Genomic DNA, 230,686 nt, shown 5'->3' with positions numbered 1-230,686 from the left:
GGGCAACTCAGGTGGCCCGCTGGTATCGTCGGCCGGCGAGGTGATCGGCGTCAACACCGCCACGATCCGTGGTGCCCAGGGCATCGCCTTCGCCGTCGCCTCGAATACGGCCAATTTCGTCATTGCGGAAATCATCCGCTTCGGGCGCGTACGCCGCGCCTTTATCGGCGTATCGGCCGACACGGTCGCCCTGCCGCGCCGCACGGCGCTGGCCGCGCAGGTTACCAGCCGCACGGCAGTGCGCTTGCGCTCGGTCGAAACAGGCGGACCGGCCGCGAAAGCCGGGCTGAAGGAAGGCGACATTATCGTCGCCATCGACGGTCACGCCGTTGGCGGCGTAGACGATCTGGTACGCACGCTGGACGCCGAAAAGATCGGCAAGGAAACGACGTTTGCCGTGGTCGGCCGCACCGGAGTTGTCCAGGTGGTTGTCACGCCGGCGGCGCGCTCCTGACACGAAGGCCCGTGGCCTCGCTACGCTTCGGTCGGTCTGTCACCCGGTTCCTCTAGAAGATCCGGTGCCGCTGCGGAAGCGATTTCAGACCGCTCACGATAGAGTGTGGCGCGAGCGAGCAGCATCAGCGTTACCGGAGTGGTGATGCTCACAAATACGCCGATCAGCAGTTCCGGAAAGACAAGACGCGAACCGAGGACAGAGAAGAGTAGCGAGGACGCCAGCACGATAGCGCCGGTGCCCCAGCTCGTGCCCAGCGTAGGCGCATGCACCCTCTCGAAAAAGGTGCGGAAGCGCAGCGTGCCAATCGCGCCGATCAAGGTCAGGCTGGCGCCCACCAGAACCAGGAACGCCGTCAGCAGCGCGGCCCAGGCGGGAAGTGCCTCGGCATGGGTCATTCGATCACCTCGCCGCGCATGAGGAATTTTGCGAAGGCGACCGTCGAGATGAAGCCGAGAAGGCTGATAACCAGCGCCGCCTCGAAATAGAGCGAGCTGCCCGTTCGAATGCCAAAGGTCAGCACCAGGAGCATCGCATTGACATAAAGCGCATCGAGGCAAAGCACGCGATCCTGCGCGCGCGGCCCGCGGATGAGCCGGTATGTGTTGCATGCCATGGCAACCACCAGCATGAGCTGCGCGATGGTCACGGACCAGACCAGGATGGTCGCACTCATTCGAAAATCTCCCGCAGCGTCGCCTCGTAACGGTTCTTGATCAGGTCGATCCACTCCTGCCGCTCGACCAGGTCGAGAACATGGATGAGCAACTCGCCGGTGGCCGAGTCATATTCGACCCAGGCAGTGCCGGGCGTGCTTGTGACGATACAGGCAAGGACTGCCAGTCCAGTCTGATCGCGCAGCTCGAGCGGGATCGACACGAACCCCGGGCTGCGCGCACGCCGCCTCAGGATGACCGAGGCCACGGCGAAGTTGGACTTCGCGATGTCGATCAGGACGATACCGCAAAGCCACGGAATGAGCTGCCAGCGCCGCAGCCTCGGCTTTGAAGGCTCAAGTGCGGTCATGGCGCGCGATGCACCGGCAGCCACGACAGCTCCCAGGAGCAAGTGCCCGAGCGAGAATGAATTCAATAGCATCCACACGACGGTCAGCGCGGCGGTGAGAACCGGATATGGCAGGATATGTCTCATTGCGCCTGCCCTGCCTCGTTGGCGGCTTCAGGCAGAACACTGCCGACATAGAGGCGCTGGTGGTGCAGGGCATCCGCCACCGCATCGGTGTAGCGCATCACGTTGCCGGCCTGGGCGGTCATGGCAACGCAAATGCCGATCAGCAGAATGACCGGCGCGATCTCCACCACCAGCACCCGGGGTACGATGACCTCCAGTGGCGCCCAGAATGTACGTATGCCGGTTCGCATCATGGCAAGCAGCACGGCAAGTCCCGACAGGATCAACAACGCCGTCAATGTCCAGCCCATACCGCCCGGGCCCGTTGTCTGCGCCCCAAGGCCTGCCGGGTTGAAAATGGCATTGATCAACGCGAACTTGCCGATAAAGCCCGACAGCGGCGGTAGCCCGGAGAGAAGCAGGGCCAGAAGCCCGAAGCAGATGCCGAGAATGGCGAGCGCGCCCGGCATGACCACGCCGACCTCTTCCTGCTCGTCTTCTTCCGGCTCGACATCGTCGCCATAGGCCTCCATCGTGACGGTCAGCAGGTTGGCGGCGGGCTCCTGCGCGCGCTCGACCAGCTCGACCATCAGGAAAAGCGCGCTTACCGCAAGCGTCGAGGTCAGAAGATAAAACAGCGCCCCCGACACGGCCGCCTTGTCGCCGAGACCAACCGCGGCCAACAGCGTGCCCGAGGAGACCAGCAGGCTATAGCCGGCAAGCCGGCCAAGCGACTGTGAAGCGAGCACGCCGAAAGCACCGAACGCGATGGTGGCCATGCCGCCGATCAGCAGCACCTCGCCGCCAAAGCCCATGAGCGCACCGGCCTCTGCCCCGAACAGCAATAAACTGAGCCGCAGCAAGACATAGAACCCGACCTTGCTGAGGATGGCGAAGAGCGCGGAGGCGGGAGCGGAAGCCGCCATGTAGGTGGTGGGCAGCCAAAAGCACAGCGGCCACATGCCGGCCTTTATGAGAAAGGCGACACCCAGGATGGCCGAACCTGCGGCAAGCAGGCCCTGGTTTTCCGGCGCAACCTCGGGAATACGCTGAGCCAGATCGGCCATGTTCAGCGTGCCGGTCACGCCGTAGATCAGGCTGACGCCGATCAGGAACAGCAGCGACGCCGCAAGATTGATCGCGATGTAGTGCAGGCCCGCGCGCACCCGAAAAGTACCCGAACCATACAACATCAACCCGTAAGACGCCGCCAGCAGAACCTCGAAGAAAACGAATAGGTTGAACAGGTCCCCGGTCAGGAACGCGCCGTTCACACCCATCAGCAGGAACTGAAACAACGTGTGGAAATGCGGGGCCGCCTTGTGCCAGCGCGCAAGCGAAAACAGCAGCGATGCCACGGCGAGCACCGACGTCAAAGTCACCATCAGGGCCGAAAGCCGATCAAGCACCAGCACGATGCCGAAAGGCGGCGCCCAGTCGCCCAGGCGGTAGACATGGACAACCGGCGCCCCGGCAACATCGACCAGGCGCAAGAGCCAGATCGACAGCACCAACAGCAATGCAGTGGCTGCAATGTTGATGCCGGCCTTCAGGCTGTGCCGACGCTCGTCGAACAACAGCAGGGTGGCCCCCGCCGCCATTGGCAGCAGGATGGGCAGGACGGGAAGATGCGCGGCGAAATCCATCAATGTGGCTCCCGCCCATCGACATGGTCGCTGCCGGTCAATCCGCGCGATGCCAGCAGCACGACAAGGAAAAGTGCCGTGGTGGCAAAACCGATGACGATTGCGGTCAGCACAAGCGCCTGCGGAAGCGGATCCGCATAGTCTGCCGGGTTGATGGCGCCGGCACCGTCGAGTACGGCGGCTGCGCCGCTGTGGAGCCTGCCCATGCTGAAGATGAACAGGTTGACCGCATAGGACAGCAGCGACAGGCCAATGATCACCTGATAGGTGCGCGGCCGCAGCAGCAGCCAGACGCCGGAGCCCGTCAGCACGCCAATGGCAATTGCAAGTGTCAGCTCCATCACGACTGCTCCTCTATCCGGGACGCGCGCAGCCTGCGGACCGATTGGTGGGCCAGGGCGATCAACATGAGTACGGTCGCGCCGACGACGAGCGACAGGACACCGAGGTCGAAGAGCGAAGCGGTAGCGAGTGGCACCTTGCCGATAAGAGGCACATCCACATATTGCGCGTATGACGTCAGGAACGGCTTGCCGAAGAACCAGGCTCCCGCACCGGTCAGAAGTGCCGTCAGCAGGCCGCCGCCTATCCAGGTCACCGGCAGGATGCGCAACCTGTCTTCGACCCAGATCGTTCCGGCCGCCATGTATTGCAGAATGAACCCGGCGGCCATCGCCACGCCGGCCGCAAAGCCGCCGCCCGGCGCGTCATGGCCGCGCAGGAACAGGTAGGCCGAGAACACGATGACGACAGGGAACATCCACTTCATGATGACCGAAGGCACCAGAAGATAGTCGACCGCAGTTGCGCCCGGCTGGCGATCGGGGTGCGCCTCGTCATAGGCGCGCTGGATTCGCTGCTGCTCGGGCCGCTCGACGGTGTCCGGCGCCGGCCTGAACCGGCGCAGCAAGGCAAAAACCGTAAGTGCCACAATGCCGAGCACCGTAATCTCGCCCAGCGTATCGAAGCCTCGAAAATCGACGAGGATGACGTTGACGACATTGCGCCCGCCGCCGCCGCTGTAGGCATTTTCGAGGAAAAAGTCGGAAATGGTCTGCGGCAGGGGTCTTGTCATGACCGCATAGGCGACGATCGTCATTCCCAGACCCGCACCAACGGCCATCACAAGATCGCGCAGGCGCCGCAGCCTTGCCATGGGGCCGGTGGCCTCGCTCAGTCCCTGGAACCTCTTCGGCAGCCAGCGCAGACCCAACAATATGAGAACGGAGGTAACGATCTCGACGACAAGCTGGGTGACAGCGAGGTCCGGCGCCGACATCCAGACAAAGGTCATGCAGGTGACGAGCCCGGTGCCTCCGAGCAGGGCCAGCGCGGCCAGGCGGTGGAATTTGGCCTGGTAGGCCGCCGCGACGGCGCAGACCACGCCCACCGCCCACATGCCGGTAAAGGCCCAGTCCATGCCCTTGAGGCTGATCGGCGCCAGATCGACCACGCCGCCGAAGAGCGACAGGAATGCCGCGGCGAAAGCGCTGAAGACGACAAGGCGCAGCTGCGGCTGCAAGCGGCGAGTGCCCAGATTGGTCTCGACGAAGCGTGCCCAGCGCCACGAAACCGTGACCATCACCTGCTCGAAAATGCGTTGCGCCTGGATGCCGCTGAGCAGGAAAGGCCCGTCCGAGCGTTCCAGATAATTGCCGATCAAAATGTAGAGCAACGCTCCCGCAACCAGCGCGACCAGGCTCATGATCAGGGGCGTGTTGAAGCCATGCCAGACGGCAAGGCTGTATTCGGGCGTAGCCGATCCCAGCACCGAGGTGACCGCGATGTGCAAATAGGGTCCGATCGTCAGCCCCGGTGCGATGCCGACCACCAGGCAGGCGATCACCAACAAGGTCACGGGCAGGCGCATGAAGAAAGGCGGCTCATGAGGCGCGCGCGGAAAACTCTCCGGGGGTGCGCCGAGGAAGATGGAGTGAATGAGCCGGATCGAATAGGTCACCGCCAGCGCACTGGCGAGCACGGCGGCGTAGGGTGCAATCGTGTCCAGCCAGGAATCGGCATGCGTTTCGACCGCCTCGGCGAAAAACATCTCCTTGGACAGGAAACCGTTGAGCAGGGGAACGCCGGCCATGGCCGCACTCGCCACCATCGCAAGCGTGCCGGTAATCGGCATGAAGCGGAACAGCCCGCTCAGTTTCCTGAGGTCGCGCGTGCCGGTCTCGTGATCAATGATGCCGGCAGCCATGAACAGCGACGCCTTGAAAGTCGCATGGTTCATGATGTGGAAGATGGCGGCAACCAGGCCGAGAGGGCTGCCGAGGCTCAGCAGCAGCGTGATCAGGCCCAGATGGCTGATCGTCGAGTAGGCAAGCAGTCCCTTGAGGTCCTGCTGGAACATGGCGAGATATGCGCCGACGACGAGCGAGGCCATGCCCGCCAGCCCGACGATGGTGAACCATTCAGGTGTGCCGGACAGGACTGGCCACAGGCGCGCCAAGAGGAAAACGCCGGCCTTCACCATCGTCGCCGAATGAAGATATGCCGACACCGGCGTCGGCGCGGCCATGGCATTGGGAAGCCAGAAATGGAACGGGAACTGGGCACTCTTGGTGAACGCCCCGAGCAGCACGAGCAACAGCGCCGGCAGATAGAGAGCATGGCCACGGATCAGGTCGCCGGAAGCCAGCACGCGGTCGAGGTCGTAGCTTCCGACGATGTGCCCGATCACCACGACGCCGCCCAGCAGACCAAGGCCTCCGATCGCCGTGACGGTCAGCGACATGCGCGCACCATCGCGCGCGGACTGATTGTGGTGCCAATAGCCGATAAGCAGGAAAGATGTGACGCTGGTGAGTTCCCAGAAGATTACCAGCAGGATTAGGTTGCCGGAGATGACGACGCCGAGCATCGCCCCCATGAAAGCCTGGAAGAAGGCGAAGAAGCGCGGTACCGGATCTTCGGCTGACATGTAATACCGGGCGTAAAGGACAACCAGCACGCCGATGCCGCTGACCAGGAGCGCAAACAGCCAGGCAAAGCCGTCGAGCCTGAGTGAGACGGAAAGGCCAAGGCTGGGCACCCATTCGAAGACCGAGCGCACCACTTCATTGTCGCGGACGGGAACATAGAGGAGCCAAACCGTCACATGGCAGGCCAACGCCACGGCGCCGGCAATGATGCCAGCGAGATTTCGCGCCTTCGAGGCCAGCATGATGGTTATCAAGCTTCCCGCGAAAGGCAAAAGAACAAGCAGCGTCAGCAAGGCGGTATCGATGTCGATTTTCCTGAGTGCCAGAGGGGAGATTCTAGGCGGTGTCTAAACCTATCTTCACCTTTCCTGACAATGAGTAAAGCAGCCGCCGCCATAGCCTCGACATCGCCTGGGCGTCATGAGCCACACAGGCGCGCAAGGCGACGCAGCCCTGAAAGCGTCGTTGCCGGCATTATCGCCATGGCGTGAGAACGGCGAGCCTGATGCGGCGACCATCGAAGGTCCGCCTCAGGCGAACAATTCCGCGTGATCGAGTTTCATAGCACGACTCTTTGGCGACGTGTGGGGCTGGGCAAAGTTACTGAGCGGAGCCAATCATTGGACGGCGGACGCGCAGCCTGCATCGCCGTGCTGGAGCTAGCCGCGATTGCCCTTGGGCCTTGGCATATTTCCGTGTTCAGACGGGCTAAACCGCCACCATATGACCGCCGGAGACTTCTCGGAAATGGCGCGCGGGAACCTGATAGTCGGGCGCGCGGATCGGGCTTTTCAGCTCTTCGGCCGCCGTCATGCGCTTTTCGTTGCGACGGTCGGGGTCTGGAACCGGCACCGCCGCCAAGAGGCGTCTGGTGTAGTCGTGCTGCGGATTGCCGAAAACGGCGGCACGCGGGCCTATCTCGACGATTTCGCCCAAATACATCACTGCGACGCGATGACTGACGCGCTCGACAACGGCCATGTCGTGGGAGATGAACAGGAAAGCGAGGTTGAGGCTCTGCTGCAGGTCGAGCATCAGGTTGATGACTTGCGCCTTGACCGAGACATCGAGCGCAGAGACGCTTTCGTCGGCGACAATGACTTTCGGCTCCAGCGCAAGCGCGCGCGCGATGCAGACGCGCTGCCGCTGCCCGCCCGAGAATTCATGTGGGTAGCGGCTCGCCATGTCGGGCGACAGGCCGACCTTGGTGAGCAGATCGGCAACAAGCTCACGCCCTTGTTTTGCCGTGCCTATCCTGTGCTCGAGATAGGGCTCGGCAATCGCCTGTCCGACCGTCATGCGCGGGTTGAGCGAGGCGAACGGATCCTGGAAGATCATCTGCACGGATTTGCGCATCTGCCGCATCTGGTGCCTGTCCATTGCAAGGATGTCCCTGCCGTCGATCGCAACCGCGTGGGCTCGATCAGGCGCATGATGGCACGACCGGTGGTCGACTTGCCGCAGCCGGATTCACCAACCAGCGACAGCGTTTCGCCGGCAAACAGATTGAAGGACACGTTCTCCACCGCATGGACACGCCCGCCGATCCGGCCGAACAGGCCGGTGGGAATGTCGAAGCGTTTGACCAGGTTCTTCACCTGCAGGACCGGCTTGCCGCGATCGACGGTGTCGGGCGTTTCCTGGGGCAGGGTGAACTCGCCCGTCGAGGTATTGACGACAGGAAAGCGCAACGGACGGTCGCGTCGTTCCATCGACCCGAGCACCGGCACGGCTGACAGAAGCGCGCGGGTATAGGGATGCTCGCCGCGATGGAAGATGTCGGCTGTGGCACCCGTCTCCACTTGATCGCCGCGGAACATGACGACAGTACGGTCTGCCACCTCCGCGACCACGCCCATGTCGTGCGTGATGAACAGCACCGACGTACCCTGCTCTTCCTGCAACAGTTTGATCAGGTCGAGGATCTGTCCCTGGATGGTGACGTCGAGCGCCGTCGTCGGCTCGTCGGCGATGAGCAGCTTCGGACGCGAGGCCAGCGCCATGGCAATCATGACGCGCTGGCGCATGCCGCCCGAGAACCGGTGCGGATATTCGTCGAAGCGCGAGGCGGCGGAGGGAATGCGGACCTTTTCCAGAAGTCGGATGGTCTCCGCCCGGGCGTCGGCAAAAGATATGGCGTTGTGGCACAGAAGCGCTTCGGAGATCTGGTCGCCGATGGTGAAGAGCGGATTGAGGCTCGTCATCGGTTCCTGGAAGATCATCGCGACGTCGTTGCCGCGCACCTGTCGCATCTTGTCTTCGGGAAGATCGGTCAGGTTGCGTCCGTTGAGAATGATCCTGCCTTCGATGCGGCTGGTGTCGGGCGGCAACAGGCGCATGATCGACAAAGAGGTCACGCTCTTGCCGGACCCGGATTCACCGACAATGGCGACCGTTTCGCCCGGCGCGACGTCGAAGGAAATGTCGCGCACCACATTGCGCCATTTGCCGTCGACCAGAAACGAAGTCGTGAGATTCTGAACCGACAGCACCGGGTTGACGGTCTGGTCGAGCCTGGATGTCGCAACGCTCATGATCTCTCCTCCCTGAATTGGTCGACAAGTCGCCCGGTCAGTCCGGCCAGCGCAGCAGGCCGTCGAAGCGATGGCGGCTACGGTTCTCGAAAGGCGTGGCGATGATCTCGTTGGAAGCGCGCGCCCTGTCGAGCTCCTCGGCCAATCGCCTGGCCACAATCGTCTCCTGGCCGGGATGCAGGTTGCAGGGGTCGAGATAGAAGTAGTGATGCTCGACCTCATGGTCGCGCACGATGATCGGCTGGTCGCCCGCGGCCAGCACCGCTGCCAGATCCCAGGCAGTGATATGCGCCTCCTGTGCGCTGATGTTGACGCGCAGCCGGTCGAGCGGGTTCTTCGTCGGGTCGGGCTCGATCACGGCGTGGACGCCGGGACGGCCGTCGAGCGTTTCCTTCCAAAGCATGAGATAGCCCGTCTCGCGTTCGCGAATACCTGCATGGTCGCGCTTCTCCCAGGCTTCCAGCGCGGCCATGACGCCATAGACGCTTTCCTTGCCGACCTTCATGCCGCGGCCGATGCCGAGGTTCTGCAGGAAGGCGTGGCGGACAAGGTCCTTGCAGCCGGCGACGATGCCGGAGGTCGGCCCGCCCAAGAACTTGTGGCCTGAATAGAGAGCCATGTCGGCCCCCTGCGCCAGGAAGATGCGCAGATCATATTCGGACGCCGCGTCGACGATGACTGGCACGCCTCTGGCATGGGCGATCTCGACGAACTCGATCAGGTTGAGCAGGCCGTAGTCGACCACATGGTGCGACACGACATAGACTGCAGCAGCCGTCTTGTCGGTGATGGCGTTCTCCATGTGGAAGCGATGGGTAGATGTCGCCTGCCCGATGATGACAGGCTTGGCGCCCGCCAAGCGGATGGCCTGGTCGACCGGCGCGCCATAGCTGATGATGTGTCCCATCTGGACAATCACTTCATTCCTGGCAGGCGTCACGTCCGGCAACCGCTCGATCGCCAGCAAATTGTCGCCAGTCATGGCGCCGGCAACGGCCAGCGAGATGCCGGCCGAGCACGACGCCGTCACATAGCCCGCCTCTGCGCCGGTCAGGCGGGCAATCACAGCGCTTGCCTTGCGCTGGAGATCGTTGATTTCGACAAACTGCGGCAGGATCTCGCCCATCGCGGCGATGGCTTCCGGCACGACAATCGAGGCACCGAGACTCGTCATCGTCCCCGACACATTGATCACAGGTCGCAGGCCGAGCTTGCAGCGGATGTCTTCTGTCATTTTCCCCTCCCGTGCACTGGCAAGCGTCGGCTTTCGGGTCGACAAGCTATGCCATAATAATGTAATATGCTGTTCTGGTTAGCAGGAGCACGCCCTTGGACGCGATATCTCGACCCGCCGATGCCGAGACCGCTGGAAACGGTGGCAAGCGCTCCCGGGTATCGGGCATCGATCGCGCCCTGCAGGTGATCGACTATCTCTACGAGACCGGCGAGCCAGCTGGCGGCTATGCCATCGCCAAGGCGATCAAGGCGCCGCTCTCGACCGTCTACGTCATCATCGACGACCTCGTCGAAAAGAACATGCTGGCGCGAAGCCCCGACGGGACCATCTGGCTTGGCGCGCGGCTCTACCACTATGGCCTCGCCTATGCGCGCTCGCTCGACTTCATGGGTGTTGCCAACCGCGAAATGCACGATCTGTGCCGCGACGTCGGCGAAACAGTCCAGTTGTGCGGCCGCGAGGGCGACCACATGCTGGTGCTCGCCATGGCGGACGGCCCGAGCCCCTTCCAGGTCGCCTCGCGCGTCGGTACGCGCGTGCCGCTGAACTGGACCGCGTCCGGCAGGCTGCTCGTCGGGCACCTGCCAGAGGCCGAGCGCATCGAACTTTTCAGGCGCTGCGCCCGCATGTCGCCGACCGGGCGTGCCGAGGTGGACGCCACCGCCCTGTCGGCCGCCGCGGGAAAGGCCTTCCAGCAGCGGCTTTCGATGCAGATTGCCGAGTCCGATTATGCAGTGGCCTGCATTGCCTCGCCGGTCTGCGACCGCGATGGCAAATGTGTCGCCACGATCTCCATTGTCTTGCCGGAGCAGAAGGTCCTCTCCGACGAGAGCCATTACACCGACCGCGTGCGCGCCTCCGCCGAGCGGATCGAAACCACGATGGGTTGGCGCGACCGCTAGCGTCATCGCTCAGTTCCTGAGTGCCACGATAGCTTCGATCTCCACCGTGATGTTGCCGGGCAGAGACCCGAAGCCGACGGCCGAGCGCGCGTGGTGGCCGGCCTCGCCAAAGACCTCGATGAAGAGATCGGAGCATCCATTGATGACCTGAGGGTGGTCTTCGAAGTCAGGGGCGGCATTGACCATCCCGAGCAGCTTGACGACCCGCTTGACCCTGGAGAGATCTCCGAGCGCCTCCTGCATGACCGCCAGCAGGTTGATCCCTACAAGGCGGGCATGCTGGTAGGCTTGGCTTACACTGACGGCGTCGCCGACCTTGCCGGTCCACAACGTGCCATCCACCTCACGCGGCCCCTGCCCCGAGAGATAGAGCATGTCACCCTCGCGCACATGGGTGACGAAGTTGGCGACCGGCGGCGGCGCCGGTGGAAGCTGAACACCCAGCATGATCAGGCGGTCGGCGGGGCTTGAAGTTGCGGAAGCAGCGATGTCTTGGGAGGCGGTCAATTCAGGTCCAGTCTCTGGGGTCATGTTTCAGCGCCACGAAAGGCCATGGCTGTGGCGCACGAGCTTGCGGGCGCGGGGCACGTATCGGCTGGCCGTGACGGCCTCCGATCCGATGATTGCGTAGCGAGGCTCGAACAGGCGCTTGAGCCGGGAGATATCGCCGTTCGAGTCGGTGACCTCGAGGTCGCCGTCAACGAGATCGAAGATGGTGAAATCGGCACGCGCGCCGACAGTGATCGACTTCGGCATGTCCAGCTTGATCGCCGATGCCGGCGCATGGGTGACGGCTTCCACAACCCTGTCGAACGGCATGCCGACCGACAGCAGCTTGGACATCGTCGTCGCGAGATCCCAGACCGGGAAATTCATCGAATGGCCGTGCAGGTCGGTCGAGATCGAGAACGGCATCAATCCACGCTGGATCGCAGCCTCGGCAACCTTGAAGGAAAACGACGCGCCGCCATGGCCGATGTCGAGCCGCACGCCTTCGGAAGCACAGCGCTCGGCAAGCGTGAACAGGTCCTCGTCTTCCATGATGCTAGAGCCGGCCTTGCCGTTGAAGCAATGGGTGACGATGTCGCCGGGCCCGAGGATCTCCAGCACCTCGTCATACAGGGCCGGCGGTTCGCCGACATGGACCATCATCGGCACCTTCAGGATCTTGGCGATCTTCTTGCCGAGCTTGACCGGGGTCACGCCCCACGACCCCGTGATGACATGGCTGGCCCGCACCTTGATGCCGACGATGTGCTCGCTGTTGTCGGCATAACACTGCAGGATGCGATCAAGGTCGATGTCCTTGATGTCGCGCAGTTCCGGGACGCGATTGCAGGCGACAAGGCCGATGGACCCCAGATTCAGGAACGCCTTGATGCGTTCGCGCGCGGGCTCGATGATGTATTCGCGAAAGCCGTGAAAGTTGGACTCGCCGGCGGAGCCCGCATCGACAAGCGTGGTGACGCCGCGCTCGGCCCCACATTCGGAGGGCCGGATCGAGATGTCGGTACCGCCGTACCAGACGTGGACATGCAGATCGACCCAGCCCGGCGATAACCAGGCGCCCTTGGCATCGATGCGTTCCGCACCCTCAGTTGCCTGAAGCGACGGTCCGACGGCAGTGATCACGCCATCCGCGCCAACCAGGATGTCGGTCGTCTGAGCACCGCTGTCGCCAAGGGCGACGGGCCGCACATTGGAAATGAAAAGGGGCCTGCCCGTTTCGATCTTTGGCATCTTACATGTCCTTTCGCAGTCTCGGGTCGAGCATGTCCCTCAGGCCGTCGCCAACCAGTTGCAGCGACAGGACCGAGAGAATGATCGCGAAGCCGGGAAAGTAGGTCATCCAATCGGCCTGCCCGATATATTGGCGCCCGGCGGCAATCATGGTCCCCCAGGTCGGAATCTCAGGGCTGACGCCCAGCCCCAAAAACGACAGGCCGGCCTCGGCCAGCATGGCGCTGGCAAAGAGGAATGTGCCCTGCACCAGGATCGGCGAGACCAGGTTGCGCAGCACATGGCGCGTCATGATGTGGAAGGTCGAGATGCCCATCGACTTCGCCGCCTCGACATAAGGCAGTTCGCGGATGACCAGCGTCGAGGCCCTTACGATACGCGCCAGTCGCGGCGCATAAACGATCGACAACGCCACGATCACCGTGACCAGCGACGGGCCGAGAGCCGCAACCAGTGCGATGGCGAGCAAGATGTCGGGGAATGCCATCATCGCATCGATGAGCCGTGCGATCGGCGTGTCCAGCGAGCGGAAGAACCCGGCCAGCAGGCCGAGCGTCACTCCGATCAGCGCCGACAGCGTGACCACGGCAGCGCCGACCAACAACGACAGGCGACCCGCATAGATGGTACGCGAGAAGATATCGCGGCCGAATTCATCGGTGCCGAACCAGAACAGCTCGCTCGGCGGCTTCAGGCGATTGACGATAGAAAGCTTGGACGGTGAGTAAGGCGCGATCCACGGCGCAAGCAGGGCGAGCAGGACAAACACCGCCAGCACGATGACGCCGAAGGCAACGGTCTTGCGCCTCAACAGTCGCCGCAGGAACAGGAATCGCGGCTCGGGCGCCGGCAAGGATGCTGAATTGACGAGATCGGTCATCAGTAGCGCACCCTTGGATCGACCAGCAGATAGAGCATGTCGATGGCGAAGTTGATGAGGACATAGAGGCCGGCGATGACCAGCAGCGCGCCCTGGATGACAGGGTAGTCGCGCCTCAGCACCGCCGAGACCACCAGGTTGCCGACGCCGGGCAGGCCGAAGACCGTTTCGGTGACGACCGCGCCCGAGATCAGCACGGCGGCCGTCAGGCCGATCACCGTCAGGATCGGGATCAGCGCGTTCTTGAGCGCGTGCTTCAGCACCACCCGCCGCTCGACCACGCCCTTGGCGCGCGCGGTACGAATGTAGTCGTCACCGAGGACATCCAGCATCGAAGCGCGGGTGAAGCGCAGGATCAGCGCCGACGACACCAGACCGAGTGCGGCGGCCGGCAAGGTGAGATGGTACATCCTGTCGAGGAACGCCGCATCCGGCCCGCCATAACCTGACACGGGGAACCACTGCTGCCGTACCGCGAATACCTGCATCAGGATCAGCCCCAGCCAGAAGCTCGGGATGCTGGCGGCCAGCATGGCAAGCAGCGTCGATGCCTGGTCGATGAACGACCCGCGCCGATAGGCAGCATAGATGCCGACGGGCAGGGCGATAACGCAGGCGACGAACAGCGAAAAGACGGTGAGGAAGAAGGTCGGCTCCGCCCTTTCCATCAAGGCTGCCGAAACCGGCATGTTGAGGAAGATCGAGTGACCGAGATCGCCCTTCAGCAATTGGCCGATATAGAGAAAATACTGGACGAAAATCGACTTATCGAGGCCGAGGCGCGTTCTGAGGTCCGCTATGTCCTCAGGCGTGGCATCGGGCCCCAGCATGACGGCGGCGGGGTCGCCTGGCGTGACGCGCACGATCACGAAAACGACGGTCACGACGATGAACATCACGACAATCATTCCGGCGATGCGCTGAAGGATATAGCGTATCATGGCGGTTCCCGTATCCACGCGTCAGGCGCGGCGATGAGCGGACGCCAGCCTGACCGGCGCCCGCAATGCTCAGCGTCTTACTTCTTGATCGAAGCATTCCAGAAGTAAGGCCACGGAGCGGGATCCACGCCTTCGAGCTTGTTGGAGATCGAGCCGACGGCGTTGAAGTTGCCGATCTTGATGAAGGGGACGTCGCCGTAGATGACCTTCTGCACGTCAGCCCAAAGCGCCACGCGCTTGGCGGGGTCGACCTCGGCCGTGAAAGAATCGACCGCAGCCTTGCGCTCCGGTGTGTCCCACCAACCCGGCGCGGTGGTCGACAGCGAACCGATCAGCGCCGGTTCCGGCAGAAACGGGCTGTGGGTGATGTAGATGTCCCACAGGCCCTTCTCGGCGCGGCGCTGGGTCAGCGTCGCCCAGTCCACCACCTGCAGGTCGACATTGAAGCCGGCCAGCTTGAGATACTCGGCGGCGACCTGCGCCATCTTGTAGTGGAACTCGTACTGGCGGCTGGTCAGGATGCGAACCGGCTCACCCTTATAGCCCGCAGCCGCTGCTGCAGCCTTGGCGCCTTCCGGATTGGCGACATTGTAATTGCCCTCGACGCCGGCGTCGGTGCTCCAGGCGAAGGTCGACGGATAAATGTTGCCCTCGAGCGCATAGAAGTCGGTGCTGCCGAAGGCAGCCGCCAACATGTCTTCCATGCTGAGCGCCTGGCGGATCGCCTTGCGCACCTCGACATTCTTCGCCGAGCCTTCGGCAGTGTTGAACACGAACACCGGATAACCGAACGGCCTGAGCAGCAACGGCTGCGTCGCGGATGCGCCCTTCAGCTTGTCGAATGATTCCACCGGCAAGGCGTCGACATAGTCGTACTGACCCGAAACGGCGGACTCGACGCGGGTGTTGGCGTCCGGCACCGGAACGAAGCGGATTTCGTCGAGATAGGCATGGCGCGCGCCGCCATAACCGTCACTGGCCTCCGAACGCGCCTTGTAGCCATCGTAGCGCACGAGCTGGATATACTGGTCGGCCTTGCGCTCCTTCAGCATGTAAGGACCGGTGCCGACGAACTCGGCCATCGTGTCGGCCTGCTTCTCGGACGGGATGACGATGGCCGCCGAGTTGTTGAAGGCGAGCAGCGAGGCCAGAGGCGCATAGGGCTGCTTGAGCGCGATGGTCACGGTCGACGGATCGGTGGCCGTGATCGAGGCAATGAAATTGCCGGCCTGCTTGCCGCGCGAGGCGAGCTTGACCCAGCGGTTCAGTGAGGCAACGACGTCGGCCGAATCCATGTCGGTGCCGTCATGGAACTTGATGCCCTGGCGCAGCTTGATGGTCATGGTCTTGCCGTCGGCGGCGACCTCCGGCAGCGCCTCGGCCAGAAGCGGCGTCACGGTCCACTTCTTGTCGAAAGTATAAAGCGTCTCGAACATGTGCTGCGTGACGATGCCAACCAGGTCGGCAGTCGACGTCATCGGGTCAAGGGTCGGCGGCTCACCGATGGTGGCGACGTTGATCACGCCACCCTTTTCCTGAGCCATCAGATAGCCCGGCGAGGCCAGCAAAAGCGTGGCAGCCAAGGATGCAAGTTTCAGCTTCATCGAACGTCCTCCCTACGTATTCCATATTAATGGAACTTAAGCTGTTATTAGAGAGTACATGAGCGATGCGGGCTGTCAATGGGCGCAACGAAAAACGCGGGCAGTTGACCTTTCTGGCCAAGTATGTCCGAAGCTTCCCTCAGTTCTTACCGTAAGATTTATTTCATTGTTCAGAAGCACTGCCAGCGCAACGCCAGTCCAACAATTGGCATTGGAGCCTGCAAATTTGGCAAGACATTCAGAACTCACAGACCAACTTCAGATTGTCTCCGGAGATAAGCAGAACACCAGCGCAGATCATCGCCAGGCTCGCCAGCGTCAGGATGGGACAAGCCGCGCTTGATGCGCTAGCGTAACCATCTGCTTGTGGCGGCAGGGCTACGGAAGCGATAGCTGCTCAGTCGGCCGGTGGCCCTTGCTTCAGCAGATCATGGACTATGGAGGCTATTCGAGGGCAGCGTCGTAGCCCCCAGCGCCTTTAAGAATCGATACTTCACAGGCATGACACAGGCGATCCAAGGCGAGATCGTTGGCTTCCATTGCAGTTCCAAAGAGCGCCCGGAACACTTACCGCTGGTGCGCCAAGAGTTTCTGCAAAAATTCAGGCAGACAGAGTGAAACCATGCGTGCGGTTTAGCACATTCTGTCGCACTTAACCGCACGCTATGTCGGCCGGCTATAATGACTGATAATCTTGCATTATCGTTCATAAAGTGATCTGCTGCCGAAATGGCCTCTAATGTCGAGCAGAATTGTCGGATGAGCAGAATTGATGAGACTCAAGGGCCTGGGCGGGACTCTCGCGCATGATTATGAGATTCCCCGAGCATGATTATGAGACTGGGTGAATCGGAATTGTGAGACTGGCCGCCTCTTTCCGGCAAAAGGGTCGCGATGCGCGTCATTCTGAGCGTCGCGAAGCCGCCTGAACCGTCCGTAGATACGCCGGCGCAACTTCAGCGGCCACGCCCGCAATGTTTCGCGCAACCGTTCCTCGCCTTCCGGGTCGCTCGCCAGCAACACCGCTGCCGCGTAACCAGCCGGATCGGCGGACAGTCGCCCCAAGCCGACGGCAAGCGCATAGTTCTGCAGGAGAGAGCCGTGCGCCAGCGCGAACAGGCCACGCGGAACCGGCTTGGCCAGGATGGGTGCAACGCGATCATACTCCGGCACGATGACCAGAAGCGCCTGGCGCGCGATCGGACGCGTCAGAAACGCGTGATTGGCCCGACGTGCCTCCAGCGAAAGAACGGGCTGTTCATCGAGCGACGGCGGCGAAGGTTTGCGATGCCGCGTCGTCAGGAAATCCAGCAGCGCCTCGATTGACGGGGCTCCCTCATCCCTCCCCCGTGTCCAGTCCGCCATCCGCAGCGCACTGGCGCGCGCGTAGCGGTCGAGAGCCATCAATTGCGGTTTTGACATCAGGGTCTGCAGACTTCCGCCTCCCTTGAAGCGAAACCGCATTTGATGCTCGCCGCACCACAAATTCCAGGGGAGCGCGGCCGTCTTTCGGTTAACGCCCGCACGACAGTGCGGGCAGACATAGCGATTGCTGGTCGCGATCATCAGCCGTGCATGCGGTCCGATCCCGGCAAAGGTCAGTGCCCGCAAGGCATCCAGACTGATGCCGGTGCGGCGGGCCAGCAAAGCCCCCTCCCCTGCCCCAAGCCGCCATTCCAGCTCGCCGATCCTGCGGCCGCTCAAGCCGCAGTGCTCCAAAAACGCGTCGATCGGCATGGCGTAGAGACGCGCCAGCCGATGCATCCACGAGGACAACCGTTCGTCCTTTTCCGGCCTCGGCACGACCGGCAACCGCGTCAATGTCGGCGCGGTGATCACACCGGTTCTCCCAGCAGTGCAAGAATGTTGCGCTTGTCGGCGACATCATGGGCGACGATCCGCTCTTCGCCGCTTTCGATCGCGGCAGCGGCGAGCATGCCCATCAGCGAGAAGATCCCGGCGGTGATGCCGCCGGTCGTCTCGACCAAGCGCTTCAGCATCGGCTCAGAAATCTCGCTCGGCCGGCGCAGCGGCAAGGTACGCTGCAGGCTGCCGATCAGGCCGCCAAAATCCGCGTCGTTCTGCCAGGGCGGCAGCGCGAAGGCTTCGAAACGGCGCACCAGCTGATCGTCGGTGCGCAGCGCGTTGCGCGCCTGCTGGGTGCCGACGCAGACGAGCGAAATCCTGAGCTCGTTGCCGAGAAAGCGCAGCATGTTCAAAAACCGCGTCTGCTCGCGCACCGAGCCGGCCTGCAGGCTGTGCACCTCGTCGATGACCAGCAGCCCGGGGCGGATTTCTGAAAGCAGGCGCAAGGTCAGGTTTTCCAGGACTGACAGCGTTGCGCGCGGCGGTTCGGGCGCGCCGATCGCCGCCAGCAACCGCTTGTAGAACCGCGCCTCGTCGGGCCCCGACACCATCTGCACGACGATCACCGGCATGTGCATGCATCCGGTCACCGCGTCGAAACTGGAGGGATGATCTCGCGAGAACTTTTCCACGATCATGGTCTTGCCCATGCCGCTGGCGCCGACAATGAGCAGATTAGGCATGCGGGCGCGCTGCGGGAAGACGATCAGCTCCTCGAGTTTTTGCAGCGCCTGTTCGGCGCGCGGATAGTTGATCCAGCGGTCGGCGCGGATCCTGCGGATGCGTTCCTCTGCGCTGAGCGCGGCGACCTGTCGGCTGGCGGGAAACAGATGCTCGAAATCCTCAGTCATCCCATTCCTCCACCGCGAAATAGGGTAGCTGCAGGGGTCTGTCGTCGCCGATCGGGGCGATCTCCGGCGTGATGTCGATCATCGTCGCGGTAAGGTGCTCGCGCCGTGCAAGATCCCTTCGCATCGCCTTGGTCGTGCGCGTCGCTTCGTCGACCAGAGCGCGCTGGGCGAGGATCGTAGAAAAAATGAGATCCTCGTCGAGGGCCTTGCGCCCTTCTGCCCGCAACGCACGACGCGCCGCCTGGTGCTCCCACAAGGCGATCGCCGGACGGGTGCGGTCGGCTGGCCGCACATCCAGATACGCCTCCCCTGTCGCCACGAACACGCAAGACAGGTCGCGTGGATCATATTTGATGGGCAATCGCCGCGGATTTGGGCCCATTAGCCAGCGCAACTCATCCGACCAGTAGCGGATATGGAACAGATGCAGCCCGTCGCGCTGCAGCGTGCGCTCCTCGAACGGCAGGAAATCGATCAGGAATTGCCGTGGATCGGACGGCATCCGCACCGTGTCCTCGACGATCCGGGTTCGCCAGGCCGTTGCCGGCGGCAGATCGAGGGTCTTGTGGATGCGTGCATGGTAGGACCCAACGATTTCCAGCGCGAGGTAGGTTTCAAGTTCGCGCAGCGTCATCACCGCCTCGGCTTCCGGGTTGAGATCGCCGCGTTCGCGAATGTTGGAGAAATGCGAGCCGGGAATGAGATGCACCGCCCCCATCATCGTGCCGATCAACCGTTCGATATGGCCGCCGAAGCGCGGCGTGCCGGGTGGGCGGTAGGTTAGGTCGATGCGGTGCTCGGCGCAGGCGCGCTCGAAGGCCCGCGCATGGAATTCGGCGCCGTTGTCGACATGAATGGTCCTGGGAATGCCATGCGCGGCCCAGTCGGCCGCGATGCCGCGCGAAGCCAGCCAGCCAGTCTTGTCCATCACCGTATGGGTCAGGCACAGCGCCACGACCGTGAGAGACGGCGCTTCCAGCGACAGATAGTACCCCATGACCATCCGAGTGTTGACGTCGATGGCCAGCGTCAGCGTCGGCCTGCCGATCGGCAACCGCGTCACCGGATCGACCACGGTGACGTCGACCTTGGTGTGGTCGATCTGCACGATGTGGAGCGGTGCTGTGGCCTCCAGTCCGCCCGGCGTCGCCAGGAAAACCGGCTCGGATCTTTTGGCACCTTCGCGGCGACGCAGGAGGTCAGCCTGATCATGCATGGCAAGCCAGCGCCCGAGCCGGCGAATGGAGGGCGGTTGCAATCCCGCCATTCGGCAATCCGCCGCCACCTCGCGCTGAAAGCGCGTCCGTGTGGGCTTTCGCCGAGTGGCATAGAGTTTCTGGAAATGCTTTTCGACAATGGCGAGCACTGTCGGCTCCAGCGGCTGCATGCCCGCATCCGGGCCGCGTCGACGCGGCAACAGCGCGCTTGTGCGGTCATCCTTGCGGAACTGCTTCAGCCAGCGAAACAGCGTTGCCCGGCTGATCCCGAGCGCAGCCATCGCATCGCCGACATCCACGTCGCCTGGTCGCGACGGCATTTTCGACAGGATCTCCGCCCGCCGCCGGGCTTCGGCCCATCTCTCGGGATCGGCGTCGTCATGATCCACGGGGCAACCTCGCGTCTGGCCGAAGCTGGTCTGACAAACGCCGACTCACCTTCGAGGTCAGTCTCAATAACCCCGAATCGATTGCAGAATTACGTCATCGACAAGGCAGCTCCGCCGAAGGCTCATGACCCGGAAGCTATCCAGCGCCTATTGCAGGATCTGCAACCCGTGCTTCCGGACAATGGCCAGCAGCTTCAGGGCCATGCCGCTCGGCCGCTTGGCGCCGGTTTCCCACTTCTGCACCGTCGATTCCGACGTGTTCAAATAGCGCGCGAACACCGGCTGGCTTACGTGGTGGCTCTCGCGCAGCGTCTTGATCTCATCGGGTTCGAGGTTCGGCGTCGTCAGACAGCTTTCGTCAAAACTGCGCATCGTCGCCTTGTCGATCGTTCCGACTTTGTACATTGCGTTGGCCGAGCTATGGATAGCCTCGAAGGCATCGCTCTTGAACCTCGGTTTAGTTGCCATAATGACCTCCAATTCTACGACGTTTACATGCCCGGTGTCGGGATCCGTGGACAGCTTCGCCGGTTGGCTGCAATCTGGTCTCACAAATTCCGACTCAGTTTTATCGCCAGTCTCAATAACCCCGATTCAGTCTCACAATGGCGTCACGGACAAACCATTGACAACAAACAATCCGGAGTCTCATGAAACCCGGCAATCCGACAACCGTATTGAGCAGCACTCCGCTCGACGAGAGAGCATGTCTGGAAACGCCATTTTGGTCGACAAGCACGATTCCGACGGCACTCCTGACGAAGATTTGCCCGATATCATCGACGTCGTGATGGCGATGGGGCAGCACATGGAAGCTGTGGCGGAGCCAGAAGCCGTGCATGGCGTGGCTCCCTCCCCTGCTCTGCCGCTCGTCGGGCCTGCTTCGTCCGGCCGGCTTCCGGCTCAGCTCGATGCGCTCGCCGAGCGCGCCCGCGCCTATGTCGAGGCGGCGAGTTCGCAAAACACCCGCCGCGCCTATGCCGCCGACTGGAAGCATTTTGGCAACTGGCTCGACCGCCAGGGTTTTACCCCGCTGCCGCCTGATCCCGAATTGGTGGGGCTCTACATCACAGCCTGTGCATCAGGTTCAGCCAGTGCCAGAAGCACCGCCGCAGAGGCCACGGGCCACAAGGATGCCGTCTCGACCATCGAACGCCGCCTGTCATCGCTTACTTGGAACTATGCCCAACGCGGCCTTGCGCTCGACAGGAAGCATCGCGCCATCGCCACCGTCATGACCGGCATCCGCAACGCCCATGCCCAGCCGCCCCGGCAGAAGGAAGCGATCCTGCCCGAGGACCTGATCGCCATGCTGGAAACGCTGGATCGAGCCAGCCTGCGCGGCCTGCGCGATCGCGCTATGCTGCTGGTCGGCTTCGCAGGTGCCCTGCGCCGCTCCGAGATCGTCGGCCTCGATTGCGGCCGCGATCAGACAGAGGACGGCCGCGGCTGGATAGAATTCTTTCCCAACAAGGGCTTGCTGGTGACCTTGAGAGGCAAGACCGGCTGGCGAGAGGTCGAGATCGGCCGCGGTTCGTCCGACGCCACCTGCCCTGTCATTGCGCTGGGCACGTGGTTGGAGTTCGCCCGCATCGCCCATGGTCCGCTGTTCCGCCGTGTGACGGGACAGGGCAAGAAGGTCGGCCCCGACAGGCTCAACGACCAGGAGGTCGCCCGTCTGGTCAAGCGCGCGGCCCTTGCCGCCGGCGTGCGCGGCGACCTCACGGAGGTCGAACGCGGCAAGCTGTTTGCCGGCCATTCGCTGCGGGCTGGCCTCGCCTCGTCGGCCGAGATTGAAGAGCGTTACGTACAGAAACAGCTCGGCCACGCCAGCGCCGAAATGACCCGCAAATACCAGCGCCGCCGCGACCGTTTCCGTGTCAACCTGACCAAGGCAAGCGGGCTCTAGAGCAATTCCAGCGCAAGAGCGAAGCGGTTTTCCGGCGAGAATTGCACCGAGACTGCAAGATCGGGCCGTTTCCGCTGTTCGAAGAGAACGCTTTGGAACAATAAAATGCGGGGGCTCTGCCTGGGGGGCCACCAAAGCTGGTGCATGCAGAACCCTGGCTTCCTCCCCTGCCCTGACCGCCCGGTAGCGTTCTGCGCATGCAACACCAGCAAAGCCTGCCGGTCGGTCTTACTGCAACTGAGTTTTTCCTTGCAAATACGGAATCGGACTCCATAAATGCAAGGATGATTACGCGCAGAATTACCCCTGAAGTCCTCGAATTGCTCGACAGCTCGCCTGCCGTGGCCTTGCTGGGCCCGCGCCAAGTCGGCAAGACCACGCTTGCGCTGGAGATCGCCGAGACACGGCCCTCGATCTACCTTGATCTCGAATCCGATGCCGATCGCACCAAATTGACCGAGCCCGAGCTCTACCTTGCCGGCCATGAAGACAAGCTCGTCATCCTCGACGAAGTCCACCGCCTTCCCGGCCTGTTCCAGAACCTGCGCGGGCTGATCGACCGTGGCCGGCGCAGCGGATTGCGCACGGGGCGCTTTCTTTTGCTCGGCTCGGCCTCCATCGACCTGATGAAGCAATCGAGCGAAACGCTTGCCGGGCGCATCGCCTATCTAGAGATGCACCCGCTCGACGGCCTCGAAGTTCCGCCCCAGGATATCTCGACGCTCTGGGTTCGCGGCGGCTTTCCCGAGAGCTTTCTCGCCGCCAACGATCGCGCCAGCCTGCGTTGGCGACAGGATTTCATCCGCTCCTACCTTGAGCGCGACATCCCGATGCTCGGCCCGCGTATTCCGGCCGAAACCCTGCGCCGCTTCTGGACCATGCTCGCCCACCACCAGTCCGGCCTGCTCAATGCAGCCGAATTCGCCCGCGCGCTCGGCATCGACGGCAAGACGGTCGCGTCCTATCTCGACCTCCTCGTCGACCTGCTGCTTGTCCGCCGCCTCGAGCCCTGGCACGCCAATGTTTCCAAGCGCCTGGTCAAGTCGCCCAAGGTCTATGTGCGCGACAGCGGCCTCACCCATTCGCTTCTCGGGCTCGGAACGCAAGAACAGCTCCTCGGCCATCCCGTCGCCGGCGGCAGCTGGGAAGGCTTTGTCATCGAAACCCTGTCGGCCGCCGCCCCTTCAGGCACGCAGATGAACTTCTATCGGACCTCGGCCGGGGCCGAAATCGACGTCCTGCTTACCCTGCCGGGCGCCGCCGTCTGGGCCATCGAGATCAAGCGCAGCCTGTCGCCCAAAGTCGAGAAAGGTTTTCACATGGCGAGCGAAGACATCAAGCCCGACCGCCGCATCCTCATCTACCCGGGCACGGAAACATTTCCTTTGCCCCACGATGTAGAGGCCATGCCGCTGACGGCGGCTGCGGCGGAGCTGTCAAAGCTCCACTGACACTCACCCCGCCTTGGCCTGGACCCCTCCCCTGCCCCGCAGCAGGGCCATCAGCACCGGGCCGATCGAGAATTCGCCCGATCGTGCCTTGGCGGTCAGGCTGCGCAGATAGCCGCCGGGGCTGGAAATCGCCTCGCCCTTCTGCAGCATCGCTGCCACCATGATCGCGGCATCCACCGCCCCCATTGCCTCGCAGGCCTGATCCCATGCATCCGGACTGACGCCAAGGGCGCCGCGCACCAGATTTGCCGTTTCCACCAGCTCGCCCCAGCCGGAAATTCCGTTTCGGGCATAATCCGCAATATCGGGGCAGGCACGCAGCACCATGCCAAGCGGATATCCCGTTGGCGGCTGGTTCTTCATCTCCAGTTTTGGCTCGGCGGTCGTCCCGTGGCCTTTGTCGAGGCCGGGTTCAATATCAAGGTGTTGTGGATTTGAATTCTGTATGTGGCGCTCAGAATGAGACTCATTGGCGCTTATTTCTTCAGTTTTAACGTGGCTTTCCAATGCCTTGCGCACCTCCTGGGCCAAAACCGCAAGCTCCGCAGCAATAGGCTCCAGCTCCAGGCGGCTCGCCGTACGCGGGATGGCACCCACGATCTGCCGGAATTCAATGTGCAGGCGCTGCCAGTCGGCCGCAATGCCCTCCTCGAGGCCAAAGGCGATCATCTTGCCGATGTCCCGGCGCAGAATGGTGATGCGCTCCCTGACCAGCAGAAGCGCCCGCCGCTCGGCACGCACGGTCTCCGCCAGGCGTTCGAATTCCGCGGCGCGCGCCAGAAGCGGCGTCATGTCGAAGCCGAAGGCCTGCTCGATCTCGCCGTCAACGCCTTTGCGGGCGTAACGCTTGCCATTGGGGCTGTCGCGGCGAACCACAAGGCCGCAATCGACCAGCACGGCCAGATGCCGCCTGAGCGTCGCCGGCGCCATGCCATGGGCCCGCAAGGCAAGCTGTGCGTTGGATGGAAACACCACCAGCCCCTCCCCTTCCACGAGATCCGTGTCGGGGTGAAAGCTCAGCAGCGCGTTCAAGACGGCCAGGGCGCGATCGCTGGCGCCCAGCATGGCCTTGGCTTCGCAAACGGCCCTGAAGACCTGCCACTTGTTGGCACTGGCCCCAGCCGCGCAGCTTTCTGCGGCCCTTTGCCCTGCCATCATGGCACGCGTCAACGACCGCCGCCCAAAGGGCGTCGTCGAGATGTGCTCGATCATTTCCTCGTTTACCTCAATCGGAGGCAAGCCAAAGACCTTCCGGAACGTGTCCAGCGGTTGACAAGTCGGCCCGGAAATGATTCTCTCACAATCGCTACATTGATGAGGGCTTCCGGAATGGCGACGTTTCGGGGGCCTTTTTCTTGCCGGTTATCCTTCTTTTCCCAATCCCTTACGCATCTAACTCTTACTCAGCACGCTCCACATCGGCCGGGGCGATGACCGTGATCATGCGCCCGATTCGGCCAGGTGTGGACAAAACTAACGTTCGCCGGCCACGTTGCCGCTGACCCCGCTGAACCTTTCCAACAGCTTGGGCAGCTCCTCGTCCAGAAAATCGTCGAACCCGTCGCCATATTTATCCACGAAATCGACCCGCGCCTTGCCTTTGGACATGGTCAGCTGGGCCACCGCCCTGCCCTTCCCGTCACGGATTTCGCGGGCTGAACTGCCAACCGCCATTCCTTTGCGCTGAAGGCGCATGAACAGCATGTTGAAACGCTCGTCACTCGAAGCGGCGCGGAAGCGCTCGCTGGCCACTTCGTCGTTGGATTTGACCAAAGCGGCCTCGCCTTTGAGCAGATCGGCCAGCGCCATCCACCGCGGGCGACCGATCTTGGGCGCAGCGCCGATGGCGCGGACGATGTATTCGGGAACGGCCTCAACCACCTGCAGGAAGCGCGTCATCTCGGCCTTGTGCAGTGACAGCGCGTCCTGGACGACACCACGCTCGAAGCCGCGTGCAATCAGCTCATGGGCAAACAGCGCCCGCTCGATGAAGGAAAGGTCACGGCGCTCGCTGTTTTCCTTGCCCTGGGCAAGCACCAGCTCGATGTCGGAGAGCTGCCTGACGATCGCCAGAACGGGCACGCCAAGCCGCCCTGCGGCGCGCACGCGGCGATGGCCATAGGCCGTCTGGTAGCGCCCCTGCTTGTCGGGATGCGGCCGGAGCAGCACCGGAACCTGCTGCCCCGATTGCTGGATGCTCGCCACCAGCGCCTCGAACTCCTCGTCTTTGCCGCCATGATCGAGGCGGTCGGTGACGAAGGAGGTGTCGATCAGCGCGGCGTCGATCTTCGAGACCCGCTCGGCGCCATCGAGGCTTTCCTTGAGTCTGCGCGCCTCCTCGATCTCCTTGGACAGCCCACCGAGCGACAGGCCCATGGCCTTGACCGCCCCGGACGCGCTACGCGGACGCGCTGCCTCCGGCTCGGCCGACTTCGTTTCCGGGGCGCGATCAAGCGGCTCCGCCGGAGCTGCAGGCGGGTCGCCGGCGCCGAACAGAGCCCTGAGCTGGTCCTTGCGGTTCAATGCCATGCCCGCCTCCTCACGCCGCCCTGTTCCAGGCCTTGAGAACAAGGCCTTCGACCTCGCCGTTGACAGCTGTCAACGACTCCATGGCGCGGTCGTAGGTGGCGCGGCTGAAGCTCTCGCGCGCCACCTCGTAGAGCGTCTGCTTGGTGAGACCGGCATCCGAGAACGCCGTCGACTTGACCAGCGGCGCCGTCAGCACGCGGTCGCCGAACAGCGAGCGCAGGAAACCGACGATCTGCGTCTGAGGCCCATCATTGGGCTCGTAGCGGGTGATCAGATAACGCATGAAGTCGAAGTTCAGCTCGCCGCCGGCCTCGCGCACGACCGACAAAAGGTCGGCGGTCATGAACAGGAACTGGCTCATCGATGCCACGTCGAGCATCTGCGGGTGGATGGTCACCAGCACGGAAGTTGCCGCACACAGCGCCGACAGGGTCAGGAAGCCGAGCTGCGGCGGGCAGTCCATGACCACCACGTCGTAGTCGTCGGCCACCGTCTGCAGTGCGGCCTGCACCCGGGCGAAGAACATAGGCTTGCCGTCGCCGGCCTGGCGTGCCGCCAGCATCTGCGGCGTCGTGTGCTCGAACTCCTGCAGCTCGAGATTGCCCGGGATCAGGTCGAGCCCGTCGAAATAGGTGCGACGGATAATGTCGGCCAACGGCCGGCGCTCGTCGTCATAACGGATCGCGCCATAAAGCGTGTCGTTGCCGTTGAGGTCGAGCTCCGGCTGGTAGCCGAACAGCGCCGACATCGACGCCTGTGGATCGAGATCGATGGCGAGCACGCGGTAGCCGGCCAGCGCCAGATGCTGGGCGAGGTGCGTGCTGGTCGTGGTCTTGCCCGAACCGCCCTTGAAGTTGGTGACGGCGATCACCTGCAGATGCTCGCCGCGGCCTTCGTCGCGGCGCGGCAGGTAATGGCGGCCCTTGGAGGGGTTCTGCTCGGCGAGATGCCGGCGCAAGGCATTGATATCATCGAGTGCATAAAAGCGGCGGCCTCCGGCCCCCGTCTCAGGCTGCGGTCCCTCGCCCGCGATCGAGAGCTGGCGCAGATAGCCGTCGGAAACGCCAATCAGTCGGGCAGCCTCGCCGCTCGAAAATTTGCGCAGAGCCTTCTTGGAACTCGGCGAAAACAGCCGGTCGCGCATTGCCTGCAACTGCGCCGACAACATCTCTGCGTCCCGCGCAATAGCCCGGTCGGTCGCCACGACCTCCGGTTCCTCACCGGCATGGATCGCCTGTGTCTGAACTGCCCCTAGCAAGTCTCTAGTCCCCTTTCGGCCCGTGCGGCATTCGTCTGGCGACGCACCGCTTAAGCCTTGCTCCTGTTTATGCGCCGATTCGCCGCGGAATCCGAATCCGGGTTACGCCTTCGCCAATTTCTACGTGTCAGGCCGTGGATAACGGAGGGATTTCGTGGTTACGCCGTACGCATCGAATTACGATGATTTACCGTAACAAGGGTGCTGGAGAGCCCGAGTCGAGTCAACTTGTTTATAGTTAACACGAATTAACCATTTGGACGGCACCGAAACAAAGCTTGCCGGACATGGCTCGTTGCATTGCCGAACAGATCGGCGCGACGCGTTGACAGCTGTCAACCGACATCCCGATAACCGCGCCGCAGCTTGGCAACAGATAGCCTTCGCAGCGCCTGTCCCGCCAAGGAGGCATCGGCGAACAGGTCAAGCCGCCGACGACCAAGGGTGCCAATGCGGCCCCACTCGCGAACCAGCGCCGCGTCGCCGAACAAAGACGGCTCCACCGATAGGCGGTAGAACCGCGCCATGTTGCGGCTGGCGTCGATGCGTTCGAGGTGCAGCGTGGTCGAGGACGGTTCCATACACAGGAGAATCGCCCGCAGCGACACCACCGTCCAATGAGACTTATGAATCGATGGAACGCCATCGATTCATCGCCGCGATCCGTAACCGCTGATCAGTCGAAGATGCGGCCGCGATTGAGGATGCCGTTTGGATCGAGCGCGTGTTTCAACCGTCGCATCGCCGACAGTTCGTCCGGGCTGCGCGTCAGATGCAGCCAAGGCTTCTTGTCGAGACCGATGCCGTGCTCGGCCGAGATCGATCCGCCAACGGCCGCCACGCAGCCGAAGACCGCGTCCGTCACCACGTCATAGGCATCGGTCTTGACCGTGTAGTGCAGGTTGCCATCGCCGAGGTGGCCGAAGATGTAGCTCCTCGCCTCGGGATCGGCCTTGGCCTGGGCCGCCAGTGCCGCCTCGACGAATGCCGACATCTTCGGCAGCGGCACGCTGACGTCGAGACTGAGCATCGCCTCGATGCCGAACAGAAAGGTGTTGCAATCCTCGCGCAGCGACCACAACGCGTCGAACTCGCGTTCCGACTGCGACAGAATCACATCCTCGACCATCCCGTCTTCAAGTGCCTGCGACAGAGCTTCCGTGAACGCTTCCTCGTCGAGGCCTGGCATCATGCCCTGGATATCGGTCAGCACATAGACGGGCGAAGTCAGCGCCAGAGGCGCCTGCAGGCCGAGATGAGAAACCATCTCCTCCATCAGCGGATTGAGGATGACCTCGAAGCCGGACAGCAGGTTTCCCAGCCGCCCGCGCAGCATCGCAAGCAAAGCGAGCGCAGCGTCCAGCGAGGGCAGGGCACAGAAGGCGGCGGCCTGGGTGACCGGCTTCGGATGCAACCTCAGGCAGGCGCGGGTCACCACGCCAAGCGTGCCTTCGCTGGCGATCAAGAGCTGGCTCAGGTCGTAGCCTGAATTGTCCTTGGCCAGGCCCTTCAGCGACGACAGCACCGTGCCGTCGGCAAGCACCGCCTCCAGTCCCAGCACCTGGGCGCGGGAGCTGCCGTAACGCAGGACCCGGATGCCGCCGGCATTGGTGGCGATGTTGCCGCCGATGGTCGCCGTGCCGCGCGCACCGATATCGACACCGAACATGAGGCCGGCCGCATCGGCACGCTCCTGCACCAGTTGCAGCGGCACGCCTGCCTGTGCGACGATGGAGGCGGAGACGGTGTCGACCTCGCTGAGCTCGGTCAGGCGCTCAAGCGACATCACCGCCTCGCCCGCGAGCACGCGTGCGCCGCCCGACAGGCCGGTGCGACCACCCTGGACGACCAGCGGCAGGCCGGCGGCATTGCAAGCGGAGAGCATGGCGGACATATCCAACGTCGTGCGCGGCCGGAACACAAGTTCCGGACTTGCCCCCGGCTTGCCCGCGAGATCCTCGCGATAGCGGGCATCGATGTCGTTGCCGGTGAGGATTGCGGTCCGGTCAATCCTGGATGCGAGTGCCGCGAGAACCAGATCTTTTGGGGTGGCCATGAATTTTCGAACGGCGCCGCCGCCCCTCCTGCTTTGTCAGTCGACTCTAGTAGGGTTGCGGTAGCACACCAAGCCATGTTGTCCTCGGCCTGACGGCGCCACCCGCGACCGCCTGCAGACAAACGGAGCCTTGCCATGACCGCCAGCTTCACCGCATTGATGATCGAGGATGTCGAGGGCAAGCCACGGGCAGGTTTCCGCGAGATCGCCATGTCCGACCTGCCCGACAACGACGTACTGGTCGAAATCAGCTATTCCAGCCTGAACTACAAGGACGGCCTTGCCATCTCAGGCAAGGGCCGCATCGCCCGCCGCCTGCCGATGGTCGCGGGCATCGACATCGCCGGCACGGTGGTCGAGTCGCGCTCGCCGAACTGGAAGCCGGGCGACAAGATCGTCGCCAATGGCTGGGGCATGTCCGAAACCGAATGGGGCGCCTATTCGCGCTTCCAGCGCCTCAAGCCCGAATGGCTACTGCCTCTGCCCGATGGCTTCACCATGGAACAGGCGATGGCGATCGGCACCGCCGGCTATACGGCGGCTCTCTGTGTCGACGCCCTGGAGGATTGGGGCGCGATCGAAAAGGGCAGGGGCGAGGTGCTGGTGACGGGTGCAGCCGGCGGCGTCGGCTCGACGGCGGTCAGCCTGCTCGCCGCGAAAGGCTACCTCGTCACCGCCTCGACCGGCCGGGTCGAGACCCACGACTATCTTCGCTCACTCGGCGCGACCTCCTTCCTCGATCGTGCTGAACTCGCAGCCGAGGTCCGCCCGCTTCAGAAGGAGCGTTGGAGCGGTGCGGTGGATTCGGTCGGCTCGACGACGCTCGCCAACGTGCTGGCGCAGACCGTCTATGGCGGCGCAGTCGCCGCCTGCGGCCTCGCCGGCGGCGCCGACCTGCCCGGAACCGTGATGCCGCATATCCTGCGCAGCGTGACGCTGATCGGCGTCGATTCCGTCTATGCGCCGATGCCGAAGCGCAGGCGGGCGTGGCAGACACTCGCCGACCACCTGGACAAGACCAGGCTCGCCGCGATGACCGAAGTCCACAAGATGGGTGAGTTGCCCGAACTCGCCAACAGGATCCTCGCCGGCCAGATCCGCGGTCGCGTCGTCATCGAGATCGCCTGACGGGGAGGGGCCTCACGCCCCGCTTGATGGAGCGGCCATATCTGTCATGCTGGCGGCAGGACAGGCTGGGGTGGAGTCGACATTGGCTGAGGCGAAGGAACTGGGGGACCGCTTGCCATCGGAGGCCCCGATGCAGCCGGATTGGACGCGCGAGAAAAAGTCCTTCTGGCAATGGGACCCGTCCCGTTCGCTTCTGGCCAGCATCCGCGCCTACCAGCACGCCAGATCATCCGGCGGCTTGCTGGCCGGGCTGGTGCGGCGACTGGCGGTGCTGCGACACCACTTCTGGTCTATAGTCACGGGTGCCGAGATCCCGTTGAACACGCAGCTGGGCGGCGGGCTTCTCATGCCCCATCCCAACGGCATCGTCATTCATCCCGAGGTCCGAATCGGCGTAAACTGCATGATCTTCCAGCAGGTGACGCTCGGCATACGAGACAATCCTGATGTGCCGTGGGTCGGCGACCATGTCGACATAGGCGCCGGCGCCAAGATTCTGGGCGGCGTCAGGATCGGCGACCACGCGCGCATCGGCGCCAACTCCGTCGTGCTTCACGATGTCGCCGCTTCCACAACTGTGGTGGGTGCACCGGCAAGGCCTGTCGGCCAAGGCCGATAACGACACGACAAGCGCCGCGCATACTGCGTGAACCACCTGGTCGTAACAGAATAAGCGGGCCGGCCAGCGGGCAAATCTTGGAGCGTCGGACGAACGCTCCAACCTGCGCGCTTTCCGAAATGGCATCGGATTTCGCGGCGAAACGTCAGCCGTCTGACCTCTGTGTTTCACAAAACCGTTGCAACGCCTCGTTGGCGACGCACCCCGCGTCGATGCCCGGAGCCGAGTGTTCCCGATCTTGACGTCCGAATGTGTATACAGTAATGGATTTACATAAGAACAGACTTCGACGTTCGTCTGCGTCGCTCCGGTATGCCGGGCAGCGACAACAGCCTCAGGAGATCGGCATGGCCCTTCCAGCAGTATCGCTCGACGACAAGTATCTGCTGGAAGACGGGCGCATCTTCGTCACCGGCACCCAGGCGCTGGTGCGCCTGCCGATGGTGCAGCGCTGGCGTGATCGCGCCACCGGCCTCGATACGGCCGGCTTCGTCACCGGCTATCGCGGCTCGCCGCTCGGCGGCATCGACCAGGCATTCGGGCAGGCGCGCAAATTCGCGGCGTCCGCCGACATTCGCTTCCAGACCGGGCTCAATGAAGATATTGCCGCAACGGCGGTGCTCGGTACCCAACAGATCAACCTGCTCGAAAAGGCCAACAAGCAGGGCGTCTTTTCCATGTGGTACGGCAAGGGGCCGGGTGTCGACCGCTCGGGCGATGCCTTCCGGCATGGCAATCTCGCCGGCTCGGCCCCGCATGGTGGCGTGCTGTTGCTTGCCGGCGACGACCACACCTGCAAATCTTCGACCACCTCGCACCAGAGCGAATATGCGCTGATGGACGCGATGATCCCGGTGCTCAATCCTGCCGGCGTGCAGGAGATCCTCGACTATGGCCTCTATGGCTGGGCGCTGTCGCGCTATTCAGGCTGCTGGACGGCGCTCAAGCTGATCGCCGAGACGGTCGACTCGTCCGCCTCGATCGTTGTTGCCAGCGAGCGCCTCGCCTTCACCATACCTGGCGATTTCGACATGCCCGCTGACGGGCTCTCCATTCGCTGGCCCGACAGCCCGCAGGAGCAGGAGCGACGGCTGCACAATTTCAAGCTGCCGGCCGCACTGGCCTTTGCCAGGAGCAACCGGCTCGACCGTGTCGCAATCGGCGGCCCGCGCCGCCGGCTCGGCATCGTCACGACCGGCAAGTCCTATCTCGACGTGCGCCAGGCGCTCGACGAACTCGGCATCTCCGAAAAACGCGCCATCGAGCTCGGCCTGTCGGTCTACAAGGTCGGCATGGTCTGGCCGCTCGAGCCAGAAGGCATTGCAGCCTTTGCGGCAGGGCTGGAGGAGCTTCTGATCGTCGAGGAAAAGCGGCCGCTGCTCGAGGGCCAGGTCAAGGACATCCTCTACAACATGCCGGCCGACCGGCGGCCACGCATCTTTGGCAAGCGCGACGGCGAGAACCGTATCGTTTTGCCGGCTCATGACGATCTCACCGCCATCCAGATCGCCCGCGCCATTGCCGCTCGCATCCTGCCCTGGCTCGAAGATCGCGACCTGGTCGAGCGCATCGGCCGGCTGGCCGATGTCGACGGCGCCAAGCTTGCCAGCCTCGCGCCTGTGCAGCGCACACCCTATTTCTGCTCGGGCTGCCCACACAACACTTCTACGCGCGTGCCCGACGGCAGCCGGGCGCTTGCCGGCATCGGCTGCCACTGGATGTCGCAGGCGATGGAGCGTAACACCGCGACCTACACGCATATGGGAGGGGAGGGGGCCAACTGGATCGGCCAGGCACCTTACGTGCCGACCCGCCATGTCTTCCAGAACCTCGGCGACGGCACCTATTTCCACTCCGGCCTGCTCGCCATCCGTGCAGCGGTCGCAGCCAGGGTCAACATCACCTATAAAATCCTGTTTAACGACGCGACGGCGATGACCGGCGGCCAGCGCCATGACGGCACCCTCAACCCGCAGCGCATCACCCACCAGCTTCGCTCCGAGGGCGTCGAGCGCATTGCCGTCGTCTCCGACGACATCGAGAAGTACCAGGGGCAGGAGCCGTTCGCGGCCAATGTCTCGATCCACCACCGCGACGAACTCGATGCCGTGCAGCGCGAATTGCGCGAGGTCGAGGGCGTGTCGGGCATCGTCTACGACCAGACTTGCGCTGCCGAAAAGCGCCGACGCCGCAAGCGCGACCCCAAGCCGCGTGTCGAGCGCCGCGTCATCATCAACGAACTGGTTTGCGAAGGCTGCGGCGATTGCTCAAAGAAATCGAACTGCCTGTCGGTCACGCCTGTCGACACCGAGTTCGGGCGCAGGCGTCGCATCGACCAATCCTCCTGCAACGAGGATTTTTCCTGCGTGAAGGGTTTTTGTCCTTCCTTCGTCACCGTCGAGGGCGTGAGGCCGCGCAAGCCGAGAAATGTCGATCCGAAGACGGTCGCGGCTAGGCCGATCGCTGAACCCGCGCCCTTCGTCCTTGAAGGCCCGTGGAACATGCTGGTCACCGGCGTCGGCGGCACCGGCGTCATCACCATCGGCGCGATCCTCGCCATGGCCGCCCATCTCGAGGGCAAGGGCTGCTCGACGCTCGACATGGCCGGCATGGCGCAGAAGGGCGGACCGGTGACGACGCACCTGCGCTTTGCGCCGACGCCCGACGACTTGCACGCGGTGCGCATCTCGTCGCGGTCGGCCGACGTCGTGCTCGGCTGCGACCTCGTCGTCGCCGCCGGCAAGGAAGCGCTCGGTGCCATTGCCAATGGAAAGACGCGTGTGCTGCTCAATTCAGAGGAGACGATCACCGGCGCCTTCATCCGCGACCCCAATTTCCGCGTCCAGGGCCTGGGGCTCGCGGGAGTGGTCAAGGAGGTCGCCGGCGCGGACCAGGTCGAGACCGTCGCCGCCACCCAGATCGCGACGCAGCTTCTAGGCGATTCCATCGGCACCAATCTGTTCATGGTCGGATACGCCTGGCAGCGCGGGTTGATCCCGCTGGCGTCGACAAGCATCGACAAGGCGCTCGAGCTCAACGGTGCTGCTGTCGAGATGAACCGCACCGCGTTCCGCCTCGGCCGGCTCGCCGCAGCCGACCGACAGGCCGTCGACGCCCTGCTGCCCAGGGCCCAGGCCAACTCGCCGCTCGGCCACCGTGTCGCCTCGCAATCACTCGACGAGACGGTGGCGCGGCGCATCAACTTCCTCACCGCCTACCAGAACCGCCGCTATGCCCAGGCCTATCTGGATTTCGTCGACCGGGCGCGGGCTCGCGAAAAGGCGGTGATGGGCGCAGAGGGCAAACTGTCCGAGGCCGTCGCCCGTCATCTGTTCAAGTTGATGGCCTACAAGGACGAGTATGAGGTGGCGCGGCTCTATTCCGACGGGACCTTCCGCAAGCAACTCACCGAAACCTTCGACGGTGAGGGCAAGATGACCTTCCACCTGTCGCCGCCGCTGCTGGCCAGGAAAGACCCCAACACCGGCGAACCCGCCAAGATGACGTTCGGGCCCTGGATGATGAATGCCTTCGGCGTGCTGGCGAAATTCAAGCGGCTGCGCGGAACTGCCCTCGATCCGTTCGGCTACAGCGCCGAGCGTCGTACCGAGCGTGCCCTGGTCGGCGAATACCGCAGCCTTGTCGAGGCAGCGCTTGCGAGCCTGACACCGGCGAGCCACGCGACGGCTCTCGCCATCGCCGAGGTGCCGGAGGAGATCCGCGGCTACGGTCCCGTCAAGGAGCGCAGCATCGAAAAAGCACGGGCCAGATGGGTTCAACTGACCCAGATTGCGTCACAACAATCCCTGCCGATCGCCGCCGAGTAGGTGACGGGAGCGGTGAGGGGAGGGCGGCCGGCAGCTTCCTCCCCGCAAAACGTGTGGCAGGCAGAGCCTCGTGCATCTCTGCGCCCGGCGTTAGCAGGGGCGATCTGGCCCAATACCTCCACCCGGACAACAAGCACACAGTGCTGTCTTGGCGCACCGAAAAAGGCGCACCCAGGCAGACGCTGACCTGCTCCTACTTCCAGCACCGACACCATAGAATTTCAAGGAATCCGCCGGCCGCCTTCACAAAACTCACAAGTGCATCATTATGTGTATTCACTTATGAAAAGTTCTGTGTCTACATATCGTCGATAAGAGGGGACCGGGCGCCACGTAGCGGCCCGGCCGACAACGAAACAATGGAGATGAAAATGCACAAAGCCCTATTGGCTGCCGCCTGTCTTGCCCTGACCAGCATGCCCGCATTGGCCCAGGAAGTGGTGCTCGGCGCTGTCCTGCCGCTGTCGGGCGCCAGCGCCACGCTCGGCGACGACCAGCGCCGCGGCATCGAACTGGCGGTCGACCAGATCAATGAAAAGGGCGGCGTGCTCGGCGGCCAGAAGCTGCGCGTCATCGTCGAGGATTCAGGCGGCCGCGCACCATCCGCGCTCGACGCCGCCAAGAAGCTGGTGACCGTCGACAAGGTGCCGGTGGTGATCGGTGAATACTCCTCGGGCATCACCATTCCGGTCGGCCAGTACCTGGTGCAGGAAGGCCGCGTGCATCTCAACATCGGCTCCTCCAGCGGCAAGATCCGTGCGCTGGGCGACGGCTCGTTCTCGCTCATCGGCCTCGACAACGTTTCCTCGGGCTTCGCCGCCCAGGACGTGGTCGACAACAAGTGGAAGAAGGCGGCGGTGATCGTGCCGAACAACGCCTATGGCCAGGGCGTGGCCGAACAGTTCCAGAAGGCCTTTGCAGCGCTTGGCGGCGAGGTCGTCTCCACCGTCATGTACACCGAGGGCCAGACCACCTACCGCCGCGAGCTGCAGCAGATGGAGCGCGGCGCACCCGACGTCTATGTCTACTCGGCCTATGGCAAGGAAGCCGCGACCATCAATCGCGAGTCCTTCGAGCTCGGCCTCAATGCGACGCCGTGGTACGCCATCTACCTGTCGATGTGCACCACGGATGCCGATCCCAAGTTCGTGCAGGGACAATACGGTCTCGACCTCAACTACATCGGCCCTGATGGCGCTGCCTATGAGGCCGCCTACAAGACCAAGTACAGCGAGCCCTTCAAGACCAGCTTCAACGGCTATGGCTACGATGCCGTGATGATGGCCGCCGCTGCCATCGACAAGGCCGGCTCGGCCGACCCCAAGGCGATCACCGCGGCCCTGAAGGAAATCGGCAACGGCTACAAGGGCGCTACCGGCGACATCACCTTCGACGCCGACCGCCAGCGTTCCAACCAACCCTATCTCAAGCTGAAGATCGAGGACGGCGTCCAGCAGCGCTGACGCTCTGTCTCTAGGGCAGGCCGGCACCTACAGCGCCGCGGTCCTCAAGGACGCGCAAGGGACGCTGTATCGCTTGGAAAAAGTGCATGATCTTTCCGAAAATCGGTTCCGATTTTCGGGTTCATGCACAGGCGCCGGGCCTGCCCTTTTGCAGCCGCCACCCGCGGCTGCACCGACTTACCCTTACGAGAAAAGAGCATGGTCCAGTTTGTCGTCGACGTCCTGATCCGCGCGGTCGACCTGGCGCTGATCGCCATCGGGTTGAGCAGCGTCTATTCGCTGATCCGCTTTCCCAATGTAGCACTTGTGCAATATGCGACGACCGGCGCGCTTCTGGCGTTCGGCCTGCAGATGGCCGGGCTGCCTCTCGTGGTCGCTGCCATCACTGCCTGTGCACTTGTCGGCATCATCGCAGTCGTTCTCAACGTCGTCGTTTTCGAGCGCCTGCTGACCGCCGGCTCGGCCATTGCCATGATCGGCTCGCTGGCGCTCAGCATGGTTTTTTCCGCCGTCTTCCTGGTCACCGCCGGACCACGCCCGCAGCGCTTCGAACTGGAGATCAATCCACCGTTGCGTTTCCTCGGCGCCCGGCTGACCGAGCATCAGCTGATCTCGGTCGGCATCAGCGCGCTTGCCATCGGCGCCTTCGCGCTCATCCTCTTCCGCACAGATCTCGGCCGCTGCATGCGCGCCACCGCCACCAATTCGGTGCTGGCCAGCGCCACCGGCATCGACACCCGCAAGGTCACCAACACCGTCGTCTTCCTGTCCGGCGTCATGGCCGCGCTGGGCGGCATCGGCCTCTCGGTGAAGGGTGAGATGAGTGCCCAGCTCGGCCTCGACATGCTCTTGCCCGTCTTCGCCGCAGCCATCCTCGGCGGGCTCGGCAATGCGCTGGGGGCAGCTGTCGGCGCTGTCGTCATCGCCTCGGCCGAGACGCTTGTGACCAACGTCAATTTCGGACCGCTGTTCGGCCAATCCATGCTTTTCATCCCTGCAGCCTATGCAACGGCCGCATCCTTCCTGCTGCTCGTCGTCGTGCTTCTGGTCAAGCCCTACGGCCTGTTCGTCTCGGAGGTGAAGCGTGTTTGAGTTCCTCATCCATGTCGCGATCATGGCCTGCCTCTACGGGCTGCTCGCACTCAGCCTCAATCTGCAGGTCGGCTTCGGCGGGCTGGTCAATTTCGGCCAGGTGATCCTGTTTGGTTGCGGCACCTATGGCGCCTCCATCGCCTTCTCCAACCAGCTCGGCCCGGTCGCCGGCATCGCGCTCGGCGTGATCTTCGCGCTTGTCGTCGCCGTTGCCTTCGCCAGGCTCGGCCGCAACCTCGGCGCCGACTATTGGGGCATCGCCACGCTGGCGGTCGCCGAGGTGCTGCGCATCCTCGCCAACAACGAGGCGTGGCTGACCGGCGGCGCACAGGGCGTCGGCGGCATCCCGTTGATCTTCGGCGACATGCCGCGTCCGCTGGGTCCGCTGATGACGCTCGGCCTGTGCATCGTCCTGCTTTTTGTCGCCTGGTGGCTGTGCAATCGGCTAACCACCAGCCGCTACGGGCTGGCGCTCAAGCTGATGCGCGAGGAGCCGCAGCTTGCCGCCTCGCTCGGCTACGACCTCTCCGCCCTCAAGACCCAGACGCTGATGGTCGCGGCCGTCATGGCCGCGGCCTCCGGCTTCGTCTTCGCCCACTACATCACCTTCGTCGGGCCTGACCAGCTGGTCAGCTCCGAGACATTCCTGATCTGGGCGATGGTCATCATTGGCGGCTCGGGCAACCATTTCGGCGCCATCGTCGGCGCCATCCTGATGCAGTTCCTGTTTGCCTTCGTGCCCTTCGTGAAGGACGCGCTCGGCCTGCCCTCCGAATATGTCGCCGCCATGCGCCTGACGCTGGTCGGCGGCGGCCTGCTCACCTTCCTGATGTGGCGCACCCAGGGGCTCATTCCCGAACGAGTGGGGGAGAAGCGCAATGGCTGAAACCGTGCTCAGGGCCGAGCGTATCGCCAAGGCGTTCGGCGCCCACCATGTGCTGTCGGATGTGCGCTTCCAGATCGGCTCCGACGAGATCGTCGGCCTGCTCGGGCCGAACGGCTCCGGCAAGTCGACCCTGCTCAACATCGTCTCGGGCTTCTCCCGGCCGAATGCCGGCGAGATCGTGTTCCTCGGCAAGAGCATCGGCGGCCAGCCTTCGCACAAGATCGCCCGCCAGGGCCTGGTGCGCACCTTCCAGCTGCCGTCGATGCCGCATCGCATGACGGTGCGCGAAGTGCTGCGTGCCGGCTCGCGTGACGGGGCAGGCCTGCTCGACGCATTCATCGGACGCGGCAGCGACGATGCCGAAGCCGACGAGCTGATCGAGCAGTTCGCCCTGAAGGCCGTCGCCCATCAGCCGGCGAGTTCGCTGTCGGGCGGGCAAAAGAAGCTGCTCTCCATCGCCATTGCCCTACGCACCCGGCCGAGGCTCTTGTGCCTCGACGAGCCGACGGCCGGCGTGCACCCGCAGCTGCGCGGCCGCATGGTCGAGCTGCTCAAGGCCTTCAACAGGCGCGGCGTCGCCATGCTGGTGGTCGAACACGACATGCATTTCATCCGCGAACTGTGCGACCGTTGCATCGTGCTCGATCGCGGCGCAATCATCGCCGACTGCGCCCCGCGCGAGCTCACCGAAAACGAGCGTGTCGTCGAAGCCTATCTCGGAAAGTCGGTCGCAAGGCAGAAGGTGTCGGCATGATCCGCGTCAACAATGTGCGCGCCGGCTATGGCGATGGTCCTGACATCCTGCAGGGCATCGACCTGACCGCGTCGGGCGGCGAGATCGTCACCATTCTCGGCCCCAATGGTTGCGGCAAGTCCACGCTGCTCAAATGCATCGCCGGCTTCGTCCGCCCGCGCGGCGGCGGCATCGAGATGGAGGGCCGCGATGTCAGCGCGGTGCCCGTCCATGACAAGGTGCGCCACCATCGCATGGGGTTCGTGCCGCAGACCGACAATGTGTTCTCGACACTGACGGTGGCCGACAACATCATGCTCGGCGCCCGCCATATGGCGGCAGCGGAGCGCGCTGCGCGCTATGCCGAACTGATGTCGCAATACCCCTCGCTCGCCTCCAAGCAGGAGCGCAAGGCCTCGGCGCTTTCGGGCGGCGAGCGCCAGATCCTGTCGCTGGCGCGCGCCCTGATCTCCAATCCGCGCGTGCTGTTGCTCGACGAGCCATCGGCCGGCCTATCGCCGCTGATGATGCATGAGGTGTTCGCGGCCATCGCCGAGATTCGCGACCGCACCGGCATGTGCATCGTCATGGTCGAACAGAACGCCTTCGAGGCGCTCGGTGTCGCCAACCGCGCCTACGTGCTTTCCCTCGGCAAGGTGGCGATCGAGGGCAAGGCGGCGGATCTGCTGGCCGACCCGGCCATGCGCCATCTCTATCTTGGTGGCGAGCCTCCGGCCGCCGAGGGCCAGCCGCGGCTCGCCGCCGTCAGCTGACGCGTCAAGCCAGACAACAAGAACGAAGAGCACATCATGACCATCGCACCCCAGCCGACCGGCCAGGCCGGCCTTGTTTCGAACACCGAAAACATCGCCTTCGAGACCGACAACGGTATCGGCGAAGTGGCCAATCTCGGCCTGCTTGTGCTGCGCACCGACCAGACCATCGAGGACGAGTTCCGCTTCGCGCTGCCGGACGGGGTGGCGCTCTACGAGGCGCGGCTGCATTCGCCGGTCGAAATCACGCCCGACAATCTGCGCAAGATGGAAGCCGACATTCCCGGCACCGTCGGCCTGTTGCCGGACGTGCGTTTCGACGTCATCGGCTTCGGCTGCACCTCGGGCGCGCTGGTGATCGGCGAGAGCCAGGTGGCCAAGCGGGTCCGCGAAGTCATGCCCGGCGTCAAGGTTACCGACCCGGTGACAGCGGCGCTCGCTGCTTTCAAGGCGATGGGTGCCAAAAAGATCGCGCTGCTCACTCCCTACATTGCCACGATCAACCATTCGCTGCGCGAGGCCTTCATGGCGCGCGGCCTGGAGATTCCGGTCATGGGGTCGTTCAACGAGCCCGACGACAACCTCGTGGCGCGCATCACCACCGATGCAATCGAAAAGGCGATCCTCAGCATCGGAGCTTCCGACGATTGCGAAGCAGTGTTTGTGTCCTGCACCAGCCTGCGTGTTGCCCGCATCGCCGAAAGCGTCGAGAAGAAGCTCGGCAAGCCTGTGACATCAAGCAACCACGCCATGGCCTGGCACATGCTGCGGCTGGGCGGCTACGACAAGCCGATCGAAGGTCTCGGCAAGCTCTACCGCACCGCCCTGTAGAAGGGCAGGGGCCTTCATCCTCGCAACAGCGTTCTTCGAAATGCAGATGGCCCGGGCGCTGACCCGGGCCATCTGCATTTCGACGTGCTTCATATGTGCGCAGGCTCACTGTCCGCACACGTACATTTGTCATTCCTGAATGTGAATTGTATCGGAATTCACAGCCTGGATTTGGACATTCGTATTGACAGAAATACATATGTTCAATACCACTCGATCACTGAAAGCAGCAGCTTGCCGTGTTCGGGAGGACCACCAGATGACGATCAACGTAGCGCCTGTGGGCTTGGCGCGAGACCTCGTGGAGCGGCAGAAGTCGGGCAAGCCGATCCGCATCGGCCTGATCGGTTCGGGCGAGATGGGCACCGACATCGTGGCGCGGGTGGCGCATATGCCGGGTATCGAGGTCGGCGCGATCTCAGAGCTCAATTTGCCCAACGCGCATCGCGCCGTCGACATCGCCTACCAGGAAAAGGGCCATGCCCGCGAAGTCGCCTCCGGCTCGGCGATGAGCGAGGCGATCGAGGCGGGCAAGGTTGCGGTGACCAACGATGCCGACCTGATCCTCAACAGCGGCCTGATCGACGTCGTCATCGATGCGACCGGCGTGCCCGCCGTCGGTGCCGAGATCGGCCTGCGCGCCATGGAGCATGGCAAGCATCTTGTCATGATGAATGTCGAGGCCGATGTCACCATCGGCGCCTATCTCAAGTCGGAGGCCAACCGTCTCGGCGTCACCTATTCGCTGGGCGCCGGCGACGAGCCGTCGTCCTGCATGGAGCTGATCGAGTTCGTTTCGGCGATGGGCCACACCATCGTTGCCGCCGGCAAGGGCAAGAACAACCCGCTCAACATCGATGCCGTGCCGCACGACTATGCCGAGGAAGCCAGGCGCCGCAACATGAACGTGCGTATGCTGGTCGAGTTCGTCGACGGCTCCAAGACCATGGTCGAGATGGCGGCGATCGCCAATGCCACCGGCCTCGTTCCCGACAAGGCCGGCATGCACGGTCCGGCGGCGACGCTGCCCGAACTCAACAAGGTGCTGATCCCCGAAAAGGACGGCGGTGTTTTGTCCAAGGTCGGCGTCGTCGACTATTCGATCGGCAAGGGTGTGGCTCCAGGCGTCTTCGTCATCGCCGACATGTCGCATCCGCGCATTCGCGAGCGCATGGAAGACCTGAAGATGGGTCATGGCCCGTATTTCACCTTCCACCGGCCTTACCATTTGACCTCGCTCGAGGTGCCGCTGACCTGCGCCCGCGTGGTGCTCTATGGCAAGGCCGACATGGTGCCGCTGGCAAAGCCGGTGGCCGATGTCTGCGCGGTGGCCAAGAAGGACCTCGCACCCGGCGATGCGCTCGACGCCATCGGCGAATACACCTATCGCGCCTGGATCATGACCGCTGGCGAGGCACGCGCCGCAAAAGCCATCCCCTGCGGCCTGCTGCAGGGCGGCACGGTCACCGCCCCGATCAGGAAGGGTGAGCTGATCACCACGGCCAATGCCGCGGTTGCGCCAAACTCGAAGATCGCCGAGCTCAGGGCACGGCAGGACAAACTGGTCTATGGAGCGGAGGCGTAATCGTGGCCCAGGCTAAGACCAAGGACCTGCCGGCAGGCGCGAACCTGCCCTTCATCTACCGCGAATACAGTGCCGAGCGCCTGAAGCAGGCACTGCACAAGATGTACCTTATCCGCCAGTTCGAAGAGGGCGCGGAAGAGTCCTACATGCGCGGCCTGATCCACGGCACCATGCACCTGTCCATCGGCCAGGAGGCGAGCGCCATGGGCATCTGCATGCCGCTCACCAATGACGACCAGATCACCTCGACCCATCGCGGCCACGGCCACTGCATCGCCAAGGGTGCGGAAGTGTCGAAGATGTTCGCCGAGTTCTTCGGCAAGACCACGGGTTATTGCCGCGGCCGCGGCGGTTCGATGCACATTGCCGACGTCTCCACCGGTAATCTCGGCGCCAACGGCATCGTCGGCGGCGGCATTCCGATCGCCGTGGGTGCGGCACTGACCGCCAAGCGCCTGAAATCCGACCGCGTCGTCATCTCCTTCTTCGGCGACGGCGCCAACAATGAGGGCGCCTTCCACGAGGCGCTCAACATGGCCTCGCTGTGGAAGCTGCCGGTCATCTTCGTCTGCGAGAACAACGGTTACGGCATGTCGACCTCGATGGCCCGCTCGACGGCGGTGCCCAATGTCGCCGACCGAGCCGCCGCCTATTCGATGCCGGGTGTGATCGTCGACGGCAACGTTCTGTCCGAAGTCGCCGAGGCCAGCCACGAGGCTGTACGCCGCGCCCGGGCAGGGGAGGGGCCGACGCTGATCGAGTCCAAGACCTATCGCTACCGCGGCCACTCCAAGAGCGATCGCAACCGCTACCGGACCAAGGAAGAGATCGAGGACTGGATGACCAACCGCGATCCGATCGTCCGCTACGAGAATGAACTGATGGAATTCGGCATCATCGACCAGGCCGGCATCGAGGCGATCCGCGAGGCGGTGGCCAAGGAGATTGCCGACGGCATCGAGTTCGCCAAGGCGAGCCCGTCGCCCGAGATCCGCAATCTCGAACGCTACGTCTACACGGAGACTGTGTGATGGATCAGGCTGTGCGCGAGCTGAGCTATGCCCAGGCGATCCAGGAAGCCATGGCGATTGCGCTCGAGACCGACGAGCGTGTCTTCCTCATGGGCGAGGACATCGGCGTCTATGGCGGCGCCTTCCAGGTGACCGGCGACCTGGTCGAGCGTTTCGGCGCCGACCGCGTCATCGACACGCCGATCTCGGAACTTGGTGGCGCCGGCGTTGCCGTGGGTGCGGCGGTGACCGGACTGCGTCCAATCTTCGAATTCCAGTTCTCCGACTTCGCCACGCTCGCCATGGAGCAGATCGTCAACCAGGCCGCCAAGATGCGCTACATGCTCGGCGGCGCGGTGTCGGTGCCCGTGGTGATGCGCTTTCCGGCGGGTTCCGGCACGGGTGCCGCTGCCCAGCACAGCCAGAGCCTCGAAGCTTGGCTCGGGCATGTGCCGGGCCTGAAAGTCATCCAGCCGGCGACGCCGCACGACGCCAAGGGCATGCTGCTCGCCGCCGTCGCCGATCCCGACCCGGTGATGATCTTCGAGCACAAGCTGCTCTACAAGACCAAAGGCCCGGTGCCCGAGGGCTATTACACCGTGCCGATCGGCAAAGCCGATATCCGTCGTGAGGGGCGCGACCTGACCATCGTCGCCACCTCCATCATGGTGCACAAGGCGCTCGAAGCGGCAAAGACGCTCGAGGCCGAGGGCATCGACGTCGAGGTCGTCGACCTGCGCACCGTCCGGCCGATGGACAAGGACACCGTCATTGCGAGCGTCAAGAAGACGTCGCGCCTGCTCTGCGTCTATGAAGGCGTGAAGACCCTCGGCGTCGGCGCCGAGGTCAGCGCCATGATCGCCGAGAGCGAGGCCTTCGATTTCCTCGACGCGCCGATCGTGCGCCTCGGCGGCGCCGAGACGCCGATCCCTTACAATCCGGAACTGGAAAAGGCGACCGTGCCGCAGGTGCCCGACATCCTCGCCGCCGCGCGTAGCCTCGCCACTGGGAGCCGTTAGGCCATGCCGGTCGAAGTAATCCTGCCCAAGGTCGACATGGACATGGCGACAGGGCGCATCTCGCGCTGGTATGTCGACGAAGGCGCTGCAGTCAAGAAAGGCGACCTGCTGTTCGAGATCGAGACCGACAAGGCGGCGATGGAAATCGACGCCCCCGCCTCGGGTACCATCCGCGACATAACAGGCAAGGAAGGCATCGACATCCCAGTCGGCGAAGCCGTCGCCTGGATCTATGCCGAAGGCGAAGCTGCCAAGCCGGCTCAGGACACGGCTCTCGAGGGTAAGCTGGCACCGGAAGTCACTACTATTGCGCCCGCTCCGGTTGCTGCTGTCCCGGTTGCGCCCTCAGAGCCCGCGCCAGTGACAGCCACCGCAGCGCTGAACGGTACGCGCGCCACGCCGCTTGCTCGCCGCCTCGCGGCGGAGGCTGGACTTGCACTCGACGCCATCGCAGGGTCCGGCCCCAGGGGCCGCGTCATGCGCAAGGATGTGGAAAGTGCCATGGCGACGCCAAGGCTGGAGGCGAAAGCCCCGGCGCAGCCCGACCCAATCGTTTCAAGGCCGGCGGCATCCTCCCAGCCGCTGTCGGCGCCACGGCGGCCCGCCAGCGCGGCCCCGCTGAACTTTGCCTGGCTGCGACAAGGCGAAGGGCGTCCGATCGTCCTGCTCCACGGCTTCGGCGCAGACCTCAACAGCTGGCGGCCGATGCTGGCCGCAGGTCCTGTCGACGCGCCGCTGCTGGCAATCGACCTGCCCGGACATGGCGGCTCGCCGCGCCTCACGCCGTCGGATCTCGACGCCATTGCATCGGATGTCGAGGCGACACTGGCAGCGCTCGATGTCGGCCCGCTGCTGCTGGTCGGCCACTCCTTCGGAGGTGCTGTGGCCGCAACCGTTGCGGAACGCGGCCATGCCGATGTGCGTGCCTTGGCACTCATCGCACCGGCTGGCCTCGGCCCCGAGATCAACGGCGCCTTCCTGCAGGGTTTCGTACGCGCCAAGAGTGAAGCGAGCTTGATGCCCTGGCTTCGTCAGCTGGTGGCCGACGAGCAGGTGTTGTCCAAGCCGTTCGTCAACGCCACACTGGCGCAGGCGGCAGACAGGGAACTGCGCGCAACGCAGGCCGAGATATCGGACCGCTTCTTCGCCGACGGCACCCAGACCTTCGACATCAGGGCCGTGCTGGCAGCCTTGCGCATTCCGGTGCGTGTCATCGTCGGCGCAAACGACAGGATCATCCCGGCGAGCCAGTCGCAGGGACTTCCCGGCGAAATTGCGCTGCATGTCTTTGCCGCCACCGGCCACATGCCGCAGGTCGAGCGTCGGGAGCAGGTGCTGAAGATCTTGCTGGAAATGGTGCGGGCGTAGGGCTCACCTCTCAATTGCCCCCTCACCCTTACCCTCTCCCCGTCCCTTTGCGGGAGAGGGTGCCGGCAGGCAGATGAGGGGTGGCGCAACCGCTACCCGATTACCCTCAAGCCAATCTGCCTCAGATAAACCCACGCTTCCGAAGCTCTGCCGCGACCTCGTCCCAGCTGCCGCACACCACCGCAGCACCAGCCGCCAAAAGCTCAGGGCCGTGGCCGTCATGGGTATGGCCGCCGCCGATGTAGCCAATCGCCGTCATGCCGGCCGCGACCGCGCCCTGCACGCCATAGCGGGAATCCTCGATGACTACGGAACGCTCAGGTGCAAAGCCCATCTTTTCGGCTGCGTAGAGAAAAATGTCGGGCGCGGGCTTGCCGTTCTTGACCATCGACGAACTGAAGATCGCCGCGCCGAAATAGTGCGCCAGGCCTGTCACCTCGAGGCTGTGGTTGATGCGCTCGACCGACGACGATGAAGCGACGCAGCGGGCGGCCTCGAGCTTGGACAAGAAGGCGGCAATGTCGAGCGTCGAGGCCAGCTGTTCGGTAAACAGCGCCTTGGTCTCGCCCCAGATGTCGCCGTTGGCGTGTTCGGGCAAAAGCTGGCCGGTGAGTTGGTGGATCTTGGCGATGATGTCGGCCTGCTTCATGCCGACGCAATGCGAGATCACTTCGGCCTCGATCGTGAGACCGTTCCTGGCATAGGCACGCACATAGGCAAGAGCCGCCAGCGGCTCGCTGTCGACCAACACGCCGTCGCAATCGAAAATCACCAGCTTATCGTTGGGCAAGTCGGTCTCCGGAAAATATCTGGCGCAGCGCCGTCGTTGGTCGAAATGCGGCTTGCCGCGGCCGGGCCGCAGCGCGGTCGCGATGGTTGAAGGTCTAGTCCTGGCCGATCGCGACGCGTTGCGGCGTGGCTTGGAGCGCGCGCTGCATGGCGCTGCGCTCTTCCGGCAGATCGGGTGCGAGCCAGTTGGGTTCGGCGCCGAGGAAACGGTCGAGATAGGCCACCGCATAGCTCGGCATCTCGGTCGTGTTCTCCTTGTAGGACCACCAGGTTCTGAGGTCGTCGGCGCAGGCATCGAGGGCAGGGGTGGCGCCGAACTCCTGCTCGAACACGGCCGCGATCGCACAGACGCAGTAGTTTGTGTAGACAAAGCCCTCGGGCCAGAAGCGCACGATCTCGGGCGCGTCTTCGGTGCCTGCGACCACCGGCATGCCGGCCGCGCTGACCGGCGCCTGGCGGATCAGTTCCTTCAGCGCCAGGCCCGCGGCGAAGACGATGAAGTCGGCGCGGTCGAGCCTGGCGTAGGATTTCTGGGCATTCACGATCTCGACCCAATCGAGAAAGATGCGCGTCAGCTTCTTCTCGTCTATGTCGAAATGGATGCCGTAGCGGGCGGTGACGGCGCGGGCACTGTTGCGGAAGGTGGCGCGGAACCAGCGCAGCTGCCTCAGCCTGTGTCCGAGGTCGGGCACAAGTGCCAGCTCGTTCTTGAAGAGAAGGTCCATGGTCGCAACGCTCCTGCCGGCTCCGGACGATACCACCGGCGGGCAAAATGCCAAATGCCGCTGTGGATGGAGGCACCGTATCGGCTCGCCTCAAGTTATACATATTGACATTCGTAAAGACAAATGTTCTTTGATCCATATGTGAGCGACCGGATATCCGGCCGCTCTTGGAGGACTTCGGGAGGAAGGGCCTAATGGCAATCTGGCAATGGGGATTGCTGCTGCTGGGCGTTGTCTGGGCGCTGCAATCGCTCGGCGTCTGGCTGCAGATGCGGCACTATTCCGACGTCTTCAAAGGCATCACCGCGAAGTACCAGGACGGCTATGTCGGCGCCGGCAATTGCCGCGGCCGCCTGGGCAAGGGCACGATCGCGCTCGTGGTGGTGACACCCGACCTGACGGTCCAGCGGCTCTTGACCATGACCGGGCGTTCGGTCTTCGCCAAGTTCCATCGTCATGAAAACCTTGAGGGGATGACCCTCGATCAGCTCCGGTCCAATCCCGCTGTTCTGGGAGAGGGGGAAACCGGTGTGGCGGAAGCCGTGAAGAAGGCGGTCGAGCAGATCGACCGTGCACGGCTCGAGCCGAAAGGGCCCGGCCTGGCCGGACTCAAGCCTGCAAGCCAGTAGGGACGCTGCCTGCGGGGCAATCTCGTTGGGGTGAGGAATCTAAGGAGGAGAAATGTCAGTCCTATCTATGTTGGCTCAGCATGCCGACATGGCCGTCCAGAACCTGCATGTGGCGGGTTCCATGGCCACGGATGCTGCAATTCACGGTAAGCTGGCCGTCAAGGGCGCGACCCACGACATGGTCGTGCTCGCACAGGCAAGCAGCGACATCACCGTTGAGCAGTTCAAGGAAAAGCTCAACACCGTCGCCAAGGAGGAGCAGCTGGGCTGGCTCACCAGCATCGGCAAATACTTCATCGGCATCTTCCAGAAGGGCGGCGAGGTTTTCGCCGGCTTCGTCACCGGCATCATCCCGACGCTCGTCGTGCTGATGACCGCCTTCTACGCGCTGACCGAGCTGGTCGGCGAGGAGAGGGTGCACGGCATCGCCCGAGGTGCTGGCCGTATTGCGCTGACCCGCTACACGGTTTTGCCGCTGATCTCGGTGTTCTTCCTGACCAACCCGATGGCCTACACCTTCGGCTCGTTCCTGGAAGAAAAGCACAAGCCCGCCTTCTACGACGCGGCCGTGTCCTACGTGCATCCGCCGCTCGGCCTGTTCCCGCACATCAACCCGGGCGAATACTTCGTCTGGGGCGGCATTCTCGTCGCTCTGCTCGAGCTCGAGAAGAAGGGCGTTGTTCCCGGCGGCTACCACATCCAGGTCGCCATCTGGTACGCCATCGTCGGCCTCGTCGTCATCCTGCTCAAGGGCATGCTGACCGAGCGCATCACCGCCATCATGGCACGCCGTCAGGGCGTCGAGCTGTAAGGGCGGGGAGGAGCACATGGCCAAGTCTTACAAGGCAGTCAAAATCTCCCGCGGCAAGAGCGGCTGGGGCGGTCCCCTGGTCGTCCAGCCGACGGATCAGCGCAACAAGATCGTCTCCGTCACCGGCGGCGGCATCCACCCGGTCGCAGCCCGCATCGCCGAGATGACCGGCGCGGAAGCCGTAGACGGCTTCAAGTCGCCGCCGGTCGAAGGCGAGATGGCGGTCGTCGTCGTCGATTGCGGTGGCACTGCGCGCTGCGGGGTCTATCCGCGCAAGCGCATTCCCACCGTCAACCTAACCCCGGTAGGGCAGGCGGGTCCGCTCGCCCAGTTCATCACCGAGGACATCTATGTGTCGGGCGTCAAGGAAAGCGACATCACCATGGCTGACGGCTCGGAAGCAGTGACATCGGCAGGCTCGGCCTCCAACGCCAACAACGCATCGTTCGCGACGGCGGCAAAGGCAGCTCCCGTGCCGACCAATGACGGCGGGTTCATCAACTTCGTCGCCAGCATCGGCCGTGTCATGGGTCGCGTCGTCGGCATCTTCTTCAATGCCGGCCGCCGCACCATCGACCAGGTCGTCCGCAACGTGCTGCCGTTCATGGCGTTCGTGACGATGCTGATCGGCCTGATCCTCTACACCGGCATCGGCGACGTGCTTGCCCAGCCGATGGGGCCATTGGCAAACAACATCGTCGGCCTGCTGATCATTTCCGCCATCTGCGGCCTGCCGTTCCTGTCGCCCATCCTGGGACCGGGCGCGGTCATCGCCCAGGTCATCGGCGTGGCGATCATCGGACCGCAGATCGCCAACGGCACGATTTCGCCGGCAATGGCTCTGCCGGCTCTGTTTGCCTACAACACCCAGGTGGGTTGCGACTTCGTGCCCGTCGGCCTGGCGCTCGGTGAGGCCAAGCCCAAGACCATCGAGATCGGCGTTCCCGCCGTTCTGATCAGCCGCCAGATCATGGGCCCGGTTTCGGTGCTCATCGCCTGGGTGGTCAGCCTGATCGTCTTCTAAGACATTGCCCGGCGGCACCTGTGCCGCCGGGCGCCTCACCGTCCGGCCAAGCCGGCGAAACGAATACCGCCCGGACAGCATTTCGGCCCGGGCCCAGAAAAAAGGCTTCGATCATGTCGGTTCATCTCAAGACGCACATCACGGCAATCGGACCGGAGGTGGCAGAGCTGGCCGAAGGCGGCGTGCTGATCCTGTTCGCCGACGGCGCCCCGCCGGAACTGGCGGAGGTATCGGTGCTGCACAAGACCGAGGTCGGCCCCAGCGACGCGGCGCCAACAGTCGGCGAAACCATCGCCATCGGCGAGTTGCAAGGCACCATCACCGCCATGGGCGACAGCGCCTGGAACAAGGTGCGCGAGATCGGCCACGTGGTCATCAATTTCAACGGCGCCAACGCTGCCGAACGGCCGGGCGAAATCTGCGCCTCCGTTATCGAAGGCGAGGTCCTCGTCGCCGCGCTGAAAACCGGCGCCGCCATCACAATCGGCCGCTGATCGCCGCGCCCGACGCGGCTATAGTGAACACGAACAAGAGACCGGACATGGAACGCTCGACGATCGTCAGAGTGCATGAAGGGCTGCACGCCCGCCCCGCCACCCGTTTCGTCAAGCTCGCCAAGAGCTTCGAAAGCGAGGTCGAGATCGTCAAGGACGGCAAGTCGGCCAGCGCCAAGAGTGCGGTCAAGCTGATGCTGCTCGCCGTCAAGGAAAACGACGAGGTGACGATCCGCACCAGGGGCGCCGACGAGATCGAGGCCGTGGAAGCGCTGATCGGCTATCTCGAAAACCCGCTTGCCGGTCTTGCCGAAGAACAGGCCCCGGCCGAGCCTGATGCCGCGGCCGCCGTGGGCGTGACGCTCAAGATCGAGCCGGCCAAGCCGGCGGCTGTAGAGGAAGAGATTTCGGGCGCGCTGAAGGGTGTAGCTGCCAGCGAAGGTTATGCTGTCGGCGCCGCTTTCGCCCACTTCCCGCCCGAGATCAAGCCAGAGCGCCGCAAGCTTTCGGTCGGCGAGATGGAAGCAGAACTCGTCCGCTTCACCGACGCGGTCGAGGTCGTTCAGGCGCGCATGAACGCTTCCCTCGCCTCCGATGCTCTTTCGGCCAACGACCGCGGCATCATCGCCGCCCTGCGTGACATCGCCGCCGACGACGAGTTGCGCGACGAGGTGGTCACAGCCATCAACACCGGCAGCGATGCGGTGACAGCAGTTATCGGCGCCGCCACTCGGATCGCTGCCCAGTTCGGCCAGGTCAACGACTCCTATCTGAACGCCCGCGCCGATGACGTGCAGTCGGTGGGCCGCCAGATCTGCCTGGCGCTGCTCGGCCAGGCAGATGCCAGCCTCGACGACATCCCCGAGGGCGCCATCCTGATCGCCGAGGACATCGGCGCCTGGGACCTGGCGCGCGCGCCGCTCAAGCGCATCGGCGGCATCGTCTGCGGCCATGGCGGCGCTACCTCCCACATCGCCATCATCGCCCGCGCCCATGGCATCCCAGCCGTGCTCGGCATGGGCCCGCAGGTCCACGAACTCGGCAAGGCGCGCGAGATCGCACTCGACGGCCACCGTGGTCATGTCGTCGCCAACCCCGAGGGCTCTGTTCTCACCGGCTTCCGCGCCCGCATCGATGAAGCCGCCCGTGAGCGCGAGGCGCTGAAGGCGTTTCGCGACACCACCCCGCGCCGCGCCGACGGGACGGTCATCGAAGTGGCCGCCAATATCGGCTCGCTCGAAGAGATCGACGCAGCCCGCGAGGCCGGCGCGATGGGTGTCGGCCTGTTCCGCACCGAACTATTGTTCATGCGGCACATGCACCTGCCGTCGGAAGACATGCAGGCCGAGACCTATGCAGCACTGGCCAAGGCGTTTGCACCCCATCCCGTCATCGTGCGCACGCTCGACATCGGCGGCGACAAGCCGATCTCGGGAATCGAATTTCCCGACGAGGAGAACCCGTTCCTCGGCTGGCGCGGCATCCGCATGTGTCTCGACCGGCCAGACATCTTCAAGCCGCAGCTCAGGGCTCTCCTGCGCGCTGCCGTCCATGGCAATGTCAAGGTGATGTTGCCGATGGTCGCCGACGTCGGCGAAGTGCGCGCCGCCCGCGCGCTGATCGAAACCTGCAAGGCCGAACTGGCCGCCGAGAAGGTCGCCTTCGGCGAGTTCCAGCTCGGCGTGATGATCGAGACGCCCGCGGCGGTGCTGATCGCGCCAGCGCTCGCGAAGGAAGTCGCCTTCTTCTCCATCGGCACCAACGACCTCACCCAGTACATCATGGCTGCCGACCGGCTGAACCCGACTGTCGCCAAGCTCAATGACGTCACCAATGTCGCTGTCATGTCGGCGATCGAGATGACGGCACGGGCAGGAGTGGCGGCTGGCATCATGGTCGGCATGTGCGGCGAGGCAGCCGGGCGGCCGGATCTCATCCCCGAATTCCTGCGCATGGGCCTGACCGAGCTGTCGATGAGCCCGGCCTCGATCCATCGGGCGAAGAAGAGGATCGCCGAGCTGGGGGCATAAGCCGTTTCTCTGGGCTGATCTATCCTGCGGAATAGGCAGCGCCCTATGGCAAATGCGCCAGCAGCACCCGGAAGATGTCGGTGAGGTCGGAAACCGGATCGTCGCCATCGAGCGCACGCACGATGCGGTCGCGACGAGCCTCGACCACCAGACCGGCGGCCTCCAGCAGATCGGCGTCGCTCAATCCCGAGGGCGACAGCGTTGCGATACCGGCCGCGAGCGCCACGGGCGCCAGCGGCAACAGCGTCGGATAAGCCTCGTTGGCTTCGGCGCCGGCCGACAACGACTGGCTCAGCAGCAATTCGACCAGAACAGCTGCGGCAACCGCGGCAACCGCCTCCAGCTTGCCATCAGGAGTTGCCGCGCGCATCCCTGCCAGCAGCTCGCCATAGCGGCGGCGGATGTCGAGATGGGCCTGCGAGAAACCGGCCTCGTGGAGCAGGGGGGCCGCTTCGCTCCGCTGGCGCGACCAGGCCTTCAGCGCGGCATAAAGATCCCTGCGGAACAGGCGCTCGCCCTCGACCGCAGCCGAGCTGCCGGTGGCGAAATAGGTATCGAAGCCATGCAGCCGCGCGCCATCGTCGGGCCGCACAATCGGCAGCAGCGACAGCGAAACGGTCTCCGCCATCGTCAAAGTATCGTCGACCACGCTTGCGGCACGACCCAACAGCCGCTCGATCTCGGCCGGTGGCGAAAACGGCTCGGTCCCAGGCGGACGGCGCGGCCCCCCGGGATTGTCGTGGCGGCTGGCGCGCACGACATGCCTGATGTCACGCAGGCGGTCCTTGATATTGACGACAACCTCTTCGGAGAGGCTTCTCAGCATGGCATGCTCCTGGGAGCGCCGAGCACCCATCAGGACGCACCACAGACGCTCCTACACTTTCACTCTACGCACCGCCCGGAAATCGGTTCCAATATGTCAGGCGACAGGTCTAGCACTTTGGGCCAAGGCCTCTCGCCATCTGGCGACCGACTCCCCGTTTCGGCGGCGGCTGTTGGCATTGCAGCATTGTTTGGTTCGGACTGCAAACTGTTGTCGGCTGCTCGGCGCTTGACCTTGGCACCGTTCCTTGAAAAGTGATGCAAACCAAAGCGGGGGAAACGGCGTGAACAAAGGCGTCAAAGGTTCGAGCGGCAAGACGCGTGGCATTGCGACGGCTAACGAGGCCGAGAACGCGCCGACCGACAGCCGCGCCGACCGGCTGCGCGTGCGCGCCGCCTGGATGTATTTCATCGAGCAGATGACCCAGAACGACATCGCCGAGGTGCTCGGCGTCGGCCGTGTCACCGTGGTCCGGATGCTGGCGGAGGCCCGCGCCCGCAACGAAGTCAAGATCGCCATCGAGGGCGATCTGTCCGACATCGTCAGGCAGGAGCGCGAGCTCGAAAGCATATTCGGCGTGCAGCGCGCCATCGTTGCCCCGCTTTCGGCCGAGGGCGCCGACCCGATCCCGGCGATCGGTGCCGCCACAGGCGACTATCTGTCAGAGGCGATGAAGTCGGGCATGTCGGTGGGCGTTGGCTGGGGTCGCACGCTGACCGGCACGCTGCCCTATATCAGCGCCAAGCCGCTTGCCGATTTCCGCGTCATCTCGCTGCTTGGCGGCGTCGGCGTCGCACGCCGCACCAACCCGGCCGAGTTCGCCTGGCGCTTCGCCCAGGCCTTCCAGGGCGACGGCTATCTCATTCCGGCGCCTGCGGTCGTCGACAGCATCGAGACCAAGCGTGCGCTGATCGAGCGCTGCGGCTTATCAGAAATTTTTGCGCTGGCCGATTCGCTCGATGCCGTGCTGGTCAGCGTCGGCGACATCGCGTCGGCCTCGACATTCTATCGCGGCGGCTTCCTGACCGAGGCAGAGCGCGAGAAGCTTATGGCCAAGGGCGCTGTGGGCGACCTTTTGTTCCACTTCTTCGACCGCGACGGCAATCTGGTCGACCATCCGATCAACGAGCTCGGCATGTCCGTCGATGTCGACCGCATCCGCCGGGCCCCGCTGCGCATCCTGACCTCTGGTGGTACCGATAAGATCGACGCGCTGCTCGGCGCCATGAAGCTGGTGAAGCCGACGGTTCTGATCACCGACGAGCACAGTGCCCGACGCATGATCGCCGCACAGGACACCTGACCAGATATCAACGGAAAAGGCCGCCGTGTCGCCACCGCGGCCTTTCCATTTCATGCCTGTCGCGCCTCAGTTGATGGCAGCGATGTTGCCGAGGCGCAGGAACAGCGTTTCGCCCGAGGAATCCTCGACGCCGTCATTGTCAGTGACGACATAGGCATCGCCCGCCTTGTCGATGGCAAAACCTTCGACCTTGTCGACGACATAGCCGTTGGTCGCGGCCTTGAGGTCGGGTACGAGGTCGCGCACCAGCGTCTTTTCGACCACCGGCAGCTCGCCGCCCAGCTTGACCGGTTTGAAGCCTTCGAGCGCCACCGAGTAGACGCGCTTGTTCTTGGCTTCCTGGCCGATCAGGTTGTCGCGCTCGATGATGAAGAGCTTGCCGTCATGGGCGGTGATTTCCGACAGGCCGACCCAGCCCTTCTCGGCGGCTTCGAGCGGATAGCGCACCGCCGACCACTCCTTGGCCTTGGGCTTGTAGGCGAGCAGCTTGACCTGCCCCTTGGGATCGTCGCCCCATTCGCGCTGCATGGCCATGACCAGCGTCAGGTCGTCGCCTTCGCCGATTGACGTGATGCCTTCGAGGCCGAAGCGGGTCTCGCCGGCGAGCAGTTCAGCCGGGAACGCCACCTCTTCCTTGATCTCGCCCTTGGCGTCGACCTTGTAGACGGCATGCGGCACCAACTTGTCGCTACGGCCTTCCGAGGCCAGCCAGAAGCCATCCTTGCCGTCGGAGACGATGCCTTCGAGGTCGAGCTTCTGAGCCGGCGCGCCATCACGGGTGACGACGGTCTTGGCCGTGATCAGGGCAGGGGTCCTGGTGGCGTCGATGGTGTAGATCGACGGCTGCGAACGATAGACCGAGTCGGACACGGCGTAGAGCTTGCCGGCCTCCTTCGGATCGGCGGCGAGGCCCGAAAGCGCGCCCCAGCCGATCGGCGTACCGTCATCCTTGAAGGACGAGACGATGTGCGGATAGGCGGCAGTGCCCTCGGCGCGCTCGTAGACCATGACATGCGAGCGGACGAGGCCGTCCTTGCCAAGATCGGTCTCGTTGGCTGTGACGAGCAGGTTGCGCTCAGGGATCGCCACAAGGCCTTCCGGGCCGACGCCCGAGGGCAGCAGTTGCTGGAATTCCGGCTCCTTGCCTGTGTCCTTGTAGACGCCGACGAGCGAAGCGCGCTCGGCGGCGACGAAGATCAGCTTGTCGGAACCGAAGGTCGCGACCTCGAGGCCTTCCGGCTCGATGCCCTTCTTGTTGCGGTGCTCGGGATAGTGGCCGGCCGCTGCTGCCTGGTATTCGAAGGACGGACCGGACTCGAACAGCACATCGCCCGTCCTGGAGAAGATGGTGAAGCCGCGGGCGCCGCCCTTGTAATCGCCTTCGTTGGCGACGACGAGGCGGTCGTCGTCAAGCCACTTCACGGCATCGGGCTCGCGCGGGCTGTTTTCGATCTTGCCGGAGAAGTTCAGCGCACCGTCCTTTTTGGTGTCGACCTTCTCGAGCGTCACTTCGCCGGCCGAAAAATGCGACACGATCTTGCCGGTCGCGGCATCGACAATGGCGACGTGGTTATTTTCCTGCAGCGTAACCGCGATCTCGCCCTTGTCGTTGAAGGACACGAATTCCGGCTCCGGATCCTCGGGCGCGATCTTGGCGATGCCGGTCATGTCGACGGTCTTGATCGTGGCGCAGTCAGGCGCGCCGTCCTTCAGCGAGACGATCTTGAGGAAGCCTGCGGGAAGCTGCGGCAGCTCGCCGTCGTTCAGCTCTTCGTCGCGCTCGTTCTCGATGGCGATGGCGAGGAACTTGCCGTCCTTGCTGAGCGCAACCGAATCGGGCTGGCCGCCAAGATCGCAGCTGGCGTCGATCTTCTTGGAGGCGAGGTCGATGACCGTCAGGTTGCCAGACGGCTCCTGCTTGCTCTTCGACGTGTTGACGCCGGCAAGAACCTTGGCGCCGGCGATGACCACCGAGGTCGGCTCGCCTTCGATCTTGACGATGCCGGCAGCCTTCGGCGCCTTGGGATCGGTGATGTCGACGAAGCCGACCGCACCCAGCGGGCTGTCGGAATAGACCAGCGTCATGCCGTCCTCGGAGGCCGCAATGATTTCCGACGACGTGGCCGTCGCCTGATCGACATCGGCGGGCAGATTCTGGGCCACGGGGAAGGTGGCGATGCGGTTGAAGACTTCGGCGGCGTTGGCGGGGAGCGCTGCCGACACACCGAGCGCGGTGGTCAAGAGCAGGAGCTTGCGGGACATGTTGCCTGACATGGTGAAACCTCTTTGCCTGAACGGAATTGCGCATCCCGTTTGCGGCAGCGAGATTTCAGCGCGATGACAGCTGGATGATGGTTTCGTGACAGCTGTGGACGTCGCGGCCCGACGGTGCCGACATTCTGCCACCAGGCGTTCCAACACAGAGTTTTCTCATCTAGACATTGGTGTACACTGCGACTAGTTTCGCGGGCTGATCGGGGAGGTCCGGAAATCGCGCGCAAGCTCGCTTGCCTCGGCCGCACTTACCCACGACCTGGTTGAGCGGGGCGCAAGCCTCGCACTGGCCGGGCGAGCCTAGGGTACGGCCCACACCGGGAAACATGAACGAATGACCAGCCGATATTCCGCTTTTTCGCTGTTCAAGGAAGGCCTGGCAGGCCAGAAGGGCTGGGTGCCGGCCTGGAGGTCGCCCGAGCCGAAGGCGAGTTACGACGCCATCATCATCGGCGGCGGCGGACACGGCCTGGCTACGGCTTATTATCTGGCCCGCGCGCATGGCATCACCAATGTCGCTGTGCTTGAAAAGGGCTGGATCGGCGGCGGCAATACCGGCCGCAACACGACCGTGGTGCGCTCCAACTATTATTACCCTGAGAGCGTGGCGCTCTACGGGCTGGCGCACAAGCTCTACGAGGGCCTGTCCAAGGAGCTGAACTACAACGTCATGCTGTCGCAGCGCGGCATGGTCACGCTGTGCCACAGCATGAACGAGCTGGAGATCGCGGCACGTACCGTCAACGCCATGCAGATCAACGGCACCGACGCCGAACTCTACATGCCGGAGGATGTCAGGCGCGTCGCGCCGATCTACAATTTCGAGCCCGATGCGCGCTTTCCCGTCTTCGGCGGCGTCTGGCAGGGCAGGGCAGGCACGGCGCGCCACGATGCGGTGGCCTGGGGCTACGCACGCGGGGCAAGCCGGCTTGGCGTCGACATCATCCAGAACTGCGAGGTCACCGACTTCATCGTCGAGGGCGGACGCTGCCGCGGGGTGCAGACCACGCGCGGCACCATGCGCGCCGAGCGTATCGGCATGGCGGTGGCAGGCCATTCCTCGGTGCTTTCGGCCAAGGCCGGCTTCCGCCTGCCGATCAACTCCTATGCGCTGCAGGCCTGTGTGTCCGAGCCGGTCAAGCCGATCCTCGACACGGTGGTGCTGTCGCCCGGGCCTGGCGTCTATGTCAGCCAGTCGGACAAGGGCGAGATGGTGATCGGCGGGGCGCTCGACCGCATCCCGTCCTACGGCCAGCGCGGCAATTTGCCGACGCTCGAAGGGGTGATCGCCGGGCTGCTCGAAATGTTCCCGGCTTTTGGCCAGCTCAAGCTGATGCGGCAATGGGCGGGCATCGTCGACGTGGTGCCTGATTCCTCGCCCATCATCGGCGAGTCGCCGCTGCCCGGCCTGTTCCTCAACTGCGGCTGGGGAACCGGTGGCTTCAAGGCCATTCCGGCCGGCGGCACGCTTCTGGCACATCTGCTGGCCACCGGCCGGCATCACGACATCAGCCGGCCATTCGATCTCGACCGCTTCGTCACCGGGCGGCTGCTCGACGAAGCCGCCGGCTCCGGCATCGCACATTAGTTTTGACGCGATTTCCGGGCGGACAAGCGCTTCACGTTTTTCGCTGGAATTGCTCGAGGACCCGACACATGCAGCTCTTCAATTGTCCTTTCTGCGGTCCACGCGACGAGACCGAGTTTCACTTCGGCGGCGAGGCCGGCAACCTCAGACCCGACGGCGACGTGCCGGCGGAGCGCTGGGCCGGCTATCTCTACATGCGCAACAATCCGAAAGGTGCGGCGCGCGAGGTCTGGGTCCACATGAATTGCGGCGAGTTCTTCGTCATGGAGCGAGACAGCGTCAGCCACACCGTGTCAGGCTCGACCTCGCTTGGTGGGGAGCACGCCTGATGGTCACGTCGCGTCTTTCTTCGGGCGGCAGCGCCATCGACCGGTCGCGTCCGATCAGCTTCAGCTTCGACGGGCGGACCGTGCAGGGCTTCGAGGGCGACACCATCGCCTCGGCGTTGCTCGCCGCCGACGTGGCGGTCGTCGGCCGCAGCTTCAAATATCATCGTCCGCGCGGTATCTGGGGCGCCGGCGTCGAGGAGCCGAATGCACTGGTCGACGTCTCCGGCAGCGTGCTGGCGACACCCAATACCCGCGCCACGACCGAGCCTGCGCGCGAAGGACTGGCTGCCAGAAGCGTCAACGCCACACCCGATGCAGCCAGTGACCGCAACGCCTTCATCGACCGCTTCTCGCGCTTCATTCCGGCTGCCTTCTACTACAAGACCTTCATGTGGCCGGACTGGCACTTGTTCGAGCCGCGCATCCGCGCCATGGCCGGCTTGGGCGCCGTCGACGCCGACTGGACGAGGCCGGGCGCCGCCGACCAGATCAACCGGCATTGCGATGTGCTGGTGGTTGGTGCAGGGCCGGCGGGTCTCGCTGCTGCGAGGCACGCCGCGCAGGCAGGCAAAAAGGTGATACTGGTCGACGACCAGATCAACCCGGGCGGCTCGCTGCAGCATCGCAACAGTGAGATCGACGGGAAGCCCGCCGCAGAATGGAGTGCGGCGACAGTGGCCGAACTCAGGGCCGGCGGTCATCTCGTGCTGGGCTCGACCACGGCCTTCGGCATCTACGACCATCATCTCGTCGGCCTCAACCAGCGCCATTTCGATAGCCGGCCCGACACGCTGTGGCGGGTCAGGCCGCGCCGTATCGTGCTCGCCACCGGCGCCATCGAGCGGCCGCTTCCTTTCGCCAACAACGACCTTCCCGGTATCATGTCGGCGGACGCTGCTTTGTCCTACCTGCGCCGCCATGCCGTGCTCACCGGTCGTCGCATAGTCGTCGCCACCAACAACGACAGTGCCTATGAGGTGGCAGCAGCACTGGCTGCTGCAGACGCGGAGATCACTCTCGTCGACATTCGCAAGGACGGCCAGCCGGCGGCGCCCGCCGGCGTGAAGCTGCTTTCGGGACGCAGCGTGGTTGCCGCGCGCGGCCGCATGCGGGTCGAGGGTGTGCTGCTCGACGACGGCACGATGCTTGTCGCCGACTGCGTTGCGATCTCGGGTGGCTGGACGCCGTCGGTCCACCTGTTCTGCCAGGCGAGGGGCAAACTCGCCTGGCATGAAGCCCGCGCCGCCTTCCTGCCAGGCGATCCCGTCGACGGCATTGCGGTTGCAGGTGCGTTGGCCGGCGCGGTTTCGCTGTCGGAGGTCTTCGAAAGCGCGGCGAAGGCTGTCGGTGCCGATCAGGCTGCACCTCGAAGCACCGGCCACGAAGCGACCGGCGGCATCCAGCCGGCCTGGCCGATGCCGGGCCAGAAGGGGCGCATCTGGATCGACTACCAGAACGATGTCACCGCCAAGGACGTCGAGCTCGCGGCGCGGGAGAACTTCATCTCGGTCGAGCATCTCAAGCGCTACACCACGCTGGGCATGGCGACCGACCAGGGCAAGACCTCGAACCTCGCGGGCCTTGCGCTAATGGCCGGCATCACCGGTCGCAGCGTACCGGAGGTCGGCACCACGACCTATCGGCCGCCTTTCACGCCGGTGCCGCTGGCGAGCTTCGCCGGTCTTACAGGGGGCGAACTGATGTCGCCCGTCCGCCGGTTGCCGCTGGAAAACATCCATCGCTCGATGGGCGCTACCTTCCAGGAATATGGCGGTTGGCTGCGGCCGGCGCACTACGGCGCAAAAGGCGTCGACGCCGGGCAGGCGATCCAGGACGAGGCGCTGCGCGCCCGCAAGTCCGTCGCACTTTTCGACGGTTCGACGCTGGGCAAGATCGAAGTGATCGGCCCGCAGGCGGCCGCATTCGTCGACTTCATCTACTACAACACCATGTCGACGCTGAAGCCGGGGCGCTGCCGCTATGGCTTCATGCTGTCGGAGAACGGCGTCGTGTTCGACGATGGTATCCTGGTGCGGCTCGACGAGCATCGCTTCATCGTGTCCTGCTCGTCATCGCATGTCGCCTCTGTCCATGCCCGGCTGGAAGAATGGCGGCAGGACCGTTTCGGCCGCGACGCAGTTTACGTCCACAACGCCACCTCGGACTGGGCGACGCTGACCGCTTCGGGTCCACAGGCGAAAACGCTGGTCGCCGCACTCGACCTTGGCGTGGATCTCGATGATGCGGCGCTCCCGCATATGGCGATCGCCGAGGGACGGTTCGAAGGCGAGATCGTGCGCGTGGCACGCGTCAGCTTCACCGGCGACCGCAGCTACGAGATTTCGATCCGTGCTGATCGATCCGAAGCGCTTTGGACGCGGATGCAGCAGGCCGGCAAGCCGCTCGACGCGGTGGCCATCGGCCTTGAGGCCCTGATGATCCTGCGCGCCGAGAAGGGCTACATCGTCATCGGCAAGGACACCGACGGCACCACCATGCCACACGACCTTGGCGTCGACGGGCCGCGGCAGAAGCGCCGAAACGAATTTGTCGGACGGCGGTCGCTGTTCACCGAAGTGGCGACGCAAGGCCGGCGCCAGCAACTGGTCGGGCTTGCCGTGGCCGAAGGCGAGCAGCCCTTGCCGACCGGCGCACATGGCATCGTCCGCGAAGGCGGCAAGGTCAGGAGCCAGGGCTTCGTGACGTCGAGCTACTTCAGCCCGACGCTCGGACACGCAATCGCGCTCGCGCTGATCGAGGACGGTTCGGCCCGCCACGGCGAGGTCATCGAACTCCAGCATCTGGGCGTGCTCAGGCGCGCCACCATCGCGGCCCCTTGCGCCTTCGACCTTTCAGGAGACCGGCTCAATGCGTAATCTCGCCGAGAAATGGACTGTGGTTCCGGATTGGGCAGAGGCGACGATCGAGGCGCCGGGCTTGAAAGCCAGGGCGGTCATCGGCCTGAACCAGTACCTTGTGAGCGGTAATCTCGAGGCCTGGAGCACGGTATCGGGGCTGCCCGCAAAGGGCATCGGCGCGCTGGGCGAAGCCAGGGGCGACGCCTATGCGGTGCAGGTGGCACGCAACCGGCTGCTGGTTGTCTCTGCAGCAACATCCGGCATCGAAGCTGGTTGGCATGCCGATGGCTTCGCAGTGACGCCAGTCAATGCCGGCCACCACCTGTTCGAAGTGGAAGGTTCAGCCCAGATGGAACTGGTGGCGCGAGCGACCACGCTCGACCCCGCTGCGCCGAGCGCTTCGGCGGCGCTGTCTTTTGCCGGCGCAAATGCTGTGGTCTATCGCCACGGCGGCAAGCTTCGCATCCACGTCGACCGGGCGCTTGCGACCTATCTGTGGACCTGGATGCAGACAGCAGCAACCAACATCGCCGCGTAGACACACTTGGTCGACTAGAAACTCCGGGCACGGAACATGCCTGTCGCCCGACACCACCCCCGGCGCGGCAGGCCAAGCGCCGATGGAAATGTCGCATAATCTATCTTATGGAACCAACTTTCATGCCGCCGCTGCTGCCCGTAGCTTGCTCGGCAGTACCTTGTAGTGGTCGCGGAAACTTTTGGAGAAATGCGACGACGAGACGAAGCCGCACGCAACCGCTATGTCCATGATCGGCATCGCTGTCAGCTCGATCAGCTGGCGCGCCTTGGCCAGCCGCAGGCCGAGATAATGCTGCCACGGGGTCGTGGCGAGATGACGCTCGAACAGGCGCTCGATCTGGCGGCGTGACAGCGACACTCGCACAGAGATATCTTCGAGCGACAGTGGCTCCTCGAGGTGCTTCTCCATCAGCTGGACGATGCGCAACAGCTTCTTACCGGTGCTGCCGTAGCGCAGGCCGGGCGGTACCGACTGGCACGCCGCGCCGTCACGCCAACGGTCGGCGGTGACGTGCTGGCAGATGCTGCGCGCCAGTTCGGTGCCGCAGCGCTCCTGCACGATGTCGATGGCGAGGTCGAAGGCTGCCAGCTCACCGGCGCAGGTGATGATCTGGCCGTCGCGCACGAACAGCGCGTCGTCGATTGCCAAGTCGTAGAATGTCTCGGACAAGGCCGCCATCTTGCCCCAGTGGATCGTGCAGCGGGCCTCGCCCAGCAGGCCGGCGTCGGCCAGCAGCCAGGTCGCGGTGCCCAGTGCATAGACCGGCAGCTGCGCCCTGACGATGCGGCGCAGGCTGGCCCGCAATTCATGCGAACCGTGATGTTCCACACCTTCACCGGCGCAGATGGCGACCGCCGCCTTTGGTTCGAACGGCAAGGCCTTCACCGCCTCGGCGAAGCTGCCTGATACCTCGACCGATATGCCGCTGGTGCTTGCCACCGAATGGCCGTCGAGACTGACGAGCTTCCAGCTGAAAAGTTCCGTGCCGGCCAGTGCATTGGCGAGCCGTAGCGGCTCGACCAGCGACGACAGGCAGAGCTGGGAAAACCCCTGCAGCAGCAATATCGAGAATTCGGCCGGCGCCTGCGTCACTTGCTGCCGTTGAGCCTGACGCTGTGTCGTTTCAGCGCCGGGCCAACGGGTCCCGACGTTGAAGACCGTATGCTTACTCGGTGCGTTCATGTGGCTCTCCCGATGCCTGCGGCGATGGCGGGAGTTCGACACCACGGCAAAAGCAGCTGACCACAAATTGGCGCAAAACAACACAAAATGCAACATGGCAATTTGCGACAGTGGTCGCCTGAGCCAGTCCGCGCTCAGCCCCCAACGGTCGCGGCAGGTGCGGTCATGCTCAACAGCCAGTCACGGAAAGCCGTCACTTTCGGCGTCCTCGCCTTCTGCGGCGTGGCCAGGAACCAATAGGAGCCAGCCCCCTGCAGCCGCTGCTCGAACGGCGCCACCAGAAGGCCGCTGGCGAGCTCGCGTTCGACCAATGCCGAACGACCAAGCAGCACGCCCTTGCCTTCGATCGCGGCGCGGATGCCCATGATCGACTGGTCGAAGAACGAGCCGGCCGACGTGTCGATGCCGATGACGCCGACATGGGCCAGCCAAGTGTCCCAGTCCTCGTCGTAGCCGGGAACATGCAGCAGGTCGCGCGCCCTCAGCTCTTCGGGCGAGCTCAGCGTCTCGGCATATCCGGGCGCACAGACGGGGAAGGTCTCGTCGCGCAACAGCAGCGTCGCCTCGCGCTTCGGCCAGTTGCCCCAGCCGAACTCGATCGCCGCATCGACTTTGCCCTCGCCGTGGTCGAGTGCGGTGAGCCTGAGGTCGATGGTCGGATGCTGGGCGCGGAACAGGTCGAGCCGCGGCGCGATCCATTGGCTGGCAAAGGATGTCGGCACATGCACGACCAGCATCTCGCGCGTGCCGCGCCCGGCAATCCTTGATGTCGCCTCGTCGATCAGGGCGAAGGCGCGGCCAAGGTCCTCGGCATAACGCCGGCCGCGATCGGTGAGCCTGACCCCATTGGCGTGGCGGTCGAACAGCTCCTTGCCGAGCCTGAGTTCGAGCGCCCTGATGTGCTGGGAGATGGCAGAGGGCGTGACGTTCAGTTCTGCACCGGCGGCGGCAAAGCTGCCCAGCCGTGCGGCTGCCTCGAAGGCCCGGAGCCAGTTAAGGGGCGGTCGGGCAGAGGCCATGGCACCATTAGTTTTTCTTGCGCTTCCCCCAAGGTAATCGCGTTTGCTCGGCCAGGCAAGAACGGTTCCAATCCGCTGAGTTCAGCATCTGGGAGGCACTGCAATGAACGTCCACTGGCTCCAGGGCTATCGCCCCGGCTACGGCCTGCCGCGCGCTTTCTATACCGATCCCGAGATTTTCGCCGAGGAGCAGGCGCGCATTTTCCGCAACAGCTGGTTCTTCGCCGGCCACTCGGTCGAGCTGCCCAAGGCCGGCGACTACATGACGCTCGATGTCGGCGGCGCACCCGTTGTCGTGGTGCGCGACCGAGAGGGCAAGGTGCATGCCCACCACAATGTCTGCCGCCATCGCGGCTCGATCGTCTGCACCAAGGAGAAAGGCAAGGCGGCGCGGCTGGTCTGCCCCTACCACTCCTGGTCCTATGCCCATGACGGCAAGCTGATCGGCGCGCCGATGATGGGCGAGGATTTCGACAAATCGGCTCACGGGCTCAAGTCGGCGCATGCCGAGGAATTCGATGGGCTGATCTTCGTCAACCTGTCTGAGGCCCCCTCCCCGTTCCACGAGTTGCGTGACCACCTGTCACCGATCCTGAAATCCCAGGGCATGACCAAAGCCAAGATCGCACTGATCCGCGACTACGAACTCGACGTGAACTGGAAGATCGTCGTCGAGAACAACCGCGAATGCTACCACTGCGAGGCCAATCACCACGGCTATGTCTCGGTGCAGTACGACACCGAGAACGACAATCCTGATCTCAAGGACGAGATATCAGAGCGGCTGGGCGACTGCCGCATCCGCTGGGAGAAGGCCGGGCTCGACATCGACCGCGTCAACACCTCGTCCAACAACACGTCAGAATGGTTCCGCGCCAACCGCACCCCGGTGCGCAAGGGCATGGTCACTGAAAGCCCTGACGGCCAGCTGGTATGCGACGTGCTGATGGCCGGCTTCACAGACCCCGACATGGGCACGGCGCGCGCCAACACCAACATCAACTTCTGGTGCCACGCCAACTCCGACTACGCCCACACCGTGCGGATCACGCCGGTGTCGCCGACGAAAACCATCGTGCGCGGCTACTGGCTGGTCGACGAGAATGCGGTCGAGGGTCGCGACTACGACCCCGAAAAGATCGCCGCCTTCCACCATGAGGTGATGTCGGAAGACTGGGAGATCTGCCGCCGCCAATGGATCGGCATCACCTCCCCCGGCTTCGAACCCGGTCCTTACTCGCCGACCAAGGAAGCCAATGTCGACCGCTATGTCAGGTGGTATGCGAGCCAGATGACGGCGTAGGCGCGAGCCACCTCCCTTCCCTTTGTGGGGAGGGATCGAGGGTGGGGGAGACCTTTGGCGATGACACCTCAGATGTCCATCCCCGACAGATCCTGCTTCCAGCAGCCCCCTTACCCCTCCCCACAAGGGAAAGGGGGCCGTCAACACTTCGCCTTAGGGACAAAAAGATGCTCTCCAGGCCGGAAATCCTGCTGCAAGTGGCCGAGATCGAGGTGCTGACGCCGCGCGTGTCGACCTATCGGCTGGTGTCGCCCCATGGCGAACGCCTGCCGGCCTGGAGCGCTGGCGCGCATCTGAACTTCCGACTGCCGAGCGGCCGGACCCGCTGCTATTCGCTGTGCAGCGACCCGGCCAACGCGGCCGAATATTGGGTTGCCGTCCAGCGTGAGGAGAATGGCGAAGGAGGCTCGCTCGAGGTCGCCGAAACCTTCGCGCGCGGCGTGGTGGTACGCGCCGATCCGCCGCGCAACGGGTTCCCACTCGCCGATAATGCTCGCCAACATGTGCTGATCGCCGGCGGCATCGGCATTACGCCCATCATCGCGATGATCCATCATCTCAAGCGCGCCAAGGCGAGCTATTTCGTCCATGTCTGCGCCCGTTCGCTGAAGGAAGTGGCGTTTCGCGAGTTCATCCAGGCCGAGGTCGCGGCGGGGCGCGCTGCGTTGCATCTCGACGGCAACGACCCGGCGCGGCGACCCGACATGGCGGCGCTGGTCGGCGATCCAGATGAGGGCACGCATGTCTATGCCTGCGGCCCGGCAGGCCTGCTCAGGGCATTCGACCGCGCCACCGAAAGCTGGCCGCGCGAGCAGATCCATGTCGAGAGTTTCACACCTGAAGCCAGGCAGACCGAAGGCGATACACCGTTCGACGTGACGATCTCCTCGACCGGCAAGACCATCCACGTGCCTGCCGGTACGACGCTGCTCGCAGCCCTGAAAGCAGCCGGCCACGACATCGCAACTAGCTGCCGGCAGGGCATCTGCGGCTCCTGCATGGTGCCCTACCTCGCCGGCGAACCCGACCACCGCGACCAGGCGCTCACCGACGACGAGCGCCGCGAGTTCCTCACCGTCTGCTGCTCGCGCGCCCGCTCGGCGAGCCTCACCCTCGATCTCTGAACAAGCCGGCAGACGCCCTGCCACATCAACCTTAGCAATACCTCGCGCCACGCGAGGCCAGTATCCGAAAGGCCACCATGTCCAAGCTTCCCTCGCACGCCCGCGTCGTCATCGTCGGCGGCGGCGCCATCGGCACCTCCATCGCCTATCACCTCGCCAAGGCGGGTGAGAAGGACGTGCTACTCATTGAAAAGAACCAGCTGACGGCAGGCTCAACCTGGCATGCCGCTGGCCTGATGGGGCAGCTGCGCAGCAAGGTCAACCTGACCCGGCTGATGCAATACAGCGCCGACCTCTGTGCCAGGATCGGCGCCGAGACCGGCCAGGATGTCGGTTGGAAGAATGTAGGCAGCCTCCGCCTCGCCGCTTCCGACGCGCGCTGGGAAGAACTCAAGCGCGCGCACACCGCCGCCAAGAGCTACGGTTTCGACATGGAGCTGGTCGGCCCCGACGAGGTCAAGCGGCTGTTCCCGCTGGTCGACACCAGGGATTTGCGCGGCGCCACCTGGATCGCCTCCGATGGCCATGTCGACCCCTATTCGCTGACCCATGCCTACGCCAAGGGCGCGCGCACGGGCGGCGTGCGTATCGTCGAAGGCGTCACCGTGACAGGTCTCGCGATCAAGGATCGCCGCATCACCGCAGTGAAGACGGCTGACGGCGATGTCGGCTGCGAGATCGTCGTCAATGCCGCCGGCCTCTGGGCACGCCAGTTGGGCGAGCTCGCCGGCATCGACCTGCCGATCACTGTTGTCGAGCACGAATATTTCGTTACCGAGAAGTCGCCATCCGTACCCGACGACCTGCCGACGCTGCGCGATCCCGACGCCAACTTTTACGTCAAGCCGGAGCCGGGAGCGATGGCGATCGGCGGCTGGGAAAAGGAGACGCGCGCCGCCTATGGGCTCGGCAAGCTGCCGATGAGCTTTGGCCAGGAACTGTTCCCCGACGATCTCGAACGGATCTCGGAGGTCATCGAGGGTGCTGCCAAACGCATCCCGATCCTCGGCGAACTCGGCGTGCGCGCCGTCGTCAACGGCCCGATCCCGATCTCGGCCGACGGCGAACCGGTCATGGGCCTCGCCGGCGACTTTGAGAACTTCTTCGTCGCCTGCGGCTTCACTTCTGGCATCGCCGCCTCCGGTGGCGCCGGCCGGGCCATGGCCAACTGGATTGTCGAGGGCGACCCGGGCATGGACCTCTGGGCCTTCGACCTGCGCCGCTTCGGCCATCCGCATGGCGGGCTTGCCTATCTCCGCGACAGCGCCATCGAGGCCTATTCGAAATATTACGCCATCGCCTGGCCGGAAGAGGAGCGCTCGGCCTGCCGTCCGTTGCGCCGCTCGCCGCTCTACCAGACCTTGACGGCGCAAGGCGCAGTCAACGGCGTCAAGTTCGGCTGGGAACGGCCGAACTATTTTCTCCATCCCGGCGAAGCCAAGCCGCCGCTCGAAACCTTCGAGCGGGCGCCTTATGCAGAGGTCATCGGCCGTGAGCACAGGATCGTACGCGAAAGCGTGGCACTGGTCGACCAGTCGTCGTTCTCGAAGTTCGAGGTTTCCGGCCCCGGCGCGCTGGCCTATCTGCAGTGGCTGGCGGCGGCCAACCTCGACAAGGGTGACAACGCCGTCATCTACACCCAGTTGCTCAACAGGCGCGGCGGCATCGAGGCCGACCTCACAATCATGCGGCGCGGTGAGCAAAAATTCCATGTCGTCACCGGCTCGGCTTTCGGCACGCGCGATGGCGGCTGGATCCGCCGCCACATGCCGCGCGACGGCTCGGTCGCGGTGCATGACGTGACCGGCACCTATGGCGTCATCAATCTCTGCGGACCGCTGGCGCGCGAGGTGCTGGAAAAGGTCAGCGAGAACGACGTCTCCAACGCGGCCTTCCCCTACATGACCTGCCGCGAGATCCGTGTCGGCTGGGCCCCTGTATTCGCCGCGCGCGTCACCTATGTCGGCGAACTCGGCTGGGAGTTGCATGTGCCGACCGAATACATGGCTTATGTCTACGAGGTTCTGCGGCAGGCCGGTGCTGCGTTCGGCATCGCCGATGTCGGGTACAAGGCTATTTCCAGCCTGCGCATGGAAAAGCGTTACCTTTACTGGGGTGCCGACATCACCCCCGACGACACGCCGCTGGAAGCCGGCCTCGGCTTTGCCGTTGCCATGAAGAAGGGAGATTTCCAGGGCCGCGACGCGCTTGCCGCCCAGAAGGAGCGCGGTGTCAGCCGCAAGCTCGCCTGTTTCCAACTGGCAGATCCGCTGCCCGTCTATGGCGGCGAGGCGATGTCGGTGAACGGCCGCGTCGTCGGCATGACGACCAGCGGCGATTTCGGCCACACGGTCAGCGCTTCGCTCGTCTTCGGCTATCTCAAGGGCGACGACATGGGCCTCAAGGAAATCGAGGTCGAGGCCTTCGGCCGCCGCAGCCGCGCAACCGTCGTCGAGCGCTGCGTCTACGATCCCTCAGGCGAGCGTGTTCGGATATAGCGCTTCGACGCGAAAATCGGGTTCCGGAAGGCGCGTTCATCCAAATGCGAAGATGCCCGCGCCTCCAAATGGAGGCGCAGCGTGTGGCACGATGCGCCGTACGCCACATATTGCAACATTTGCTTGCCAATTTGGCGAAGATGCCGCCAAATTGGCAACATGTCTGACTCGCAGAACCACAAGGCGCTTGCCCCGCGCCGCCATGACGAGATTCTCAGGCGGCTGGCCGCCGATGGGTCGGTCGGCATCACCGAGCTCGCAGCCTTCTTCGACGTCTCGCGCGAGACCATCAGACGCGACATGAAGTTTCTGGCTGAGCGCGGCCAGCTTGACCTTGTCCATGGCGGGGCGACCCTGTTTGAGGCAACCGAGCCCGAACTCAACCTGCGCAGCCAGGAAAATGCCGGCGGCAAGGCGGCGATCGGCCGGGCGGCTGCCGCACTTGTCGAGGACGGCATGGTGGTGTTCCTCGATTCCGGCACCACCACGCTCGCGGTGGCCCATGCGCTGGCAGGCAAGCAGAACCTGACGATCTGCACCACCAGCCTGACGATAGCGCTGCATATGTGCCGCCAGCCGCATGTCCGCGTGCACATGCTGGGCGGTGAGATCGACCCGTCGGAAGAAGCCGCCGTCGGCATCGACGCGCTCGACGCCATCGGCCGCTTCCGCGTCGACGTCGCTTTCCTCGGCGGCGGAGCGCTGTCGCCCGACGGCGAGGTCACCGACTTCACCCGCAACGGCGCCGAGCAGCGCTCGCGCATGGCGGCGACCGCAGCCCGCGCCTATTTCGTGCTCGACAGCTCCAAATTCGGCCGCCTGACGCCGTTGCGCATCCCCCGCTTCGAACTCGCCGCCGGCGTCATCGTCGACGCCGCTCCCCCTGCAGCAATGGTGGAGGCGTTGGAGCGCAAGGGGCCGAAGGTTATTGTCGGGGAATAGTCCGCGGAGCGGCGCACGCTGCCGCCCCGCTGGCCTGCCCACGATCAGGTCAGCTTCCGCCGCCGCTCCAATTCCGCTTCGGTCGGCGTTTCGAACTCGAACGAGCCGGTGACGATATCGCCGTCGCGGACATATTTGTTGACCGTCACGCCCGTGCCTGAAACCTTCGATGACACCAGTTTCAGCGCCGATGGCAGGGCGGCATCGCCGAACAGGCGCTTGCCCTTGCCCAGTACCAGCGGGAAGATCGAGATGTTGAGTTCGTCGACAAGGTCGCTCGCGAGCAGGGTTTTCAGGAAATCGGTGGAGCCCTGTGTCAGCAGGTCAGGCCCCTCCCCTGCCTTCAGCTTGCGTACGGCAGCGACTGCGTCAACGCCGAGCGAGTGGCTGTTCTGCCAGCCGAGCTTCAGCTCGGGATTGCGCGTCGCGACATATTTGTTGATTCGATCGAACAGCGGGCCGATCGGATCGTCGGCATCGACATAGGGCCAATGCGCGGCGAAGATGTCCCAGGTCTTGCGCCCGAGCAAAAGGTCGAATGGCCGGGCAAACATCTCGCCCACCGCCTCAGTCATCGTTTCGTCGAAATAGGGCGCGCCCCAGCCGCCATATCTGAAGCCGCCGATCGGATCCTCTTCCGGTCCGCCCGGCGCCTGCATGATGCCGTCGAGGCTCATGAATGCACCCACCACGATCTTTCTCATGTCTGCTCTCCTTAAACGGCCCTGCCCGGCCCTACGTCTTGAAGACGTTCGGCGGCGACCCGTTCCGACAGCATGGCGGAAAAACTTGCCGGACGCTAAGGCACGGAGGTCTCGCCTCTCGCCCAATCGTAGCACGGCCTTAAGCGAAATGTGATTATTTGTTGCATATTATGTTGCATTTTGTTGCGACAACGATATGGTGACGGCCATAACCTTTGGGAGGTCTTTTCATCATGGCGCAGGAATTCCCGACGCAGGCACGCGTCGTCATCGTCGGCGGCGGCATCATCGGCTGTTCGGTCGCCTATCACCTGACAAAACTCGGCTGGAGCGACGTGGTGCTGCTCGAGCAGGGCCAGCTCAGCGGCGGCACCACCTGGCACGCCGCCGGCCTCGTCGGCCAATTGCGCAGTCACGCCAACATGACCAGCCTGATCAAATATTCGACCCAGCTCTACAGCGAGCTCGAGGCCGAGACCGGACTTGCGACGGGCTGGAAGAATTGTGGCTCGCTGTCTGTGGCGCGCTCAGCCGACCGCATGACCGTGCTGAAGCGTACCGCGGCATCCGCCCGCGCCCAGGGCGTCGACATCGAGGTGATCTCGGCCAGGGAAGCGCAGGAGAAGTGGCCGGTGATGGCCATCGACGACCTCGTCGGCGCTGTCTGGCTGCCGGGCGACGGCAAGGCGAACCCGACAGACCTCACTCAGTCGCTGGCCAAGGGCGCGCGCAACCGCGGCGCCCGCGTCATCGAGCGCGTCCGCGTCACCGGAATCCAGACCAAGGACGGCCGAGCGACGGGTGTTTCGACCGACAAGGGCGACATTGCGGCCGAGATCGTGGTCAACTGTGCCGGACAGTGGGCGCGCAAGGTCGGCGCCATGTGCGGCGTGACCGTGCCGCTGCATTCGGCCGAGCACATGTACATCGTGACAGGCAAGATCGAGGGCGTGCATCCGGACCTGCCGGTGCTGCGTGACCCTGACGGCTACATCTATTTCAAGGAAGAGGTCGGCGGCCTTGTCATGGGCGGCTTCGAACCCGAGGCGAAGCCGTGGGGCATGAACGGCATCCCCGACGACTTCGAGTTCGCGCTTCTGCCCGACGATTGGGATCAGTTCGAAATCCTGATGCAGAACGCGCTGGTGCGCGTGCCGCAACTGGAGACGTCGGAAGTCAAGAAATTCTACAACGGCCCCGAAAGCTTCACCGCCGACAACAACTTCATCCTGGGCGAAGCGCCGGAGCTCCAGAATTTCTATGTCGGCGCCGGCTTCAATTCGATGGGCATCGCCAGTGCCGGCGGCGCCGGCCGGGCGCTGGCCGAGTGGATCGTCAACGGTGCTGCGACCATGGACCTGTGGCCGGTCGACATCAGGCGCTTTGCCGGCTTCAACAACAATCCGCGCTGGCTGCACGACCGCGTCAAGGAAACGCTCGGCCTGCACTATGCCATGCCCTGGCCGAACCGCGAGCTCGACAGCGCCCGCCCCTTCCGCCGCTCGGCACTCTACGACCGCCTCGCCGCCAAGGGTGCCTGCTTCGGCTCCAAGATGGGCTGGGAGCGCGCCAACTGGTTCGCCGCCCCTGGCGAGAAGCCCGAGACGCAATATTCCTTCGGCAGGCAGAACTGGCACGAGGCGGTGAAGCGCGAAATGAAGGCGACCCGCGAGGCAGCCGGCATCTTCGACCAGACCTCGTTCGCCAAGATTCTGATTCAGGGCCGCGATGCGGCCACCGTCCTCAACCGCATCTGTGCTGCCGACATAGACGTCGAGATCGGCCGTTCCATCTATACCGGCCTGCTCAACGAGCGCGGCGGTTATGAGAGCGACCTGACCGTCATGCGCATCGGCCGCGAGAAGTTCCTTATCGTCACCGGTTCGGCCCAGGCCGTGCACGATGCCGACTGGATCTCGAAGAACATCCCCGAGGACGCGCATGTGACGCTGACCGACGTGACTTCGTCCTATGCGGTGCTGGCGCTGATGGGGCCGCGCTCGCGCGACATCCTCGCCAGGCTGACCTCGGTGGATCTCTCCAATTCCGGCTTCCCCTTTGCCACCATCCGCGAGATCGACATCGGCTACGCCACCGCTTTCGCCAACCGCATGACCTATGTCGGCGAACTTGGCTGGGAGCTGATCGTGCCGACCGAATTCGCCGTCGGCGTCTACGAGGCGCTGCATGAGGCCGGGCGCGAGCACGGCCTTACCGACTGCGGCTATTATGCGCTTGAGGCGCTGCGCATCGAAAAGGGCTTCCGGGCCTGGAGCCGCGAGCTGACGCCCGACATCAATCCCTACGAGGCCGGCCTCGCCTTCGCCGTGTCGATGGACAAGCCTGGCGGCTTCATCGGCAAGGAGGCCTTGGTAGAGGCGAAAGCCGAGGGCAAGCTCACCCGCCGCATCGTGCAGTTCACCCTCGACGATGCAGCGCCCATGCTGTGGGGCGGCGAGCTGATCCTGCGCGACGGCAAGCCGGTCGGCGAAGTGCGCTCGGCTGCTTACGGCCACACGCTCGGCCGCTCGGTGGCGCTCGGCCTGCTGCACAACGCAACAGGCGTCGACAAGGACTTCATCGAGAGCGGCCGCTTCGAGATCGATCTTGCCGGCGAACGCCATACGGCGACGGCGCATCTGAAGGCGCCCTACGATCCCAAGTCGGAGCGCGTGAGGACCGACAGCACCGAACTGCGCGAAGCGGCTTGATCGCTGCGCCAGGAAAAAAAGCCCCGGCCAATGCCGGGGCTTTTCAGTTGATCAGGCCGGCTGGACCAGATTGGCCAGCAGGCGGAAGGCGCCGGGAACCAGCTTGTCGAGCTGGTGATGCAACACGAGCGAGGTATGCGTGTGGCGGCCCTTGCCGATCTCGGCCGACAGCAACGAGCCCTTCAGCTTGTCCTCGCCCTTGTCGGCCATCGCCAGCAGCGGCTTGTAGGCCTCGTCCCACTCCGAGGCAAAGTAGAGGCCGCGTTCCTTGTCCCAGTTGGCCCAGTCGTCAGGGCCGATCTTGTTGGGCTTGTTGAGCAGCGGATGTTCCGGCTCAAGCACCTCGACCTCGGAGGCGGCATCGGTGACGCGATAGCGGATCGACGGCGAGCCGATCTTGAGGAACAGCGGCGGCACCGTCTCCGGCTTCCAGCCGTCGCTTGGCCGGTGATAGAGCGTGACCAGATGGCCGCCTGCCTTCACCCACTCGTGCAAAGCGGGCACGGCAGCCACGAGGTCCTTGCGGCGACCGAAGGCGAAGATGCCGACCACGATCGTCTTGAGGTCCTTGTAAGCGCCGCGCTCGACATCGGCAGGCTTCAACTCCACCACCTCGATGCCCAGGCGCTTCATCCACAGGCCGACATTGTCGTTGCCGGCGCTGATGTAGCCGACCTTCAGCCCGGGCAGCTCCGCACCCACCGTCTGCACCGGCACCGACACCTTGGTCGGCACGACCGAACGGCCGATATGCGGATAGGAGAAGGTATTGATGGCATAAGCTTCCTTGCCGAGCAGCTTGGGCTCGATGGCAAAACGCGTCACGCCGGGCGCTGCCGGAGGCTTGAGGTCGAATGTGCGCGACGCCTCAGAGCCATCGCCCTTGGCATCGAGCGTCCAGCCGTCGGGCAGCGCGATCTCTAGGTCGCCGGACTTGGCGTTGGTCACCGTCGCCGTCATTTCCACCGGCGCAAGTGCCTTTGCCGTGTTGAACACCACCGCATCCGGCTTCAGCTCCAACGACGCCTGAGGCAGCACGCGGAGCGCATCCTCCAGGTCGACGTCGATGACCGCCGGCCGGCCGCCAATGTTGACAGTCAGCTGCACAAAGGCGTCGCCATTGCCGCCCAGCGGATCGAACTGCTCGGTCAGTGGGTTGGTGAGCTCGGCGTCCGCCGGCACGGTCAGCTTGTCGTTGTCGACCGCAAGCCCCTTGCGGGCGATCACCTCGGCCGAGGTGATCCCGATCATCTCAGGCGCATCGACCACAGTCTTGATGGTGATGCTGTCGCCGGCCTTGATGTCGCCACTCTCGGTGTAGGCTCGGACATGCACGCCGGCGGCAGTCTGCAGCACAAGGTCGATCTCACGCGTCTTGCGTTCGAGCCTGTGGCCAGCCTGCTCCTGCAGCTCGGCCGGCAGCTGCTTGCGTGCCTCGTCGATGGCCTTGCCGATCTCGATGGCCTTGGCAGTGACCATCACCGGATCACCATAGTCAGCCAGTGCCTCGTCGATGAGCCCCTGGGCGCTGCGCAACGCATCCGCAGCGGAAGCCGGCATGCCATCAAGTTTGGCGATCTCGCCGACCGTGGCGAGCAGTCCGTCGCGGATGTCATTCTCGGTCTTCGCCGGTTCACCCTGGGCGACACGGGCGAGATGCAGCGCCCATTCGGTCTGCGGCTCCTCGCGCCATTTGCCCATGCCCTGCGTCAGGTGGCACGAGCGCGACCACTCACCCATCTGCGGGAAGGTGGCGCCCGAGATCTTGTCGCGCTCAGGCGCCTTGACGGTCAATGTCGTGGGTGGCGGCGGGGTTTCGTCGTCATAGACGCCGCCACCGCCGCCATAGGCCGGCGAATAGATCTTGGGCACGTTCCACGGCTTGAGGCCGGCGGCGATCTGCTCGGGATAGGCCTTGTCGTCGCCTGAGAGCCCGGCGGTGAGGAAGGTCGCGACAACAGCCGCGCGATGCTGGCCGTGCTGGCCGGCCACGTCGAGGAAGCAGTTCATGACGATGTCGGGCTTGTAGTGGCGGAAGGCCCAGGTCATGCGCTCGACCACACGGTCGCGACCCCAGCGGTCGATGGTGTCGTTGGGATCCTTCGAGAAGCCGAAATCGTGGACCGAATCGGAATGGCCGCGGCCGCCGAAGGCGAGCGAAGCATCAAGCGAACGCGAGGCCTCCTCCATTTCGCGGGTGCGCAGCACGCCGAGCACCGAACCGCGTTCGGCGCCGATGCTGTTCTGGCCGCCTTCGCCGCGGGTGATGCAGTAGAGCACCGGCCGGATGCCATAGACGTGGCGAAGCGCTGCCAGCAGGCCGCTCGGCTCGTCGTCGGGATGTGCCCCGGTGGTCATGAAGGTCAGTGTGGAGGTCAGGCGCTCGAGCCTGCGGTGCAGGGTCACGATCGCCGGTTCGAGTTTCTGGCTGGCGATCAGTTCGAGATCGGTGGCAGGCGCAGCATGCGCGGCAGTGCGCATGGCCAGCAGCGCGGGTGGCAGCGACGCAATGAACAGGCGCCGGGTCATCTTGGTCATCAATGTCTCCTCTCGTCATGTCACGGCGTCCTCTCCCGTGGACGCCGCAGCCTGCCCCGAAGGGCCGGCAAGAGCAGACTATGACCTCAGAATAAAATAACTCAAGTAAGTTTATGTAATTGAGCAATCGCTGTTTGAATGCCGAAGCAATGGCCCCCGGGGCGTAAAGGCCACATTTGCGGGTTTCCCAAGGCTCCAAGGCCGCAGAAAAAAGCCCCTCTCGATCCTAGGGATCAGGAGGGGCGTTGGTGACAATCAGGCCTGCGCGAATTTCAGCATGGCGATGCCGGCCAGCACGGCGGCGATGCCGCCGAGCCTGAGCGGAGACAGCTGCTCGCCGAACAGCACGGCCCCCATGATGACAGTGCCGGCAGCACCGATACCCGTCCACACCGCATAGGCAGTGCCGACAGGCAACGCCTCCAGCACCTTGCCGAGCAGGTAGACGAAGGTTGCCAGCAGCAGCACCGAGACGACGGACCAGCCTAGGCGGGTGTAGCCCTCGGCATATTTCATCGACACGGCCCAAGCGACGTCGAGCACCCCGGCTACCACGAGCAGGGTCCAGGCAAGTCCCTGGTTCATGGTCAGGCCGCGAGCTTCATGCCTTCGGCCAGCATCGCCTCCTGCACCTTTGGTCTTGCGCCGACATGGTCCATGTAGGCGCGCAAGCGCGGGAAGGCGGAGAGGTCGACCTTGGCAAAGGCGGACCAGCCGACGATGGTGAAGAGGTAGGCGTCGGCCACGGTGAAGGTGTCGCCCATCAGATAAGGACCATTGCCCAGATGGTTTTCGACATAAGCGAGCCGCTCAGCGATCTTGCCGCGCGCCACCTCCTGGGCCTGCACGCCATATTCGGGATGGAACAGCCAGGGACTGTACATCTTGTGCAGTTCGGAGGCGACGAAGTTCAGCCAGGACTGCAACAGATAACGCTCGCGCGTGCCGGCTGCCGGCGCCAGCTTCGACGCCGGCCGCAGGTCCGCGAGATATTGGACGATCGCAGCTCCTTCGGTCAGCAGCGAGCCATCATCGAGCTCGAGCGCCGGCACATAGCCGTTCAGATTGACCTTGGTGAAGTCGCGGTCGGTGCTGGTGACATGCGGCTTCTTGAAGATATCGACGCGTTCGATGTCGAGCGGGATGCCGGCTTCAAGCGCCACGATGTGGGGCGACAGCGAGCAGGTGCCGGTGGCATAGTAGAGCTTCATGATGTGTCCTCATGGGGTTCTGACCTGACGGTCGTTGCTTCAGGGACAATCTAGCCGTTGCGCAATCGCAATGCTCATTGGCTATTTGCCAACAGCGCTTGCATACTTGCAAGCCTACATCGTGCTAGAACGGCACGCATGGAAGACTGGAACGAACTCAGGCTGGTGCTTGCGGTCGCCCGCGCCGGCAGCCTTACATCGGCAGCTGGCCTGCTCGGCATCGATCACTCGACGGTGTTTCGCCGGCTCAACGCGCTTGAACAGCGGCTGGCGGTGCGCCTGTTCGAGCGCCTTCCCGGCGGCGTCTACCAGTTGACCTCAGCCGGGGAACGCATGGCGGCGGCGGCCGAACGTATGGAAGACGAGGCGCTGGCGCTGGCCCGCGATATCGCCGGCGCCGATGGCCGGCTGTCGGGGCGGCTGCGCGTCACCTCGTCGGAAACGCTCGCCTATTCCAGGCTGACGAAGCACCTGGCCGAGTTCCGGATCGTCCATACTGGCATCTGCGTCGAGCTCGCCATCGAAAACCGCGTGCTCAGCCTGTCGCGGCGCGAGGCCGACGTGGCACTCAGGCCGATCCGGCCCAGGGAAGGCGATCTCTGGGGCCGCAAGCTGGCAGGCGTCGCCTGGACATTTTTTGCCTCGCAAGCCTATCTCGATGCGCATGGCGGCCCGATCCTGGGAACGACGGCGCTCAACCTGCATGCCCTGATCGGCTGGGAGGAGACAGCGGGCGGCATTATGGCCGCCGATTGGCTGGACCGGAATGTCCCGGCCGACAGCGTCGTCTACCGCACCAACAGCCTGGTCAACCAGTCGGTGGCGGCGAAGGCCGGCATCGGGCTGGCGCTGCTGCCCTGCTATCTCGGCGATGGCGAAGCGGGGCTGGTGCGTGCGCTGGCCGAGCCCATCCAGGAGCTCGCCGGTGAACTCTGGATCGTCACCCATCAGGATCTCAAGGGCACGGCCCGCGTCCGCGCCTTCTTCGACGTCGTCGGCGAAGGGTTGGCGCGCGAGCGCGACCTGTTTGAAGGCCGCGCCGGCTAGCTCAGCCTGTGATCAGTGCCTCAGGCCCGGCGCTTCCTGGCCGGTGCGCTCGACATATTCGACATAGCCGCCGCCATAGGTGTGGATGCCTTCGGGCGTCAGCTCCAGCACGCGGTTGGAGAGGGCCGCGAGGAAATGGCGGTCGTGCGAGACGAACAGCATCGTGCCCTCATACTGGGCAAGGGCCGCGATCAGCATTTCCTTGGTGGCGATATCCAGATGGTTGGTCGGCTCGTCGAGCACCAGAAGGTTGGGTGGATCAAACAGCATGATCGCCATCACCAGACGCGCCTTTTCGCCGCCCGACAGCACCCGGCACTTCTTCTCGATCTCGTCGCCGGAGAAGCCGAAGCAGCCAGCCAAGGCGCGCAGCGGCGCCTGTCCTGCCTGCGGAAAGGAATGCTCGAGCTGCTCGAACACGGTCATGTCGCCGTCGAGCAGATCCATGGCGTGCTGGGCGAAATAACCCATCTTGACGCTCGGGCCGCGCGCCACGGTGCCCTGGTCGGGTTCGGAAGCCCCGGCAACGAGCTTGAGCAGCGTCGACTTGCCGGCGCCGTTGACGCCCATGATGCACCAGCGCTCGCGCCGGCGAACCTGGAAGTCGAGACCCTCATAGATGGTCTTTGAGCCATAGCTCTTGTGCACGTTCTTGATCGTGACCACGTCCTCGCCCGAGCGAGGCGCCTGCTGGAACTCGAAAGCGACGGTCTGGCGGCGCTTGGGCGGCTCGACGCGGTCGATCTTGTCGAGCTTCTTGACGCGGCTCTGCACCTGGGCCGCGTGCGAGGCACGCGCCTTGAAGCGCTCGATGAACTTGATTTCCTTCGCCAGCATCGCCTGCTGGCGCTCGAACTGCGCCTGCTGCTGTTTGTCGGCAAGCAGTCGCTGCTGTTCGTAGAATTCGTAGTCTCCGGAATAGGTGGTCAGCGAGCCGCCGTCGATCTCGATGATCTTGTTGACGATGCGGTTCATGAAGGCGCGATCGTGCGAAGTCATCAGCAGCGCGCCGTCGTAGCCCTTGAGGAAGGCTTCGAGCCAGATCAGGCTTTCGAGGTCGAGATGGTTGGACGGTTCGTCGAGCAGCATCACGTCGGGCCGCATCAACAGGATGCGAGCGAGCGCCACGCGCATCTTCCAGCCGCCCGACAGCTTGCCGACGTCGCCATCCATCATTTCCTGGGTGAAGCTCAGGCCGTCGAGCACCTCGCGGGCGCGGCCGTCGAGCGAGTAGCCATCCAGTTCCTCGTAGCGCGCCTGCACCTCGCCGTAACGCTCGATGATGGCGTCCATCTCGTCGGCACGGTCGGGGTCGACCATCGCGGCTTCCAGCTCGCGCATTTCGGCGGCAACCTCGCTGACGGGGCCAGCGCCTTCCATGACCTCGGCGACCGCACTGCGACCCGACATCTCGCCCACATCCTGGTTGAAGTAACCGATGGTGATGCCGCGCTCGGTCGAAACCTGGCCCTCGTCGGGCAGTTCCTCGCCGGTGATCATGCGGAACAGCGTCGTCTTGCCGGCGCCGTTGGGTCCGATGAGACCGATCTTCTCCTGTTTCTGCAGGGTGGCCGAAGCCTCGACGAAGAGCAGCCGATGGCTGTTCTGCTTGCTGATGTTTTCGATGCGGATCATGGAAACCAGGGCCTGGGAGGGGATTTTGCGCGGCTTATGGCACGCGGGCGCGCGTAATGCGAGCGGGCAAAGCAGCGCACGAGATTCGATGTCGTGCCGACGGCTTGCCCGCTGGCGGCCGAAACCAATAGTGTCGCTGGCGGAAAGCGAAATGCACGAGGCAACGGAGAGGCAGCCATGTTGTATGCAATCCTGGCGTATCATGCCGAAGGCGTGGTCGAATCCTGGACCGAGGAGGAGGACGCGGCCCTGATGAAGGACCTGCTCGAGGTCAACGACCGCCTCGTCCGTGAAAAACATCTCGGCCCGGCGGCGCGATTGGGGCCGACCGAGCATGCGGTAACGCTGAGGGGAACGGGGCTCGGCCTCATCACCGACGGTCCATTTGCCGAAACCAAGGAGCAGTTGCTTGGTTTCTACGTCGTCGACTATCAAACGATGGATCTGGCTATCGCGGCAGCCCGCGAACTGCGCTCCGCCAACCCGACGGCGGTTTACGAGATCCGGCCGATCTCGCTTTATGTCCCCGGCACCACGATAGCGGGTCAAAGCGGAGATTAATCTGCGCTCGTACGGGGCTGGCAAACGGGGACACTTCAGGTCGATATCGTCGCCGGAATGATGTTCTGATTGAGACGAAACAGGTTCTCAGGATCGAGGCGCGCCTTGAGGCGACGGAGCCGCTCGTATTTGCCTGCTCCATAGGCACCCGGCGCAATCGCCGTGTCGGCCTGTTCGTTAACGTAGTTGGCCTGGATGCTGCGATCCGCCATCTGGTCGGCGGCGGCCCGGCACCAAGCGATACAGCGCTCGTCGTCGGCGGGATCGTCCCAGACCGGTTCGACGATCCAGTAATAGGCGGCCTGCCGGCCCGAATATGCCGTCGTATCCTCCGCCACGTCGGCTACGGCACCGCCAAGCTGAAGCACGTAGATTTCCGAATGCGGCGTGGGCGCGTCGGCAACCTGCCTGAGCATGCAATCCACCGCATGGTCGTCGATGTCGCGCCAGAAGCCGCCCTTCGCATAATAGCGGCGCGACCAGGCAAAATGCTCGTCGTTGCGGCTTTGCAGATCGAGGAACGACATCGCGCCAAGCGTTCCGCGACCTGGGCCAGCGAGCTGGCCGAAAGGTTCGAGCATGGAGCCGGCATGGCCACCTTCGCCCGCCCTGATCGCCGTGACACCCATATCCGACGCGGTAAGCGTGAAGGCAAAGGAGAGTTCCCGGGGCTGCTGTTCTGCCAAGCCGCGAAGGCTCGCAATCGCCCGCCTTGCCTGTCCGACGGGATAGTCCCACTGCCCTGCAGTCAAAGGGCCGAGCCGGGACAGCTTGAACCTGAACCGGGTAACGACGCCAAAATTGCCGCCGCCCCCGCGAATGCCCCAGAACAGTTCCGGATCGCTTGCCGCATCGGTCCACAGCAGGTCGCCTGAAGCGGTCACGATCTCGGCGCCGACCAGCTTGTCGATGGTGAGCCCCAGGGTTCGTCCGAGCCAGCCCATGCCGCCGCCCAGCGTCAGGCCGCCGACGCCGGTATGCGACACGACGCCGGCCGGAACCGCGTAGCCGCTCGGCACAATGGCCCGGTCGAGATCGCCGAGCAGCGCGCCGCCGCCGACATCGACGGTCCCGGCTTCTTCGTTCAAGGACACCGAATTGAGCCGTGACAGATCGAGCAAGAGCCCGTTGTCGCAGGTCGACAGGCCGGGAAAGCTGTGGCCGCCGCAGCGCACGGCAAGGAGCGAACCGCAACCGGCGGCGATGTCGACGGCCTTTCTGATATCGTCGACAGTGGCTGCGTGCAGGATCGCCGACGGCTTGCGGTCGACAATGCCATTCCAGACCCTGCGGGCGCGCTCGTAATCTTGATGGCCTGGAGCGATCGTTGGACCGTCGCATCTTGCGGCGGCAAGCTTGCTCAACAACTGGCCGGACACGGGATCCCCCATTCCCAGGAGCGCAGATATAGCATAGGCGCCTCGCAAGCCAAAATGTCCCGCCCGGCAGGGACGGCATCAGCATTGTACCATCCGGAAGCCTGCGCTAGCCTTCGCCGCAACTGACGGTCGATCCCACGGCATCAAAGCCCATGGACATCTTCTACGGGTTCGGGTTCCTGATACTGTTCATCGTCGCTGCCCTTGGCGGCGTGCTGCTGCGCGTGCGGTTGCATGAGGATCACCTGTCGCAAGGCAACATGGATGCGCTGCGCCTGGTGACGGGCCTGCTCGTCACTTTCACTGCGCTGGTTCTGAGCCTGCAACTGTCGACCGCGAAGCAGGCCTTCGACGCAGCCAACAAGGATCGGTCGCTCTATGCCGCCAGGCTGGCGCGGCTCGACCAGTGCCTGCGCAATTTCGGCACCGAGATGGATCCGGCACGACTGATGCTTCGCCAGTACACCGCAGCCGTCGTCGGCAGCACCTGGACGAACGAGCCGGCGCCCGTCGTCGACGGAATGCCCGATATCCGCAGGATTGCCGCGACAGGCGAGGATCAGGGATTGAAGGCGCTCATGAACGAGGTTGGCCTGATGGTCGACGGGCTGGCGCCGACAGATGCCCTGCACATCAACATGGCCGCGAGATGCCGTACCGACTTTACCCTGGTCCAGGAAAGCCGTTGGGCGGTAATCGAAGATTCGGCCGGGGTGTCCCGCGGCTCGTTCAGCAGCATCGTCAGCTTCTGGCTGGCGCTGGTGTTCTTCAGCTTCGGGCTTCAGATACCCCGTCGCGCGCTTGGCGCCATCGTGCTGGCCGTCGGCGTCGTCGCCGTCGCCAGCGTCATGTTCGTCATCATCGACCTAAACATCCCCTATGGCGGCATGTTCGGTATCACCAGTTCGGCAATGCGCGATGCCCTGGCCGACATGAGCAGGTAGGCCTGGCCTCACCCCGCAGCCATCGACCTGGCGATGTCGAGGAAGACCCGGACAAGCTTGCCGCCGCTGCGCTCGCGCAGGCAGATCAGCGCCTCGTCCATCAGCATTTCAGGTGCGGCGATCGGGATCTGCACCAGCCGGGCGTCCTGGCCGAATTCGGCAGCCGAGACGAAGCCTACACCCGCACCCGACGCCACGATCTCGCGCACCGCCTCACGCCCCTCCGCCTCGATCGCCGGCTTGAACTCGAATCCCTCCTTGGTGGCGAGGTCTTCCAGCTTGGCACGGGTCTTCGACCCGCGCTCGCGCATGACCAGCGGCAGCAGCGACAGCTCGTGCAGCGACAGCGACTTGGCAGAGGCCAGAGGATGGCCGGTCGAGACGAAGGCGACGATTGGCGTCGAGTTGAGCTTGACGATCTCGAAGTCTCGGCCTGTCGGAATTTCGCCGAGCACGCCAATGTCGGCTTCGTAACTGTAGAGGCTGGAGATGACCGTCTCTGTGTTACCGGCGCGTACCGACACCTGGATGCCCGGATACTTCTGGCGGAACTGGCCGAGAATGTGCAGCAGGTGGTGGGCGGCGTCGGCGACGATGCGCAGCGTGCCCGAGCGCAGCGCGCGCGATTCCGACAGAAGCTCCAGCGCTTGCTGCTCGGTGTCGAACATGCGGTGGGTGATTTCGAGCAGCTGCTGGCCCGCAGCCGTCGGCGTCACCTGCTTCTTGTGGCGGTTGAACAGGAGCACGTCGTACTCTTCCTCGAGTTTGCGCACCTGATCGGAAATTGCCGGCTGGGTCAGGAACAGCATCTCGGCGGCGCGCGAAAAGCCGCCACACACCGCGACATAATGAAAAGCCCTGAGCTGTACGTACCGCATGCCTGCTTCCTGACGACAGGTCAGAGTAGCAATAAATTCAAGCGATAGAAATATCGAAACTAACGATTTGATTTATGGCTTGTCATGCCGAGGATAAGGCAGGCGCCACCCTTGCGCGCCGCGCGCTGGGAGGCGATGGCCATGCATCTTCTGTACATCCTGCTGCAGCTGGCGGGCGCCATCATGCTTCTGCTGTGGGCCGTGCGAATGGTGCGCACCGGCGTCGAGCGCGCGCATGGCGCATTGCTGCGCGAGGCGCTGCGTGGCGCGACCAGGGGCCGGGTGCGCGCGGCGGCCGCCGGCACCGTGCTCGCCATCATGTTGCAGAGCGCCACCGCCGTCGCCGTGCTCGCAGCGGGTTTCGCTGCCACAGGCGTGATGAGCGTTTCGGGCGGGCTCGCCGTCATGCTGGGCGCCGATGTCGGCTCCGCACTGGTGGTGCAGGCGCTGTCCTTCGATCTCAGCTGGCTGGTGCCGCTGCTGCTCCTTGCCGGTGCAACGATGTTCCTCAAGGTCGAGGCCCGTATCGTCAAGCAGACCGGACGCACCCTGCTCGGCATCGCCTTCATCCTGATCTCGCTGCGCATGGTCGGCGAAGCGACCGCGCCGATGCGTCACAGCCCGCTGCTGCCGATGGCGATCGATTATCTGCGCGGCGATCCGGTGACGGCTTTCGGCGCTGCAGCCCTGTTCACATGGCTGATCCACTCCAGCGTCGCCTCAGTGCTACTGTTCATGTCGATGGCAGCCCAGGGCGTGCTGCCGGCGGAGGTGGCGCTGCCGATGATCCTTGGCGTCAATCTCGGCGCCGGACTGGTCGCCGTCGGGCTGACACGCGGCCAGGCAATCGAGGCAAGGCGCATTCCTCTGGGCAACCTGATCTTCCGCGCGACTGCAGCGGTGGTCATCCTGATTGGCCTGCAGGCAGCCACCCTGCCCATCTCCTGGTTCGGCACGACGGCCGCACGCCAGGTCGTCAACATGCACCTCGCCTTCAACCTCGCCTTGCTGGTCGCCTGCCTGCCCTTCACGACGGCAATGGAGCGGCTGGCGCGGCTGATCCTGCCGGATGCACCGGCGGGCGAGCAGGCGTTCGACCTGATGTCGCGTCGAGCTAGCGCGCTCGACCGGACAGTCATCAAGATGCCCAGCGTGGCACTTGCCAGCGCCACGCGCGAGGTTCTGCGCATGGCCGAGACGGTGGAAATCATGTTGCGGCCGGTCATGGAGCTGTTCGACAGCGGCGACAAGGCGCGCGTGGCGCAGTTGCGCCAGCTCGACGAGGAGGTCAACCGCGCCCACACCGACATCAAGCTCTACATCGCCGAGGTCAATCGCGGCACGATGAGCCAGGATGAGGCGCGGCGCGGCATCGAACTGACCGACCTTGCCATCAATCTCGAACATGCCGGCGACATCATCGCCAAGAACCTGCTGGTTCTGGCGGAGGAGAAGAGCGACAAGAGGCTGAGCTTCTCAAGAGAAGGCTGGTCGGAGCTGACAGCGCTGCACGACCGGGTACTGGCCAACATGCAGATCGCCATGAACGTGCTGGTGTCGAGCGATCTCGAAGCGGCGCGCCAGCTCGTGGTCGAGAAGGAGCGCATGCGCAAGCTCGAGCGCAACAGCCACGAACGTCACCTCAAGCGCCTGCAGTCGGGTACCGTGCAAAGCATCGAGACCAGTGACATCCATCTCGAAGTGGTGCGCGCGCTGAAGGAGTTCAACTCGCTGCTGGTCTCGGTCGCCTACCCGATCCTGACCCAGAGCGGCGATCTGCTTGAAAGCCGGCTTGCGAAGACAGCCTGAGCGGATTTCGTGACGTCATCAACGCATCATCATTCAAACTTATCATTGGATACGAAATAACGATTGTACATATGGATTAGGGGATTCCAAGGTGAACCATAGGCAATATCAGGATGACGGCGAGGAGACGAAAATGCTGTCCGAACATAAGCTTGCGGCTCAAGCCCCCTTCCCTGCTCCTGCATTGGGCGAGCCCTACCTGCTCACTCCCGGGCCGCTGACCACCTCCTATGCCGTCAAGCAGGCGATGCTGCGTGACTGGGGCTCGTGGGACGGCGACTTCCGGGCGATGACGGCGGAGATGCGCCAGCGGTTGCTCGCCATGCTTGGCGACGCCAACGATGAATTCGACTGCGTGCCGATGCAGGGCTCGGGCAGCTTTGCCGTCGAGGCGATGCTCGGCTCGTTCGTACCGCGTGACGGCAAGGTGCTGGTGCTGGTAAACGGCGCTTATGGCCAGCGCATCGTCCAGACGCTCGGCTATCTCGGCCGCGACCATGTCGCCATCGACAAGGGCGACTACATGCCGCCGCGCGGCGACGAGGTTGCTGCCGCCCTCGACGCCGACCCCACCATCACCCACGTCATCCTGGTTCACTGCGAGACCAGCTCCGGCATCCTCAACCCGGTCGCCGAGATCTCCGAGACCGTCTATGCCAAGGGCCGCAAGTTCCTGGTCGACTCGATGAGCGCCTTCGGCGCCATCCCGCTCAACGTCAGCGAAATCCGCTACGAAGCGATGGTCTCGTCGGCCAACAAATGCATCGAGGGTGTGCCCGGCTTCGGCTTCATCATCGCCCGCAAGAGCGAACTCGAAGCCGCCAAAGGCCGCAGCCATTCGCTCAGCCTCGACGTGCATGCCCAGTGGGCGCACATGAACAAGACCGGCCAGTGGCGCTACACGCCGCCGACGCATGTCGTCGCGGCCTTCCTCGAGGCGCTGCGCCAGCACGAGGCCGAGGGCGGCGTCGCCGGCCGAGGGGCGCGTTACACCCGCAACCGCGACGTGATGGTGGCGGGCATGCGCGAACTCGGCTTCGAAACGCTGCTCAAGGACCGCTGGCTGTCCCCGATCATCGTCACCTTCTTCTGCCCAGCCCACCCGGACTTCGCCTTCGACCGCTTCTACGAACTGATGAAGGAAAAAGGTTTCATCATCTATCCGGGCAAGCTGACCGTGGTGGAGAGTTTCCGCGTCGGCTGCATCGGGCGGATGGACGAACACGTCATGCGCAAGGTGGTCGAGGCCGCCGGCCAGTCGCTGCGCGAAATGGGCGTCGACACCGCTGCTCCCCCCGCCGCCGCCATCGCCGAGCGCGCCAAGCTCGCCGCCTGACGACAAGAAGATTACAAAGGACCTTTCTCCCATGAACAAGATGACCACGATCAACGTCAGCGCCAACGGCCGTACTTATGCGTGGCCGCGCGTGCCGGCGATTGCGATTTGCCTCGACGGCTGCGAGCCGGCTTATCTCGACGAGGCGATCAAGGCAGGCCTGATGCCGAATTTGGTGAAGATCCGCGCCAAGGGCACCGAGCGCACCGCTCACTCGGTCATCCCGAGCTTCACCAACCCCAACAATCTGTCGATCGCCACCGGCCGTCCGCCCGCCGTGCACGGCATCTGCGGCAACTATCTCTACGAGCGTGAGACCGGCAAGGAAGTGATGATGAACGATCCGCGCTTCCTGCGCGCGCCGACCGTCTTCCAGGCCTTCTACAACGCCGGCGCCCGCGTCGCCGTGGTCACCGCCAAGGACAAGCTGCGCGCCCTGCTCGGCAGTGGCCTGAAGTTCGACGAAGGCCGCGCCATCTGCTTCTCTTCGGAGAAGTCCGATGTCTCGACCAAGGCAGAGCACGGCATGGACAACGCGTCCGCCTGGCTCGGCAAGCCAGTGCCTGAGGTCTATTCGGCCGAGTTGTCGGAGTTCGTGTTTGCCGCCGGCGTCAAGCTGCTCAAGGAATTCAAGCCCGATGTGATGTACCTGACCACGACCGACTATGTGCAGCACAAATATGCTCCGGGTGTGCCGCAGGCCAACGCCTTCTACGAGATGTTCGACAAGTATCTCGGCGAACTCGATGCCTTGGGTGCGGCCATCGTGATCACCGCCGACCATGGCATGAAGCCCAAGCACAAGGCCGACGGCACCCCTGACGTCGTCTACGTCCAGGACCTGCTCGACGAATGGCTTGGCAAGGATACAGCCCGCGTCATCCTGCCGATCACCGATCCATATGTCGTTCATCACGGCGCGCTCGGCTCGTTCGCCACGGCCTACCTGCCGGAGGGTGCCGACCATGTCGATATCATGAAGCGCCTGGCCGCCATCGAGGGCATCGACGTCGTCATCGACAACGCCACCGCCTGCGAGCGCTTCGAGCTGCCGTCCGACCGCATCGGCGACATCGTGCTGGTGTCATCGGAGAACAAGACCATCGGCACCAGCGAGCACCGCCACGACCTCGCCGCATTGAACGAGCCGCTCCGTTCGCATGGCGGCCTGACCGAGCAGGCGGTGCCGTTCATCGTCAATCGCAAGCTTGAGACGCTGCCCAACGAGCCGGTTCTGCGCAACTTCGATGCGTTCTATTATGCCGCGCTTGCCGCAGCGCAGGCCTGAGGGAGGACCAAGGATGGTCAAGGCTGAAACAACGTTCAAGGTGCGCCACGAGCCGATGCGCATCGCCGGACGCAAAGTCGATGCCGATGGCGTCGTCAACGTCCACTACCCCTACACCAATGCGGTGATCGGCACGGTGCCGGCGGGGCGGGCCGAGCACGCCCGCCAAGCCTTCGAGATCGCGGCCAACTACAAGCCGAAGCTGACACGCTACGAGCGCCAGCAGATCCTGTTCCGTACGGCGGAGGCACTTGCCGCGCGCAAGGAAGAGATTTCCGATGTCATCACGCTGGAACTCGGCATCTCCAAGGCCGACTCCCTCTATGAGGTCGGCCGCGCCTATGATGTGTTCACGCTGTCGGCGCAGATGTGCATCCAGGACGACGGCCAGATCTTTTCCTGCGACCTGACCCCCCATGGAAAGGCACGGAAAATCTTCACCACCCGCGAGCCGCTCAGGGCGATCTCGGCGATCACGCCGTTCAACCACCCGCTCAACATGGTGGCGCACAAGGTGGCGCCGGCGATTGCCACCAACAATTGCGTGGTGGTGAAGCCGACGGAACTGACGCCGATGACGGCGCTTATCCTCGCCGATATCCTTTACGAAGCCGGTCTGCCGCCGGAGATGCTGTCGGTCGTGACCGGCATGCCCGCCGACATCGGCGCCGAGATGATCACCAACGACAACATCGAGCTGATCACCTTTACCGGCGGCGTGCCGGTCGGCAAGCTGATCGCCCGCACCGCCGGCTACAAGCGTCAGGTGCTGGAGCTCGGCGGCAACGACCCGCTGATCATCCTCAACGACCTGTCCGACGCCGACCTCGCCAAGGCGGCCGACCTTGCGGTGGCTGGTGCCACCAAGAACTCCGGCCAGCGCTGCACGGCGGTGAAGCGCATCCTGTGCCAGGAAAGTGTCGCCGACCGCTTCGTGCCGATGGTGCTCGAACGGGCGAAGAAGCTCAAATTCGGCGACCCGATGGACAGATCGATGGATCTTGGCACCGTTGTGCACGAAAAGGCCGCCGTTTTGTTCGAAAGCAGGGTCTACATGGCGGCCGAGCAAGGAGCGGAGGTGCTCTACGATCCCGGCCGCAGGGGCGCTCTGTTGCCACCGATCGTCGTCGACCGCGTGCCGCACAAGTCGGAACTGGTCATGGAAGAGACCTTCGGCCCTGTTATCCCGATCGTGCGCGCGCCCGACAATGACGACGAGCTGATCGCGCTGTCCAATTCCACCGCCTTTGGCCTTTCCTCGGGCGTCTGCACCAACGATTTCCGCCGCATGCAGAAATACATCGCCGGCCTGCAGGTCGGCACGGTGAATATCTGGGAAGTCCCGGGATATCGCATCGAGATGTCGCCATTTGGCGGGATCAAGGACTCGGGCAACGGCTACAAGGAAGGCGTCATCGAAGCGATGAAAAGCTTCACCAACGTCAAGACCTTCTCTTTGCCGTGGTAGCTTAGAACGCGGCCGTCGGTGCAGCCACAGGCGGCCGCCCTACAAGATATTCGCTGTTTGGACTAGATGCCCGGTGCTGATTGACAGCTCCCGCCGCAGACAGTGTCCGGCGCGACTGCGGATTTTCGGCGGCTGCATTGATATCGTCATCTGGTTCTTGATCATCCTTCGCTGAGTTGAAACCTCTTCGCCAGTTCTGACCTTTCGCCTGCATTGGGCCGACGGAGGTTTCAGACATATCAGCGCCGCAATGAGCTTTGGCTGCAGGGGCGCCAACGCAAATCGGCACTTCACGGCCTTGACGCCGCAAGGTGTACATTTTCGCCACCACGCATCATAACGGCAACGTTGGTTGATGCTGGATCCTGGCAGGAATGGTGGCGTTGTCGCCCGAACACATCTCTGAAGGTGGCGCCGATGCGCGCATGGCGCAGGTCAGGCGCGTCCGCGCGCTGAGGCTGCTCGATGATGCCGGCGACCGTCGCCTTACACTGGTCGTTGCGCCGGCCGGTTTCGGCAAGTCCTCCTTGATGAACCAGCGTTACAAGGACCTGCGCAAACAAGGCCATCAGACCGCTTGGGCTGCGCTCGATGGCGACGATCGCGACGGCACCCATTTCCTGCTCGGACTGCTCGGCGTTCTCACGGCGGCCCACATTGTCCCAGCGGCTGCTCAGGATTTTTCCAACCTGTCGCAGCAGCATGTTCTGGGGGTCATCCTGACCCAGCTGCAACGGCTGCGCCGTCCGCTATACCTGTTCCTCGACGACTATCATTTCGCCCAGAGCGAGGAAAACGACGCGACGCTGGCGCGGCTGTTGTTTTCGCCACAGGCACGAAACCTGAGGCTGCTGATCATCTCGAGGTCGGAGCCGAGATTGGCGATTTCGGCTATGCAGCTGAATGGCCAGCTTACCTATCTGAAGGCCGCCGACTTGCGCTTCACGGCCGGGGAAGCCCAGAACCTGCTGGCCATGGCCGGGGTCAAGCTCGACAAAGCACAGATCGAGGCACTGGTCCGCAAGACAGAGGGCTGGGCCGTGGCGCTGCAGCTGGCTCGCGTGCTGCTGCGTGACGGGGCCGTGACCGATAGGGACCTGTTGGAGTTCAGCGGTACCCAGCTCGACATGGCGCGCTATCTGTCCGAACAGGTGTTTTCGTCGCTCTCAGCCCCCATGCAATCGGCACTGGTCGGCGTTGCGGCCCTGCCCTATTTCAGCGCCGAGTTGGCGAGCGCAGTTGTCAATCCATCGGCGGCCGCAGAACTGACGTCCGATATCGCCGTCGGCGGCCTGCCGATCGAAGCGTTGGACGATGGACACAAGCAATTCAAGCTGCATGCGGTGTTCCAGGAATACCTGATGCATGAAGCCCGCCTGCGCGGGCTGGATATCAACCAGATCAGGCGCAGTGCCGCACACTGGTATGCGGCGCGCCGTGACTGGGCCAGTGCCATTCGCCACGCTTTGCATGCGGAAGACTTCCGCCTTGCCGGAGAACTTTCCGAAAATGCCGGAGGGTGGCGGCAGGTCTATGCCGGTGCTCGCGGACTGCTCCAGCAGTTTCATGCACTTGCAGCGGTTTTGCCGGAGGCGGAAGCCGCTAAGTTCCCACGCAGTTTTCTCGGACTGGCCGTCGCGGCTGCCAAAGGTGGCAACCTGACGCTGGCAAGTCATTACTTCGAGCTCGTAAATCGAAAAATTGACCGCTCCGACAGTGTCCTGGTCAACGAAATTCGCCTGATCGGCGCACTCATGGCGCTGTACCGGGACGACCGCATCGAAGCCCTCGACCTGTCGCTACTCGAGCGCGACCTGACGCTGCTCGAGCTGACGGAGCCGGTACAGCGCGCGCTGACCTACAACCTGCTGTGCTTCCAATACCTGGAACGCAGCGAATTCGATCGCGCCGAGCGCCACGGTAACCTGGCGATCCAGTCCTTTACCCAGGCAGGAGCGCTTTTCGGGGCGATGCACCTCTACGCCCATGTTGGACAGGCACAGTTCTTTCGCGGCGACATGGAAGGCGCGAGTGCGGCCTACGAGCGCCTGGCTAGCGACGCGCAGAACGCCATCGGCAAGGGTTGCGACCTCGACGCGATCGCCCAGGTCCTGCTGGCCGAGACCCTGTCGGAGCGTGGCCTACATGATGGCGCTGAGCGCATCCTGGAATGGTCGCTACCGCATCTGGAAAAGAACGACTGTTGGTTCGACCTTTTGGCGGCAGCCTATCTGTCCCGCATTCGCGCACGGACAGTCCGCAACGATTTCGACGGCGTCGACGCCGTGCTCGAACAGGCAAGGCGCACCGCACAGCGCCGTGGTTTTCCTCGCCTGCAAAGGCTGGTCGCACGCGAACAAATGCGTGCGATCATCCACTTTGGCGACATTCAGGGCGCCAAGCGTTTTGCCGACCGTTTCGATCTCGGCCCGGAAACGGCGTTCGACGTCGAGCGCAACCGGCTTTCATTCCGGCTGCGCGGCGAGGTACCGGCCACGCTGTGGGTACGGGTCTGGATACAGGAAGGACAGACGGAACGCGCACTGGACATGTTGCAACGCCTGGAGGTGGCGCAGGAGCGTCCCTTCAGCGTGCCTCGAATGCTCCGGATGCGCCTGCTGGCGCTGCTGGCTGGCATAAAGGCAGGTAAGGCAGAGCGAACCGCCTCCGTGCTTGACGAAATCCTGCTGACCCTGCCCAGCGCAACCTACCGCGCGGCGTTTTTCGAAGAGGGTCCCGAAATGCTCGCCCTGCTGCGCCACCGCGCGCAGGAGGCCGGCCCTGACAGCCTGATCGCCCGGCGCGTCGGCCAGATATTTGCACCGGCAGATGCGTCCGCTCCGGGACAAGGCACATCCGAAACGGCGCCCGATCCCGCAAGCGCCCCGCATACGCTGACCCAGCAGGAACTGAAGGTCGTCTCATTGATATGCGGCGGCTTCTCCAACAAGGAGATAGCCCGGCACATGGACGTCAGCGAAAACACGGTGAAGTTTCACGTCCGAAATGTCTTCTCTAAGCTCAATGTCCATTCGCGCACCTCGGCCATCTCTGTCGCGCGGGAGCTAGGACTATTAGCCTAACCATCATTTCGGGTGGGGCCTTAACCAGGCAGCCCACCCGATTGGTCGGGTAGGCAAGTTTCTTCCACGATGCAACCTTTCCGTCTGGGCAGCAGATAGGCGCTGCAGTCATAAAGGTGCGGAATGGAGCAGCAAGTGCGAGCCGTCGATCCCGTGACCCAGGAGATCATCCAGGGCAAGCTACTGTCGATGGTCGACGAGATGGGCATCGTGATGGCGCGGACCAGCATGAGCCCCGTCATCTACGAGGTTCTGGATTTCGCTTGCGGCATCTGCACCCGCGACTGCGACCTGATTGCCCAGACCAATGGCATCACATTGTTCACCGGTACATTCGCCACCCAGGTTCGCAGCCTCGTCGAGAGGTTCGCCGACGACATGGCGCCAGGCGACGTACTGGTCACAAACGATCCCTATGCCGGAGGCACGCATTCCTGCGATCTGGCCATCATGCGCCCGATCTTTGCCGAAGGCCGCATCATCGCATTTGCCATCAATGTCGCTCACTGGCTGGACGTCGGCGGCGCGGTGCCCGGCAGCCTGCCTCCGGACGCCAATTCGGTGTTCCAGGAAGGCCTTCGCCTGCCTTGCGTCCGCATTGCGCGCGACGACAAGCTGTTGCCTGATATTGTCCGCATCATCAGCGAGAATGTCCGTCTGCCGGAAGTCGCGCTGGGCGACCTCAATGCGCAGCTTGCCACGGTGCGCATTGCCGAGCGCCGCATCCTGGAGATGGTCGAGAAATACGGCGCGGCTACCGTTCAGGACGCATTTGATCATCTCCTCGACGTCAGCGAGCGGCGCAGTCAAAACGTCATTGCGGCACTGCCGGATGGCATTTACGAGGCGACCGACATCATCGACGGCGATGGCATTTCCACCGATCCCATCGAAGTGAAGGTCGCCATCCGGATCGCGGGTGGCCGCATGGAAGTGGATTTCACCGGCTGCCCACCTGCCGCGGCAGGGCCTATCAACTGCGCGCGTGGGGCGCTCAGTTCAGCCGTGAAGACCATTTTCAAGGCGCTGGTGGCACCGCAGGAGCCATCCAACGAAGGATGGTTCCGGCCACTCTCGGTGATCGCTCCCGACGGAACGGTGTTCACGGCACAGAAGCCCTCGCCGACAGGTTGGTACTACGAAGGCTCGGTCCATGCCTCCGAACTCGTGTGGAAGGCCCTCGCACCGTTGATGCCTGAACGTTTCTCCGCCGGCTCCTACTCCAGCCTCTGCGTCACCTACATCAATGGCCGGACTGCCGACGGCGAGGAATTCATCCACATCGAGCCACAGCATGGCGGCTGGGGCGGCGCGCCCGGTCGCGACGGCGCAAGCGCGGTCATCGCCCTGACCGACGGAGATACCTACAACTACTCGGTCGAGTTGATCGAAGCCAAGTTTCCGCTCCACGTCCGGCGCTACGCGCTCAATGTCGAAGGCGGGGCCGGCGCAGGCCAGTGGCGTGGCGGCTTCGGGGTCGTGCGTGAATACGAGATTCTGTCCGGAGAGGCCGACGTCCACAGCGGCTTCGGCCGCTCGCGGACGCCACCCTGGGGCATGGACGGCGGCGGTGACGGCAGTCTCAACCGGCTCGATGTCGTCGACAAGAAGGCAGCGAACACCGTCACCTATGGCCGCCTGTCTCACCGCCGCGTCGTCAAGGGCGATCTGCTGCGCATCGCCACCGGCGGTGGCGGCGGCTGGGGCGATCCAGCGATGCGAAGCAGGGACGCGATCGCCGAGGACATCCGCTCAGGCTACATCAGCGCAGAGCGTGCGGCATCGGAATACAACCACCGGGGCACGGCGACGAAATGATCAGACTTGCAACCGATGTCGGCGGCACCTTCACCGATCTCGTCGGATATGACGAGAAGACGGGCAAGGTCTTCACCTCAAAGAGCCTGACCACTCCGCAGGACCAGTCGATCGGCGTGCTCGACGTGATCGACCGCGCAGAGAGTGCCAGCGGCCTGGACACGGACAAGGTCCGGTTCTTCGCCCATGGCGGAACGACGGTGATCAACGCGATCACCGAACGCAAGGGCGTCAGGACCGCGCTCGTCACCACAGCCGGGTTCCGCGACGTGCTCGAGATCGGCCGAGGCAACCGCCCGGATCTCTACAATCTCCAGTTCCACAGCCCCGAACCGTTCATCCCCAGGAAGCTGCGGACCGAGGTCCGCGAACGGGTTGGCGCGGACGGACGGGTCATCGAACCGCTCAATGAAGACGACGTGCGCGAGGCTGCACGCCTGTTCCTTGACGAGGGAGTTGAGGCCGTAGCGGTCATCTTTCTGCACAGCTACGCTCATCCGGATCATGAGAAGCGCTGCGCCGAGCTGTTGCGCGACCTGCTGCCTGATGTCACCGTCTGTGCCAGCTACGAGATCTCGCGGCAATGGCGCGAGTATGAGCGCACCAACACGGTTGCCCTCAACGCTTATGTGCAGCCGATTATCCAGCGCTACTTCGCCAATCTGGAAAAGGCGCTTGCCGCCAAGGGCGTGTATTCGGCCTATTATGCCATGCTGTCGAATGGCGGGGTCGCAACGTTCTCGCAAGCCGTCGCCAGTCCGCTGACCCTCGTCGAATCCGGCCCTTCGGGCGGCGCGGCTGGCGCAGCAAGGATCGGTGCGATCCTCGGCGAAAGGGATGTGCTTTATCTCGACGTTGGCGGCACCACGGCAAAATGCACGCTCATCCGCGACGGCAAGCCCAATCTCGATGCCGAATACAAGCTCGAATGGGCCCGTACCTTCCCCGGCTACCCGGTCCAGGTGCCGGTGGTCGACATCGTCGAGATAGGCTCGGGCGGAGGCTCGATCGCCTGGATCGACGCCGCCGGCGGTCTGCGGGTCGGCCCGAAAAGTGCCGGCTCTGCGCCCGGACCCGCCTGCTACGGATTAGGTGGAACCGAGCCGACTGTCACTGATGCCAAAGTGGCCATCGGGCTACTCGACCCTGCCGCATTCGCCGAAGGCGCCATGACCCTCGACGTCGAACTCGCGCAGCAGGCAATCGCCAGGCTGGCCGGACCACTCGGCCTATCGGTGGACGACGTCGCCCAGGCTATCATCGACGTTGCCGAGTCCAACATGATCAACGCACTGAAGCTGGTTACCGTCCAGCGCGGTCACGACCCACGCGATCTTGCTCTGGTCGTCAGTGGGGGCGCCGGGCCGATGTTGGCGGCTCGCCTCGGTCGCGAACTCAACGCCAAATCGATCATCATCCCACCGCATTCAGGCATCTTCTCGGCCTGGGGCATGCTGGCCGCGCATCCCCGCGCGGACATTCGCAAGACGTGGTTTTCGCCGCTCGTCGCCTCGTCACTCGACGAACTGGCCAAACTCTTCGCCGACATGGAAGGCGAAGCGCTGTCCTATTTCGACCGCGACAGCACGGACGGTGTCACCTTCAGCTACACCGTGGAAATGCGCTATCACGGACAGGAGCACAGCGTATCGACCCGGTTCACACCGTCGATGCAACTCGTCGATTTCGCCGAGGCTTTTCACACTGCTCACGAGACCGCCTATTCGTTCCGCCTGCCCGATGCACGCATCGAGGTGACGAACCTGCATCTTCAGGCCGAGATCGCCGGCAACGTCATCGACTGCCCGCCGATCGACAATGACGGCCGCACTGTCGCCAAGGCACGAAAAGGCGAACGCAAAGTCTATTTCGGCAACGATGGCGGCTGGAAATTGTGCGCTGTCTATGATCGTAACGGCCTGCCCTGCGGTGAGCGCCTGAGTGGCCCGCTGCTTGTCGAGGAGCCCACCACGACAACGCTCGTGCATGCAGGGCAAGTCCTGGAGGTCACCGACCGGGGCATCATGGTCATCACCGAAGAGGTCCGCTAGCCCATGGCCATCTCGATTGGAATTGACGACGTAACCAGGACCTTTGGCACGGTCAAAGCCCTGGAGCGCGTGGGTCTCAAGATCGAGGCCGGCGAATTCTTCACCTTACTCGGCTCGTCGGGTTCGGGAAAAAGCACGCTGCTGAAACTGATCGGGGGTTTTGATCGCCCCACCACCGGCCGTGTCTTGTTTGATGGGCAGGACGTCACCGACCTGCCGGCCAACCGCCGCCCTTCAAACACCGTCTTCCAGGACCTCGCTTTGTTCCCCCACATGACCGTGGGCGACAACGTCGCCTATGGGTTGAAGGTGAAGGGTGTGGCCGCCGCTGAACGCAAGAAGCGCGTAGACAGCACGCTTGCGCTGGTCGATCTGGCAGGATTTGCCCAGCGCAACGTCAATCTGCTCTCTGGCGGGCAACGGCAGCGGGTCGCTCTGGCACGCGCGCTCGTCATGGAGCCGGGCATCCTGCTTCTCGACGAACCCTTGACCGGGCTCGACGAAAGACTGCGCCAGCAGATGCGCGATGAATTCGGCAGGCTGCACCAGCGAACCGGTTCGACCTTCGTGCTGGTCACCCACAATCAGGACGAAGCGCTGAGCCTCAGCGACCGCATGGCGATCATGCACAAGGGCAGGCTCGAACAGGTGGGACGGCCGGCCGACTTCTTTGCCACTCCCGCCAATGATTTCGTCGCACGCTTCGTTGGCATGGAACGCGTCCTCAAGCCCGAAAGGCTCGAACGCAGCGGCGGCGACACTGTCGCCGTCATAGCCGGTGAGCGGCTGGTTCTGCCAGGCGCTCGCGACGTCGGGGAAATGGGACTCCTGGCGGTTCGTCCCGACCGCATTTCGCTCGCGAACGTGCATGCAGCGCCCGGTAGCTCACTTGCTGCGACCGTGGCTGGACGCCAGTTTCGCGGCCGGTTCTTCGACTTCTATCTGGAGCTTGGCGATGGCCAGAAGCTCGACGCCGAGATCCCGGTCGAGTTCGCCGAGGCCTGGCCCGAACCAGGCAATCCGGTACGACTCGAATTCGCCGGAGGCGCCTTGGTGCCCGTGCCCGCATCCTGAACTGCGGCGAACCGTGACACCTGATCATCCTGAGAAAATTTTCATAAAAAGAAGGGGTAACGCGATGACAAATAACATAAATTCTCTGAGCGACGCGATGTCGAGCAACATCAGCCGTCGTCAATTGCTCAAGACGCTCGGGGCCGGAGGCGCGGCATTGGCTGCCGGATCCGTGTTTCGGCCGATGTCGGCGCTGGCCGCGGGCGATCTGGCATTCTGGGCGACCGGCACGCTCGACGTCGGCGACGCCTGGTCGCGGGCAGCCGACGACGCGGGCCTGAACGTTGCCTTCACCGACAATGGCAACGACCCCGGCCCAGCCGTTGCGCGACTGGTCGCCGGCAACGCAAACGACCTCTTCGATATCGGTGGCCTGCAGGGCGGCGCCGAGAAGGAACTCGCAGTCCAGGGCGCGATCGTTCCTTGGGACCTGTCGAAGATCCCCAACTACGAAAACGTCTGGCAGTGGGCGAAAGACATCCCCTACCTGCATCATGACGGAAAGCAGTACGGCCTGCCGGCCGTCATCAACGCCGACTCGATCATCTATCGCCCCGACAAGCTCGGCAAGGTCGACAGCTACGGCGTCATCTTCGATCCGAAGCTGAAGGGCCAGGTGGCAATGGAAGACGCCTGGATCAACAGCGCCGTCTTTGCAGCCATGTACCTGAAAGAGACGGAGAACCAGAAGATCGGCAATCCGGGCAACTTGACCGCGGACGAGCTTGGCCTGGTGATGGAGTTCCTCATCAAGCACAAGAAGGATGGCCAGTTCCGCACCTTCTGGAGCGGCTGGGAGCAAGGCGTGCAGCTTGTCGGCGATGGCGAGGTGCTGGCCATGACGGGGTGGGAGCCCATCGTCTACGAAGGTCGCAAGCGCGGTCTGCAGGTCGAGTACGCAGCGCCCGTCGAAGGCTACGAAGGCTGGGGCAACAACTTGGTTCTGCTCAAGGGTGCGGTCGACCGCGGCCTTGGCGACGACGCCCACAAGTTCGCCAATTGGCTGCTCGACGGCTTCTATGGCTGCACGCTTGGCGAACAGCGGGGCTACGTCGTGCCGAGCGATCGCAATGTTGCTTACGCCGAGGCAAATGCGAGCCAGTTCGACCCGACAAAGGTCAAGGCACTGGCCGAGCACGTCAAGGCCAAGTTCAGCGGCAAGGTCGCCTGGCAGAACACGCGCCCGGACAATTTCCAGCTCTACGAAGAATGGTGGCAGAAGCTGCGTAACGCCTGATTGCGACCAACAGCGGCGGAGCGGTTCGCGCTCCCCCGCCTTTTTTCTGGAACCCAGATGAAATCGCCCGGCCTGCTACTCGCACTCCCCACCGCACTCGTCGTGCTGCTGCTGGGTTTCGTGCCTCTGATCGTCATCCTCGTCTGGAGTTTCTGGACCTGGGACCCCGCAACCTACTGGATCAGGCCGGAGTTCAGTCTGGCTGGTTATGAAGCGATACTCGAGGCCGGGCGCTGGAGCGTCATCGTCGGATCGCTGGGCAAGGCGTTCCTGACCGCCGCGATATGCGTCATCATCGGCTATCCCGCCGCGATGGCAGTGCATTTTCTGGCAAGCAGGCGCATGGCACTGCTGCTCATGGCGCTGTTCACCATCCCATTCTTCACCTCATACATGATCCGCGCCTTTTCCTGGCGGCTGGTGCTCGGCCGCAACGGCCTGATCAATGGCTGGCTGTTGGATCTCGGGATTGTCGACCAGCCGCTCGACTGGCTCCTGTTCTCCAATTTTGCCGTCAATGTCGGCCTCGTCGCCTCATACCTGCCATTCGTCATCTTTCCGCTGATCCTGTCGATGCAACGCGTCGAGCCATCGCTGCTCGCCGCCAGCCAGGATCTCGGCGCCGGCTTCTGGCGAACCTTCCGCTCTGTCCTGCTGCCACTCACCCAAGCCGGCATATTTGCCGGATTCCTCTTCGTCTTCGTCATGGCGGCAGGGTCGGCCACGGAAGTGCAGATGCTCGGCGGCGCTGCCGCATCGATGATCTCGGTGATGATCAACGACGTCATGCGGGTTGTGAACTTCCCGCTGGCCTTCGCGATCTCGACCCTGGTGCTGATCATCCTGTTCGGACTGATTTTCATCGGCAACCGACTGTTCAAGCTGACCAGCCTGTTCGAGGGGTTCACATGGTAGCCGGTTTCGAAAGCCGCCCGCTGAAGGCGGCCATCTGGCTGATGACAGCGATAGGGCTGGCGATCATCTATCTGCCGCCGCTCTATCTGGTGGCGGTGTCGTTCAATCCGGCGCTGCAGCCCGCCCTGCCGCCGCTGTCCGACATCAGCCTGACCTGGTATTTCGCGCTCGCCAAGGAACGCACCCTCATCAGTGCATTGCAGGAATCCCTCCTGGTCGCGACCATCACCGCGCTGGTGGCAACCGGTCTCGCGCTGTTGTCGGCCCTTGCCTACATGGACCTCGGCAAATGGCGCTCGCGCTGGTTCATGTTCGTGCTGTTGCCGATGTTCGTTCCAGGGATCATCCAGGGCCTGTCGCTTTCAGTCATATTCGGACGCATCGGACTGAAGCCGTTCTGGGGCACGGTTGCGGCGAGCCACCTGTTATGGGCGCTGCCATTCGCCTTCACCGTCATCCTCACAAGTATGGCAGCCGTCAGGCGTTCTTACCTGCTTGCCGCGTCCGACCTCGGCGCCTCCTGGTGGCGCCAGTTGGTCGACGTGACATTGCCACTGATCAAGCCGGGCCTGGTGGCCGCCTTCATCTTTTCATTCCTCCTGTCGCTGAACGAATTCGGCCGGGCCTTCTATCTGGTCGGGCGGCAGAACACGCTGCCATTGGCGATGTTCGGCAAGATGAACTCAGGCGCCTCGCCGACGATCTATGCCCTGTCGGGCTCGATCTTCCTGGCCTCGATATTGGCTGTGTCGTTCGTGCTGCTGGCAGCGCGAGCCAGGGATCGCAAACTGCGGTAGGGCACGGGTCGCCCGCCGCTTATCGACGCCGCCAGCACACCCGCACCGCCGGCTAGAAGCGCCATGTGCTGGACCTCGGCGGCAATGATCCGCTGATCATCCCCATCCACCTGTCCGACGACGCCCTCGCCAAGGCACCCGATCTCGCGATGGCCCGATCATGCGCGCCCCGGACAATGACGACGAGCTGATCTCGCCGTCCAACTCCACCGCCTTCGGCCTCTCCTCAGCTGTCTGCACCAACGATTTCCGCCGCATGCAGACATGCATCGCCGACCTGCAGGTCGGCACGGTGAATATCTGAGAAGTCCCGGGATATCGCATCGAGATGTCGCCATTTGGCGGGATCAAGGACTCGGGCAATGGCTACAAGGAAGGTGTCATCGAAGCGATGAAAAGCTTCACCAACGTCAAGACCTTCTCTTTGCTGCGGGCCTGAGCCTTGTCTTGAGCCGGCAAATCAGATGAGTGTGGATGAGGGAGCGCATGCGCTCCCTCATTTGCTTGGAGGGGAAATGCTGTTGCCTATTGCCCGGTCGCATTCGACCGGAACGCTGCCCATCCCGCCGCTTCCCCTGACGTCGCCGAAAGCCTGAACCATGTCCGGCTTCGCCCTTACCATCGTGCTGGTGGCAGCCTTCCTGCATGCGAGCTGGAATGCGGTCGTCAAGGCGGCAACTGACCGCGCCGTCGTCCTGGCGGCGGTGTCCGCCACCCATGCCACGCTTGGGCTTGTGCTGGTATTCTTCGCCACGCCGCCATCGCATGCGAGTTGGATCTACATCTTCCTGTCGACCGTCATTCACTACGGCTATTACGTCTTCCTGTTCCAATCCTACCGGCTGGGCGATCTTAGCCAGGTCTATCCCATCGCGCGTGGACTGGCTCCGGCGCTGGTGGCCTTCGGCGCCTATGTGATGATCGGCGAAACACTGCCGCCGCTCGGCTGGGCCGGGCTCGGTGCGATCACTTTCGGCATCGCCTTCCTTGCCTTCCAGCGCGGTGCGGCGCATGCCGATCCAAGGGCAGTCGGTGCCGCCGCGATCAACGGCGTGCTGATCGCTTCCTATTCGGTTATCGACGGCATCGGCGTGCGCCTCTCCGACAGCCCGTTCGGCTATATGGGTTGGTTGTTCCTGCTCGAATTCCCGGTGACGCTGTTCGTGCTGTTCCGCCGGCGCGGGAAGACCCACACCATCGATCTGCGCACGGTCGGGCTCGGCCTCATCGGCGGCCTGGGTGCCGTCTCGGCCTATGGTCTCGTCATCTACGCCAAGACCATAGCGCCTTTGGGCGCGGTCTCCGCCGTGCGTGAATCGAGCGTCATCATCGCCGCCCTCATCGGGCTGTTCATATTTGGCGAAAGACCCTGGCGGGCCCGCATTGTCTCGGCTGTCATCGTCGCCTGCGGGGTCATCGCGCTCGCCTTCTCCGGCTGAGTTCCAGATCTGCTATCTCATCTTTGTCGGGGATTTTGCGCTGCTGCACAAACAAGCGGCAGCCTTGTCACATGCCTGTCGCAACCCTGTGCATCACATAAGCTCAGCCTACCAGATCATAAAAAGAATAGATTTTACTTATTGACCCCTCGTTCCCACTATCGACCATGGACGAGGCACAAACGGGTACAAGCGCAACACGCGGCCCGGCAAGACCTCTCCCAATCAGAACGTGCCTAAGCGATTCAAATGGGAGCTCATTTCAATGAACCAGAAGAAATCCTTCGCGCTTGCCGCCCTCGCTACGATGCTAATGTCATCGGCGGCCTGGGCGGAGACGGAGCTTACGGTCTACACGGCGATCGAGGCTGAAGACCTCAAGCGTTATGCCGAGACGTTCAACCAGGACCACCCCGACATCAAGCTGAACTTCATCCGCGACTCCACCGGCGTCATTACCGCCAAGCTGCTCGCCGAGAAGGACAATCCGCAGGCCGACGTGGTCTGGGGTCTTGCCGCGACCTCGCTTCTGGTTCTCAAGTCCGAGGGCATGCTGGAGGCCTATGCGCCCAAGGGCGCCGACCAGCTGAAGCCCAATTTCGTCGACAGCGACAGCCCGCCGAGCTGGGTCGGCATGGATGCCTGGGCCGCCTCGATCTGCTTCAACACCGTCGAAGGCCAGAAGCTCGGCCTGACCGCGCCGAAAAGCTGGAAGGACCTCGCCAAGCCTGAATACAAGGGCCATGTGGTGATGCCGAACCCGGCGTCGTCGGGCACCGGATATCTCGACGTGTCGAGCTGGCTGCAGCTGTTCGGCGAGAAGGATGGCTGGGCCTATATGGACGGTCTGCACCAGAACGTCGCCGCCTACACCCATTCCGGCTCCAAGCCCTGCAAGATGGCAGCAGCCGGCGAAACGGTGATCGGCATCTCCTTCGAGTTCCGCGCCGCCAAGTCGAAGGCCGAAGGCGCGCCCATCGACATCATCATCCCCGAGGAAGGCATCGGCTGGGACATGGAAGCGTCGGCGATCGTCGCCGGAACGTCCAAGGAAGAAGCCGCGAAGACCCTGCTCGACTGGTCGGTCTCCAAGAAGGCCAACGAGATGTACAATGTCGGCTATGCGGTGGTCGCCATGCCCGGCGTCGCCAAGCCAGTGCCGCACCTGCCCGCCGACATTGAAGACAGGATGATCAAGAACGACTTCGAATGGGCAGCCAACCACCGCAACGCCATCCTCGAGGAATGGACCAAGCGCTACGACTCGAAGTCCGAGCCGAAGAGCTGATCTTTCGCCGCCTCGACAGACGGGCGCTGCCTTGTGCCGCGCCCGTATCCTTGCCCCCAAGCCGGATGGTTACGATGAGACACGAAACCCTCGCCGGGCAGCCGCGAATTCCGACTGAAGTGAGCGCCATGACCGCCGCCAGCCTGAAGCAGCCAGCCTATCTCAAGATCGCAAACGTCTGGAAAGCCTTCGGCGAATTCCATGCGCTGAAGGACATTTCGCTCGACATCAGCGAGGGCGAGTTCATCTGCTTCCTTGGCCCGTCGGGCTGCGGCAAGACAACGCTTTTGCGCGCCATCGCCGGCCTGGACCTGCAGACGCGCGGCTCGATCCATCAGGGCGGACGCGACGTCTCCACCCTGCCGCCGTCGCAGCGCGACTATGGCATCGTCTTCCAGTCCTATGCGCTGTTCCCCAACCTGACGATCGCCAAGAACATCGCCTTCGGCCTCGAAAACACCAAGCGCCCGCGCGCCGAGATCGAACAGCGGGTGGCCGAGTTGCTCAAGCTCGTCGGCCTTCCAGACCAGGGCAACAAATATCCGGCACAGCTTTCCGGCGGCCAGCAGCAGCGCATTGCGCTTGCCCGCGCCATTGCCATTTCGCCCGGCCTGCTTCTGCTCGACGAGCCGCTGTCGGCGCTCGACGCCAAAGTGCGCACGCATCTGCGCCACGAGATCAAGGAGCTGCAGCGCAAGCTCGGCGTCACCACCGTCATGGTCACCCATGACCAGGAAGAGGCGTTGTCGATGGCCGACCGCATCGTGGTGATGAACCACGGCGTCATCGAGCAGATCGGCACTCCGACCGAAATCTATCGCCATCCGGCGACGCTGTTCGTCGCCGACTTCATCGGCGAGGCCAACAAATTCGAGGCCGAGGCAGCCAGGGGCGCCGTCGGCTTCGGCGCTGCCACTTTCAGCTGCGCGCAGAACGGCTTCGACGACGGCGCGCCCGTCATCGCTGCGATCCGGCCCGAGGACGTCATTCCCCATGCCGCCGGCTCTCTCGCCAACGGTGCCGCCGCCAACGCGATCGACGTCACCATCAGCGAGATGGAGTTCCTGGGTTCGTTCTGGCGCACGCGGCTGCACGGTCATGCGCTCGGCAACGAAACGCTGATCGCCGACTTCTCCATCAACGCCGCGCGGCGCCTGTCGCTGGCGCAGGGTGGGGCGCTGACCGTCGAGCTACCGGCCGAGCGGCTGCTGATCTATCCCAGGGGCGCCTGACATGGCGATGGCAATCGACACCGCCCTGCCCGTCGGCCGCACGCTCAGGCTCAGGCTCGACAGCGACCAGCTGATCAAGCGCAGCCTGATGGTCTTGATCGCGCTCTATCTCGTGGTAGCGCTGGCAGCTCCGCTCGCCGTCATGCTGTCCAAGTCGTTTTCGACCTACAGCTTCGACCTCGCCAGGTTCGAGTTCCAGGTCAGCGACAAGGACGGCAATTGGGGCGAACCCATCACGGCTGCTGCGCTGAATGAGAAGCTCAACGCGGTGCCACTGGCCAAGCTCGCCACCAACTCGGACGGGCGCCTGCAGGCGACGAGCTTCTTTCCCGACTTCAGCTTCCGCAGCCCGGTGAAGTACAAGATCCGGGGCACCACATCGGATGCAACCTATCTAATCGGCCTCAAACCGCAGTCCGGAACGGAATGGCAGGAGCTCACCTCCAACGATTTCCGCCGCGTGATGCTGCGACCGTCGCGGGCGCTGGGGCTCGAAAACTATGCCGCCTACTTCTCGACGCCGACGCTGTTCCGCTCGATCGAAAACTCGGTTTTCATCGCGCTGGTCAGCACGATCATCACCGTTGGCCTTGCTTTCGGCTTCGCCTATGCGCTGAACCGCAGCTGCATGCGCTTCAAGGATGCGTTTAAGCTCGTCGCCATGGTGCCTATCCTGGTGCCGTCGCTCTTGCCCGGCATCGCGCTGATCTATCTGTTCGGCAATCAGGGCATGCTCAAGGACCTGTTGATGGGGGCCTCGATCTACGGCCCGCTCGGCATCGTCGTCGGCTCGATCTTCTTTGCCTTCCCGCATGCGATGATCATCATATCGACGGCCTTGGCCATCTCCGACCAGCGCCACTACGAAGCCGCCGCGTCGCTACGCGCCAGCCGTTGGCGCACCTTCTGGACGGTCACCATTCCCGGCGCGCGCTACGGCCTGATCTCGGCAGCTTTCGTCGTCTTCACCCTCGTCATCACCGATTTCGGCCTGCCCAAGGTCATCGGCGGCCAATACAATGTGCTGGCCGTCGACATCTACAAGCAGGTCATCGGCCAGCAGAATTTCGAGATGGGTGCGGTCGTCTCGGTCATCCTGCTCGTGCCGGCAATCGCCGCCTTCATCGTCGACCGCATGGTGACGAAGAAGCAGGTGGCGCTGCTGTCGGCGCGTTCGGTGCCCTATCAACCCAAGGCTAACAGTGGCTTCGACGCGCTGTGTCTCGCCTGGTGCTCGCTGATCGCCGTCTTCATCCTCGGCATCATGGCCACCAGCCAGTTCGCCGCACTGGTCAAGCTCTGGCCCTACGATCTCAGCCTCGGCTTCAAGCACTTCGCCTTCGATCGCATGGACGGCGGCGGCTGGGGTTCCTATTACAACTCGATCCGGTTGGCGGCGCTGACGGCAATCATCGGCACGGTCATCATCTTCGTCGGCGCCTACATGGTCGAAAAAACCGACGGATTCAGCAGCGGCCGCACGGCGTTCCAATTCCTAGCCATGCTGCCAATGGCCGTGCCGGGCATGGTGCTGGGCCTTGCCTACATCTTCTTCTTCAACGACCCCGCCAACCCGCTGCACGCGCTCTACGGCACCATGCACATCCTGGTCGTGTGCACGATCACCCACTTCTACACGGTGGGGCACCTGACCGCTCTGACAGCACTCAAGCAGATCGACCAGGAGTTCGAGCCGGTTGCGGCCTCGCTCAAGCAGCCCTTCTACAAGCTGTTTGCTCGCGTCACCGTGCCGGTCTGCCTGCCTGCCATCCTCGACATCTCGATCTACCTGTTCGTCAACGCCATGACGACGGTGTCGGCGGTGGTGTTCCTCTATTCGAAAGACACGATGCTGGCCTCGGTGGCGGTGCTCAACATGGACGACGCCGGTGACGTGGCCCCGGCCGCAGCCATGGCGATGATGATCTTCTACACCAACATCGCAGCCCGACTGATCCACCTGTTCCTGTCAAAGGTACTGATCAAGCGAACGCAGGCCTGGCGGGCGAGGTAGCTGCAGCTCGACAACACCCCACCCCTAGCCCCTCCCCACAAAGGGGAGGGAATCCGGTCTGCGCCATACTGGATGCGCAAACAACTCGGCAGCGAACTGCCCTTGCTGGATGGCTTCAATCTGTTTTTGGGAGACTGAGCGCGGCACGGTCCCAAAATCACCCTCTCGCTGATGGGGAGGGATTAGGGGTGGGGGTAGTCTCGCAACCAGCCGCCCTCAGCCCTTGACCCTATCCGGATGCGCCTTTGCAAACGCCTCGAGCGCCTCGCATCGCGCCGATATCTCCAGCACCCGCTTCAGGCCCGAAATGTCGACGTTCCAGCGCCGGGCGTTGTAGACCTGCGGCACAAGGCAGAAGTCTGCCATGCCTGGCACATCGCCGTGGCAGAACGTGCCAGTCGCCGGGTTGTCGAGCAGCCTTTCGAAGGCGGCCATGCCGTCGCCGATGAACTTCTGCATCCAGGCATCGCGCGCCGCCTCGGGGTCAGGCGCGAGCCGCATCAGTTCGGCGATCACACCGGTGTTGCAGACTGGGTGGATTTCCATGGCGATCGCATAGGCGAGCTGGCGCACGCGCTGGCGGCCGAGCGGATCGGACGGCAGGAAGCCGGCATGACGGGTTTCGTCGAGATATTCGATGATCGCCAGCGACTGGGTGAAGGCGTGGCCGTCGATGTCGAGCACCGGCACCAGCCCTTGCGGATTGCGTGCCAGATGCTCCGATGATTTCTGGCTCTTCGCCAGCAGGTCGACCGACACGGGCCGAAAATCCTGCCCCAGCATGTTGAGGGCGATGCGCACGCGATAACTCGCCGACGAACGCCAATAATCGAACAGGACGGTCTCGCTCATGATGGCTCACGCCTTCTCGTATTTCTCGACGGTCTGCTCGATGGCCCCGAAGATCGAGTGCCCCGAGCGGTCGTGCATCTCGATACGGACCTGGTCGCCGAACTTCAGGAACGGCGTCGTCGGCTGACCGTGCTGGATGGTCTCGATGGTCCGGATTTCGGCGATGCAGGAATAGCCCGCCCCACCCTCGGAAATCGCCTTGCCGGGGCCACCGTCAAGCTTGTTGGACACCGTGCCCGAGCCAATGATCGTGCCGGCGACCAGCGGTCGGGTCTTCGCCGCATGCGCGACGAGCGTTGCGAAATCGAAAGTCATGTCGACGCCGGCGTCGGCCCGTCCGAACGGCTGGCCGTTGAGCGAAACCAGCAGCGGCAGATGCAGCTTGCCCCCGTACCAGGCCTCGCCAAGCTCGTCGGGCGACACCGCAACGGGCGAGAATGCAGTCGAAGGTTTGGACTGGAAGAAGCCGAAACCCTTGGCGAGTTCGGCCGGAATCAGGCCGCGCAGCGACACGTCGTTGACCAGCAGGATCAGGCGGATGGCGGCATGAGCCTCGTCGCGGCTGGCGCCCATCGGCACGTCATCGACGATGACGGCCACCTCACCTTCGAGGTCGATGCCCCAGGCCTCGTCGGCCATGACGACAGGGTCGCGCGGGCCTAGGAACGAATCCGAGCCGCCCTGATACATCAAGGGATCGGTCCAGAAGCTCTCGGGCATCTCCGCGCCCCGCGCCTTCCGGACCAGCTCGACATGGTTCACATAGGCCGAGCCGTCGGCCCACTGATAGGCGCGCGGCAAGGGTGAGGCTGCATCGTGCTCATGGAAACGCATGGTCGGCTGTGAACCGGTTTCGATGCCCTCTGCGACATTGGCGAGGCGCGGGCCGACATGGGCCCAGTCGTCAAGCGCTGCCTGCAGCGTCCGAGCAATATGGCCGACCTCAGAGCACCGGGTCAGATCCCTGGAGACAACGACCAGGCGGCCATCGCGGGTGGAGTCCTTCAGCGTAGCGAGCTTCATTTACGTCCTCACTTGATGCTTCACTTGATACCGGGCGTGCCGTCGAACTTGCGCTCGAGCCCGTCCCAGCAATCGATGTAGTTGTCCTGCAGCGTCTCCAGTTCAGCGGCGAACTTCGTCAGTTGCTGGGGGAAACGCGTCTCGAACATGAAGGCCATGGTGTGATCGAGCTTGACCGGCTTGAGCTCGCCGTTCGAGGCCTTCTCGAAGCCCATCGCATCAGGTCCATGCGGCAGCATCATGTTGTGCAGGCTCATGCCGCCCGGCACGAACCCCTCTTCCTTGGCGTCATACTGGCCGTGGATCAGGCCCATGAACTCACTCATGATGTTGCGATGATACCAGGGCGGCCGGAAGCTGTGTTCAGCCACCAGCCAGCGCGGTGGGAAGATGACGAAGTCGACATTGGCCGTGCCTGCTTCTTCGGTCGGCGCCGTCAGCACCGTGAAGATCGACGGATCCGGATGATCGAACAGGATTGCGCCGACAGGCGAGAAGGTCCTGAGGTCATATTTGAACGGGGCATAGTTGCCGTGCCAGGCAACGACGTCGAGCGGCGAATGGCCGATCTCGGTGACATAAAACTTGCCGCACCATTTGACGTGCACGCGGCACGGCGTCTCCTTGTCTTCGTAGGCGGCAACCGGTGTCTTGAAATCGCGCGGGTTGGCCAGGCAATTCGCACCAATCGGCCCGCGATCCGGCAGCGTGAACTTGGCGCCGTAGTTTTCGCAGATATAGCCGCGATGGAAGGCAGCATCGCCCAAGCGCGAAACCTTGAACATCATGCCGCGCGGCACCAGGCAGATCTCCGACGGCTCGACGTCGATGACACCCATTTCGGTGAAGATGCGGATCGTGCCCACTTGCGGCACGATCATCAGCTCGCCGTCGGCGTTGAAGAAATAGTCGTCGACCATGTCATCGTTGAAGATGTAGGCATGCGCCGCCATACCGACCTGGGTCATCGCATCGCCCGCCGTCGTCATGGTGCGGATGCCCTCGATGAAACTGTTTTTCCCCGCGGGCTCCGGCAGTGGGTTCCAGCGCAGCTGGCCGAGCGGCAGCGAATGATCGTCGAGGCAAGGCGCGGTCTTCCATTGCGGGTAGCTGGCATTGGAGAAGCGCTTGGTGTGGCGCACGCTCGGGCGGATGCGGTAGAGCCAGGAGCGCTCGTTGGTGCCGCGCGGCGCGGTGAAGGGAGAGCCCGACAGCTGCTCGGCATAAAGGCCGTAATTGCACTTCTGCGGGCTGTTCTGGCCCTGCGGCAGCGCACCCGGCAGTGCTTCGGTCTCGAAGTCGTTGCCGAAGCCTGGCATGTATCCGGCGGCAGTCGCGAGCGAAGCTTGTTTGGCGGCTTTGTCCAGCATGTCTTGCACCTCCCTGGCGGACGTGAGAACGTCGAGATGGTTGCAAGTGTAACCATTGATTTTGTAACTATCAAAGGCTTCAAATGCCGGACGCGTTCGACCTGGAAAGTTTTCTGCCCTACCGGCTGAACCGGGCGGCCGAGTTGATCAGCCTGAGCTTTTCCAGGGAATACAAGCAGCGTTTCCAGATGACGCGACCCGAATGGCGCGCGCTCGCGGCGCTCGGCAGCGTCGGCCGCATGACCGCGACCGAGATCGGCGCCCATTCCAACATGCACAAGACCAAGGTCAGCCGTGCGGTGGCAGCGCTGGAGGAACGCCGCTGGCTGAAGCGCAGCGAGAACGAAACCGACCGCCGTGTCGAGCATCTGGAACTGACGGCTGCTGGTCTCAAGGCCTATCGCGAGATCGCCGACCTGGCCCACAGTTACCAAGCGACCCTTGAAAAGGCGCTCGGCGCGGGCGCCATCGAGCGCATCGAGGCGGGGCTGGCGGATGTCGAGCGGGCGCTGTTGGCAAGGCCAAAGCTGCAGCGATAGGCCGGGTAGGCTGTCACCCTTACAATCAGGACAGGGGTACAATCATCTCCACCCCGCCTCTGGTCTCTTTGGTGTCACGGCATGGCGACTGCGAGCACCAAAACCGTCCGGAACTCGCGCTCGGACCGGCACAGGACTGACCCAGACGCCGGCCAAGACATCTACGCCCCTACCCGATCGGCAGCGGCCCGAACTGCTTCAACGTCGTCAGCACGATCGCGGTCTTCACGTGCTGCACGGAATCGTGCGGCAACAGAACCTCGTTGACGAAGCGCGACAGATCCGACAGCCCGCGCACCACGACCTTGATGTAGTAATCCATCTCGCCGGTCAGCGAATAGGCCTCGAGCACCTCGGGCAGATCGTTGACCAGCCGGGCGAAACGCTGGGCGTTGTCGCGGTTGTGGGTGGCGAGCGTCACCGAAATCACCACCAGAAGATCGAGCCCGAGCCGTTCGCGGTCGAGCATGGCCTGATAGCCGCGGATGAAGCCCTCGGACTCCAGCCGGGCGCGGCGGCGCGAGCATTGCGACGCCGACAGCGCGATCTTTTCCGACAGTTCGTTGTTTGTCAGCCGTCCGTCGCGCTGAAGCTCGCGCAGGATCTTGAGGTCGAATTGGTCGAGCGCCGCATTCATTGCACCATACTCCTCATCCATGCACGTTTCACGCATAGATCGACCCATGAGAGCCCAAAATGCAAGCACATTGCATGAAATCGGGAGCACAATATGCGCTACCAGTTTTCAGAGGAGGAATTTCCATGGGTCCGTTCCCGCACGATGCGCCGCCGGCCAGGATCAGCGCCGACAACCCCGCCGGCACCGACGGCTTCGAGTTCGTCGAGTTCGCGCATCCCGAGCCCGAGAAGCTGGAAGAGCTTTTCACGCGCATGGGCTACCAGCCGGTCGCGCGCCACAAGACTAAGAAGATCACCGTCTGGCGCCAGGGCGACATCAACTACATCGTCAACGCCGAGCCGGGCAGCCACGCCATGCGCTTCGTCGACGAGCATGGCCCTTGCGCTGCCTCGATGGCGTGGCGGGTGGTCGACGCCAAGCACGCATTCGACCACGCGGTGTCGAAGGGCGCCGTGCCCTACACCGGCGCCGACAAGGCGCTCGACGTGCCGGCCATCGTCGGCATCGGCGGCTCGCTGCTCTACTTCGTCGACAAGTACGGCACCAAGGGCTCGGCCTATGATACCGATTTCGAATGGATCGGCGCGCGCGACCCCAAGCCCCAGGGCGTCGGCTTCTATTTCCTCGACCACCTGACCCACAATGTCTATCGCGGCAACATGGACAAGTGGTGGGATTTCTATCGCGAGCTTTTCGGCTTCAAGCAAATCCACTTCTTCAACATCGACGGCCGCATCACCGGCCTCGTCAGCCGCGCCATCACCTCGCCCTGCGGCAAGATTCGCATCCCGCTGAACGAGTCCAAGGACGACACCAGTCAGATCGAAGAATATCTCAGGAAGTACAAGGGCGAAGGCATCCAGCACATCGCCGTCGGCAGCGATGACATCTATGCCGCCACCGACAGGATCGCCGAAAAGGGCCTGAAGTTCATGCCCGGCCCGCCCGACACCTATTACGAGATGTCGCGCAACCGCGTGCACGGCCATGACGAACCGCTCGACAAGATGAAGAAGCACGGCATCCTGATCGACGGCGAAGGCGTGGTCGACGGTGGCATGACCAAGATCCTGCTGCAGATCTTCTCCAAGACCGTCATCGGCCCGATCTTCTTCGAGTTCATCCAGCGCAAGGGCGACGAGGGCTTCGGCGAAGGCAACTTCCGCGCACTCTTCGAGTCCATCGAGGAAGACCAGATCCGCCGCGGCGTGATTTCCCAGACCGCCGCCTGACCAGCGAACTCAAACAGGCCTCTGTTGGGGCGGGTTGCACGCAGGGCAGCCCGCCCTCTTTTATTGCCGACAGGGAGATCAGGCCCGCCTGGCGACGACCGACTGCATCCGTGCCCGGCGATAGGCATCGGGTATCGACAGCGCCCAGACGAACAGCCCGCCCGCATGACGGCCAATGAACGAGGTCTCGGGCGTCGTCGTCATGTAGGTGACCATGGCGAAGAACAGTACGAAGAAGGCGAAGGCGAGTCCGCGCTTTGGATCACGCACCGCCACGTGTCCGGCGCCCGGCAGCACGATCGCCAGCGCCAGCACCAGATAGGGATTGATCGGCTTGGCCATTATTGTCCTCACGCGGCCTCGTAGACCGGGCTGACCGGCTCGTCTTCGGCCAGTACCATGCCCAGGGCTTCCGCCTCGGCGAGCGCCTGGCGCACCAGTCCGGCAGGGATCGCGGTCAGCGGGAAACGCGCCTGGCGCAGCAGCATATGCGAGCCACGGTCTCCCTGTGCGGCCTGGCGGATGAGGCGCGTGCCGCGTGGCGTGATCACCGCCTCCTTGACCTCGGGGTCGGCGAACAGCGAGCGGAAAAGCGTTGCGACCTGCGCCGCCTGCTCCGATGTCGCGGTGCCATCGCCGCGCGTCAGAAGCGAAGCGTTGGTATCAGGCGGCGTCATCCACACCGGCATGTCATGGACGAGCGAGTAATATTCGGCACCTGTCGGGCGGGCCAGCGCGCCGATGGTCGGACGCGCGCATTCGACCTTTTCGCTGATCGTCACCCGCAGCCACAGCTGCGGCAGCCGCCGCGTCACCATGGTGTCGGCGATGAGTTCCACCTTCGCCTGCCTGCCGTCTTGGAGCCGTCCGGTCAGCACCGGAAACCGGTCCGACGACAGACCGATGCGGGCACCTTGAAGAAGCGTCGCCGCTTCGTTGAGCAACCCCTCGCGCTGCGCAAGGGCGGCACGATGGTCGCCGATGGCGCGAACGCCCATCCAGGCGAGCGATGCCGCGACAAAAGCTGAGAAGGCGAGCGTGGTGATCATCAGGGCGCCCAAAAGCACAACGGCGGCGCAGGATGCGCCGCCGTCTTTGTTGTTGTCAGTAACCCAGCGGCTTGGGCCAGGGCATGGTGAACTGGTCACCGCGGCGCACGAACTGATAGCGCCGGAAGTGGAACCAGAGCGAGGCGACGATGTAGAAGCACATCATGGCGCTGAGCTGCGTGCCATAGCCAAGGAACACGGCGAAATAGGCGGTCGAGCACAGAACGAGCAGCACGATCGTCGGCAGCGGATGCAGCGGATGCACATAGCCGCGCTTGATCGTGTCGAGCGGCCACTTGTTCCGGAACATCACCATGTTGAAGGTCATGAAGGTGTAGCCGAGCAGGCCCGACAGGATCGAGAAGGTCACGACCTGGTCGAGCGGTGCACCGAGCGCGAAGATCAGCGCGATCGGCACCAGGAAGACGATGGCACGATAGGGCGTGCGGTAGACCGGATGCACGGCACCGAACCAGCTCGGCAGATAACGGTCGCGACCCATCGAGAACCAGGCGCGCGACGCGTCGTTGATGCAGCCATTGGCCGAGGCCAGCGTGGCAAAGGTCGTGCCGACGAAGAGCAGGACCATCAGCCCGGTGCTGCCGGTGACACGCGCCGCGTCGAACAGCGGCGTGCCGGCCTGGCCGAGATACTCCCACGGCACGAGGCCCGAGCAGACATACCAGGTCATGGTCGCCGCAATCAGCAGCGTCATGATGCCGGCCATGGTGCCGTAGGGCAGCGAGCGGGCGGGCGAGCGCACTTCCTCGGCCGCCTGGCAGGTGCCTTCGATGCCAAGGTAATACCACAGGCCGAAATGCAGCGCCGCCACGATGCCGACCCAGCCGTAAGGCAGCGGATCGGACGTGATGGCCGAGAAATCGAGCGGCACGGCCGAGGCGCCGAACTGCACCGATACGAACAGCGTGATGATGGCGACGAAGGCGATTGCCGTAATGACCAGGTTGAAGGTCAGCGTCGCCAGAACGCCGCGATAGTTGAGCCACGCCAGGAACATGATGGCGAGGATGATGAAGGGCTGCTGGTTGAGGCCCGAATGGCCCTGCATGCCGGCCACCGTGTCGAGCAGGAAGCCGACGGTGATGGCGTTGGCCGCTTCCAGCATGGTGTAGGCCATGACGAGGAAGAGGCCGACATTGAAGGCCATGAGCGGGCCGACGATGTGCTTGGCCTGGGCGTACTGGCCGCCGGCCGCGGCGACAGTAGAGGTCACCTCGGAGTCGATCATGGCGACGCAGGTGTAGAGCAGGCCGGCGACCCAGCAGGCGACGAGGCCGGCGATCATGCCGCCTTTGCCAACGGAGAAGTTCCAGCCCATATATTCGCCGACAAGCACGATGCCGACGCCGAGCGCCCACACATGGGCGGGGCCCAGCACGCGCAGCAGCTGGAGGCGTTCGCCCTCCGGCGCGGTTGAAGTCACGTTTGCCATTGCCGTTCCCCTTCAGATCGAATGGCGTTCGGCCGTGGCCTCGATCTCGCCTTCGCGCGAGGAGGTCAGAAGCTCGTTGTCGTAGGTGGTATCGATGCGGACCAGGTCGGCGAGCATCAGCAGGCCGAACACCGCCGACAGGGCCCAGGCAGCGTATTCAAGAACGTTCCAGAAATCCATTGTCGCCTCCTACCGCTTCTTGCCGAAGCGTTCTTCGATGACTTCGCGGTATTCGCGGTCGGAAAGGCGGACCACCATGACGAAGTAGCCGATGACCAGCACTGCCATGACGATCAGCGCGCCCCAGCTGAAACTGTAGTCGAAGCGGGCGGTGATGATGTCATTGGCGGCAGCCGGGTCGGTGATGCCGAGGGCTGCCCATTGCTGTTGTTCGGTGGCGTTCTGGCCGAGCGCTTCCCACGTTGGGTTGGCGATCGGGTTTGGCACCTTAGCGGCGCCGGCGAGCCCCATATAGAGGGGGATGTAGAGCGCGCCGACTGTAAGCACCAGAAGCGTGATGACGTCGAAGACCTGGCCTGCGAGGCTCTGTTTTGGAGGTTGGTAAGCCATGTTGCTGCCCCTTAGCGCTTACGCCGGCGCATCTCGTCGAGATGCTTGAGGTCGAGGCCGTAAATGAAGTGCTTGTCTTCGTGGTAGTGACGCAGCATGGCGAAGATCGCAGCCGTGTTGAAGGCAAGCACGAGGCCGCAGGCAACTGCCAGGATGATGCCGATGGCCGGGACGGAGATGTATGACCAGACGCTGAAGAGCGCGAACAGCATGGTGCACCAAAGCACCACGATAAAGGCTACAAGGCCGGCGCGGTCGCGGCTATGCATCTTTTCGATGCGCTGGTCGTAGCCCGGCTCCGCGTTTTGATGAACGAGAGTTGCTTCCATTTCCTCCTCCGGATGGCCGTTTTCGGCTTCATTGTGTGGGAAATTAATTTCCCCTGAGGAATGTCTGGCAAAGTTAATTTCCTGTCAAGCGACCTATGTGCGCACATGTCGCACAGGGCAGACTGCGAGAGGCGCAATGCCGTTGAAATGGCTCGTCTTTTGCCAGTTTGCCGACTGTCGGAAATTTTACGCAGCAGGTCGCAAACGAGCGACCGGCACTGCCCAAACGGGCAGGATCAACGCCGTGCGATGGCTTTTTCGGAGCACGCCCAACCAGAGTCGTGCGGACTGCCCAATCGGACAAAACACCGGACGGCGACCGGCAAATTGGCCGGTCACCGTCGAGCCTCGCAGGGATTTGCGCAGAACTCAGGGCCGAGGCTTGACCGACACGAGGACGAACATGCCCGGCGCCTCCTTCCTGGTCTTGTCGGTGACCAGCAGATAGAGGCCTCCGCCCAGGCTGGCCATGCCCTCGAAGTTGTCGTTCAGCAGCGGGCTCGATCCGGGATCGAGATTTTCAACGGCGCATGGCGCGTCGCCGCCGCACGTCTTGGGATCAAGCACCCTTAGCCGGCCAACACTCGGCCCGCCCTTCTGCTCGCGTGTGCGCTCAAGCAGCAGTAGCCGACCGTCGGGCATGGGCTCTATGGCCTTGAGGTTGCTGCGCTTGGGCTGGAAGGTGGCGAAGCTCCAGCTTTTGCCGTCGAGGCCATGGATGGTATGGGTGTCGCCGGGTTCACCCATCATCGCTTCTTCGGGCGCGGTGACGATGCCTTGCCCGGCTGTCACGGCAACTGCTTCCAACCTGCTGTTCGGCTCGTTGTATCTGGCCGGATCGGCCAGCGCCTCGGGCAGTTGCACGGCTCCGAGCGAGGCGCCGTCAGACCGCAAGCGGTGGATGGCCGGCCCGTCCTCGAAAGCGACCAGAAGTTCGGTGTCGCCTGCCTTGCGGTTGTCGCCGTTAACAGCGGCAAGACCCTCGGCATTAACGGTTGCCGGCGTTGCGCCGGTGTTGAGCGACACCGAAAGGACGGGCTCAAGCGCGACGATCTTGCCGTCGCCGACCTCAATGCTGAAATGGTGCAGGACGCCGTCGTCGGACACGGCATAAAGCAGCTTTTCGTCGGCGTCCCAGGCAAGGCCAGACAGTTCGTTGATCGACTGCCCGCCGGGGCCTATCGCCGGCACGGGTTTGCTGTCCAGGACGGCAAGGTCGAGCGGCTGTGTCATGGCGGGTGCGTCGAGCGCGAATGTCGAAGCGCCGAGCAGCGCCGCCGTGAGGTACTTCATCATCTCTTTCGCTCCTATTGGAAACTTGGCTGGAGAAGGACGGGACGTGAGGGAGCTCCGCCGAGCTTGCGCAGCGCCGGCAGGAAGCGGTTGTGCTTGGTTCCGGGGTTGAGCAGCGCTGTTGCGACGCAATATTTCGAGCAGCGCTTGGTCGGATGCTGGTGTAGTGCCCTCAGGATGCCATCGGCAACGCCGTTGCCATTGGCCGACTTGGTCTCGAGGATGAACCGGCTGGGATCGACAGCATGTCGCATGCCACCAGCGAAGAACTCGAGCCCGCTGTCGATGGTCATGCGCTCGCCACCCTGCCGCGCCACCAGCGTCATGCGGCGGTATCGCATATCGAGAACGCGTGACAACAGATGCGGAAAGGCCTGGCCGTACTGGGCACGGTAGACCTTGTCGATGAAGGCCAAGGCCACATCGTCAAGCACGCCGAAGCCCTCGGGATCGCGGTCGAGGCGCTTCTTGATCGTGACCCCGCGCTTGTCCTTGAGCTTCACTTCGAGAAAGCAGAGCCCGGCCTCGACATAGCGGCGGATGCGTATCTTGGCCCGCTGTCGCCTGCCTTGATGGTGGTCGAAGTAGCTCCGGCGGTCGACATCGTCGAAATAGCAGGTCTCGTAGGTGAAGGCGCGCAGACCATCGATTTCCAGCATATCGAAGACGTCTGCGAAATCGCCGGCGGCCTGCATGAACACCGTGCCGTCGACGACGTATTTGTTGTCCAGCCGCTCCAACATGGCGGCCTTGCCGTTCAGGGCCTTCAGGCTGATCGGCGCGAAACCGCTTGAAATGAGCGCATCAGTGCTTGCGATAATGGACATTGAGTTTCGCCATTTCCGTGATGTAGTCGAGCTGCAGCACCTGGTAGGACAACACGTCGACGCCCAGACGCTGGGACAGTTCGGCGCGCATGGTTGCCGGGTCGGACAGCAGAGCGACATTGATCTTGTCGAGCGAGACCTTGGTGCCGCTGACCGATTGCAGCATGCGGGGATGGTCGACGACAAAGGCACCGGCGAGCACGAAGGCAACGGTCACCGCCACGAAAGGCAGTGTCGTTCCCTGCACCGAGCAGATGACGGCGATCGCCACGCTGCCGAAGAAATAGGTCATCTCGGTCTTCGACAGCGGTTCCGAGCGCAGCGTGAACAGCGCCAGTATGGCGAACAGGCCGAAGCCCGCGGCAACGCCGAACTGGACCGTCGACAGCACGGTCAGCACCGCAAAGACGAAGATGTTGAACAGGGCCGCCGCGGTGACCAGCTCCTTGTCGCGGTAGCGGCGGTAATACATGCCGAACAGCAGCGCCGACATACCGGTGAGGTTGATGCCGAAGCGGACGAGTTCGGCCGCGAATGGCGTCTGCAGAAGTTGCGCGATCATCGGCCCCTCCCCTTCACGGCGGCGGGCCTTTGTGGCGCCTGATACGGCAGGTTGGGGATTGGCATTTCGGTTCTCCTGATCTGCGCCGCAGGGCGGCTACGTCAGGAAGAACGGGCGTTGGCAAAACCTATTCCGTCGCCGGCAAACTATTTTTCGACCTCAGCAAGGGAAACGGAAATGCAAAACAGTAAGACTTTCCCGAATGCGCCAGGCGGCGCCTCAGCCATGGCAGATGGCGCGGCCGTTGAGCAGGCCCCAGCCATAGACTGGATCCTTGCCGGGAGCGCCCAGATCCTCGGCGCTCTGGCGCAGGAGGGCTTCCACTTCCCCGGCACCAAGGGCCGGGTTGGACGCCTTCAGGATGGCCGCAGCGGCGGTCACGAAAGGTGCGGCAAAGGAGGTGCCGGTCTTGGGCTGGGCACCCTTCACCGAGGCCGCGGTCCAGACCTGCACGCCGGGTGCGGCGATGTCGATATGGTCGCCTGATCCGGCACGGCGATAGGGGTTCTTGGCGCGGTCTATGGCGGTGACGGCGATCACGCCGTCATAGGCGGCGGGGTAGAGCGGTGCGGCGCGCGGCCCGTCATTGCCCGCGGCCGCCACCAGAACGATGTCGGTTTCGGTCGCGTTGCCCACCGTCTTTTCCAGCAGAGGATTTGCCGGCCCGGTGAGGCTCATATTGATGACCTGCACGCCGCGCGCTGCCAGAAGGTCGATCGCCCGCACCAGATCATAGACTTCAGAACGGTCGTCGCTGCCATCGCCGCGATGAAAGGCATCGACTGCAATCAGCTCTCCACCAGGAACGAGCCCCGGCGTGCGGCTTTCGGCCGACCCAATGAGCAGCGCGGCGACGGCCGTGCCGTGCTGGCGCCCCGAGGCGGGCAGATCGCCCTGCCCCAGCCGGATGGTTTCGATGCGGCCGCCGGCGAAAGCGAGATGATCGGCATTGACCGCGGTGTCGATGAGGCCGATCCGCGCCGGCTTCGTGCAGCGCCCGGCAAAGGTATCCGCCGCCGGCCAGCCGACGACCTGTCGCGCCAGGCAGACATTGGCGCCGCAACGCTCGTTGCCTGCCTGATCAGGGCGATAGTAGTGGTTGAAATCGACCTCGGCCCTGGGGGCGAGTTCGACCGCTCGACTGAGGGCCGCCTCGAGCGTCACCCCACGTGGGATACCCAGTTTGACGAGCGCCGACCCGCCGTCGAGCGCGACGGCAACACGCTCGCGCACGGCATAACCTTCCGCAAGCAACGTTGCGAGGGCGGCGTCGTCGAGCCCTAGCGCCACGATCTCGCGCGGTGCATGCGTGGCTGGTTCTCGCGTCGGCGCCGTGCGCCTTGGGTTCGCCTGCCGCTGCCTGAAAATGTCGAGAGGCCGGCCGCCTGAACCGCCGCCGCGCGCCGACGGCGACCTGTCCGAACCGGCACCGCCGCTGCCACCGGCATCGTCATCATCGTCGCCGTCGTCATCGTCATCCGCCATTGCCTGGTTCGTGCCCATGACCGGGCCTTGCCACGGCCCGGCGAGCGGCGTGCCAAAGGTGGCGAGCAGGGCCGCCAGGGCAAAGACGGTCAGGCGGTGCGAAATCTGGACAGGCATGGCAGTCCTCTTATCCGTCCCTGTGCAGGCAGTACAACTGTTAGCGTTCCACATAAGACTTCTGACATCCCATATCATTTCGACGGCATTTGTGCATTTTGGGGCCAACGGACGGATGTCCCGATTATTCCATCGACGATCACGACAGGAACCGCATGAAAGGTGACGATGTTCAGGTGAGCGACCGGCTGGTTGCCTTCCTGCCCAATCTGCGCCGCTTCGCCATCTCGCTATGCCGGTCGCGCGATATCGCCGACGATCTGGTGCAGGCGGCATGCGAACGAGCGCTGGCGGCGCAAGGCAGCTTCGAGCCGGGCACGCGCTTCGATGCCTGGATGTTCCGCATCCTGCGCAATCTGTGGATCGACCAGGTTCGCCGAGCCAAGACCGCGGGGCCGACCGAGGACATCGCCGAACGCCACGACATATCAGGCGACACCGGCGAGCGTGAGGCCGAAGCGCGACTGACATTGAAGAGCGTGGCCAGCGCCATCGACGGTTTGCCCGACGAACATCGCGAGGTGCTGCTGCTCGTCTGTGTCGAAGATCTGTCCTACAAGGAGGCGGCGGAGGTGCTCGCCATCCCCATCGGCACCGTGATGAGCCGGCTTGCCCGCGCCCGCAAGAATCTCGCGGAGGCCGCTGGAATAAACTCCGCAGCCGACCGTTCTCCCGCAAAAGGGCGAAATCCATGAGCAGCCAGCAATTCGACGACGAGACACTGATGGCCTTCGCCGACGGCGAACTGGACGCGGAGACGACCGCGCGCGTCGAAGCGGCCATGGAGACCGACGACGAACTGGTGATGCGGCTCGCAACCTTCATCGAAAGCCGCGCCGCCGTCGCATCGGAGCTCAAGCCGCTGATCGACGAGCCGGTGCCGGAAGCCCTGACGCGTTCGGTAGAGGCGATGGTCGCTGCCGCGCGCCAGCCCAAGAGCGAACCCGCACAGTTGGAAAATGTCGTGCATCTGCGTCCGGCACGCCGGTCTACGCACCCGAGCTGGGTCATGCCGCTGGCGGCATCGCTCGCCGCCGTCGCCTTTGGCGTCGGCGGATATCTCGCCGGCCAGGCAAATGCGCCGGGCATCTCGGCACCATCGCTGGCGGGCATCTCCGATCCGGCGATGGTCAGAACCCTTGACACAGCCGCATCGGGCACCGAGGCAATTATCGCCGACGGTTCGATGAAGCTTGTTTCGAGCTTCCGCGACGGCGGCGGCACACTGTGCCGCGAGTTCGAGCTGAAGCAGGCCAGCGGCACTGCGACCGTTACGGTCGCCTGCCGCGACGGCCAGGAATGGTCGTTGCGCCTTGCTGTCGCCGGCCCGGCAGCGAGCACCGGCGCCTATCAACCGGCCGGCGCCACCGAGACCGTCGACGCCTTCCTGACGACGATCGGCGCCGGCGCGCCTCTGTCTGAAGCCGACGAAAAGGCGGCGCTCGCCAGGCAGTAAGCTATCTCGCGGAGACCTGCGGCCCACGCTTCTTTTCGCTGGCGTAGAGCGCCACAGCCATGGCGCGGTTGCGGACGCCGAGCTTGTCGTAGAGATTCTTGAGGTGGTACTTCACCGTGTTTTCGGAGATACCGGTGCGGGTGGCGATCTGCAGGTTCGTCCAACCGTCGGCGAGCACGCCGAGCAGCTCCAGTTCGCGTGTGGTCAGGCGCGACAGCGGCGTTTCGTTGATCTTGGCGACATCGACATAGGGAATGCAGATTCGGCCATTGGCGACCGCCAGCAGCGTGTCGAACAGGATGCAGGGGTCGTCGAACTGGTAGCAGAAGCCCTGCGCGCCCAACCGCACGCATTGCTTGAGGATGCCGATGTCGTGGTCGTTGGAGAAGATGACAACCCGCGCCGCGAGCTGGCGGCGGTTGAGCTCCATCAGCACCTCGGCGGCATCCATGTCGGCCAGTTTCCAGCCGACGATGGCGATGTCGAAAGCAGGCTGGGCCTCGGCCACCACCCGCACGAAGGCGTCGCCTGTCTGGACGCCCTCGGCAAAGGCAAAACGTTCGTCGCGGCCGATGAGATCGCGCAGGGCCGATATGACAAGCGGATTGCGCTCGGCAATCAAGACCCTGAGCTTGTTGTCTCGCTGCATAGGCTCGCCACCGAAATCAGCGTTTCCAGTTGAGCCGATCCAACCTGATGTCACCTCGCCATGCCCGCTCTCCAGCGACAGGAATCAGTCGTAGATTCGGAATCGTCCGACCAGATCGTGCGTTTCTTCGCGCACCGCGGCCTCGATCTTGGCGTTTCCGGCCTCGCCATTGGCAGCCAGCCCGTCGATGACGGCCATGGTCATACGGCCGACCTGCCGGAATTCCTCCGCCATGAAGCCGCGTGTCGTACAGGCCGGCGTCCCGAGCCGCACGCCCGAGGTCACCATCGGTCCCTGCGGGTCGAAAGGAATGCCGTTCTTGTTGCAGGTGATGTAGGCGCGGCCGAGGGCCGCCTCCACCGCCTTGCCGGTCAGGTTCTTGCGACGGAGATCGACCAGCATCAGATGCGTGTCGGTACCGCCTGAGACAATGTCGACCCCACCCTCCTGCAGCGTTTCGGCCAGCACCTTGGCGTTGGAAACGACGTTGGCGGCATAGACCTTGAACTCGGGCGTCAGCGCCTCGCCGAAAGCCACCGCCTTGGCGGCGATGACGTGCATCAGCGGACCGCCCTGCAGGCCGGGGAACACGGCCGAATTGATCTTCTTGCCGATCTCCTCGTCGTTGGACAACACCATGCCGCCGCGCGGACCACGCAGCGTCTTGTGCGTGGTGGTGGTGACGACATGGGCATGATCGAGAGGATTGGGGTGTACGCCGCCGGCAACGAGGCCGGCGAAATGCGCCATGTCGACGAACAGCTTGGCGCCTACCTCGTCGGCGATCTCGCGGAATGCCTTGAAGTCGATGATGCGCGGATAGGCCGAGCCGCCGGCCAGGATCACCTTTGGCTGATGCTTCTTGGCGAGGTCGCGCACCTCGTCCAGGTCGATGCGATGCGTGTCGGGCTTGACGCCGTAGGACACGACGTTGAACCACTTGCCCGACTGGTTGACCGGGGCGCCATGGGTCAGGTGACCGCCGGCCGCGAGGTTGAGACCGAGGAACGTGTCGCCCGGCTGCATCAGCGCCATGAACACCGACTGGTTGGCCTGGCTGCCGGAATTCGGCTGCACGTTGGCGAACGTGCAGTTGAACATCGTCTTGGCGCGCTCGCGCGCCAGATCCTCGATCTCGTCGACATAGGCGCAGCCGCCATAGTAGCGGCGGCCGGGATAACCCTCGGCGTATTTGTTGGTCAGCACCGACCCTTGCGCTTCGAGCACCGCTTTCGAAACGATGTTCTCGGAAGCGATCAGCTCGATCTCGTCGCGCTGGCGGTTGAGCTCGCGGTTGATCGAGTCGTTGACGGCGGGGTCGGCCTGGGCCACGCCGGTGCGGAAGAAGTGACGGGCGCTGCCAATGCCGGGTCTTGCGGGGATGTTCATCTCGGTCCTCCTGAAGGTCATCCGGTCCAGCCGAGGCCGGCGGAAATGCAATTGATCGAAAGCAAAAGCGCGTTGACCGCGCGCTTGGGCTTGGCGGTCGCGCCGTCCTGGGTGCGCACCTCGCGCAACAGCTGGACCTGGAGCCGGTGGATCGAATCCATCTGCGGACGGATGCGGTCGAAATGGCGCTTGAAGGCCGGGAAGCGCTCGGACAATTTGAGCCCGCCATTGACCTCTGAGATCATCCTGCGGGTCAGGGCGTATTCCGCCGAGATCTTGCGGTAGATGCGCTCGCCGACCTCACGATCCTGCACCAGCCCAGCATAGAGCCCGCCAATGTCCATGTCGGTCTGATAGAGCCCCTTGTCGACCTCGTCGACGACGAGGCGGAAGAAGCGCGAGCGCTCGAACATCTGGCGCAAAAGGTCGAGGCCGGCATCGCCACGGACATTGACGAAGGAATTCAGCGCGCTGCCGATGCCGTACCAGTTGGTCATGATGTGACGGTTCTGGCTCCAGGCGAAGACCCAGGGTATGGCGCGCAGGTCGGAGATGTCGCGGGCACCGAAGCGGCGGGCCGGACGCGACCCGATCTTGAGCAACGACAACTCCTCAACCGGGCTCGCCTGGTTGAAATAGTCGATGAAACCCGGCTCGTTGATGAGGCCCGAATAGGAGGCCTGCGACATGCCGGTCAGCGCTTCCAGCGCCTCGCTGAACTCCGGATTGTCCTTGAGCTCGGCCTCGTTCTGCGACTTGACCGAATGGGCAAAGACGCTCGCGGCAAGGATTTCCAGCTGGTAGAGGCCGGTGCCGCGATTGGCGAATTTGGACGACACGACCTCGCCCTGCTCGGTTACGCGCATGGCACCGCCGATGGTGCCCGCCGGCTGGGCCGCGATCGCCCTGCCCGTCGGTGCGCCACCGCGGCTGACCGAGCCGCCACGTCCGTGGAAGAAACTGATCCTGACCTTGCGCTTGGTGCCAAGCGCGGTGATGCGGCGCTGGGCCTTGTTGAGCTCCCAGTTGGAAGCGAGGAAACCGCCATCCTTGTTGCTATCGGAGTATCCGAGCATCACCTCCTGGCGGTTGCCGAAATCGCGCACCGAGCGGCGGACGATCGAGACACCCAGAAGCTGGTCGAGAATGTCGGGCGCGGCGCGCAGATCAGCGATGGTCTCGAAGAGCGGCACGACGCGCAGATTGATCGTGCCGCTGCCATCGAGCGCGGTTGCCAGCCCCGCATATTGCGCAAGCAGGTAGACGGCGAGAAGGTCGTCGCTCGACCGCGTCATCGACAGGATGAAGGCGCCGACCGCACCACCGTTCATGGTTGTCGTGGCGTCGCGGATGACGTCGAAAAGATCGAGCAGCTCGCGCGCTTCGTCCGACAGCTTCTGGCGATCGACCTCAAGCTGTTCGCCTGAATGAAGGGCAGCGCGGATGCGCGCGCCCCAGGCGGGCGATCCCTCCGCCGGTGCGGCCTGGCCGTCCGTCGTCTTGAACAGCTCTGCCAGCACCCGGTTCACGACCGTCGAATTTTGCCTGATGTCGAGCGACACCGTGCGGAAGCCGAAGCTTTCGACCTGCTGGCGCAGCGGCCGCACGAAACGCCGCGACACCAGGTTGCCGCCGATTGCGCAGAGCACGTTTTCGAGGTCGCGCAGGTCCGACTTGAACGCTTCGGCGCGGGTGTAGGGCTTGGCCGAAGCTTCACCGCGCATGGCCAGCAGCCGCTCCAGCATGGCAGCAGCAAACTGGCGCAGCGGTTCGTCGGGATTGCGCGCGACGATCTCGGAAGCGGCATGGGTGCGATGCAGCGCACGCGCCAGCGCCCTTGAAAAATCCTCGGGGATGTCGACGACATTGGCACTGACGCTAAGCACGGTCAGCAGCCGACGAACCTGGCTGACGTACCAGCCGATGATCGCCTGGCGGCATTCGGTCAGCGCGTAGGCCGTGAGCTTCGCGGTGACGTTCGGGTTGCCGTCGCGGTCGCCGCCGATCCATGACGCATAGCGCATGAAGGACGGGACCTTGACGTCATATTCGGGATAGTGGCGCGCCAGCGCGTCCTCAACTGCGTCATAGAGCTTGGGTGTCGCTTCGAAGATAACTTCGCGGAAGAAGTGCAGGCCCCAGGCGATCTCGCGTTCAACCGACGGACGCTCGAGTCTGAGTTCGCCCGACATCCAGAGGATCTCGATCTCGCTCTTCAAGTCGTCTATCAGTTGCTCACGCTCGCGCGGCGACCAGCGCTGCTGCTCGAGCTCGGTCAGCTTGCGATAGATGCGGCGATGGATTTCAAGCACGGTGACACGCTTGGCCTCGGTCGGATGTGCCGTCATCGTCGGACCGACGCTTAGGGCGTCGAGGGTGGCCTGGATGTCCTCGGCCGGGTAGCCGGCGGCGGCGATCTCGCCGACCACGTTGGAGAAGGAACCGACCACTTCGTCGGCGCCGCCCATCTGCTCCATCTCGCGGCGCGAGCGCATGGCGAGCAACTCGTTGGCGATGGCCGCAAGCTGGAACCAGATGCCCGTCGCCTGCAGCGCCGGAATGCGCTGGCTCGCGGCAAGCGCATCAAGGCTGACGCGGCCGGTCAGAATGTCGGCCACGCCCGGCTCCCGTGCACTCACGACCGACATCAGCAGCCTGAACAACAGGCTGCGGACATCCTCGCGAAAGCTGAGCGGTCTGCTTTCCTCCACAGCGACACCCGTTCGTCTCGTGTTGACCGGATGCGACTTCGGCGAGCCGCGTTATCCCGGAATGCTGTTTCCCGAGATGAAGCTGACAGGCTTTGTCTGTCTTTGAAAACGCCCGGACGGGTAGATTTCCCATTCGTTCGGGTGGTGCCCGGCTTGGCCGAATGATGACATCCCCTGCCCATTTCGGACTGTCGTGCCGGACGCATCAGGGATTGTTTGCGGGGACGCTGATTTCGTCTGTTTTCCAGTGGACGCAACTTAACTCATGTGCAACTATCTTGCCTGTTATGCAAATACGGGAGGCACATGAAAGTGGGGTCCTATACCGCGATACAGAACGCCGCAGCACGAGCCGAAGGCCGTTGAGGAGAACGAACATGCATAAAGTGCTGCCGGAACTTTACGAGGGCCATGCGCCCATCACGCTCCACAATGCCTTCCACGATGCGCTCGAAGCGCTTGAGGAATGGAAGGAAGGCAATGAAGAGCCTCTTGTAGCCGTTGACGGCTACAACGTCCCCATCAGCCACGTCTTTGCGCGAATGAGCGCCTGTACTGATCTCCTGCCGCTGCGGACCCGCGATGTGCTCGAAACCATCGTCGACAAGGGTTCTTTCCGCGCTTCGGGCGGTTCGCTTTATGCCGACGGCGCCAAGCTGGTGATGCCGATCTGCGTCGAGCGCATGACGCTGTCGCTGCTGCGTCCCAGCGCCTCGGTGATCCAGCTGCGCAAGTCCTGCGTCGACGCCTGAGCATAGTGACCAATCTGCGGACCGCCGCGCCCTGCGCGGCGGCTTTGCCTTACCCGCGACACGGGACCGGCAACAGCAATCTTCTCCAAAATCGAAGTCAATGAAAAAGCCCCGCCAGATGGACGGGGCTTTCTGCATTTCGTGTCAGGCTGGCTCAGGCCGCGCGGGCACTCGAGGCTTCGACGCCATATTCCAGCGACGAGTCCAGGATCACATGCCACAGGCTGTCTGCGAAGCTGGTAAAGACCAGCATGCTGTAGACGGGGGTGCCGTCGGCACCATTGGCATCGCGCCAGAAGTTGACGGCGGTGTGATCGACCGACGTGTTTGCGGAGCTGCCAACCGGAAAGACGCTGTCGTGCAGGTCCAGCGACGAGAACTTGGCGATAGCATCACGGGCACGCGGGCCCGAAACGCGGATCAAGCAGCGGCCGTCGCACTGATCCGACAGAGACGCCGAGCCGGCAAACGCCTTGGTCATCGCTTCCAGCTGGGCTGCTTCGTCGCTGCGCGGAGCAAAGACCGTGAACTGGTCGGGGCCCGACCAGACGAGCGTCGCACCCTTGCCGCTGACGGCCTTGGGCGATACCGGCGGCTCCACGCCAAACAGCTTCTTTGCCGCCTTGGCGGTTTCGGCAGCCTTGCCGCGGCGCGCCATGACCTGCATCAGCACGATATCGCGCATCTCGGTGAGGGTCACGCCGGCCGTAGCGCCAGCCGCGCCATGGCGGCCGGGAACGAGTGCCTTTTTCAGCGGCGATTGGGTGGTCCAGGAAAAATCAGCCACGCTGGCGCACTCCCTCGGGATCGTAGAAGACAGGGCTGCAGATCTCGGCGTCGTAATCCTCGCTCCGCAGCGGATCGTGGATGCGCACGATCTCGCCGGTACGCTCGCGTCCGCGCTCGACCAGGCCGAGGCCGATCCACTGCTGCATCATCGGCGAGTAACAGACCGAAGTGACATAGCCCTGGTCGGTTGCAGGACCGGGAATGGCACCCTTGGGGATGACATGCGCGCCCGAGCGCAGCCTGCGCTTGGTGTCGACAGGCTTGAGTCCGACCACGACCTGACGGTCGGGTGCGGTCAGTCCGGGTCGACCGGCCATGACACGGCCGATGAAGTCCTTCTTCTTGGACATCATCTTGCCGAGGCCGAGGTCGTCGGCGGTCGTCGTGCCGTTGAGCTCGGGACCGGCGACATGGCCCTTTTCGATGCGCATCACGCCCAGCGCCTCCGTACCGTAGGGCACCACGCCATAGGGTTTGCCGGCGATCATCAGGTTCTCTGCCATCGCCGCGCCATAACGCGCCGGCACCGAGATTTCGAACGCCATTTCACCCGAGAACGAGATGCGGAACAGGCGGGCTGTCACGCCGCCGCGCAGCTTGACCTCACGGGCGCCCATGAAGGGGAAGCCCTCGTTGGACAGGTCTTCGCTCGGGTCGACCAGCGCCTGCAGAAGCTTGCGCGTGTTCGGTCCGGCGATAGAGAACTGCGCCCATTGGTCGGTCGCGCTGGACAGTTGCACGTCGAGTTCGGGCCACAGCACCTGGCGGCAGAATTCGAGATGCGCCATGACAGGGCCGGCCTTGGCCGTCGTCGTGGTCAGGAAGTAGTGGTCCTCGGCGAGACGCGACGTCGTGCCGTCGTCCATCACGATGCCGTCCTCGCGTAGCATCAGTCCGTAACGAGCCTTGCCGACACCGAGCGCCGAGAAGGCATTGATGTAGACGCGGTCGAGGAAGGTGCCCGCGTCGGCACCGCGCACGTCGACCTTGCCGAGCGTCGACACGTCGCAGAAGCCGACGCCGTTACGAACGGCGAGCACTTCGCGGGTGACCGACTCCAGCCAGTCCTTTTCGCCCGTTACAGGATACCACTGCGCGCGTTTCCACAGTCCGGTGTCGACGAACGTGGCACCGCGGGCGGCAGCCCAGTGGTGCGACGGCGTCAGCCGCCAGGCGTGGAAATTCTCGTCGCGGTGATGGCCGGCGAGCGCGCCGATGGCAACCGGCGCATAGGGCGGACGATAGATCGTCGTGCCCGTCTCCGGGATGGTCCTGCCGGTGGCAGCGGCCATGATGGCGAGACCGTTGATGTTGGAGGTCTTGCCCTGGTCGGTGGCCATGCCGAGCGTGGTGTAGCGCTTGAGATGCTCGACGCTTTCGAAGCCTTCGCGCTGCGCCAGCGTCACGTCGGATGCAGTCACATCGTGCTGGAAGTCGACGAAAGCCTTGCCCTTGGCCTTGACCTGCCACAGCGGCGAGATCGCATAGGTTTCGTCGCCTGCTTCCGAAGCTTCGCCGGCATTGCCCGAGGCACCGCATTCGGCGGCGGCTGCTGCACCCGCTGAATGGCCGTCGCGCAGGCAAGCACCGAGCGAGAACTCACCGTTGGCGGCCCCGGCCGTGACCATGCCCTTGGGCGCGTCACCCGGCACGAAGGCGGCGATGTCGTCGCGCCAGACCGGCCTGCCGCGATGGAAGCAGGACAGGCCGACATTGGGATTCCAGCCGCCCGAAACGGCGAGGCAATCGGCGTCGATCTGCTGGGTGCGGCCGTCACGGTCGGTGACAACGATGCCACGCACGCCGTCAACGCCGCCCTTGACGCCGCTGACGCCGCCCGAGAGCACGCGCAGGTCGGAAAGCTCGGCCACCGCCTGATACTCCGACGGCACGCGGCCGCGCGGATCGATGACGGCAGCAATGTCGCCGCCGGCTTGCTGGATCGCCTCGACAGTGCGCCAGCCATCGTCATTGTTGGTGAACAGCGCCACCTTGCGGCCGGGCATGGCCGCAAAGCGATTGACATAGGTGCGCACGGCGGACGCCATCATGACGCCCGGGCGATCATTGTCCGGGAACACGATCGGCCGCTCGATGGCGCCTGCAGTGACCACCGAGCGCTTGGCGACGATGCGCCAGACGCGCTGCCGCACCTGATGTGGGCCGGGCATCGGCACATGGTCGTTGACGCGCTCGAGCGCGGCGTGGACGCCGCCGTCATAGACGCCGAACAGCGCCGTGCGGGTCATGACGCGGACATTTGCCATAGCGTCGAGCTCGGCGCTCGTCCGGCGCACCCACTCCTCGGCATGCATGCCGTCGATCTCGCCGCCATCGCTGAGCAGGCGGCCGCCGACCTGGCTGTCCTCTTCGACCAGGATGACACGCGAGCCGGCACGGCCGGCGGCAAGGGCTGCCGAAAGACCGGCAGGACCGGCGCCGACAACCAGCACATCGCAATGCGCCCAGGCCTTGTCGTAGTGATCGGGATCCGGCAGCTCGGCGCTCTTGCCGAGGCCGGCAGCGCGACGGATCATCGGCTCGTAGATCTTCTCCCAGAACTTCGCCGGCCACATGAAGGTCTTGTAGTAGAAGCCGGCGACGAAGATCGGCGCGGCCAGCTGGTTGATCGACATGAAGTCGCGGCGCAGCGACGGCCAGCGGTTCTGGCTCTGGGCGATCAGCCCGTCATAAAGCTCCTGCGTGGTGGCGCGTGTGTTGGGCTCCTTGCGGGCGCCGGTGCGCATTTCAACCAGCGCGCTCGGCTCTTCCGAGCCAGCGGTGATGATGCCGCGCGGGCGGTGATACTTGAACGAACGCGCCACCAGCTTGACGCCGTTGGCAACGAGTGCGGAGGCCAGCGTGTCGCCGGCAAAGCCGGTCATGGTGGCACCGTCGAAGGTGAACTGCATCGGCACCTTACGGTCGATCAGGCCACCGCTGCGCAGGCGGTGCGACTGGCTGGCCGCAGCGGCCTGGCTGCGGGCGCTGGTAGCGCCGTCGGCAGCCACTGTCCTGCCGAGCGGCTCGGATTGGGAATAGCCCGACATGGTCACTCTCCTGCCTGCGCCGGCTTGGCGGCGCCAGCACCTGGCGCTGCCTTCACCGAAATGAATTCGTGGGTGACCGTGTTGCGCTCGGCGACCAGCCAGGAGCGGCAGCCGCCGCCATGGTACCAATATTCGCGCATCACGCCGGCAACGTTGTCGCGCAGATAGACGTAATCGTAGAAGGCGTCCTCGACGACTTCGCCGCCGTCGATTGCGAAGTTGGGGCGCTTGGGAGAGGCGTCGCCGAGATAGGTGAACTCGCCGTTTTCACGCTCGCCGCAGAAGGGACATGCAATACGCATTTCCTGTAGTCTCGCTTTCAGTGCAGGTTTGGCTGGGCGCCCTGGCCCTTTTCGTCGATCATCGCGCCGCGGCGGAACCGGTCGAGCCGGAAGCGTGCCGCCTCATGGTGCGGCTCGTCGCGGGCAAGCAGATGGGCAAAGACCAGGCCGGACGCCGGCGTCGCCTTGAAGCCGCCATAACACCAGCCGGCATTGAGATAGAGGCCGTCGACAGGTGTCTTGTCGATGATCGGCGTGCCGTCCATCGACATGTCCATGATGCCGCCCCACTGGCGCAGCATGCGCACGCGGCCGATCATCGGCATCACCGCCATCCCGCCTTCGCAGACGTCTTCGACGACAGGCATGTTGCCGCGCTGGGCGTAGGAATTGTAGCCGTCGAGGTCGCCGCCGAAGACGAGGCCGCCCTTGTCGGACTGGCTGATGTAGAAGTGGCCAGCGCCGAAGGTGATGACACCAGGGATCAGCGGCTTGATCGCCTCGGAGACGAAGGCCTGCAGCACGTGGCTCTCGATCGGCAGCTTCATGCCGGCCATGGCCGCAACCTTCGAAGTGCTGCCGGCGACCGCCATGCCGACCTTGCCGGCGCCGATCCTGCCGCGTGTGGTTTCCACGCCGGTGACCTTGCCGTTCTGGTCGCGAACGAAGCCAGTGACCTCGCAATTCTGGATGATATCGACGCCACGCTGGTCGGCGGCGCGGGCGTAGCCCCACACCACGGCATCGTGTCGGGCAGTGCCGGCGCGGCGCTGCAGCAGGCCGCCCATGATCGGGAAGCGCGCATTGTCGTAATTGAGGAACGGCAGTTCCTTGCGGATCTGCACGGCATCCAGCAGCTCGGCATCAATGCCGTTGATGCGCATGGTGTTGCCGCGGCGGGCAAAAGCGTCGCGCTGGGCATCTGAATGGTAGAGGTTGATGATGCCGCGCTGGCTGACCATCGCGTTGTAGTTCAGGTCCTGCTCCATGCTCTCCCACAGCTTCATCGACAGCTCGTAGAAGCCGGTATTGCCGGGAAGCCCATAATTGGAGCGGATGATGGTGGTGTTGCGCCCGGCATTGCCGGAGCCGATCCAGCCCTTTTCCAGCACCGCGACATTGCGGATGCCGTATTCGCTGGCGAGAAAATAGGCCGTCGCCAGCCCGTGGCCGCCGCCGCCGATGATGACCACGTCGTAGTGGCTTTTGGGTGCCGGATCGCGCCAGGCCCTGTCCCAGCCCTTGTGGCCTGACAGTGCCGCCTTGGCGAGTGAGAAGATCGAATATTTCATCGCATGAGTTCCGGCGAATTTTGACAAATGCTGGGCCGTCGCCCGGCCCGAAGGCCGGGCGCTGAGCCGTGCTGGTGTCCTAGACGTCCAGCGTGTGGTCGCGCTCCCACTGGGTGAAGTGCGAGGCGTAGGAGTTCCACTCCTGGTGCTTCAGCTTGATGTAGGCGGCGGAGAAATCCTCGCCCATCGCAGCCTTCAGTTCGCCATCCTCGTCATAGGCACGAAGCGCGTCGAGCAGGTTGAGCGGCAGCTTGGCACCGTGCGTGACGGTGTGGCCTTCGCGATACATGTCGACGTCGCTGCGCGGGCCGGGATCGGCCTTCGAGCGGATGCCCGAGAGACCGGCGGCGATGATAACAGCCTGCATCAGATAAGGGTTGGCCGCACCGTCGGGCAGGCGCAGCTCGAAGCGGCCGGGGCCGGGCACGCGCACCATGTGGGTGCGGTTGTTGCCGGTCCACGTCACCGTGTTCGGCGCCCAGGTGGCACCGGAGACGGTGCGCGGGGCGTTGATGCGTTTGTAGGAATTGACGGTCGGGTTGCAGATCGCGGCGAGCGCCGAGGCGTGCTTCATGATGCCGCCGAGGAAATAGCGGCCCTTCTCCGACAGACCCAGCTCCATGTTCTTGTCGGCAAAGGCGTTCGACTTGCCCGCGAGATCCCACACCGAGATATGGGCGTGGCAGCCGGAGCCGGTCAGGCCCTGGAACGGCTTGGGCATGAAGGTAGCGCGCAGGCCGTGCTTTTCGGCGATCGAGCGCACCATGAACTTGAAGAAGGAGTGCTTGTCGGCGGTCTGGAGAACGTCGTCATACTCCCAGTTCATCTCGAACTGGCCGTTCGCGTCCTCGTGGTCGTTCTGGTAGGGCTTCCAGCCGAGGTCGAGCATGGCATCGCAGATTTCGGCGATGACGTCAAAGCGGCGCATCACCGCCTGCTGGTCGTAGCAGGACTTGGCGGCGGTATCGTACTCGTCGGCGATCTGATTGCCATCAGGCGTGGTGAGGAAGAACTCCGGCTCGACGCCGGTCTTGACGCGCATGCCTTCCTTGGCGGCTTCGGCGACGAGGCGCTTCAGCGTGTTGCGTGGCGCCTGGGCCACGCCCTTGCCTTCCATCAGGCAGTCCGATGCGAGCCAGGCGACTTCCGGGCGCCAGGGCAGCTGGATCACCGAGAGCGGATCCGGCACCGCCAGCATGTCCGGGTGGGCCGGCGTGAGGTCCAGCCAAGTGGCGAAGCCGGCAAAGCCGGCTCCATCCTTCTGCATGTCCGAAATGGCCTGGGCAGGCACCAGCTTGGCGCGCTGGCCGCCGAACAGGTCCGTATACGAGACCATGAAGTACTTGATGTTGCGAGTTTTCGCGAACTCGCGGAGATCTGTCACCTCGGACTGATCGATTTTGCCTTCGAAGGCGGTTCCCATGAATTGCTCCTCCCAATCCTTATGGTTTTAAAAGGCACCCTTCCCAGGTACCCAGCTCGTTCCCGCAAGCGGTACGCCAGCCATGGCGGCCGCCTCGATCGTAAGAGCGCAAAGGTCCTCAGGCTCGAGATTGTGCAGGTGATTTTTGCCGCAGGCACGGGCGATGGTCTGTGCCTCAAGCGTCATGACCTTCAGGTAATTCGCCAGACGGCGGCCCGCCGCGATCGGATCGACGCGCTTCATCAGCTCGACGTCCTGCGTGGTGATGCCGGCCGGGTCCTTGCCCTCGTGCCAGTCGTCGTAAGCGCCGGCAGTCGTGCCGAGCTTCTGGTACTCTTCCTCCCAACGCGGATCGTTGTCGCCAAGGGCGATGAGAGCCGCGGTTCCGACGGATACTGCATCGGCACCAAGCGCCAGCGCTTTGGCCACGTCGGCACCATTGCGTATGCCACCGGAGACGATCAGCTGGACCTTGCGGTGCATGCCGAGATCCTGAAGCGCCTTAACCGCCGGACGAATGCATGCGAGCGTCGGCTGGCCGACATGCTCGATGAACACTTCCTGCGTGGCAGCGGTGCCGCCCTGCATGCCGTCGAGCACGACGACGTCGGCGCCGGCCTTCACTGCAAGTGCCGTGTCGTAGTAGGGGCGTGCGCCACCAACCTTGACGTAGATCGGCTTTTCCCAGTCGGTGATCTCGCGGATTTCGAGGATCTTGATCTCGAGATCGTCGGGACCGGTCCAGTCGGGGTGACGGCAGGCCGAGCGCTGGTCGATGCCCTTCGGCAGCGTGCGCATCTCGGCGACGCGGTCGGAGATCTTCTGGCCGAGAAGCATGCCGCCGCCGCCCGGCTTGGCGCCCTGACCGACAACGATTTCGATGGCATCGGCGCGACGCAGGTCACGCGGGTTCATGCCGTAGCGCGACGGCAAGTATTGATACACCAACTGCTTGGAATGGCCGCGCTCTTCCTCGGTCATGCCGCCGTCGCCGGTGGTGGTCGATGTGCCGGAGAGCGTCGCGCCGCGGCCGAGGGCTTCCTTGGCCGGCCCCGACAGCGAGCCGAAGCTCATGCCGGCAACCGTGATCGGGATCTTCAGCTCGATCGGCTTCTTGGCATAGCGGGTGCCGAGCACGACGGAGGTATCGCAACGCTCGCGATAGCCTTCGAGCGGATAGCGCGAGATCGAGGCGCCAAGGAACAGCAGGTCGTCGAAATGCGGAACCTTGCGCTTGGCGCCCGAGCCGCGGATATCGTAGATGCCCGTCGCTGCGGCGCGACGGATTTCAGACATCGCGTATTCATCGAAGGTCGCTGACTTGCGCGGCGTCGTCGGAGGATTGTGGTAGGTCATTTTGGTCCTCAGTATGCGTCAGCGTTGTCGATGTTGAAGTTGTAGAGGGTGCGTGCCGAGCCGTAGCGCGTGAACTCCTCCGGCTTGACGTCGGCGATGCCGGCGCGCTCGAGCAGGTCCTTCAGGATGGCGATGTGCTCGGGGCGCATCTCCTTCTTGATGCAGTCGGCGCCGAGGCTCTTGACCGAGCCGCGCACGAACAGGCGAGCCTCGTAGATCGAGTCGCCAAGCGCATCGCCTGCGTCGCCGAGAACCACCAGGTTGCCGGACTGGGCCATGAAGGCCGACATGTGGCCGATATTGCCGCGCACGACGATGTTGATGCCCTTCATCGAGATGCCGCAGCGCGACGAGGCGTTGCCCTCGATGACCAGCAGGCCGCCGCGGCCGGTGGCGCCGGCATACTGGCTGGCGTCGCCCTTCACGACGATCGTGCCCGACATCATGTTTTCGCCGACACCGGGACCAGCCGAGCCGTGCACGGTGATGGTGGCGTTCTGGTTCATGCCGCCGCAATAGTAGCCGACGGAGCCCTGAACATCGATCGAGATCGGGTGCTCGGCGCCCACTGCTACTGCATGGCTGCCCTTCGGGTTGATGACTTCCCAGTTCGGTTCGCCGGCGGCATCCTTCACTTCGTGGAGCGCCTGGTTGAACTCGCGCAGGGTCTTCTTCGACAGATCGAAGACCTTGGGCTGGTAGTTGACCTCGTGCAGGGGGGCCGTCGCAAGATTCGTTGAATGCATAGTCTCAGTGCTCCCAGAAATAGACGGTGGACGGTTCCGGCTCCCAGACCCGGGCTTCCTCGATCCCGGGCAGGCTGGCCAGCGCGCGATACTCGGAACCGAAGGCGACATACTGGTCGGTTTCGGCCATGACGGCGGGCTTGCAGGAGATCGGATCGCGGACGACGCCGAAGCCGTTCTTGGTGCCGACGACGAAGGTGAAGAAGCCGTCGAGATCGTTGAGGCTGCTTTCCAGCGCCTCACCGAGGTTTTGGCCGTGGGCGATCTTCGACGACAGATAGGCGGCCGCGACCTCGGTGTCGTTCTCGGTCTCGAAACGCATGCCGTCGCGGATCAGCTCGCGGCGCAGGTTGTTGTGGTTCGACAGCGAACCATTGTGAACCAGGCACTGGTCGGGACCGGTCGAGAACGGGTGGGCGCCGAGCGTGGTGACCGCGGATTCGGTTGCCATGCGGGTATGGCCGATGCCGTGGCTGCCGCTCATCTTGGTGACGTCGAAGCGCTTCACCACTTCGACTGGCAGACCCACTTCCTTGTAGATCTCGATGGCTTCGCCTGCACCCATGACGCGGACGTTGGGGCGCAGTTCGGCGATGGCGGCGCGTGCTTCCTCGAGCTTGGCAGCGGGTACGTCGAGAACGGCATGCGTCGACTTCACGGTCGCCGACACCTTGGTGCCGAGCTTCTTGCCGAGTTCAGCATCGAGGCCTTTGAAATCCTGCTCGGGCGACGCCGACTGGATCGTGATCTTGCCCTGGCCCTTCGCGCCAGCGCCATAGATGGCGATGCCGGCGCTGTCCGGACCGCGGTCCGTCATGGTTACGAGCATTTCGGACAGCAGCGCGCCCAGCTGGGGCTCAAGCGACTTGTCCTTCAAAAACAGTCCTACAATTCCGCACATCCCGGTTTCCTCCACTCATTGGCTGCCTGTGACAAAAGCTAGCAGGTTCCCGAGGGCAATTCAACTGTGATGAATTTTTTATTCCTGTAGAAAAACAACAGCGCATGATGACCGGAGCCCAGCCGGCAAACAGGTGCGCGCGCCAAATCCGTACGGGGCTTTCCCGACAGAGAACGAGCATTATCCCTGGTGAAATGATCTGGCGTCACAGCAGCCAGCCTCGCCTCAGATGGGCGGCGCGGCGTCACCGGCGGGACGTCAAAACGACAGCGGCCCGGAAAACCGGGCCGCTATCAAGCATCAGAAAAACAGAGATAATTCGACTGTTCCGATCAGTCGCTACCGCGACCACGCGGATAGGAGATGATTGACAGGTACTTGATCGGCAGCTGGGTCAGTTCCTCCGGCCCGTGCGGAGCGTCGGCGTCGAAGAACAGGCTGTCACCAGGGGTCATGCGGTAGAGGTTGTTGCCATGACGGTAAACCACCTCGCCCTCGAGCATGTAGAGAAATTCCATGCCGTCGTGCTGGAAGGTCGGGAAGACATCGGAATCTTCACTGAGCGTGATGAGATAAGGCTCGACCGTCACGCCTGACGTGTCCGAACCGATGTGCCCGAGCAGCGTATACTGGTGACCCGCACGTGTGCCGCGGCGCTCGACATCGACGCCCTCGCCCGCCTTGACGAAGACGGCGTTGCGCTCCTCCTCGAAGCGGCGGAAGAACGAGGTCAACGGCACGCCCAGCGCCCGCGACAACGATTGCAGGGTGGTCAGTGACGGGGATGTGATGCCGTTCTCGATCTTCGACAGCATGCCGAGCGAAATGTCGGTTGCAGCTGCCAAATCGGCAACCGTGATGCCGAGTTTCTTGCGGAAGGCGCGCACCTCATGGCCGATCGCGACTTCGAGTACCTTTTCGCGGGTGTCGCGAACGGCGTGCGGATCCTGATGCAGCGGCGAAACGCGCGCCAAAGCGGCCTTTGCGACGGCGGCCGGCACATCGACATGCGATTCCTTGCCGTTTTTCCTCGAAGTCGCCTGCTTTTCCGCGGCCTTTGCCTTCGCCATGTCGTTGCCACCCGCTGCTGATCGCTGAATCTATTTCACCGACAGTAAACATTTTCAGCAGCGGAAACAACAGGTACGAAAGTTGACCTTGGGCAAAGGAGCTCAACCAGACAGCGGCGGCGAACGTCTTCGTTTTCGAAAATGGAATATTCTGACCGCCGATGCGACAATGACCGGCAGTGGCCGAAGCTGCGACTACTGCATCAGCAAGATCTGGAGATCGGCGACATTGGTGCCGGTGGCACCCGTGATCAGCAGATCGCCCGATGATTCCAGCGCATGATAGGAATCGTTGTTTTCAAGCAGCGCCACAGGATTGCAGCCGAGCTTGCGCATCCAGCTCGTCGAGCTTGGATCGACGATCCCGCCTGCCGCATCGGTGGGACCGTCGCGACCGTCGGTGCCGCCGCTGAGAAACACCCAGGGGCGCTTGATCGAGGCCCATTCGTTGAGCAGCGCGAAACGAAGGGCGAGTTCCTGGTTGCGGCCGCCGATGCCGGTGCCCGCGACGCGCACGGTCGGCTCACCGCCGGCAACGATGGCAACGGGACCGCGCTGGTTGGCCGCGAAAATGGCCATGCGATGCAGGATCTCGGCAACGTCGGAGACATCGCCGCTCAGCCAGTCGTCGGCCTTGACCACCATCGGATAGCTGGTCTCCGCACTCTCCATCACCTTGTGCAGGCTGATGCTGTTGGAGCCGACGATGACGTTCTCGACATGGTCGAAGCTGGTTTCAGGTCCGGTCAACGGCAGATTGTCGATATGGCCGCGAAGGGTTGCGGGCAGCCTGTCATACAGGCCGTAGCGCGAGATGATGCGCAGTGCATCTGCAGCGCTTGCCGATGGCCGGGCGGTCGGCCCGCTGGCGATGGTGCCGACATCGTCGCCCGGCACATCGGACAGGATCAGCGACAGCATCTTCGCGCCGGACACGAGCTGGGCGAGCCGGCCGCCCTTTAGCCGCGAGAACTGCTGGCGCACCGCGTTGATTTCGTTGATGTCGGCGCCGCAGCGGATGAGCGCTGAATTGAGCGCGATCTTGTCGGCCAGCGACACGCCGGGGGACGGCGCGCAGATCAAGGCCGAGCCGCCGCCACTGACCAGCACAAGCACCAGGTCGCCGGGCTCGGCCGAGCGTGCGGCGCGTTCGACCGCATAGGCGCCTGCGATGCCGCCCTCGTCGGGCAAGGGATGGCCACCCGCGATGACTTCGACGCCGGGAACCGGCGCCAGGTTCTCGCGGTTGGTCACCGCGCAGGCGTGATGCAGCTTGTCACCGACAAAAGGCAGTGCTGCCCGCGCCATGGGGCAGGCAGCCTTGCCGAAGGCGATCAGGATGACGCGGTTTGCTCTGGCGATCTCGCCACGACGCGCGTCCAGCGCCGAGATGACGGCCCGTTCGGGGTCCGATGCCGCAACACCCTCGCGGAACAGCGCAATCGCCTGTTCGCGGAGCCTGGTCACTGCCGGAGCCGAACGGTCGTCGATCATCACACCACCTTGTCGGGTAAGGGGCGGCCTTCGAAGAAGGCGGTCAGATTGTCGACCGCCTTCATGCCCATGGCCACCCGGGTTTCCTCCGTGGCGCTGCCAAGATGCGGCAGCAGAACCACATTCTCCATGCCGATCAGTTCCGCCGGCACGTCGGGCTCGCCGTCATAGACGTCGAGGCCGGCGCCGGCGATCTTGCCTTCCTGAAGCGCTGCCACCAGCGCCTTCTGGTCAACCACGTCGCCACGCGCCGTGTTGATGAGAAACGCGCCGCGCTTCATCGCGGCAAGCCGGTCGGCATTGATGAGATGGCGGTTCTCGGCGCCGCCTGGGCAATGCAGCGAGACGAAATCGGCCGCGGCCAACACGTCCTCGATGCTGGCAAGCTGGCGCGCGCCCATAGCGCGGGTCTCCTCGTCATCGACCTTCGAGCGGTTGTAGAAGACGACGTCCATGTCGAAGCCGAAATGCGCCCGCTTGGCCATCGCCTTGCCGATGCGACCCATGCCGATGATGCCGATGGTCTTGCCGGTCACCTTGGTACCGATCATGTGGGTCGGGCACCAGCCCGCCCACTGCCCGGAGCGCAGCTGGCGCTCGCCCTCACCGGCCCGCCGGGCGACCGAAAGCAGAAGGCTCATGCCGATGTCGGCTGTGCAATCGGTAAGCACGCCCGGCGTGTTGGTCACGGTGATGCCACGCGCCTTGGCGGCATCGGTGTCGATATGGCTGAAACCGACGCCGAAATTGGCGAGGATCCTGGTGCGGATATCAGCGTCAGGGAAGACTGCTGCCGGCAGCTTGTCGCTCACGGTCGGCAGGATCGCATCGAAATTCAGGAATGCCGCCTTGATCTGGGTCGGGCTCAGCGGAACGTCGCCCTGGTTGAAGGTGGTGTCGAACCGTTCCGCCAGGACCTGTTCGACCGCCTGTGGCCAGCGCCGCGTGACTATAACCCGAGGTTTCATCGCATTTCCCTAGAATGAACTTGGAGCGTCGCCCGCCCGTGCGGGCCTCGACGCCGATAGACTACGCATCGACCGAAGGGAAAATCGAGACCGATCTTCCGGCCGAGGCGAGAAAGGGGAGCCGGTCGGCGCCGGCTCCCCTCGAAGGCCGGGTCAGGCGGCCTTCTTCTGCTGTTCGAGCACGCCGGCAACGGTCGGACCGAAGGCTGCGGGGGTCGGCACGATCGTCACGCCCGCCTCACGCAGGATTTCGACCTTTTCCTGGGCGGATTCGCCGAAGGCGGAGATGATGGCGCCGGCATGGCCCATGCGCTTGCCCTTCGGCGCCGAAAGGCCTGCGATGTAGGCGATCAGCGGCTTGCGCATGTTGTGCCTGGCCCATTCGGCGGCCTCGGCCTCCTGCGGACCGCCGATCTCGCCGATCATGACCACGGCGTCGGTGTCGGGATCGTCCTCAAACAGCTTGAGGATGTCCTTGAAGGACGAGCCGTTGATCGGGTCGCCGCCGATGCCGACCGAGGTCGACACGCCAATGCCGAGCGCCTTCATCTGCGAGGCTGCCTCATAGCCGAGCGTACCCGAACGGCCGACGATGCCGACACGGCCCGGCAGGTAGATGTTGCCGGGCATGATGCCCATCAGCGCCTGTCCGGGTGTGATGACGCCGGCGCAGTTGGGGCCGACGAGGCGCATGCGGTCTTCGTAGCGGAAGCGGCGCATGTAGCGCTTAACCCTCATCATGTCCTGGGAGGGAATGCCGTCGGTGATGCAGACGCAGAGCTTGAGACCGGCTTCCGCCGCTTCCATGATCGAGTCGGCCGCGAAGGGCGGCGGCACGAAGACGATGGAGGCTTCGGCGCCCGTCTCTCGCACGGCGCCCCTGACGGTGTTGAACACCGGAATGCCCTGATGGACCTGCCCGCCCTTGCCCGGCGTCACACCGCCGACGACGTTGGTGCCGTAACGCTTCATGTCGTCGGCGTGGAACGAGCCGATCTTGCCGGTGAGGCCCTGGACGATGACGCGCGTCCTGCGGTTCAAGAGTACTGCCATTTTGACCTCCCCTCAGTTCTTCTTCGATTTGGAATAGGCACGCATCGCCTCGACCGATTTCTCGGCTGCTTCGGCCAGCGTTTCGGCGACGATCACCTTCTCGCCGGACTCGGCGAGGATGCGGCGGCCCTCTTCGACATTCGTGCCGGCCAGGCGCACGACCAGCGGCACCTTCACGCCGACCTCGCGGATTGCCTTGATGACGCCCTCGGCCACCCAGTCGCAGCGGTTGATGCCGGCAAAGATGTTGACCAGGATGGTCTCGACATTCTTGTCGGCCAGCACGGCGCGAAACGCCTTGGCCACGCGTTCAGGCGAGGCACCACCGCCGATGTCGAGGAAGTTGGCCGGCTCACCGCCAGACATCTTGATCATGTCCATGGTCGCCATGGCGAGACCGGCGCCGTTGATGATGCAGCCGATGTTGCCGTCGAGGCCAACATAGGACAGGCCGCGGTCGCTGGCGAAGGTTTCGCGCGGGTCTTCCTGCGACTTGTCGCGCAACTCCGAGATTTCGGCGCGGCGGAACAACGCGTTCTCGTCGAACGACATCTTGGCGTCGAGCGCGATCAGATTGCCGTCCTTGGTGACGACGAGCGGATTGATCTCCAGCATCGATGCGTCGAAGTCGCGGAACACGCGGTAGCAGCCGAGCAGCGTCTCGACAGCCTTGCCGATCAGGCTGTTTTCGAGCCCGAGACCGAAGGCGATCTCGCGGGCCTGGAACTGCTGCATGCCGGCGCCCGGATCGACGATGGCACGAATGATCGAGTCGGGCTGCTTTTCGGCGATCTCCTCGATCTCCATGCCGCCGGAGGCGGAGGCGACGATCATGACACGCTCCGATTTACGGTCGAGCACGATGCCGAGATAGAGCTCCTGGCGGATGTCGACGGTTTCCTCGACATAGAGGCGCGACACCAGCTTGCCCTTCGGTCCGGTCTGGTGGGTCACCAGCTTACGGCCGAGCATGGCTTCGGCAGCGTCGGAAACTTCGTTGTCGGTCGTACAGATGCGGATGCCGCCGGCCTTGCCGCGGGCGCCGGAATGGATCTGCGCCTTGACCACCCACTTGCCGCCACCGATCTCGCTGGCGCGGTAGGTCGCCTGCTCGGGGCTGTAGGCAAGGCCGCCGCGCGGAATCTGCACCGAGTAGCGCGAGAGCAGTTCCTTGGCCTGGTATTCATGAATATCCATGTCGCACTCCTCCTCAGTTTGGCAGGCTCGTGCGCGACCGCGCCGACTGCTCGATTGCCTCGTGCATGACCAGCACATTGCGCGCCATGCGCTCGGATGCTGCGTCGATCATCTTGCCGTCGAGGGCGGCAGCGCCCTTGCCCTGCTCCTCGGCTTCCTTCAGCACCTCGATGATGCGGCGGGCGCGGGTGACTTCCTTTTCCGGCGGCGAAAACACCGCGTTGGCCAGTTCGATCTGCGAGGGGTGGATCGCCCATTTGCCTTCGATACCGAGCGCTGCCGCACGCTTGGCGGCGGCGATATAGGCCTCCGGATCGGAGAAGTCACCGAATGGTCCGTCGATGGGGCGCAGGCCGTAGGCGCGGCAGGCGACCGTCATGCGCGACAGGGCTGCGTGCCACTGGTCGCCGGGATAGTCGGGGTTGAGACCGCCGATGCTGACCGTGCGCGCCTTGCAGCTCGCAGCATAGTCGGCAACGCCGAAATGCATCGCCTCGAGCCGGCCGCCATAGGCGGCGATCGCCTCGACATTGGCCATGCCCAGTGCCGTCTCGATGAGTGCTTCCAGGCCGACACGGGTCTTGAAACCCTTGGCCGTTTCTATCTGGCTGACCATGGCGTCGACCATGTAGAGGTCGGCAGGCACGCCGACCTTGGGCACCAGGATGGTGTCGAGCTTGTCGCCGGCCTGCTCCATCACATCGACCACGTCGCGATACATGTAATGGGTGTCGAGGCCGTTGATACGGACCGAGATGGTCTTGCCCTTAGCGCGCCAGTCGATTTCGTTGAGCGCCTGGATGATGTTCTTCCGCGCCCGCTCCTTGTCCGGCGGCGCCACCGCATCCTCGATGTCGAGGAAGATGTAGTCGGCGTCGCCGTCGGCGGCCTTGCGGATCATCTCCGGGTTGGAGCCGGGGACAGCCAGCTCGCTGCGCTGGAGGCGCAGCTTGCGGAGGTGGTGGAGTGTATGGCTCATGCGATCCTCCCTCAGGCCGCTTTGGCGACGGCCGGCTGGGCCGACAGGCGATAGTGCTCTAGGGCGGCGCCGACGCCGGAGCCCGGCTGCACCTTCACGCCGACGTCGCGCAGCGCCATTTCGGCAGCCGAGATCGCGCCGCACATCATCACTTCGTTGACCCAGCCAAGATGGCCGATGCGGAACACCTTGCCGGCGACCTTGTTCAGGCCGACGCCGAGCGAGGTCTGGTAGCCGTGATAGGCGCGGCGCACGACTTCGGCGCTGTCGATGCCCTCGGGAACCACGATCGCGCTGACCGTGTCGGAGTTCCACTTCGCCTCCTTGGCGCAGACCTTCAGGCCCCAGGCGTCGACAGCCTTGCGCACGCCTGTCGCCAGACGGTTGTGGCGTTCGAAGATGTTGTCGAGGCCCTCCTCCTGGATCAGGTCAAGGGCAGCGCGCATGCCGCGCAGCAGCTGCACCGCCGGCGTGTAGGGGAAGTAGCCAGTGTCGTTGGCGCGGATCTGATCCTCGAAGGAGAAGTAGCAGCGGCTGAACTTCGCCTGCTTGGCAGCGGCCAGCGCCTTCTGGCTGACCGACAGGAAGCCTAGACCGGGCGGCAGCATGAAGCCCTTCTGCGAACCTGACACGGCACAGTCGACGCCCCATTCCTCCTGGCGGAAATCGATCGATCCGACCGACGACACGCCGTCGACGAAAAGCAGCGCCGGATGCTTGGCCGCATTGAGCGCAGCACGCACCGCGCCGACATCGCTGGTCACGCCTGTGGCCGTCTCGTTGTGGGTGACGAAGACCGCCTTGATGCGGTGCTCCTTGTCGGCGGCGAGACGCTCGGCATAGATCTCGACCGGAACGCCCGTACCCCATTCGACGTCGACGACGTCGACGTCGAGGCCGAAGCGCTCGGCCATGTCGACCCACAGATACGAGAACTGGCCAAAGCGCGACATCAGCACGCGGTCGCCGGGGCTGAGCGTGTTGGTGATCGCCGATTCCCAGGCGCCGGTGCCCGAGGACGGGAAAATGAAGGCGCGGCCGGTCTCGTTGCGGAACACCTTCATCAGGTCGGTGAACAGGCCGCGGGTGAAGGTCGGATAGTCAGGCGCGCGCATGTCCTCCATGGGCATGTTCATCGCCTGCCGGACAACCTCCGGAACGTTAGTCGGTCCTGGAACAAAAAGCTGTGTGAAGCCGGCCATGATATGTCCTCCCGAAGACTGCTCAGGGCGCCGTGCCCTTTCGTGGCTTTCGAGAGGATGATCGGTTTTGCCCCCGACCCTCACAACACCTGTCGGGATAGAAACGCGGACCTTTGGGCGTTGGCCCGCACCTACTCGTTCAGAGGTGCGGGCGACCGTTCGGATAGGACCGGACCTACCCGATACCAGGTGGACTGGGCGTCACACCCCCGTTGTCGGCCGGTGTTTCGTGCCGTCGATGAAGCGCTCGTAGCGGAAGGCCCTGGGATCGACCAACGGGGTGTCGTTGGTGACAAGGTCGGCTGTCAGCCGGCCAGCCGCCGGACCGATGCCGAAGCCGTGGCCGGAGAAGCCGGTCGCGAGCATCAGCCCCGGCATCGACTTGACCGGTGCAATGACCGGCACGGCATCGGGCGTGGCGTCGATGAAGCCTGCCCAGCGCTGCACCGTTGGCACGCCCTTCAGCACCGGAAACACCTTTTCCATGCTGGCACGCGCCTGCTCGAGCCGGCCTTCGGCAGGCTCCGGATCGAGTGTGCGATGCGTCTCGTAGACAGTCGCCGCGCCGTCCAGCTTCGGCGACAGCCCGAACGGGCCGCCGACGAAATCGCCGAAGCGCAGGCCGACAGAGCGCCATTCGCGCGACAGGATCGGCAGGAAGTCGGCGAAATAGCGGAAACTGTCGGGATTTACATGGTGGTAGCTGATCGTGCCGTCGGCGATGGTGTAGCCGCCGTCGAGCCGCTTGCGGTAAGCAAAACCCTCGGTCCATGCGGCACCGTCGGGACCACCCTCGACAGGTGCCGTGCGCATGACCGACGAGCGCACGGCAAGCTGCGGCAGGCGAACGCCAACATCCCGGCAGAGCCGGCTCGACCAAGCGCCACCGGCGACCACGACGGTTCCGGCGCGGATCAGGCCATTTTCAGTGACGACACCGCTGACGCGGCCGCCCTCGGTCTCGATCTCGCGCACGGCGCAGCGCAACAGGATCTGCGCGCCGGCTCTTTGTGCGGCGCGCGCAATCGCGGGCGCCGCCTTCTGCGGCTCAGCGCGACCGTCGCTTGGCGTGTGAAGTGCCGCACGAAAATTCTTCTGCGCGCCGGGCATCAGATCGGCGAGCGCCCTGCCCTCGATCATCCTCGTGTCGAGCGCATAGTCGCCGGCCGTCTTCAGCCACTCGGAATGATGCTCGACGTCGCTTTCGTCCTGGCAGAGATAGAGAATGCCGGTGCGGCGGAATCCGACGTCCTCGCCGACCAGCTGCTCGATGTCGCCCCACATCTTCAGCGCCTCGACGATCAGAGGCAGTTCGCGCGGGTCGCGGCCCATGCGCCGGCACCAGCCCCAGTTGCGGCTCGACTGCTCGCCGGCGATGTGTCCCTTCTCGCACAGGACGACCGATACGCCGCGCTTGGCCAGGAACAACGCCGTACTGACGCCGATGATGCCGCCACCGACGATCACGACATCGGCTGACTTAGGCTGGCTATCCCCTGCGGGAACCGGATCGACCGGAGGCCCCATTCACTTCTCCCAATCCCTGAAGGCCAAGCCAGCGGCGCGGCAGCCGCTACGTCTGCACAGGCGGAACCGCGTTGCAACGCCGGCCGCTCGGCCGTTGCGTTCTAAACAGGGGAAAACACAGCGCGCGGCTAGTCGGGTCTGCCGAAGAAGATCCGAGCCAGACCTTCCTTGGTCACCTCTACGGCATGGGCCGAGCTCAGCGTGATATGGCGCTCCATGAGTTCGCCACCAGCGTCGCCGTCGCGCCGCCGGAGGCAATCGATGATTGCCGCATGCTCGTCATAGGTGCCACCGCGGCGGCGGTTGCTTTCAAGGTCGATGCGCCGGAAGAACCGGATCAGCGAATTGACCGAATCCAGCGCCACCAGCATACGCTCGTTCTTGGCCAGCTTGACGATGGCGATGTGGAAGGCCTCGTCGGCCTCCGCCACCATGGCCCAGTTGGTGGTGGGGCCGAGATTGCTGTTGTTCTGCCAGATGGCGATGGTCTCGGCGATTTCGACATCGGTACCGCGCTGGCAGGCCAGGCGAAAAGCGGCGCGCTCGATGGCAGCCCTGAGTTCATAGAGTTCCTGCACGCCTTCCGGCGTAATGTCGCGGGCATAAAAGCCGCGATTGGGCACGAAGCTCATGAAGCCATCGCGCGCCAGCCGATTCAGCGCCTCGCGCACCGGCGTGCGCGATACGCCCAGCCTTGTCGCAAGCTCGACCTCGTTGACGCGCTCGCCCGGCTTGAAGCGGTAATCGACGGCCAGCTCCTTCACCGCCTCATAGACCTTCTCGACGCTGTCGGCGGCACGCCCCGGCTTTTTCGGCTTGGCTGTCTTCTGCACCCTTGGCTCCGTTCCGGCCGCCCGGTCTTTGGTTCGAGTCGGCTCTCGCTCTCGCGTCGCCGAACTAATGGCACGGCGAAGTGCAGTCCACAATCCTCTTGTGGATACACTTGTGTCGACATATAGTAGCGACGCAATAGAACCAAACCTGGAGTGTTTTCAAATGAGCAGCATCACCCGAATTGACGTTGGCCCGCGCATGAGCCAGGCGGTCGTCCACGGCAACACGGTCTATGTCGCGGGCCAGGTCGCGCTCGATGCCGGCGGCGAGAGCGTCACAGCCCAGACAAAGAACATCCTCGACCGCATCGACGCAGTTCTGGCCAAAGCCGGTACCGACAAGACCAAGCTGTTGTCCGCCTCCATATGGCTTTCCGATATTGCCGGCTTCGCCGAGATGAATACCGTCTGGGACGCCTGGGTGGCCAAGGACTGCGCGCCTGCCCGCGCCACCGTCGAATCCAAGCTGGCCGCGCCGCAGTTCACGGTCGAGATCGCCGTGATCGCCGCACTCTGAGCGGCAACGGTACAATCACGGAGATTCAGGATGCGTGTTGCCGTGCTCGGCGCCGGTGTGGCCGGCGTTACGACTGCCTATGAGCTTGCCCGTGACGGCCACGAAGTCACTGTCATCGACCGACTGCCGGAGGCGGCGGGCGAGACCAGCTTCGCCAATGCAGGGCTGATTGCGCCGGGCCATGCCTATACCTGGTCGTCGCCCAAGGCACCTCGCATCCTGCTCCGCTCGCTGTTCGACGATAGCCAGGCGTTGCGCTTCAAGCCGAGCCTGGACCCTAGACTGTGGTCGTGGTCGTGGAAGTTCCTGATGAACTGCACCGCCGAAAAGGCCCGCACCAACACCAAGCGCAAGGTCCGGCTCTGCCGCTATTCACAGGACCGGCTGATGGACATCGTCGCGGATACCGGCATCGACTATCACGGACTGGAGGGCGGGCTGCTCTATCTCTACCGCAAGCCCGAATCCTTCGCCCGTGGCTCGACCAACACCCGCATCCTCATAGAGGAAGGTCTCGATCTGCGCGCCATCTCCGCCGACGAAGCGGCACGCATCGACCCCGCGCTTGCCAAGGTCAAGGACAAGTTCGCCGGCGCCGTATACTGCCCCTCCGACGGCAGCGGCGATGCGCGTGTCTTCACCCAGAACCTCGCCCGCCATTGCCACGAGAATCTCGGCGTGAATTTCCTGTTCGACACCGAGGTCAAGGGTTTCGAAAACGTCGGCGACCGCATCGCCCGCGTCACTACCTCGAAGGGATCGGTCGAGGCCGACGAATTCGTGCTGTGCCTCGGCGTGTTCGCCCCTGACTTCGCCCGGCGGCTCGGCGTGTCGCTGCCGATCTATCCGATCAAAGGCTATTCGGTGACCATGCCATTCGACGACAGCAACCTTGCGCCAACGGTCGGCGGCGTCGACGAAGACAACCTTGTCGCTTATGCCCGCTTCGGCGACCGGCTGCGTGTCACGGCGACGGCCGAATTTGCCGGCTTCGACAAGTCGCATAAGCCAGAGGATTTCCGGCACATGCTGTCGGCGATCCGCGACCTGTTCCCCAACGGCGCCGACTTCGCCAAGCCGCAATATTGGGCCGGCCTGCGCCCGATGACGCCCGAGGGTACGCCGATCTTCGGCCGCGGCGGCCGCTTCTCCAACATGGTCTTCAATGTCGGCCACGGCCATATGGGCTGGACCATGTCGGCCGGCTCTGCCCGCATCACCGCCGACATCGTCAAACGGACCAAGCCCGGTTTCGACCCGGCCGGCATGTTGCTGCAGTAGCTGGGCCGCCTTGAAACAACAAAAAAGCCCGCATCTCCGCGGGCTTTTTTGCATCCAGCTATCGAACACCAGGCTTACCAGGGTCGCGCGCCGTCGATGATTTCCATGGCGCGCGTGGCAAAGCGGCCAGCGAGCGGCGCAACGTCAGCGGCATCGGCAGCGGCCGCATTGCCGGCGCGTACCCGGTCGGCGATGCCGACGAAGATCACCGCGAAACGGAACAGCGAAAAGACTAGGTGGAAGCGCTCGAGCGGAGCTGTGGGCACGGCATGAGCGAAGTAATGGTCGAGGAATTCACGCTGGCTCGGAATGCCCAGCGCCTCCCGGTCGAGGCCGAGAATACCGCCATATTCGTCAGGCGCCGAGTGCCAGGTCATAGAACAGAAGCCGAGATCGGCAAGCGGATGGCCAAGCGTCGAAAGCTCCCAGTCAAGGATGCCGATGACCTCGGGCTTGTCAGGATGGAACAGCAGGTTGCCAAGACGGAAATCGCCATGGGCGATGGAAACGCGGCCATCGTCGGCCGGCAGGTGTTGCGGCAGCCAGTCGGCCGCCGCTTCCAGCACCGGGATTCTTTCGCCTGGGGATTCCGCGAGCTGCCGGGTCCAGCGGCCGATCTGGCGCTCGAAATAATTGCCCGGCTTGCCATAGTCGCCGAGACCGATCTCGTCGGGACGCACGGCGTGCAGCCTGGCCATCGCCTCGGCCATGCCGAGATAGATGCCGCGCCGTTCGTCGCGTGAAAGTCCTGGCAAGGAGCAATCATGGAAGACCCGGCCTTCGAGGCGCTCCATCAGATAGAAGGGCGTGCCCAAGGGTTCATCGACGTCGTGAAAAAGCACCGGCCGCGGCACCGGCACGTCGGTCGGTGCGAGCGCCGCCAGCACGCGGTACTCGCGGTCGATGGCATGCGCCCCGCGCAGGATCGGCCCCGACGGCTTCTTGCGCAACACCATGCGGCGGCCGCCGAAATCGACGAAATAGGTCGGGTTGGACTGGCCTCCGCCGATCCGGTCGAGCCGCATGTCACCCTTGCCGAAGCGCTCGCCGAGGAATGCCTCCAGCGCCGCCGGATCGAAATCGACCTTCATTGCCTGCCTAGCCTCTGCCCCTCCCATCGTCTCCTTACGCCTCGCCTTCGACGTTCCAGCGCCAGAAGTTCGAACCTTCGTCGTTGAGCAGGCGGTTCAGCACCATCTTGTGCACTTCATCGGCGCCATCGACCAGCCGTGCCTGGCGGGCGTAACGGTAGATCCATTCGAGCACCGTGTCCTTGGAATAGCCGCGCGCACCATTGATCTGAATTGCCACATCGGCGGCGTCATGCAGCACGTTGGCGACCTGAACCTTGGCCATCGACACCTCCTTGCGGGCGAAGCCGCCGCGGTCGAGCTCCCACGCTGCCTTCATCACCAGCATGCGGCCGATCTCGATGCGCATCGCGAGCTCGCCGAGCTTGAGCTGGATGCTCTCGCGGTCGGCGAGCCGGACGCCGAAGCCGTAGCGCTCGGCGGCATAGGCCCTGGCGATCTCGACGCAGCGCTTGGACAGCCCGAGCCACCGCATGCAGTGCGTGAGACGCGCCGGCGCAAGCCGCACCTGCGTCACCTTCATGCCCCTGCCCTCGCCGGCCAGAAGGTTTTCGGCCGGGATTTCCAGCCCGTCGAATTCGAGCTCGCAATGACCGCCATGCTCCTCCGGCCCCATGATCTCGATACGACGCTTGATCGACCAGCCGGGCTGATCCTTGTGGAACAGCAGCGCCGACAGCCCGTGCTTGGGGTCATCGGAGGTGCGGGCGATCAGGATGAAGTGGCTGGCGTCCTCCGCTCCTGTTATGAACCACTTGCGGCCGCTGACCACATATCTGTCGCCACGTTTCTCGGCCCGGGTGGCGATCATCGACGGGTCGGATCCGCCGCCGGGATGCGGCTCGGTCATGGCGAAAGCCGAACGCACCTTGCCCTCGACGATCGGCTTCAGCCATCTTTCCTTCTGCCCGGGCGTGCCCAGCGCTTCCAGCACCATCATGTTGCCGTCGTCGGGCGCGGCAGAATTGAACACCACCGGGCCGAAGATCGAGCGATTCATCTCCTCGTAGCAGACGGCCATGCCCATCTTGCCGAGGCCGGCGCCGCCGGTTTCCGGCTTGAGCTGCAGACACCACAGGCCTTGCGCCCGCGCCTTGGCGCGCAATGTCTCGAGCAGCGGCAAAGCGATGTTGCCATGAACGTCATAGGACGCCTTGTCGGCCTCCAGCGGCAGGATCTCGCTGTCGACGAAATCGGCGATACGGACGCGGTAATCTTCGACGCGGGCTGGGATATCGAAATTCATGACGGGCCTCACAGCGAAGAAACGAGATGGCCGCCATCGACCTCGATCGACGAGCCGGTGATGTAGCTGCCGGCGGCGGAAGCCAGCAGAAGCAGGGCACCGTCGAGTTCCTCGGGCCTGCCCAGCCGGCGCTGGGGAATGCGCTTGACGAGCTGCTGGCCGGCCTCGGAGGAAAAGAACGCGCGGTTGATGTCTGTCTCGATGTAGCCCGGGCAGAGCGCGTTGACGCGGATGCCGTTGCGCGCCCATTCGAGCGCCAGCGCCTTGGTCAGCTGCAGCACGCCGGCCTTCGAGGCGGCATAGGCACTGAGATTGCCGGCGACGCGGTGGCCGAGGATCGAAGCGATGTTGACGATGGCGCCGCCATGTCCCGCGGCTTTCATGCTGCGCGCCACGGCCTGGGCCACGACGAACACGCCCTTCAGATTGGTGTCGAGCACGCGGTCCCATTCGGCCTCGTCGAGGTCGAGCGCGCGCCCGGCACCAGAAATGCCGGCATTGTTGATAAGAATGTCGAAACTTGGTCCCGCATCAGCCAGCGCCGCAGCCACCGATGCGCCATCGGCGACATCCATCTGGATGGCACGGGCGGCGCCGCCGGCCGCCTTGATCGCGGCACAGGCCTCGTCAAGCGTCTCCTTGCGCCGGGCCGCCAGCGTGACGGCAACGCCATGGCGCGAAAGCAGCTCGGCGAAGTGCAGCCCAAGCCCGCCGGAAGCCCCCGTTATGAGGGCCCTCTTGCCCCTGAGATCGTCGAACAGCATCAGGTTTCACCTCAAAAAACAAGCGAGCGCTCGTTTTTCTTATTCGCCTTCAACCCCTTTTGCAACAGGCCGATTGCTGCTATTCCGGCCTTGGGCGGACAGGCCCCGCCAACTCGATCGAACGGAGATCATGTGAACTTCGCCATGCACAGGCAATGGTCGAGCGCCTTTTCAACGGAAGCGCTGTGCGCGCGCATCCTCGAGCGCCACCGCGATTCGGTGCGCGTGCAGAAGCCGCATGTCGCGGTCGCCAATCTTGTCCGCATCATCGAGGCGACACTGAAGCTGTCGAACAGGCAGGGCTTCCACGCCACCAGCCTGCGCGACCTGGCCCAGGCCTCAGGCCTCAGCATGGGTGGGCTCTATTCCTATTTCGACAACAAGACGACGCTGCTATCGATGATCCTGGGCGAGGTCTCGACCACCGTAAACGAGGTGCTGACAGCGGCCTCCGACGAGATCGCCGAAGACCCCGGGTCCCACCTGAAATGGCTGATAGAGGCGCATATCCGCCTCACCGAGGCGATGCAGCCGTGGTTCGTCTTCGCCTATATGGAAGCAAAATCCTTTCCCGCAGCCGAGCGCCGCATGGCCATCGACAGCGAGGCCGCGACCGAGGAGATTTTCGCAGCCGTGCTGCGGCGCGGGGTCGAGCGCGGCACCTTTGCGGTCACCGACATCGAGCTGACGGCCTCGCTGATCAAGCCGCTCCTGCAGGACTGGTACGTCAAGCGCGCCAAGTACCGCCGGCGCGGCACCGGCATCGACGACTACATTGCAGCTGTCTCAGCCTTGGTCGAGGCATTCGTCAGGCCGCGCTGATCAGACGGCCGGCTTATGTCCGCCCTTGTCGGCGGCGATCTTGGCCTTGGCGTGCCAGTCGAAGTCGATCGAGCCTTCCTCGGCCTTGTGGAAATATTGCGAGCAGACCAGCCAGCCCTTGAGCGGGCGCAGCAGCGCCATGCATGATAGGACCGTCAGCGGCAGGGTGATGAAGATATGCACCCACAGCGGCAGGCCGAAGGCCATCTGGAACCAGACGCCGAAGGCGAGCGCGGGCACAGCGGCGATGGTCATGGCGAAGAAGGCCGGGCCATCGGCCGGATCGGCGAAGGAATAATCGAGGCCGCAAACCTCGCAACGCGGCGCGAGTTTCAGGAACCCCGAGAACAGGTGCCCCATCTGGCAGCGCGGGCAAAGGCCCTGAATGCCGGTCTTCATCGGATTGTCGGTGGGCGTGAAACCCTCGGCCTTATATCTGCTCTCAGACATGCTCGCCTCCATCATGGCGGATCGCGAATACGGGCGGCGCCACATGCCGGCCCGCCATCCATGACCGATACATAGGGCGCAATGCCCTTGCATGCAATATCGATTTGCATATAATTCGCATACGTTACATACAATATTTGTTTTGTCTTGGCATTGTATGCAGAGACGAAGGGCCGCACCCCATTCCGTGGGGCAAAATGTCCGCGTCGACTTTCCGCCGCAATGGGATCAGGATGGCGGCAATCGGGAGGCTGGTTAATATTCGTTGGAGGCCGACAGGCTTTCGGCATCGTTCAACGGCAGCCCAAGGCGGCCGTGCTTGCAGAGAGGTCCTTGATGTTCGGCCTGACAGCCCTGGAACTGGCCCGTATACAGTTCGGCTTCACAATATCCTTCCACATCATCTTCCCGGCCATCACCATCGGCCTGGCCAGCTACCTGGCCGTACTGGAAGGACTGTGGCTGTGGAAGCGCGACACGGTCTATCGCGACCTCTACCATTTCTGGTCCAAGATCTTCGCCGTCAACTTCGCCATGGGCGTCGTCTCCGGCTTGGTCATGGCCTACCAGTTCGGCACCAACTGGAGTTATTTCTCTTCCTTCGCCGGTTCGATCACCGGACCGCTGCTGGCCTATGAAGTGCTCACCGCCTTCTTCCTCGAGGCGGGCTTTCTCGGCGTCATGCTGTTCGGCTGGAACCGCGTCGGCCCCGGTCTGCACTTCTTCTCCACCATCATGGTGGCCATCGGCACACTGATCTCGGCCACCTGGATCCTTGCCTCCAATAGCTGGATGCAGACCCCGCAGGGCTTCGAGATCGTCAACAACGTCGTTGTGCCGGTGGACTGGTTCAAGGTTATCTTCAACCCGTCCTTCCCCTATCGCCTCGCCCACATGACGATCGCCGCCTTCCTGTCGACCGCGCTGTTCGTCGGCGCCGCAGGCGCATGGCATCTGCTGCGCGGCAACGACAACGCCCGCGTCCGCACCATGCTGTCGATGGCCATGTGGATGCTGCTGTTCACGGCGCCGATCCAAATCATCGCCGGCGACCTGCACGGGCTGAACACCCTCAAGCACCAGCCCGCCAAGATCGCCGCTCTCGAAGGCCACTGGGAGAACAAGCCAGGCGAGGCCGTGCCGCTGACCCTGTTCGGCATACCGGACATGGAGAAGGAAGAGACGCTCTACGCGATCAAGGTGCCGCACCTCGGCAGCCTGATCCTGACCCACACCTGGAGCGGCCAGTTCCCCGGCCTGAAGGAATACGCCAAAGAGGACCGCCCGAACTCGACTGTGGTGTTCTGGAGCTTCCGCATCATGGTCGGCCTTGGCATGCTGATGCTGCTGCTCGGCCTCTGGGGCGTATGGCTGCGCTGGCGCGGCCGGCTGTTCGAGACGCGGCTGTTCCTGCGCTTCGCCACATGGATGGGGCCGGCGGGTCTGATCGCCATCCTCGCCGGCTGGTACACCACCGAAATCGGCCGCCAGCCATGGATCGTCTATGGCGTGATGCGTACCAAGGACGCGGTGTCCAACCACTCGGCGCTGGCCATGAGCGTCACGCTGGTGGTGTTCATCGTCGTCTATTTCATCGTCTTCGGCATCGGCACCAGCTACATGCTGAAGCTGGTCGGCAAGGGCCCGGCTGAATCCGAGCACGAACCTGACGACGAAGGCGGCCGGCCTTCGCGCCCGCTGTCGGCGGCGCACGACCAGATGGACATGTTCGCCTCCGCACACCAGGACAGGAAGGGCTGAACCGATGGGCATCGATCTTCCCGTAGTCTGGGCTGTCATCATTGCCTTCGGCCTGATGATGTATGTCATCATGGATGGCTTCGATCTCGGCATCGGCATCCTGTTTCCCTTCGTCCGCGAACGAGAGGACCGCGACACCATGGTCAACACGGTGGCGCCGGTGTGGGACGGCAACGAGACCTGGCTGGTGCTGGGCGGTGCCGCCCTCATGGCCGCCTTTCCGCTGGCCTATGCCGTCATCCTCAGTGCGCTCTACCTGCCATTGGTGCTGATGCTGCTCGGGCTGATCTGGCGTGGCGTCGCCTTCGAGTTCCGTTTCAAGGCCGACGAGCACCACAAGGCTTTCTGGGACCGCGCCTTCGCCGGCGGCTCCTATGTCGCAACCTTCTTCCAGGGCGTGTCGCTGGGCGCCTTCCTCGATGGCTTCAAGGTCGAGAACGGCGCCTTTTCAGGCGGGCCGCTCGATTGGATCACGCCCTTCTCCCTGTTCACCGGGCTCGGCCTGATCGTCGCCTACGCCCTGCTCGGCTCCACCTGGCTGATCATCAAGACCGAGGGTGCGCTCTACGATCGCATGGTGGCGCTGGCGCGGCCCGTGACGCTGACGCTGCTCGCCGTTATCGGCATTGTCAGCCTGTGGACGCCATTTGCCCACCCCGACATCGCCGCGCGCTGGTTCAGCTTCCCCAACATCGTCTTCTTCTCGCCGGTACCGGTGCTCGTTCTGGTCTGCGGCTGGCTGATCCTGCGCAGCCTGCAGGGTGTTCCGCATGCCGGCCCATTCATCCTGGTGTTGTTCCTGCTGTTCCTGGGCTACAGCGGCCTCGGCATCAGCCTGTGGCCCAATATCATCCCGCCTGACATCACCATCCGCGAGGCGGCCGCCCCGCCGCAGAGCATGGGCTTTGCGCTCGTCGGCGCGCTGTTCATCATCCCCTTCATCCTCGGCTACACCGCCTGGTCCTATTATGTATTCCGCGGCAAAGTGAAAGCCGGCGAGGGCTATCACTGATGGGGGCACCCTCGCAGGCACCTGACAGCTGGGCCAAGCGCATCGGCTGGCTGGTGCTGATCTGGACCGTGAGCGTGCTGTCTCTCGGGCTGGTCGCCTATCTGTTCCGCTTCCTGATGGGCCTTGCCGGCCTGACTGTCTGAGACACGCCACGATGTACACCGGGATCGAGGGGCCGCTCGCCCCGCGCGACTTCCACGACCGCATCTATGCCGGGGAGATCCTGCGCCTTGCCGGCCTGACGCCGATGCGGGAGCTGGTGACTTTTGCCCGCGCCTTCCTCGAAGATGCGTTCGCGCCGTATGTTCCCATCGAGATCCATCGCCACCTCTCGCATCACGAACAGACCGAGAGCTTCGCCCGGCGTCAGCGCGACTTCGCCAGGGCGCCGGAGGTCAAGCGGCTGTGGCGGGACATGTTCGAAGCCGCCGGCCTCGACGCCCACGAGCTTGCCCGCGACAGCCTCTACCTCCGTTTCCAGCCGCACCAGGATCGCGGTGCGGCAGTTCCTCGAGCCCGCACGACGGCGACCATCGCCTTTCATCGCGACACCTGGGGTTCGAATCTCTATGCCCAGACCAACTGGTGGGCACCGATCTACGATATCGACGCCGACCGCACCTTCGCCATGTATCCATCGCTGTGGGACCGGCCGGTTGCCAACACCAGCGCGACATTCGACCTGATGGCTGTCATCGAGCGATCCAAGGCCGGCGGACGCAACGCCAACGACGCCGACGCTGCGATCCCGCATTTGACCGAGCAGCTCGAGGCCGAGGCATTTCCCGTCGTCATCGCCCCTGGCGAGGTCATCGCCTTCTCGAGCGCCCATGCGCATGCCGGCGTACCCAATTCGACCGGCCTGACCCGCATTTCGCTGGAGACGCGAACTTTGTGGATCGACGATGTCGGGTCGGGCCGCGGCGCGCCCAATCTGGATGGCCATGCACGCTGGATGTCACCGGGCATGTTCCGGCGCGTCAGCGATGAGAAGCCACTCAATGAAATGCTCGGCATGAACCGGATCGAACCGTTTGCCGGACCATTTCCGGCAGCAATGCCGTCAGCTGCCGAACCAGCCTAGGCGCTCAAACCACCATCGTCGACATCGCCGACTGTTCGGCAAGCAGCTCGGCCACGGTCCGGAGACCTGCCGCGAGCGAGGCCTGATCGGGCGCCGCGCCCAGCCCGAGCCTGACCGCCTCCGTAGCCACGCCTCCGACCGCAAACGCATCGCTGGTGACGACGCCGATGCCTGCCGAGCGCAGGCGCGCGGCAAAGTCGCTGCGGTGCCAGTGACCAGGCAGCTTCAGCCAGGCGTGGAAGCCTTCGGGATCGGCCTGCACCAGCTCACTTGGCAAGGTCTGGGCGACGATGGCCTGGCGCTGACGGGCCTCGGTGCGGATGGCCTCCAGCACCGCTTGCGCGACACCTCCTTCGATCCAGCGTGTGGCGATCGCCGCCGTCAGCGGCGAGGCCATGCCGGCAGTCGCCCTGATAGCCCCCGCAAGATGACCGACACCGCGCTCCTGCGGCACCACCAGATAGGCGACCCTGAGCGCCGGCGACACGCATTTGGCGAGGCCTGATATGTGATAGGTGACGTCTGGCGCGATCGCCGCAAAGGGCGGCACCGGTTTCACAGGTATAGCGCCATAGGCGTCGTCCTCGACGATCAGAACATTGTAGCGCCGCGCAATGCCGGCGATGCGCTCCCGGCGTTCCAGCGGCAGCGTTGCGGTGGTCGGGTTGTGCAGCGTCGGCGTCGTGTAGAGTGCCTTGGGCGACTGCGTGCGGCAGACTTCCTCGAAGGCTTCGGGAATGAGCCCCTGGGCATCCATGGCAACGCCGGCGACCCGCAACCTGAAATGTTCGGCTACGGCCAAGAACCCCGGATAGGTCAGCGCCTCGGCGCAAATCGTCTCGCCCGGTGCGGCAAGAGCACCGACAAGCGCCAGCAGCGCGCCTTGTGCGCCGGGCGTCAGCAGCAGCCGGCCGGGGCCAATTTCGCCCAGGCGCGGCGCAAGCCAGGCGGCACCCGAGGCCTTGTCGCGGGACGTGCCGCCCGCCTCCTGGTAGCGCATCATGAGGTCGAGCCCGGCAGCCGTCTCCAGCCCCGACATTGCATCCCACATGCGCGCGGCAAGCTCGGCGTCGTCGAAACGAGGCGGCAAGTTCATGCTCATATCGATGATGCCGGTCACGACAGGTGCGGGCCCGGCGGGACGACGCGCCCGCACATAGGTGCCCTGACCGACGCGGCCTTCGATCAGGCCGCGCTTGCGGGCCTCGGCATAGGCGCGGCTCACCGTGGTGAAGTCGATGCCGAGCTGGTCGGCCAATGTCCGCTGTGGCGGCAGCCGGAAGCCGTTCTCCAGCCTGCCTGAAGCGATGTCGGCCGACAGCGCGTCGGCGATGGCCAGGTAAAGCGGCCCCGCCGCTTTCGATATCGTCGGCAACCATGCCGTTGCAGTCATGACGTCGCAGGGCTCCAACATTGCGCATCCATATATATGCACAATGTATGCCCATTGCTACCGGTAAGCGGGAGACCTCGGCTAAGGCCGGTCATCGTCGCCATGCTCGATCGCGACGAAAAAGACCGGGCAGCATGATCGTTCATGGCCCTGCAATGAAGAAACGGGCAGCCACAAGGGCTGCCCGGTTCGGTTTTCAGCCCTTGGCGAGACTCGCCGTGGCGCCTTCTGCCTGCTCGACCTTGCGATGCTGCCACCAGTCGCCCAGCAAGAGCAGGATCGGTGCTGCGATGAAGATCGACGAGGTCGTCGCGATGAACACGCCGAACACCATGGGCACGGCGAAGTTCTCGACGGCACTGCCGCCCCAGATGGCCATCGGCAGCATCGAGAGCAGGATCGCTACCGAGGTGTAGATACAGCGTGCGAACACCTGGTTGATGCTCATGTCGATGAGTTCGCGCAGCGGCATCTTCTTGTACAGGCGCAGGTTTTCGCGCATGCGATCATAGACCACGACCTTGTCGTTCACCGAGTAACCGATGATGGTCAAAAGGGCCGCGATCGCCGTCAGGTTGAAGTCCAGCCCGAACAGCGCGAAGAAGCCCACCATCTTGGTGGTATCCAGCACAAGCGTGGCGATGGCTCCGATGGCGAAGTTCCATTCGAAACGCCACCAGATGTAGATCAGCATGGCGAGGGCGGCCAACACCACCGCCATGATGCCGGATTGCGCCAACTCACCGCTGACCTTCGGACCCACCACTTCGGTGCGTTCGAACTTCACGCTTGGGTCGAGCTTCTGCACGGCAGCCTTGATGGCGTCAACGGCAGCGGTCTGTGCCGTTTCGCCGCCGTCCTGGCGCTGGACGCGGATGAGCACGTTGCCGTCGCTGCCGATCTGCTGCAGCGCCACCTCGCCGATGTTCAAGCTGCCCAGCGTGCTGCGCAGCTGTGACAGGTCGGCCGGGGTAGACGTCGCAATCTCGACCTGGATGCCACCCTTGAAGTCGATGCCGTAGTTGAGGCCCGGCTTGAAGAAGAGGCCGATCGAAGCGAGCGACAGGAAGATCGACATGCCGATGCCGAGATAGCGCGCCTTCATGAACGAGACCGAGGTCTTTTCCGGGAAGAAGCGGATCAGCGGTTCGATCGTGATCGTCTTCAGGCGCTTGCGGCGCACCACGGCGGCCATCAGGATGCGCGTCACCGAAACGGCGGTGAACATCGACAGGCAGGTGCCCAGGAACATGGTGATTGCAAAGCCGCGCACCGGGCCCGAGCCGAACATGAACAGCAGGCCGGTGGCAATAAGCGACGTCACGTTGGCGTCGACAATGGTCGAATATGCGCGCTTGAAGCCATTGTCCAAGGCCGCGAAAGCGCTCAACCCCTTCTTCGACTCTTCCCTTATGCGTTCGTTGATCAGGATGTTGGCGTCGACGCCGAAGCCAATGCCAAGGATGATGCCGGCGATGCCGGGCAAAGTCAGCGTGCCGCCGATCAGCGTCAGCACGCCGAAGGTCAGGATCAGGTGCAGCAACAGCGTGAAATTGGCGATCATGCCCCAGCTGCCGTAGAGCGCCACCATGAACAGCACAACGGCCACGAAACCGGCGATGCCGGTGTAGATGCCCATCTTGATGACGTCGCCGCCAAGGTCAGGACCGACAGTGCGTTCTTCGATAACGGTCAGCGGCGCCGGCAGCGCACCAGCGCGCAGCAGCGCCGAAAGCGTCACCGTCTCTTCGACGCTGAAATTGCCGCTGATCTGGCCCGAGCCGCCGGTGATGGGCTCGCGAATGACGGGCGCCGACAGCACCTTGCCGTCGAGCACGATGGCGAAGGGCTTGCCGACATTGGCAGCGGTGATCTCGGCGAACTGGCGCGCGCCAACGCTGTCGAAACGGAAGGAAACCAATGGCTCCTGGGTGCGCTGGTCGAAGTTGGCGCGGGCATCGGTGAGGCGTGCGCCATCCAGCGCAACGCGGTCTTCGACAGGATACTGCGCGCCCGACTTGGCATCGGGCATCATGGTCACGCCACGTGGAAGCGGCTCGCCGCTGGCAACGTTGGCCACCATGTGGAAGGTCATCTTGGCCGTGCTGCCAAGCAATGCGCGCAGCCTCGTCGGATCCTGGAGCCCGGGAAGCTGCACCAGCATGCGGTCGCTGCCGACGCGCTGGATCGTCGGCTCGGCGACGCCGACCTGGTCGACGCGCTGGCGCACGATCTCGAGGCTCTGCTGGAGTGCCGCGTCAAGCTTGTCGCGCAACCCGGCCTCGGTAAGACCGACCTTGATCTGGTTGTCGGCCTGGCTGACCGCGATGTCAGGCACGCCACCGCCAAGGCCGAGGCCGCTGACGGGAACAGCCAGCGCCTGTAGCGTGGTGAGCGCCGTCGCGCGCTGCGCATCGTCGGCAATGGTGACGACAATGGCATCGCCTGCGAGCCGCGCCGACGATGCGTTGATACGCTCCTTGCGCAGGGCGCCGCGCACGTCGTCCAGCAGCGAGCGAAGGCGGTCTGCCTTCAGCGTCTTCGCATCCACTTCAAGGACAAGATGCGATCCGCCCTGGAGGTCGAGGCCAAGCGTGATCTGCTTCTTGGGGAACCAGCCGGGCAGTGCCGCAAGTTGCTGTTGCGTGAGGATATTGGGCAGCGCGGCAATGATGCCGGCCAGAATGATGATGGTGTAAGTCACCAACACCCATCGGGAAGTTCGCATAATTCTGATCCTGTGATGGCGAGCCTGGGCGTCCTGCGCTCAGGCGTAAGCCTAAATGTCGAGGCTGCGAAGAACCGCAGCAGTCAGGAAAGATCAGGCGATGCGGGGAGGCGCGCGGGTCTTGTAGCCATGCGGCGCTTCGGGGCTGACCATCCGGAGATGGATGGCAGGGGACCGCGCCGCGACATAGGGTGCGGCGAGCCCGACATCGGTGGGGACCAATGCACCCTTGGACTTGTCGTCGTCATGCGCCGCCAGCGCCTTGACCGATCTCTGGTCCACGACGACGAAAAGACGCCTTGGGAAATCGGGGGCGTTGTGGCGGTCGAGAATGTCGACGCTGTCCATGGCAGCGCTGGACTGCGATTGCGTCCAGGGCGTCCCATTGGCCGGGGGGCCGCACAGGACTGCGATCGAGGCGACACAAAACAGCAGAATGGCCGGCAGAAAGCCGGTCGCTCGCGTTTGATGTACCTTGCTCTTGCGCATTATCTGCTTTGGTAACGACAGCTGTCGGCCCGACGGGCGGTGAAACACCCCCTCCCATACGGCAGTTGTGCAGCATCGCCAAGCCCAAGTGTTGCAGGCGTCCCATACATTCAGGGAGCTGATGAGGCCAAAAAGAGAAAAACGGTCGGCCTCACCGACGATGCAATCGAACCAGGGAGTGCCTTCGCACCTGATCAGGCGAGCACAAGCTCAGTACCTGAGTTCGTTCTCTATCTCGCCCTGTCGGCGCCACGTGAGGCGAGTGCCAGCATTGCCTCGGCGACGATTGTATCAGGGGTTGCTGCAACATCGAGCCAGATGGCGCTCTCGCCTGCATCTGGAGGTTCCAGGGTGTTGAGCTGGCTTTCGAGCAAGGAGGCCGAGGCAAAGTGGTCCTTGCGGGCCAGCAGCCTTGATTTGATAAGTTCCCTCGCCCCGTGCAGGAACAGCAGCTGCACATCCCCCAGTCTCTGCCGCAGAAAGTCCCTGTAGCTTCGCTTGAGCGTGGAGCAGGCAATCACCACCGGCTGCGACGTCTCGGCGGAGGCTGCATCGCAGACAGCGGCAAGCCAGGGCCACCGATCGGCATCGGTCAGGCCGATGCCGCGTCGCATCCGCTCCACGTTTTCCTGGCTGTGGAACTGGTCGGCCTCGACAAAAGCGCTTCCGAGCGCTTCTGCGAGCCGTCGTCCGATCTCCGTCTTGCCCGTTCCGGCAATGCCCATGACGACAAGGTATTTTGGTCCTGCGTCCCGTTCGCGGGAGCCTGCTGGCACGGAGATGCGCGATGTCATGGATAAAGCCCCAGCAGGCGTATCGGCCCGAGCGTCAACACCGGGAAGAGGACGAGCAGGAATATCGCCACCGTGAGCACCGTCATCGGCGCAAGTGAGCCGCGGATCACGTCTTCGACACGCATATTGGCAACTTGTGCTGCCGCAAACAGGCAAACGCCCACCGGCGGTGTTACGAGGCCGAGCGTCAGCGTCATGACGGTGACCACCAGGAAGTGGATCGGATCGATGCCGAGCGACATGACAGGCGGCATCAGCACTGGGATCAGGATGAACATCGCCGGGATCGCCTCCATGAAGATGCCGATGATCAGCAGGAAGGCGAAAATCACGAGCATGCCGGAGACAGGCCCGACGCTCATGGCATCGAGCAGGATGGCCACTTTGTCCGGCAGGCCCTCATAGGCGAATATCCATGCCGCAAGCTGCGAGGTGGCCGCGATGAACAATATCGTTCCCGAGATGCGCGCGGTCGAGATCAGGATTTCAGGGAGTTCCGACAACGGAATGGTGCGGTAGACCAGCATCGCTAACACCAGCACATAGACCACCGCAACCGCCGCAGCTTCGGTCGGCGTGAATGCGCCGCTGGCAATGCCAGCCACCAGTATGATTGGGGTCAGCATCGGAAGGATGGCTCGAAGACCGGTGACGACGACATTACGAAACACGAATGGCGAAGGTGGGTTGTAGCCGTAATAGACCGAATAGAAGTGGTTGAAGATCATGAATGCAAAGGCGATGAACAGGCCGGGCACCAGACCTGCAACCAACAGGGTGCCGATCGACACATTGGCGATAGAACCGGCGATGACGACGAGGATCGATGGCGGAATGATCGACGACAGCGTCGCCGTGCACAGCGTCATGCCGACCGCATAACCCTTGGGGAAGCCATGGCGCTCCATGGCCTTGATCTCGATTGCCCCAACCGAGGCGATATCGGCTACGGACGAACCGGACACGCCGGAAAATATGACCGACGAGATGACGTTGACGTGGCCAAGACCACCCGGTAGCCAGCCGACCATCGCCTCGGCAAAGTCGAAGATGCGCTCGGCAACCCTGCCGCGCTCCATCACGGCTCCGACCAGGATGAACAGCGGAACGGCAACGAGCAGGAACGAGTTCATCGACGAGAACATCGTCTGCGTCAGAAGGTCGAACGGCATCGGCGTGAAAAGCAGCAGCGTAACCACGCCGGCCAGGCCCAGAGCAATGGCGAGCGGCACTCCGAACATGCTCATGACGAAGAAAATGATCAGCAGAAAGAGGCTCATGCTCATGATCTTGCACCCGTGGTCATGTTGATGTCGGCATGCGCGATCTCGCCCGGAGGAAGCCCCGGCTCCGGCAAGGCAATCAGATCGCGACGGCTTCTGAGCGACTCGATTATTGCCAGGATGGCGACGACCGAAGACACCGGCATCACCAGCCCGATAACCCACATCGGTATCGGCAAGGTGGCGGCCACCTCGTTCATCATGATCTGCTGGCGCACGAGCGTAATGCCGGTCCATCCTGTAATGAGGAAGAACGCCACCGACGAGCCGACATAGATCGGCACCGCGATATGGCGGAACAGACCGCGCGCCATGGACATGAAGACCACGACGCGGGCCGATTCCACGGTTCGGAAACCGGCGGCGAGCCCGAGAAAGACCATCCAGATGAAGAGGAAACGGACGGCCTCCTCGGTCCAGGGGAGAGGCCGGCCCAGCAGGCGGCCAGTCACCTGCATGAGCACAACGATCAGGATGCCGCCACATGCGGCACCGGCGGCGACGTCAGCTACCAGCCTGACGGCACGGCCGAACAGTGGATCCTTGGAGTTCATCTGAACGGTCCTTGCGAAATGGTCCGGGAACATCCGCAGCGCCATTCGGGAACGACACGCGGCCGCCCCCGAGAAAGGTCACTGCGCTGGTTCGATCGGTCAGTTCTTGCCGACGAAGGCAACGGTACGGTCGAAGAATGCCTGGTCCTTGACGAGGCCCGCAAAGGTCGGGGAAAGCTTTCGCGAGACGGCAATGAAGGCCTCGCGCTGCTCCGGCGTCAACTCGTTGACCTCCACGCCCTTTTCCTTCAGCGTCGCAATCGATTTTGCGATGTCGGCAGCGTCGTTCTCAGCCTTCCAGGCCTCGGTTTCCAGGGCCGCGTCCTGCAGCGCCTTCTTGTGCGCATCCGACAGCGCTGCAAAGCGCGCGGGGTTGACGCCCACCACCCAGGCATCGGCAATGTGATTGCTGATGGTGAGGTATTTCTGCACCTCGTAGAGCTTTGCGCTGACAGGCACGTTAACAGGGTTTTCCTGTCCATCGACGACCTTGAGCTGGAGGGCATTGTAAACCTCGGCGAAGGCCATCGGCGTCGGCGCAGCGCCCATCGCGCCAAAGAATTCGACCCAGAGCGGATTGTTCGGCACCCGCAGCTTCATGCCCTTGAGGTCTTCCGGCTTGGTGATCGGCAGCTTCGAATTCGTGATCTGCCTGAGCGGCCGCGACCAGAGGTCGAGCCCCTTGATACCGATCTTGTCGAGCTCGGCGGTCAGTTCCTCACCGGGTTCTCCATCGAGAAAACTCCTGAGCTGCGTCACGTCGTTGAACAGGTAAGGCACCGCGATCGCGGTGAACTTCGGATTGAAAGTGGCGTAGAGCGACGTCGCGTTCAAAAGCATGTCGAGCGAGCCGCCGGCGAGTTGCTTGACGCCTGCCGAAGGATCGCCGCCATAGAGCGTGCCGTTCGGGAAGACGCGGATTTCGAGATCGCCATTGGTCTTCTGCTTGACCAGTTCGGCGAAATGCTTGGCAGCGAGCGTGATTTCCGAGGTGTCGGCGTCGGGCGTCGATAGCGTAAGCGACTCCGCCTGGCTGGCGCCGACCGACAGAAGCAGCGCGCCCACGAGCGAGCCGATCAGTTTCATTTTCATAGGTTCTCCTCCCTTGATCGTTGTCAGATCTGTTTCATTGCACGCCCGAATTCAGGCGCCTCAATTCCAGTATGGCAGCGCTGTGATCGAGATCGCCGCCGCCATGTTCGACAAGACCGCGGAAAATGCGGTCGACCTCGGTCGCCACCGGAAGGTGCAGTCCAAGAGATCCGGCAAGCTCCAGGGCCGTGCCGGTGTCCTTGATCTGGTATTTCGCCGGGCCGCCCGGTGCGAAATCGCTTTCGATCATCCGTCGGCCGTGCTGGCGAAACACCGTCGAGTCGGCGAATCCGCCCGAAAGGGCCTCTCGCACTCTTGCCGGGCTGGCGCCACCCCTTTCGGCCAGAAGCAAGGCCTCGGCGACCGCGCATATGTTGCTTGCCACGATGAGTTGGTTGGCAAGTTTGGCCAGCGAGCCCGATCCGACCGGCCCGACATGGGTGACGCGACCGAGAAGCGTCAGAATGGGCGCCAATTCGCCAACCAAGTCTTCGTCGCCACCGGCCATGATGGCAAGCGTGCCGTCCCGGGCGCCCGCTTCGCCGCCGGACACGGGAGCATCCACGTAGCGAATGCCTTTCTGCCCCGCCCGCACTGCCTGGTTTCGGGCAGTATCGACGGGAATGGAGCTCATCACCACCAGAATGGAGCCCGGCGCCATGGCTGCAGCGACGCCGCCAGTGCCAAACAGGACCTCATCGCAGACAGGGCCGGAACTCAGCATGCAGATGACGATGTCGACGTCGCACCCGACCTGTGCCGCCTGGGAGGCCTGTGAGACGCCGTAGGCACCAAGAGCTTCGGATTTGGCCGAACTGCGGTTCCAGGCCATGACGGGGAACCCGGCTTCGGCCAGCCGGCGAGCCATATGGCCGCCCATGATGCCCGTACCCACGAAACCGATGCGTCGAGAATGATTGCTCATGCCAGCGCCTCCCAACGCCAGGATGTCGTCTTTCCTAGAGGGGCTCCCTCGCCGCGAAGCGGACCTGGGTTTCCTCGACACCGAGCGATTTCATTGCAGCCTGGAACCGCTTGAGATGCGGTGTCTGCATATGCGCTTCGAACGCCTCCCGGTCGTCATAGACCTCGTAGAAAAGAACCAAATTGTCCTTTTCTTCCGGACGCACGACGTCAAACTGCCGGCATCCCGGCTCGTCGGCCGCCGAGTGTCGCGCGTCGTCCATGGCGGCGTGCAGGAAAGCCGCCATGACGTCTGGTCCCACCCGGAATTCCGGGATCACGACGAAATGTCGTCTATTGTCTTGCGCGCCCATGATCGCTCCTCCCACCGGTCGATCTCAGGCGGCAGCGCTTGCCGCGGAACGGAACTGCTGCTCCATGTCGCGGCGTACCTTGACCACATCAAGGTCATTCACCAGTTCGACGTCGTCGAAGCTGACGATCTGGTCCTTCTTGACCGGCCGCTTCAGCTTGACGTTGTGCGCCAGGCCGATCGGCAGCGCGGCGAGATCGAGGCTGCGCGAAGCCGGGATCGCATTCGCCCAGACGGCGTAACCGCCTTCGCCATCGAGCATTTCGCCCGGCTGCATGTCCTTCTTGGCCGTTGCGACCGCATCGCCACGGAATTCCCGCGAACAACCGGTCGGTTCGTTCCGCAGGACGGCCGAAAGCACGCTGACCGACGTCTCGAGACCGATGATGTGGAAGGGCCGCCACATCGAGGCGTACCAGCCAGACGGATCGGTCAGCAGGCCATATTGCTTGAAGCAGGCGCGGGAATATTCATTATGCGCCTTGAAGGTCACGAACACGCCATAGCGGATGTTGTTGAACACCTCGCGGCCATCAGGTTCCTGACTGGCGGCGATGTCCACCAGGCCCGACCGCGCCATCCGGCCGCCATCGGCCGCGGGGCGGAATACCTTGGCGAGGTCGTGCAGGCCGGCGGGCGGGAATGCAAGACCGTCATCCGGGCAGTCCAGGCCGGTGCCGTTGGCAACTGCCGCCATCTCGATCGCGGCCTTGGTGCCGTCGGTGAAGGAATTGTACATTTTCGGGTTGAAATCACCCTTGGCGACTTCTTCCTCGGTCCAGCCGAAGAAACTCCAGACGGTATCAGGCGTCGAGTAGCGGTAACGCGGCTCGAAGTTCATGCCCTTGCCGGCTGACGTCACTTCGAAGCCTGTCGCCCTGGCCCAGTCGACCAGTTCGCAGATCAGTGCCGGCTGGTCGCCATAGGCCATCGAATAGATGACACCCTTCTGGCGGGCCCTTTCGGCGAGGATCGGGCCAACCATGACATCAGCTTCGACATTGACCATGATGACATGCTTGCCCGCTTCGATCGCCGCCAGGGCATGGCGAGTGCCGGCGATCGGATGGCCCGTGGCCTCGATGACGCATTCGATCTCGTCGCAGGCAAGCATCGCCGCAACGTCGTCGGTGACGAAGGTCGTGCCGGCCTTGACCGCTTCGCCGGCGCTCCTGGCCTGATAGCGCTCTTCGGGCCAACCGACACGCTGCATCGACTCCCGCGCCTTGGCAACGTTGAGATCGGTCACGGCAACCATGTGGTAGCCGGCAATGCGCTGCGCCTGGGCAAGCACCATGGAGCCGAACTTTCCGGCGCCGATCAATCCGACGCGGACAGGACGGCCACGGCCAGCACGCGCGGCAAGGAGAGTGTAGAGGTTCATTCCGATGTCCTTCGCACGATCAATTCAACATCACGCGGCTTGATTGCGGAGCGCAGAAGGTCGCTTCGCCAACGGCCTAGACCGGGCGACAGGCTGAAGGATGCATGCACCCTTCGCGATGAATTCAGAGACCTCCTCCGCCCGGTTCCTCCCCGGCGGGCCGACACTTGTCGTGCCGGACGATGTATTGGTAAGCGAAGAGAGATATTAGCGCAATTTAGATGTCAGCCGCGATCATTTAGGTTGGCTAAACAATTGAACCGGGTATGCGGGAGCGCTCTTCGCGCAGCCAGTCGAGGAAAAGCCGGACTTTCTTCTGGCGCAAATGATCGCGCGGACACACGATCCACTGGGTGACGATCCGGACCGGCGGGGGCTCTGCGACGGGGCAGACCAGCGAGCCATCGCGCAGCTCGCGCTCCATCATCATGGTGCTTTCGAGCGCGATCCCCATCCCGTCCACGGCAGCGTCGATCGCCATGTGGCTGCGGTCGAACAGGACCCGGCGCCATCCCTGCACGGGCTGCACGCCGGCCAGCTTGAACCATGCCGTCCACTGGGCTTGCGACTTCACCGAATGGATCAGGCGGAACCTGGTCAGCTCGTCAGGCAAGAGACTCTCCGCCGCGGCCAGTTTTGGCGAGCAGGCGGGCAGAAATGTCTCCTCGGCCATGCCTTCGACAAACAGCCCCGGCCAGCGCCCGTCGCCATGACGAATCTCGAGATCGACGAGCTCCCGGTTGAAATCGGTCGGCTCGTTGGTTCCGTCGACGCGGATGTCGAGTTCGGGGTTCCGGTCAAGAAAAGCACCGAGCCTCGGCAGCAGCCACTTGTTTGCCAGCGTCGGCGTGGCCCGCACGGTCAGGGTCGTCACCGAGCGGTAGCCGCGTATGGTGCCGGTTGCCTCCTCGATCCTTTCGATCTCGTCGGTGATTTTGGCGTAATACAGCTCGCCGGCCTCGGTGAGCACCACCCGGCGGCCCAGCTTGGTCAGCAGCGACACCCCAAGCTGTACCTCGAGCGACTGGATCTGCTGGGTTACGGCCGATGGCGTGACGCCCAGTTCCTCTGCCGCACGCGAGATGCTTCCGGCGCGCGCTGCCGCATGGAAAACCCAGATCGCTCGCACCGGCAGCTGCACGTCTTCACATCCTGAAGCATCGACACACCAAGCCGATATCCAGTTTTGGCCAGATTGGCGAGTGGTTCGCGAAGCTGGAGCATCAGGTCACCGGAAGATTGGCTGCCCAGCTGCAAGCACGGGATGGCCATGGTAGCGTTCCTCCGAAAAGCAAAAAAGGCCGGGCAGAACCTGTCTACCCGGCCTTGTCTGGGAAAATTCGGGCGTAACCGCCACGGCTCAGTTGGTGGGAACCTGTGCCAGCAGCCTCTCGAACACCTTCTTGGCCTTGCTGCTTGAGCGCCTTTGTCTGTTCGAGATTGCTTGGCTTGCCCACCACGATCAATGCCACCATGCCCATGCCGTAATGCGGCGTGCACTTGACGCCGGATCTGGGGATTGCCTACGAGACAGTGCGTCAACATGTGAAATCGATCTTCTACAAGACCGACACCCGCAGTCAGAGTTCGCTGGCATCAGTGCTTCAACGGCTGTCAGTTCGGGTATAGCCGGGCGGTTTCGACTGTGACTTCATCATCATTCGGTAAGTGATTGAGAAACCCTCCGTCCTGGCTTGGGCGGTGACTATGTCCGCACGATGCGCTACGAAGCATCAGAGGCCTGGTGCCGGCATAGGCCGCACAGACGATTGAGCAGGCTTCGGCATATCAGAAGCGCACCATGCCTGCAGAACGCCCCCTCGCCGCCATCTCCGCGAAAGCGCTGTCCAGCCTGAAGGCCATAGCCGTGGCCGGCGGCATGCAGATTGTCCTGCTCGCCTGCGTGGTCGGCGCCTTTGCCGGCATGGCCGTCACTGTGCTGTCCAACGCCGCGCACCTGCTGCACAATTATCTCTTTTCTCTGCCCGTCGACGTTCGCCTGTCGGGTCTTCTGCAGCTGTCGAACCCGACCGACGCCGCGATCCCCGTTGTCGGTGGCGCGCTGATGGGCCTGAGCATCTGGCTGCTCAAGCGTTATCGCAATCGCAGCCTCGTCGACCCGATCGAGGCGAACGCCCTTCTCGGCGGCAGGCTGTCCATCGGTGACACGCTGATCGTCGCGGGCCAGACCATGCTGTCGAACGGTTTCGGCGCATCAGTGGGGCTAGAGGCCGCCTACACCCAGACCGGCTCTGGCTTCGCCTCGAGGCTGGCGCGCGCCTTCAACCTGCGCCGCAACGACGTGCGCACGCTTGTCGGCTGCGGCGCGGCAGGCGCCATCGCCGCCGCCTTCGACGCACCGCTGACAGGTGCATTCTATGGCTTCGAGTTGATCATCGGCGTCTATTCGCTCGCCAACGTCGCCCCTGTGCTGGCCGCGTCGGTGTCGGCTTCGCTGATGGCGACGCAGCTTGGCGCAGAACAATTCCCCATCGAGATCGGCATGATGCCGCCGCTGACGCCGCACCAATACCTGCCCTTCCTGCTGCTTGGCCTGATCGCCGGGCTGGGCTCGGTGGGTATCATGCAACTGGTGACGCTGGTCGAGCGCGCTTTCCTCGCCGCGCGCCTGCACCCGGCCGTCCGGCCCGTTTTCGGCGGTGCCATCGTCGGCCTTCTGGCTCTGCTCTCACCGCAGGTGCTGTCGAGCGGCCACGGGGCGATGCATCTGTTTTTGACCAATCATTTCGCCTTCTGGACCGTGCTCGCGGTCTTTTCGCTGAAACTCCTGGCCTCGGCGGTGTCGCTTGGCTCCGGGTTCCGCGGCGGCCTGTTCTTCGCCTCGCTGTTTCTCGGCGTACTCCTGGGCAACATGTTCGCCACGGTGATGAATGTCATTTCGCCCGCAACCGGCATCCACACCACCATGGCAGCCGTCATCGGCATGACGTCGCTGGCGGTCGGCGTGGTCGGCGGACCGCTGACCATGACATTCCTGGCACTCGAATCCACGCGTGATCTGGCCATCACCGGCGTGGTGCTGGCCGCTGCGGTGGTTTCGAGCATCGTCGTCAGGTCGACCTTCGGCTATTCGTTTTCGACCTGGCGCTTCCACCTGCGCGGCGAGACGATCCGCAGCGCCAACGACATCGGCTGGATGCGCAATCTCACCGTTCGCAGCATGATGCGCACCGATGTGCGCACGGTGCCGGCCGACATGCCCATTGACGACTTCCGGGCGCAGTTTCCGCTGGGCTCGGCCCAGCGCGTCATCGCCGTCGACGCCGAAGGCAGATATGCCGGGATGATCCTGGTGCCGGATGCCCATACGACGTCGCCCGACATCTCGGACCCGACGGTGAAGCCGCTGCTGCGGCATACGGAAACCGTGCTCGTCCAGCCGATGAACGCCAAGGCTGCGGCAGCGGTGTTCGAAAAGGCCAAGGCCGAGGAACTGCCTGTCGTCGACGGCCTCAAGACGCGCAAGGTGGTCGGGCTGCTCACCGAGGCGCATCTGATCCGCCGCTACTCGGAAGAGCTCGAAAAGGCGCATCGCGACCTCTCCGGCGACAGCTGAGCCATTTTTCCTGGCGCTACGGCAGCGACGGACAATATTCACCCGACACCGGAACCCCCGACGCACCGGTGCATTGTTCGAGGCCGGCCGTTCCACTGGCGGACACCGGCACCCAGCCATCTAGTCCAATAAGGAGACTGGCCATGCCCGCAGTGAAGAACATCGTTCTCGTTCACGGCGCCTGGGGAGATGCGTCGCACTGGCGCAACGTCATCCCGCTGCTTCATGCCAAAGGCTACAAGCTTGCCGCAGTGCAGAACCCGCTGACTTCGCTTGCCGACGACATCGACCGCACGTCCAAACTGGCGGCAGCCCAGGACGGCCCGACGCTTCTGGTCGGCCACTCCTATGGTGGCGCGGTCATATCGGGCGCCGGCCACACCGCCAATGTCGCAGGCCTGGTCTTCATCGCCGCCTTCGCGCCCGACGAGGGTGACAGCCTGGGCGGCATCTTTGCGCGGCGCGACCCGCCATCCGGCGCAGCCAGCATCCGGCCCGACAGGGACGGTTTCCTGTGGCTCGCCCAGGACACGTTCCGCCAGAGCTTCGGGCAGGACCTGAGCGAGAACGACGCACTTGTGATGGCGGTGACCCAAAAGCCGATCGCCGCACGCTGCTTCGAGGACAAGGCCGGACCGGCAGCATGGAAAACCAAGCCGAGCTGGTATCAGGTGTCGAGCCGCGACCACATGATCCCGCCTGAGACCGAACAGTGGATGGCCGACCGTATCAAGACGCGCAAGACCATCACGCTCGATGCCAGCCACGCCTCGCTGGCGTCCCATCCGGCCGAGGTTGCCGCCCTCATCGACGAGGCGGCGAAAGCGCTTTCATAGGGCCAGCGGGGCCCGGCATTTCCCGCGGCAGCCGAACCGATTGCCGCGGGACACGCGCCGACTTCCGTCATTTCCCCAGCGTCTGCCGGCTAAAAGCCGCAATCGGCAGGCTATTCCTTGCAGCCTCCCTGTCGATCTGATTCCCTGACATTGCCGATTCGGGCAGGGGCCTGCGTAGGAAACGGATGTCATGAACAGTTCCAAGAAACCTGAGATCTCGGAAATGCGCCCGAAGATCACCGTAATCGGTGTCGGCGGCGGCGGCGGCAACGCCGTCAACAACATGATCGCCGAAGGCCTTGAGGGCACTGAATTCATCGTCGCCAACACCGACGCCCAGGCGCTGACCATGTCCAAGGCGACGCGGCTGGTGCAGCTCGGCGCGATGGTGACCGAAGGCCTCGGCGCGGGATCGCTGCCGGAAGTGGGCCAGGCGGCAGCCGAAGAATCGATCGACGAGATCATGGACCAGCTGTCGGGTACGCATATGTGCTTCGTCACTGCCGGCATGGGCGGCGGCACCGGCACCGGTGCGGCTCCCGTTATCGCGCGTGCGGCGCGTGCGGCCGGCATCCTGACGGTCGGCATCGTCACCAAGCCGTTCGCTTTCGAAGGACGCCGCCGCATGCAGATGGCCGAGCGCGGCATCGAGCTTCTGCGCGAGGCGGCAGACACGGTCATCGTCATTCCGAACCAGAACCTGTTCCGCATCGCCACCGCCAAGACCACCTTCGAGGACGCCTTCGGCATGGCCGACAAGGTGCTCTATTCGGGCGTCAGCTGCATCACCAACCTGATCGTCAAGGAAGGCCTGATCAATCTCGACTTCGCCGACGTGAAGACAGTCATGCGCGGCATGGGCCGGGCGATGATGGGCACCGGCGTCGGCACCGGCGAAGGCCGGGCCAGCAAGGCCGCCGAGGCCTCGATCGCCAATCCGCTGATCGACGAGAACACGATCAAGGGCGCCAGGGGCGTGCTGATCTCGATCTCGGGCGGCATGGACATGACGCTGTTCGAGGTCGACGAGGCCGCCACCCGCATCCGCGAAGAAGTCGGCGACAATGCCGACATCATCGTCGGCGCGATCTTCGACAACTCGCTCGAAGGCCAGTTCAAGGTCTCGATCGTCGCCACGGGTCTCGAGGCTACAAGCTCCGACGGCGACCAGGTGATCATGCGCGGCCAGCCGGCCCAGGGTTCGGCGCAGTCGTTCCACTGAGGCTTCCGCACTCAGAGGGCCGCAGCTGTCGTAGCCCTGTTGCACTCCTGGCCTGTCTGCCCGAAGCTGGTGTCCGACACGTGACCTTGCCCGGGATCGATGAAGCTGGCTCATGAATCGGATCTGCTGCCGCTGAACGCCGCCAAGGCGTTCGAGGCTTTTGCCCGGCTGGGCAGCGTCACGGCTGCGGCGGATGAACTCGGCCTCACCGCTTCGGCCGTCAGCCACCGGCTGGCGCAGCTGGAAGAATTCGTCGGCACCAAATTGACGGAACGGCAGGGCCGTGGGTTAGCGCTGACCGCCGAAGGCCGGGAATATCTGGAATCTATCCTGCCGGCCTTCTTCCTGCTGCGCACGGCCACCAGCCAGCTGCGCTTCAGGGCGAGTGCCCGCGAGATTTCGATCAGCGCCATCCCGCTCTTCGCCGTGAACTGGCTTGTGCCACGTCTTTCCGGTTTCAACCGGCAGAACCACGATATCGACGTGCGCGTCACCTATGCCCAGAACCGCAACTATTCGAGCGACGCCGCCGACATTTCGGTGCGTTTCGGCTCTGGCGCCTGGCTGGGCTACAAAAGCGAATTCTTCCTGGGCGGCACTGTCGTGCCAGTGGCGAGCCCTGTCTTGCTGCAGGGCGGCAATGGGATGCCGGACGCCGAAGCCCTCGCCGGCCTGCCGCTGATCCACGACGAAAGCCGCGACCACTGGCTGAACTGGTTTCGAGCGGCAGGCGTGCGGGCGACCGACCAGCACCTTTCCGGTCCGCTGTTCGAGGACGGGCTGCTGGCTCGCGCCGCCGCCGTCTCGGGCATGGGCGTAGCCCTGTGCCGCCTGCCGCTCATAGCCGACGACATCACCAAAGGCAGGCTGGTCGTGCTTTCGGAACGCGCGCTTGATGACGGGCGGCACTACTATCTGTGCACCAGAACCGACCGGGAATTGTCGCAGATTGCCCGACGCTTCGTCGCCTGGATGTTGGCCGAGCGCGACAAGCATTAGCGGCATCGTGAAATTGAGCTCAGCAATTGAGGGATCTGCGATGGTCATTCCGCATCGCAGCTTCTAGGCTCGTCTGGTGACGCCGTATCAGGCGCAATGCAGGGGCCCAAATGACAGACAAGCACGCAACCGCTCCCGACCAGGATCCGCTCGATCCGTCCTCGGGCGTGCAGGCAGCCATCGATGGCCTGGGCATTCTTGCCCGTCGCCGCATCGAAGCGGAAATCATCAAGCCGATCTATGAGGAGATGGCCGCGCGTTTCGGCCGCGAGGCGGCGCGCGAGACCCTGCGCGCGGCGATCACCAAAGCGGCGATCGAAGCCGGCAAGAAGTTTGCCGCGGCCGAGACAGGTCCTGTCGACCTCAAGTCCTTCGCTGCCCTGCAACCGAAATGGCGCCAGGACGATGCGCTGCATTTCGAGGTGCTGACCGAGACAGCCGACCGGTTCGACTACAACGTCACCCGCTGCCGCTATGCCGAGATGTACCACTCGATGGGCCTCGGCGAGATCGGAACGCTGTTGTCGTGCCAGCGCGACGGCACCTTCTGCCAAGGCTACAACCCCAGAATTTCGATGGAGCGCACCCGCACCATCATGGAAGGCGGTGGCAGCTGCGACTTCAGGTATCGGATGAACCCCGGCGACGACACGGCAAAGAGCAGCTAGACCGCAGTTTCTTTCGCCGCGATTCGAAAAGCCAGATGCCGCTGCGGCGTGCCCGCTCAGGCAATGTCATGTCGCGCGCCAATACGAGGAATTTGAACTTGGACAAGCCAGTGACCCGTACCAACGCCAGGATCGACCAGGACAGGCTCTGGGAGTCGCTGACGGACATGGCCAAGGTTGGCCCTGGCATTGCTGGCGGCAACAACAGGCAGACCCTGACCGACGAGGACGCCGAGGGGCGCCGCCTGTTCAAGTCCTGGTGCGATGCCGCCGGCCTTGAGATGGGCATCGACGACATGGGCTCGATGTTCGCTCACCGCGAAGGCACCGATCCCGACGCCCTGCCCGTCTATATCGGCAGCCACCTCGACACCCAGCCGACGGGCGGCAAGTTCGACGGCGTGCTTGGCGTGCTCGGCGGCCTCGAGGTCGTGCGCACGCTGAACGATCTCGGCATCCAGACCAAGCACCCCATCGTGGTCACCAACTGGACCAACGAGGAGGGCTGCCGCTTCGCCCCCGCCATGGTGGCATCGGGCGTCTTTGCCGGCACCATCGACAAGGACTGGGCCTATGCGCGCGAAGACGCCAAGGGCAAGCGCTTCGGCGACGAACTGGAGCGCATCGGCTGGAAGGGCGCCGAAAAGGCCGGCGCCCGCCAGATGAAGGCCTACTTCGAACTTCACATCGAGCAGGGCCCGATCCTCGAGGATGAAGGCATCGACATCGGCGTCGTCACCCACGGCCAGGGCCTGAAGTGGCTGCAGGTGACGCTGACCGGCCAGGAAGCGCATTCGGGCGGCACGCCGATGTACAAGCGCCGCAACGCCGCCCTCGGCATGGCCCGGGTGATAGAGCTGGTGCATGAGGTGACGATGGACTACCAGCCCGACGCGGTGGGCAATGTAGGCCACGTCGAGGTTCACCCCAATTCGCGTAGCACCGTGCCCGGCCGCACCGTTCTCACCATCGACATCCGCTCGCCCGAAAAGGAAGTGCTCGATGTCATGGACCAGCGCATCCGCGAAGGCATCGCGCTGATTTCAGAGGCGCTCGACATCGAACACGAGATCGAGCAGGTCGGCGCGTTCGATCCTGTCGCCTTCGACCGGGACTGCGTGCAGATGGTGCGCTCTGCCGCCGAAGGTCTCGGCTACAGCCATCGCGACATCGTCTCGGGTGCCGGCCACGACGCTTGCTGGATCAACCGTGTGGCACCGACCGCGATGATCTTCTGTCCCTGCGCCGACGGCCTGTCGCATCACGAAGACGAAGACATCGAGCCTGAATGGGCGGCAGCGGGCTGCGACGTGCTGCTGCACGCCGTGCTCGAGGCCGCCGTCGTCGTTGCCTGACGGCGGCTCGGACAGCTAGCAAACGCAGGCCATCAGGACATTGCCGTCAGGGTCGCGGAAGGTGAACCAGTGATCGAACCCGATCTCGGTCACTGAATCCGCTCCCAGCTCAACGACATGGTCGCGCGCCGTGGCAATGTCCTCGACATCGAAATGAAACAGCGGCGAGTTGCGCCGCGCGTGCGCGTCATGGATCTTGGCGTCGAGGACCAGGCGCAACCCGTTGTCGAGCGCAAACACCGCGAGATGGCCGAATTGGATTTCAGGCGCATCGGCTATCCCAAGTAAGCGGGCGTACCAGTGGCGCGCCTGCTCGACATCGGCGACGGGTACGAAGATTGCACCAATCCGAGGCATGATCGCGCTCATAGCGGAAAGTCTCCTGGGCTAGCCGAGCAGCGTCCGCGTCAGCTGATGGTCGGAATCCGCGAGCCCGTCGATGACGCTGAAATGATGGCGGTCGGGCTCGACCACGGCTGCCGTCGCAGCACCAAGGCCGGTCCAGATATTGGCGAGCAGCGCGCTCTGACGCAGGAACTCGGCGCGCTCGCCGCCACCGACCCAACAGGTGATGCGCGCGCCTTCAACCGGCCGCAGCAACGCCGGGCTCTCAGACAGCGCCTCCGCCTCATCGATGTGAAGCGTCTTGTTCATGCCGGTGTTCATCAGCGGCCTGAGGTCGTGGACACCAGACAGCGACACGACATGGCGGATGCGCGCCTGGACGTCCGCGCCGAGCGGCGAGCCCATTGCCACCATGCGCGAGACGAGATGGCCGCCGGCGGAATGGCCGGTCAGCATGATGGGACCGTCGATCAGCGAGGCGGCCTTGCCGATGGCTGCGCCGACCTCGCGCACGATGTCGGCGATCCTGACCTCCGGGCACAGCGTATAGGACGGCACGGCCACGGCATAGCCGCTGTCGACCGAGCCCTTGCCGAGATGCGACCAGTAGCTCTTGTCGAGCGCCATCCAGTAGCCGCCATGGACGAAAACGACGAGGCCCTTGGGTTTGCCCTCCGGCAGGAACAGGTCGAACCGGTTGCGCGGCCGCTCGCCATAGGCAATGTCGAGCTGCGCCCGGTCGGCGGCCGACTGGCTGTCACGGAATGCCCTGGCCGGCTCCACCCAGGCCGCAGGCCAGCGGTCACCGCCAGCGATGTTGGCGCCGTTGGTGTAGGCATTGTCCCAGTCGGTGATGTGACGTTCGAACACCCGATTCCTCCTCCGGCGGTATGATTGTCGACCAAGGAATGGCCCGACGCCTCCCTTTCCGTCAATGCGCCAGCAGGAAGAAACTTTAGGCTTGAAATAAATTCGGACCGATGCGATGCTTCCCTATCAGTCGAGAATGGGAGGTCTCGCTGTGCCGAATGCCGGTCACATGGTCGACCGCACAGAGAACGCCGCCGAAGATGCCGCGCGGCCTTGCCTGACACCGGTGCATGATCTCCCCGCAAACATACGCAATCACCAGCCCGGCGAACCCGCCGCGGCGATGAGCCTGTAGGGGACAGAATGCTTGGACCGTCAGCGCATATCGACACGTTCACGCGCGACAACCTGCCCGCCCAAGATCAGTGGCCCGACTTCCTGCTCGATGGCTTCCAGTATCCCGAGCACATCAATGCCGGTGTCGAGCTGACCGACCGGCTGGTCGAAAAAGGTTTTGGCGACCACACGGCACTGATCGGCAACGGCCGCCGCCGCACTTACAAGGAACTGTCTGATTGGACCAACAGGCTGGCGCATGCGCTGGTCGAGAACTACGGGGTCAAGCCGGGCAGCCGCGTTCTGATCCGCTCGGCCAACAATCCGGCCATGGTCGCCTGCTGGCTTGCCGCCACCAAGGCAGGCGCCGTCGTGGTCAACACCATGCCGATGCTGCGTGCCGGGGAACTCGCCAAGATCGTCGACAAGGCAGAGATTTCGCTGGCGCTGTGCGACACGCGCCTCATGGACGAGATGGTGGCCTGCGCCAAGGACAGCTCATTCCTCAAGAAGGTCATCGGCTTCGACGGCACCGCCAACCACGACGCCGAACTTGATCGCGTCGCCCTCGACAAATCGGTGATCTTCGAGGCCGTCAAAACCGGCCGCGACGACGTCGCTCTGCTCGGCTTCACCTCCGGCACCACTGGCGTGCCGAAGGCGACGATGCATTTCCATCGCGACCTGCTGATCATCGCCGACGCCTATGCCAAGGAGGTGCTGCAGGTCACACCGGACGACGTGTTCGTCGGTTCGCCGCCGCTGGCCTTCACCTTCGGCCTTGGCGGTCTCGCCATCTTCCCGCTGCGTTTCGGTGCGGCGGCGACGCTGCTCGAGCATGCGACGCCGCCGAACATGATCCACATCATCGAGACCTACAAAGCGACAATCTCGTTCACCGCGCCCACCGCCTACCGCGCCATGATGAAGGCGATGGACGAGGGCGCCGACCTGTCGTCGCTTCGCGTCGCCGTCTCCGCCGGCGAGACCTTGCCCGGACCGGTGTTCGAGGAGTGGACCCAGAAGACCGGCAAGCCGATCCTCGACGGCATCGGCGCCACCGAGATGCTGCACATTTTCATCTCCAACCGTTTCGAGGACCGCAAGCCCGCCTCCACCGGCAAGCCGGTCGGCGGCTACGAGGCACGCATCGTCGACGCCGACATGAACGAGGTGCCGCGCGGCACTGTCGGCCGGCTCGCCGTGCGCGGCCCCACCGGCTGCCGCTACATGGCCGACGATCGCCAAGGCGAATATGTCCGCGACGGCTGGAACCTGACGGGGGACGCCTTCTTCCAGGACGTGGATGGTTTCTTCCATTTCGCCGCGCGCTCCGACGACATGATCGTCAGCGCCGGCTACAACATCGCCGGCCCCGAGGTCGAAACCGCCTTGTTTTCGCATCCCGATGTCGCCGAGTGTGCCGTCATCGGCGCCGATGACGGCGAACGCGGCCAGATCGTCGAGGCCTATGTGGTGCTGGTCGAGGGCGTCGCCCGCGATGCCGAGACGATCAAGCGCCTTCAGGACCATGTGAAGGCAACGATCGCGCCCTATAAGTATCCGAGGTCGGTGAAGTTCATCGACGCCCTGCCGAAAACCCAGACCGGCAAGATCCAGCGCTTCCGCCTGCGCACGGAGAAGACAAATTGAGCAAGCCCTACGATCCCTCGACCGAGGGTGCGGAAATGTCGTTCAAGGACCGCATGTCCTACAGCGACTACCTGCATCTGGAGAAAGTACTGGACGCGCAATCGCCGCTTTCGACCGCCCATGACGAAATGCTGTTCATCATCCAGCACCAGACCTCGGAGCTGTGGATGAAGCTGGCGCTGCACGAGATCGGTGCCGCCATCCGCTCGATCCGAGCCGACCGGCTGGAGCCTTCCTTCAAGATGCTGACGCGCGTGTCGCGCATCTTCGAGCAACTCAACAGTGCCTGGGACGTGCTGCGCACCATGACGCCGAGCGAATACACCGAGTTCCGCAACTCGCTCGGCCAGTCCTCGGGCTTCCAGTCCTGGCAGTACCGCGCCATCGAGTTCATGGCTGGCAATCGCAACCCAGCCATGCTGCGCCCGCATGCGCATGCCCCCGAACTGACGGCACGGCTGGAGGCGATCCTGGCCCAGCCGTCGCTCTATGACGAGGCGATCCTGCTGCTTTCGCGCAACGGCTTCAATGTTGGCGCGGAGGCCAGCAAGACCGACTGGCGCGAGACGCGCAGCGAAAGCGAGGAGGTTCTAGCGGCCTGGCAGGCGATCTACCGCGAGCCGCAGCGCTACTGGATGTTCTACGAGCTGGCCGAGAAGCTGGTCGATTTCGAGGACTACTTCCGCCGTTGGCGTTTCAACCACGTTACCACTGTTGAACGCATCATCGGCATGAAACGCGGCACTGGCGGGACCTCGGGCGCATCGTATCTCAAGAAGATGCTGGAGGTTGAACTGTTCCCCGAACTCTGGAAAGTTCGTACCCGGCTCTGAAGCTTTTTTGCATTACAAAGAAAACACTGGGAGGGAGAACCTGATGAAGAAGATTATTGTGGCTGGCATTCTCGGCCTGTCGCTGGCGGCGTCGAACCTCGCTTATGCCGAGCCGGTGAAGATCGGCGTCATCACCACGCTTTCAGGCGGCGGCGCCGGCCTCGGCGTCGACATGCGCGACGCCTTTGAGCTGGCGATGAAGAAGTCGGGCAACAAGGACGTAGAGCTCGTTGTCGAGGACGACGCGCAGAAGCCCGAGATCGCCGTCCAGCTCGCCGAAAAGATGATCCAGAGCGACAAGGTCGATCTGCTCACCGGCATCATCTGGTCGAACCTCGCCATGGCGGTGGTGCCCAATGCCGTGTCGCAGGACATCATCTACCTGTCGCCCAATGCCGGCCCATCTGCGCTGGCCGGGGCCAAGTGCAACAAGAACTACTTCAACGTCGCCTACCAGAACGACAACTTCCATGAGGCGATGGGGCAGTACGCCAACAAGGACTACAAGAAGACGTTCATCCTTGCGCCGAACTATCCGGCCGGCAAGGATTCGCTGACCGGCTTCAAGCGCTATTACAAGGGCGATCTGGCCGGCGAAATCTACACCCAGGTCGGCCAGACCGACTACGCCGCCGAAATCGCCCAGATCCGCGATTCCGGCGCCGACTCTGTGTTTTTCTTCCTGCCCGGCGGCATGGGCATCGCCTTCATGAAGCAATACGCCCAGTCGGGCGTGAACATCCCGGTCATGGGCCCGGGCTTCTCGTTCGACCAGGACATCCTGCCGGCAGTCGGTGACGCAGCACTCGGCGTCAAGAACTCGGCCAGTTGGTCCAAGGACCTCGACAACGCCGCCAACAAGGAGTTCGTCGAAGCGTTCCAGGCCGAATATAAGCGCCTGCCCTCGGTCTATGCCGCCCAGAGCTGGGATACGGCCAACCTGATCCTGTCGGCGCTCGGCAAGGCCAGCGTCAAGGACAAGGACGCCTTCCGCGCAGCCCTGAAGGCCGCCGACTTCAAGTCGGTGCGCGGCGACTTCAGCTTCAACACCAACAACCATCCGATCCAGAACATCTATGTTCGCGAGGTGGTGAAGGAAGGCGACGTTCTGACCAACAAGATCGTCGCCACCGCCTTCGAAAAGCACGGCGACGCCTACGCCGAGCAGTGCAAGATGTAGCTAGCTTCCTTCTCCCCGCCTGCGGGGAGAAGGTGCCGGCCTTCGATAAATTCAGGACCGGATGAGGGGCTGGGCATACACCCTTGGGTGCAGCGCTGCCCCTCACCCTTACCCTTCCCCGTGAACGGGGAGAGGGGGATGTCTTCATCACATCCTCAATCCAGCCAGCGAAAGCGTCCCCTTGTCCATCGCACTGCTCATCGAGCAACTCCTCAACGGCCTGCAACTCGGAGTGATGCTGTTCCTGATGGCAGCGGGCCTGACGCTTATCTTTGGCGTGATGGGGCTGATCAACCTCGCCCATGGCTCGCTCTACATGGTCGGCGCCTTTGCCTGTGCGGCGGTCGCCGCCGCCACCGGCTCGTTCTGGATCGGCCTCATCGCCAGCCTGATCGCCGCGGCAGCGGCCGGCGCCATCATGGAAATGACCGTCATCCGCAGGCTCTACGACCGCGACCATCTCGACCAGGTGCTCGCCACCTTCGCGCTGATCCTGATGTTTTCGGAAGGTACGCGCTGGCTGTTCGGCTCTTTCCCGCTCTATCTCGATATTCCGCCGCAACTCCAAGGCGCCGTGCCACTGCCCGGCGGCGGCCAGTACCAGCTTTACCGCCTCACCATCATCGGCGTCGGCATCGTGGTTGCGACCGGGCTCTATTTGCTGATCTCGCGCACGCGCCTCGGCATGCGCATCCGCGCCGGCGAATCCGACCGGGAGATGATCGCAGCGTTGGGCGTCGACATCCGCACGCTCTACACCGTCGTCTTCGCGCTGGGCGCAGCCCTTGCCGGCCTCGCCGGCGCCATGGTCGGGGCGCTGCAGTCGGTGCAGGTCGGCATGGGCGAACCGGCACTGATCCTCGCCTTCGTCGTCATCGTCATCGGCGGCATCGGCTCGATCAAGGGCGCATTGTTTGGCGCCATCCTCGTCGGCGTCGTCGACACCATGGGCCGCTTCCTACTGCCCAAGGCACTGGCGCTCGCGATGCCTGCAGCCGAGGCCGGGCCTATCGGTGCGGCGCTGGCCTCCATGCTGATCTACATCGTCATGGCGCTCATCCTCGCCTTCAGGCCGAGCGGCCTGTTTGCGGCGCAGTCGTGAGGCGACCATGACCGACGCCCCCCTGATGAACCGCGAATCCATCGTCAACACGCTGCTGGCGCTGGCATTGCTCGGCTTTCCGCTGGCGGCGCAGGCGATGGGCGAGCCCTTCTACATCACGCTCGCCACGCGCATCGTCGTGCTCGCGCTCGCAGCCGTTGGCCTCAACGTAGCACTTGGCCTCGGCGGGCTGGTGTCCTTCGGTCACGCCGCCTTCTTCGGCCTCGGCGGCTATGCCGCCGGCATCCTGGCGACCCATGCCTTCAATGCCGAGCCGCTGCTGTTCGATTTCGAGGGCACCACTTCGATGCCCATGATCTGGCTGGCGGCAATCGTCATCTGCGGCCTGATCGCCCTTCCGATCGGTGCCATCAGCCTGCGCACGACCGGCGTCTATTTCATCATGATCACGCTGGCCTTTGCGCAGATGATCTACTACTTCGCCGTTTCATGGCCAGCCTATGGCGGCGAAGACGGGCTGTCGATCTATGTGCGCAACACATTTCCCGGCCTGAACACCACCCAGCCCCTGCCCTTCTTCCTGATCTGCTACGCCCTGCTTCTGGCAGCACTCGCGTTGTTCTGGATGCTGCGCGGCTCGCGCTTCGGCGCGGCACTTGAGGCAGCACGCCAGAACCCGGTCAGGCTCGCCGCCGTCGGCATTCCCCCGTTCAACATCCGCCTCGTCGCCTTCGTCATCTCGGCAATGGTGACGGGCGTCGCCGGTGCACTGTTTGCCGACCTCAACAAGTTCGTCAGCCCGGCGATGATGTCCTGGCACATGTCGGGCGAACTCATCGTGCTGATCATCCTCGGCGGCAAGGGCCGGCTGTTCGGGCCGCTTGCCGGCGCCATGCTCTATGTGCTGATCGAATACGCGCTCGGCGGGATCACCGAGCGCTGGCAGTTCTTCCTCGGCCTTATCCTGCTCTCAGTGGTGCTGTTCGCGCGCGGCGGATTGCTCGGCCTGTTGGCCGGAAAGGCGCGTCATGGCTGAGCCGATCCTCGAAATCCGCGACCTTCGCAAGACCTTTGGCGCGCTGAAAGCCACCGACGGCGTCAGCCTGACGCTGAAACCAGGCGAAATCCACGCGCTGATCGGCCCCAACGGTGCCGGCAAGAGTACGCTGATCCACCAGATATCGGGTTCGATCCGCCCCGACAGCGGCTCGATCCGTTTCCTCGGCCAGGACATGGCTGGCCTCGACATGGCCGCCCGCGCCCGGCTCGGACTTGGCCGGAGTTTCCAGATCTCGTCGCTCGCGCCGGAATTTTCGGCGCTTCGCAACGTCATGCTGGCGGTACAGGCGCGGCAAGGCTCAAGCTTCCGCTTCTTCAGGCCGGTCATGAGCGACCGAAGCCTGACCGGACCGGCCATGGCGATGCTCGAGCGCGTCGGCCTGGCACCCCGCGCGCATCTGCCGGCGGCGGAGCTTTCGCATGGCGAGCGCCGGCAGCTTGAGATCGCCATCGCGCTGGCGCTCGGCTCCAAGGCGTTCCTGTTCGACGAGCCGATGGCCGGCATGGGCCCCGAAGGCTCGAAAGCGCTGACCAGGTTCCTCGACGGTCTGCGCGATGAGGCGCCGATCCTGCTGGTCGAGCATGACATGGACGCGGTTTTTGCGCTCGCCGACCGAATCTCGGTGCTGGTCTATGGCCGCGTCGTTGCCACCGGCAGTGTCGACGAGATCCGCAACGATCCGGAAGTCCGCCGCGCTTATCTCGGAGAAGCCGCGTGAGCCTGCTCGAACTCAAAGGCGTGGAAACCTTCTACGGCGCTTCGCAGGCGCTGTTCGGCGTCTCGCTCGACGTACGCGAGGGCGAGGTCGTCGCACTGATGGGCCGCAACGGCATGGGCAAGACCACAACCATCGGCTCGGTGCTCGGACTGGTCCGTCCACGCGGCGGCTCGATCCGCTTCGGCGGCCGCGAGATATCGGGTCAGCGCCCGCACCGCATCGCCCGCCTCGGCCTCGGCCTGGTGCCGGAGGGGCGGCGCTGCTTCCCCAATCTCACCGTGTTCGAGAACCTCGTCGCCGCCTCCCGGGGCAGCGACTGGACCTACGGCAAGGTGGTCGACCTGTTCCCCCGCCTTGGTGAACGCCGTGAGCAATACGCCAACACCTTGTCGGGCGGCGAGCAGCAGATGCTGGCCATAGGCCGCGCGCTGATGACCAATCCGAGCCTGTTGATCCTCGACGAGGCCACCGAAGGCCTCGCGCCCGTCATTCGTCACGACATCTGGGCGGCGATCCGCAAGCTCAAGGCCGCAGGCCAGTCGATTCTGGTGGTCGACAAGACACTGTCGGAACTGTTGCCGGTAGCTGACCGCTGCTTCGTGTTGGAAAAGGGTGTCACGGTGTTCGAAGGCACACCGGGTGCGCTGACACCCGAGATCCAGGATCGTTATCTCGGGGTGTGAAAAAGGGCGGCAAAAGCCGCCCTTTTGCTTCGAGATGATAGGCGCTTACGTCACCGCCGACTTCACGGCGAAACGCGCATCCTGCCAGGCGCCGGTGCGAAGGATGTCCTCCAGCACCTCGACCGCCTGCCAGACATCCTTGTAGCCGACATAAAGCGGCGTGAAGCCGAAGCGGACCGTGGCCGGCGCGCGGAAGTCGCCGATGACGCCACGTGCGATCAGCGCCTGCATGAGGGCGTAGGCGTTTTCATGCTCGAACGAGACCTGGCTGCCACGCTTGCTGCCATCGCGCGGGCTTTCCAGCTTGAGGCCATAGGCACCGCATTTGGCTTCGACCAGTTGGATGAACAGGTCGGTCAGGGCGATGCTCTTTTTGCGCAGCGCCTGCATGTCGACGTCGTCCCACACATCGAGCGCGCCCTTGAGCGCACGCATGGTCAGGATCGGCTGGGTGCCGCACAGGAACCGGCGGATGCCGGCGTCCGCCGCATAACCCTGTTCGAAGGCAAAGGGCCTGGCATGGCCCCACCAGCCGCTCAACGGCTGGCTGACATCGGCGAGGTGACGGGTCGCAGCATAGATGAAGGCCGGAGCGCCCGGGCCGCCATTGATGTATTTGTAGGTGCAGCCAACGGCGAAATCGACATTGGCACCGTCGAGGTCTACCGGCAAAGCACCTGCCGTGTGGCAGAGATCCCAGACGATCAGGGCGCCGGCCGCCTGGGCCTGCCTGGTCAGCGCCGCCATGTCGCGCAGCTCGCCCGACTTGTAGTTGACGTGGTTGACGAGAACCACCGCAACCTTGTCGTCGATCAGCTCTTCGATGCTCGGCGCATCGACGCCTTCGAGGCGCAGCACGGCACCTGCCCGCGTCGAGGCAACGCCTTCGGCCATGTACAGGTCGGTCGGGAAGCTGTTGCCCTCGGCGACGATGACCGAACGGTCCGGCCGCATCGCCAGGGCTGCATGCAGCACCTTGTAGATGTTGGTCGAGGTGGTGTCGCACACCACCGTCTGGCCGGGTGCAGCGCCGATCAGGCGGCCGATCCGGTCGCCCAGTTCGGTCGGCATGTCGAACCAGCCTGCGGTGTTCCAGGCACGGATCAGGTCCTGCGCCCACTCCTTGGACGCAGCCGCCTGGAGCTCGCCGAAGGCGGCGTGCGTCGCAGCCCCCAGCGAATTGCCGTCGAGATAGATCACCCCTTCCGGCAGGATGAAGCGGTCGCGCATCGACCGCAGCGGATCGGCAGCATCCATCGCCTCGACAGCGGCGAGATCGGGAATTCCGGTCATGTCAAACAATCCTGGTTATTCGCGGACGGTTTCGCGAGCGGGGAGCGGGCCGCGGCTGCGCTTGAGGCTCGGCAGGGCCAGCATGGCAAGCACGAACAGGCCGGTGGCGAGCTTGAGATCGGGGGGCGGCATGCCGGCGGCAAGGCAGAGCGAAACCAGCTGGTAGTAGACGATGGCGCCGACAAACGGGGCCGCGAGCTGGCGCAGCACCGTCTGCTTGCCGATGATGGCTTCGCCGATCATCAGCGCGGCAAGGCCGTTGATCAGGATGCCGAGACCCATGTTGACGTCGGCAAAACCCTGGCTCTGTACCATCAGCGCGCCGCTGGTGGCCGAGAATGCGCTGGCAAGGCCGACGCCGCCGATGGTGGCGACCCAGACATTGATGCCCTGTGCCTCGGCCATGTCAGGGTTGGCGCCGACGGCGCGAATGGCAGTGCCCTTCTCGGTCTTGAAGAACATGTTGAGCAGCACGAAGACGATGGCGCCGATGATGCCGGCGACGATGATCTTGCTGACCGGGAAGCCCGGCTGGACGAAAGGCGCCCAGTCGAAGACGGTCGGCGCGCCGAACACCGACAGGTTGGACTTGCCCATGATGCGCAGGTTGATGCTGTAAAGCATCGTCATCATCAGGATGCCGGCCAAAAGCGTGTGAATGCGGAAGCGCAGGTGGATGAAGGCCGTGCAGCAGCCGGCGAGGAAGCCGGCGATGAGGGCGACCGCAATCGCCGTCAGCGGCGAAGCACCGCTCGCCAGCAAAACGCCGCAGACGCAGCCGCCGAGCGGAAACGCGCCCTCGCTGGTAAGGTCGGGGAAATTCAGCGTGCGGAACGGGATCATGATGCCAAGCACGACGAAGGCGAGGATGAGGCTTTGTGCCAGCGTGACCGGGATCAGCGCGACGAAGCTCGTAAAGATGGTCTGGATAAGGTCCATGGTGATCAGCTCGCCAGCAGCATGCGGTCGGTCTTGACGGCGAAATGGCCGATCAGGTCCGGAACAGTGGTCCTGGCCTTCTCGTCGCCCGAGATCTCGAGGCGGAGCTTGCCGGCATCGAGCATGATGACGCTGTGACCGAAATCGACAGCGTGCTGCATGTTGTGGGTCACCATCAAGGTGGTGAGCTTGAGCGCCTCGACGGCACGCACGGTCGCCTTCATGACGATGTCGGCGGTGCGAGGATCGAGCGCTGCGGTGTGTTCGTCGAGCAGCAGGAGCTCGGGCTGGCCACCGACCGCCATGATCAGCGACAGCGACTGGCGCTGGCCGCCGGAGAGCAGTTCGACGCGGGTGTCCAGGCGGTTTTCGAGGCCGAGGCCGAGCAGCGCCAGCCGCTCCCTGTAGTCGGCAAGCCGCTTGGCGTTGAGGCCCTGGCGCAGGCTGCGCTTCTTGCTGCGCAGTTCGGCGAGCAGCATGTTCTCGGCCACCGTCATGGAGGCGGCGGTTCCCTTCATCGGGTCCTGGAACACGCGGGCAAGCCGCATGGCGCGAGTGTGCACCGGCAGATCGGTGACGTTGTCGCCATTGATGAGGATCTGGCCGGAATCGAGCACCAGCGCACCCGAAATGGCATTGAGCATGCTGCTCTTTCCGGCGCCGTTGGAGCCGATGACGACGCCGAATTCGCCGGTGGCGAGCTTCAGGTCGAGGCCGTCGAGGGCAACCTTCTCGTCGGGTTGTCCCTTGTAGAATACCTTACGTGCAGATCGGATTTCGAGCATCCGTCCCTCCCGAAATGGCAACGGCGCGTGAAACGCCGTTGCCAGGTTTGACGAAGCCGAAAATCAGTCGACGATGCACTTGCAGTCGGCGAGCGAAGCCGGGATCTCGATGCCGAAGGCAGCCATGGCCTTCTTCGAGATCGTCGCAGCGTGGTCCTCATAGGCCGGACGCGACGGAGCGATGGTCTTGGGATCCTTGCCCTTCAGCACTTCGGCGGCAATCTTGCCGGCGTTGACGCCGACCTGCTCGTAGTTCACCGCGAAGCTCGCGGGCACGACACCGTCGCGCACGGCGTTGTCGTCGGCGTTGACGACGGGGATACCGGCCTGGCGGGCGGCAGCCGCAACCGCCGGGATGGCCGGCTGGATCAGGTTCGAGGTCGGGCCATAGATCACGTCGACCTTGCCGGCCAGCGAGGCGATGCGCTGCTGGATGTCGTTGACATTGTCGATACCCACTTCGACGACCTCGAAGCCGGCAGCCGGCGCGGCTTCCTTGATCTTCTCGACCAGGGCGACGTCATTGGCTTCGCCCGGGTTGTACGGCACGCCGAAACGCTTGGCGTTCGGCAAAAGCTTCTTGGTAAATTCCATCACCGCTGCGACGTCCTGCAGATCGGTGGCGCCAGTCATGCCGTCGTCACCAGCTTCCCACGACGGCACCAGCTTGGCGGCGACCGGATCGGTGACGGCAGCGAAGATGACCGGAATGCCCGAGCCGGCGAGCGCCTTCTTGGCGATCTGCGAGACCGGGGTGGTGATGGTGTAGAGCATCTTCGGGTTTTCGGCCTGCAGCTTTGCGATCATCTGCGGCACGAGCGAAGCGTCGAAATTGGTGTGGCTCTCGGTGTAGACCACATCCTTGCCCTCGGCGAAGCCGTTCTCGGCCAGCGCCTTCTTGAAGCCGGCGATCGCGGCGTTGAGCTGCGGATGCTCGCCGAAATTGGCGATGCCGATCTTGACCGGATCGGCGATGGCAGCGCTCAGGCTCGTGGCGAGCGCGCCAGCCAGGATGAGGCCCGACAGCAGGCCGGACTTGAAGCTCTTCATGAATTCCTCCCAGAATGAAGCACTGCCGGTACGCCAGCAGCTTGACCAGAAGATGAGCAGACCCTGAAGCAGCTGTCAAACGATTATATATAATTCTTGCCATGACTCGACATCATATATAATCCTGAGTCTCAAGCGGTGCTGCGGAGGACAGCGATGCAGGATGAAGAAGAGCATTCCACAAAAACGGAAGCGGCCTACCGGCTGCTGCGCCGCGATATCCTGACCACGCGCCTGCTGCCAGGCGCTCCGCTCAAGCTCAGCGCCCTGCGTCAGAGCTATGGCGTCGGCTGGACGCCGTTGCGCGAGGCCTTGTCGCGGCTCGAGGCCGAGCGCTTGGTCACCGCCATTTCAAACCGCGGCTTCACCGTTGCTTCCGTGTCGCGCGGCGAACTCGAAGACCTCGCCCGCGCCAGGATGGTGGTCGAGCTGCCGCTGCTGATGGAATCGATCGAAAAGGGCGGCAGCGACTGGGAAGAAGCGGTCGTCACCGCGCATTATCGCCTGTCGCGCTGCAAGACGGCAGTTGAAGACCCCTCCGACGAGGCGGTCGACGCCTGGGACGAGAAGCACGAGGCCTTCCATGCGGCGCTGCTCAGTGCCGCTCAGTCGAGCTGGCTCCTGCGTTTCCGCTCGACAATATCAGACCAGTTGCGCCGGCATCATCGTTTCCTCGGCCTCGCGCCGACATTGCGCGCCGCCGCCGGCCAGAAGGACGGGTTCGAGGAAGCCATGGCAGCCCTGCAGGAGGCGCAGTCGATCGACCCGCATACGGCCCTGATGGAGGCCGCGCTCGACCGCGACCTCGAACGCGCCAAGGCACTGATGATCGACCACATCGGCTACACGCTGCATGTCTATGTCCACACCGGCGACTACAGCGGCAGCAGGCACGCCGCCCGCCCCGGCAGCCTCAGGTCCCGGTCGGCGGCCGAATGACCGCCCCCTACCGCCCGTCGCTGGACGAGATCGCCGCTGCGCGCGCCCGCATAGCACCTTACGCTCCGCGCACACCGCTTGTCCGGCTCGACCTCGGCCTGCCCGACCGGCAGATTTTCCTAAAGCTCGAGACGCTGTCGCCCATCGGCGCGTTCAAGCTTAGGCCGGCGCTGAACGCGCTGCTTTCCCGCGACGCGGCTGCGCTCGCCAATGGCGTCGCCACCACCAGCTCCGGCAACATGGCCTATGGCATGGCGTGGGCCGCCAACAGGCTCGGCTTGCCGATGGCCGCCTACATGTACGCAGGCGCACCGCAGACCAAGATCGATGGTGTGCGCCGCCTCGGCGGCGAAGTGCGCTTCATCTCGCTCGAGACCTGGTGGCAGTACATCATCGGCGCAGACAGGCCCGACTTCCCGGAATTGCTGATCAACCCGGTGACCGACCAGGCGGTACTGTCGGGAAACGGCTCCATCGGCATGGAAATCGTCGAGGACCTGCCGGAGGTCGACGTCGTGCTCACCCCCTATGGCGGCGGCTCGATGACGTCAGGCGTGGCAAGCGCCGTGAAGGCGCTGCGCCCGCAAACGAAAATCTTCGCCGTCGAGGACGAAAACGCAGCCCCGGTGACGGCAGCACTTGCCGCAGGCCGCATCGTCGACATCGAGACGCTCCCGTCCTTCGTCAAGAGCATTGGCGGCCCGTCCTTGGTGCCGCAGCTGTGGCCGGTGGCGCGCGAGCTGATCGACGGCGCCGTCACCGTCAGCCTCGAGCAGGTCACCGCGGCGATGCGGATGCTGTTTGCGAAATCCAAGGTTGTGGCCGAGGGCGCAGGGGCAGCCTCGCTGGCTGCAGCGCTTGCCAGTCCTGATGCCACCGGCAGCGTTGTCTGCGTCATTTCAGGCGGCAACATCGACGCCGAGGCCTATTCGACGGTACTCGCAGGCGGCATCCCCAGCGCCTGAACCTTTCAAGCTTGTACTATCGAGCGAAACGGTCCTACAACAGCCCGGTCGGACCGGCCTGTTCTGCGGTTCGCGGCGAGGACGGCTGATGGAAGAGCGCAAGGATACGGCAAACGCCGAAGGCTGGGTGGACGGCGAGACCAAGGTGCTGGAAGCGCCCGCCGATCATGGCACCGAATTGCGCCTGTGGCTGCGACTGCTCACCTGCTCGACGCTGGTCGAGACCGAAGTGCGCCGGCGCCTGCGTGAAGAGTTCGATTCCACCCTGCCCCGCTTCGACCTGATGGCGCAGCTCGAGCGCGCCCAGGACGGCATGGTGCTGGGCGAAGTGTCCAAGCGCATGATGGTGTCGCCCGGCAACATCACTGTCTTGGTTGAGCGCCTAGCCGAAAGCGGCCACATCAGTCGCACCACCTCGCCGACTGACCGCCGCGTCCAGATCATCGCCCTGACGCCCTTCGGCCGCGCCGAATTCGAGAAAATGGCAGCGGCACACGCCGACTGGATCGGCGACCTGTTCGGCACGCTGTCAGCCAAGGACGGCGCGATCCTACTCGATGAACTCGCCAAGCTGAAGCGCTCGATCGTCGCGTCACTGGCCAAGGGCGCTTGATCGAACCGGCTGGAGCAATTCCAGGAAAAGTGCGCAGCCGTTTTCCGTCCGGAATTGCGCAGAAACACTCTATGCGCGAAATCGGGCGCGGTAGTCGCTCGGCGTCAGCCCGACGATACGGACAAAGACCTTGCGGAACGCACCGGGATCGCCGTAGCCGACTTCCCATGCCACCTTGTCGACCGACTGCATGGTGAATTGCAGCAACTCCCGCGCCTTGCCGACGCGCAGGCGCTGGCCATATTCCGTGGTCGTCAGCCCGGTCGCCTTCTGAAACCGGCGCAGGAAGGTACGCTGCTCCAACCCGGCCAATGCCGCCAGGTTGCCGAGATCCAGGTCCTTGCCTTCGCTCGCCTGCAGCCAGTGCTGCACCTTTAGGATTGCCGCGTCACCATGGCTGAGCCGCGGCGCGAATGTGCTGTAGTAGCGCTGTTCGCGTCCGGGCGGATCGAGAGCGAGAACCCGGGCCGTCTCGATCATCACGGTCGGCCCGAGAAAGCGGTCGACGAGTTTCAGGCCAAGGTCGGTCCAGACCATCAGGCTGCCGGCGGTGATGATGTCGCCGTCATCGATGAGCAGCCTGTCGGTGTCGAGTTTGGCTTCGGGAAAACGCGACCGGAACGCCTCGTCATAGACCCAGTTCGTCGTCACCGGCCGCCCGGCCAACAGCCCCGTCTCGCCGAGCAGGAAGGCGCCGGCGCAGACGGACGCCAGCACACCGCCGGCACCATGGCGCTGGCGCAGCCAGCCGGCGACAGGTGCGGCATGTTCGGGCGAGATCGGATCGCCGAGTGAGCGGCGCACCCCGGCTCTTGCGCCCGGCAGTGCGGTTGGCCAACTCGAACAGGTCCGTCATGCCGAGCACCGCCGACATCTGCGCACCAGGGAAGAACACCAGACCTATCTCGATGAGGTCGCCCGTTGCCATTTGTCGAAATCACCCCTTGTTATGTCGATATCGCCAATAGGCCGGCACCATAATCCATTGCATCTTCCAGACAACATCCTTCCCAACAGCAAAGGCATCGGGGACATGAGCAAGCGCGCGGTGATCGCCATCGATATCCAGAACGAATATTTTCCGGACGGGAACATGCCCCTCGTCGGCATCGAAAAGGCGGCCGCCAACGCTGCCCGGGTCATAGAGGCGGCACGCTCCAAGGGCGACACCGTCATCCATGTCCGCCATCTCTCGAAGAGCGCGGATGCGCCAATCTTTGCGCCCGGTACGCCAGGCGTCGAGATCAACGCCGCTGTCGCCCCGGCCAATGGCGAGAAGGTCATCACCAAGAACCACGTCAATTCGTTCCGCGAGACCGATCTCAAGGCAACGCTGGACGCCAAGGGCATCGAGGAAGTCGTCATCGTCGGGGCGATGAGCCACATGTGCGTCGAAGGCGCCACCCGCGCTGCAGCCGACTTCGGCTACAAGGCGACCGTCGTCCACGATGCCTGCGCCACCCGCGACCTCGAATTCAACGGCAAGACGGTGCCAGCTGCCCAGGTCCACGACGCCGTCATGGCAGCCATCGCCTTCGGCTATGGCGAACTCATGGATACGGCGACTTACCTGTCCAGATAGCATTCACGGACTCTGCCTCTGCCCCGGTCGCGCGCATGCCGGCCGGGGTCTTTGCGCCTTCATTTCCAAAATAACTTTAAGCTTGAAGTTTTTTTCGAAACCGGCCATGGTGCCGTCATGGTCAGGGTCGGGCACGCATGTCCATCTGGCCGCACGGCTTCAGGAGGAGGACGGCATGCGCATTGTCTGTATCGGTGGCGGACCGGCCGGTCTCTATTTTGCCCTGCTGATGAAGAAACAGCATCCCGAGCACCAGGTCACCGTCGTCGAGCGCAACCGTCCCTTCGACACCTTCGGCTGGGGCGTGGTCTTTTCCGACGCAACCATGCAGTCGATGCGCCAATGGGACCCGGCCACCGCCGAGACGATCGAAGACGCGTTCAATCACTGGGACGACATCGAGCTGGTATTCAAAGGTCGCAAGATCCGCACCACTGGGCACGGCTTCGTCGGCATCGGCCGCAAGAAGATGCTGAACATCCTGCAGGAGCGCTGCATCGAGCTCGGCGTCGAACTGGTGTTCGAGACCGACGTGCAGGGCGACCAGGATTTCCCCGATGCCGACCTCATCATCTCGTCCGATGGCGTCAACTCGCGCATTCGGCACAAATATGCCGACATCTTCAAGCCCGACATGGTGATGCGGCCCAACCGCTACATCTGGCTCGGCACCGACAAGCGTTTCGACGCCTTCACCTTCGATTTCCAGCGCACCGAGCACGGCTGGTTCCAGGCCCACATCTATCGTTTCGACGACAACACCTCGACCTTCATCGTCGAGACCACCGACGAGGTGTTCAAGGCGCATGGCATCGACGAGATGGACCAGGACCAGTCCATCGCGTTCTGCGAAAAGCTGTTTGCCGGCACGCTCGACGGCCACAAGCTGATGACCAACGCGCGCCATCTGCGCGGCTCCGCCTGGCTGAACTTTGGCCGCCTGATCTGCGACAAGTGGAGCCACTTCAACGGCCAAAGCCACGTCGTCTTGATGGGCGACAGCGCCCACACCGCGCATTTCGCCATCGGCTCCGGCACCAAGCTCGCCATCGACGACGCCATCGAACTGACCCGCCAGTTCGACATCATCGGCCACGACAAGGCCAGCATCCCGGCCGTGCTCGACGCCTATGAAGAGGTGCGCCGCGTCGACGTCGCCCGCATCCAGAACGCAGCCCGCAACGCCATGGAATGGTTCGAGGTCGTGGGCACCCGCTACGCCGACACGCTCGAGCCCGAGCAGTTCATGTATTCGATGCTGACCCGTTCGCAGCGCATCAGCCACGAGAATCTGCGCCTGCGCGACAAGGACTGGCTGGAAGGCTTCGAGCGCTGGTTCGCCGAACGCGCCGGCGTCTCGCCCGCCCCCAACGGCTCGGTGCCGCCACCGATGTTCACGCCATTTTCGATCCGCGGCCTGACGCTGAAGAACCGCATCGTCATGTCGCCTATGGCGATGTATTCGGCCACCGACGGTGTGCCCGACGATTTCCACCTCGTCCATATCGGCGCACGCGCCATGGGCGGTGCGGCTCTCGTCTTCCCGGAGATGACCTGCGTGTCGCCGGACGCGCGCATCACGCCGGGATGCCTCGGCCTGTGGAACGACGAGCAGGCGCAGGCTTTCAAGCGCATGGTCGACTTCGTCCATCAGCAGACACCGGCTAAGATCGGCATCCAGATCGGCCATGCCGGCCGCAAGGGTGCGACCAAGGTTGCTTGGGAAGGCATCGACCAACCTGTAACCTCGGGTGGCTGGCCGCTGATCTCGGCTTCCGCCCTGCCGTATCTCAAGCATTCCGACATGCCGCGCGCCATGACCCGCGACGACATGGACCGTGTGCTGGCCGACTTCGTCGGCGCCACGGAGCGCGCCCGTGACCTCGGCTTCGACATCCTCGAACTGCACGCCGCCCACGGCTACCTGCTGTCGTCCTTCCTGTCGCCGCTGACCAATTTGCGCGACGATGAATATGGCGGCAGCCACGAAAACCGTGCCCGCTATCCGCTCGAAGTGTTCCGCGCCATTCGCGCCGTCTGGCCTGAGGACAAGCCGATCTCGGTGCGTCTCTCGACCCACGACTGGTATGAAGGCGGCAACACGCCCGAGGATGCGGCGATCTTCGCCAAAATGTTCAAGGACGCCGGCGCCGACATGATCGACTGCTCGTCAGGCCAGGTGGTCAAGGAAGAGCAGCCGGTCTATGGCCGCCTGTTCCAGACGCCTTTCTCCGACAAGATCCGCAACGAGATCCAGGTGCCGACCATTGCGGTGGGCGCAATCTCGGAAGCCGACCACGCCAATTCGATCATCGCCGCTGGTCGCGCCGACCTCTGCGCGGTTGCCCGTCCGCACCTCGCCGACCCATCCTTCGTCATGCATGAGGCGGCGAAGATCGGTTATGCCGAGCAGGCCTGGCCGAAGCAGTATCATTCGGCCCGCGCCCAATATGTGAACAACCTCGCCCGCGCCGCGACGGCAACACCTGCGGGCAAGGCATGAGCATGGCCAAGCGTCACGCCCTCGTCACCGGCGCCGGAAGCGGCATCGGCCGCGCCATCGCCTTGGCGCTCGCCGCCAACGGCCACAGCGTCAGCCTGTGCGGCCGCCGGGCCGCTCCGCTCGAAGCCGTGCGCGACGAGATCGCCAAGGCTGGCGGCGAAGCCTTTGTGCTCGACGGGTTCGACGTCACCGATACGCATTCGGTCGAGGCAGGCGTCGCCAGGGCGATTGCCCAGGCCGGCGACATTTCAGTGCTGGTCAATTGCGCCGGCGAAGCACCGTCGGCTCCCTTCGACAAGACCGACCTGGCATTGTGGAGCCGGGTCATCGGCATCAATCTCACCGGCACGTTCCTGGTGACACAGGCAGCACTTGCCTCGGTCAAGCGCGCCGGCAAGGGCCGCATCGTCAATGTCGCCAGCACCGCCGGCCTGACTGGCTACCCTTACGTCTCAGCCTATTGCGCTTCCAAGCACGGCGTGGTCGGCATGACGCGCGCGCTGGCGCTGGAGCTTGCCCGCACAGACGTCACCGTCAACGCCGTCTGCCCCGGCTTCACCGACACCCCCCTGCTCGACGGTGCCGTGGAAACCATCACCGGCAAGACCGGCCGCTCGGCGGACGAGGCGCGCGCGGCACTTGCCCGCGCCAATCCGCAAGGACGCCTGGTGAGCCCCGAGGAAGTGGCCGACACGGTGCTGTGGCTCGCCTCGGAAAAGGCCACCGCAATCACAGGCCAAGCGATCCCGGTTGCCGGCGGCGAAATTCTGGGAGGATGACGATGACCAACCCGATGCAGGACAAGAAGCGTCCGTTCAAGGATCACAAGGCCAGGCATTTCCTGTTCGAGACCGATGCCGACGGCCGCGTCGCCACGATCACGCTCAATCGTCCCGAGAAGAAGAACCCGCTGACCTTCGAGAGCTACGAGGAACTAACCGACCTGTTCCGTTCGCTGGCGCGCGCCAGCGACGTGCGCGCCGTGGTGCTGACAGGCGCTGAGAACAACTTCTCCTCCGGCGGCGACGTGTTCGACATCATCGAGCCGCTGACCAAGATGTCGATGCCCGACCTCATCGACTTCACCCGCATGACCGGCGACCTGGTACGCCAGATCCGCGCCTGCCCGCAGCCGGTCATCGCAGCCGTCGACGGCATCTGCGCCGGCGCCGGTGCGATCCTCGCCATGTCATCAGATTATCGCATCGCCACGCCTGAGGCGAAGACCGCCTTCCTGTTCAACCGCGTCGGCCTGGCCGGCGCCGATATGGGCGCTTGCGGCATCCTTCCCCGCATCATCGGCCAGGGCCGCGCCGCAGAACTGCTGTTCACCGGCCGCGTCATGACCTCGGTCGAAGGCCATGCCTGGGGCTTCTACAACGCCCTGCATGAGCGCGGCACGTTGCTGGGCGCTGCGCAGAAGTTCGCCCGCGACATCGCCGACGGCCCCTGGTTTGCGCACACCATGACCAAGAAGATGCTCGACCAGGAATGGGCGATGGGCATCGACCAGCTGATCGAATCCGAGGCCCAAGCCCAGGCGATCTGCATGGCGACAGGCGATTTCCGCCGTGCCTTCGAGGCTTTCGCCGCCAAGTCCAAGCCGGAATTCAAGGGGAACTGAGTCATGGCCGCGCATTTGATGCCGACCGGTGCGCCGGCCCGTGACCATCTGGACTGGCCGTTCTTCGCCGACAGCCACAAGACGTTGGTAGCCGAACTCGACGGTTTCATCGCCAAGGGCGGGCTCGGCGACATCGATCATGCCGACGCCGACGGCGCCTGCAAGAAGCTGGTGAAAGCACTCGGCGCTGCCGGCATCTTGCGCAACTGCGTGCCGGTGGCCTTCGGCGGCGTGTCCGAGCAGATCGACAGCCGCTCGCTCTGCCTGATCCGCGAAACACTTGCCTATGCCGACGGTCTCGCCGACTTCGCCTTCGCCATGCAGGGTCTTGGCACCGGCGCGATCAGCTTGTCGGGCTCGGACGCGCTCAAGCAGGCCATCTTGCCGAAGGTCGCCCGAGGCGAGCTGATCTCTGCTTTCGCGCTGACCGAGCCGGAGGCCGGCTCCGACGTCGCCGCGATGAGCACCTCTGCCCGCCGCGACGGCGATGCATACGTGCTTGACGGCGAGAAGATCTTCATCTCCAACGGCGGCATCGCCGACGTCTACACCGTCTTTGCCCGCACCGGCGAAGCACCTGGGACCCGCGGCATCTCGACCTTCGTCGTCCATGCCGACACGCCCGGCTTCTCGATCGCCGAACGCATCGAGACGATCGCGCCGCATCCCCTGGCCCGCATCCGCTTCGACAATTGCCGCATCCCGGCGTCGCAACTGCTTGGCGAACCGGGCGAAGGTTTCAAGATCGCCATGCGCACCCTGGATATTTTCCGGCCGTCGGTGGCTGCCGCGGCACTCGGCTTCGCCCGCCGTGCACTGGACGAGGCCGTTGCGCACGCCAAGTCGCGAAAGATGTTCGGGGCGACATTGGCCGACCTGCCGACAGCGCAGAGCACGTTGGGCGAGATGGCGACGGCCATCGACGCTGCGTCGCTGCTCACCGTGCGCACCGCCTGGCGCCGCGACGTGCAGAAGCTGCCGATCACCCGCGAGGCAGCGATGGCCAAGATGACCGCCACCGAAAATGCGCAGTGGGTCATCGACCAGGCGCTGCAAATGTTCGGCGGCCGCGGTGTGCGCGTCGGCGAGATCACTGAGCGGCTCTATCGCGAGATCCGTGCGCTGCGCATCTATGAAGGCGCCACCGAAGTGCAAAAGCTGATCATCGGCCGCGAGCTGATGAAGGCTGCGAAGTAGGAGCGCCCCGTGCCCTTCCGCACCTCCAGGCCGCTGCGTTTCGGCGACTGCGATCCCTCCGGGATCGCCTATTTCCCGTCCTATCTGAACATTCTCGTCGGTGTTCTGGAGGAATTCTTCGGTGATGCCGGCGCGCCCTGGAAACAGCTCGTCGACGAGCGCCGCATCGGCACGCCGACGGTGCGGCTGGACCTCACCTTCGTCCATCCGGGCTACCACGGCGACATACTCGATTTCGAGCTGTTCGTCCGTCGCATCGGCCGCTCGTCGCTCGACCTCGAACACAAGGTTTCGGCCGCTGGCACCCTGCTCTGGAGCGCTCGCCACAGCGTGGTCGCGACCTCGCTCGACACCCACAAATCGCTTGCCTGGCCGGACGACCTCCGCGCCGCGCTCGAAAGCCGCCTGGAGACGTCAGATGCATGAGATCCTGCAACCCGAGGGCTGGGCCAAGCCTGTCGGCTATGCCAACGGCGTGGCGGCAACCGGCCGCACCATCTTTGTCGGCGGCCAGATCGGCTGGAACGCGCAGTGCCAGTTCGAGACCGACGACTTCGTCGGTCAGGTGCGCCAGACGCTGGAAAACGTCGTCGCCGTGCTGAAGGCCGGCGGCGCCGAGCCGCACCACATTACGACCATGACCTGGTACTTCACCGACAAGAAGGAATACACCGAAAACCTGCGCGGTCTCGGCCAGGCCTATCGCGACGTAATCGGCCGCCACTTCCCGGCCATGGCCGCCATGCAGGTGGTGGCGCTGGTCGAGGACCGCGCCAAGATCGAAATCCAGGCCACCGCGGTCATCCCGGCATAGCCATGAGCGCAACGCGGTTTTCGGAGAGCGTTTCGGGCAGCATCCGCGACGGCGTGCTGGTCATCACGATCGACAATGCTCCGGTCAACGCCACATCGGCGCATGTCCGGCAGGGGCTGGTCAAGGCCGTCGACCATGCGGTCGCGGTGGGCACCGTGATCGGCGTCGTCGTCACCGGCGCCGGTCGCACCTTTGTCGGCGGCGCCGACATCAAGGAGTTCGGCATGCCGCCAGTCGAGCCGACGCTCCCCGAGGTCATGTCCCGCATCGAGAACTGCCGCAAGCCGGTAGTTGCGGCCATCAACGGGGCAGCCCTCGGCGGCGGCTGCGAGATCGCGCTCGCCTGCCATGGCCGCATCGCCGCCGAGGCGGCATCCATCGGCATGCCTGAGGTCAAGCTCGGCATCGTGCCGGGTGCGGGGGGCACGCAGCGCCTGCCGCGCCTGACCGGCACCATAGCTGCCATCGATCTTATCGGCAGCGGCCGCACCGTGAAGCCTGAAGAGGCGCTCAGGCTCGGCCTCGTCGACGGTATCGCCACCGACCAGATGTCCACGGCGATTGCGCTGGCGCGCGGCATGGCCTCGGGTCCGCTGCGGCGCACCGGCGGCATCCAGATCGCCACACCGGATGCCTCGGCGGTCGACGCCGCAGCGAAAAAAGTGCTCGCCAAAGCCCGCGGGCAGGCAGCTCCGGCGGAAGCCGTAAGGCTGGTCAGAGCTGCATCCGAAACGAGCCTTGAAGACGGTCTCGCCGACGAGCGCGCCACCTTCCTGCGCCTGCGCGATTCCCTGGAGGCGGCAGCCCTTCGCCACGTTTTTTTCGCCGAGCGGCAGGCCGGCAAGGTCAGCAAGCTCGAGGGCATCGCACCGCGCATGGTCGAGACGGTTGGCATCGTCGGTACCGGCCTGATGGGCGCCGGCATCGCGGTTGCGGCCTTGACCGCCGGTTATCGCGTCGTCGGCATCGAGCAGAGTGAAGACGCCGCAGCAAAGGGGCGCGAACGCATATCAGGCATTCTCGACAAGGCCGTCCAGTCGGGCCGTCTCAGCGACCTCGCGCGCACCGCCTGCCTTGATCGGCTCCAAGTCGCAGCCGACGCCGGCAGACTGGCCGCCGCCGACCTCGTCGTCGAAGCGGTGTTCGACGATCTCACGGTCAAGACGGAACTCTTTCAGCGGCTCGACGGCATCGTCAGGCCCGGTGCGATCCTCGCCACCAACACCAGCTATCTGAACCCGGACGAGATCGCCTCGGCGACCGCCCACGCCGAACGCGTGGTCGGCCTGCACTTCTTCTCGCCGGCCAATGTCATGCGCCTCGTCGAGGTCGTCGACTGCAGGGCGACCGCGCCCGACGTGCTCGCTTCCGCGCTGGCCTTTGCCAAGAAGCTGGGCAAGCTGCCCATCGTCTCCGGCGTGACCGAAGGCTTCATCGGCAATCGTATCTTCTCGGCCTATCGCCGCGAGGCGGAGTTCATGATCGAGGACGGCGCGGCACCTGATCAGGTCGATGCCGCGCTCGAAACCTATGGCTTCCCGATGGGCATCTTCAACGTCTACGACATGGCCGGCCTGGAGATCGCCTGGGCCCGGCGCAAGAGGCAGGCGGCGACACGCGATCCCAATGCTCGTTATGTCGAAATCGCCGATCGCTTGTGTGAGGCCGGCCGCTTCGGCCGCAAGACAGGCAAAGGCTGGTATGACTATTCGTCGGGCGAAAAGGCCGTCGATCCCGCGGTCTCTGTCCTGATCGAGGCGGCACGGACCGCAAAGGGCATTGTCCCGCGGACCTTCACATCAGGCGAGATCGTGGAGCGCCTGCTGCGCGCCATGGCCGACGAGGGCAAGTCCCTGCTCGAGGAGGGCATCGCGGCACGATCGAGCGACATCGATCTCGTGATGATCAATGGCTATGGCTTCCCCGCTCACAAGGGCGGTCCGATGTTTGTCGCAGACACGTACGCGTAGCAGGGAATGGAGGCGCGCCCGGCCGTGCCGAGCGCGCGTCTTCTGCGCTAGAAGTGAAAATTGGCGCCGACCCTGACAGTGTGGACGCGGAGCGCAATGTTGGCCGGATCAGGCAGCTTGTAGCTGTCGCTGCCGAAGTCACTGTAGAGGTATTCGGCCTTCAACGAGATCTTGTCGGTCACCATTGCTTCGACGCCGGCGCCAACCGCCCAGCCGGTGTGGAAGCCATTGCCGCCGAAGGATTGCCCGCCGCCGTTGAGGTCCAGATCGAACCCCGCGAAGGCGACGCCTCCGGTCCCGTAAACCAGCATACGATCGGTCGGCGTGAAGCCGACGCGTCCCCGTATGGTGGACAGCCAGTCGACGTTGCCCTTGAGGCTAAAGCCGTCACCGGCCTGCGAGAAGCCAATGCCGGTGGCGGCGATGTCTCCTTCGACACCGAACACCAAGCTGTTCATCCGCGCGTTGGCGCCGATCTGAACGCCACCGAGCCAGCCGTCGATGTTCCGGTAGGAGTCGGGGCCTGACGCATCGACGTCTCGCGCCCGCCCCCAGCCATAGCCGGCATGAACGCCCGCATAGAGGCCGCTCCAATAGTCGTTTGCGGGAGCAGCCACGGTGACCGCATCGGCAGCCTTGGCAGATGTATCGAGTGTGAAAAGCACGGCACTTGCGAGGACAATGTTTCTGATCATGACCGCTCCTGAAAGTGGTATCCGCGTCCCCCTCACAAAATAGAATCAGAACCAAGTGCCGCCGCCAACGCCACCACGGTTCAAAATGGGCATTTCACAAGTGATTGTAATTATTATGCAACACAGGCTGACGCGTGTTGTTTTCGGGCGAAGGAAAGGATATTTTCAACCCTGAGATGCACAACCTGCGCGCTTATTAGCAGGTTGAAGTAATGCTGAAATCGTCGCGGAGATTAGCGACGGCAGCGGCAAAAATACTTTGCATGCAAATAAATCGCGGCCGCCGACCCGCTATCTCGGGAAACATGCGCCCTTCGCGCCCGCCAGAAGGCTTTTGGCGGGCGAAGAAAGACTCGACAGCCCCGAATCACAGGTCGTTGCAGGCGCTGAAGTCGGAGCCTCAGCTTGCGATGCGATGCTCGGGCCGGCGCAGGATTGCCGAGCCGCCTGCGGCCTGCACGGCCAGGCTACCATAGTGGATGCCAGCCGCGAGGCAGGTTTCCTCGTTCTCACCCGACAGCCAGGCATCGATGAAGCCAGCGTTGAAGGCATCGCCTGCACCTGTCGTGTCAATGACGGGCACTGCTTCCGCAAGGCGATGCAGCACCTGCCCCTTGGATTTGAGCCAGGCGCCGTCGCCGCCCGCCTTGAGCGCAACAACCGGGAAGGCCTCGGCCAGCATCTCGACAGCAGCGACGGGGTCGTTCTCGCGGGTGATGGCCGTCGCCTCTTCCATGTTGGGCAAGAAGATGTCGACGCCGGCGCAGCGGTCGAGCAGGTCGGCCTCGTAGATCAGCGTCTCGTCCCAGCTCGGGTCGAGCGAAACCGTGAGACCCCTCGCCTTGGCGCGCGACACTAGATCGGGAATCTCGTGCAGCGTGGCGTATTCGGCGATGTGGAGATGACCTGCCGCCGTCCAGGCGAGTGCTGCGTCGAGCGTGTCGGGCAATGCGGAGCCGGCACGGCGCGACAGGAAGGCGCGATCGTTGCCGATGACCGAGGCGACGGTCACCTGCGGGCCTGCACCCGGCGACTTCTCGAGGAACTGCAGGTCGGCACCGCTGGCCCTGAGTTCGGGCTCGATGCCAGCCGACAAGGCGTCGGTGCCGAGGCGTGCGACAAGCGCCACCTCGCGCCCGGCATGCGCCATATGGGCAGCTGCGATGAAGGCACCGCCGCCGGCAGCCATCTTCATGTCCTGGGCAAAGACCTCCCTGCCCAGCCCGGGCAACGAGCCCAGGCCGGTGAAGATGAGGTCACAATAGATCCGGCCGATGCTGAGCACCGCCGGACGCTTGGCATTTCCCGAAGTCATTGCCGGCCCAGGCTTTTCTCGGTCTTGGCGTCGAACAGATAAAGGCTGCCCGGAGCCGCGCGACAGGCAAGCTTGGTGCCGGCCGCCGGGATGAACTTGGCCGGTGCAGTGGCGATGACGGCAGCACCGTCGACGTCGAGATGCACCAGCGTCTCGGGTCCAAGCGGCTCGACCGCAGTGACCGTGCCGTTGAGCACCAGGCCGTCTTCCGCCTTCTCGTCCGAAGCGAGCGCGGTCAGGTCATGCGGGCGAATGCCGATCAGCAGATCGCCGCCGGCCGACAGCTCTGCGCCATGGCCGTTCTTGCGGCCAGGCACCAGGTTCATCGACGGGCTGCCGATGAAACGGGCGGTAAACACATCGACCGGGTTCTCATAGAGATCGGTCGGCGTGCCCACCTGCAGAATGTGCCCGTCGCGCATGACGACGATGCGATCGGCCATGGTCATGGCCTCGACCTGGTCGTGGGTGACGTAAACGGTCGTGGTCTTGAGCCTCTGGTGCAGGCGCTTGATCTCGATGCGCATCTGCGAGCGCAGCTGAGCGTCGAGGTTGGAAAGAGGCTCGTCGAACAGGAAGGCGGAGGGGTTGCGCACCATTGCGCGGCCGATGGCGACGCGCTGGCGCTGGCCGCCGGACAGGGCCGCCGGGCGACGCTCGAGATAGGCTTCGAGACCGAGGATGCGCGCGGCGTCCTCGATACGCTTGTCTTTCTCGGCCTTGGACAGTTTCGAGGTGTAGAGGCCGAAGCCAATGTTCTGGCGTACGCTCATATGCGGATAGATGGCGTAGTTCTGGAACACCATGGCGATGTTGCGCTGCTTGGGCTCGCGCTCATTGACCACGTCGCCGGCGATCCTCAGCGTGCCGCCGGAGATGTCTTCGAGGCCGGCGATCATGCGCAGCGTCGTCGACTTGCCACAGCCGGACGGGCCGACGAAGACGACAAATTCGCCATCGGCGATCTGCAGGTCGATGCCGCGCACGACATCAACTTTGCCATAGCGCTTGACCAGCTTTTCGAGTTCGATCGTCGCCATCAGAGCGCCTCCACCAACGCCTTGAATTTCTCGCCGAGTTCCTTCGCGGCTTTCGCCTCGTGCCCGGCATGCTCTTGTGCAGCGGCTTCGAAAGCTGCTGCCTTGTTCCTGTAGACGCTCAACGCCTCTGCCATCGGCTCGGGAGCCGGGCCGCCGAAGCGGTCGCGTACGGCAACGAAATGATCCGGCGACACGATCTCTTCGAACTTGTCGCGACCGAAGGACGGCTCGCGCCCGGTCGAATACCTGAAGGCGTCGAGGAACGGCCCATAGCCATCCTTGGCGAGCCCGCCGCCGGCAGCCACCACCGCCTTGGCGACGGTAGCGGCGATCTCGTGCGCCTCGCGGAAGGACAGCCCCTCGATGCGGACGAGCGAGTCGGCAAGTTCGGTGATGGTGATGCAGGAGCGGCGGATGTTGTCTGCCACCCGCTCCGGATCGATCTTAATCGCACCGACGAAGGCAGCGAGCAGGTCCAGCACCCGGCCGGCGGCAACGAACGCCTCGTAGCCCATCGACTGGGTTTCACCCTCGCTGTCGTTCATGTCGGTGAACGGCGTGTTGTGGATGACGCCGAGCACCGTGCGCGCCCGGCCCATGGTCTGGCTGGCCAACAGGCGCATGTGCTCGATCGGAACCGGGTTACGCTTCTGCGGCATGATCGAGGAGATCTGCACGAAGGCGTTTGGCACGTAGATCTGTCCGACCTCGAAGGCGGTCCAGAACTGGAAGTCCTGGATCAGGCGGCCGAGATGCAAGAACATCAGCTCGATCGCCGAGTAGGTCGAGGTGATGTAGTCGGACGCGGCAATGCAGCTGTAGGAGTTGCGCAGCGGCGCTGCAAAGCCAAGCAGCGCGGCGACGCGCTGGCGGTCGATCGGGAAGCCCGAGGTGGTGATGGCGGCGGCGCCCATCGGCGATAGGTCGACGATTTTCCGCGCTTCCTCGAAACGCTCGATATCGCGGATCAAAACCTCGATGGCAGCCGACAGATAGTGGCCGAAGGTCGAGGGCTGCGCCGGCTGGCCGTGGGTGTAGGCAACGACCAGCGTGGCCTTCTCGCGCTCGGCGGTGTCGATCATCGCCGACAGCAATGCCCGTGCTTTGACCATCAGCGCGTCGATGCGCTGCTTGAGGCCGAGCTTGAAGAGCGTGTGGTCGATGTCGTTACGCGAACGCGACGTGTGCAGGCGGCCGGCAACGTCGGGTCCGAGACGCGCCTTCAGTTCCTTCTCGATCAGGAAGAAGAAGTCTTCGACCTCACCGGTGTATTCGAGCTTCGACGGATCGACCTCGCGGTCGATCGCCTCCAAGGCGCCGGCAATCGCCGAAGCCTGCTTCTTGTCGAGGATGCCGGTTTCGGTCAGCATCACCAGATGAGCGCGGTCGATGGCGCGGAAGCCGTCGACATGGTGGGTCTTGGCGCCGTCGAATAGCGGCCGAAGCACCGTCTCCTTGTAGACGGGATCGGGAAAGACGCTCTTGTCGGAGAGCCTCGGGTTCAGTTCAGGCATTTTTTATCCCTTGAGCCCGGCGAGCATGACGCCGCGGACGATGTAGCGCTGGAGCACGAGGAAGACGATCAGCGTCGGCAGGGTGGCGATCGCCGCACCCGTCATGATCATCTCCCACTGGATGGACTGTTCGACGGCGAAGCTCGAGAGACCGACCGGCAGCGTGTAGAGATCGCGGCTGGTGGTGACGATCAGCGGCCAGAAGAAAGCCGTCCAGTTGCCGAGGAAAGTGAAGATTGCGAGCGCCGACAGTGCCGGTGTCACCAGCGGCATCGCCACCTTCCACCAGATCTGGAACTCGTTGAGGCCGTCGACGCGCGCCGCCTCGAGGAAGTCGTTGGGCACGCCTTCGAAGAACTGCTTCATCAGGAAAGTGCCGAAGGCCGTCATCATGCCCGGGAACATGATGCCCCAGTAACTGTCCAGCCAGCCGAGATTGGCCGACATCAGGTACCATGGGATGACGAGCATCTCGGTCGGAATCATCAGTGTCGACAGGATGGCGAGGAAGATGAAGTAGCGGCCGCGGAACTCGAACTTGGCGAGCGTGTAGCCGACGAGGCTGTCGAAGAACACGTTGGAGACGGTGACGGCCACTGCCACGATCATCGAGTTCATGAACCAGCGCATGAAGCGCCCGTCGGCGAGAATGGTGATGTAGTTCTGCAGCGTCGGCGCCGAAGGGATCAGCCTGAGGTCATAAACCTGTCCGGCCGTCTTCAGCGACGTCGAGAACATGAAGGCCAACGGCGTGACCATGATCAGGCCGCCGATGAACAAAAGCGTCCAGACGACAATACGGCCGGGGCGGAGACTGGCGTGGGAGAGCGCCGGGGTTTCGGTAACGGCACTCATTTCTTTTCCCTCAGGATCCAGAGCTGCAGCAGCGATACGCAGAGCAGGATGGAGAACAGCACGACCGTCTGCGCCGCCGCATAGCCCATCGCATAGGACGAAAACGCGGTCTGGTAGATCATCAGCACCAGCGGCTTGGTCGAGCCGAGCGGCCCGCCCGGATCGTTGGTGGTCATGTTGTAGACCTGGTCGAAAATGCGCAGGAACCCGATCGACGAGAACACGACCAGGAAGACGGTGGTGGGCTTGAGCAGCGGCAGCGTGATCTTGCGCAGGATCGCCCATTCGCCGAGACCGTCGATGCGGGCGGCCTCATAGAAGGTGTTGGGGATGGCGCGTAGGCCGGCCATGAAGATGATGATCTGAAAGCCGAGACCGGCCCAGATGGCGGTGACCATGATCGACGGCAGCGCCTGGTCGACCGAGCGGATGAACTGCTGCTGCGGGATGCCGATGACACCAAGCGCATTGTTGATCACGCCGATGGGGGCCGGCTGGTAGAACCAGCGCCACACCCAGGCCATGGCCGCCGCGGTGGTGAGATACGGCAGGAAATACAGTCCGCGGATCAGCCCGTGCATGAACCGCACGCGGTCGAGATAGAACGCGATGACGAACGATATCAGCAGGCTGATCGGCGTACCGATGAGCAGATAGGCGAAGGTGTTCTTGAACACCTTCCAGAATTGCGGGTCGGCGAACAGCTTCTGGTAGTTCGCCAGCCCGATGAACTGTGGCGGCTTGAGAAGGTCCCAGTTGGTCAGCGAGAGCCAGAAGGCCTCGATGGTGGGATAGAAGCGGATGACCGAATAGAACAGGATCGGCAGGGCGAGGAAGCTCCACACCCAAACCAGCCGTTTCGTCCGCATGGAACGGCGGTCCCAGAAGGTTCCGCCGGGGCGGCTCACCGCCGCCCCCTGTCGATCCGCTGCCACAGTCATTGGTGCCCCGGCCTTACTTGGCCGCGCCGTCGATGATCGCCTGCTCGGCGGTCGCGCCGGCGGCGAGCGAGTCCTTCACCGACTGGCCTTCGAGCAGAACGCGGTTGGTCATGTCGATGGTGTTCTGGCGCTGGGCGGCCTCATCCACGAACATCGTGGTGTGGGCGTATTCCAGACCCTTCAGGAACGGACCGTAGATCGGGTCGGCCAGATTGGCGTCGGTCATCGCGGCCGAACGGCGCGCCGGCAGTTCGCCGACGGTCTTCAACCAGACGTCCATGGCTTCAGGCGAGGAGATGTAGGCCAGGAACTTCTTGGAGGCCTCGAGCTTCTCGCCCTCGGTCTTCGAGCTGATGCCGTTGGCGAAGTAGCTGGCGTAGTTCGAACGCTTGCCCTCGGCATTGGCCGGAAGCTCGGTCACACCCCACTCGAAGCCCTCGATCGACTTGAAGGCGCCGAGACGGAAGGTGCCGTCGATGGTCATGCCTGCCATGCCGGCGCGGAAGGCCGCCTGGCCTTCATCCATGAAGCCGGCCTGGCCGATCTTCTTCTCGAGCTGCAGGTCGGTGTAGAACTTCAGTGCCTTTTCGCCGGCCTCGGTGTTGTAAGCCACCTTGCGGTCGCCGTCCGTGTAGGGCTCGCCGCCGAACTGGCGGACCAGCACTTCACGCCACCACTGATGATCCTGGCCGCCCATGTCGAGGGTCGAGCCGGCGACCACGAGGTTGCCGCTGGCGTCACGCTTGGTCAGCTTCTCGGCAGCCGCGACGAACTCGTCCAGCGTCTTCGGCGGGTTGGCCGGGTCGAGGCCAGCCTCGGTGAACAGCTTCTTGTTGTAGAACAGGGCCAGCGAGCGCACCGCGGTCGGCAGGCCGTAATAGTCCTCGCCGCGCTTCATGGCCGAAACGATCGGGAAGAACTCGCTCTCGATCTTGTCATGCGGGAAGGCATCGGTCGGCAGCGGCTGCAGCAGGCCGCCGGCCACAAACTTGTCGAGCCAGCCGTAGAACAGCTGCATGACGTCGGGGCCCTGGCCACCCATCTTCGCCGCGATCACGCGGGTCTGGTAATCGGCGTAGGGGAAGGTCGTCTGCTTGACGGTGATACCGGGATTGGCCTTCTCGAAATTCTCGATCAGCTGATCCATCGCCTTGACGCGGGTCTCGAAGACATACTGCCAGTACTCGATCTCGACGGCCTGGGCCGCGTTCATGGCCAGTGTGCTGAAACCGGCGATCAGACCGGCAAACAAGGTTGCTTTACGCATAGTAGCCTCCAAATGCGCCCGTCGGATTTCCCGAACCACGAGCGACCATTATCCCCTTGGCCCAAATTTTCTCGTTCGATCGAGAAACGGGCCACTCGCTTAAATTCATGGGTCATCGAACGCGGGCGGTCCACGCCCGACAACACTGACACCAAGGAGCTGCGGATCCTCCCCGCATACTGCCTCTACGGTTCCCTTTCATCAGCCGTTTGTCAATAAGATAATCTACTTGAATTAATCTATTGCGGCTGGACGGACTTCCGCGTTATCAGTTTTGCGGAAAAGGTCAGGATGGGCGAAATGGCTTTTCAGCCTGGAAGCACGCATCAGGTCACATTGGGCAAGAATCCCGAGCGCAGCCGCGATCACAACCGACGCGTGGTGCTCGATGTCGTGCGCCGTCACGGCTCGCTGGGGCGGATGCATATCGCCCGGCTGACCCATCTGACCGCACAGGCAATCGCCAACATCGTCGACGAACTGGTGAGCGAAAACCTGTTGATGGAGACCGGGCGCCTGCGCTCAGGCCGTGGCCAACCGCCGATCCAGTTCGCGGTCAATCCCGACGGCGCCATGACCATGGGTATCGAGATGGCCTCGGACCACATGGTGGCGACCGTGCTCGACCTGTCCGGCCAGCCGCGTTCGAAGCGCATCACACCGGTGCGTGATACCAGCCCCAGCCAGGTGATCGCGCATCTGCGCACGGAGCTCGAAGCCGTTCGCAAGGATTTCAAGGCGCCGCTGCTCGGCATCGGCGTCGTCATGCCCGGCCCGTTCGAGATCGAGGGAATGACCTCGGTCGGCCCGACCACTCTGCCCGGCTGGGCCGACATCGATGCCTCAAGTCTTCTGAGCGAGGCCTGCGGCGAGCAGGTGACCGTGGAGAACGACGCCAATGCTGCAGCCGTGGGCGAGCGCCTGTTCGGCGCGGGACATTCGATCTCCAGCTTCGCCATGATCTATTTCGGCGCCGGCCTCGGCCTCGGCATGATCCAGGACGGCACGCCCTTCCGCGGCGCCTTCGGCAATGCCGGCGAAATCGGCCATGTCGTGGTTGCGCCGCGTGGCCGCGCCTGCCCCTGCGGCCAGCATGGCTGCCTCGAGCGTTATGCCTCCGTCTATGCTCTGCGCGAGCGTCTCGGCGAGGCAGGCATCGCCGACCGCGACTTCACCGACCTCGAAAGGCTCTACGCCGAGCGCCATCCGGTGCTGGTCGAATGGATGGGCGAGGCCGCCGCCCATCTCGCCCCGATGATCGCCATGATCGAAAACATCCTCGATCCGGAGACTGTCATCCTCGGCGGCATGTTGCCGGACGCCATCATCGACGAATTGATCGAAGGCATGGGGCCATTGCCGATCTCGGTCGCCAGCCGCAGGGCCCGAGCGCTGCCCCGGGTGATGCGCGGCCAGACCGGCCAGTACACGGCGGCCCTCGGCGCAGCAGCGCTGCCGCTGTTCGAGGTGGTGACGCCCAAGCTCGAGACGGCGGCAACCGAATAGCCGCCCAGACATTTCAGCCTACCGCATTCAGCATACCGGAGGACTAGCATGCTCACAGCCCGCGAACGTATCGAGAGACAGAAGGCCAGCCCTTCGCTCATCCGTCTGCACCGGGCCCTGAGCCGGCTGAAGTCCACCGTCACGATGATGAACACGGGCGCCCATCCCGACGACGAGCAGAGCGGCATGCTCGCCTTTTTCCGCCTCGGGCTAGGCATGCGCGTCATCGTCGCCTGCTCGACGCGCGGCGAAGGCGGCCAGAACTCGCTCGGGCCGGAGCGGCTCGGCGTGCTCGGCATGATGCGCTCGCGCGAAATGGAAGAAGCAGCCCGCGCCCTGGATTGCGATGTCCACTGGCTCGGCCACGGCCCGGAGGATGCCGTCCACGATTTCGGCTTCTCCAAGGACGGCGACCAGACCTTCACCCGCTGGGGCGAACAGCGTACGGTCGAGCGCCTTGTGCGCGCCTATCGCAGCGAACGCCCTGATATCGTCATCCCGACCTTCCTCGACGTTCCGGGACAGCATGGCCATCACCGCGCCATGACCCGCGCCGCCGAGACGGCGATCCGCCTGGCCGCCGATCCGGAAGCCTTTCCCGAGCATTTCGCCGAGGGCATGAGCCCGTGGCAGGTGGCGAAATACTACCTGCCGGCATGGTCCGGCGGCGGCGACACCTATGACGACGAGGTGCCTCCGCCGGATGCCACTGTTTTCGTCGAGGCATCAGGCCGCGAACCTGCCACCGGCGCCGAATACGACCGCATCGGCGAGTGGTCGCGCTACTATCACGCCTCGCAGGGCATGGGTTACTGGCGCGACCGGGTGAAAGATTCCTGGCCGCTGCACCTGCTTCTGGCCGAGGACGGCGCGAAAGCGGAAAAGTCCGTGCTCGACGGTCTGCCGGCCTCGCTCGCCGATCTCTCGTCGTCGAAGGACCTTTCCTATGAAGTCGCACAGGCGCTGAAGGCGGCTGCAACGGCTATCGACAGGGCAATCACAGCCTTCCCCAACGCCGACGCGATCGTTGCCGCCCTCACCGAAGCGGCCATCCAGATCGACACCGCCCGCAAGGGCGCCTCGCCCACTTTCCTCGAACTGCATGGCCACCGCCTCGACCGCAAGACGCGTGAGATCGACGCGGCGCTGATCGAGGCTGCCGGCATCTTCGACCGCGCCACACTATTACCGTCGACGCTGTCGCCCGGTGAAACCGGCACGCTGACCATCGACCTCGCACCCGGCGCCGACGGCCGCTCGATCAAGGTCGAGCCGGTGCTTCCGACCGCGGTCTCGGCCAAGGCCGACACCACGGCCGGCAACCGCCGCACTTTCTCCGTCTCCGCCGCCGGCGATGCTGCCTATTCCAGGCTCTACGCGCCCGCCTGGTCGGCACTCGCCGGCAATGGCGAGGCGCATGTGCTGGTGACCGCCAGCTTCGGCGACCATGTCGCCCACGCCATCTTTGATCTCGAGGAGCCGTTTGCGCTGCTGCCGGCAAGCTCCGTCACCATCGAGCCAGAGGCCATCGTGGTGCCGCTCGACGGCAGCCGCCGCGAATGGCCGATCAAGCCGACGGTGAGCGGCAGGCAAGCGCCGGTGTCGCTCGGCTTGGCAGGTGGCTGGTCGCTGTCGCAAACCTCAGCCGGCCAGGTGCTTCGTGCACCCGAGAATATCGAGGCCGGGCTAACGACCATCGTGCCTGAGGTCGGTGGCAGGCCGGCGCTGCGGCTGACGCCGATCTCCTACTCCCATATCGGCCGCGTCACCCATCGCCAGCCTGAGACGCTCAGGCTTTTGGCGCTCGACCTCACGCTGCCCGAAGGTGCTGTCGTCGGTTATGTCGGTGCCGGTGCCGACCGCGTCGGCCTCTGGCTTTCACGCATGGGCCTCGACGTCACCGAACTCGACGCCAAGGCGCTGGCGGGCGACCTCAGCCGCTACACCACGATCGTCATCGGCATCTTCGCCTTCGGTATCCGCAAGGACCTCGCGGCAGCCACCGAAAAGCTGCACCGTTTCGTCGAGGACGGCGGCCATCTCGTCACGCTCTATCACCGCCCGACCGACGGTTGGGATCCACTAGCGACGCCGCCGAGGAAACTCGAGATCGGCTCGCCGTCTTTACGCTGGCGCGTAACGGATCCCAATGCAGAGGTCACGGTGCTCGCGCCGGACCACGTCCTGTTGAAGGGCCCGAATGCCATCGGCCCGCAGGACTGGTCCGGCTGGGACAAGGAGCGCGGGCTCTATTTCGCCGCCCGCTGGGACGATGCCTACCAGCCGCTGGTGTCGATGCACGACGTCAACGAGCAGCCGCTGCTCGGCGCCATCGTTTCGGCTCCCGTCGGCAAGGGCCGCCACACCCATACTTCGCTCGTGCTGCACCACCAGCTCGACAAGCTGGTCCCCGGCGCCTTCAGGCTGATGGCCAATCTTGTCCAGCCAGCCTGACCAGGAGGCGCCGCTGCCTGCGGGGGAGGAGCGGCGCAAGGCCAACCGCGAGGGCGTCCTGTGGGTGCTCGCCGACATGGTGCTGGTGTCCGGTGGCATGACGGCGCTCGTCAAGGCGCAGGGCATGGTCTATCCGGCCTTCCAGCTGGTGTTCATCCGCTCACTGATCGGACTGATGTTCATCCTGCCGCTGATCTGGCGCCACCGCCATCACATCCGCCACACCCGGCACCCGTGGAAGAATATCTCGCGCATCAGCTGCAATGCGATTGCGCTGACCAGCCAGTTCCTCGCCTACACCATGCTGCCGCTGGCGGTGGTCAACGCACTCTCCTTCTCGCGGCCGCTGATCACCATGGCGATGGCGGTCGCCGTTCTCGGCGAGACCGTGTCGCGGCTGCGCTGGGTAGGTGCTGCCCTCGCCTTTGCCGGCGTTCTGGTGATGCTGGCGCCTGGCGGCGTCGAGTGGAACCTTGGCCTGCTCGCCGTCTTCTGCACCGTCGTCTTCGGCTCGCTGGCGATCATCCAGACCCGCGCCCTACGTGACGAGAACACGACCGTCATGATGGTGTTCTACACGGTCGGCCTGGCCGTCATCACCGCCGTGCCGGCCATCTTCGTCTGGCAGCCGGTGAAGCCGCTCGACTGGATCCCGCTGCTCGGCATCGGCTTGCTCGCCCAGGCCGGCCAATATTGCTTCCTCCGCGCCTATCGACTGGCCGAGGCCAGCGTGCTCGCGCCCATCGGCTACCTGTCCATCGTGGTGACCACAGCCGCCGGCTACATCTTCTTCGGCGAAGTACCCGACAAGCGCATCGTCATCGGCGCCGTACTGATCCTGATCGCGCTGCAGACAACGGCCTATCTCGAACGTCGAAAGGCCAAATGAGCCGGCTCAAGATGCAAGCAACCGGCTGACGCGGGCCGCGGTCCGCACCACCCCTTCGACGATGCGGGCGCGGGGGATCGACGAGTAGCCCATGCGGAAAAAGCGGCATGGGCCATCGCCGTCGGGGAAGAAGGGCGAGCCGGATTCGATCAGCACGCCGTCCTGCCTGAGCTCGTTCATCAACAGGTCGGCGTCGAGCCCCTCCGGCCCCTCGATCCAGAAAGACGTGCCGCCGAAGGCCGACGAACCGGCGATGGTAAAACCCCCACGCTGCAACGCATCCGCCATGACGATATGGCGGCGATGATATTCGCCGCGCATGCGGTGGATGACCGCGTCGTGATGGCCGAGCGCCAGGAAGTAGGCTGCGGTCCGCTGCAGATGTCCCGGCGGATGACGCAGCATCAAGGCCCTGAGCGCGCGCGCCTCGCGGATGACAGGCGCAGGCGCCACTAGGTAGCCGAGCCGCAGGCCAGGAAACAGCGACTTCGAAAAGCTGCCGATATAGAGGACCCGGCCATCGCGATCGAATGCCTTCAGCGCCGGCGACGGCGGCGCAAGAAAACTCATCTCGAATTCGTAGTCGTCCTCGACGATGATGAAATCCTTGGAGGCGGCCGCCGAAAGCAGCGCCGCCCGCCGGTCGACGGGCATCGTCGCGCCGGTCGGCGAATGGTGGCTTGGCGTGACGAACACCGCGTCGACCTTTGCCGGCAGTGCTTCAGGCGGCAGTCCGTCCTTGTCGACGTCGACCGCCGTCACCTCCGCTCCGCTCAGCCGCAACGATGCGCTCATGTCGGGATGACAGGGGTTTTCACAGACCGCATGCGCGCCCCGGCGCAGCAGAAGCTGGGTGACGATCCACAGCGCGTTCTGGGCGCCGACCGTCACCAGGATCTCGTCAGGATTGGCGCGAATGCCGCGGCTCGGCAGCGTGCGCGAGCAAATGTAGCTGACCAGCTGCACATCGTCGGCGGCGGCGAAGTCACCCGCCATCAGCTCGAAATCGTCGCGCCCGAGGGCCCGTCGGGCACAGTCGCGCCAGGCTGCCAGGTCGAACAGCGAGGTGTCCATCTGGCCGTAGAGGAACGGATAGGGATAGCGTCGCCAGTCGAGCGGCTTGCGCATCTGCTTGGCAACGATGAAGCTCGGGCTGAGCTTGGCCTGCCAGTCGATCGAGCCGGCGCCGGGTTCGAGGACCGTGGGCTCGGGCAGGCTGATCGGCGGGTTGCCGGCGACGCGCCAGGCGCTGCGGCTCGCCGCCTCGACATACCCCTGGGAGGCAAGCTCCTGATAGGCAAGTGTGACGGTGATGCGCGATATGTTGAGATAACTGGCGAGCTTGCGCGTCGACGGCAGCTGAGCCGCCGGCTGGATGCGGCCGGCCAGCACCGCAGAAACGATCGTCTCGCGAATCTGCGCCTGCAGGCCGATGCGACTGTCCCTGTCGAGGAAGAAGACTGTTTCCGAAACCGTGGCATGCGCCATGAGCAAAGCCTGCAAATCCGATCTGGAATCATTCAACTTCCAATCTGGATATAAGGCAATCGGCCCAGCTAAATTATCCCTTTAAGTCAGAACCAAGACCGGCACCGAAGCCGGCAAGTTCCCGGGAAACCGGCGTCAAACAAAAAGAGGGAAACAATGATACATTTCAAGCCTTTCAAGACATTGGCAGGTGCCGTGACTGTCGCGGCTGGACTTTTCACTTCCTGCCTCGCCTATGCCGAGACATCAGTTGTCGTCGGCTACCAGCAGATCGTCGGGCCGTTCGTCACGGCGATTGCCGACGGACGCTTCGATGCGGCCGCGAAGGAGGCCGGCTACACGATCGACTGGCGCCAGTTCAGCTCCGGTGGCGACATCTCGACCGCCCTCGCCTCGGGCAGCGTGCCGATCGGCGTCATCGGCTCGACCGGTACCACCGCAGCCGCCACCCGCGGCGTGGACCTCGAACTGTTCTGGATCCTCGACAACATCGGCAAATCGGAAGCACTCGCCGTACGCAACGGCTCGGGCATCGAGAAGCCCGAGGACCTCAAGGGCAAGAATGTCGGCGTGCCCTTCGTGTCGACCTCGCACTTCCATCTGCTGGTCGGTCTCGAACAGGTGTGGAAGATCGACCCGCGCGAGGTCAACATCCTCAACATGAAGCCGCCGCAGATCATCGCGGCCTGGCAGCGCGGCGACATCGACGCGGCCTATGTCTGGCCGCCGGCACTGACCGAACTGCTCAAGAACGGCAAGGTGATCGCCGATTCCGAAGTCATCGGCGCTGCCAGCGTGCCGACCTTCGATGGCCTGGTGGCCGACAAGAAGTGGGCCGCGGCAAATCCGAAGTTCATGGCTGCCTTCACCAAGGTCCTGGCCGACGCCTATGCCGACTACAACAAGAACAAGGCAACCTGGACAGCGGACTCGCCCCAGGTCCAGGGCATCGTCAAGCTGATCGGCGGCGATGGCGCGGGCGCCGTCGAAGCGCTCAACCTGTTGTCGTTCCCCGATGCCGCCGAACAGGCGTCGGACACCTGGCTGGGCAGCGGCGCCGTCAAGGCGCTGAACGAAAGCGCCAAGTTCCTCGTCGCCCAGAAGCAGATCGACAAGGCCCTCGACGACTACGCGCCCTTCGTCAACAGCAGCTACGCCAAGGAAGCAGCCAAGTAAGACCGGAGAGGCCGCCCGTCGAGACCGGCCGGCGGCCTCCCCACCATTCGACTGCTCTGCTTGCGAAAGGCCGGCGAAATGGAAAGTCTCAAAGTCAGCAATGTCAGCCTGACCTACCCCGGTCTCTATTCCGACCAGGCGATCGTCGCGCTCAAGGGCGTAAACCTCGAAGTCAACAGCGGCGACTTCGTCGTGGCGCTCGGGGCCTCGGGTTGCGGCAAGACAACGCTTCTCAACCTCATGGCGGGCTTCATGGCGCCGACCGCCGGCGACATCACGCTTGGTGGCCGACAGGTCACCGGTCCCGGCGCGGACCGCGGTGTCGTGTTCCAGAAGCACGCGCTGCTGCCCTGGCTCAACGTCATCGACAACACCGAATTCGGGCTCAAGCTGCGCGGTGTCGCCAAGGCCGAACGCCGTGAACTGGCCACCGGCAATCTTGCGCTTGTTGGCCTGCAGGATTTTCACCGCCACATGATCTACCACCTGTCGGGCGGCATGCAGCAGCGCGTCGGCATCGCTAGGGCGCTCACCTGCGATCCCTCCATGCTCCTGATGGACGAACCGATGGCAGCGCTCGACGCGCTGACCCGCGAAACCATCCAGGAACTGCTGCTCAAGGTCTGGCAGCTCACCAACAAGATGTTCTTCTTTATCACCCACAGCGTCGAGGAGGCGCTGTTCCTCGGCTCGCGGCTGATCGTCATGTCGCCGCGGCCGGGCCGCATCACCCACACCTACGAGCTCGATTTCAACAGACGCTTCCTTGAAGAGGGCAACGCCCGTGCAATCAAGTCCAGCCGCGATTTCATCGACATGCGCGAACAGATCCTCGGCATCATCTACGGCGACGAGCGCCAGTCCGGAAACCCGGAACTCGCGCATGCTTGAGCGCCTCACCAAGGCCAAGCCGGTCCGCCCCGGCAAGGTCTACGGCGCCCCCGGCGAAGGCATGAGCGGCCATATCAGCCTGCTTACCGCGCTGGTGCTGTTCGCGGTCTGGCTGCTGGTCACGGAGATGGGCTGGGTCAGGCCGCTTTTCCTGCCCTCGCCCGTCGCCGTCTGGGACAAGTTCGTCATCGCGATGACCGAGGGCGTCTCCAATTCGACCCTGACCCAACACACGCTGGCGAGCCTCGGGCGTGTGCTCGGCGCGTTCTTCCTGGCGCTGGCGACCGCCGTGCCGGTCGGCATATTGATGGGCGTCAACCGCACGATCCGCGGCCTGTTCGACCCGATCATCGAATTCTACCGGCCGCTGCCTCCGCTCGCCTACCTGCCGCTGATCATCATCTGGCTCGGCATCGGCGAGTTTCCGAAGGTCTTCCTGATCTATCTCGCCATCTTCGCGCCGATGGCGATCGCCGCCCGCGCCGGCGTGCGCTCCGTCTCGACCGAGCAGATCCACGCCGCCTATGCCATGGGCGCCAGCCGTGGGCAGGTCATCCGCCACGTCATCCTGAAGGCGGCCCTGCCGGAAATTTTCACCGGCATGCGCATCGGCATCGGGGTTGGCTGGACAACGCTGGTTGCCGCCGAGATGGTGGCTGCGCATCGCGGCCTCGGCTTCATGGTGCTGAATGCCGCCGAATACCTCGCCAGCGACACGGTCATCATGGGCATCATCGTCATCGGCGTCTTCGCCTTCGCCTTCGACCTGATGATCCGCTACCTCGAAAAGACGCTCATTCCCTGGAAGGGCAAGATCTGATGGCAGTGTCCGCACATTCGGCTACCTCGCCGCCCGGCTGAGCTTTCCGCCCACCCAAGACAACGAAACTGGCCGGCGCGTCCGGCCCTGGCGGAGCCATGTCCGGCACCGCCCCGAAGATACGAGGACCACACCATGTCGCTAACCGCCGACGACCTTGCCAGCCTCTTCGATGCCTTCAACCGGCACGACATCGACGGCGTCATGAGCTTCTTTGCCGAAGACTGCATCTTCAACGCCGTCGGCGGCCCCGAGGTCTACGGCGTCCGCTTCGAGGGCACCGAAGCGATCGCCAACGCCTTCAGCGGCGTCTGGAAGGCGATGCCTGACGCCCACTGGGCTCACCATGGCCACTTCGTGCAGGGCGACCGCGCCGTCTCGGAATGGACCTTCTCCGGCACCAATGCCGACGGCAGCCGCATCGAGGCCGAGGGCTGCGACCTGTTCACGCTTGGTGGCGGCAAGATCGTGCGCAAGCAGGCCTTCCGCAAGAACCGGCCACTGCTGGCGGCGAAGGGCTGAGCAAGGCTCGGGAGGTCAAGGAGATGGAACAGCAGCTTGCCCGGACGATGGCTCGACGGAAGCCATTCGATCCGGCCTATGATCCGGTCCATGCGCCCAATCCGGGCGAAGGCAAGGACTACGCGCCGACCTACTGGATCGCCACCGCCGGGCCACAGCCCGACGACGATGGGCCCGTGACCCAAGACATCGATGTCGACGTCGCCATCGTCGGCTCCGGCTATACGGGCCTTTCCTGCGCCATCCACCTGGCCCGCGAGCATGGCATCAAGGCCACCGTGCTCGAGGCCAACGGCGTTGCCTGGGGCTGTTCGACCCGCAATGGCGGCCAGGCGCAGATCTCGGCTGGCCGGCTCAAGCGCTCGCAATGGATCGAGCGCTGGGGCGTCGATGTTGCGAGGAAGCTGCACGGCGAGATATCGGAGGCGTTCGACCTTTTCCGCAACCTGATCCGCGAGCCCGAGATCGACTGTGACCCGCAGGACGGCGGCCACCTCTACATCGCCCACCGCGACAAGATGATGCCGGCGCTCGAGAAAGAATCGCGCCTGCTCAACGAGGTGTTCGGTTACCCGACCCGCATCGTCAGCCGTGAGGAGGTGCACAGCGACTTCGTCCGTGACGCCGAGGCCAAGGGGGCGATGTACGAGCCCGACGGCATGGGCATCCACGCCGCCAAGCTCGCTTTCGGCTATCTCAGGCTGGCCCGCAAGCTGGGCGCCAAGGTGCACACGTCGAGCCCGGTGCTCGGCAGCGAACTCAAGGGCGGCGTCCACCATCTGCGCACGCCGGGTGGCATCGTCAGGGCGCGCACGGTGTGCATCGCCACCGCCGGCTATACCTCGCCTGGCCTGCACGAACTGACCCGCCATCGGCTGATGCCGATCCTGTCCAACTCGATCGTGACGCGACCGCTGTCGCCAGGCGAGCGTGAGATACTTAACTTCAAGGCCCGCATCCCGCTGACCGACACGCGCACGCTGCGCCACTATTACCGCATGCTGCCCGACGGCCGAGTGCAGATCGGCAGCCGCAGCGCCATAACAGGGCGCGACGCGGTCAACCCGAAACATCTCGACCTTCTGCTTGCCGGACTGCACCGGAAATTTCCCGTCCTGCGCGGCATTGAGGTCGATTATTCCTGGTGGGGCTGGGTCGATGTCAGCCACGATATGATGCCGCGCATCTTCCGGCCCGACCCGAAGCAGCAGCTGTTCTATGCCATGGGTTATGGCGGCAACGGCGTCATGTATTCGGCGCAGGCCGGCCGCCGCATGGCCCAGATGGTGGCCGGCAAGAGCGGCGCCCTCGACCTGCCGATCTTCACCTCCCCGCTGCCGAGCCACGGTGTGCTGACGCCGTTCCGGCGCCTCGGTCAGTGGGGAATGTACCGCTGGTATTACCTTAAGGACGAGATCCTCTAGCGCATCGGCCCGAAAATCGGACCCGATTTTCGGAAAGCACGATGCGCCAATTAGTAAGCCAGAGCGTCCCAGGCCGCTCTCGACCCGATTTCGAAAGGAACCAAGAACATGAAAATGACCACCGAAGAAGCCTTCGTCAAAGTCCTGCAGATGCACGGCATCGAGCACGCCTTCGGCATCATCGGCTCGGCCATGATGCCGGTGTCGGACCTGTTCCCCAAGGCCGGCATCAAGTTCTGGGACTGCGCACATGAGACCAATGCCGGCATGATGGCCGACGGCTTCAGCCGCGCCACCGGAACCATGTCCATGGCCATCGGCCAGAACGGCCCCGGTGTCACCGGCTTCATCACCGCGATGAAGACCGCCTACTGGAACCACACGCCACTACTCATGGTCACGCCGCAGGCGGCCAACAAGACCATCGGCCAGGGCGGCTTCCAGGAGGTCGACCAGATGGCGATGTTCGAGGAGATGGTCTGTTACCAGGAAGAGGTGCGTGACCCCTCGCGCATTCCCGAGGTGCTGAACCGCGTCATCGAGAAGGCCTGGCGCGGCAGCGCACCGGCGCAGATCAACATCCCGCGCGACTTCTGGACCCATGTCATCGACGTCGACCTGCCGGCAATCGTGCGCTTCGAGCGTCCGGCCGGCGGGCCGCAGGCGATCACGGAAGCCGCCCGCCTGCTGTCGGAAGCCAAATTCCCGGTCATCCTCAACGGCGCCGGCGTCGTCATCGGCAACGCCATCCCGGAATCGATTGCCTTGGCCGAGCGGCTCGACGCGCCAGTCTGCTGCGGCTACCAGCACAATGACGCCTTCCCCGGCAGCCACCGTCTCGCTGTCGGCCCGCTCGGCTACAACGGCTCGAAGGCGGCGATGGAGCTGATCGCCAAGGCCGACGTCGTGCTGGCGCTCGGCACCCGCCTCAATCCGTTCTCCACCCTGCCCGGCTATGGCATCGACTACTGGCCGAAGAACGCTTCGATCATCCAGGTCGACATCAATGCCGACCGCATCGGCCTGACCAAAAAGGTTTCGGTCGGCATCTGCGGCGACGCCCGGCAGGTCGCCCGCCAGATCCTCGAACAGCTGACGCCATCGGCCGGCAACGAGGGCCGCGAGCAGCGCAAGGCAGCCATCCACCAGACTCGCTCGGCCTGGCTGCAGCAACTGTCGTCGATGGACCACGAAGAAGACGACGTCGGCACCGAGTGGAACGCGAGCGCCCGCCTGCGCGAGGCTGGCCGCATGTCGCCGCGCCAGGCCTGGCGCGCGATCCAGGCGGCCCTGCCCAAGGAGGCGATCATCTCCACCGACATCGGCAACAACTGTGCCATCGGCAATGCCTATCCGAGCTTCGAACAGGGCCGGAAGTATCTCGCGCCCGGCATGTTCGGCCCCTGTGGCTACGGCTTCCCGTCGATCGTCGGCGCCAAGATCGGCTGCCCCGACGTGCCGGTGGTCGGCTTCGCCGGCGACGGCGCCTTCGGCATCTCGATGAACGAAATGGGCGCCATCGGCCGCGAAGGCTGGCCGGCGATAACAATGGTGATCTTCCGCAACTACCAGTGGGGTGCCGAAAAGCGCAACACGACGCTGTGGTACGCCAACAACTTCGTCGGCACCGAGCTCAATCCCAATCTCAGCTACGCCAAGGTCGCCGAGGGCTGCGGCCTCAAGGGCGTCGTCGTCGACACCCCGGCGAAGCTGACGGAGGCACTCGCCAAGGCGATCGGCGACCAGGTCAATGGGGTGACGACATTCGTCGAGGTCATCCTCAACCAGGAACTCGGCGAGCCCTTCCGCCGCGACGCGATGAAGAAACCGGTGCCTGTTGCCGGCATTGAGCGCTCCGACATGCGACCGCAGCAGCGCGCCTGACAACACCAACACGGCCTGCCCGGAGCTTTCCGGGCAGGCCGGCATCTGGGGGGGACTGTATGAAGCCGCTCGACCGCATCATCGAAGCCGCAAAAAAGGCGCCGAAGCGCATCGTGCTCGCCGAAGGCGAGGACCCGCGCATCGTTGCAGCGGCTGTCCGGGCACAGGCCGCGGGCCTCGCCCAGATCATCCTAATCGGCAACAGCTCCGTCATCGAAAGGCGCGTCGCCGAAGCCGGCTCAAGTCCGGCAGGGTTCCAGACAGAAGACCCCGAAGTCTCGTCGCTGACGCCTCGTCTCATCGGGGCATTCCACCAGTTGCGCAGGGCCAAGGGCATCGACGAATTGGCGGCGCGCGACGCACTGCGCTCGCCGCATGTCTTTGCCGCCATGATGGTGCGCGAGGGCCTTGCCGACGGCACGGTCGGCGGCGCTGTCGCCACCACCGCCGATACCGTGCGGGCAGCGCTGCAATGCATCGGCCGCGCACCCGGCGTCGGGCTCGTGTCCAGCTTCTTCCTGATGATGCTGTGCCAACCGCACCATGTGAAGAAGGGCGCTTTCGTCTTTGCCGATTGCGGCCTGGTGGTCGATCCCGATGCGACAGGCCTTGCGGACATCGCCCGCATGTCGGCGCGCTCCTATGAAGCGCTGGCGGGTGCCACAGCCAAGGTGGCGATGCTGTCGTTCTCGACCAATGGCAGCGCTGCGCACGAGCGCGTGTCGAAGGTCATCGAAGCGACAAGGCTGGTGCACGCCTCTGCCCCGGATCTCGTCATCGACGGCGAGCTGCAATTCGACACGGCATTCGTCGAAGCGGTAAGCGCGGCCAAGGCGCCCAACTCGGCACTGCATGGCGAGGCAAACGTCTTCGTCTTCCCCAATCTCGACGCCGCCAACATTGGCTACAAGATCGCCCAGCGCATCGGCGGTGCCGACGCGATCGGCCCGATCCTGCAGGGCCTCGCCAAACCCGCCAACGACCTCTCACGCGGCTGCACCGCCGACGACGCCTACCACATGATCGCGGTGACGGTCGTGCAGGCCGGACAGGCATAAGGCAGCTGGCCCGACGGAACTTGAGAGCAGGCCATTCACTCCATGCGTGGCGAAGGCTATGACACGCCATCGCCGACAAGCCGCAATGGATTGAGCCATGAACTACACCGTGACCGACCGTTTCCTCCGCTATGTCGTCATCGACACGCAGTCGGATGCGGCCTCGAGGACCCAGCCTTCGACCGACAAGCAAAAGGACCTAAGCCGGGTGCTGGTCGAGGAGCTGCTGACGATCGGCCTGAAGGACGCCCATATCGACGAGAACGGCTATGTCTACGCCACCATCCCGTCGAACACCGACAAGCAGGTTCCGGTCATCTGCTTCTGCTCGCATGTCGACACAGCACCCGATTTCACCGGCACTGCGGTGAAGCCGCAGGTCATCAACAGCTATGCCGGCGGCGACATCGTGCTGCCGGGCGACACATCCCGGATCATCCGCGTCAGCGAACATCCTGAACTGATGAACCAGATCGGCAACGACATCATCACCACCGACGGCACGACGCTTCTTGGCGCCGACGACAAGGCGGGCGTAGCCGAGATCGTTGCGGCGGCGCAGTACCTGGTCGACCATCCCGAGATCAAGCACGGTACCGTCAAGATCCTGTTCACCCCTGATGAAGAGATCGGCCGTGGCGTCGACAAGGTCGATTTCGAAAAGCTCGGCGCAGACTTCGCCTACACCATGGACGGCGAGACGGCCGGCACCATCGAGGACGAGACCTTCTCGGCGGACGGCGTCGACATCGAGATCAAGGGCGTGGCCATGCATCCGGGCTTCGCCAAGGGCCGCATGGAAAACGCCATCAAGATCGCCGGCGCCATCGTCGACCGGCTGCCCAGGGACCAGGCGCCCGAGACGACCGAGGGCCGCCAGGGTTTTGTCCATCCGACCAACGTCAGCGGTTCGATGGAGAAGGCCGCGATCAGCCTGATCGTGCGCGACTTCGACGACAAGGGCCTCGCCGACAAGGAGGCGATGCTGGAGGCGATCGTCAAGGACGTGATGAAGGGCTTCCCCGGCTCGTCCTACAGCTTCACGGTCAAGGAGCAGTACCGCAACATGAAGGTGGTGCTCGACCGCCATCCCGAGATCGTCGAGAACGCCGTCGAGGCAATCCGCCGCGCCGGCATGGAGCCTGTCCGCGGCAGCATCCGCGGCGGCACCGACGGCTCGCGCCTGTCGTTCATGGGCCTGCCCTGCCCCAACATCTTCGCCGGCGGCCATGCCTTCCACTCGCCTCTGGAATGGGTCAGCCGCCAGGACATGGAAAAAGCCGTCCGCACCATCGTCGAGCTAGTCCAGGTCTGGGAAGAGCGGGCGTAACGCCTGACAACCAACAATAAAGGCCGCGCACTGCGCGGCTTTTTCTTTCACAACGACGTCGATTGGCCGACCCCAAGCGAAGTGTTGGCCTGCTCGATAGGCGCGTCGCGGCATTGTCCAAGCGCCTCATCTCGTAGAGGATGATGGCAAAGGAAATCGGCCACCGGATGCGCTCATGACCATGCGGGCATTTGTACTCACCGGATATGGCGGCCCGGAAGCCGCTCAGTTGCGCGACATACCGCGTCCACGGCCGGCTCGCGGCGATGTCCTGGTGCGGGTGCATGCCGCGGGCCTCAATCCCGTCGACTACAAGACACGCGAAGGCAAGCTCAGGGTCATCAAGCGATATCCCTTGCCGATCGTCATGGGCAATGAAATGGCAGGCGTCGTGGAGGAATGCGGAGAGGGCGTCACGTCATTCGTGCCGGGAGACCGGGTCTTCGCCCGCATGCCCAAGGAAGCCATGGGTGGGTTCGCCGAATATGCCGTCGTCCCGGAAGGTTTTCTGGCGAAAATTCCCGCATCCATCGATTTCAACGCCGCCGCCGGTGTGCCCCTCGCAGGCCTCACGGCACTTCAGGCACTTCGCGACGAACTCCATGTGACGCAAGGCAACAGGATCTTCATTCCGGGGGGAGCGGGCGGCGTCGGCACCTTCGCCATTCAGGTGGCAAAATGGCTCGGAGCCGAGGTGACGACGACGGCATCGCCACGTGGCAGGGCGCTTGTCGAACAACTCGGCGCCGACGTGGTGATCGACTACACGACGCAACGCTTCGAGGAAGAGTTGCGCGACATGGACGGGGTGCTTGATCTGCTTGGCGGCGAAACGCTGATGAAGTCGTTCGGCGTGGTCAAACCAGGCGGAAAAGTGGTCTCGATTGCCGGCATGCCGGAGCCCGAGACCGCGCGCAAGGATCTGGGCCGCGGTGCCGTGCTTGCGACGCTTTTCTGGTTCATCTCCTACCGCTTGCGCGCGGAGGCCCGGAAACATCACGTCTCCTACCGCTACCTCTTCATGCATCCGAGCGGGAGCGAGCTGACCGAGCTCGCCGGGCTGATTGCCGACGACACGGTCAGACCCGTCATCGACCGTGTCTTTCCCTTCCAGGACATTGCCAAAGCCTTTGCCTACCTGGAAGCCGGCCACGCCAAAGGCAAGGTGGTCGTGCAGATGACAAGCTCATAGAGGGCCTCCATGTCTTCACGGAGTGCCCGCCTGCCAAGCGCCGAAGCGCTCAGTCTTCCTGGCGCTTGCCGAGCATGGCTGGGCGCGCCGACGATAGCCTTCGTGCGTTGGGAGAGCAAAGCCGCGCGGCGCGGCAACTTTCCCGCCACCTAGCTAGCAGCTGTTCGCGCCAGTGTTGCAAGACCGCAACCCCAAGAGCGCAACCGTAGCCGGCAAACGCAATTCCTGCTTGCACAAGCAAATCATGCATATAGCATTCCCCTAAACAAGGGGGAGCTTGGGATGAAATCTACCGCGCTTGCTATCGTGCTCGTCTCATTGGCTGCAGGCACGGCTTCGGCTGCAGACGTTGTCGCTTCAGAGCCTGTTCCAACCTCCGTCGGGGCTCCCTTTGTCTGGACAGGCGGATATATCGGGCTCCAACTCGGCTACAGCAAAGGCAGCGGCGAAGGTGCCTATCTATCGCCAGGTGGTGTCAGAGCTGAGACGGCATCTCCCGATGCACGCGGCGCACTTCTAGGCGGCCAGGTCGGTTACAATCACCAGTGGGGCTCGATGGTGGTCGGCGTCGAAGGTGAGCTGGCCTATTCCTGGGCCAACGGAACAAGCGATATTGTCAGCTTTCCAGTTGCGGGTGGACCTATTGCAACCAACGACAACGAGTTCACTTATCTCGGCAGCATAACCGGCAGGTTGGGCTATGCCATGGATCGCACCTTGTTCTATGCCAAGGGTGGCGTTGGTTTTACCAAGCTCTCGATGAGCGACATATCGTTGGCTAACACCGTGAACGCAAGCGGATCCGAGACCCTGACCGGCTGGACAGTCGGCGCAGGTATAGAACAGGCACTCAACGACAAGTGGTCGATCAGAGGCGAATATCAGTTCTATCGATTTGATGCGAATCTCGCGCTCAACGAGCCTGCCCTCTTCCGCACCTATGACGATAATTTCGACATCCATGCCTTCAAACTGGGGGTCAACTATCGGTTCTAAGTACGCCCCTCATGGAATTACTAAGAAAACAGGCCGCGCAATGCGCGGCCTGTTCTTTGTGATCTATCGATGAGCGCCGAAGCGCTCAATCCATCTCTTCACGCTTGCCGAGCATGATCTCGCGCTTGCCGACATGGTTGGGAGCGCCGACGATGCCTTCCTTTTCCATGCGCTCGACCAGCGACGCCGCACGGTTGTAGCCGATGCCAAGGCGGCGCTGGATGTAGGAGGTCGAGCACTTCTTGTCGCGCAGCACCACCTTGACCGCCTCGTCATAGATGTTGTCGCCATCCTCGGCACCCATGGCGCTCTTGTCGAAGACCGCGCTGTCGTCGACCTCAGGCGCTTCGTCCTCCTCGTCGGCGGTGACGGTCTCAAGATATTCTGGCCGTCCCTGGGCCTTGAGGTGGGCAACCACGTGCTCGACCTCGGCATCGGAGACGAACGGGCCGTGGACACGGGCGATACGGCCGCCGCCGGCCATGTGCAGCATGTCGCCCTGGCCGAGCAGCTGTTCAGCGCCCTGCTCACCGAGGATGGTGCGGCTGTCGATCTTCGACGTCACCTGGAACGAGATGCGGGTCGGGAAGTTGGCCTTGATGGTGCCGGTGATGACGTCGACCGAGGGACGCTGGGTCGCCATGATCAGATGGATGCCGGCGGCACGCGCCATCTGGGCGAGGCGCTGGATGGCGCCCTCGATCTCCTTGCCCGCGACCATCATGAGGTCGGCCATCTCGTCGACGATGACGACGATATAGGGCATCGGTGCGAGGTCGATTTCCTGCTCCTCGAACAGCGGCGCGCCGGTGCCCTTTTCGAAGCCGGTCTGCACCTGCATCACCACGGTCTCACCCTTGTCGCGGGCGATCGCCGCGCGCTGGTTGTAACCGTCGATGTTGCGCACGCCGAGCCGTGCCATCTTGCGATAGCGGTCCTCCATTTCGCGCACCGCCCATTTCAGCGCGGTGACCGCCTTTTTGGGATCGGTGACGACGGGGGTCAGAAGATGCGGGATGCCGTCATAGACCGAAAGCTCCAGCATCTTGGGATCGACCATGATCAAGCGGCATTCCTCCGGCTTCAGCCGGTAGAGCAGCGACAGGATCATGGTGTTGATGGCGACCGACTTGCCCGAGCCGGTGGTGCCGGCGACAAGCAGATGGGGCATCTTGGCAAGTTCGGCGATGACGGGTTCGCCGCCGATGGTCTTGCCCAGGCAGAGCGCCAGCTTGCACGAGGTGTTGCGGAAGCCGTCGGACTCGATCAACTCGCGGAAATAGACTGTCTCGCGGGTCTCATTGGGCAGCTCGATGCCGATGACGTTGCGACCCGGGATGACGGCGACGCGCGCTGAGATCGCCGACATGGAGCGGGCGATGTCGTCGGCAAGGCCAATGACCCGCGACGACTTCACGCCTGGCGCCGGCTCGAATTCGTAGAGGGTGACCACCGGGCCCGGGCGGACATGGATGATCTCGCCCTTGACGCCGAAGTCCTCGAGCACGCTTTCGAGAAGGTCAGCATTCTGCTCCAGCCGCTCCTGCGACATGTAGAAGCCCTGCCCTTCCGGCGGCTGCTGCAGCAACTCCTCTGACGGAAGCTCATAGTTCTCGCCGGGCTCGAACTGCATGAGCTTGCCGGCCATCGGCAAGGACGGCGTCTGGCGCGGAGCCGGCATGGTGATTTCGACGGTCCGTGACGCCACTGCCGGCGCTGCATCGTTGGCAGCGACACGCGTCGGCGTCTTGACCTCCGCTGTCGTTTCGACAGCCACGGCCTCCTCCACTGCGGCGACCGGAATCTCAGGCGCCGGAGCGACGGCAGGCGTCGCGGCGATTGGCTCGAGCGTCTCGACCGTAACCGTGGTGGCCAGAGCTTCGACGTCTGCGACTACCGGATGGTTCGGCGTCGGGCACTCGATGACCCTGTAGAGCGCAGTCACATCAGCCACCGATGCCGGCCTGGACGTGGTGCGGCGGGATGCCGTGGCTGGCGCCGGAGCGGCCACCCGCACGGGAGCGACAAAAGCTGGTCGCGGTGCCTGGACGACAACAGGCGTGGCAGCCGCTGCCGTCTGGGGCAACAACTCGCCTGCATAGGGCGCGCCAAATTCGAAGAAGGCGTGATCCGACAGATAAGACCAGCGCGCACTGAACGCGGTGGTCGGAGCAACGGTCGCAGCGTCCACAACCGCCTGATGGCGCGTGGTGGCATGGGCGGCAGCCATTGCGGGCGCGGTCGGGGCGTGCACGGGCGCAGCCGGGGTCAGCACCTGGGCGCTCTCGACGACGCGCTGCAACGAAGGTTCTGCCGGGCGCGACTGCACAGGCGTCACTGCGGCAGGCCTGGCAACGGCGGCTGAACTCGAAGCTTGGGAGGAAGCCTGCGGTGCGGTTTGGGGTGCAGCCGCGACCGGCTGGGCTGGCGCCTGCTGGACCGGCTCGTCGTGCACCTGCTCGCCGTCCTCGGGCTTGATCTTCTTGACCTCGCGGTCGGGCGTGCGGGTGAAGCGCACATTGGGAGCGAGGAAGAAATAGTCCTGCCAGCCCGGGCGGGCGAATTCGCCCTCGTTGCCGCCGAAATTCGGGAACACCGCGCCGTCATCCTTGGGCTTCATATAGGTGTGTTCGTTGCCGCGCAGGTTGACAATGCGGCCGGCAAAATCGACCACATGCGCCTGCTCGCGCGCGGCCTCGTGGCGGTGCTGCTCACCCTCCCCGGAGTCAGTGCCAGATAGATTTGCCCTGGGAAAACGCATGGATGCCATACTGAGGACTCGCCGGTTTGAACGTCCCCTGAGCAATAGGAACCGATGGTTAACAGTTCCTTCCGAAATCGGCCCTGGCAGACAGGATCAGAGCCGTTTTGGCACAGCCGGGCGGGCACTCCCGAGCGTTCCCAATGGGTTGCCGCACGAAGATTTTTTTTGACCCGTTTGGCCCGCGGCTAGAGTTCCTCGAGGGCATCGCCAATGGCCTCGATGCCCCTGAGGCGGGCACGGCCATTGGCGCCGGCGCGCTCGATGGCGCGGGTGGCAAGCAGGTGGCAGATCGCCATGACGGCGACATGGTTGAACAGCGGTCCAGGCGCCAGGGTCTGGCAGCGGAAATGCCAGGCGGCACTCTGGCGGTGGGGCAGGCCCTCGTCGGTGATGTAGAGCAGCCGAGCGCCGCTCCGTTCGATTGCCTCAAGCACCATGTCCATGCGGGCAACACGGCGGCGCATACCGAAGACCACGACCACATCGTCCTTGCCAACGCTGACCAGATGTTCGCCCAGCGTCTGCCCGCCGCCGGGAATGGCGACGATGTTTTCAATCACCTGCGTCATCTGCCATTGCAGGTAGTCGGCAAAAGGGTGGCTGCTGCGAAAGCCCATCACCCAGACCTTGCGGGCCTGAAGCATTGCGTCGACGACGTCATCGATCTGGCTGTCGGTGATGCCGGAGAAAGTGCCTTCGATATTGGCGATGCCCTGGGCAACATGGGCTGACAGCGACTGAGTGCCGGCCGCATCTGCCGAGGTGGTCAGGAACAGGCGCGAGCCGGTTTGCCTTTCCTCGCGGGCCGCGCGGCGCGCCTCTTCGTAATTCTCGTAGCCGAGTCGCTTGACGAAACGCGAGACGGTCGCATTGGACACCTGGGCGAGCGTCGCAAGCTCCGAGGCCGAGTAACTGGCCAGCTCGCCGGGGAAGTCGCAGACAAAGTCGCCCAGCCTGCGCTCGGCCGG

198 protein-coding genes and 4 pseudogenes (2 of these 202 cut by a window edge) are annotated in these 230,686 nt (G+C 64.0%); 100 read left to right on the top strand and 102 right to left on the bottom strand.

What is annotated here, in order from left to right; translation table 11 throughout:
- On the top strand, positions 1–454 hold the end of the coding sequence (locus B015_RS0127790; RefSeq protein ID WP_018431043.1) for a trypsin-like peptidase domain-containing protein. The gene continues 503 nt to the left of window position 1, outside the view; only the last 454 of its 957 coding nucleotides appear in the window; its start codon lies beyond the left edge, outside the window; its stop codon occupies positions 452–454.
- Positions 455–474: 20 nt separating this feature from the next.
- Here the strand turns inward: B015_RS0127790 and mnhG are convergent, their stop codons facing one another.
- The 8 genes and pseudogenes from mnhG to B015_RS0127750 form a co-directional block, all read right to left on the bottom strand.
- Positions 475–852, bottom strand: a complete 378-nt coding sequence (mnhG, locus tag B015_RS0127785; protein ID WP_018431042.1) for a monovalent cation/H(+) antiporter subunit G — start codon at positions 850–852, stop codon at positions 475–477.
- Entirely contained in the window at positions 849–1,130 is a 282-nt protein-coding gene (locus B015_RS0127780; protein ID WP_018431041.1) for a K+/H+ antiporter subunit F, read from the bottom strand. Before B015_RS0127780 ends, mnhG begins: the two co-directional genes overlap by 4 nt.
- The gene (locus B015_RS0127775) at positions 1,127–1,606 is read right to left on the bottom strand and encodes a Na+/H+ antiporter subunit E (RefSeq protein WP_018431040.1); all 480 of its coding nucleotides are present in this window, start codon (positions 1,604–1,606) and stop codon (positions 1,127–1,129) included. The genes B015_RS0127780 and B015_RS0127775 overlap by 4 nt, the downstream gene beginning before the upstream one ends.
- Positions 1,603–3,231 (bottom strand): monovalent cation/H+ antiporter subunit D, encoded by a 1,629-nt coding sequence (locus B015_RS0127770; RefSeq protein WP_018431039.1) that lies wholly within the window; start codon positions 3,229–3,231, stop codon positions 1,603–1,605. Before B015_RS0127770 ends, B015_RS0127775 begins: the two co-directional genes overlap by 4 nt.
- Complete coding sequence (locus B015_RS0127765) at positions 3,231–3,572, bottom strand: Na+/H+ antiporter subunit C (RefSeq protein ID WP_018431038.1); 342 nt, start codon at positions 3,570–3,572, stop codon at positions 3,231–3,233. The genes B015_RS0127770 and B015_RS0127765 overlap by 1 nt, the downstream gene beginning before the upstream one ends.
- Positions 3,572–6,472, bottom strand: a complete 2,901-nt coding sequence (locus B015_RS0127760; protein ID WP_040457337.1) for a monovalent cation/H+ antiporter subunit A — start codon at positions 6,470–6,472, stop codon at positions 3,572–3,574. The genes B015_RS0127765 and B015_RS0127760 overlap by 1 nt, the downstream gene beginning before the upstream one ends.
- A 397-nt stretch (positions 6,473–6,869) precedes the next feature.
- Positions 6,870–8,695: pseudogene (locus B015_RS31730) on the bottom strand (ABC transporter ATP-binding protein).
- A 37-nt stretch (positions 8,696–8,732) separates the two neighbouring features.
- Complete coding sequence (locus B015_RS0127750) at positions 8,733–9,929, bottom strand: aminotransferase class V-fold PLP-dependent enzyme (RefSeq protein WP_018431036.1); 1,197 nt, start codon at positions 9,927–9,929, stop codon at positions 8,733–8,735.
- 95 nt (positions 9,930–10,024) lie between these two features.
- On the opposite strand from B015_RS0127750, the gene B015_RS0127745 reads away from it, so the two are divergent.
- Positions 10,025–10,834: an IclR family transcriptional regulator gene (locus B015_RS0127745; protein ID WP_018431035.1), complete on the top strand. Its 810-nt coding sequence runs from the start codon at positions 10,025–10,027 to the stop codon at positions 10,832–10,834.
- 9 nt (positions 10,835–10,843) lie between these two features.
- On the opposite strand, the gene B015_RS0127740 is transcribed toward B015_RS0127745, so the two are convergent.
- From B015_RS0127740 to B015_RS0127700, 9 genes are all read right to left on the bottom strand, one after another.
- On the bottom strand, positions 10,844–11,281 hold the full coding sequence (locus B015_RS0127740; RefSeq protein WP_051092017.1) for a RidA family protein: 438 nt from the start codon (positions 11,279–11,281) through the stop codon (positions 10,844–10,846).
- Between the two features lie 87 nt (positions 11,282–11,368).
- Positions 11,369–12,574 carry an amidohydrolase/deacetylase family metallohydrolase gene (locus tag B015_RS0127735; protein ID WP_018431033.1) on the bottom strand — a complete coding sequence of 402 codons (1,206 nt, stop codon included), beginning with the start codon at positions 12,572–12,574 and terminating at the stop codon, positions 11,369–11,371.
- A gap of 1 nt (position 12,575) precedes the next feature.
- The gene (locus B015_RS0127730) at positions 12,576–13,454 is read right to left on the bottom strand and encodes an ABC transporter permease (RefSeq protein WP_018431032.1); all 879 of its coding nucleotides are present in this window, start codon (positions 13,452–13,454) and stop codon (positions 12,576–12,578) included.
- Positions 13,454–14,395: an ABC transporter permease gene (locus B015_RS0127725; RefSeq protein ID WP_018431031.1), complete on the bottom strand. Its 942-nt coding sequence runs from the start codon at positions 14,393–14,395 to the stop codon at positions 13,454–13,456. Before B015_RS0127725 ends, B015_RS0127730 begins: the two co-directional genes overlap by 1 nt.
- A gap of 77 nt (positions 14,396–14,472) precedes the next feature.
- Positions 14,473–15,999, bottom strand: a complete 1,527-nt coding sequence (locus B015_RS0127720; RefSeq protein WP_018431030.1) for an ABC transporter substrate-binding protein — start codon at positions 15,997–15,999, stop codon at positions 14,473–14,475.
- 810 nt (positions 16,000–16,809) lie between these two features.
- Positions 16,810–17,838 (bottom strand): TniQ family protein, encoded by a 1,029-nt coding sequence (locus B015_RS0127715; RefSeq protein WP_018431028.1) that lies wholly within the window; start codon positions 17,836–17,838, stop codon positions 16,810–16,812.
- Positions 17,835–18,716 carry a TniB family NTP-binding protein gene (locus B015_RS0127710; protein ID WP_018431027.1) on the bottom strand — a complete coding sequence of 294 codons (882 nt, stop codon included), beginning with the start codon at positions 18,714–18,716 and terminating at the stop codon, positions 17,835–17,837. Before B015_RS0127710 ends, B015_RS0127715 begins: the two co-directional genes overlap by 4 nt.
- Positions 18,709–20,322, bottom strand: coding sequence for a Mu transposase C-terminal domain-containing protein (locus B015_RS0127705; RefSeq protein WP_018431026.1), 1,614 nt, complete (start codon positions 20,320–20,322; stop codon positions 18,709–18,711). Before B015_RS0127705 ends, B015_RS0127710 begins: the two co-directional genes overlap by 8 nt.
- Before the next feature lie 147 nt (positions 20,323–20,469).
- Complete coding sequence (locus tag B015_RS0127700; RefSeq protein ID WP_026227817.1) at positions 20,470–20,790, bottom strand: DNA-binding transcriptional regulator; 321 nt, start codon at positions 20,788–20,790, stop codon at positions 20,470–20,472.
- A 238-nt stretch (positions 20,791–21,028) separates the two neighbouring features.
- On the opposite strand from B015_RS0127700, the gene B015_RS0127695 reads away from it, so the two are divergent.
- Positions 21,029–22,231, top strand: coding sequence for a site-specific integrase (locus B015_RS0127695; RefSeq protein ID WP_051092005.1), 1,203 nt, complete (start codon positions 21,029–21,031; stop codon positions 22,229–22,231).
- Positions 22,232–22,515: 284 nt separating this feature from the next.
- Positions 22,516–23,682: an ATP-binding protein gene (locus tag B015_RS0127685; RefSeq protein ID WP_040457333.1), complete on the top strand. Its 1,167-nt coding sequence runs from the start codon at positions 22,516–22,518 to the stop codon at positions 23,680–23,682.
- 3 nt (positions 23,683–23,685) lie between these two features.
- On the opposite strand, the gene repC is transcribed toward B015_RS0127685, so the two are convergent.
- From repC to B015_RS0127660, 5 genes are all read right to left on the bottom strand, one after another.
- Positions 23,686–24,894, bottom strand: coding sequence for a plasmid replication protein RepC (repC, locus tag B015_RS0127680; protein ID WP_018431021.1), 1,209 nt, complete (start codon positions 24,892–24,894; stop codon positions 23,686–23,688).
- Positions 24,895–25,155: 261 nt separating this feature from the next.
- On the bottom strand, positions 25,156–26,211 hold the full coding sequence (repB, locus tag B015_RS31725) for a plasmid partitioning protein RepB (RefSeq protein ID WP_040457332.1): 1,056 nt from the start codon (positions 26,209–26,211) through the stop codon (positions 25,156–25,158).
- 10 nt (positions 26,212–26,221) lie between these two features.
- Entirely contained in the window at positions 26,222–27,442 is a 1,221-nt protein-coding gene (repA, locus tag B015_RS0127670) for a plasmid partitioning protein RepA (protein WP_026227816.1), read from the bottom strand.
- A gap of 362 nt (positions 27,443–27,804) precedes the next feature.
- The gene (locus tag B015_RS0127665; RefSeq protein ID WP_018431018.1) at positions 27,805–28,050 is read right to left on the bottom strand and encodes a WGR domain-containing protein; all 246 of its coding nucleotides are present in this window, start codon (positions 28,048–28,050) and stop codon (positions 27,805–27,807) included.
- Positions 28,051–28,145: 95 nt separating this feature from the next.
- Positions 28,146–29,525 carry an FAD-binding oxidoreductase gene (locus B015_RS0127660; RefSeq protein WP_018431017.1) on the bottom strand — a complete coding sequence of 460 codons (1,380 nt, stop codon included), beginning with the start codon at positions 29,523–29,525 and terminating at the stop codon, positions 28,146–28,148.
- A gap of 135 nt (positions 29,526–29,660) precedes the next feature.
- Here B015_RS0127660 and B015_RS0127655 point away from each other — a divergent pair, with 135 nt between their 5' ends.
- From B015_RS0127655 to B015_RS0127595, 13 genes are all read left to right on the top strand, one after another.
- Positions 29,661–30,653, top strand: a complete 993-nt coding sequence (locus B015_RS0127655) for an MDR family oxidoreductase (RefSeq protein WP_018431016.1) — start codon at positions 29,661–29,663, stop codon at positions 30,651–30,653.
- A gap of 130 nt (positions 30,654–30,783) precedes the next feature.
- Positions 30,784–31,272 carry a DapH/DapD/GlmU-related protein gene (locus B015_RS0127650; RefSeq protein WP_018431015.1) on the top strand — a complete coding sequence of 163 codons (489 nt, stop codon included), beginning with the start codon at positions 30,784–30,786 and terminating at the stop codon, positions 31,270–31,272.
- 347 nt (positions 31,273–31,619) lie between these two features.
- On the top strand, positions 31,620–35,099 hold the full coding sequence (locus B015_RS0127645; RefSeq protein ID WP_018431014.1) for an indolepyruvate ferredoxin oxidoreductase family protein: 3,480 nt from the start codon (positions 31,620–31,622) through the stop codon (positions 35,097–35,099).
- 371 nt (positions 35,100–35,470) lie between these two features.
- On the top strand, positions 35,471–36,562 hold the full coding sequence (locus B015_RS0127640) for an ABC transporter substrate-binding protein (RefSeq protein WP_026227814.1): 1,092 nt from the start codon (positions 35,471–35,473) through the stop codon (positions 36,560–36,562).
- 198 nt (positions 36,563–36,760) lie between these two features.
- Positions 36,761–37,654, top strand: a complete 894-nt coding sequence (locus B015_RS0127635) for a branched-chain amino acid ABC transporter permease (RefSeq protein ID WP_018431012.1) — start codon at positions 36,761–36,763, stop codon at positions 37,652–37,654.
- On the top strand, positions 37,647–38,540 hold the full coding sequence (locus B015_RS0127630; RefSeq protein WP_018431011.1) for a branched-chain amino acid ABC transporter permease: 894 nt from the start codon (positions 37,647–37,649) through the stop codon (positions 38,538–38,540). Before B015_RS0127635 ends, B015_RS0127630 begins: the two co-directional genes overlap by 8 nt.
- Positions 38,533–39,294 carry an ABC transporter ATP-binding protein gene (locus B015_RS0127625; protein ID WP_018431010.1) on the top strand — a complete coding sequence of 254 codons (762 nt, stop codon included), beginning with the start codon at positions 38,533–38,535 and terminating at the stop codon, positions 39,292–39,294. Before B015_RS0127630 ends, B015_RS0127625 begins: the two co-directional genes overlap by 8 nt.
- Positions 39,291–40,046 (top strand): ABC transporter ATP-binding protein, encoded by a 756-nt coding sequence (locus tag B015_RS0127620; RefSeq protein WP_018431009.1) that lies wholly within the window; start codon positions 39,291–39,293, stop codon positions 40,044–40,046. Before B015_RS0127625 ends, B015_RS0127620 begins: the two co-directional genes overlap by 4 nt.
- 36 nt (positions 40,047–40,082) lie before the next feature.
- Positions 40,083–40,877 (top strand): aspartate/glutamate racemase family protein, encoded by a 795-nt coding sequence (locus tag B015_RS0127615; protein ID WP_018431008.1) that lies wholly within the window; start codon positions 40,083–40,085, stop codon positions 40,875–40,877.
- 259 nt (positions 40,878–41,136) lie between these two features.
- Entirely contained in the window at positions 41,137–42,462 is a 1,326-nt protein-coding gene (locus tag B015_RS0127610; RefSeq protein WP_018431007.1) for an NAD(P)H-dependent oxidoreductase, read from the top strand.
- A gap of 2 nt (positions 42,463–42,464) precedes the next feature.
- Positions 42,465–43,493: a thiamine pyrophosphate-dependent dehydrogenase E1 component subunit alpha gene (locus tag B015_RS0127605; protein ID WP_018431006.1), complete on the top strand. Its 1,029-nt coding sequence runs from the start codon at positions 42,465–42,467 to the stop codon at positions 43,491–43,493.
- Positions 43,493–44,491: an alpha-ketoacid dehydrogenase subunit beta gene (locus B015_RS0127600; RefSeq protein WP_018431005.1), complete on the top strand. Its 999-nt coding sequence runs from the start codon at positions 43,493–43,495 to the stop codon at positions 44,489–44,491. The genes B015_RS0127605 and B015_RS0127600 overlap by 1 nt, the downstream gene beginning before the upstream one ends.
- A gap of 3 nt (positions 44,492–44,494) precedes the next feature.
- On the top strand, positions 44,495–45,859 hold the full coding sequence (locus B015_RS0127595; protein WP_018431004.1) for an acetoin dehydrogenase dihydrolipoyllysine-residue acetyltransferase subunit: 1,365 nt from the start codon (positions 44,495–44,497) through the stop codon (positions 45,857–45,859).
- Positions 45,860–45,980: 121 nt separating this feature from the next.
- Here the strand turns inward: B015_RS0127595 and B015_RS0127590 are convergent, their stop codons facing one another.
- Positions 45,981–46,649, bottom strand: coding sequence for an HAD family phosphatase (locus B015_RS0127590; RefSeq protein WP_018431003.1), 669 nt, complete (start codon positions 46,647–46,649; stop codon positions 45,981–45,983).
- A gap of 94 nt (positions 46,650–46,743) precedes the next feature.
- Positions 46,744–47,373 carry a hypothetical protein gene (locus tag B015_RS0127585; protein WP_018431002.1) on the bottom strand — a complete coding sequence of 210 codons (630 nt, stop codon included), beginning with the start codon at positions 47,371–47,373 and terminating at the stop codon, positions 46,744–46,746.
- Positions 47,374–47,567: 194 nt separating this feature from the next.
- Here B015_RS0127585 and B015_RS0127580 point away from each other — a divergent pair, with 194 nt between their 5' ends.
- The 5 genes from B015_RS0127580 to ptsP all read left to right on the top strand — a co-directional run bounded on the left by B015_RS0127580 (position 47,568) and on the right by ptsP (position 52,361).
- Positions 47,568–48,002 carry a transcriptional regulator GutM gene (locus B015_RS0127580; RefSeq protein WP_018431001.1) on the top strand — a complete coding sequence of 145 codons (435 nt, stop codon included), beginning with the start codon at positions 47,568–47,570 and terminating at the stop codon, positions 48,000–48,002.
- A gap of 52 nt (positions 48,003–48,054) precedes the next feature.
- On the top strand, positions 48,055–48,813 hold the full coding sequence (locus tag B015_RS0127575; RefSeq protein WP_026227813.1) for a PTS glucitol/sorbitol transporter subunit IIC: 759 nt from the start codon (positions 48,055–48,057) through the stop codon (positions 48,811–48,813).
- Positions 48,814–48,829: 16 nt separating this feature from the next.
- Positions 48,830–49,837 (top strand): PTS glucitol/sorbitol transporter subunit IIB, encoded by a 1,008-nt coding sequence (locus tag B015_RS0127570; RefSeq protein ID WP_018430999.1) that lies wholly within the window; start codon positions 48,830–48,832, stop codon positions 49,835–49,837.
- Positions 49,838–49,950: 113 nt separating this feature from the next.
- Entirely contained in the window at positions 49,951–50,331 is a 381-nt protein-coding gene (locus B015_RS0127565; protein WP_018430998.1) for a PTS glucitol/sorbitol transporter subunit IIA, read from the top strand.
- Positions 50,332–50,378: 47 nt separating this feature from the next.
- Positions 50,379–52,361, top strand: coding sequence for a phosphoenolpyruvate--protein phosphotransferase (gene ptsP, locus B015_RS0127560; RefSeq protein ID WP_026227812.1), 1,983 nt, complete (start codon positions 50,379–50,381; stop codon positions 52,359–52,361).
- A 43-nt stretch (positions 52,362–52,404) separates the two neighbouring features.
- Here ptsP and B015_RS0127555 read toward each other — a convergent pair whose 3' ends face one another.
- Entirely contained in the window at positions 52,405–53,187 is a 783-nt protein-coding gene (locus B015_RS0127555) for a hypothetical protein (RefSeq protein WP_026227811.1), read from the bottom strand.
- A 325-nt stretch (positions 53,188–53,512) separates the two neighbouring features.
- Here B015_RS0127555 and B015_RS0127550 point away from each other — a divergent pair, with 325 nt between their 5' ends.
- The gene (locus B015_RS0127550; RefSeq protein WP_245262430.1) at positions 53,513–54,490 is read left to right on the top strand and encodes a sugar-binding transcriptional regulator; all 978 of its coding nucleotides are present in this window, start codon (positions 53,513–53,515) and stop codon (positions 54,488–54,490) included.
- Between the two features lie 66 nt (positions 54,491–54,556).
- On the opposite strand, the gene B015_RS0127545 is transcribed toward B015_RS0127550, so the two are convergent.
- Positions 54,557–56,752, bottom strand: coding sequence for an esterase-like activity of phytase family protein (locus tag B015_RS0127545; protein ID WP_026227810.1), 2,196 nt, complete (start codon positions 56,750–56,752; stop codon positions 54,557–54,559).
- A 346-nt stretch (positions 56,753–57,098) separates the two neighbouring features.
- Here B015_RS0127545 and B015_RS0127540 point away from each other — a divergent pair, with 346 nt between their 5' ends.
- From B015_RS0127540 to B015_RS0127525, 4 genes are all read left to right on the top strand, one after another.
- Positions 57,099–58,352, top strand: a complete 1,254-nt coding sequence (locus B015_RS0127540) for a sarcosine oxidase subunit beta family protein (protein WP_018430993.1) — start codon at positions 57,099–57,101, stop codon at positions 58,350–58,352.
- A 68-nt stretch (positions 58,353–58,420) separates the two neighbouring features.
- Positions 58,421–58,681 (top strand): sarcosine oxidase subunit delta, encoded by a 261-nt coding sequence (locus B015_RS0127535; RefSeq protein WP_018430992.1) that lies wholly within the window; start codon positions 58,421–58,423, stop codon positions 58,679–58,681.
- Positions 58,681–61,557: a sarcosine oxidase subunit alpha family protein gene (locus B015_RS0127530; protein WP_018430991.1), complete on the top strand. Its 2,877-nt coding sequence runs from the start codon at positions 58,681–58,683 to the stop codon at positions 61,555–61,557. The genes B015_RS0127535 and B015_RS0127530 overlap by 1 nt, the downstream gene beginning before the upstream one ends.
- Positions 61,550–62,077 carry a sarcosine oxidase subunit gamma family protein gene (locus B015_RS0127525; RefSeq protein ID WP_018430990.1) on the top strand — a complete coding sequence of 176 codons (528 nt, stop codon included), beginning with the start codon at positions 61,550–61,552 and terminating at the stop codon, positions 62,075–62,077. The genes B015_RS0127530 and B015_RS0127525 overlap by 8 nt, the downstream gene beginning before the upstream one ends.
- 120 nt (positions 62,078–62,197) lie before the next feature.
- On the opposite strand, the gene B015_RS0127520 is transcribed toward B015_RS0127525, so the two are convergent.
- The gene (locus B015_RS0127520; protein WP_198292918.1) at positions 62,198–63,262 is read right to left on the bottom strand and encodes a GlxA family transcriptional regulator; all 1,065 of its coding nucleotides are present in this window, start codon (positions 63,260–63,262) and stop codon (positions 62,198–62,200) included.
- A gap of 134 nt (positions 63,263–63,396) precedes the next feature.
- Positions 63,397–64,281 carry a transcriptional regulator GcvA gene (gcvA, locus tag B015_RS0127515; protein ID WP_018430988.1) on the bottom strand — a complete coding sequence of 295 codons (885 nt, stop codon included), beginning with the start codon at positions 64,279–64,281 and terminating at the stop codon, positions 63,397–63,399.
- 103 nt (positions 64,282–64,384) lie between these two features.
- Here gcvA and B015_RS31720 point away from each other — a divergent pair, with 103 nt between their 5' ends.
- From B015_RS31720 to B015_RS0127495, 4 genes are all read left to right on the top strand, one after another.
- A complete protein-coding gene (locus B015_RS31720) occupies positions 64,385–65,584 on the top strand; it encodes an aromatic ring-hydroxylating dioxygenase subunit alpha (RefSeq protein WP_018430987.1) in 1,200 nt (399 codons plus the stop codon).
- 167 nt (positions 65,585–65,751) lie between these two features.
- Positions 65,752–66,708, top strand: a complete 957-nt coding sequence (locus tag B015_RS0127505; RefSeq protein WP_018430986.1) for a PDR/VanB family oxidoreductase — start codon at positions 65,752–65,754, stop codon at positions 66,706–66,708.
- A 77-nt stretch (positions 66,709–66,785) separates the two neighbouring features.
- Complete coding sequence (locus tag B015_RS0127500) at positions 66,786–69,206, top strand: FAD-dependent oxidoreductase (RefSeq protein ID WP_018430985.1); 2,421 nt, start codon at positions 66,786–66,788, stop codon at positions 69,204–69,206.
- A gap of 159 nt (positions 69,207–69,365) precedes the next feature.
- Positions 69,366–70,148, top strand: coding sequence for a DeoR/GlpR family DNA-binding transcription regulator (locus B015_RS0127495; RefSeq protein WP_018430984.1), 783 nt, complete (start codon positions 69,366–69,368; stop codon positions 70,146–70,148).
- Between the two features lie 44 nt (positions 70,149–70,192).
- Here the strand turns inward: B015_RS0127495 and B015_RS0127490 are convergent, their stop codons facing one another.
- A complete protein-coding gene (locus tag B015_RS0127490; protein ID WP_026227809.1) occupies positions 70,193–70,852 on the bottom strand; it encodes a dihydrofolate reductase family protein in 660 nt (219 codons plus the stop codon).
- Positions 70,853–71,085: 233 nt separating this feature from the next.
- On the opposite strand from B015_RS0127490, the gene B015_RS0127485 reads away from it, so the two are divergent.
- Positions 71,086–73,563: an FAD-dependent oxidoreductase gene (locus B015_RS0127485; RefSeq protein ID WP_018430982.1), complete on the top strand. Its 2,478-nt coding sequence runs from the start codon at positions 71,086–71,088 to the stop codon at positions 73,561–73,563.
- Positions 73,564–73,614: 51 nt separating this feature from the next.
- Here B015_RS0127485 and B015_RS0127480 read toward each other — a convergent pair whose 3' ends face one another.
- The 3 genes from B015_RS0127480 to gstA form a co-directional block, all read right to left on the bottom strand.
- On the bottom strand, positions 73,615–76,101 hold the full coding sequence (locus B015_RS0127480) for a PIG-L family deacetylase (protein ID WP_018430981.1): 2,487 nt from the start codon (positions 76,099–76,101) through the stop codon (positions 73,615–73,617).
- A gap of 255 nt (positions 76,102–76,356) precedes the next feature.
- A complete protein-coding gene (locus B015_RS0127475) occupies positions 76,357–76,686 on the bottom strand; it encodes a multidrug efflux SMR transporter (protein WP_018430980.1) in 330 nt (109 codons plus the stop codon).
- A 2-nt stretch (positions 76,687–76,688) separates the two neighbouring features.
- Entirely contained in the window at positions 76,689–77,312 is a 624-nt protein-coding gene (gstA, locus tag B015_RS0127470; protein ID WP_018430979.1) for a glutathione transferase GstA, read from the bottom strand.
- A 138-nt stretch (positions 77,313–77,450) separates the two neighbouring features.
- On the opposite strand from gstA, the gene B015_RS0127465 reads away from it, so the two are divergent.
- Entirely contained in the window at positions 77,451–78,359 is a 909-nt protein-coding gene (locus B015_RS0127465; protein ID WP_018430978.1) for a LysR family transcriptional regulator, read from the top strand.
- 12 nt (positions 78,360–78,371) lie between these two features.
- Here the strand turns inward: B015_RS0127465 and B015_RS0127460 are convergent, their stop codons facing one another.
- Positions 78,372–79,994 (bottom strand): ABC-F family ATP-binding cassette domain-containing protein, encoded by a 1,623-nt coding sequence (locus B015_RS0127460; protein WP_018430977.1) that lies wholly within the window; start codon positions 79,992–79,994, stop codon positions 78,372–78,374.
- 177 nt (positions 79,995–80,171) lie between these two features.
- Between B015_RS0127460 and B015_RS0127455 the strand changes: the two genes are divergently transcribed.
- Positions 80,172–80,555 carry a YciI family protein gene (locus B015_RS0127455; RefSeq protein WP_018430976.1) on the top strand — a complete coding sequence of 128 codons (384 nt, stop codon included), beginning with the start codon at positions 80,172–80,174 and terminating at the stop codon, positions 80,553–80,555.
- Positions 80,556–80,590: 35 nt separating this feature from the next.
- Here the strand turns inward: B015_RS0127455 and B015_RS0127450 are convergent, their stop codons facing one another.
- Positions 80,591–81,934, bottom strand: coding sequence for an FAD-binding oxidoreductase (locus tag B015_RS0127450; RefSeq protein WP_026227807.1), 1,344 nt, complete (start codon positions 81,932–81,934; stop codon positions 80,591–80,593).
- A gap of 152 nt (positions 81,935–82,086) precedes the next feature.
- Here B015_RS0127450 and B015_RS0127445 point away from each other — a divergent pair, with 152 nt between their 5' ends.
- On the top strand, positions 82,087–82,878 hold the full coding sequence (locus tag B015_RS0127445) for a DUF4239 domain-containing protein (RefSeq protein WP_018430974.1): 792 nt from the start codon (positions 82,087–82,089) through the stop codon (positions 82,876–82,878).
- A gap of 8 nt (positions 82,879–82,886) precedes the next feature.
- Here B015_RS0127445 and B015_RS0127440 read toward each other — a convergent pair whose 3' ends face one another.
- Entirely contained in the window at positions 82,887–83,756 is an 870-nt protein-coding gene (locus tag B015_RS0127440; protein ID WP_018430973.1) for a LysR substrate-binding domain-containing protein, read from the bottom strand.
- Positions 83,757–83,897: 141 nt separating this feature from the next.
- Between B015_RS0127440 and B015_RS0127435 the strand changes: the two genes are divergently transcribed.
- The 16 genes and pseudogenes from B015_RS0127435 (at position 83,898) to B015_RS0127355 (ending at position 106,605) form a co-directional block, all read left to right on the top strand.
- On the top strand, positions 83,898–85,565 hold the full coding sequence (locus B015_RS0127435) for a Na/Pi cotransporter family protein (protein WP_026227806.1): 1,668 nt from the start codon (positions 83,898–83,900) through the stop codon (positions 85,563–85,565).
- A gap of 133 nt (positions 85,566–85,698) precedes the next feature.
- Positions 85,699–86,901, top strand: coding sequence for a 2-aminoethylphosphonate--pyruvate transaminase (locus B015_RS0127430; RefSeq protein WP_026227805.1), 1,203 nt, complete (start codon positions 85,699–85,701; stop codon positions 86,899–86,901).
- Between the two features lie 31 nt (positions 86,902–86,932).
- Positions 86,933–88,189 (top strand): phosphonoacetate hydrolase, encoded by a 1,257-nt coding sequence (phnA, locus tag B015_RS0127425; RefSeq protein WP_018430970.1) that lies wholly within the window; start codon positions 86,933–86,935, stop codon positions 88,187–88,189.
- Positions 88,190–88,202: 13 nt separating this feature from the next.
- Positions 88,203–89,657 carry a phosphonoacetaldehyde dehydrogenase gene (gene phnY, locus B015_RS0127420; RefSeq protein ID WP_018430969.1) on the top strand — a complete coding sequence of 485 codons (1,455 nt, stop codon included), beginning with the start codon at positions 88,203–88,205 and terminating at the stop codon, positions 89,655–89,657.
- Positions 89,658–90,187: 530 nt separating this feature from the next.
- Positions 90,188–92,740, top strand: coding sequence for a LuxR C-terminal-related transcriptional regulator (locus tag B015_RS31715; RefSeq protein WP_157632935.1), 2,553 nt, complete (start codon positions 90,188–90,190; stop codon positions 92,738–92,740).
- Positions 92,741–92,875: 135 nt separating this feature from the next.
- Positions 92,876–94,558 carry a hydantoinase B/oxoprolinase family protein gene (locus B015_RS0127410; protein ID WP_245262425.1) on the top strand — a complete coding sequence of 561 codons (1,683 nt, stop codon included), beginning with the start codon at positions 92,876–92,878 and terminating at the stop codon, positions 94,556–94,558.
- Positions 94,555–96,609: a hydantoinase/oxoprolinase family protein gene (locus tag B015_RS0127405; RefSeq protein WP_018430966.1), complete on the top strand. Its 2,055-nt coding sequence runs from the start codon at positions 94,555–94,557 to the stop codon at positions 96,607–96,609. The genes B015_RS0127410 and B015_RS0127405 overlap by 4 nt, the downstream gene beginning before the upstream one ends.
- A 3-nt stretch (positions 96,610–96,612) precedes the next feature.
- The gene (locus tag B015_RS0127400; RefSeq protein ID WP_018430965.1) at positions 96,613–97,683 is read left to right on the top strand and encodes an ABC transporter ATP-binding protein; all 1,071 of its coding nucleotides are present in this window, start codon (positions 96,613–96,615) and stop codon (positions 97,681–97,683) included.
- Positions 97,684–97,780: 97 nt separating this feature from the next.
- Positions 97,781–98,920, top strand: a complete 1,140-nt coding sequence (locus B015_RS0127395) for an extracellular solute-binding protein (protein ID WP_018430964.1) — start codon at positions 97,781–97,783, stop codon at positions 98,918–98,920.
- Positions 98,921–98,977: 57 nt separating this feature from the next.
- Entirely contained in the window at positions 98,978–99,835 is an 858-nt protein-coding gene (locus B015_RS0127390) for an ABC transporter permease (RefSeq protein WP_018430963.1), read from the top strand.
- Positions 99,829–100,632, top strand: a complete 804-nt coding sequence (locus tag B015_RS0127385) for an ABC transporter permease (RefSeq protein WP_018430962.1) — start codon at positions 99,829–99,831, stop codon at positions 100,630–100,632. Before B015_RS0127390 ends, B015_RS0127385 begins: the two co-directional genes overlap by 7 nt.
- Positions 100,633–100,786: 154 nt before the next feature.
- Positions 100,787–101,071 (top strand): annotated as a pseudogene (locus B015_RS32815) (aldehyde dehydrogenase family protein); the annotation flags it as partial.
- Between the two features lie 160 nt (positions 101,072–101,231).
- A complete protein-coding gene (locus B015_RS0127370; RefSeq protein ID WP_018430959.1) occupies positions 101,232–102,071 on the top strand; it encodes a DMT family transporter in 840 nt (279 codons plus the stop codon).
- Positions 102,072–102,336: 265 nt separating this feature from the next.
- Positions 102,337–103,359: a putative 2-aminoethylphosphonate ABC transporter substrate-binding protein gene (locus B015_RS0127365; protein WP_018430958.1), complete on the top strand. Its 1,023-nt coding sequence runs from the start codon at positions 102,337–102,339 to the stop codon at positions 103,357–103,359.
- A gap of 74 nt (positions 103,360–103,433) precedes the next feature.
- Positions 103,434–104,591, top strand: a complete 1,158-nt coding sequence (locus B015_RS0127360; protein WP_026227803.1) for a putative 2-aminoethylphosphonate ABC transporter ATP-binding protein — start codon at positions 103,434–103,436, stop codon at positions 104,589–104,591.
- A gap of 1 nt (position 104,592) precedes the next feature.
- The gene (locus B015_RS0127355) at positions 104,593–106,605 is read left to right on the top strand and encodes a putative 2-aminoethylphosphonate ABC transporter permease subunit (RefSeq protein WP_026227802.1); all 2,013 of its coding nucleotides are present in this window, start codon (positions 104,593–104,595) and stop codon (positions 106,603–106,605) included.
- Between the two features lie 216 nt (positions 106,606–106,821).
- Here the strand turns inward: B015_RS0127355 and maiA are convergent, their stop codons facing one another.
- From maiA to hmgA, 3 genes are read right to left on the bottom strand one after another with little or no spacing between them, the layout of a single operon-like run.
- Complete coding sequence (gene maiA, locus B015_RS0127350; RefSeq protein ID WP_018430955.1) at positions 106,822–107,457, bottom strand: maleylacetoacetate isomerase; 636 nt, start codon at positions 107,455–107,457, stop codon at positions 106,822–106,824.
- Between the two features lie 6 nt (positions 107,458–107,463).
- A complete protein-coding gene (locus tag B015_RS0127345; RefSeq protein ID WP_018430954.1) occupies positions 107,464–108,480 on the bottom strand; it encodes a fumarylacetoacetate hydrolase family protein in 1,017 nt (338 codons plus the stop codon).
- 20 nt (positions 108,481–108,500) lie between these two features.
- Positions 108,501–109,850: a homogentisate 1,2-dioxygenase gene (hmgA, locus tag B015_RS0127340; protein ID WP_018430953.1), complete on the bottom strand. Its 1,350-nt coding sequence runs from the start codon at positions 109,848–109,850 to the stop codon at positions 108,501–108,503.
- A gap of 83 nt (positions 109,851–109,933) precedes the next feature.
- On the opposite strand from hmgA, the gene B015_RS0127335 reads away from it, so the two are divergent.
- Positions 109,934–110,389 (top strand): MarR family winged helix-turn-helix transcriptional regulator, encoded by a 456-nt coding sequence (locus B015_RS0127335; RefSeq protein WP_018430952.1) that lies wholly within the window; start codon positions 109,934–109,936, stop codon positions 110,387–110,389.
- 169 nt (positions 110,390–110,558) lie between these two features.
- Here B015_RS0127335 and B015_RS0127330 read toward each other — a convergent pair whose 3' ends face one another.
- Positions 110,559–111,026, bottom strand: coding sequence for an Lrp/AsnC family transcriptional regulator (locus B015_RS0127330; RefSeq protein ID WP_018430951.1), 468 nt, complete (start codon positions 111,024–111,026; stop codon positions 110,559–110,561).
- A 125-nt stretch (positions 111,027–111,151) separates the two neighbouring features.
- Here B015_RS0127330 and hppD point away from each other — a divergent pair, with 125 nt between their 5' ends.
- A complete protein-coding gene (gene hppD / locus B015_RS0127325) occupies positions 111,152–112,261 on the top strand; it encodes a 4-hydroxyphenylpyruvate dioxygenase (protein ID WP_018430950.1) in 1,110 nt (369 codons plus the stop codon).
- Positions 112,262–112,339: 78 nt separating this feature from the next.
- On the opposite strand, the gene B015_RS0127320 is transcribed toward hppD, so the two are convergent.
- The 10 genes from B015_RS0127320 to B015_RS0127275 form a co-directional block, all read right to left on the bottom strand.
- Positions 112,340–112,603 (bottom strand): hypothetical protein, encoded by a 264-nt coding sequence (locus tag B015_RS0127320; protein ID WP_018430949.1) that lies wholly within the window; start codon positions 112,601–112,603, stop codon positions 112,340–112,342.
- A gap of 8 nt (positions 112,604–112,611) precedes the next feature.
- Positions 112,612–113,310: a hypothetical protein gene (locus B015_RS31710; RefSeq protein WP_018430948.1), complete on the bottom strand. Its 699-nt coding sequence runs from the start codon at positions 113,308–113,310 to the stop codon at positions 112,612–112,614.
- A gap of 55 nt (positions 113,311–113,365) precedes the next feature.
- A complete protein-coding gene (locus B015_RS0127310; RefSeq protein WP_018430947.1) occupies positions 113,366–114,763 on the bottom strand; it encodes an amino acid permease in 1,398 nt (465 codons plus the stop codon).
- 12 nt (positions 114,764–114,775) lie between these two features.
- Positions 114,776–114,943, bottom strand: coding sequence for a hypothetical protein (locus B015_RS33125; protein ID WP_018430946.1), 168 nt, complete (start codon positions 114,941–114,943; stop codon positions 114,776–114,778).
- A gap of 9 nt (positions 114,944–114,952) precedes the next feature.
- Positions 114,953–115,333: a hypothetical protein gene (locus B015_RS0127300; protein ID WP_018430945.1), complete on the bottom strand. Its 381-nt coding sequence runs from the start codon at positions 115,331–115,333 to the stop codon at positions 114,953–114,955.
- Between the two features lie 11 nt (positions 115,334–115,344).
- Positions 115,345–115,662 (bottom strand): membrane protein, encoded by a 318-nt coding sequence (locus tag B015_RS0127295; protein ID WP_018430944.1) that lies wholly within the window; start codon positions 115,660–115,662, stop codon positions 115,345–115,347.
- Positions 115,663–116,031: 369 nt separating this feature from the next.
- Positions 116,032–116,958 carry an esterase-like activity of phytase family protein gene (locus B015_RS32305; protein WP_018430943.1) on the bottom strand — a complete coding sequence of 309 codons (927 nt, stop codon included), beginning with the start codon at positions 116,956–116,958 and terminating at the stop codon, positions 116,032–116,034.
- A gap of 11 nt (positions 116,959–116,969) precedes the next feature.
- Entirely contained in the window at positions 116,970–117,782 is an 813-nt protein-coding gene (locus B015_RS0127285; RefSeq protein ID WP_018430942.1) for a polyphosphate polymerase domain-containing protein, read from the bottom strand.
- Positions 117,760–118,344, bottom strand: coding sequence for a DUF4956 domain-containing protein (locus B015_RS0127280; RefSeq protein WP_018430941.1), 585 nt, complete (start codon positions 118,342–118,344; stop codon positions 117,760–117,762). The genes B015_RS0127285 and B015_RS0127280 overlap by 23 nt, the downstream gene beginning before the upstream one ends.
- A 219-nt stretch (positions 118,345–118,563) precedes the next feature.
- Positions 118,564–119,946, bottom strand: coding sequence for a S8 family serine peptidase (locus tag B015_RS0127275; protein ID WP_018430940.1), 1,383 nt, complete (start codon positions 119,944–119,946; stop codon positions 118,564–118,566).
- Between the two features lie 155 nt (positions 119,947–120,101).
- Here B015_RS0127275 and B015_RS0127270 point away from each other — a divergent pair, with 155 nt between their 5' ends.
- A complete protein-coding gene (locus B015_RS0127270) occupies positions 120,102–120,641 on the top strand; it encodes an RNA polymerase sigma factor (RefSeq protein ID WP_018430939.1) in 540 nt (179 codons plus the stop codon).
- Positions 120,638–121,402 carry a hypothetical protein gene (locus B015_RS0127265; RefSeq protein ID WP_018430938.1) on the top strand — a complete coding sequence of 255 codons (765 nt, stop codon included), beginning with the start codon at positions 120,638–120,640 and terminating at the stop codon, positions 121,400–121,402. The genes B015_RS0127270 and B015_RS0127265 overlap by 4 nt, the downstream gene beginning before the upstream one ends.
- Position 121,403: 1 nt before the next feature.
- On the opposite strand, the gene B015_RS0127260 is transcribed toward B015_RS0127265, so the two are convergent.
- The 3 genes from B015_RS0127260 to B015_RS0127250 form a co-directional block, all read right to left on the bottom strand.
- Positions 121,404–122,051 carry a response regulator transcription factor gene (locus B015_RS0127260; protein WP_018430937.1) on the bottom strand — a complete coding sequence of 216 codons (648 nt, stop codon included), beginning with the start codon at positions 122,049–122,051 and terminating at the stop codon, positions 121,404–121,406.
- 84 nt (positions 122,052–122,135) lie between these two features.
- Complete coding sequence (glyA, locus tag B015_RS0127255; protein ID WP_040457384.1) at positions 122,136–123,440, bottom strand: serine hydroxymethyltransferase; 1,305 nt, start codon at positions 123,438–123,440, stop codon at positions 122,136–122,138.
- 17 nt (positions 123,441–123,457) lie between these two features.
- On the bottom strand, positions 123,458–126,058 hold the full coding sequence (locus B015_RS0127250) for a phosphoenolpyruvate carboxylase (RefSeq protein ID WP_245262424.1): 2,601 nt from the start codon (positions 126,056–126,058) through the stop codon (positions 123,458–123,460).
- 470 nt (positions 126,059–126,528) lie between these two features.
- Here B015_RS0127250 and B015_RS31700 point away from each other — a divergent pair, with 470 nt between their 5' ends.
- Positions 126,529–126,903 carry a hypothetical protein gene (locus tag B015_RS31700; RefSeq protein ID WP_157632934.1) on the top strand — a complete coding sequence of 125 codons (375 nt, stop codon included), beginning with the start codon at positions 126,529–126,531 and terminating at the stop codon, positions 126,901–126,903.
- Between the two features lie 154 nt (positions 126,904–127,057).
- Here B015_RS31700 and B015_RS0127240 read toward each other — a convergent pair whose 3' ends face one another.
- The 17 genes from B015_RS0127240 to B015_RS0127160 all read right to left on the bottom strand — a co-directional run bounded on the left by B015_RS0127240 (position 127,058) and on the right by B015_RS0127160 (position 147,064).
- The gene (locus B015_RS0127240) at positions 127,058–127,690 is read right to left on the bottom strand and encodes a sarcosine oxidase subunit gamma family protein (RefSeq protein WP_018430933.1); all 633 of its coding nucleotides are present in this window, start codon (positions 127,688–127,690) and stop codon (positions 127,058–127,060) included.
- Complete coding sequence (locus B015_RS0127235; protein ID WP_051092016.1) at positions 127,683–130,604, bottom strand: sarcosine oxidase subunit alpha family protein; 2,922 nt, start codon at positions 130,602–130,604, stop codon at positions 127,683–127,685. The genes B015_RS0127240 and B015_RS0127235 overlap by 8 nt, the downstream gene beginning before the upstream one ends.
- A gap of 140 nt (positions 130,605–130,744) precedes the next feature.
- Positions 130,745–131,044: a sarcosine oxidase subunit delta gene (locus tag B015_RS0127230; protein ID WP_018430931.1), complete on the bottom strand. Its 300-nt coding sequence runs from the start codon at positions 131,042–131,044 to the stop codon at positions 130,745–130,747.
- Between the two features lie 17 nt (positions 131,045–131,061).
- Positions 131,062–132,315 carry a sarcosine oxidase subunit beta family protein gene (locus B015_RS0127225; RefSeq protein ID WP_018430930.1) on the bottom strand — a complete coding sequence of 418 codons (1,254 nt, stop codon included), beginning with the start codon at positions 132,313–132,315 and terminating at the stop codon, positions 131,062–131,064.
- A gap of 79 nt (positions 132,316–132,394) precedes the next feature.
- The gene (gene glnT, locus B015_RS0127220) at positions 132,395–133,738 is read right to left on the bottom strand and encodes a type III glutamate--ammonia ligase (RefSeq protein WP_018430929.1); all 1,344 of its coding nucleotides are present in this window, start codon (positions 133,736–133,738) and stop codon (positions 132,395–132,397) included.
- A 27-nt stretch (positions 133,739–133,765) separates the two neighbouring features.
- The gene (locus tag B015_RS0127215; RefSeq protein WP_018430928.1) at positions 133,766–135,094 is read right to left on the bottom strand and encodes an FMN-binding glutamate synthase family protein; all 1,329 of its coding nucleotides are present in this window, start codon (positions 135,092–135,094) and stop codon (positions 133,766–133,768) included.
- A gap of 8 nt (positions 135,095–135,102) precedes the next feature.
- Positions 135,103–135,840 carry a GXGXG domain-containing protein gene (locus tag B015_RS0127210; RefSeq protein WP_018430927.1) on the bottom strand — a complete coding sequence of 246 codons (738 nt, stop codon included), beginning with the start codon at positions 135,838–135,840 and terminating at the stop codon, positions 135,103–135,105.
- A gap of 4 nt (positions 135,841–135,844) precedes the next feature.
- The gene (locus tag B015_RS0127205; RefSeq protein WP_026227795.1) at positions 135,845–136,741 is read right to left on the bottom strand and encodes a glutamine amidotransferase family protein; all 897 of its coding nucleotides are present in this window, start codon (positions 136,739–136,741) and stop codon (positions 135,845–135,847) included.
- A 332-nt stretch (positions 136,742–137,073) separates the two neighbouring features.
- Positions 137,074–137,811: an XRE family transcriptional regulator gene (locus B015_RS0127200; protein ID WP_018430925.1), complete on the bottom strand. Its 738-nt coding sequence runs from the start codon at positions 137,809–137,811 to the stop codon at positions 137,074–137,076.
- Between the two features lie 195 nt (positions 137,812–138,006).
- Entirely contained in the window at positions 138,007–139,305 is a 1,299-nt protein-coding gene (locus tag B015_RS0127195) for a DUF4147 domain-containing protein (RefSeq protein ID WP_040457381.1), read from the bottom strand.
- Entirely contained in the window at positions 139,305–140,273 is a 969-nt protein-coding gene (locus tag B015_RS0127190; protein ID WP_018430923.1) for a D-glycerate dehydrogenase, read from the bottom strand. Before B015_RS0127190 ends, B015_RS0127195 begins: the two co-directional genes overlap by 1 nt.
- 153 nt (positions 140,274–140,426) lie before the next feature.
- Positions 140,427–141,326, bottom strand: a complete 900-nt coding sequence (sucD, locus tag B015_RS0127185; protein ID WP_018430922.1) for a succinate--CoA ligase subunit alpha — start codon at positions 141,324–141,326, stop codon at positions 140,427–140,429.
- A 12-nt stretch (positions 141,327–141,338) separates the two neighbouring features.
- Positions 141,339–142,523, bottom strand: a complete 1,185-nt coding sequence (locus tag B015_RS0127180; RefSeq protein WP_018430921.1) for a malate--CoA ligase subunit beta — start codon at positions 142,521–142,523, stop codon at positions 141,339–141,341.
- A 13-nt stretch (positions 142,524–142,536) separates the two neighbouring features.
- Complete coding sequence (locus B015_RS0127175; RefSeq protein ID WP_018430920.1) at positions 142,537–143,502, bottom strand: CoA ester lyase; 966 nt, start codon at positions 143,500–143,502, stop codon at positions 142,537–142,539.
- A gap of 11 nt (positions 143,503–143,513) precedes the next feature.
- Complete coding sequence (locus B015_RS0127170) at positions 143,514–144,704, bottom strand: aminotransferase class V-fold PLP-dependent enzyme (protein WP_026227793.1); 1,191 nt, start codon at positions 144,702–144,704, stop codon at positions 143,514–143,516.
- A 201-nt stretch (positions 144,705–144,905) separates the two neighbouring features.
- Positions 144,906–146,231, bottom strand: coding sequence for an FAD-binding oxidoreductase (locus B015_RS0127165; RefSeq protein WP_026227792.1), 1,326 nt, complete (start codon positions 146,229–146,231; stop codon positions 144,906–144,908).
- 128 nt (positions 146,232–146,359) lie between these two features.
- Positions 146,360–147,064 (bottom strand): GntR family transcriptional regulator, encoded by a 705-nt coding sequence (locus B015_RS0127160; RefSeq protein WP_018430917.1) that lies wholly within the window; start codon positions 147,062–147,064, stop codon positions 146,360–146,362.
- Between the two features lie 163 nt (positions 147,065–147,227).
- On the opposite strand from B015_RS0127160, the gene B015_RS0127155 reads away from it, so the two are divergent.
- Both B015_RS0127155 and B015_RS0127150 read left to right on the top strand, forming a co-directional pair.
- A complete protein-coding gene (locus tag B015_RS0127155; protein WP_026227791.1) occupies positions 147,228–147,581 on the top strand; it encodes a RidA family protein in 354 nt (117 codons plus the stop codon).
- Positions 147,582–147,611: 30 nt separating this feature from the next.
- Complete coding sequence (locus B015_RS0127150; RefSeq protein WP_018430915.1) at positions 147,612–148,862, top strand: D-amino acid dehydrogenase; 1,251 nt, start codon at positions 147,612–147,614, stop codon at positions 148,860–148,862.
- Positions 148,863–148,936: 74 nt separating this feature from the next.
- Here the strand turns inward: B015_RS0127150 and B015_RS0127145 are convergent, their stop codons facing one another.
- Genes B015_RS0127145 through B015_RS0127135 form a run of 3 tightly spaced genes read right to left on the bottom strand, consistent with a single transcriptional unit; the run spans position 148,937 to position 151,963 of the window.
- Complete coding sequence (locus B015_RS0127145; RefSeq protein ID WP_018430914.1) at positions 148,937–149,953, bottom strand: phosphotransferase family protein; 1,017 nt, start codon at positions 149,951–149,953, stop codon at positions 148,937–148,939.
- Positions 149,954–149,987: 34 nt separating this feature from the next.
- Complete coding sequence (locus B015_RS0127140) at positions 149,988–151,199, bottom strand: acyl-CoA dehydrogenase family protein (protein WP_018430913.1); 1,212 nt, start codon at positions 151,197–151,199, stop codon at positions 149,988–149,990.
- Positions 151,200–151,207: 8 nt separating this feature from the next.
- On the bottom strand, positions 151,208–151,963 hold the full coding sequence (locus B015_RS0127135; RefSeq protein ID WP_018430912.1) for a glucose 1-dehydrogenase: 756 nt from the start codon (positions 151,961–151,963) through the stop codon (positions 151,208–151,210).
- A 132-nt stretch (positions 151,964–152,095) separates the two neighbouring features.
- On the opposite strand from B015_RS0127135, the gene B015_RS0127130 reads away from it, so the two are divergent.
- Positions 152,096–152,785 (top strand): TetR/AcrR family transcriptional regulator, encoded by a 690-nt coding sequence (locus tag B015_RS0127130; RefSeq protein ID WP_157632933.1) that lies wholly within the window; start codon positions 152,096–152,098, stop codon positions 152,783–152,785.
- Here the strand turns inward: B015_RS0127130 and B015_RS31695 are convergent, their stop codons facing one another.
- Positions 152,786–153,235, bottom strand: coding sequence for a DUF983 domain-containing protein (locus B015_RS31695; protein WP_051092015.1), 450 nt, complete (start codon positions 153,233–153,235; stop codon positions 152,786–152,788).
- A gap of 333 nt (positions 153,236–153,568) precedes the next feature.
- Between B015_RS31695 and B015_RS0127120 the strand changes: the two genes are divergently transcribed.
- Genes B015_RS0127120 through B015_RS0127105 form a run of 4 tightly spaced genes read left to right on the top strand, consistent with a single transcriptional unit; the run spans position 153,569 to position 157,092 of the window.
- A complete protein-coding gene (locus B015_RS0127120) occupies positions 153,569–154,996 on the top strand; it encodes a cytochrome ubiquinol oxidase subunit I (RefSeq protein ID WP_323848128.1) in 1,428 nt (475 codons plus the stop codon).
- Positions 154,997–155,000: 4 nt separating this feature from the next.
- The gene (gene cydB / locus B015_RS0127115; protein WP_018430908.1) at positions 155,001–156,008 is read left to right on the top strand and encodes a cytochrome d ubiquinol oxidase subunit II; all 1,008 of its coding nucleotides are present in this window, start codon (positions 155,001–155,003) and stop codon (positions 156,006–156,008) included.
- The gene (locus B015_RS32810) at positions 156,008–156,151 is read left to right on the top strand and encodes a DUF2474 domain-containing protein (protein WP_018430907.1); all 144 of its coding nucleotides are present in this window, start codon (positions 156,008–156,010) and stop codon (positions 156,149–156,151) included. The genes cydB and B015_RS32810 overlap by 1 nt, the downstream gene beginning before the upstream one ends.
- An 11-nt stretch (positions 156,152–156,162) precedes the next feature.
- Positions 156,163–157,092 (top strand): hypothetical protein, encoded by a 930-nt coding sequence (locus B015_RS0127105; protein WP_018430906.1) that lies wholly within the window; start codon positions 156,163–156,165, stop codon positions 157,090–157,092.
- 4 nt (positions 157,093–157,096) lie between these two features.
- Here the strand turns inward: B015_RS0127105 and B015_RS0127100 are convergent, their stop codons facing one another.
- From B015_RS0127100 to B015_RS33955, 12 genes and pseudogenes are all read right to left on the bottom strand, one after another.
- Positions 157,097–158,485 (bottom strand): PLP-dependent aminotransferase family protein, encoded by a 1,389-nt coding sequence (locus B015_RS0127100; protein ID WP_157632932.1) that lies wholly within the window; start codon positions 158,483–158,485, stop codon positions 157,097–157,099.
- Positions 158,486–158,681: 196 nt separating this feature from the next.
- The gene (secD, locus tag B015_RS0127095; protein ID WP_026227788.1) at positions 158,682–161,213 is read right to left on the bottom strand and encodes a protein translocase subunit SecD; all 2,532 of its coding nucleotides are present in this window, start codon (positions 161,211–161,213) and stop codon (positions 158,682–158,684) included.
- 93 nt (positions 161,214–161,306) lie between these two features.
- Positions 161,307–161,561 carry a hypothetical protein gene (locus B015_RS31690; RefSeq protein ID WP_040457326.1) on the bottom strand — a complete coding sequence of 85 codons (255 nt, stop codon included), beginning with the start codon at positions 161,559–161,561 and terminating at the stop codon, positions 161,307–161,309.
- A 371-nt stretch (positions 161,562–161,932) separates the two neighbouring features.
- The gene (locus B015_RS31685; RefSeq protein WP_081623582.1) at positions 161,933–162,496 is read right to left on the bottom strand and encodes a gluconokinase; all 564 of its coding nucleotides are present in this window, start codon (positions 162,494–162,496) and stop codon (positions 161,933–161,935) included.
- Positions 162,493–163,776, bottom strand: coding sequence for a TRAP transporter large permease (locus B015_RS0127080; RefSeq protein ID WP_026227787.1), 1,284 nt, complete (start codon positions 163,774–163,776; stop codon positions 162,493–162,495). Before B015_RS0127080 ends, B015_RS31685 begins: the two co-directional genes overlap by 4 nt.
- A 2-nt stretch (positions 163,777–163,778) precedes the next feature.
- A complete protein-coding gene (locus tag B015_RS0127075; RefSeq protein WP_026227786.1) occupies positions 163,779–164,333 on the bottom strand; it encodes a TRAP transporter small permease in 555 nt (184 codons plus the stop codon).
- 99 nt (positions 164,334–164,432) lie between these two features.
- Entirely contained in the window at positions 164,433–165,425 is a 993-nt protein-coding gene (locus B015_RS0127070; RefSeq protein ID WP_018430899.1) for a DctP family TRAP transporter solute-binding subunit, read from the bottom strand.
- Positions 165,426–165,459: 34 nt separating this feature from the next.
- Positions 165,460–166,350 carry an NAD(P)-dependent oxidoreductase gene (locus B015_RS0127065; RefSeq protein WP_018430898.1) on the bottom strand — a complete coding sequence of 297 codons (891 nt, stop codon included), beginning with the start codon at positions 166,348–166,350 and terminating at the stop codon, positions 165,460–165,462.
- Between the two features lie 34 nt (positions 166,351–166,384).
- A complete protein-coding gene (locus B015_RS0127060) occupies positions 166,385–166,702 on the bottom strand; it encodes a putative quinol monooxygenase (RefSeq protein WP_026227785.1) in 318 nt (105 codons plus the stop codon).
- Positions 166,703–166,726: 24 nt separating this feature from the next.
- On the bottom strand, positions 166,727–168,085 hold the full coding sequence (locus tag B015_RS0127055) for a Gfo/Idh/MocA family oxidoreductase (protein ID WP_018430896.1): 1,359 nt from the start codon (positions 168,083–168,085) through the stop codon (positions 166,727–166,729).
- A 247-nt stretch (positions 168,086–168,332) separates the two neighbouring features.
- Complete coding sequence (locus B015_RS0127050) at positions 168,333–169,226, bottom strand: LysR substrate-binding domain-containing protein (RefSeq protein ID WP_018430895.1); 894 nt, start codon at positions 169,224–169,226, stop codon at positions 168,333–168,335.
- Between the two features lie 219 nt (positions 169,227–169,445).
- Positions 169,446–169,593 (bottom strand): annotated as a pseudogene (locus B015_RS33955) (pseudoazurin); the annotation flags it as partial.
- A gap of 371 nt (positions 169,594–169,964) precedes the next feature.
- On the opposite strand from B015_RS33955, the gene B015_RS0127045 reads away from it, so the two are divergent.
- The 6 genes from B015_RS0127045 (at position 169,965) to B015_RS0127020 (ending at position 176,742) form a co-directional block, all read left to right on the top strand.
- Positions 169,965–171,662: a chloride channel protein gene (locus B015_RS0127045; RefSeq protein WP_245262429.1), complete on the top strand. Its 1,698-nt coding sequence runs from the start codon at positions 169,965–169,967 to the stop codon at positions 171,660–171,662.
- 143 nt (positions 171,663–171,805) lie between these two features.
- Positions 171,806–172,498 carry an alpha/beta hydrolase gene (locus B015_RS0127040; RefSeq protein WP_018430893.1) on the top strand — a complete coding sequence of 231 codons (693 nt, stop codon included), beginning with the start codon at positions 171,806–171,808 and terminating at the stop codon, positions 172,496–172,498.
- 190 nt (positions 172,499–172,688) lie between these two features.
- The gene (ftsZ, locus tag B015_RS0127035; RefSeq protein WP_018430892.1) at positions 172,689–173,720 is read left to right on the top strand and encodes a cell division protein FtsZ; all 1,032 of its coding nucleotides are present in this window, start codon (positions 172,689–172,691) and stop codon (positions 173,718–173,720) included.
- Between the two features lie 99 nt (positions 173,721–173,819).
- A complete protein-coding gene (locus B015_RS0127030; RefSeq protein ID WP_018430891.1) occupies positions 173,820–174,719 on the top strand; it encodes a LysR substrate-binding domain-containing protein in 900 nt (299 codons plus the stop codon).
- A gap of 110 nt (positions 174,720–174,829) precedes the next feature.
- Positions 174,830–175,387: an L-2-amino-thiazoline-4-carboxylic acid hydrolase gene (locus B015_RS0127025; RefSeq protein WP_018430890.1), complete on the top strand. Its 558-nt coding sequence runs from the start codon at positions 174,830–174,832 to the stop codon at positions 175,385–175,387.
- Positions 175,388–175,497: 110 nt separating this feature from the next.
- Positions 175,498–176,742, top strand: coding sequence for a Zn-dependent hydrolase (locus tag B015_RS0127020; protein WP_040457378.1), 1,245 nt, complete (start codon positions 175,498–175,500; stop codon positions 176,740–176,742).
- A gap of 15 nt (positions 176,743–176,757) precedes the next feature.
- On the opposite strand, the gene B015_RS0127015 is transcribed toward B015_RS0127020, so the two are convergent.
- Both B015_RS0127015 and B015_RS0127010 read right to left on the bottom strand, forming a co-directional pair.
- Positions 176,758–177,111, bottom strand: coding sequence for a VOC family protein (locus B015_RS0127015; RefSeq protein WP_018430888.1), 354 nt, complete (start codon positions 177,109–177,111; stop codon positions 176,758–176,760).
- An 18-nt stretch (positions 177,112–177,129) separates the two neighbouring features.
- On the bottom strand, positions 177,130–177,957 hold the full coding sequence (locus tag B015_RS0127010; protein WP_018430887.1) for an alpha/beta hydrolase: 828 nt from the start codon (positions 177,955–177,957) through the stop codon (positions 177,130–177,132).
- Positions 177,958–178,260: 303 nt separating this feature from the next.
- Between B015_RS0127010 and B015_RS0127000 the strand changes: the two genes are divergently transcribed.
- The 7 genes from B015_RS0127000 to B015_RS0126970 all read left to right on the top strand — a co-directional run bounded on the left by B015_RS0127000 (position 178,261) and on the right by B015_RS0126970 (position 185,423).
- Positions 178,261–179,886, top strand: coding sequence for an AMP-binding protein (locus B015_RS0127000; RefSeq protein ID WP_018430885.1), 1,626 nt, complete (start codon positions 178,261–178,263; stop codon positions 179,884–179,886).
- A gap of 35 nt (positions 179,887–179,921) precedes the next feature.
- Positions 179,922–180,719, top strand: a complete 798-nt coding sequence (gene kynA, locus B015_RS0126995; RefSeq protein WP_051092013.1) for a tryptophan 2,3-dioxygenase — start codon at positions 179,922–179,924, stop codon at positions 180,717–180,719.
- 43 nt (positions 180,720–180,762) lie between these two features.
- Positions 180,763–181,899, top strand: a complete 1,137-nt coding sequence (locus B015_RS0126990; protein WP_018430883.1) for an ABC transporter substrate-binding protein — start codon at positions 180,763–180,765, stop codon at positions 181,897–181,899.
- Positions 181,900–182,080: 181 nt separating this feature from the next.
- Positions 182,081–183,001 carry a branched-chain amino acid ABC transporter permease gene (locus tag B015_RS0126985; RefSeq protein ID WP_018430882.1) on the top strand — a complete coding sequence of 307 codons (921 nt, stop codon included), beginning with the start codon at positions 182,081–182,083 and terminating at the stop codon, positions 182,999–183,001.
- A 25-nt stretch (positions 183,002–183,026) separates the two neighbouring features.
- Complete coding sequence (locus tag B015_RS0126980; protein WP_026227781.1) at positions 183,027–183,998, top strand: branched-chain amino acid ABC transporter permease; 972 nt, start codon at positions 183,027–183,029, stop codon at positions 183,996–183,998.
- Positions 183,991–184,740 carry an ABC transporter ATP-binding protein gene (locus B015_RS0126975; protein ID WP_018430880.1) on the top strand — a complete coding sequence of 250 codons (750 nt, stop codon included), beginning with the start codon at positions 183,991–183,993 and terminating at the stop codon, positions 184,738–184,740. The genes B015_RS0126980 and B015_RS0126975 overlap by 8 nt, the downstream gene beginning before the upstream one ends.
- The gene (locus B015_RS0126970; RefSeq protein WP_018430879.1) at positions 184,737–185,423 is read left to right on the top strand and encodes an ABC transporter ATP-binding protein; all 687 of its coding nucleotides are present in this window, start codon (positions 184,737–184,739) and stop codon (positions 185,421–185,423) included. The genes B015_RS0126975 and B015_RS0126970 overlap by 4 nt, the downstream gene beginning before the upstream one ends.
- Before the next feature lie 45 nt (positions 185,424–185,468).
- Here the strand turns inward: B015_RS0126970 and kynU are convergent, their stop codons facing one another.
- The 4 genes from kynU to B015_RS0126950 all read right to left on the bottom strand — a co-directional run bounded on the left by kynU (position 185,469) and on the right by B015_RS0126950 (position 189,490).
- Positions 185,469–186,716 carry a kynureninase gene (gene kynU / locus B015_RS0126965; protein ID WP_018430878.1) on the bottom strand — a complete coding sequence of 416 codons (1,248 nt, stop codon included), beginning with the start codon at positions 186,714–186,716 and terminating at the stop codon, positions 185,469–185,471.
- A 15-nt stretch (positions 186,717–186,731) separates the two neighbouring features.
- On the bottom strand, positions 186,732–187,655 hold the full coding sequence (locus tag B015_RS0126960) for an ABC transporter permease (protein ID WP_018430877.1): 924 nt from the start codon (positions 187,653–187,655) through the stop codon (positions 186,732–186,734).
- 5 nt (positions 187,656–187,660) lie between these two features.
- A complete protein-coding gene (locus B015_RS0126955; RefSeq protein WP_018430876.1) occupies positions 187,661–188,440 on the bottom strand; it encodes an ABC transporter ATP-binding protein in 780 nt (259 codons plus the stop codon).
- Positions 188,441–188,503: 63 nt separating this feature from the next.
- Positions 188,504–189,490, bottom strand: coding sequence for an ABC transporter substrate-binding protein (locus B015_RS0126950; RefSeq protein WP_018430875.1), 987 nt, complete (start codon positions 189,488–189,490; stop codon positions 188,504–188,506).
- A 156-nt stretch (positions 189,491–189,646) separates the two neighbouring features.
- Between B015_RS0126950 and B015_RS0126945 the strand changes: the two genes are divergently transcribed.
- The 3 genes from B015_RS0126945 to B015_RS0126935 all read left to right on the top strand — a co-directional run bounded on the left by B015_RS0126945 (position 189,647) and on the right by B015_RS0126935 (position 192,007).
- Positions 189,647–190,429: a GntR family transcriptional regulator gene (locus tag B015_RS0126945; protein WP_018430874.1), complete on the top strand. Its 783-nt coding sequence runs from the start codon at positions 189,647–189,649 to the stop codon at positions 190,427–190,429.
- Complete coding sequence (locus tag B015_RS0126940; RefSeq protein ID WP_018430873.1) at positions 190,426–191,394, top strand: pyridoxal-phosphate dependent enzyme; 969 nt, start codon at positions 190,426–190,428, stop codon at positions 191,392–191,394. Before B015_RS0126945 ends, B015_RS0126940 begins: the two co-directional genes overlap by 4 nt.
- Positions 191,395–191,482: 88 nt before the next feature.
- Positions 191,483–192,007: a MarR family transcriptional regulator gene (locus tag B015_RS0126935; protein WP_018430872.1), complete on the top strand. Its 525-nt coding sequence runs from the start codon at positions 191,483–191,485 to the stop codon at positions 192,005–192,007.
- Between the two features lie 69 nt (positions 192,008–192,076).
- On the opposite strand, the pseudogene B015_RS31680 reads toward B015_RS0126935, so the two are convergent.
- A pseudogene (locus B015_RS31680) lies at positions 192,077–192,935 on the bottom strand (helix-turn-helix domain-containing protein).
- Positions 192,936–193,040: 105 nt separating this feature from the next.
- Between B015_RS31680 and B015_RS0126925 the strand changes: the two are divergent.
- The 8 genes from B015_RS0126925 (at position 193,041) to B015_RS0126890 (ending at position 201,697) form a co-directional block, all read left to right on the top strand.
- On the top strand, positions 193,041–193,589 hold the full coding sequence (locus B015_RS0126925; protein WP_026227779.1) for a cysteine hydrolase family protein: 549 nt from the start codon (positions 193,041–193,043) through the stop codon (positions 193,587–193,589).
- Between the two features lie 175 nt (positions 193,590–193,764).
- Complete coding sequence (locus B015_RS0126920; protein ID WP_026227778.1) at positions 193,765–196,092, top strand: bifunctional salicylyl-CoA 5-hydroxylase/oxidoreductase; 2,328 nt, start codon at positions 193,765–193,767, stop codon at positions 196,090–196,092.
- On the top strand, positions 196,089–196,871 hold the full coding sequence (locus tag B015_RS0126915) for an SDR family NAD(P)-dependent oxidoreductase (RefSeq protein ID WP_040457325.1): 783 nt from the start codon (positions 196,089–196,091) through the stop codon (positions 196,869–196,871). Before B015_RS0126920 ends, B015_RS0126915 begins: the two co-directional genes overlap by 4 nt.
- Positions 196,872–196,873: 2 nt before the next feature.
- Positions 196,874–197,716, top strand: coding sequence for an enoyl-CoA hydratase family protein (locus tag B015_RS0126910; RefSeq protein WP_157632931.1), 843 nt, complete (start codon positions 196,874–196,876; stop codon positions 197,714–197,716).
- Between the two features lie 3 nt (positions 197,717–197,719).
- Complete coding sequence (locus B015_RS0126905; RefSeq protein ID WP_018430866.1) at positions 197,720–198,913, top strand: acyl-CoA dehydrogenase family protein; 1,194 nt, start codon at positions 197,720–197,722, stop codon at positions 198,911–198,913.
- Positions 198,914–198,922: 9 nt separating this feature from the next.
- The gene (locus B015_RS0126900; RefSeq protein ID WP_018430865.1) at positions 198,923–199,339 is read left to right on the top strand and encodes a thioesterase family protein; all 417 of its coding nucleotides are present in this window, start codon (positions 198,923–198,925) and stop codon (positions 199,337–199,339) included.
- Positions 199,332–199,727, top strand: a complete 396-nt coding sequence (locus tag B015_RS0126895; protein WP_018430864.1) for a RidA family protein — start codon at positions 199,332–199,334, stop codon at positions 199,725–199,727. Before B015_RS0126900 ends, B015_RS0126895 begins: the two co-directional genes overlap by 8 nt.
- Before the next feature lie 2 nt (positions 199,728–199,729).
- Positions 199,730–201,697, top strand: coding sequence for a 3-hydroxyacyl-CoA dehydrogenase NAD-binding domain-containing protein (locus B015_RS0126890; protein ID WP_018430863.1), 1,968 nt, complete (start codon positions 199,730–199,732; stop codon positions 201,695–201,697).
- 47 nt (positions 201,698–201,744) lie between these two features.
- On the opposite strand, the gene B015_RS31675 is transcribed toward B015_RS0126890, so the two are convergent.
- The 7 genes from B015_RS31675 to B015_RS0126855 form a co-directional block, all read right to left on the bottom strand.
- Positions 201,745–202,392, bottom strand: coding sequence for an outer membrane protein (locus B015_RS31675; protein ID WP_018430862.1), 648 nt, complete (start codon positions 202,390–202,392; stop codon positions 201,745–201,747).
- A 400-nt stretch (positions 202,393–202,792) separates the two neighbouring features.
- Positions 202,793–203,707 (bottom strand): PfkB family carbohydrate kinase, encoded by a 915-nt coding sequence (locus B015_RS0126880; protein WP_018430861.1) that lies wholly within the window; start codon positions 203,705–203,707, stop codon positions 202,793–202,795.
- Positions 203,704–204,747, bottom strand: a complete 1,044-nt coding sequence (gene ugpC, locus B015_RS0126875; protein WP_018430860.1) for a sn-glycerol-3-phosphate ABC transporter ATP-binding protein UgpC — start codon at positions 204,745–204,747, stop codon at positions 203,704–203,706. The genes B015_RS0126880 and ugpC overlap by 4 nt, the downstream gene beginning before the upstream one ends.
- Positions 204,747–206,261 carry an argininosuccinate lyase gene (gene argH, locus B015_RS0126870; protein ID WP_018430859.1) on the bottom strand — a complete coding sequence of 505 codons (1,515 nt, stop codon included), beginning with the start codon at positions 206,259–206,261 and terminating at the stop codon, positions 204,747–204,749. Before argH ends, ugpC begins: the two co-directional genes overlap by 1 nt.
- A gap of 3 nt (positions 206,262–206,264) precedes the next feature.
- Positions 206,265–207,116: a carbohydrate ABC transporter permease gene (locus tag B015_RS0126865; RefSeq protein WP_018430858.1), complete on the bottom strand. Its 852-nt coding sequence runs from the start codon at positions 207,114–207,116 to the stop codon at positions 206,265–206,267.
- Positions 207,113–207,985 carry a sugar ABC transporter permease gene (locus tag B015_RS0126860; RefSeq protein WP_018430857.1) on the bottom strand — a complete coding sequence of 291 codons (873 nt, stop codon included), beginning with the start codon at positions 207,983–207,985 and terminating at the stop codon, positions 207,113–207,115. Before B015_RS0126860 ends, B015_RS0126865 begins: the two co-directional genes overlap by 4 nt.
- An 85-nt stretch (positions 207,986–208,070) precedes the next feature.
- Positions 208,071–209,324 carry an extracellular solute-binding protein gene (locus B015_RS0126855; protein WP_018430856.1) on the bottom strand — a complete coding sequence of 418 codons (1,254 nt, stop codon included), beginning with the start codon at positions 209,322–209,324 and terminating at the stop codon, positions 208,071–208,073.
- A gap of 300 nt (positions 209,325–209,624) precedes the next feature.
- Here B015_RS0126855 and B015_RS0126850 point away from each other — a divergent pair, with 300 nt between their 5' ends.
- From B015_RS0126850 to B015_RS0126840, 3 genes are read left to right on the top strand one after another with little or no spacing between them, the layout of a single operon-like run.
- Entirely contained in the window at positions 209,625–210,830 is a 1,206-nt protein-coding gene (locus B015_RS0126850; protein WP_026227775.1) for an ROK family protein, read from the top strand.
- Between the two features lie 48 nt (positions 210,831–210,878).
- The gene (locus B015_RS0126845) at positions 210,879–213,284 is read left to right on the top strand and encodes a PIG-L deacetylase family protein (RefSeq protein WP_018430854.1); all 2,406 of its coding nucleotides are present in this window, start codon (positions 210,879–210,881) and stop codon (positions 213,282–213,284) included.
- A gap of 13 nt (positions 213,285–213,297) precedes the next feature.
- Entirely contained in the window at positions 213,298–214,173 is an 876-nt protein-coding gene (locus B015_RS0126840) for a DMT family transporter (RefSeq protein WP_026227774.1), read from the top strand.
- Between the two features lie 6 nt (positions 214,174–214,179).
- Here B015_RS0126840 and B015_RS0126835 read toward each other — a convergent pair whose 3' ends face one another.
- Positions 214,180–215,661 (bottom strand): PLP-dependent aminotransferase family protein, encoded by a 1,482-nt coding sequence (locus tag B015_RS0126835; protein ID WP_018430852.1) that lies wholly within the window; start codon positions 215,659–215,661, stop codon positions 214,180–214,182.
- A gap of 156 nt (positions 215,662–215,817) precedes the next feature.
- Here B015_RS0126835 and tauA point away from each other — a divergent pair, with 156 nt between their 5' ends.
- The 10 genes from tauA to B015_RS32800 all read left to right on the top strand — a co-directional run bounded on the left by tauA (position 215,818) and on the right by B015_RS32800 (position 226,954).
- On the top strand, positions 215,818–216,837 hold the full coding sequence (gene tauA / locus B015_RS0126830; RefSeq protein ID WP_018430851.1) for a taurine ABC transporter substrate-binding protein: 1,020 nt from the start codon (positions 215,818–215,820) through the stop codon (positions 216,835–216,837).
- Positions 216,838–216,915: 78 nt separating this feature from the next.
- Positions 216,916–217,728, top strand: coding sequence for a taurine ABC transporter ATP-binding protein (locus tag B015_RS0126825; protein ID WP_018430850.1), 813 nt, complete (start codon positions 216,916–216,918; stop codon positions 217,726–217,728).
- Positions 217,721–218,548, top strand: coding sequence for an ABC transporter permease subunit (locus B015_RS0126820; protein ID WP_018430849.1), 828 nt, complete (start codon positions 217,721–217,723; stop codon positions 218,546–218,548). The genes B015_RS0126825 and B015_RS0126820 overlap by 8 nt, the downstream gene beginning before the upstream one ends.
- Positions 218,549–218,683: 135 nt before the next feature.
- A complete protein-coding gene (locus tag B015_RS0126815) occupies positions 218,684–219,070 on the top strand; it encodes a nuclear transport factor 2 family protein (RefSeq protein ID WP_018430848.1) in 387 nt (128 codons plus the stop codon).
- Positions 219,071–219,093: 23 nt separating this feature from the next.
- The gene (locus B015_RS0126810) at positions 219,094–220,494 is read left to right on the top strand and encodes an FAD-binding oxidoreductase (RefSeq protein ID WP_018430847.1); all 1,401 of its coding nucleotides are present in this window, start codon (positions 219,094–219,096) and stop codon (positions 220,492–220,494) included.
- A gap of 108 nt (positions 220,495–220,602) precedes the next feature.
- Positions 220,603–222,378 (top strand): sulfoacetaldehyde acetyltransferase, encoded by a 1,776-nt coding sequence (gene xsc, locus B015_RS0126805; protein ID WP_018430846.1) that lies wholly within the window; start codon positions 220,603–220,605, stop codon positions 222,376–222,378.
- 59 nt (positions 222,379–222,437) lie between these two features.
- Positions 222,438–223,436, top strand: a complete 999-nt coding sequence (gene pta, locus B015_RS0126800; protein ID WP_018430845.1) for a phosphate acetyltransferase — start codon at positions 222,438–222,440, stop codon at positions 223,434–223,436.
- Positions 223,437–223,533: 97 nt separating this feature from the next.
- On the top strand, positions 223,534–224,766 hold the full coding sequence (gene pepT / locus B015_RS0126795) for a peptidase T (protein WP_018430844.1): 1,233 nt from the start codon (positions 223,534–223,536) through the stop codon (positions 224,764–224,766).
- A gap of 175 nt (positions 224,767–224,941) precedes the next feature.
- The gene (locus B015_RS0126790; protein ID WP_018430843.1) at positions 224,942–225,958 is read left to right on the top strand and encodes an NADP-dependent oxidoreductase; all 1,017 of its coding nucleotides are present in this window, start codon (positions 224,942–224,944) and stop codon (positions 225,956–225,958) included.
- A 282-nt stretch (positions 225,959–226,240) separates the two neighbouring features.
- Positions 226,241–226,954: an outer membrane protein gene (locus B015_RS32800; RefSeq protein ID WP_081623581.1), complete on the top strand. Its 714-nt coding sequence runs from the start codon at positions 226,241–226,243 to the stop codon at positions 226,952–226,954.
- An 85-nt stretch (positions 226,955–227,039) separates the two neighbouring features.
- On the opposite strand, the gene B015_RS0126780 is transcribed toward B015_RS32800, so the two are convergent.
- The gene (locus B015_RS0126780; protein WP_157632930.1) at positions 227,040–229,724 is read right to left on the bottom strand and encodes a DNA translocase FtsK; all 2,685 of its coding nucleotides are present in this window, start codon (positions 229,722–229,724) and stop codon (positions 227,040–227,042) included.
- 179 nt (positions 229,725–229,903) lie between these two features.
- Positions 229,904–230,686, bottom strand: partial view of a MurR/RpiR family transcriptional regulator gene (locus B015_RS0126775; protein WP_018430840.1) — the 3' portion only. It continues 60 nt past the right edge of the window; only the last 783 of its 843 coding nucleotides appear in the window; its start codon lies beyond the right edge, outside the window; it ends in the stop codon at positions 229,904–229,906.

This window comes from Hoeflea sp. 108, assembly GCF_000372965.1.
In the GTDB taxonomy this organism is placed as follows: domain Bacteria; phylum Pseudomonadota; class Alphaproteobacteria; order Rhizobiales; family Rhizobiaceae; genus Aminobacter.
This window is presented reverse-complemented; position numbering and strand designations above follow the sequence as displayed.

What these genes read in the sequence shown, in the direction of transcription:
- mnhG (WP_018431042.1), bottom strand. Translation starts at nt 852, where the DNA reads ATGACCCATGCCGAGGCACTTCCCGCCTGGGCCGCGCTGCTGACGGCG.
- B015_RS0127780 (WP_018431041.1), bottom strand. Translation starts at nt 1,130, where the DNA reads ATGAGTGCGACCATCCTGGTCTGGTCCGTGACCATCGCGCAGCTCATG.
- B015_RS0127775 (WP_018431040.1), bottom strand. Translation starts at nt 1,606, where the DNA reads ATGAGACATATCCTGCCATATCCGGTTCTCACCGCCGCGCTGACCGTC.
- B015_RS0127770 (WP_018431039.1), bottom strand. Translation starts at nt 3,231, where the DNA reads ATGGATTTCGCCGCGCATCTTCCCGTCCTGCCCATCCTGCTGCCAATG.
- B015_RS0127765 (WP_018431038.1), bottom strand. Translation starts at nt 3,572, where the DNA reads ATGGAGCTGACACTTGCAATTGCCATTGGCGTGCTGACGGGCTCCGGC.
- B015_RS0127750 (WP_018431036.1), bottom strand. Translation starts at nt 9,929, where the DNA reads ATGACAGAAGACATCCGCTGCAAGCTCGGCCTGCGACCTGTGATCAAT.
- B015_RS0127740 (WP_051092017.1), bottom strand. Translation starts at nt 11,281, where the DNA reads ATGCTGGGTGTTCAGCTTCCACCGGCGCCGCCGCCGGTCGCCAACTTC.
- B015_RS0127735 (WP_018431033.1), bottom strand. Translation starts at nt 12,574, where the DNA reads ATGCCAAAGATCGAAACGGGCAGGCCCCTTTTCATTTCCAATGTGCGG.
- B015_RS0127730 (WP_018431032.1), bottom strand. Translation starts at nt 13,454, where the DNA reads ATGACCGATCTCGTCAATTCAGCATCCTTGCCGGCGCCCGAGCCGCGA.
- B015_RS0127725 (WP_018431031.1), bottom strand. Translation starts at nt 14,395, where the DNA reads ATGATACGCTATATCCTTCAGCGCATCGCCGGAATGATTGTCGTGATG.
- B015_RS0127720 (WP_018431030.1), bottom strand. Translation starts at nt 15,999, where the DNA reads ATGAAGCTGAAACTTGCATCCTTGGCTGCCACGCTTTTGCTGGCCTCG.
- B015_RS0127710 (WP_018431027.1), bottom strand. Translation starts at nt 18,716, where the DNA reads ATGACTGAGGATTTCGAGCATCTGTTTCCCGCCAGCCGACAGGTCGCC.
- B015_RS0127700 (WP_026227817.1), bottom strand. Translation starts at nt 20,790, where the DNA reads ATGGCAACTAAACCGAGGTTCAAGAGCGATGCCTTCGAGGCTATCCAT.
- B015_RS0127695 (WP_051092005.1), top strand. Translation starts at nt 21,029, where the DNA reads ATGTCTGGAAACGCCATTTTGGTCGACAAGCACGATTCCGACGGCACT.
- B015_RS0127685 (WP_040457333.1), top strand. Translation starts at nt 22,516, where the DNA reads ATGATTACGCGCAGAATTACCCCTGAAGTCCTCGAATTGCTCGACAGC.
- repC (WP_018431021.1), bottom strand. Translation starts at nt 24,894, where the DNA reads ATGATCGAGCACATCTCGACGACGCCCTTTGGGCGGCGGTCGTTGACG.
- repB (WP_040457332.1), bottom strand. Translation starts at nt 26,211, where the DNA reads ATGGCATTGAACCGCAAGGACCAGCTCAGGGCTCTGTTCGGCGCCGGC.
- B015_RS0127665 (WP_018431018.1), bottom strand. Translation starts at nt 28,050, where the DNA reads ATGGAACCGTCCTCGACCACGCTGCACCTCGAACGCATCGACGCCAGC.
- B015_RS0127660 (WP_018431017.1), bottom strand. Translation starts at nt 29,525, where the DNA reads ATGGCCACCCCAAAAGATCTGGTTCTCGCGGCACTCGCATCCAGGATT.
- B015_RS0127655 (WP_018431016.1), top strand. Translation starts at nt 29,661, where the DNA reads ATGACCGCCAGCTTCACCGCATTGATGATCGAGGATGTCGAGGGCAAG.
- B015_RS0127650 (WP_018431015.1), top strand. Translation starts at nt 30,784, where the DNA reads ATGCAGCCGGATTGGACGCGCGAGAAAAAGTCCTTCTGGCAATGGGAC.
- B015_RS0127645 (WP_018431014.1), top strand. Translation starts at nt 31,620, where the DNA reads ATGGCCCTTCCAGCAGTATCGCTCGACGACAAGTATCTGCTGGAAGAC.
- B015_RS0127640 (WP_026227814.1), top strand. Translation starts at nt 35,471, where the DNA reads ATGCACAAAGCCCTATTGGCTGCCGCCTGTCTTGCCCTGACCAGCATG.
- B015_RS0127635 (WP_018431012.1), top strand. Translation starts at nt 36,761, where the DNA reads ATGGTCCAGTTTGTCGTCGACGTCCTGATCCGCGCGGTCGACCTGGCG.
- B015_RS0127625 (WP_018431010.1), top strand. Translation starts at nt 38,533, where the DNA reads ATGGCTGAAACCGTGCTCAGGGCCGAGCGTATCGCCAAGGCGTTCGGC.
- B015_RS0127620 (WP_018431009.1), top strand. Translation starts at nt 39,291, where the DNA reads ATGATCCGCGTCAACAATGTGCGCGCCGGCTATGGCGATGGTCCTGAC.
- B015_RS0127615 (WP_018431008.1), top strand. Translation starts at nt 40,083, where the DNA reads ATGACCATCGCACCCCAGCCGACCGGCCAGGCCGGCCTTGTTTCGAAC.
- B015_RS0127610 (WP_018431007.1), top strand. Translation starts at nt 41,137, where the DNA reads ATGACGATCAACGTAGCGCCTGTGGGCTTGGCGCGAGACCTCGTGGAG.
- B015_RS0127600 (WP_018431005.1), top strand. Translation starts at nt 43,493, where the DNA reads ATGGATCAGGCTGTGCGCGAGCTGAGCTATGCCCAGGCGATCCAGGAA.
- B015_RS0127595 (WP_018431004.1), top strand. Translation starts at nt 44,495, where the DNA reads ATGCCGGTCGAAGTAATCCTGCCCAAGGTCGACATGGACATGGCGACA.
- B015_RS0127585 (WP_018431002.1), bottom strand. Translation starts at nt 47,373, where the DNA reads ATGGACCTTCTCTTCAAGAACGAGCTGGCACTTGTGCCCGACCTCGGA.
- B015_RS0127580 (WP_018431001.1), top strand. Translation starts at nt 47,568, where the DNA reads ATGGCAATCTGGCAATGGGGATTGCTGCTGCTGGGCGTTGTCTGGGCG.
- B015_RS0127575 (WP_026227813.1), top strand. Translation starts at nt 48,055, where the DNA reads ATGTCAGTCCTATCTATGTTGGCTCAGCATGCCGACATGGCCGTCCAG.
- B015_RS0127570 (WP_018430999.1), top strand. Translation starts at nt 48,830, where the DNA reads ATGGCCAAGTCTTACAAGGCAGTCAAAATCTCCCGCGGCAAGAGCGGC.
- B015_RS0127565 (WP_018430998.1), top strand. Translation starts at nt 49,951, where the DNA reads ATGTCGGTTCATCTCAAGACGCACATCACGGCAATCGGACCGGAGGTG.
- ptsP (WP_026227812.1), top strand. Translation starts at nt 50,379, where the DNA reads ATGGAACGCTCGACGATCGTCAGAGTGCATGAAGGGCTGCACGCCCGC.
- B015_RS0127555 (WP_026227811.1), bottom strand. Translation starts at nt 53,187, where the DNA reads ATGCTGAGAAGCCTCTCCGAAGAGGTTGTCGTCAATATCAAGGACCGC.
- B015_RS0127545 (WP_026227810.1), bottom strand. Translation starts at nt 56,752, where the DNA reads ATGTCCCGCAAGCTCCTGCTCTTGACCACCGCGCTCGGTGTGTCGGCA.
- B015_RS0127540 (WP_018430993.1), top strand. Translation starts at nt 57,099, where the DNA reads ATGACCAGCCGATATTCCGCTTTTTCGCTGTTCAAGGAAGGCCTGGCA.
- B015_RS0127535 (WP_018430992.1), top strand. Translation starts at nt 58,421, where the DNA reads ATGCAGCTCTTCAATTGTCCTTTCTGCGGTCCACGCGACGAGACCGAG.
- B015_RS0127530 (WP_018430991.1), top strand. Translation starts at nt 58,681, where the DNA reads ATGGTCACGTCGCGTCTTTCTTCGGGCGGCAGCGCCATCGACCGGTCG.
- B015_RS0127525 (WP_018430990.1), top strand. Translation starts at nt 61,550, where the DNA reads ATGCGTAATCTCGCCGAGAAATGGACTGTGGTTCCGGATTGGGCAGAG.
- B015_RS0127520 (WP_198292918.1), bottom strand. Translation starts at nt 63,262, where the DNA reads ATGAACGCACCGAGTAAGCATACGGTCTTCAACGTCGGGACCCGTTGG.
- gcvA (WP_018430988.1), bottom strand. Translation starts at nt 64,281, where the DNA reads ATGGCCTCTGCCCGACCGCCCCTTAACTGGCTCCGGGCCTTCGAGGCA.
- B015_RS31720 (WP_018430987.1), top strand. Translation starts at nt 64,385, where the DNA reads ATGAACGTCCACTGGCTCCAGGGCTATCGCCCCGGCTACGGCCTGCCG.
- B015_RS0127505 (WP_018430986.1), top strand. Translation starts at nt 65,752, where the DNA reads ATGCTCTCCAGGCCGGAAATCCTGCTGCAAGTGGCCGAGATCGAGGTG.
- B015_RS0127500 (WP_018430985.1), top strand. Translation starts at nt 66,786, where the DNA reads ATGTCCAAGCTTCCCTCGCACGCCCGCGTCGTCATCGTCGGCGGCGGC.
- B015_RS0127495 (WP_018430984.1), top strand. Translation starts at nt 69,366, where the DNA reads ATGTCTGACTCGCAGAACCACAAGGCGCTTGCCCCGCGCCGCCATGAC.
- B015_RS0127490 (WP_026227809.1), bottom strand. Translation starts at nt 70,852, where the DNA reads ATGAGAAAGATCGTGGTGGGTGCATTCATGAGCCTCGACGGCATCATG.
- B015_RS0127485 (WP_018430982.1), top strand. Translation starts at nt 71,086, where the DNA reads ATGGCGCAGGAATTCCCGACGCAGGCACGCGTCGTCATCGTCGGCGGC.
- B015_RS0127480 (WP_018430981.1), bottom strand. Translation starts at nt 76,101, where the DNA reads ATGACCAAGATGACCCGGCGCCTGTTCATTGCGTCGCTGCCACCCGCG.
- B015_RS0127475 (WP_018430980.1), bottom strand. Translation starts at nt 76,686, where the DNA reads ATGAACCAGGGACTTGCCTGGACCCTGCTCGTGGTAGCCGGGGTGCTC.
- gstA (WP_018430979.1), bottom strand. Translation starts at nt 77,312, where the DNA reads ATGAAGCTCTACTATGCCACCGGCACCTGCTCGCTGTCGCCCCACATC.
- B015_RS0127465 (WP_018430978.1), top strand. Translation starts at nt 77,451, where the DNA reads ATGGAAGACTGGAACGAACTCAGGCTGGTGCTTGCGGTCGCCCGCGCC.
- B015_RS0127460 (WP_018430977.1), bottom strand. Translation starts at nt 79,994, where the DNA reads ATGATCCGCATCGAAAACATCAGCAAGCAGAACAGCCATCGGCTGCTC.
- B015_RS0127455 (WP_018430976.1), top strand. Translation starts at nt 80,172, where the DNA reads ATGTTGTATGCAATCCTGGCGTATCATGCCGAAGGCGTGGTCGAATCC.
- B015_RS0127445 (WP_018430974.1), top strand. Translation starts at nt 82,087, where the DNA reads ATGGACATCTTCTACGGGTTCGGGTTCCTGATACTGTTCATCGTCGCT.
- B015_RS0127440 (WP_018430973.1), bottom strand. Translation starts at nt 83,756, where the DNA reads ATGCGGTACGTACAGCTCAGGGCTTTTCATTATGTCGCGGTGTGTGGC.
- B015_RS0127435 (WP_026227806.1), top strand. Translation starts at nt 83,898, where the DNA reads ATGCATCTTCTGTACATCCTGCTGCAGCTGGCGGGCGCCATCATGCTT.
- B015_RS0127430 (WP_026227805.1), top strand. Translation starts at nt 85,699, where the DNA reads ATGCTGTCCGAACATAAGCTTGCGGCTCAAGCCCCCTTCCCTGCTCCT.
- phnA (WP_018430970.1), top strand. Translation starts at nt 86,933, where the DNA reads ATGAACAAGATGACCACGATCAACGTCAGCGCCAACGGCCGTACTTAT.
- phnY (WP_018430969.1), top strand. Translation starts at nt 88,203, where the DNA reads ATGGTCAAGGCTGAAACAACGTTCAAGGTGCGCCACGAGCCGATGCGC.
- B015_RS31715 (WP_157632935.1), top strand. Translation starts at nt 90,188, where the DNA reads ATGAACCAGCGTTACAAGGACCTGCGCAAACAAGGCCATCAGACCGCT.
- B015_RS0127405 (WP_018430966.1), top strand. Translation starts at nt 94,555, where the DNA reads ATGATCAGACTTGCAACCGATGTCGGCGGCACCTTCACCGATCTCGTC.
- B015_RS0127400 (WP_018430965.1), top strand. Translation starts at nt 96,613, where the DNA reads ATGGCCATCTCGATTGGAATTGACGACGTAACCAGGACCTTTGGCACG.
- B015_RS0127395 (WP_018430964.1), top strand. Translation starts at nt 97,781, where the DNA reads ATGTCGAGCAACATCAGCCGTCGTCAATTGCTCAAGACGCTCGGGGCC.
- B015_RS0127390 (WP_018430963.1), top strand. Translation starts at nt 98,978, where the DNA reads ATGAAATCGCCCGGCCTGCTACTCGCACTCCCCACCGCACTCGTCGTG.
- B015_RS0127385 (WP_018430962.1), top strand. Translation starts at nt 99,829, where the DNA reads ATGGTAGCCGGTTTCGAAAGCCGCCCGCTGAAGGCGGCCATCTGGCTG.
- B015_RS0127370 (WP_018430959.1), top strand. Translation starts at nt 101,232, where the DNA reads ATGTCCGGCTTCGCCCTTACCATCGTGCTGGTGGCAGCCTTCCTGCAT.
- B015_RS0127365 (WP_018430958.1), top strand. Translation starts at nt 102,337, where the DNA reads ATGAACCAGAAGAAATCCTTCGCGCTTGCCGCCCTCGCTACGATGCTA.
- B015_RS0127360 (WP_026227803.1), top strand. Translation starts at nt 103,434, where the DNA reads ATGAGACACGAAACCCTCGCCGGGCAGCCGCGAATTCCGACTGAAGTG.
- B015_RS0127355 (WP_026227802.1), top strand. Translation starts at nt 104,593, where the DNA reads ATGGCGATGGCAATCGACACCGCCCTGCCCGTCGGCCGCACGCTCAGG.
- maiA (WP_018430955.1), bottom strand. Translation starts at nt 107,457, where the DNA reads ATGAGCGAGACCGTCCTGTTCGATTATTGGCGTTCGTCGGCGAGTTAT.
- B015_RS0127345 (WP_018430954.1), bottom strand. Translation starts at nt 108,480, where the DNA reads ATGAAGCTCGCTACGCTGAAGGACTCCACCCGCGATGGCCGCCTGGTC.
- hmgA (WP_018430953.1), bottom strand. Translation starts at nt 109,850, where the DNA reads ATGCTGGACAAAGCCGCCAAACAAGCTTCGCTCGCGACTGCCGCCGGA.
- B015_RS0127335 (WP_018430952.1), top strand. Translation starts at nt 109,934, where the DNA reads ATGCCGGACGCGTTCGACCTGGAAAGTTTTCTGCCCTACCGGCTGAAC.
- B015_RS0127330 (WP_018430951.1), bottom strand. Translation starts at nt 111,026, where the DNA reads ATGAATGCGGCGCTCGACCAATTCGACCTCAAGATCCTGCGCGAGCTT.
- hppD (WP_018430950.1), top strand. Translation starts at nt 111,152, where the DNA reads ATGGGTCCGTTCCCGCACGATGCGCCGCCGGCCAGGATCAGCGCCGAC.
- B015_RS0127320 (WP_018430949.1), bottom strand. Translation starts at nt 112,603, where the DNA reads ATGGCCAAGCCGATCAATCCCTATCTGGTGCTGGCGCTGGCGATCGTG.
- B015_RS31710 (WP_018430948.1), bottom strand. Translation starts at nt 113,310, where the DNA reads ATGATCACCACGCTCGCCTTCTCAGCTTTTGTCGCGGCATCGCTCGCC.
- B015_RS0127310 (WP_018430947.1), bottom strand. Translation starts at nt 114,763, where the DNA reads ATGGCAAACGTGACTTCAACCGCGCCGGAGGGCGAACGCCTCCAGCTG.
- B015_RS33125 (WP_018430946.1), bottom strand. Translation starts at nt 114,943, where the DNA reads ATGGATTTCTGGAACGTTCTTGAATACGCTGCCTGGGCCCTGTCGGCG.
- B015_RS0127300 (WP_018430945.1), bottom strand. Translation starts at nt 115,333, where the DNA reads ATGGCTTACCAACCTCCAAAACAGAGCCTCGCAGGCCAGGTCTTCGAC.
- B015_RS0127295 (WP_018430944.1), bottom strand. Translation starts at nt 115,662, where the DNA reads ATGGAAGCAACTCTCGTTCATCAAAACGCGGAGCCGGGCTACGACCAG.
- B015_RS32305 (WP_018430943.1), bottom strand. Translation starts at nt 116,958, where the DNA reads ATGATGAAGTACCTCACGGCGGCGCTGCTCGGCGCTTCGACATTCGCG.
- B015_RS0127285 (WP_018430942.1), bottom strand. Translation starts at nt 117,782, where the DNA reads ATGTCCATTATCGCAAGCACTGATGCGCTCATTTCAAGCGGTTTCGCG.
- B015_RS0127280 (WP_018430941.1), bottom strand. Translation starts at nt 118,344, where the DNA reads ATGATCGCGCAACTTCTGCAGACGCCATTCGCGGCCGAACTCGTCCGC.
- B015_RS0127275 (WP_018430940.1), bottom strand. Translation starts at nt 119,946, where the DNA reads ATGCCTGTCCAGATTTCGCACCGCCTGACCGTCTTTGCCCTGGCGGCC.
- B015_RS0127270 (WP_018430939.1), top strand. Translation starts at nt 120,102, where the DNA reads ATGAAAGGTGACGATGTTCAGGTGAGCGACCGGCTGGTTGCCTTCCTG.
- B015_RS0127265 (WP_018430938.1), top strand. Translation starts at nt 120,638, where the DNA reads ATGAGCAGCCAGCAATTCGACGACGAGACACTGATGGCCTTCGCCGAC.
- B015_RS0127260 (WP_018430937.1), bottom strand. Translation starts at nt 122,051, where the DNA reads ATGCAGCGAGACAACAAGCTCAGGGTCTTGATTGCCGAGCGCAATCCG.
- glyA (WP_040457384.1), bottom strand. Translation starts at nt 123,440, where the DNA reads ATGAACATCCCCGCAAGACCCGGCATTGGCAGCGCCCGTCACTTCTTC.
- B015_RS31700 (WP_157632934.1), top strand. Translation starts at nt 126,529, where the DNA reads ATGCATAAAGTGCTGCCGGAACTTTACGAGGGCCATGCGCCCATCACG.
- B015_RS0127235 (WP_051092016.1), bottom strand. Translation starts at nt 130,604, where the DNA reads ATGCAGTTCACCTTCGACGGTGCCACCATGACCGGCTTTGCCGGCGAC.
- B015_RS0127230 (WP_018430931.1), bottom strand. Translation starts at nt 131,044, where the DNA reads ATGCGTATTGCATGTCCCTTCTGCGGCGAGCGTGAAAACGGCGAGTTC.
- B015_RS0127225 (WP_018430930.1), bottom strand. Translation starts at nt 132,315, where the DNA reads ATGAAATATTCGATCTTCTCACTCGCCAAGGCGGCACTGTCAGGCCAC.
- glnT (WP_018430929.1), bottom strand. Translation starts at nt 133,738, where the DNA reads ATGGGAACCGCCTTCGAAGGCAAAATCGATCAGTCCGAGGTGACAGAT.
- B015_RS0127215 (WP_018430928.1), bottom strand. Translation starts at nt 135,094, where the DNA reads ATGACCTACCACAATCCTCCGACGACGCCGCGCAAGTCAGCGACCTTC.
- B015_RS0127210 (WP_018430927.1), bottom strand. Translation starts at nt 135,840, where the DNA reads ATGCATTCAACGAATCTTGCGACGGCCCCCCTGCACGAGGTCAACTAC.
- B015_RS0127205 (WP_026227795.1), bottom strand. Translation starts at nt 136,741, where the DNA reads ATGTGCGGAATTGTAGGACTGTTTTTGAAGGACAAGTCGCTTGAGCCC.
- B015_RS0127200 (WP_018430925.1), bottom strand. Translation starts at nt 137,811, where the DNA reads ATGGCGAAGGCAAAGGCCGCGGAAAAGCAGGCGACTTCGAGGAAAAAC.
- B015_RS0127195 (WP_040457381.1), bottom strand. Translation starts at nt 139,305, where the DNA reads ATGATCGACGACCGTTCGGCTCCGGCAGTGACCAGGCTCCGCGAACAG.
- B015_RS0127190 (WP_018430923.1), bottom strand. Translation starts at nt 140,273, where the DNA reads ATGAAACCTCGGGTTATAGTCACGCGGCGCTGGCCACAGGCGGTCGAA.
- sucD (WP_018430922.1), bottom strand. Translation starts at nt 141,326, where the DNA reads ATGGCAGTACTCTTGAACCGCAGGACGCGCGTCATCGTCCAGGGCCTC.
- B015_RS0127180 (WP_018430921.1), bottom strand. Translation starts at nt 142,523, where the DNA reads ATGGATATTCATGAATACCAGGCCAAGGAACTGCTCTCGCGCTACTCG.
- B015_RS0127175 (WP_018430920.1), bottom strand. Translation starts at nt 143,502, where the DNA reads ATGAGCCATACACTCCACCACCTCCGCAAGCTGCGCCTCCAGCGCAGC.
- B015_RS0127170 (WP_026227793.1), bottom strand. Translation starts at nt 144,704, where the DNA reads ATGGCCGGCTTCACACAGCTTTTTGTTCCAGGACCGACTAACGTTCCG.
- B015_RS0127165 (WP_026227792.1), bottom strand. Translation starts at nt 146,231, where the DNA reads ATGGGGCCTCCGGTCGATCCGGTTCCCGCAGGGGATAGCCAGCCTAAG.
- B015_RS0127155 (WP_026227791.1), top strand. Translation starts at nt 147,228, where the DNA reads ATGAGCAGCATCACCCGAATTGACGTTGGCCCGCGCATGAGCCAGGCG.
- B015_RS0127150 (WP_018430915.1), top strand. Translation starts at nt 147,612, where the DNA reads ATGCGTGTTGCCGTGCTCGGCGCCGGTGTGGCCGGCGTTACGACTGCC.
- B015_RS0127145 (WP_018430914.1), bottom strand. Translation starts at nt 149,953, where the DNA reads ATGAAGGTCGATTTCGATCCGGCGGCGCTGGAGGCATTCCTCGGCGAG.
- B015_RS0127140 (WP_018430913.1), bottom strand. Translation starts at nt 151,199, where the DNA reads ATGAATTTCGATATCCCAGCCCGCGTCGAAGATTACCGCGTCCGTATC.
- B015_RS0127135 (WP_018430912.1), bottom strand. Translation starts at nt 151,963, where the DNA reads ATGCTGTTCGACGATCTCAGGGGCAAGAGGGCCCTCATAACGGGGGCT.
- B015_RS31695 (WP_051092015.1), bottom strand. Translation starts at nt 153,235, where the DNA reads ATGTCTGAGAGCAGATATAAGGCCGAGGGTTTCACGCCCACCGACAAT.
- cydB (WP_018430908.1), top strand. Translation starts at nt 155,001, where the DNA reads ATGGGCATCGATCTTCCCGTAGTCTGGGCTGTCATCATTGCCTTCGGC.
- B015_RS32810 (WP_018430907.1), top strand. Translation starts at nt 156,008, where the DNA reads ATGGGGGCACCCTCGCAGGCACCTGACAGCTGGGCCAAGCGCATCGGC.
- B015_RS0127105 (WP_018430906.1), top strand. Translation starts at nt 156,163, where the DNA reads ATGTACACCGGGATCGAGGGGCCGCTCGCCCCGCGCGACTTCCACGAC.
- B015_RS0127100 (WP_157632932.1), bottom strand. Translation starts at nt 158,485, where the DNA reads ATGACTGCAACGGCATGGTTGCCGACGATATCGAAAGCGGCGGGGCCG.
- secD (WP_026227788.1), bottom strand. Translation starts at nt 161,213, where the DNA reads ATGCGAACTTCCCGATGGGTGTTGGTGACTTACACCATCATCATTCTG.
- B015_RS31690 (WP_040457326.1), bottom strand. Translation starts at nt 161,561, where the DNA reads ATGGACAGCGTCGACATTCTCGACCGCCACAACGCCCCCGATTTCCCA.
- B015_RS31685 (WP_081623582.1), bottom strand. Translation starts at nt 162,496, where the DNA reads ATGACATCGCGCATCTCCGTGCCAGCAGGCTCCCGCGAACGGGACGCA.
- B015_RS0127080 (WP_026227787.1), bottom strand. Translation starts at nt 163,776, where the DNA reads ATGAGCCTCTTTCTGCTGATCATTTTCTTCGTCATGAGCATGTTCGGA.
- B015_RS0127075 (WP_026227786.1), bottom strand. Translation starts at nt 164,333, where the DNA reads ATGAACTCCAAGGATCCACTGTTCGGCCGTGCCGTCAGGCTGGTAGCT.
- B015_RS0127070 (WP_018430899.1), bottom strand. Translation starts at nt 165,425, where the DNA reads ATGAAAATGAAACTGATCGGCTCGCTCGTGGGCGCGCTGCTTCTGTCG.
- B015_RS0127065 (WP_018430898.1), bottom strand. Translation starts at nt 166,350, where the DNA reads ATGAGCAATCATTCTCGACGCATCGGTTTCGTGGGTACGGGCATCATG.
- B015_RS0127060 (WP_026227785.1), bottom strand. Translation starts at nt 166,702, where the DNA reads ATGGGCGCGCAAGACAATAGACGACATTTCGTCGTGATCCCGGAATTC.
- B015_RS0127055 (WP_018430896.1), bottom strand. Translation starts at nt 168,085, where the DNA reads ATGAACCTCTACACTCTCCTTGCCGCGCGTGCTGGCCGTGGCCGTCCT.
- B015_RS0127045 (WP_245262429.1), top strand. Translation starts at nt 169,965, where the DNA reads ATGCAGATTGTCCTGCTCGCCTGCGTGGTCGGCGCCTTTGCCGGCATG.
- B015_RS0127040 (WP_018430893.1), top strand. Translation starts at nt 171,806, where the DNA reads ATGCCCGCAGTGAAGAACATCGTTCTCGTTCACGGCGCCTGGGGAGAT.
- ftsZ (WP_018430892.1), top strand. Translation starts at nt 172,689, where the DNA reads ATGAACAGTTCCAAGAAACCTGAGATCTCGGAAATGCGCCCGAAGATC.
- B015_RS0127030 (WP_018430891.1), top strand. Translation starts at nt 173,820, where the DNA reads ATGAAGCTGGCTCATGAATCGGATCTGCTGCCGCTGAACGCCGCCAAG.
- B015_RS0127025 (WP_018430890.1), top strand. Translation starts at nt 174,830, where the DNA reads ATGACAGACAAGCACGCAACCGCTCCCGACCAGGATCCGCTCGATCCG.
- B015_RS0127015 (WP_018430888.1), bottom strand. Translation starts at nt 177,111, where the DNA reads ATGAGCGCGATCATGCCTCGGATTGGTGCAATCTTCGTACCCGTCGCC.
- B015_RS0127000 (WP_018430885.1), top strand. Translation starts at nt 178,261, where the DNA reads ATGCTTGGACCGTCAGCGCATATCGACACGTTCACGCGCGACAACCTG.
- kynA (WP_051092013.1), top strand. Translation starts at nt 179,922, where the DNA reads ATGTCGTTCAAGGACCGCATGTCCTACAGCGACTACCTGCATCTGGAG.
- B015_RS0126990 (WP_018430883.1), top strand. Translation starts at nt 180,763, where the DNA reads ATGAAGAAGATTATTGTGGCTGGCATTCTCGGCCTGTCGCTGGCGGCG.
- B015_RS0126980 (WP_026227781.1), top strand. Translation starts at nt 183,027, where the DNA reads ATGAACCGCGAATCCATCGTCAACACGCTGCTGGCGCTGGCATTGCTC.
- B015_RS0126975 (WP_018430880.1), top strand. Translation starts at nt 183,991, where the DNA reads ATGGCTGAGCCGATCCTCGAAATCCGCGACCTTCGCAAGACCTTTGGC.
- kynU (WP_018430878.1), bottom strand. Translation starts at nt 186,716, where the DNA reads ATGACCGGAATTCCCGATCTCGCCGCTGTCGAGGCGATGGATGCTGCC.
- B015_RS0126960 (WP_018430877.1), bottom strand. Translation starts at nt 187,655, where the DNA reads ATGGACCTTATCCAGACCATCTTTACGAGCTTCGTCGCGCTGATCCCG.
- B015_RS0126955 (WP_018430876.1), bottom strand. Translation starts at nt 188,440, where the DNA reads ATGCTCGAAATCCGATCTGCACGTAAGGTATTCTACAAGGGACAACCC.
- B015_RS0126950 (WP_018430875.1), bottom strand. Translation starts at nt 189,490, where the DNA reads ATGAAGAGCTTCAAGTCCGGCCTGCTGTCGGGCCTCATCCTGGCTGGC.
- B015_RS0126945 (WP_018430874.1), top strand. Translation starts at nt 189,647, where the DNA reads ATGCAGGATGAAGAAGAGCATTCCACAAAAACGGAAGCGGCCTACCGG.
- B015_RS0126940 (WP_018430873.1), top strand. Translation starts at nt 190,426, where the DNA reads ATGACCGCCCCCTACCGCCCGTCGCTGGACGAGATCGCCGCTGCGCGC.
- B015_RS0126935 (WP_018430872.1), top strand. Translation starts at nt 191,483, where the DNA reads ATGGAAGAGCGCAAGGATACGGCAAACGCCGAAGGCTGGGTGGACGGC.
- B015_RS0126925 (WP_026227779.1), top strand. Translation starts at nt 193,041, where the DNA reads ATGAGCAAGCGCGCGGTGATCGCCATCGATATCCAGAACGAATATTTT.
- B015_RS0126920 (WP_026227778.1), top strand. Translation starts at nt 193,765, where the DNA reads ATGCGCATTGTCTGTATCGGTGGCGGACCGGCCGGTCTCTATTTTGCC.
- B015_RS0126915 (WP_040457325.1), top strand. Translation starts at nt 196,089, where the DNA reads ATGAGCATGGCCAAGCGTCACGCCCTCGTCACCGGCGCCGGAAGCGGC.
- B015_RS0126910 (WP_157632931.1), top strand. Translation starts at nt 196,874, where the DNA reads ATGACCAACCCGATGCAGGACAAGAAGCGTCCGTTCAAGGATCACAAG.
- B015_RS0126905 (WP_018430866.1), top strand. Translation starts at nt 197,720, where the DNA reads ATGGCCGCGCATTTGATGCCGACCGGTGCGCCGGCCCGTGACCATCTG.
- B015_RS0126895 (WP_018430864.1), top strand. Translation starts at nt 199,332, where the DNA reads ATGCATGAGATCCTGCAACCCGAGGGCTGGGCCAAGCCTGTCGGCTAT.
- B015_RS0126890 (WP_018430863.1), top strand. Translation starts at nt 199,730, where the DNA reads ATGAGCGCAACGCGGTTTTCGGAGAGCGTTTCGGGCAGCATCCGCGAC.
- B015_RS31675 (WP_018430862.1), bottom strand. Translation starts at nt 202,392, where the DNA reads ATGATCAGAAACATTGTCCTCGCAAGTGCCGTGCTTTTCACACTCGAT.
- B015_RS0126880 (WP_018430861.1), bottom strand. Translation starts at nt 203,707, where the DNA reads ATGACTTCGGGAAATGCCAAGCGTCCGGCGGTGCTCAGCATCGGCCGG.
- ugpC (WP_018430860.1), bottom strand. Translation starts at nt 204,747, where the DNA reads ATGGCGACGATCGAACTCGAAAAGCTGGTCAAGCGCTATGGCAAAGTT.
- argH (WP_018430859.1), bottom strand. Translation starts at nt 206,261, where the DNA reads ATGCCTGAACTGAACCCGAGGCTCTCCGACAAGAGCGTCTTTCCCGAT.
- B015_RS0126865 (WP_018430858.1), bottom strand. Translation starts at nt 207,116, where the DNA reads ATGAGTGCCGTTACCGAAACCCCGGCGCTCTCCCACGCCAGTCTCCGC.
- B015_RS0126860 (WP_018430857.1), bottom strand. Translation starts at nt 207,985, where the DNA reads ATGCGGACGAAACGGCTGGTTTGGGTGTGGAGCTTCCTCGCCCTGCCG.
- B015_RS0126855 (WP_018430856.1), bottom strand. Translation starts at nt 209,324, where the DNA reads ATGCGTAAAGCAACCTTGTTTGCCGGTCTGATCGCCGGTTTCAGCACA.
- B015_RS0126850 (WP_026227775.1), top strand. Translation starts at nt 209,625, where the DNA reads ATGGCTTTTCAGCCTGGAAGCACGCATCAGGTCACATTGGGCAAGAAT.
- B015_RS0126845 (WP_018430854.1), top strand. Translation starts at nt 210,879, where the DNA reads ATGCTCACAGCCCGCGAACGTATCGAGAGACAGAAGGCCAGCCCTTCG.
- B015_RS0126835 (WP_018430852.1), bottom strand. Translation starts at nt 215,661, where the DNA reads ATGGCGCATGCCACGGTTTCGGAAACAGTCTTCTTCCTCGACAGGGAC.
- tauA (WP_018430851.1), top strand. Translation starts at nt 215,818, where the DNA reads ATGATACATTTCAAGCCTTTCAAGACATTGGCAGGTGCCGTGACTGTC.
- B015_RS0126825 (WP_018430850.1), top strand. Translation starts at nt 216,916, where the DNA reads ATGGAAAGTCTCAAAGTCAGCAATGTCAGCCTGACCTACCCCGGTCTC.
- B015_RS0126820 (WP_018430849.1), top strand. Translation starts at nt 217,721, where the DNA reads ATGCTTGAGCGCCTCACCAAGGCCAAGCCGGTCCGCCCCGGCAAGGTC.
- B015_RS0126815 (WP_018430848.1), top strand. Translation starts at nt 218,684, where the DNA reads ATGTCGCTAACCGCCGACGACCTTGCCAGCCTCTTCGATGCCTTCAAC.
- B015_RS0126810 (WP_018430847.1), top strand. Translation starts at nt 219,094, where the DNA reads ATGGAACAGCAGCTTGCCCGGACGATGGCTCGACGGAAGCCATTCGAT.
- xsc (WP_018430846.1), top strand. Translation starts at nt 220,603, where the DNA reads ATGAAAATGACCACCGAAGAAGCCTTCGTCAAAGTCCTGCAGATGCAC.
- pta (WP_018430845.1), top strand. Translation starts at nt 222,438, where the DNA reads ATGAAGCCGCTCGACCGCATCATCGAAGCCGCAAAAAAGGCGCCGAAG.
- pepT (WP_018430844.1), top strand. Translation starts at nt 223,534, where the DNA reads ATGAACTACACCGTGACCGACCGTTTCCTCCGCTATGTCGTCATCGAC.
- B015_RS0126790 (WP_018430843.1), top strand. Translation starts at nt 224,942, where the DNA reads ATGACCATGCGGGCATTTGTACTCACCGGATATGGCGGCCCGGAAGCC.
- B015_RS32800 (WP_081623581.1), top strand. Translation starts at nt 226,241, where the DNA reads ATGAAATCTACCGCGCTTGCTATCGTGCTCGTCTCATTGGCTGCAGGC.
- B015_RS0126780 (WP_157632930.1), bottom strand. Translation starts at nt 229,724, where the DNA reads ATGGCATCCATGCGTTTTCCCAGGGCAAATCTATCTGGCACTGACTCC.